Here is a 225,535-nt window from a genome sequence, read left to right as displayed (position 1 = left end):
TCGACCTCGGGTGGCACGAGTCCCGCCCGGCCGGCTCCACGCTGGCCACGCTCAACGACGACGTCAACCAGCTCGAGCGGTTCCTCGACATCGGAGCCCCGGCGATCCTGCAGACGGTGCTCAACGTGCTGCTGGTCGGCGGCGTGTTCGCCGTGGCGTCCGGCCAGCTGCTGGTGCTCGCCTTCCTGCCGATCCCGCTGATCGTCGTCGGCTCGCTGGTCTTCCAGAAGCGGCTCGAGCCGCTGTACGTCAAGGTCCGCGCGGCCGTCGCGGACCTGTCAGGCACCCTGAGCGCCAACCTCGCCGGCATCGCCACCATCAAGTCGTTCACCGCGGAGGACCGTGAGCGCGACCGGGTGGCCGCCGTCTCGCAGGCCTATCGCGACGCCAACACCAACGCCATCCGCTCGTCGGCCGCGTTCGTGCCGCTGGTGCGGATGGCGATCCTCGCGGGCTTCACCTGCACCCTCCTGCTCGGCGGCTGGGCGACGCTGCGCGGCGACCTCGAGGTCGGGCTCTACTCCGTGCTCGTCTTCATGACCCAGCGCCTGCTGTGGCCGCTGACCGACGTCGCCGAGGTGCTCGACCTCTACCAGCGCGGCCGCGCCTCCGCCGCGCGCATCCTCGGACTGCTCGAGGAGCCCGTCTCGGTCAAGGCGGGTGACACCGCGCTCGCGCGTCCGGTGTCGGGCCGGATCGAGCTCCGGGGAGTCAGGGCGGGGTACGCCGACGGGCCGGACGTCCTCCACGGTGTCGACCTCGTCGTCCCGGCCGGCGAGACGCACGCGGTCGTCGGCGCCACCGGCTCCGGGAAGTCGTCCCTGCTGCGGCTGGTGCTGCGCTTCGACGACCCGCGCTCGGGCGAGGTGCTCTTCGACGGGCAGGACGTGCGCGAGCTCGACTGGGACTCGCTGCGCGGGTCGATGGGCTACGTCGCCCAGGACGTCTTCATGTTCGCCGGCTCGATCGCGGACAACATCGCCTACGGCCGTCCCGACGCGACCCGCGAGCAGGTCCGCGCGGCGGCCGAGGCCGCCGCGGCCCTCGACTTCATCGAGGCACTGCCCGACGGCCTCGACGCGTGGGTCGGCGAGCGTGGCGTCACCCTCTCCGGCGGCCAGCGCCAGCGGCTCGCCCTCGCCCGTGCGCTGCTCCGTGACCCGGCCGTCCTCGTCCTGGACGAGGCCACCAGTGCGGTCGACAACGAGACCGAGGCCGCCATCCAGACCTCGCTGCGCCAGGCGACCGCCAGCTGCACGGCCCTGGTGGTCGCGCACCGGCTCTCGACCGTCCGTCATTCCCACCGCATCTGGGTGCTCGACGCCGGCCGGGTGACCGAGGACGGGACCCACGACGAGCTGCTCGCGCTGGACGGCGCCTACGCCGCGCTGTGGCGCGTCCAGACCGGCGAGGTCGCGATCGGCGCATGAACGCCGTTCGTCAGGGTATCCTTGACGTACGTCGGCGTTCGTGCCGGCTCGGGACGTGGGTTGGGTCGGACGGGGGTTGACCCAACCCGCACCTCCCGACCACCCGGTCCGGTCAGGCCGAGGCGCCCGCGTTCGGTGGCTTCGACCTCGAGAAGCGCTCCCAGGCCGCTTGGCGCGACACCCCGAGGGCGTGCCCGATCTCGGTCCACGACAGTCCGCGTCCGCGGGCGATCTGCACCCAGTCGACGAGGAACGCCGACACCTGGGCCGAGGTGGCCGCGATCATGGGCAGCTTCGCCAGCACCTCGGTGTCCGACATCTCGTCCCACGGCATCTGCGACCGCGAGCGCAGCGAGATGGACCGCAGGCCCTCCTCCGAGCTGAGCTTGTCGTGGAAGAAGTCCACGCAGTCGGCGCACATCATCGCGCCGAGCCCACCCGCGAAGGTGGTGTCGGCGGTGCCCTGCACTCCACAGAAGGAGCACGTCTTGTGGGCGGGGTTGGTGTCCATCCGGGTCCCTCTCCGCCCACCAGCATGGCACAGGACCGAGCCGCGGGGGAGGCAGGATGGGGACATGCTTATCCGTGCGGTGGTCCTCGACATCGGGGGAGTGCTCGAGCAGGTCGACGACTCGGTGTTCCCCGGTCCCTGGCCCGTCCGGCTGGGACTCTCGGGCGCGGAGCTCGACTCGCTGCTGCTGCCGCTCGCCCGCCGGGGAGCGGTCGGCGCGATCACCGAGCAGGAGATGTACGCCGAGTGGAAGCGGCTCCTCGCGGTGGACGACGAGACGGTCGAGGCGATGTCGCGCGACATGTGGCGGTGGTACGTCGGCACGCTGGACCGGACCCTGTTCGACTGGTTCGCCGCGCAGCGCCCGCGTCGTCGGACCGGCATCCTGTCCAACTCCGGGCCGGGCGCCCGCGAGCGCGAGCGGCACCACGGCTTCGAGGCGGTCACCGACGACATCGTCTACTCGCACGAGGTCGGCCTCGCCAAGCCCGACCCACGCATCTTCGCGCTCGCCGCCGACGGCTCGGTGTCGACCCCGAGGAGGTCGTGTTCCTCGACGACGTCGACGAGAACGTCTCAGCCGCCCGTGCGGCCGGTTGGCACGCGGTGGTGCACACCACCACGCCCGAGTCGATCGAACGGATTGAGTCGCTGCTCGCGATGCCGTGAGCCGTCGTCAGGCGCTGACGACGTGCAGCACCCGCGCGTCCTCGGGCCACAGCACCGGCAACGCCACCCCGGCGCGCTCCAGCGAGCGGCCGGTGACGAGCTGCCCCTCGCCGGCCCGCCACCGGTCGGTGAGGTCGGCGCCTCCGGCGGCCGGTGCGAGCTCCTCGACGAGCCGGTAGGTCCGGTCGGGGTCGAGTCCGCTCAGCCGCAGGTGCGCAGGGTGCTGGGTCGACGTCGCGGCGACCGTGGCCACGACGAACCACGCCTCCGACCGGTCGTGCGCGACGACGCCGGTGACGAGGACGGCCGGATCGGCGTGGTCGGGGTGCACCAGGGTGCCGGTCGACAGCAGCGGACGCACCCGCTTGTGCAGGTCGATCCAGGACGTCAGCTCGGCGACCTCGGTCTCGTCGAGGCGCGTCAGGTCGCACTCCAGACCTAAGGAGTAGAGCAGGGCCGTGGCAGCGCGGTAGCGCAGCGCGTGGGTGCGACCGGTCGTGTGCGACGTGGCGCCGCCGACGTGCGACCCGATCAGCTCCGGGGGGACGAGCAGCGAGGTCCACCGCTGGAGGTGCTGTCGCTCGAGCGGGTCGATGGTGTCGCTGGGCCAGATGCGGTCGGTGTGCCGGAGGACCTCCGCGTCGACCCGCGCGCCGCCCGACGAGCACGACTCGATCTCGAGCGCGGGGTGTGCGTCCCGGAGCTCGTCCAGCAGCCGGTAGGCGGCGAGGGTCTGCCCGTGGACCGCGGGGCGTCCGTCGTGGGTCACGTCGGTGAGGTCGCGGTTGTGGTCCCACTTGAGGTAGGCGATGTCGTACTCGTCCAGCAGCGCGAGGAGGGCCTCGCGGAGCTCGGTGCGGGCGTCGTCGTCCTGCAGGTCGAGGACCTGTTGCCCGCGCCAGTGCGGCGGGAGCTCGGACCGACCGCGGAGCACCCGCTCGGGGTGGGTGCGGGCGAGCTCGGAGTCCTCGTTGACCATCTCGGGCTCGACCCACAGGCCGAACTGCATGCCCAGCTCGCCCACGCGGTCGACCAGCGGGTGCAGCCCGTCCGGCCAGACCTCGCGGTCCACCACCCAGTCGCCGAGCCCTGCACGGTCGTGTCGTCGTGCGGGGAACCAGCCGTCGTCGAGGACGAACCGTTCCACCCCGACGCGGGCGGCGACCTCGGCCAGCTCGCTCAGGCGCCCCAGGTCGTGGTCGAAGTAGACCGCCTCCCAGGTGTTGGCCACGACCGGTCGCTCGCCACGCGCCCGCGGCGACCCCGCGCGGAGGTGGGCGTGCAGCCGGTGGCTCACCGGGTCGAGCCCCGCGTCGGACCACGAGCCGAGCAGCCACGGGCTGCGGTAGGTCTCGTCGCGCGCCAGCTCCACCTCGCCCGGGGCGAGCAGCTCGCCGCCTCCGAGCAGGCACTCGCCCTCCGCGGTGCGTTCGGCGTACGTCGTGTGGTCGCCGCTCCACGCGGTGTGGACCGACCACACCTCACCGGCGGAAAACCCGAACCCGGGCGTGCCCGCCACCATCAGCAGGGTGGCGTCGTGGCCGGTGCGGCCGTGCCGCCCGTCGCGACGGTGGGTGCCCTGGACCCACGGGTGGCGCTGCGGGGAGCGCTCCTTGCACCAGCGGCCGGTGAGGTCGAGCAGCTCGCAGGCGTGCGCCCCCACGGGGAGCGCGTTGCGCACGCCGCCGAGGTGGAGGTGCCCGTCGAGCGTGTTGGTCACCGAGGTGCGCATGCGGACGAGGCCGGCGACGCTGAGCACCAGGTCGACCGACACGGCCCACCCGGCCTCCTCGTCGACCGCGTCGAGCCGCACGGCCGCGTCCGCTCCCGGCACGTCCTCGACGTCGACGGACCAGTCCGCGAGCCTCGGAGTCGTGGCCGTCGCGGCACCGCCGGTGCGGTGCCCCTCGAGGGCTGGTGTGCCGGCGAAGCCGAGGGCCGACTCCGGCAGCAGACCGGTGGTGCGCGGCGCGTCGTAGGACGAACGGGACACGCCGGGTCGACGCGCCTCGAGCAGTCCGTCGACGGCATCCCTGGCGAGGTCGCCGAGGTCGGCTCCCCAGTGGAGGAGCACGGGGCGACCGGCGTCGTCCGGGGCGAGGAGCAGGCTCACGCCGGCGCGGCGCAGGTGGACGGGGGTGTACGGCGAGGGGCTGGCCACGGCTCAGACGTCCTCGGCTTCCGCGAGCTCGGTGCCCGCCGCGTCGACCAGCACCAGCTCGCCGACGTGGTCGGCCAGCACGCCGCTGGCCTGGGCGGAGATGCCCGAGTCGGTCACCAGCACGGAGGCCTCCGAGAGACCCGCCATGCTGCTCAGCCCGACGACGCCCCACTTGCTGGAGTCGGCGCACACGATCAGGCGACGCGAGCGCTCGATCATCGCGCGGTTGGTCTCCGACTCGAGCAGGTTGGGCGTGCTGAACCCGGCCCGGAGGTCCATGCCGTGCACGCCCATGAAGAAGGCGTCGACGTGCAGGCTGCGCAGCGAGGACACGGCGACCGGTCCGACGAGCGCGTCCGAGGGGGTGCGGAGGCCGCCGGTGAGCAGCACGGAGGTGGTGCTGTCCCCGGCACTGTGCAGGAGGTCGGCCACCCACACCGAGTTGGTGACGACCGTCAGGTTGGGGATCTTGGTGAGGTGCTCGGCGAGCGCGTGCGTGGTCGTCCCCGCCGAGACCGCGATGGCCATCCCGGCGTGCACCAGCTCGGCGGCCCGCGCCGCGATCGCCTGCTTCTCGCGGAGCCGTTGCACCGACTTGGCGGCGAAGCCCGGCTCGGAGCTGGAGGGCTCGGCGACGGCGAGCGCCCCGCCGTGCACCTTCTCGAGCAGCCCCTCGCGGTGGAGAGTGACGAGGTCGCGCCGCACCGTCATGTCCGAGACGCCCAGCAGCTCCACCAGGTCCGTGACCCGCACGGTGCCGCCCCGTTCGAGCTCGGCCAGGATCATGCTCCGGCGCTGCGCGGCCAGCATCAGCCCTCACCCTCCCGGACGATGGCGACGCCGCCGCCCGCGACCACGAGCTCCTGCTCGACGCGGGACCCGGTGCCGAGGTCGGTGCCCCGGACCGGCACGCGCGCCTCGTCGTCACCGTGGTTGATGACGAAGAGCCACGACGCGTCGTCACCGGCGCGGCGGACGACCTCGACGTCCGGCCCGGCCCCGGCCAGCCGCTCGACGCCGGACTCCTCGACCAGGCGGGCGACGAGGCGGTCCGTGCCGTCGGGGGACAGGCGCGTGGCGACGTACCACGCGGCGCCGTCCCCGACCTCCTGGCGCGTCACCGCGGGCAGGCCCGCCGCGGGGCCGTCCGCGTACGTCGCCACGGCGCTCGCGCCGGCGAGCTCGAGGTCCTCCGACCAGGTGTCGGCGGCCACGCCGTCGTCGCCGAGGCCCTCCACGCGGACCTCCTCGCCCTGCGCGAGCGGCAGGAACTCGGTCGCGCGCACGCCCAGCAGGTCGCGGAACGCGCCGGGGTAGCCACTCAACCGGACGTGGTCGTTCTCGTCCACGATGCCGCTGAAGTAGCTGACGACGACCGTCGCCCCGGCGCTCGCCGCCGCGGACACGGCCGCGGCCGTCTCGTCGGTGACGAGGTAGAGCGTCGGCACCACCACGAGGTCGTAGCCGCTCAGGTCGGTGGTCGGGTGGACGACGTCGACGCCGACACCGAGCGCGGTCAGCGCCCGGTGGAAGTCCTCGGCGCGGTCGCGGTAGCGCACGTCGACGCTGGGGTGCGAGTCGAGCTCGGCGCCCCACCACGCGTCCCAGTCGAAGAGGATCGCGGCGCGGTTGCGCGCGACGCTGCCGTTGACCTCCTGCGCCGCCTCGAGCAGCCGCCCGAGCTCGCAGACCTCGCGCCACAGGCGGCTGTCCGTGCCGGCGTGCGGCACCAGGCCCGAGTGGAACTTCTCGGCGCCGGCTCGGGAGGCCCGCCACTGGAAGAAGAGCACGGCGTCGGCGCCACGGGCCACGTGGGCCACGCTCGAGCGGGCCATCTCCCCGGGCCGCTTGGCCAGGTTGCGCGGCTGCCAGTTGACGGCGCTGGTGGAGTGCTCCATCAGCAGCCACGGCCTTCCGCCGGCGGTGCCCCGGGTGAGGTCGGCGCTGAACGCGAGCTCGTGGTGGGGGTGGGCCAGGTCACCCAGCAGGTAGTGGTCGTTGGAGACGACGTCGACCTCACGGCCCCAGCGCAGGTAGTCCATCTCGAACTGGTGCTTCATCACCATGAAGTTGGTCGTCACGGGCACGCCCGGCGACACCTCGTGCAGCACGTCGCGCTCGGCGATGAAGTTGTCGAGCAGCTGGTCGGAGGAGAAGCGCAGGAAGTCGAGCTGCTGGGTCGGGTTGGCCCAGGCCGGTGCGGCCCGCGGCGGCAGCACCTGCTCGAAGTCGCCGTACCGCTGCGACCAGAAGGCCGTGCCCCACGCGTGGTTGAGGCGGTCGACGTCGTCGTCGTAGCGGCGCCGGAGCCAGTCGCGGTACGCCGCTGCGCTGACGTCGCAGTAGCAGCGCGCGTTGTGGCAGCCGAGCTCGTTGGACACGTGCCACAGGGCGAGGGCGGGGTGGTCGGCGTAGCGCTCGGCCATGGCGCGGCACAGGGTCAGGGCGTGCTCGCGGAAGACCGGCGAGCTGGGGCAGAACCCCTGCCGGGCGCCGGGGGACAGCGTGCGCCCGTCCATGGTGACCGGCAGCACCTCGGGGTGCCGGTGCGTCAGCCACGGCGGGGGAGAGGCGGTCGCGGTGGCCAGGTCGACGCGCACGCCGGCGGCGTGCAGCTCGTCAAGCTGCTCGTCCAGCCAGCCGAAGTCCCAGCGGTCCGGTGCGGGCTGGAGGAAGGCCCACGAGAAGACGCCGACGGTGGCCAGGTTGACGCGGGCCTCGCCCATCAGCCTGCGGTCCTCGGCCTGGACCTCGGCGGGCCACTGCTCGGGGTTGTAGTCGCCGCCGAAGGCGAGGGGCGGAAGTGGTGTCGGCATGCCCAGAACTGTGACGAGCATCGCATCACAAGTCAACGGACCGGAGTCGACTTTCGTTGGAAATTGTTGAAATTCGGTCACAAGTGCCCCCCAGATCCTTGACGAGGGTGTGGCTGACGTCACATGCTGTCGGTCCCTGTTTGATTCTGTGTCTTGGAGGCTCTTGTGTCCCGACCCCGCTCGACCGGTGCCCTCGGCGGCACCTCCGTGCCTCGCTCCACCATCGCGACCATGTCCGCGACCCGACGTTCCGTGCTCCGTGGCATGGCCCTCAGCGGCCTCGCCGTGGGCGGCTCCGGCCTCCTCGCCGCCTGTGGCGACGACGGTGGCGGCGCCTCCTCCGGCTCCGGGGCCACCGTGAAGTTCGGCATCAACGAGGCGCAGGGCTCGGGCCCGGCGTACGACCGGCTGAAGGCGATCGCGGACGCCTACACCGCGAAGACCGACACCAAGGTCTCGCTCAACGCCGTCGACCACAACACGTTCCAGGAGAGCATCAACACCTACCTCCAGGGCACCCCGGACGACGTGTTCACGTGGTTCGCCGGCTTCCGCATGTCGCAGTTCGCCGAGTCGGGGCTGATCACCGACGTCAGCGACCAGTGGCCGATCGACGGGCTGGGTGACTCCTTCAAGCAGGCCGCCACGGCCTCCGACGGCAAGCAGTACTTCGTGCCGATCAGCTACTACCCGTGGGCGGTCTTCTACCGGAAGTCCGTCTTCGAGAAGAACGGCTGGGCGGCCCCGGAGAGCAAGGACGACTTCATGTCGCTCATGGACGACATGCAGGGCAAGGGCATCACCCCGTTCGCCTTCGGCGACAAGGACGGGTGGCCGGCCATGGGCACCTTCGACATCCTCAACATGCGTCTGAACGGCTTCGACTTCCACATGGGCCTGATGGCGGGCGAGGAGAAGTGGGACGGCGACGAGGTCAAGCTGGTCTTCGAGACCTGGAAGTCGCTGCTGCCCTACCACCAGGAGGACCCCCTGGGCCGCACCTGGCAGGAGGCCGCGACCTCGATGGGCAACGGTGACTGCGGGATGTACCTCCTCGGCACCTTCGTGGTCGACGCGCTCGACGAGAGCGGCGACGACCTCGACTTCTTCACCTTCCCGCAGCTCGACGACAGCATCCCCGCCGACTCCCTCGACGCCCCCATCGACGGCTTCTGCGTCGCGGCCGCCGGGAAGAACCAGGACGCCGCGAAGGAGATGATCAAGTGGCTCGGCAGCGCTGCCGCTGCCGATGCGGGCAACGAGGCGGCCGAGGCGCCGTTCATCGCCGCCAACTCCGGCGCCAGCACCTCGACCTACAGCGACCTGCAGAAGAAGTCGGCCGAGGTCGTGGGGGCCGCGGCCAACATCGCGCAGTTCATGGACCGCGACACGAACGCCGACTTCGCCAGCACCGTGATGATCCCGTCGATCCAGGAGTTCCTGAAGAGCCCCGACGACATCGACAAGATCACGGCCAGCATCCAGGAGCAGGCCAACTCGATCCTCGGCTGAGCCATGTCCACCACCGACACCCGCAGCACCGACGACGCGACGCGGCCCGCGAAGGCCGCGTCGCAGGCGCCCCGGCAGGGCCGGGCGAAGAAGCTCCCCACCCGCGACCGGCTCGTGGTCATCGCCATGGTGGCGATCCCGACGTTCCTGGTCGTCGCCCTCGTGTGGCTGCCGGCCGTCGGCTCGGTGCTGCTCTCGTTCACGAAGTGGAACGGGTTCGGCGGGCTGGACACGATCGAGTGGGTCGGCTTCCAGAACTACCAGGACGTCGTCACGATCTACCCGCCGTTCTGGCCGGCGATCCGGCACAACCTGATCTGGTTGCTCTTCTTGTTCATCTTCCCGACCCTGCTGGGGATGCTGCTGGCGGTGATCCTCGACCGTGACATGAAGGGCGGTCGGCTCTACCAGACCGCGTTCTACATGCCCGTCGTGCTCTCGCTGGCCCTGATCGGCTTCATCTGGCAGCTCTTCTACTCGCGCGACCAGGGCCTGATCAACCAGGTCTTCCACAGCGAGGTCGACTGGTACGGCGACCCCAACATCAACCTCTGGGCGGTGCTCATCGCGACGTCGTGGCGCCACACCGGCTACATCATGCTGCTCTACCTCGCGGGCCTGAAGGGCGTCGACGGGACGCTGCGCGAGGCGGCCGCGGTCGACGGCGCCAGTGAGGTCCGCACGTTCTTCCACGTGATCTTCCCGGTGATGCGACCGATCAACCTGATCGTGCTCGTCATCGTGGTGATCGAGTCCCTGCGTGCCTTCGACCTGGTGTGGGTGATCAACAAGGGCCGCAACGGGCTCGAGATCATCGCCGCCCTGGTCAGCCAGAACGTCATCGGCGAGGCCACCCGCTACGGGTTCGGCTCGGCACTGGCCGTGATCATGATGCTGATCTCGTCGGTGTTCATCACCATCTACCTGCGCATCGTCTTCCGAGAGGAGCGTCAGCGATGAGCAGCCACGACGCGGTCCTGGTCCCGACCGTCCCACCGGAGACCGTGGACCGCCTGAAGCCGCCCAAGCGCATCGAGGGTGGCGTCATGAGCCGCCCGCGGGGCGTGGTGATCACGGTGATCGTCGCGCTGCTCGCGCTCGCCTGGGTGTTCCCCCTGGCGTGGGCGCTGGTCAACTCGTTCCGCGACTACGGCTACACCCAGACCAACGGCTATCTCTCCTCCGGCGGGTGGACGCTCGACAACTACCGACAGGCGTGGGCGCAGGGCGACTTCGGCCTGCACTTCAAGAACTCGATGCTCATCACCATCCCGGCGGTGCTGCTCACACTGTGGCTCGCCTCGATGGTGGCGTTCGTGCTGGCCCGCTTCAGCTACCGGTTCAACCTGACCCTGCTCGGGGTCTTCCTGGCCGCCAACCTGCTGCCCCCGCAGGCGCTGCTGATCCCGGTGTTCCGGATGTTCCGCGAGATCCCGCTGCCGATGTTCATGAGCGACTCGGGGTCCATGCTCAACAGCTTCTGGTCGCTGATCCTGGTCAACACCGCGTTCCAGCTGGGGTTCTGCACCTTCGTGCTCAGCAACTACATGAAGACGTTGCCCCACGAGATCTACGAGTCGGCCGAGCTCGACGGGGCCAGCGTGTGGCGTCAGTACTGGCAGCTCACCATGCCGCTCGTGCGCCCGGCCCTGGCCGCGCTGGCCACGTTGCAGTTCACCTGGGTCTACAACGAGTTCTTCTGGGCGACGGTGCTGCTCCAGCAGGGCGACAAGTTCCCGATGACCTCCGCGCTCAACAACCTGCGTGGTCAGTTCTTCACCGACAACAACCTGGTCGCCGCCGGGTCGGTGATCGTGGCGCTGCCGGTGCTGGTGGTGTTCTTCGCGCTGCAGAAGCAGTTCGTGTCCGGCCTGACTCTGGGCTCGACCAAGGGTTGAGGCGCGCTGGCGGGGCGATGGCTAGCCTGTCGACATGGAGGACCTGAGTCCCCGCCCCGGCGACCTCGAGCCGATCGAGACGGCCTCGATCGACGAGCTGCGCGCCCTCCAGACCGAGCGGCTGCGCTGGTCGGTGGCTCACGCCTACGCCAACGTGCCGCACTACCGCGCGGCGTGGGACGCGGTGGGTGTGCACCCCGGCGACGTCCGCGAGCTGGCCGACCTCGCGAAGCTGCCGTTCACCGCCAAGGCCGACCTGCGCGACAACTACCCGTTCGGGATGTTCGCCGTCCCGCGCGAGCAGGTGGTGCGCGTCCATGCCTCCAGCGGCACGACCGGCAAGCCGACGGTGGTCGGCTACACGCGCGACGACATCGAGACCTGGGCCACCGTCGTGGCGCGCAGCATCCGGGCGTCGGGCGGCCGGGCGGGGCACGTGCTGCACAACGCGTACGGCTACGGGCTGTTCACCGGCGGCCTCGGTGCGCACTACGGCGCGGAGAAGCTGGGGTGCACGGTGGTGCCGGTCTCCGGCGGGATGACCGAGCGCCAGGTCCAGCTGATCGCCGACTTCCGGCCCGACCTGATCATGGTCACGCCGTCGTACATGCTCTCGATCGTCAACGAGATGGAGCGCCAGGGCATCGACCCGCGCGCCACCTCGCTCAAGGTCGGGATCTTCGGCGCCGAGCCGTGGACCAACGACATGCGTCGCGAGATGGAGGAGCGCCTCGACATGCACGCGGTCGACATCTACGGGCTCTCCGAGGTGATGGGTCCCGGCGTCGCCAACGAGTGCGTCGAGACCAAGGACGGGCTGCACGTGTGGGAGGACCACTTCTACCCCGAGGTCGTCGACCCGGTCACCGGCGAGGTGCTGCCCGACGGCGAGGAGGGCGAGCTGGTGTTCACCTCGCTGACCAAGCAGGCGATGCCGGTGATCCGCTACCGCACCCGCGACCTCACCCGGCTCCTGCCCGGCAGCGCCCGGACCATGCGGCGGATGGAGAAGATCACCGGCCGCACCGACGACATGATCATCCTGCGTGGGGTCAACCTGTTCCCGACCCAGATCGAGGAGCTGATCCTCGGCTCGCCCCAGCTGACCTCCCTGTCGCCGCACTTCCAGTGCGTGCTGTCGCGCAGCGGCCACCTCGACGAGATGACCGTCCGGGTCGAGCGCCGCGAGGCCGCCGAGGCCGTGACGGCGCAGGAGGCCGGCGTCGAGCTGCGCCGGCTGGTCAAGGCCTCCATCGGCGTGACGGTGGCCGTCGACGTCGTCGACCCCGCGCAGGTGGAGCGCTCGGTCGGCAAGATGCGGCGGATCGTCGACGAGCGCGCGGCCCGCTGATCGCCGTACGGCGCGGGCAGCACGCGCAAACCGGGGTGAGGGCGCCCCGGTCCGGCCGATAGCATCGCCGGTGTCCGGCCCGGGCACTCCGGGCCGACTTCACGCAAGGAGTCCGCAGTGTCCGAGATCAAGGTCGTCCGCATCCACGCTGGCCAGCGCGAGGAGCAGACCCTGACGACGGGCACCAAGGCGTGGGAGCTGTTCCGCGACGACAGCGACGTCATCGCCGCCCGGATCGGCGGCTCCCTCAAGGACCTCGCCCACGAGCTCGCCGACGGCGACGAGGTCGAGGGCGTCGACATCGCGAGCAAGGACGGGCGCGACATCCTGCGCCACTCGACCGCGCACGTGATGGCGCAGGCCGTGCAGCAGCTCTTCCCCGACGCCAGGCTCGGCATCGGCCCGCCGGTGGAGAACGGCTTCTACTACGACTTCGACGTCGAGACCCCGTTCGTGCCCGAGGACCTGGTGAAGATCGAGTCCGCGATGCGCAAGATCGTCAAGGAGAACCAGCGCTTCGAGCGCCGGGTCACCACCGACGCCGCGGCCATCGACGAGCTCCAGGACGAGCCCTACAAGATCGAGCTGATCGGCCTCAAGGGCGGCGCGGGCGCCGACGACACCGAGGGAGCCAGCGTCGAGGTCGGGGGAGCCGAGCTCACCATCTACGACAACATCGGCCGCAACGGCGAGGCGAAGTGGTCCGACCTGTGCCGCGGTCCGCACCTGCCGACCACCAAGCGGATCCCCGCGTTCAAGCTGATGCGGTCCGCGGCGGCGTACTGGCGCGGCGACGAGAAGAACAAGCAGCTCCAGCGCATCTACGGCACCGCCTGGGAGACCAAGGAGGCGCTCGAGGAGCACCTGCACCGGATCGAGGAGGCCGAGCGGCGTGACCACCGCAAGCTCGGGCGCGAGCTCGACCTGTTCAGCTTCCCCGACGAGATCGGCTCCGGGCTCGCGGTGTTCCACCCCAAGGGCGGGGTGATCAAGCGGGTGATGGAGGACTACGTCCGCCAGCGCCACATCGAGGAGGGCTTCGAGTACGTCGGCACCCCCCACATCAGCAAGGAGGGGCTCTTCCACACCTCCGGACACCTGCCCTACTACAAGGACACGATGTTCCCGCCGATGGAGTTCGAGGGCTCGGACTACTACCTCAAGGCGATGAACTGCCCGATGCACAACCTGATCTTCCGCTCGCGCGGGCGGTCCTACCGCGAGCTGCCGCTGCGGCTGTTCGAGTTCGGGAGCGTCTACCGCTACGAGAAGTCCGGCGTGGTGCACGGCCTGACCCGGGTGCGCGGGCTGACCCAGGACGACAGCCACTCCTACGTCACCCCGGAGCAGGCGCCGGCGGAGGTGGAGCACCTGCTCGAGTTCGTGCTCGGGCTGCTGCGCGACTTCGGGATCGACGACTTCTACCTCGAGCTGTCGACCCGCGACGACTCCAAGCCCGACAAGTTCGTGGGCACGGACGAGGAGTGGGCGGTCGCGACGAAGGTGCTCGAGGACGTCGCCCGCGACTCCGGACTCGAGCTGGTGCCCGACCCGGGCGGGGCGGCGTTCTACGGACCGAAGATCTCGGTGCAGGCGCGCGACGCGATCGGTCGGACCTGGCAGATGTCGACCATCCAGTACGACTTCAACCAGCCGAAGGGCTTCGAGCTCGCCTTCCAGGCTGCCGACGGCACGCGCCAGCAGCCGGTGATGATCCACTCGGCGAAGTTCGGCTCCCTGGAGCGGTTCTTCGGCGTGCTGGTCGAGCACTACGCCGGCGCCTTCCCGCCCTGGCTCGCCCCCGTCCAGGTGCAGGCGATCCCGGTCGCCGAGGCGTTCGCGGACTACCTCCACGACGTCGCGCGCCAGATGCGGGCGGTCGGGCTGCGGGTCGAGGTCGACGACTCCGACGACCGGATGCAGAAGAAGATCCGCAACGCGCAGCTGCAGAAGGTGCCGTTCATGATGATCGCCGGCAACGACGACGTCGAGAAGGGTGCGGTCTCCTTCCGCTACCGCGACGGCCGCCAGGACAACGGTGTGCCGCTGGCCGAGGCGATCGAGCGGGTGCAGGCCGCCGTCGGGTCGCGCGAGCAGGTCTAGGCAGCCGCGGCTGAGTGGTCCGGGTCCCGTCGTGACCGGGCCGCTCAGCCGCGCAGTTTGTCCCCGAAGGAGGCACCCGTCCGGGCGACGAGCCCGGTGAGGGCGTCGTCCAGGTCGTCGGCGACGACGACGTCGTCGAGCACCTCGGGACGGATGAAGCCTGCGTCGACCAGGCCCCTCAGCGACCGCAGGAACGGCGTCCAGGTGCCGCCCAGGTCGAGGAAGCCGACCGGGTCGTCGTTGAAGCCGATGTAGCGCCAGCTCCAGACCTCGAGGATCTCCTCGAGCGTGCCCAGGCCGCCCGGGAGGCAGAGGAACGCGTCGGCGAGCTCGGCCATCAGGGCCTTGCGCTCGTGCATGGTGTCCACGACGTGCAGTGCGGTGAGGTCGTCACGGCCCCACTCGCGCTCGACCATCGAGCGCGGGATCACGCCGATCACCTCACCGCCGGCATCGAGCGCGCCCTGCGACACCTCGCGCATCAGCCCGTGGCCACCGCCGCCGTAGACCAGCCCGATGCCGCGCTCGGCCAGACCTCGCCCGACGTCGTACACCTGGCGCGACAGCTCGGGATCGACGCCCGGGCTGGAGGCACAGAACACCGCGACGCGGCGGATGGGCCGTGCGACGGTCGCGGCGCCGGCGATCCTGGTGGTGTAGCGCCGGCACGGGGAGGTCCAGGTGCGCCCCGCCGCGGTCACCTCGTAGGCGAGGTCGCCCTCGTCGACCCAGCCCTGCTTCTCGTAGAACCGCCGCGCCCGCGCGTTGCCGGCCACGACCGCCAGCCAGGCGACGGGGTGGCCGGCGGCTGCGACCCGACGCACCGCCTCGTCGAGCAGGACACCGGCCACGCCGCTGCCGCGGGCCGCCGGCGAGACGAAGAGCTGCTCCACCTCGTCGTCCACCACCATCACGAACCCGAGCAGCTCGCCGTCGTCCCCGACGGCCACCGTCGTGTCGTCGACCCGCGCCGGCGTCCGCTCGTGGAACGCCTCCAGCGTGCGGACGGCGGTGAGCCCGTCGGGCACGTGGCCGGCATGACCGGAGTGCCAGCCCTCGTGCCACAGGTCGGCCACCGCTGCCATGTCCCCGGCAGCGGCCGGTCGGATCGACGTCATGCGCCCACCCTAGGATCGCCCGCATGGGTGACGACGACGGGCTCGAGCGACTCTGGACGCCGTACCGGATGGCCTACGTCCGCTCGGACACGACGGCCGACGGCTGTCCGTTCTGCCGGATCCCCACCGGCGACGACGAGGAGAACCTCGTCGTCGCGCGGGGCGAGGCGACGTACGCCGTGCTCAACCTGCACCCCTACAACCCCGGCCACCTGATGGTGCTGCCCTACCGACACGTCGCCGGGCTCGACGAGCTCACCCCCGACGAGTCCGGGGAGCTCATGTCGATGACCCAGCAGGCCATCCGGGTCATCCGCGGGGTCAGCACGCCGCACGCCTTCAACGTCGGCCTCAACCTCGGGGCGCCGGCGGGCGGCTCGTTGGCGGACCACCTCCACCAGCACGTCGTCCCGCGATGGTCCGGGGACGCCAACTTCATCACCGTGATCGCCGACACCAAGGTGCTGCCGCAGCTCCTCGCCGACACCCGGCGCCTGCTGGCCGACGCCTGGGACGCCCCGCCGCCCGACGGGGCCTGAACGCCTAGCCGACGAGGTGCGGGTGGGCCGCCGAGCGACCCTGGAAGGCCAGGATCGCGGGGTTGCGGACGTGCCCGGCCTGGATCTCGATCGCTCGGCTGATGGTCTCGCTGCCCTCCCAGGCATCAGGCCCGGACATGACCGTCTCCATGAACGGCATCAGCGCCTCGCTGTTCTCCCACGTCGCGGAGTTCCAGAGGTAGGACGGACTGTGGTCGACGGCGTAGTAGTGGACCTTGTCGCCCACGGTGAACATCGGCTCGTCGAACGTCGTCGGGGTGGCCCACTCGAAGCCCATGGCCTCGTCGCAGGAGACATCGACGACCAGGCTTCCCTGCCGGAACGCGGCGAGGTCGGCAGTGCGCAGGTAGGTCAGCGGCGCGGCCGTGTCCTGCAGCGTGCAGTTGACGACGATGTCGTTCTCCGCGAGATAGGCCGCCAGGGGCTCACGGCCGCGGTCGGTGATCACCTGGCTGTTGCCGGGGTCGTCGGGGTCGTGGTCGAACTGCCGGATGAGCACCGAGTGGATCGGCGACCCGACGGCTGCGACCCCGCGGGTCGTCAGCACGGCCACGTCGCTGACACCGTGGGCCTTCAGGGCCGTGACCGCTCCTCGGGCCGTGGCGCCGAACCCGATCACGACGGCGCTCAGCCGGCGACCGTAGTCACCGGTGATGCCGGTGAGCTCCATCGCCTGCAGCACCGAGCAGTAGCCGGCGAGCTCGTTGTTCTTGTGGAACACGTGCAGGCCGACGTGCCCGTCGCGCGTCCAGTGGTTCATCGCCTCGAACGCGATCAGGGTGAGCTCGCGGTCGATGGCCAGCTGGGTCAGCCCCGTGTCCTGCACGCAGTGCGGCCACCCCCACAGGACCTGGCCGGCGTGCATTGCCGCCACGTCCTCGTGCTGCGGCTTGGGCAGGACCACGATGTCGGAGCCGGCGATGATCTCCTCGCGGGCCGCGAAGCCGGCCACGTGGGCGGCGAGCTCCTCGTCGCGACGACCGAACCTCTCGCCGTAGCCGTGCTCGAGGGTGATCCGGCCGGCGATCTCGGGATCGAGGCGCGCCAGGTGGTCGGGATGGAGCGGGAGACGGTGCTCGTTCTCCTTGGCCGAGGTGCCGATGACGCCGAGGCTCAGGAGGCTCACTTCTTCTTGACGCCCGTGCCCTCGACCGGGGCGGCGGTCCCGGCGGCCTTCGCGTGCTTCTCGGCACGCTTCTCCTTGATGGACTTCCCGGACTTCTTGCTCATGCCTTGCCGCGGCGACTTGTCGCTCATCGGGGCTCCCTCGTAGGAAGCCTGGTTGGCTCCGTGAGCCCACAGTACGCCGACCGTCCATGCGCACCTCGCCGAACGGCCACCCGCTCCCGGTAGCGTGCGGGACGTGGACGACACCGACCGGCAGCGCTCCGACGTCGAGCTGGCCCGGAGGCTGGTCGAGGAGGCCGGCGCGCTGGCTGCGTCGATGCGACGCGGCGGCCTCGAGGCCGAGACCAAGACCAGCGTCTCCGACATCGTCACGGCGGCCGACAAGGCCGCGGAGGCGCTCGTCGTGGAGACCCTGCGGCGCGAGCGGCCCGACGACTCGATCGTGGGGGAGGAGGGTGCCGACCACGCGGGCACGAGCGGCCGCACCTGGGTGATCGACCCCGTCGACGGCACCTACAACTTCCACCGCGGCCTGGACTGGTGGTGCAGCGCCCTCGCGCTGGTCGACGGCGACGACGTGGTGCTGGGCGCGGTCCACCACCCGGCGACGGGCGAGACGTTCATCGGCGGACCGCAGCTGGCCAGCACCCGCGGGGGCGCGGGGATGGCCCGGCTCGCCGACCGGCCGCTCGCCGAGTCGTGCGCCTCGACGTACCTCCACCCGCCGTTCTACGACGGCGAGATCGGTGACGCGTTCGCGCGCGCCGTTTCGGGCGTCGCGACGCTACGGATGATGGGCTCAGGGACGATGGACTCGGTCGCGGTGGCGCTCGGCCGCGTCGACGTGCTGTTCCAGCACTCGGTGCCCGACTGGGACCGGCTGCCGGGCGCGGCGATCATCCGGGGTGTCGGTGGCGAGTCACGCGTCGTGCACGCCGCGGGGGTCGACTGGCACGTGGCCGGGGTGCCCACGGCCGTGTCCGAGGTCTGCGACCGGCTCGGGCGCGGGTAGCCTGCGGTCCGTGCTCGACAGGTTCAAGCAGTTCTGGCAGGGCGTCATGCTCGCGCCCTTCATCAACCTCTTCCTCCGCCTCGGCATCAGCCCCGACGTGGTGACGCTGGTGGGCACCCTCGGGGTGAGCGCGGGCGCGCTGATCTTCTTCCCGCAGGGGATGCTGTGGCAGGGCGTGCTGTTCATCACCGCCTTCGTCTTCAGCGACCTGATCGACGGGGCGATGGCCCGCAAGGCGGGCCGCACCGACGACTTCGGCGCGTTCCTCGACTCGACCCTCGACCGGATCGCCGACGGCGCCCTGTTCGCCGGCGCCGCGCTCTACTTCGCGTGGGTGGCCGACGACCGGCTCTACCTCGTGCTCAGCCTGGTGATCCTGGTGATGGGCGCCGTGACCTCCTACGCCCGTGCGAAGGCCGACGTCCTGGGCTACGACGCGAAGGTCGGCATCGCCGAGCGTCCCGACCGCCTGGTGGGCTTCCTGGTGCCCACCTTCTTCGCCGACGTGCTCGACCTGCCGATCCTGATGGAGGTCTCGTTGTGGGCGCTGGCGGTGGCCGCCACGGTCACCGTCGGGCAGCGGATCTGGACCGTACGCCGCCAGGCGCTCGCCCGCGCGACCGCAGCCTGATCCCGGGCCTGATACCGGGGGAGTCCGGGCCCGCGGGCCGCACTACGATTGGGCCATGGCTCAGCAGACCCCCGAAACCCCCTCCTCCACCGGCACCTCCCGCGTCAAACGCGGCATGGCCGAGATGCTCAAGGGCGGCGTCATCATGGACGTCGTCACCGCCGACCAGGCCAAGATCGCCGAGGACGCCGGCGCCGTCGCCGTGATGGCCCTCGAGCGCGTGCCCGCCGACATCCGCGCCCAGGGCGGCGTCAGCCGCATGAGCGACCCCGACATGATCGACTCCATCATCGAGGCCGTCTCGATCCCGGTGATGGCCAAGGCCCGCATCGGCCACTTCGCCGAGGCGCAGGTCCTGCAGTCGCTCGGTGTCGACTACATCGACGAGTCCGAGGTCCTGACCCCGGCCGACTACGCCAACCACATCGACAAGTGGGGCTTCACGGTCCCCTTCGTGTGCGGGGCGACCAACCTCGGCGAGGCGCTGCGTCGCATCACCGAGGGTGCGGCGATGATCCGCTCCAAGGGCGAGGCCGGCACCGGCGACGTGTCCAACGCGGTCACCCACATGCGCACCATCCGGGCCGAGCTGCGCCGCCTCCACGGGCTGCCCGAGGACGAGCTCTACGTCGCGGCCAAGGAGCTGCAGGCGCCGTACGAGCTGGTCAAGGAGGTCGCCGAGGCCGGCAAGCTCCCCGTCGTGCTCTTCACCGCAGGTGGCATCGCCACCCCGGCAGACGCGGCGATGATGATGCAGCTCGGCGCCGAGGGCGTGTTCGTCGGCTCGGGCATCTTCAAGTCGGGCAACCCGGAGCAGCGGGCCGAGGCCATCGTCAAGGCGACCACGTTCTTCGACGACCCCGACGTCGTCGCCAAGGTCAGCCGCGGTCTCGGCGAGGCGATGGTCGGCATCAACGTCGACGAGATCCCGCAGCCCCACCGGCTCTCCGAGCGCGGCTGGTAGCGGTCATCCCACCGCGTCGGTGACCACGGCGGCCGCCTCGGCGAACGCCTGGTTCTGCCCGGCGAGGCTGTCGGTCCCGAGCCGCACCACGATCGTGCCGCTCCCGGGATCGACCAGCAGCACCTGGCCCCCGAGACCGAGAGCGGCGAACATCCGCGGCGACGCGGCCGGTGCGAGCTGGCCGGTGCGCGGCGTCACCGGCTGGCCGGCGTCGTCAACGGCGTCGGTCGGCCCGCGCAGGGTGCCGGGCCGGTTGAGCCACCACAGGTAGCCGTACGCCGCGTTGTGCGCCGTCGAGGACCGGCCGACCGCGGCCCGGACGAAGGCGCGGGGGACGACCCGCTCCCCGTCGACCCTGCCCTGCTGGAGGAACAGGCGGCCGAGGCGGGCCAGGTCGAGGCAGGTCGTCTGCATCCCGAAGAACGCGTTCGTCGAACGGCCGCTCGAGTCGCGCGTCATCCGGGTGTGGGTCATCCCGAGCGGGTCGAACAGCCGCCGCTGCGCGAAGACGTCGGTGCGCAACCCCGTGGCCCTGCGCAGCACCGCGTCGAGCACCTGGATCGCGGCGTTGTTGTAGGCCCAGGCCGATCCGGCGGGATGCTGCTGCGTCAGGCCGACGGCGTATCCGGTGCGGTCGGACGACTTCACCAGCAGGGAGTAGTCCGACTCCAGCGACCAGAAGCGCCCGCTGTCGTTGGACAACAGGTTGCGGATCGTCACGTCCGCCGAGGCGGTGCCGCGCCATTGCGGCACGTAGCGCGAGACCGGGTCGTCGAGCTCCAGCAGCCCGTCGCCGGCCGCGATCCCGACCAGGGTGCTGGTGACCGACTTGGTGACGGAGAAGACCTCGCGAGGCGTGGTGCGCGGCGTGCCCCAGTTCCAGTCGCCGGCGAGCTTCCCGCGTCGTACGACGGCCAGGCAGGTCGAGCCGCGCTGCTTCGCCAGCCGTGCGTGCCGCGCCAGCGCTGCCCGGCTCAGCCCGACCTCACCGGGGGAGGCGGTCGTCCAGCCGTCGATGCGGTCGGGCCTGGCGTCCGCTGCGGCGACCGACGCGGGGGCGGCGAGGACGAGGACGAGCGCACCGGCGAGCAGGCGGAGGCGACGGGCAGGCATGCGCCCGAGGATAGGCGGCGCGTGCCTCCTAGGATCTGCCGACGTGGACCACAGCATCGGCGTGCTCGCCCTCCAGGGCGACGTGCGCGAACACCTGGACGCGCTGCGCCGCCTCGGCGAGGACGCCGTGGCCGTGCGCCGTCCCTCCGAGCTCGCCGCGGTGGACGGGCTGGTCATCCCGGGCGGCGAGTCCACGACCATGATCAAGCTGGCGAGGATCTTCGAGCTGTACGAGCCGCTGCGCGAGCGCATCGCCGACGGGCTGCCGGCCTTCGGCACCTGTGCCGGGATGATCATGCTCGCCGAGCGGATCGAGGACGGGATCGAGGGCCAGGAGACCATCGGCGGCCTCGACATCACGGTGCGGCGCAACGCCTTCGGGCGGCAGGTCGACAGCTTCGAGGGCGACATCGAGATGGCCGGCATCGACGGTCCGCTGCACGCGGTCTTCATCCGTGCGCCCTGGGTGGAGTCGGTCGGCGACGGGGTGGAGGTGCTGGCCCGGGTGCCGGTCGATCCCGAGCGCGGCGCCGCCGCCGGTAGGATCGTGGCCGTTCGCCAGGGCTCGCTGATGGCGACCTCCTTCCACCCGGAGGTCGGGGGCGATGCCCGGGTCCACGAGCTGTTCGTCGACCTGGTCCGCCGGTCGCGAGCCGAACGCCGTACAACCGAGACGAAGAGGGACTGATGTCTGGCCACTCCAAGTGGGCGACCACGAAGCACAAGAAGGCCGCGATCGACGCGAAGCGCGGCAAGCTGTTCGCCAAGCTGATCAAGAACATCGAGATCGCGGCCAAGATGGGCGGGCCCGACGTCAGCGGCAACCCGACGCTGTTCGACGCGGTCCAGAAGGCCAAGAAGCAGTCGGTCCCCAACAAGAACATCGACTCCGCCGTCAAGCGCGGCGGCGGGCTCGAGGGCACGGGCGTCAACTACGAGACGATCATGTACGAGGTCTACGGCCCCGCCGGTGTCGCCTTCCTCGTCGAGTGCCTCACCGACAACAAGAACCGTGCCGCGATGGAGGTGCGCACCGCCGTCACCCGCAACGGCGGCACGCTCGCCGACCCCGGCTCGGTCTCGCGGCTCTTCACCCGCAAGGGCGTCCTGGTCGTGCCGAAGTCGCAGGAGGGCCGCGAGGTCACCGAGGACGACGTGCTCGAGGCGACCCTCGACGCCGGCGCCGAGGACGTCAACGACCACGACGACGCCTTCCAGGTCATCTCCGAGGCCACCGACGTCGTCGCCGTCCGCACCTCCCTCCAGACCGCCGCGATCGACTACGACTCCGCCGACGTCGAGTTCGTGCCGAGCATGGAGATCCCGGTCGACAAGGACGCCGCGACCAAGGTGCTCAAGCTCGCCGACGCCCTCGAGGACCTCGACGACGTGCAGAACGTCTTCACCAACGTGGACATCCCCGCCGACGTGATGGCCCAGCTCGAGGACGACGACGAGGACTGACCCCGCGCGTGTCGTACGCCGCTGCGCCGGCGCCGCAGGTTAGCGTTGCCCGAACAGATGTTCGGACGAGAGGTGGCTCCATGCGGGTGCTCGGGATCGACCCCGGCCTGACGCGCTGCGGCGTCGGGGTCGTCGACGGCACGGTCGGCCGGCCGCTGACGCTCGTCGACGTCAACGTCATCCGCACCAGCCCGGCCGAGCCGATCCAGCAGCGCCTGGTCACGATCGAGCGGGGCCTCGATGCCTGGCTCGACGAGTTCGAGCCCGACGCCGTCGCGGTCGAGCGGGTCTTCGCCCGGTCCGACTCCAGCACGATCATGGGCACCGCCCAGGCCAGCGGCATCGCGCTGGTCGTCGCCGCCCGGCGCGGGCTGCCGGTCGCCCTGCACACCCCCAGCGAGGTGAAGGCGGCCGTGTCCGGCAGCGGTCGGGCCAACAAGGCCCAGGTCGGCGCGATGGTCACCCGCATCCTGCGCCTGGACGCCCCGCCCAAGCCGGCCGACGCCGCCGACGCGCTCGCGCTGGCCATCACCCACGTCTGGCGCGGCGGCGCCGTGGCCCGCATCGAGGAGGCCCGCATCATCGCGCAGGCCCGGATCGAGGCGGCGCAGAAGGCACAGAGGAAGGCCGCCGCGGCGGCCGCAGCAAGGAGCAGGCAGTGATCGCATTCGTCCGCGGCGAGGTCGCCGCCCTCACCCTCACCAGCGCCGTCCTCGAGGTCGGCGGGGTCGGGCTCGAGCTGATGTGCACCCCCGGCACGCTGGCCACGCTGCGGGTCGGCTCGACCGCGACGCTCCCCACCAGCATGGTCGTGCGGGAGGACTCGCTGACCGTCTTCGGCTTCCTCGACGACGACGAGAAGCAGGTCTTCGAGCTCGTGCAGACCGCGTCCGGGGTCGGCCCCAAGGTCGCCCAGGCGATGGTCGCCGTGCTCTCGCCCGACGACCTGCGCGCCGCCGTCGCCGGCGAGGACGTCAAGACCCTGACCCGGGTGCCGGGCATCGGGCAGAAGGGCGCGCAGCGGATCATCCTGGAGCTCAAGGACCGCATCGGCGCCCCGACCGGCGCCCGGCTCGCCGGCGCGCCCGCGACTCCCGCCGCGCCGTGGCGAGACCAGGTCCACCAGGGGCTCGTCGGTCTGGGCTGGTCGGCCAAGGAGGCCGAGAAGGCGGTGGAGACGGTGGCGCCCGACGCCGGTCCGACCCCCGACGTCCCCTCCCTCCTCCGCGCCGCCCTCCGCGCCCTGAGCAAGGCCTGAGCCGATGGACTGGACGGACGAGACCGACGAGCTGACCGCCGCCGAGGCGGCGCACCTCGAGCGCCACCTCGACCGGCTGACGTCCGCCGACGCCGACGGCGACGAGCGCGCCGTCGAGGCCGCCCTGCGACCCCGCACCCTCGACGAGGTGGTGGGGCAGGTGCGCGTGCGCGACCAGCTCGGGCTGGTGCTGGAGGCCGCACGCCGCCGGGGGAGGGCGCCCGACCACGTGCTGCTCTCCGGTCCTCCCGGGCTCGGCAAGACGACGCTGGCCATGATCATCGCCGGCGAGATGACCTCGCCGCTGCGACTGACCAGCGGTCCGGCCATCACCCACGCCGGTGATCTCGCGGCCATCCTGTCGGGTCTCAACGAGGGCGACGTCCTCTTCGTCGACGAGATCCACCGGATGTCGCGGCCGGCCGAGGAGATGCTCTACATGGCGATGGAGGACTTCCGGGTCGACGTCGTCATCGGCAAGGGCCCCGGCGCCACCGCGATCCCGCTGGAGATCCCGCCCTTCACCCTGGTCGGCGCGACCACGCGGGCCGGACTCCTGCCCGGCCCGCTGCGCGACCGGTTCGGCTTCACCGCGCACCTCGAGTTCTACGAGCCCCACGAGGTCGACCTGATCGTGCACCGCTCGGCCGGGCTGCTCGGGGTCGAGCTCACCGACGAGGGATCGGGCGAGATCGCCGGTCGCTCGCGCGGCACGCCCCGCATCGCCAACCGCCTGCTCCGGCGCGTGCGCGACTTCGCGCAGGTCCGGGCCGACGGCGTCGTCACCCGCGAGGTGGCCCGCGCCGCGCTCGAGCTCTACGAGGTCGACGAGTCCGGCCTCGACCGGCTCGACCGGGGCGTGCTCGACGCCCTGTGCCGTCGCTTCGGCGGCGGTCCGGTCGGCATCTCCACGCTCGCGGTCGCCGTCGGTGAGGAGCGCGAGACGGTCGAGGAGGTCGCCGAGCCGTTCCTCGTCCGCAACGGCCTGCTCGCCCGCACGCCGCGCGGCCGCATCGCCACCGCTGCGGGCTGGCACCACCTCGGCCTCACGCCACCGGCCGCCCCTCCCGGCGGCGACTCGACGCTGTTCGACACGATCTGACGTCATCGCCGGCCACGGGGCGTCCGACCGGCGGAACCACGACGTACACTCCTGCGTTGGTCACTCGGGTGCATGTGCGCGCCTGCTGGATCCGCCGTCATGTCACTCGAAACGCTTGAGGTAACTCCGTGGGCGAGCTCGCCACCTTCCTGCCCCTGATCGCCGTCGCCGTGCTGTTCTGGCTGATGGTGGTGCGTCCCGCATCGCGTCGCCAGAAGGCGGTGGCCCAGCTCCAGTCGGAGCTGCGCCCCGGCCAGCGGGTGATGCTGTCGTCCGGGATCTACGGCACGGTCACCTCGCTCGACGAGGACCGCGTCCACCTCGAGATCGCCCCCGGCACCACGATCGAGGTCGCCCGGGGCGCGGTCAGCGTGGTGGACCAGGGGCCCGACGTCGCGGTCGAGGCGGTCGACACCGATGAGACCGACCGGCCGGGCGAGGAGCGCTGACATGGCCAAGCGCACCCCCAACCCCGGCCGCACGCTCGTCGTCTTCTTCCTGGTCACGCTGCTGTCCTACGGCCTCGTGGCCCTGGCCGGCGTCTGGAAGCCCAAGCTCGGGCTCGACCTGCAGGGCGGCACCCGCATCACCCTGATCACCAAGGGCGACGTGTCCAGCGACAGCCTGTCCGAGGCGCGCGGGATCATCGAGGACCGCGTCAACGGCTCCGGTGTCGCCGAGGCCGAGGTCGCCACCCAGGGCAACAAGTACATCGTCGTCGAGATCCCCGGCGAGAGCCGCCGCGACCTCGTCGAGACGGTCAAGCGCCAGGCGCAGCTCCGCTTCCGGGTCGTCGCCGCCGTCGCCGACGGCACGGCCGGGGCGACCGACACCGGCAACGGCGCCGGGACGACCGTGCCCGACACCGGCAGCACCATCCCGGGCACCGGCAACGGCACGGCCACCCCGTCCCCGAGCGGCACGCCGTCGAGCAAGGCCCCGAAGGGCAAGAACCGGGCGCCGTACGCCTGGGCCGACGGCAAGAACGACGGCAAGAACAAGAACGCGACGAAGTCCCCGTCCCCGAGCCAGTCGCCGAGCCCGTCCCCGAGCCAGTCGCCCAGCGAGACCCCGACCGAGGACACCACACCGGCCGACGCCCTCGAGGACCCGCTGACGTGGATGGACAACCCCGACGCCAAGTCGCTGGCCGCGTTCAACCAGTTCAGCTGCCCGGCCGCCGGCGAGGTGCCCAACATCGACGACGACCCGGACAAGCCGCTCGTCACCTGCGACGAGTTCGGCCGCAAGATGCTCCTCTCCGCGGCGCTGATCGAGGGCACCGACCTGAGCGCGGCCGACGCCCTGCCCCCGAGCCAGCAGAGCGTCGAGTGGGGCGTCGACCTCAGCTTCAACCGTGCCGGCACCAAGGAGTTCGCCGAGATCTCGCAGGCGCTGGTCAACACCGACAAGCAGTTCGCCATCGTGCTCGACGGGCAGGTCATCTCGGCGCCGACCATGAACGGCCTGATCACCGACGGCAACGCCCAGATCACCGGCCAGTTCAGCCAGGCCGAGGCGCAGAGCCTGGCGACCAGCCTCAAGTACGGCGCGCTGCCGATCTCCTTCGAGAAGGACCCGCCGGTCGAGCTGGTCGGGCCCTCGCTCGCGGGCAACCAGCTCTCGGCGGGCATCACCGCCGGGCTCGCCGGGCTCGTGCTGGTGATGCTCTACTGCCTCTTCTACTACCGCGGCCTCGGCATGGTGGTGATCGCCTCGTTGCTCGTGGCAGCCGCCCTGACCTACTCCTTGGTCGTGCTCCTCAGCAAGGGCGCCGGGTTCACCCTGTCGCTGCCCGGCATCGCCGGTCTGATCGTGGCGGTCGGCATCACCGCCGACTCCTTCATCGTCTACTTCGAACGAATACGAGACGAGATGCGCGACGGGAAGTCGATGCGGGTGGCCGTGGAGGCCGGGTGGACCCGTGCACGGAACACCTGCCTGGCGGCCGACGCGGTCTCGCTGCTCGCGGCTGTCGTGCTCTACATCTTCGCCGCCGGCGTCGTGAAGGGCTTCGCCTTCACCCTCGGGCTCTCCACGCTGATCGACCTCGTGGTGTTCTTCTGGTTCACCCACCCGATGGTCTCGTGGCTGGCCCGCTTCCCGTTCTTCAACCGCGGCCACGCCCTGTCGGGGCTCAGCGCCGACACCCTGGGCCTCGGCCCCGACTCCGTCTCGACCGCTGGAGGCAAGGCCTGATGGGCGCGTTCTCACGGCTCGGCAACGAGCTCTACTCCGGGCGTCGCTCGATCGACTTCGTCGGGCGCAAGTGGGTCTGGTACGCCGTCTCGGCGGTCATCCTCGCCATGGCCGCGTTCGGACTGGTGTCCAAGGGCCTCAACATGGGCATCGAGTTCACCGGCGGCGCCGAGTATCGCGTCACGCTGCCGGCCGACAAGGTCACCCAGGACATGGCCGACGACCTGCGCACCGGCGTCGCCGGCACCGGGATCGACAGCGCCGCGTCGCCGGTCGTCACCACCTCGGGCTCCGAGGCGATCATCGTCCAGACCGAGCCGGTCGACGACGAGGAGAGCGCCGAGTTGGTCAGCACGATCCTCGACGTCACCGGCGCGCAGGAGGCCGACATCTCCCAGACGGAGATCGGGCCGAGCTGGGGCAAGGAGGTCGCCGAGCGCTCGCTGATCGGCCTCGCCGTCTTCCTCGTGCTCGTGGTGCTCTTCATCTGGGCCTACTTCCGCGAGTGGAAGATGTCCGTCGCCGCCATCGTCGCGCTCGCCCACGACGTCCTCATCACCGTCGGGGTCTACGCCCTGTCGGGCTTCGAGGTGTCCCCGGCGACCGTGACCGGCATCCTGACCATCCTCGGCTTCTCGCTGTACGACACCGTGGTCGTCTTCGACAAGGTGCGCGAGAACACCCACCAGCTGAGGTCGTCGCGCCTGACCTACGCCGAGGCCGCCAACCTCGCCGTCAACCAGACCCTGGTCCGCTCGATCAACACCTCGATCGTGGCGCTGATCCCGGTGGCCGCGATCCTCTACGTCGGCGTCGTCCAGCTCGGCTCGGGCTCGCTCAAGGACCTCGCGCTCGCCCTGTTCGTGGGCATGGCGGCCGGTGCCTACTCCTCGATCTTCATCGCCACCCCGCTGCTCGTGCAGCTGAAGGCGGGGGAGAAGGACGTCAACTACGACGAGCGGCGGGCCGCCGCCCGCCGTCGTGAGGCCGCGGCCGACCCCTACTCCCGCGTCGCGGCGGCCGCCTCCGACGCCACGCCGCCGCCGGACCCGCGCCAGGTGCGCGAGGACGGCACGGTCGCGCGTCCGCTGGTCAAGGCGCCTCCGCGCCGCGACGAGGCGGTCAACAAGGGTCGGGTCGTCCCGAAGGCGCACGGACCGGTGAAGCAGAGCCCCGCCGCGGGCCGGGTGCAGCCGACGCGCAAGCCGCGCTCGCAGCGGGGCAAGAAATGACAGGTCCCGCCGACGCGGCCCGCGACGCGATGTCGCGGCTCGTCGTCGACGTACCCGACTATCCCCAGCCGGGCGTGGTGTTCAAGGACATCACCCCGCTGCTGTCAGACCACGCCGGGTTCGCCGCCGTGATCGGTGCGCTCGGCGACGCCGGGCGCGACGGGTCCGGTGCCGTGGTCGTCGACAAGGTGGTGGGCATGGAGGCCCGCGGGTTCATCCTCGCCGCGCCCGTCGCGCTGGCCCTCGGCATCGGGTTCGTGCCGGTCCGCAAGGCCGGCAAGCTGCCGCGGCCCACCCACGCCGTCTCCTACTCGCTGGAGTACGGCGACGCCACCCTCGAGGTCCACCAGGACGCGATCGCTCCGGGCGAGCGGGTGCTCCTGATCGACGACGTGCTGGCCACCGGTGGCACCGTGGCGGCCACCCGCGAGCTCGTCGAGGCCTGCGGCGGCACGTGCGTCGGCGTCGCCGTCCTGATGGAGCTGAGCTTCCTGCCGGGGAGGACCGCCGTCGGCGACCTGCCCGTCAGCGCGATCACCACGGTGTGACGGTTCGGGGCGACGACGTGCCGGTCACTAGACTGGCCCGATGACCGAGGACCTCAGCACGCCTGCCACGCAGGAGCGCGCCACCGAGGTGCCCGTGTCCGCCCGCAGCATGCGCGCCCGGCTGGCCCGGATCGGGGCCAAGGCGCCGGTCGGCAACCCCGTCCTGGAGCCGCTGTTCCGCTCCGTGCGGGCCAACCACCCGAAGGCCGACCTGGCGCTGCTCGAGCGCGCCTACGCGGTGGCCGAGAAGATGCACAGCACGCAGATGCGCAAGAGCGGTGACCCCTACATCACCCACCCGCTCGCCGTCACCACGATCCTCGCCGACATCGGCATGACCGAGCCCACCCTGGTGGCGGCCCTGCTCCACGACACGGTCGAGGACACGCCGTACACCCTCGACGAGCTCCGCAAGGACTTCGGCGACGAGGTGGCCGTGCTCGTCGACGGCGTGACCAAGCTCGACAAGGTGCAGTACGGCGACTCCGCGCAGGCCGAGACGATCCGCAAGATGATCGTGGCGATGTCGCGCGACATCCGGGTCCTCGTCATCAAGCTGGCCGACCGGCTGCACAACATGCGCACGCTGCGCTACCTCAAGGCCGAGACGCAGGAGCGCAAGGCCCGCGAGACGCTCGACATCTACGCCCCGCTCGCGCACCGCCTCGGCATGAACACCCTCAAGTGGGAGCTGGAGGACCTCGCCTTCGCGACGCTCCACCCGAAGATGTACGACGAGATCGTGCGCCTGGTCGCCGACCGTGCGCCCTCGCGCGACCAGTTCCTCGCCGAGGTGATCGCCGGCGTCGAGGGCGACCTGCGTGACGCCAAGATCAAGGCCAAGGTCACCGGCCGGCCGAAGCACTACTACTCGATCTACCAGAAGATGATCGTCGGCGGACGTGAGTTCTCCGACATCTACGACCTGGTCGGCATCCGCATCCTCGTCGAGGAGGACCGCGACTGCTACTCCGTCCTCGGCGTGCTGCACTCGCGCTGGAACCCCGTGCTCGGGCGGTTCAAGGACTACGTCGCGATGCCGAAGTTCAACATGTACCAGTCGCTGCACACCACCGTGATCGGGCCGCAGGGCAAGCCGGTGGAGCTGCAGATCCGGACCTTCGCCATGCACCGCCGGGCGGAGTACGGCGTGGCAGCGCACTGGAAGTACAAGGAGGACACCAAGGCCGGGGTCGACACCGACGCCCGCGGCGACCTCGACGACATGTCCTGGCTGCAGCAGCTGCTCGACTGGCAGCAGGAGGTCGAGGACCCGGGGGAGTTCCTGGAGTCGCTGCGCTTCGAGATGAACCAGGCGCAGGTCTATGTCTTCACGCCGCGCGGCGACGTGATCCCGCTGCCGGTCGGCGCCACCGCGGTCGACTTCGCCTACGCCGTGCACACGGAGGTCGGCCACCACACCATCGGCGCCCGGGTGAACGGACGACTGGTGCCGCTGGAGTCGTCGCTGGACAACGGTGACGTCGTCGAGGTGTTCACCTCGAAGGCGGCCAACGCCGGTCCGTCGCGCGACTGGCTCAACTTCGTCAAGTCACCCCGCGCCCGCTCCAAGATCCGCCAGTGGTTCACCAAGGAGCGGCGCGAGGAGGCGATCGACCGCGGCAAGGACCAGATCGCGCGGCTGATGCGCAAGGAGGGCCTGCCCCTCAAGCGGCTGATGACGCACGAGTCACTCATGCAGGCGGCCGTGCACTTCAACCACGCCGACGTGTCGGCGCTCTACGCCGCCGTCGGCGAGAACAACCTGAGCGCGCAGGCGGTCGTACGCCGCGTCATCGACCTGCACGGCGGCAACGACGGAGCCGCCGAGGACCTCGCCGAGGGCGTCACCATCACCCGGCGCTCGCGTGCCGCGTCGGCGGGCAGCACCGACTCCGGCGTCATCGTCAAGGGCGTCGACGACGTGTGGGTCAAGCTCGCGAAGTGCTGCACCCCGGTGCCGCCCGACCCGATCCTCGGCTTCGTGACCAAGGGCGGGGGAGTCTCGGTCCACCGGCGCAGCTGCACCAACGCCGCCAGCCTGGAGGGCCAGCCCGAGCGGCTGATCGACGTGGACTGGGCGCCGACCTCGCAGTCGACCTACCTCGTCAACATCCAGGTCGAGGCCCTCGACCGCGCCCGCCTGCTCTCCGACATCACGATCTCGCTGTCGGACGCCCACGTGAACATCCTCAGTGCCACCCTGTCGACCACCCGGGACCGCGTCGCCAAGAGCCGCTTCACCTTCGAGATGGCCGACGCCTCCCACCTCGACAGCGTGCTCCGCGCCGTACGCTCCGTGCCCGGCGTCTTCGACGCCTACCGCGTCACCAACTGACACCCGCCCCGACCCGCCAGCGGTGCGTGGGCCACCTTTCGCGATCGCGGAATGTGGCTGACTCACCGCCGGCGGGCGTGTCGCACCTCGACCCACCTCGCGGCGGTGACTGAGCCACACTTCGCGACCACGGAATGTGGCTGGCTCACCGCCGGGAGGCGGGTCGCACCTCGACCCACCTCGCAGCGGCGCCCGACCCACCGTCCGCGATCGCGGGACGTGGCTGGCGCACCACCACCGTCGGCGGGGCAACGAAGTGCCTAGCTGAACTCCTCCGACGCCTTGCGCGCCATGTCGAGGAAGGCCTGCTTGCTGGCGAGCGACTCCTCGAGCTGCTTGGCGCGCCGGTCGTCGCCCGCGGCCTTCGCCTTGTCGAGCTTGGCCTGCTCGTCGGCGATGCCGGCCTCGAGCTTGGAGACGATGTCGTCGGCGCGGGCCGACTTCTCGGGGTCGCTGCGCTTCCACTGGTCGTCCTCGACCGCGCGGATGGCCTGCTCGACCTTGCGCATGCGGCCCTCGAGGTCCTTCATCCGGTCGCGGGGCACCTTGCCGGCGGCGTCCCAGCGGTCGGCGAGGTCGCGGAACGCCTTCTTGGCCGCCTCCAGGTCGGTGACGGGCACGAGCTGCTCGGCCTCGACGAGGATCTGGTCCTTGACGTCGGCGTTGGCGGCGAACTCCTTGTCGAGCTCGGCGTTCGCTGCGTCGCGGGCGCCGAAGAAGGTGTCCTGCGCACCGCGGAACCGCTTCCAGAGCTCGTCGTCGACGTCGCGCGGCGCCGGGCCGGCAGCCTTCCAGTCACGCATCAGGTCGCGGTAGCGCCCGGCGGTCGGGCCCCACTCGGTCGAGGTCGACAGCGCCTCGGCCTCGGTCGCCAGCCGCTCCTTGATCACGCGGGCGCCGTCGCGGCGCTCGTGCTCCTCGGAGAAGTGCGCCTTGCGGCGCCGGGTGTACGTCGTCCGGGCACTGCTGAAGCGTCGCCACAGCTGGTCGTCGGTGGACTTGTCGAGGCGGGGGAGCGCCTTCCACTGGTCGAGGAGGTCGCGCAGCCGGTTGGCGCCGTTGCGCCAGTCGTTGCTCTCGGCGAGCCGCTCGGCCTCGCCGACGATCTTCTCCTTCTCGACCTTCGACTCGGCACTGCGCTGCGCCTTCTCGGCGCGCTTCGCCTCGCGCTGGATCGCGATCAGCGGTCCGGTCGCGTCCAGACGAGCCGCCAGGCTGGTGAGGTCGCCGACGGCGTTGGCCCCGACGACCTGCTCGCGCAGGGTCTTCACGGTGGAGGACGCCTCCTCCGGGCTGAGCTTGCCGGCCGTGATCCGCTGCTCCAGCAGGTGCACCTCGAAGGCGAGCGCGTCGAAGCGGTCGGTGTAGAACTTCAGCGCCTCCTCGGGGCTCCCTTCGGGGTACTGCCCCACGGTGCGTTCCCCGTCAGGGGTCTTGACGTAGACGGTGCCGTCCTCGGCCACCCGGCCCCAGTCGGACTGCTTGTCGGCGCTCATGGTCGCCCATCGTAGTCACGAGCGCTCTCGGTAGGCTGACGCCCCGGACGCTCGGACGTCCCGCACCGACCTCGACCGCACCCACCCACAAGGACTTCACACTCGTGTTCATCGCCGGCTTCCCTGCTGGGCCCTGGGGCACCAACTGCTACGTCGTCGCCACCGGCCCCGGCAGCGAGTGCGTGGTCGTCGACCCCGGCAAGGACGCCGCCGCAGGCGTGGCCGACGTCGTGCGCGAGCACAGGCTCAAGCCGGTCTCGGTCCTCGTCACCCATGGCCATGTCGACCACATGTGGTGCGTGGCGCCCGTGGCCGGGACGTACGACGCCACGGCCTGGATCCACCCGAGCGATCGCCACCTGCTCGAGGACCCGATGGCCGGCATGAGCCCGGGGACGACGCAGATGCTGCTCGGCGGCAGCTACGAGTGGGCCGAGCCCGACGACGTGCGCGAGCTCACCGACCTCCAGGAGCTCGAGCTCGCCGGCCTGCGGTTCGTCGTCGACCACACGCCCGGCCACACCGAGGGCTCGGTCACCTTCCGCACGCCGTACGAGGACCAGGACATCTCCGAGGTCATGTTCTCCGGCGACCTGCTGTTCGCGGGCTCGATCGGGCGCACCGACCTCCCCGGCGGCGACCACGCCACCATGCTGCGCAGCCTCGCGAGCAAGGTGCTGCCGCTCGCCGACGACGTCGTCGTGCTGCCCGGCCACGGCGAGCAGACCTCCATCGGTCGCGAGCGCGCGACCAACCCCTTCCTCCAGGACCTCTGACAGGACCTCCTCGAATGCCCAAGATCGCCCCGCTCAGCGGGTTCCCCGAGCTCCTCCCCGAGCAGCGCGTCGTCGAGCGCGAGGTCATCGCCTCGCTCTCGCGCACCTTCGAGCTGCACGGCTTCGCCAACATCGAGACCCGCGTCGTCGAGCCCATCGACCGGCTGGCCAAGGGCGGCGAGATCGACAAGGAGATCTACGTCCTCCAGCGCCTCGCCGCCGACGCGGACGCGAAGGCCGAGCTCGGGATGCACTTCGACCTGACGGTGCCCTTCGCACGCTACGTGCTGGAGAACGCCGGTCACCTCGAGTTCCCGTTCCGACGCTTCCAGGTCCAGCCCGCGTGGCGCGGCGAGCGACCTCAGGAGGGCCGCTACCGGCAGTTCACCCAGGCCGACATCGACATCGTCGGTCGCGACACCCTCGGCTTCCACCACGACGTCGAGGTCGTGCGGGTGATGGTCGAGGCCCTGGGAGCGCTGCCCCTGCCACCACTGTCGTTCCAGGTCAACAACCGCAAGCTGATCCAGGGCTTCTACCGCGGCCTCGGCATCCCCGACGTGACCACCGCGATCAAGGTCATCGACAAGCTCGACAAGCTGCCCGAGGACACCGTCGCCCAGCAGCTCGTCGAGCAGGCCGGGGCGAGCGCCGAGCAGGCCGCACTGTGCCTGCGGCTGGCCACGATCCGCGTCGCCGACACCTCCTTCGTCGAGCAGGTCCGTGCCCTCGGCGTCGAGGACGAGCTCCTCGAGACCGGGCTGACCGAGCTCGCCGCCGTCATCGACGGGTGCGCGAGCGCCACCTCCGAGCGCGTCACCGTCGAGGCCAACCTGCGCATCGCCCGCGGCCTCGACTACTACACCGGCACCGTCCTCGAGGTCTTCATGGCCGGCTACGAGCGCCTCAAGTCCGTCGGAGGCGGGGGCCGCTACGACGCCCTGGCCAGCGACGGGAAGACCACCTATCCCGGCGTCGGCGTGTCCTTCGGCGTCTCGCGCACCCTCATCCCGCTCATCGCCGACGGGGTCCTGTCCGGCAGCCGCAAGGTGCCGAGCGCGGTCCTGGTGGCGGTCACCGACGACGACGCCCGCGACGCCAGCACGGCGGTCGCCACCGCGCTCCGAGCCCGCGGCGTGGCCTGCGAGGTGTCCGCCGACGCGGCGAAGTTCGGCAAGCAGATCCGCGCCGCCGAGCGACGCGGCATCCCGTTCGTCTGGTTCAGCCAGGCGGACGGCACCCACCAGGTCAAGGACATCCGTTCCGGTGAGCAGGTCGACGCGGACCCGGCCACCTGGACCCCGCCGGAGGACGACCTCCGGCCCACCGTCATCAGCACCGCACGTGAAATAGAGGAGAACCAGTGATCCGCACCCATGACGCCGGCGCATTGCGCGCCGAGCACGTCGGACAGACCGTCGTCCTCGCCGGATGGGTCGCCCGCCGGCGCGACCACGGCGGCGTGGCGTTCCTCGACCTGCGCGAGGCCAGCGGCGTGGTGCAGGTCGTGGTGCGCGACGAGGAGGTGGCCCACAGCCTGCGCAGCGAGTTCTGCCTCAAGGTCACCGGCGAGGTCGTCGCCCGCAAGGCCGGCAACGAGAACCCCAACCTGCCGACCGGCGAGATCGAGGTCGTCGCCACCGACGTCGAGGTCCTCAGCGCCAGCGCGCCGCTGCCGTTCCCGATCGACGACCATGTCGACGTGGGGGAGGAGGCGCGTCTCAAGCACCGCTACCTCGACCTGCGCCGCTCCGGCCCCAACGCCGCCCTGCGCCTGCGCAGCAAGATCAACAAGGCGGCCCGCGACGTCCTCGACGCCCGCGACTTCGTCGAGATCGAGACGCCGACCCTGACGCGCTCGACGCCCGAGGGCGCACGCGACTTCCTGGTGCCGGCCCGCCTCGCGCCCGGCAGCTGGTACGCCCTCCCGCAGAGCCCTCAGCTGTTCAAGCAGCTGCTGATGGTCGGCGGCATGGAGCGCTACTACCAGATCGCCCGCTGCTACCGCGACGAGGACTTCCGCGCCGACCGCCAGCCCGAGTTCACCCAGCTCGACATCGAGATGAGCTTCGTCGACCAGGAGGACGTCCTCACGCTGATGGAGGACGTGCTCGAGGCGATGTGGGCCCAGGCCGGCCACACCATCCCGCGGCCGATCCCGCGCATGACGTACGCCGAGGCGATGGCGCGCTTCGGCTCCGACAAGCCCGACCTGCGCATGGGCCTCGAGCTCGTCGAGTGCACCGACTACTTCAAGGAGACGACCTTCCGGGTCTTCCAGGCGCCGTACGTCGGTGCCGTCGTGATGCCCGGCGGCGGCAGCCAGCCCCGCCGCCAGTTCGACGCCTGGCAGGACTGGGCCAAGCAGCGCGGGGCGAAGGGCCTGGCCTACGTCACGGTCGGCGAGGACGGCGAGCTCGGTGGCCCGGTCGCCAAGAACCTCACCGACGCCGAGCGCGACGGCCTCGCCGCGCACGTCGGTGCCGCTCCCGGCGACTGCATCTTCTTCGCGGCCGGGCCGGTCAAGAGCAGCCGCGCGCTGCTGGGCGCCGCGCGCCTCGAGATCGGCCGGCGCGGCGACCTGCTCGACGACTCGGTCTTCGCCTTCACCTGGGTCGTCGACGCGCCCCTGTTCGAGCCGAGCTCCGACGCGGTCGCCAGCGGCGACGTCGCGGTCGGCGCCGGCGCCTGGACGGCCGTGCACCACGCCTTCACCAGCCCCAAGCCGGAGTTCCTCGACACCTTCGACACCGACCCCGGCAGCGCACTGGCCTACGCCTACGACATCGTCTGCAACGGCAACGAGCTCGGTGGCGGGTCGATCCGAATCCACCGCGGCGACATCCAGACCCGGGTCTTCTCGGTGATGGGCCTGGGCGAGGAGGAGGCGCAGGAGAAGTTCGGCTTCCTGCTCGACGCCTTCAAGTTCGGCGCCCCACCGCACGGCGGCATCGCCGTCGGCATGGACCGGATCGTCGCGCTGCTGGCCGGCACCGACTCGATCCGCGACGTGATCGCCTTCCCCAAGTCCGGGGGTGGGTACGACCCCCTCACGGCGGCTCCGGCGCCCATCACGCCCGAGCAGCGGAAGGAAGCTGGCGTCGACGCGCCCGCGGCGAAGGATGTCCCGCCGCCGGCGTGAAGCACCCGCAGATCTGCGGTCGCTGACCGACCCGTCGTGTCCGGATCGTTACGCGTAGGTGATCGCCTGTGAGGTCCGCGTCACATAGAGTCCCGTTCGGCGCTGGCCGGTTCGTCTCGTGAACACGCCCGATCCGACCAGTCCACCGGGACACCCCCGGCGCCACCAGCACCGCACCCGCACCATGGACCAGCAACCCCGGACCAGTTAAGGGAGAGCATGTCGCAGCCGACTGCACCGGAGACCTTGGGCTCGTTGAGTGACGAGACCCCGGTCGATCCCAACAGCAAGCAGGCCAAGGCGATCGCCGGCCGTTCGCCCATGCAGATCGCGCTCGGCCGACTGGTCCGGGACAAGATCGCCATGGTGTGCGCGGCCGTCATCGTGTTCTTCCTCGTCGTCGCGATCTTCGCGCCGCTGATCTGCAAGCTGTTCGGCGTCAGCACCGACACGGTCTTCGCCAGCCAGTACCTCGACATGCTCGGCGGGGGCATGCCGCTCAAGGGCCCGCCCAACAACGGCTTCGACCCCGAGCACCCGTTCGGCATCGCGCCGCAGTCGGCGGACGACAACCTGGCCTACTGGGTCTACGGCTGCCGCACCTCGCTGACCATCGCCGCCTCCGCGACGCTGTTCGCCTCCGTCGTGGGCATCGCCGTCGGCCTGCTGGCCGGCTTCCTCGGCGGGATCGTCGACAAGGTGCTCTCCTTCTTCATCGACCTGTTCCTGACCATCCCGTTCCTGCTCGCTGCGCTGACCATCGCGCCGATCCTCAACGACCGCTTCTCGCTCAACGACAACTACGCGTTGATCCAGAAGTTCTCGCTGGTCGCGGTGCTGGCGATCTTCGGCTGGATGGGCATGGCCCGCCTGATCCGCGGCGAGGTCCTCTCGCTGCGTGAGCGCGAGTTCGTCCAGGCCGCACGCGTCCTGGGCATGCCGACCAGCCGGGTGCTGATCAAGGAGCTCATGCCCAACCTCGCCGCCCCGATCATCATCAGCGTCTCGCTGATGCTGCCGGCCTTCGTCGCGGCCGAGGCCGGCCTGGCGTTCCTCGGCATCGGAGTCACCAGCGGCGCCTCGTGGGGACAGACGATCTCCAAGGCCGTCAAGTACTTCGAGGAGTACCCCCTCTACCTCTGGGAGCCCCTGATCGGCGTCGTGCTGCTGGTCCTCTCCCTGAACCTCCTCGGCGACGCGATCCGCGACGCCCTGGACCCCAAGACTCGTCGCTGATCCCTCCATCGAGAAGCGATGCAGACGTTGCCGACAGCACCTGCCGACGGCACGAACCCAGAAAAGAAAGGCTGGACACCAATGAAGCGGAACAAGCCGCTCGCGCTCGTCGCCGGTGCCGCTCTGATCACCCTCGCTGCCTGTGGTGGCGGCGGCGGTGACGACGAGGGCTCCACCGGGGGCACCGACAGGGAATTCGGCGACCAGGGCGCCGGCACCAAGGACGAGAAGCTCCAGGGTCCCGCGGAGGCCATCGAGGGCGCCACCGAGGGCGGCACCGTCACGGTGTACGTCGCTGGCGACCCCGGTCCCAACTCGCTCGACCCGACCGAGGGCTGGTCCGTCCTGGGCAACTCCATCCAGCAGGCGCTCACGAGCCGTTCGCTCACGCAGTACAAGCGTGGCCCCGACGGCGAGCCGGTCCTGGTGCCCGACCTGGCGACCGACCTCGGCACGCCCAACGAGGACTACACCGAGTGGACGTTCACGATCCGTGACGACGCCACCTGGGAGGACGGCAAGCCGATCACCGGTGAAGAGGTGGCCTGGGGCATCCAGCGCTCGCTCGACGCCGAGCAGTTCCCGTCCGGTCCCGGCACGGAGTACTCCAAGGCCTACTTCGAGGGTGGCCAGGACTACAACGGCCCCTACACCGACAAGGGCAAGGCCTACGACGCGATCAGCTTCGACGGCCAGGACGTGACCATCAAGATGTCCAAGCCCTTCCCGGACATGGACTACTGGGGCGCCTTCATGGCGATGGGCCCGGCCCCGCTCGGCAAGGCCTCGCAGCCGCCGAACTACGGCCAGGACCCGCTGTCCAACGGTCCCTACAAGATCGAGAAGTTCACGGTCGGCGAGGAGCTCGTCCTCACCAAGAACGACCAGTGGATCGCCGACAGCGACCCGGCTCGTCACCAGTACGTCGACGAGTGGATCTTCAAGTTCGACCAGGACCAGGCCAAGGTCGACCAGATCATGCTGTCGGACAACTCCGACTCGCAGACGGCCATCGCCACCTCGATCGGCTCGGACAAGTACAAGCAGGCCAACGAGGAGCTCGGCGACCGCCTCGTGCAGCAGACCGCCCAGTGTGTCTCCACGCTGACGCCTGACTACACGAAGATCACCGACATCAACATCCGCAAGGCCCTGGCCTACGCGTACCCGTACAACGACATGTGGCTGGCCACGGGCGAGGTGCCCGGTGTCACCCGCGTGCCGGCCAACTCGGTCATGCCTCCCGGCATGGCGGGCAAGGTCGACGGTTTCCAGCCGGACGGTGAGCAGATCACCTTCAACCCGGAGAAGGCCAAGGAGCTGCTGACCGAGGCCGACGCCGTCGGTTACCAGATCAACATGGTCTACTACGAGACCGACCCGCTCGCGGTCGCCGGTCAGAAGCAGCTCACCAAGGGCCTCGAGACCGCCGGCTTCAAGGTCAAGGCGACCCCGATCCAGGTCTCGCCGTACGACATCTGGCTCGACCCGGAGAACAAGATCAACAAGACGCTCAACCTGCGTGGCGTCAACTGGTGCTCCGACTGGCCGGCCGGCTCGACGATGCTCCCGCCGCTGCTCAAGACGGGTGCCGTCTACAACACCGCTCAGTTCTCCGAGGCCTCGGTGGACGACGAGATGGACAACATCGCCACCCTTCCGCTGGAGGAGCAGGCCGACGCCTGGGGCGCGCTGGACGAGAAGATCATGACGGACTACTTCCCGATCATCCCGACCGCGTTCCGCAACGACCTGTTCGTCTTCGGCACGAAGATCGGCAACCCGAGCGGCGACGCTGCGCTCGGTGCTCCGAACTACAAGGACTTCTACGTGATGCAGTGATCGCCTACCGTGAGAGATTCACGGTGTGATCACCCCTTGTAGCAATAGATTCACCTGACGGGTGGGGGTTCCCAGATCGGGAGCCCCCACTCGCCAGCCCGGACCTCATCCATCACCCCCCTCCACCAATACCGGGAGAGACTGCGATGTTCGCCTATATCGTCAAGCGGCTCATTTCGGGGTTCCTCGTCGTGGTGCTCGTGTCCATGGCCGTGTTCGCCCTGTTCTGGTACGGCCCGTCGAAGCCCGCACAGGCCATCTGCGACCGCGAGACCAGCAACCGCTGCGGCGACCGCATCGAGATCTACCAAGAGAACCTCGGCTACAACAACCCGATCTACTCCGAGTACGGGAAGTTCGTGAAGGGCATCTTCGCCGGACGCGAGATCACCTTCGGAGCCACGACCTACCAGTGCGACGCGCCCTGCCTGGGCCTGTCCTACAACACGAAGCAGCCCGTGACCGAGGAGCTCGTCAGCCGGCTCCCCGCGACGGCCTCCGTCGCCGTGGGTGGAGCCTTCCTCTACCTCCTCTTCGGCATCCCGATCGGTGTCGCCGCAGCCAGACGGCGCGGCACGGTCACCGACAAGGCGCTCGTGTCCAGCTTCTTGTTCCTCAGCTCCATCCCGTACTACCTCTTCGCCCTCCTGACGTGGCTCTACCTCACGGTGCTCTGGGAGGCGCCCTTCGTCTCCGACGTCGGCTACTTCTCACCGATATCCGACGGGCCGCTGAAGTGGTTCGGCGGGCTCTTCCTGGCCTGGGTGGCGCTCGGCATCTTCGGCTGCACGCAGTACACGCGTTACACCCGCGGTGCGATGGTCGAGGCCCTGAGCGAGGACTACATCCGTACGGCGAAGGCCAAGGGCCTGCCGGCGCGCACCATCGTCTACAAGCACGGGCTGAGGGCCGCCCTGGTCCCGGTCGTGACCATCTTCGGCATCGACTTCGGCATCCTGCTGGCGGGCACGATCTTCACCGAGCGGATCTTCGAGATCCAGGGCATCGGCTGGTGGAGCCTGCAGGCGGTCGGCAACAAGGACCTGCCCGTGGTGGCGGCGACCGCGATGTTCTCCGCGGTGATGCTCATCGTCAGCAACCTGATCGTCGACATCGTCTACAGCATTCTCGACCCGAGGGTGAGGCTTTCGTGACCAGCACTGTTTCCAGCTCCGACCCGGGCCAGGCGGCCCGCTCCGAGCGCTCCGGCGGACCGATCCTCGAGGTCGAGGACCTCACGGTCAGCTTCCCGACCCAGGACGGTCCGGTCTCGGCGGTCCAGGGACTCAGCTACTCCGTCGAGATGGGCAAGACCCTCGGCATCGTGGGGGAGTCGGGCTCCGGCAAGTCGGTGTCGAGCATGGCCGTCCTCGGCCTGCACGACGCCAAGTCCAGCACCATCACGGGCTCGATCCGGGTCGACGGCACCGAGGTCGTGGGGCTCTCGGAGGCCCGCATGCGCAAGCTGCGCGGCAACACGGTCTCGATGATCTTCCAGGACGCGCTCGCCGCGCTGCACCCGTTCTACAAGATCGGCGCGCAGCTGGCGGAGGCCTACCAGGTGCACCACCCCAGCGCGAGCGACCGTGACGCCCGGCGCAAGGCCATCGAGATGCTCGACCGCGTCGGCATCCCGCAGCCCGACCGTCGCGTCGACGACTTCCCGCACCAGTTCTCCGGCGGCATGCGCCAGCGCGCGATGATCGCCATGGGCCTGATCAACGACCCGTCCCTGCTCATCGCCGACGAGCCCACCACGGCGCTCGACGTGACCGTGCAGGCGCAGATCCTCGACCTGCTGCAGGACCTCCAGCGCGAGTTCAACTCCGCCGTCATCATCATCACCCACGACCTCGGCGTCATCGCCGAGATGGCCGACGACGTGCTGGTGATGTACGCCGGGCGCTGCGTGGAGTACGGCACCACCAAGGAGATCCTGACCCACCCGGAGATGCCCTACACGTGGGGCCTGCTCTCCAGCATCCCCGACGTGCAGGCGAGCACCGACGCCCGGCTCATCCCCATCCCCGGCAACCCGCCGAGCCTCCTGAGCCCGCCGTCCGGCTGCTCCTTCCACCCTCGCTGCTCGTTCACCGACAAGGTGCCCGGCAACCTGTGCTCGGAGAAGCTGCCCGCACTGACCCCGGCCGCGTCGCGCGTCGAGCACCTCAAGCGCTGCCACCTGGCCAACCCCGACGCGATCTACCAGGCCGAAGTGCTGCCGGAGATCGCTCCCGAGCTGGTCGAGGAGAACCGATGACCAACGACCCCAACGTCGAGGCCCAGATCGAGCCCACCGAGGTGGGCGCCAACTCCGCCGAGACGGGCGAGCGCGACCTCAGCGCTGACGGCGTGGAGGAGCCGCACGACTTCTACGCCGACCACGAGGTCCAGATCGCCAGCGACTACGAGGGCCACGTCGCCTCCCGCCTCGACCCGAACGCCGAGCCGGTGCTCGAGGTCGAGGACCTCAAGATGTACTTCCCGGTCAAGTCCTCCGGCCTGATCCGCCGCACCATCGGCCACGTCCAGGCCGTCGACGGCGTGTCGTTCCAGGTGCCGCGCGGCGGCTCGCTCGGCCTGGTGGGGGAGTCCGGCTGCGGCAAGTCGACGACCGGTCGGCTGATCACCCGCCTCTACGAGCCCACCGGCGGTTCGATGATGTTCGAGGGCAGGGACCTCGCGAAGGTCTCGCAGCGGGAGATGAAGCCCTACCGCCGCGAGCTCCAGATGATCTTCCAGGACCCCTACACCTCGCTCAACCCCCGCCACACGGTCGGTTCGATCGTGGGCGCGCCGCTGGCCGTGCACAACATCGTGCCGAAGAACAAGATCCTCGGCCGGGTCCAGGAGCTGCTCGAGGTCGTGGGTCTCAACCCCGAGCACTACAACCGCTACCCCAACGAGTTCTCGGGCGGCCAGCGCCAGCGCATCGGCATCGCCCGGGCGCTCACGCTCAACCCCAAGCTGCTGGTGGCCGACGAGCCGGTCTCGGCCCTCGACGTCTCCATCCAGGCCCAGGTCGTGAACCTCCTGCAGGACCTGCAGAAGGAGTTCGACATCGCCTTCCTCTTCATCGCCCACGACCTCGCGATCGTGCGGCACTTCTGCCCTGAGGTGGCGGTGATGTATCTCGGCAAGATCGTCGAGATCGCCGACCGCGAGACGCTGTACGGCCGACCGCACCACCCCTACACGCAGGCCCTGATCTCGGCCGTGCCGGACGTCAAGCAGGCCGCGATCGGCGGCCGGCGCGAGCGCATCCGCCTCGAGGGCGACGTGCCCAGCCCGATCAACCCGCCCTCGGGCTGCCGGTTCCGGACGCGGTGCTCCTACGCCCAGGAGATCTGCGCGAAGGTCGAGCCGCCGCTGCTCCAGATCGGCAAGCGCCACAAGGTGGCCTGCCACTTCGCCGGCGAGCTCGGCGCCCACCCGGCGACCCCCGTCACCACCGAGCTGCTCGGCGTCGACGACCAGGGCAACGCCACGGGCACGACCTCGCCCACGCCGGTGACCACGGGACCGGGCTACGAGAACGAGTGGTTCGACCTCAAGACCAAGCAGCTCACGTCCGCCTGACTTGAACGACTCCCTCTTCGAGATCCCCGAGCACGCCGTCACCGGCGTGCCCGGGGGTGGCTCGCTCGGCGCCAACACGCACGCGTCGGCGCCCCTCGCCGTACGCATGCGTCCACGCACGCTCGACGAGCTGGTCGGGCAGTCGCAGCTGCGCTCCGCGGGATCGCCGCTGCGCCAGCTGATCGAGGGCGACCAGTCGATGTCGCTGCTGCTGTGGGGTCCGCCCGGCACGGGCAAGACCACCATCGCCTCGATCGTCAGCCAGCAGACGCAGCGCCGCTTCGTCGAGGTCTCGGCCGTCGCCGCCGGGGTCAAGGAGGTGCGCGCTGCCATCGACGCCGCCCGCTCCGAGCTGGCCCGCGGCGGCAGCGAGACGGTGCTCTTCGTCGACGAGGTGCACCGTTTCACCAAGGCGCAGCAGGACGCCCTGCTGCCCGGGGTCGAGAACCGTTGGGTCACGCTCGTTGCCGCGACCACGGAGAACCCCTTCTTCTCGGTCATCTCGCCCCTGCTGTCGCGCAGCCTGCTGCTGCGCCTGGAGTCCCTGACCGATGACGACATCGTCGCCGTGGTCGAGCAGGCGCTGGTCGACGAGCGCGGCCTGGACGGAGCGTTCGAGATCGACGAGGACGCGCAGGCCCACCTGGTCCGGCTGGCCGGGGGCGACGCGCGTCGGGTGCTGACCTACCTCGAGGCCGCGGCCGGCGCGGCGAGGTCGCAGGGCAGCGCGACGATCGACCTCGGCACCGCCGAGACGGCCGTCGACCAGGCCGCGGTCCGCTACGACCGCCAGGGCGACCAGCACTACGACGTGATCAGCGCCTTCATCAAGTCGGTGCGCGGCTCCGACGTCGACGCGTCCCTGCACTACCTCGCCCGGATGATGGAGGCCGGCGAGGACCCGCGGTTCATCGCCCGGCGGCTGGTGATCCTGGCCAGCGAGGACGTCGGGCTCGCCGACCCGACCGCCCTGACCACCGCCGTGGCCGCGGCCCAGGCCGTGCAGCTGATCGGGATGCCCGAGGCCCGGCTCAACCTCGCGCAGGCCACGATCGCGCTCGCGGTCGCGCCCAAGTCCAACGCCGTGACCACGGCCATCGACGCCGCCACCGCGGACGTGCGCGCCGGCAAGATCGGCAACGTCCCCCCGCACCTGCGCGACGCCCACTACGCCGGCTCGAAGAAGATCGGTCACGGTGCGACGTACACGTACAGCCACGACGAGCCCTTCGGCATCGCCGAGCAGCAGTACGCCCCCGACGTCATCGAGGACGCTGCCTACTACCGACCGACGGCCCTCGGTGCCGAGGCCGCCATCAAGGACCGCTGGGAACGGGTCCGCAAGATCATCCGCGGGAAGTGACGCCATGAGCCAGGAGCTGTGGGACCAGGAAGCAGCCACCTTCGACGACGAGCCCGACCACGGGCTGGCCGACGAGCACACCCGCGCCGCGTGGCGCGACCTCCTCCTGGGCGTGCTGCCCCCGAGCGGGCGGGTCGCCGACCTCGGGTGCGGGACCGGCACCCTCTCCCGGCTGCTGGTCGACGAGGGGTTCACCGTCGACGGCGTCGACTTCTCGCCGGAGATGGTCCGCCGGGCCCGGCTCAAGGTCCCCGAGTCGCAGTTCGTGGTCGCCGACGCCGCGCGTCCGCCCCTCGAGGTCGGGGCCTACGACGTGGTGCTGAGCCGGCACGTGCTGTGGGCCATGACCGACCCCGAGGCGGCCGTCGCGCGCTGGGTCGACCTGCTCGCGCCGGGCGGGACGCTCGTGCTGGTGGAGGGCCACTGGATGACCGGGGCCGGGCTGCGTGCGGCGGAGGCGGAGGCGATCGTCCGCACCGCCCGCTCGGAGGCCGTGGTGCGCCAGCTCCCCGAGCCGGTCTTCTGGGGCAAGGACATCACCGATGAGCGCTACCTGCTCGTCAGCCGTGCCTGACCCCGCTCGGCTCACGGCGCCGACCCACCGGGCTATAGGGTTTCGCAGGTGAACGACGAGCAGACGTGGCTGGCGGTGGCCGCAGCAGGCGCCGTGGCGCTGGTCCTGTTGCTCGCCTGCGCGTTGCTGTGGCGCAGCACCCGACGCCTGGCCGCGCGCGTGGCCGAGCTCGAGACCGCCGCCCACGCGGTCGAGCCGACCGAGGCGCGCACGACCGCGGCGGTCGAGCAGGCGACGTACGTCATCACGGCCGTCGACCAGGACGAACCCGACGACCGGACCCCTGGAGCGCCGCTCGTGCCGGCCCGCATCGACGGCGCGCTGTTCGCCGACATCGTGGCCCGCGAGAGCGTGGTGAAGGCGGCCGGCCTCGCCCACGGCCTGCGGCGAGCACTCGCCCCCGAGACCCGCAACCGGATCCGCTTCGAGATGAGGCGCGAGGTCAAGCGCGCCCGCAAGCAGCGCCGGGCCGACCTGAAGGCCGCCCTGCGCGACCTCCAGGCACGTGAACGCTCGGGGATGACCGGGGAGGACGCCGCCTGATGGCGAGGTCGCTGTGGTTCGTGGCCGGAGCAGGGGCGGGCGTCTACGCGATGACCCGTGCCCGGAGGGCGGCCGAGTCGCTCACAGCGGACGGGCTCCGCGATCGCCTGAGCGGGCTCGGCGTCGGGGTGAGGCTGTTCCGCGACGAGGTCGCCGCCGGGCAGGCCGAGAAGGAAACCGAGTTGCGCGAACGCCTGGGGCTGGTGCCCCATGGCATTCCCGAGCTGACGACGAACAGAGAGACACCTGATGGACACCAGTGAGATCCGCCGCCGCTTCGTTGCTCACTTCGAAGCGGCCGGGCACACGGCCGTCCCGTCCGCGAGCGTGCTGGCCAGCGACCCCAACCTGCTGTTCGTCCCCGCCGGGATGGTCCCGTTCAAGCCCTACTTCCTCGGCCAGGAGACCCCGCCCTACGAGCGCGCGGTGAGCATCCAGAAGTGCGTGCGCACGCCCGACATCGAGGACGTCGGCAAGACCACCCGCCACGGCACGTTCTTCGAGATGTGCGGCAACTTCTCCTTCGGCGACTACTTCAAGGAGCGCGCCATCGAGCTGGCGTGGGACCTGGTCACCAAGCCGCAGTCCGACGGCGGCTGGGGCTTCCCCGAGGACAAGCTCTACCCCAGCGTCTACGTCGACGACGCCGAGGCCGTGGCGCTGTGGAAGAAGATCACCGGGCTGCCCGACGAGCGCATCGCGCGCCTCGGCAAGACGGAGAACTACTGGTCGATGGGCGTGCCCGGACCCGGCGGCCCGTGCTCGGAGATCCTGATCGACCGGGGTCCGGCGTACGGCGCCGACGGCGACTTCTCCGCCGAGGACCGCTACCTCGAGTTCTGGAACCTCGTCTTCATGCAGGACGAGCTCTCCGCGGTGCGCTCCAAGGAGGACTTCGACATCGCGGGCTCGCTGCCCAAGAAGAACATCGACACGGGCATGGGCCTGGAGCGCGTCGCGTTCATGACCCAGGGCGTCGAGAACATGTACGAGATCGACGTGATGTTCCCGGTGATCGAGCGTGCGATGGAGCTCTCCGGCAAGAAGTACGGCGCCGACCACGAGGACGACGTCCGGTTCCGGGTCGTCGCCGACCACGTCCGCAGCTCGATGATGCTCATCGGCGACGGTGTGACTCCCGGCAACGAGGGTCGCGGCTACGTGCTGCGGCGGCTCCTGCGCCGCGCCGTACGCTCCATGCGCCTCCTCGGCTACGAGGACCCGGCGCTGCCCGAGCTGATGCCCGTCTCGCGCGACAAGATGGCCGAGACCTACTCCGACCTCACCCGCGACTGGGACCGCATCGCCCGCGTGGCGTACGGCGAGGAGGACACGTTCCGCAAGACGCTGCAGGCCGGCACGCAGATCTTCGACCTCGCGGCCTCGGACGTGAAGGCGGCCGGCGCGACGACGCTCGCGGGTGAGCAGGCGTTCGCGCTGCACGACACCTACGGCTTCCCGATCGACCTGACGCTCGAGATGGCCGCGGAGCAGGGCCTCGTCGTCGACGAGCCCGGCTTCCGCGCGCTCATGGCCGAGCAGCGCGAGCGGGCCAAGGCGGACGCCAAGGCGAAGAAGGGCCAGCACGCCGACACCACCGTCTACCGGGGGATCCTGGACGCCAACGGTCCGACCGAGTGGCTGGCCTACGAGACCCTCGAGACCGAGTCGCGCCCGCTGGCGCTGCTCTCGGGCGGCGGCGCGACGCAGGCCCTGGGCGAGGGCGAGATCGGCGAGCTCGTGCTCGACCGTACGCCGTTCTACGCCGAGTCGGGCGGCCAGGCCGCCGACGCCGGGGTCATCGACTTCGAGGGCGGGCGCCTCGAGGTGCTCGACGTCCAGCGACCGATCAAGGGGCTGGTCGTCCACCAGGTGCGGGTCACCGAGGGCGAGCTCAGCGCCGATGCGAAGGGCCTCCTCGCCAAGGTCGACCCCGGCTGGCGCATCGGGGCGAGGCAGGCCCACTCCGGCACGCACGTCGTGCACGCCGCGCTGCGGCAGGTGCTCGGCCCCAGTGCGCTGCAGTCGGGCTCGTTCAACCGCCCCGGCTACCTCCGCCTCGACTTCGGGTGGACCCAGGCCCTGAGCCCCGAGCAGGTGCGCGAGATCGAGCAGGTCTCGCAGCAGGCGCTGCGCTCCGACCTGCCCGTCGCCTGGGACTACATGACCCTCGAGCAGGCCCGCGACTGGGGCGCGATCGCGCTGTTCGGCGAGACCTACGACAACACGAAGGTCCGCGTCGTCGAGATCGGCGGCCCGTGGTCGCGCGAGCTCTGCGGCGGCACCCACGTCGAGCACTCGTCCCAGATCGGCACGATCGTCGTCACCGGCGAGGCGAGCGTCGGCTCCGGCAGCCGTCGCATCGAGGCGTTCACCGGCGTCGAGGGCTTCGACTACCTCGCCCGCGAGCGGGACGTCGTCGGCCAGCTGACGACGATGCTCAAGACCCAGCCCGACGACCTCGTCGGCCGCGTCGCCGACCTCGTCGACCGGCTCAAGTCGGTCGAGAAGGAGGTCGAGCGCGCGCGCCTGACGCAGCTGCTGGCCGGCGGCGCGGCGATGGTGTCGACGGCCACCGACGTCAACGGGATCTCCGTCGTCGCCCAGCGCGTCGACGGCGCGGCGGGCGGCGACGTACGCACCCTGGCCCTCGACGTCCGCAGCAAGCTCGACCGCCCCGGCGCCGTGCTGATCGCCGGTGTCAAGGACGGGAGGGTGTCGCTGGTCGGAGCGGTCAACGATGCCGCCCGTGACCGTGGCGTGAGTGCCAACGACCTGGTCCGTCTGGTCGGCTCCTTCGTCGACGGCAAGGGGGGCGGCAAGGCCGACGTCGCGCAGGGCGGCGGCACCGACACCGGTCGCCTGGACGAGGCGCTCGCCGCCGTCCTGGCCGAGGTCGCGCGGGTGGCCGGCGCCTGATGCCCGACGTACGGCGAGGGGTCCGCCTCGGTCTCGACCCGGGCGATGCGCGCATCGGCGTCGCCCGCAGCGACCCGTCGGGCTTCCTGGCGACCCCCCTCGAGACCGTCCGCCGGGGCCGCGGCGACGTGTCCCGGCTGCGTCGTCTCGTGGCCGAGCACGAGGCCGTCGAGGTCGTCGTGGGACTGCCACGGTCGTTGTCGGGAGGCGAGGGACCGGCCGCGGCCAAGGTCCGCGAGTTCGCCGCGCTGCTGGCGCGTCAGGTTGATCCGGTGCCCGTCAGGCTGTGTGATGAGCGCCTGACGACTGTGTCCGCGGAGTCGATGCTGCGCGAGCGGGGTCGCACCGGAGCGGATCGGAGGTCTGTGGTCGACATGGCGGCAGCCGTCCTCATCCTGCAGAACGCTTTGGACACCGAACGCGCGAGTGGCAGTGCGCCTGGAGAGATCGTCGAGGTCAGTGATGAGTGACGAGACGTCACCCGAGGACCCCTACTACGAGGGCGGCGCGCGCCGGGCCAAGCGCAAGCGCGGCATCCCCGGCTGCCTGGCCGTGCTCGTGGCGCTCGCCGTGCTCGTCGGCGGCTTCTACGTCGGCGTCACCAAGGGCGTCGACTGGGTCTCCGACCAGTTCTCCTCCGCCGACGACTTCGCCGGTCCCGGCAGCGGCTCGGTGACCTTCGAGGTCGGCGAGGGCGACGCGACCGCCGAGATCGGCCGCAACCTCAAGGCCGAGGGCGTCGTCGCCTCCGTGCAGGCGTTCCTCGACGCCGCGGCCGCCGACCCCGACTCCGCCGGCATCCAGGTCGGCTACTACGCCATGAAGAAGGAGATGTCGGCCGAGGGCGCCCTCGACGTCCTCCTCGACCCCGCCAACCAGGTCAAGAGCACCGTCACGATCCCCGAGGGACTGCGCGTCGAGGACGTGATGAGCCTGCTCGCCGAGAACACCGACTGGGGCCTGGCGAAGTGGAACGCCGCGCTCAAGGACGACGCCGCGCTGGGGCTGCCCGACTACGCCGAGGGCAACCCCGAGGGCTACCTGTTCCCCGCGACCTACGAGATCGGGCCGAAGGACAAGCCGAAGGACGTCCTCGCGGCGATGGTCGCCCGCTGGCGCCAGGCCGCCGACGACGCCGGGCTGGAGGAGAAGGCGTCCGCGCTCGGGAAGACCCCGGCCGAGCTGATGATCATCGCCTCGCTGGTCGAGGCCGAGGGCCGCGGCGACGACATGCCGAAGATCTCGCGCGTCATCTACAACCGGCTCGACGGGCCGGGCGACCAGGCCGGCACCAACGGCCGGCTGCAGATCGACGCGTCGGTCAACTACGGGCTCGACCAGGAGCTCGGCGTCGCGCTGACGACCGAGCAGCTGGAGCAGGACACGCCGTACAACACCTACACGCGCACCGGCCTCCCGCCCACCCCGATCGAGGCGCCCGGCGACGACGCGATCGCCGCGGCGGCCAACCCCGCCGACGGCGACTGGTACTACTACGTCACCGTGGACCTCGCGACCGGTGAGACCAAGTTCGCCGAGACCTACGACGAGTTCCTCGGCTACAAGGCCGAGCTCACGGAGTACTGCACGACGTCCGACGCCTGCTGATGGGACGCACGTGTGGGGTGCTCGGCGACCCGATCGAGCACTCCCTCTCACCGGTGCTGCACGCGGCCGGCTACGCGGCGCTCGGCCTCGACTGGTCGTACGCCGCCCACCGGGTCGCCTCCGGCGGGCTGCCCGACTTCCTGGCCGGCCTCGGACCGGAGTGGCGGGGGCTCTCGCTGACCATGCCGCTCAAGCGCGAGGCCGTGCCGCTGGTCGACGACCTCACCGAGCGGGCGCGCCTGGCCGGTGGGGCGAACACGATCGTCCTCGACGGTGGCACGCTGCGCGGCGACAACACCGACATCCCCGGTGCGATCGCGGCGATCCGCGAGCGCACGACCGCACCGTTGGCCACCGCGGTGGTGCTGGGCGGGGGAGCGACGGCCACCTCGATCGGCCTCGCCCTGGCCGACCTGGGCGTGCGGACACTGGAGGTGGTGGTTCGCTCGCCGGAGCGGGCCGTCGAGACGCTCGAAGCCGTGCGCGCGCACCCCGGCCACCCCGAGGTGGGCGTGAGCAGGCTCGACGAGGCGGGCCGGTTCGAGGTCGACCTGGTCGCCTCCACCATCCCGGCCGAAGCGCAGGACGACCGACTGGTGCGGGCGTGCGGCGACGTACCCACCCTCTTCGAGATCGTCTACCACCCCTGGCCCACGCCGCTGGCGGCCTCGGCCGGCGACCGGGTGCTGGTCAGCGGCTTCGACCTGCTGCTGCACCAGGCGGCCGTGCAGTTCGAGCTCTTCACCGGCGAGCCGGCTCCGGTCGACGCGATGCGCGCCGCGGGCGAGGACGCCCTGGCCGGTCGGCGCGCGTCGTGAGCCCCACCGGCGCGCTCGTCGCGGCCCTCGTGTGCGGCGCGCTCGGCGCGCTGGTGCCGCGGCTCATCGCCTGGGTGCCCGAGCCGCCCGAGCCGGCCGACGACAAGATCCCCTACGCGCGGATCGCCGCGGCCCCGCGGCTCGCGCTCGTCTCCGTCGTCGTCTGCGCCGTCGTCGGCGCGCTCGTCGGCGGGGCGATCGGGCTCGACTGGCCCCTGCTGTTCCTGGTCCCGCTGGTGCCGGTGGGGGTCGCGCTGGCCCTGATCGACTGGCGCACCCGCCTGCTGCCGACGCGGATCATCGCCCCGACCTACCTCGCGCTCGTCCCGCTCGTGGTCGTCGCGGCGCTCGCGAGCGGCGAGCCGCGGCTGCTGCTGCGCGCGGCGATCGGCTGGGCGGTCATGGGCGGCATCTACGTGCTGCTGTGGCTCGTCTACCCGGCCGGCATGGGGTACGGCGACGTGCGGCTCAGCGGGATCCTGGGCATCGTCCTGGGCTACCTCGGCTGGGGCGAGCTCGCCCTCGGTGGCTGGTCGGCGTTCCTGCTGGGCGGGGTCGGCGGCGTCGTGCTCGTGCTGCTCAAGGTCATCGACCGGCGCCACAACCCGTTCGGGCCGTGGATGCTGATCGGTGCCCTCATCGGGATCGTGGCGGGACCCGCGTTCTCGACGTGGATGTGGGGCGACCTCGGCGCCTGACGGCGCGTGATCTCGCCGCGGGGCGGCCGGAGCCGGCCGCTCGACCTCGCGTGAAAGACTGCGCCCATGCTGCGTTGGCTCACTGCGGGCGAGTCCCACGGCCCCTCCCTGGTCGCCATCCTCGAGGGACTTCCCGCCCACGTCCGGATCACCACCGCCGACATCTCCGACGCGCTGGCGCGTCGCCGGCTGGGCTACGGCCGCGGCGCCCGGATGAAGTTCGAGGCCGACGAGGTCACGATCGTCGGCGGCGTCCGTCACGGCGAGACCATGGGCGGCCCCGTGGCCATCCAGGTCGGTAACACCGAGTGGCCCAAGTGGGAGAAGGTGATGTCGGCCGACCCGGTCGACCCCGCCGAGCTCGACGTGCTGGCCCGCAACGCCGCCCTCACGCGTCCCCGCCCCGGCCACGCCGACCTGGCGGGGATGCAGAAGTACGACTTCGACGAGGCCCGCCCCATCCTCGAGCGTGCCTCCGCGCGTGAGACCGCCGCCCGCGTCGCGCTGGGTCGCGTCGCCGCGCACTTCCTCTTCCAGTCGGTCGGGGCCGAGATCGTCAGCCACGTCGTCGAGCTCGGCGGCGTGCCCGCCCCGGGCGGCTCGCTCCCCGACCCGGCCGACGTCGACCGCCTCGATGCCGACCCGGTCCGGTGCCTCGACCCCGAGGCGAGCGCCGCGATGGTCGAGCGGATCGACCAGGCCCACAAGGACGGCGACACCCTCGGCGGCGTCGTCGAGGTCGTCGTCCACGGCCTGCCGCCGGGCCTGGGCTCCCACGTGCACTGGGACCGCCGCCTCGACTCGCGCCTCGCCGGCGCGCTGATGGGCATCCAGGCGATCAAGGGCGTCGAGGTCGGCGACGGCTTCGCCACCGCCGCCACGCCCGGCTCGCTGGCGCACGACGAGATCGTCCCGACGGCCGAGGGCCTGCGCCGCACCTCCGGCCGCTCGGGTGGCACCGAGGGCGGCATGACGACCGGCGAGATCCTCCGCGTCCGCGCCGCGATGAAGCCGATCGCCACCGTGCCGCGCGCGCTCCGCACCGTCGACGTCGCCACCGGTGAGGAGGCTCTCGCGCACCACCAGCGCTCCGACGTGTGCGCCGTTCCTGCCGCCGGCATCGTCGCCGAGGCGATGGTCGCGCTCGTGCTGGCCGAGGCGGTCGTGGAGAAGTTCGGCGGCGACTCGGTGCGCGAGACCCGGCGCAACGCCGAGAGCTACCTCGACACGCTGAGGTTCAGGTGACACCGAAGGTCGTCCTGATCGGTCCGATGGGCGCCGGCAAGACCACCGTCGCCGGTCTGCTCGCCGACGCGTGGGGCGTGCCCTCCCGCGACACTGACGCCGACATCGAGGCGAGCGAGGGGCGCGAGGTGTCCGAGATCTTCGTCGACTCCGGCGAGGCCCACTTCCGCGCACTCGAAGCGGCCGCCGTCGCCGACGCGCTCGCGACCCACGACGGCGTTCTGTCGCTCGGCGGGGGAGCGGTGCTCGACCCGGCCACCCGCGAGCTCCTCGCCGGGCACACCGTCGTCTTCCTGCGCGTCGGGCTGTCCGACGCCGTCAAGCGGGTCGGGCTCGGCGTCGGCCGTCCGCTCCTGCTCGGCAACGTCCGGTCCCGCATCAAGGCGCTGCTCGACGAGCGCACGCCGGTCTACGAGGCCGCCGCCACCCTCGTCGTCGACACCGACGACCGCACCCCCGACGAGGTCGCAGCGCACATCGTGGAGGCCCTCCGATGAGCGAGACCACGACCCTCCACGTCGGGGGCGCAGCGCCGTACGACGTCCTGGTGGGCCACGACCTCGCCGACCGGCTGCCCGTCGTGCTCGGCGAGTCGGTGCAGCGGGTGGCGGTGCTCTATTCCGGCGAGCTGGCCGAGCAGGTGCAGCCGCTCGTCGACCTGCTCGTCGAGCACTACGACGTCCTCGCGCTCGGTCTCCCCGACGGCGAGCGCGCCAAGACCGCCCCGGTCGCCTCCGACTGCTGGGAGGCGCTGGGGGAGAGCGGTTTCACCCGTTCCGACGCGGTCGTCACCTTCGGTGGCGGCGCGACCACCGACCTCGGCGGGTTCGTCGCGGCGACCTGGCTGCGGGGAGTGCGCGTGGTCCACGTGCCCACCACCGTCCTGGCCATGGTCGACGCCGCCGTCGGCGGCAAGACGGGCATCAACACCGGAGCCGGCAAGAACCTCGTCGGCTCCTTCCACGAGCCCGCGGGCGTCCTGTGCGACCTGTCCCTGCTGTCGACGCTGCCGCGCGACGAGTTCGTCGCCGGGCTGGGCGAGGTCGTCAAGTGCGGTTTCATCGCCGACCCGGCCATCCTGGACCTCGTCGAGGGCACCGAGCCCGAAGCGCTGACCGCCGACTCCGACGTCACCCGCGAGCTGATCGAGCGGGCGATCCGGGTCAAGATCGACGTCGTCGTCGACGACCTCAAGGAGACCGGAGGCGTCGACGGCCACCCGGGCCGCGAGGTCCTCAACTACGGCCACACCCTCGCGCACGCCATCGAGCGTGCCAGCGGCTACGCCGTGCGGCACGGTGAGGCGGTGGCCATCGGTGCGGTGTACGTCGCCGAGCTGGCCGCCCGCGCGGGCTCCCTGGATCCGGCGCTGGTCGAGCGGCACCGTGCGGCCTTCGGTCGCGTCGGGCTGCCGACCACCTATGCCGACGCGTCGTTCGAGGACCTCCTCGACGCGATGAGGGTCGACAAGAAGACGCGCGGCAACCAGCTGCGCTTCGTGGTGCTCGACGACCTGGCGACGCCGCGGATCCTCGCGGGGCCGAGCGAGCACGACCTGCGGGCGGCGTACGACGCGCTAGCCTCGCGGGCGTGACTCAGGCCTCGGGCGACGACACGGCAGTCAGCGAGTCCGGCGGGAGCATGGTCCGCCTCACGGGGACAGCGTCACCGCGACCGGTCGACCTGTCGCTCCTCGAGAGCGAGCGCAATGTCGGCGCCGACTGGCCGGCAGCCGGTTCGCCACCGTTCCTCGACCCCGGGGGCGTGCTGCTGTGGCGTTACGGGCGGGGACTCGAGTCGCTCCGTGTCGTGCGAGACGACGAGCGCGGGCTGGTGGCGTGGTTGGCACCGGGCAGCGAGGGCATCGTCTGGCTCCCCGCGGACGGCGTCCCGCTGCGTGACCGTCCGCCGGTGGAGCGCGTCAGGTGCGAGCGGGTGCCCACGGTCCGCCCCTGGCACGGCGGCGGCATCCTGCGGATCGCGCCGACCGGCCGCCCCTGGTCGGTGTGGCTCTTCTGGGAGGACGACGGTGCCTTCGCCGGGCACTACGTCAACCTCGAGCTGCCGCACCGGCGGCGGGACGGGGAGCTCGCCACCCGCGACCTGACCCTGGACCTGTGGCTCGAGCCGTCGGGTGAGCTGTGGCTCAAGGACGCCGACGAGGTCGAGGGCGCGGTGACGGGCGGGCACTACTCCGTCGAGACGGCCGGCGAGATCCACGCCGCCGCCGAGTGGGCACGGTCCGAGCTGGTGGAGGGCCGCGACTGGCCGCTGGACGAGGAGTGGACCCGCTGGAGCCCGCCCTCCGACTGGACGGCCCTCGCGCTACCGGACATCGACGAGGTCCGGACCGCCCGCGCCACTACGCTGCCGACATGACGCAGGTGCTCGTCCTCAACGGCCCCAACCTCGGGCGGCTCGGTCGCCGGCAGCCGGAGATCTACGGCTCGACCACCCACGCCGAGCTCGCCGACCTGTGCGTGGCGTGGGGAGCAGAGCTCGGGCTGGACGTCGAGGTGCGGCAGACCAACCACGAGGGCGACCTGCTCGACTGGCTCAACGCGGCGGCCGACGACGGCGTCGCGGTCGTGCTCAACGCCGGCGCGTGGACGCACTACTCACTGGCTCTCTGGGACGCCTGCGCCCAGCTCACCGCGCCACTCGTGGAGGTCCACATCTCCGACCCCAAGCAGCGTGCGGAGGAGTTCCGCCACACCTCGGTCGTCGAGCCGCACGCGATCGAGACGATCGCGGGCCGGGGGATCGACGGCTACCGCGACGCGCTGTCCGCCCTCGCCGCCGCCATCAGCTGATCGCGCGTCCCCGCATCGGCGGGATAGAGCGCCTCGATCGCCAGCTCCGCGACCGTGACGTCGCGCGGGGTGCCGAACACCGTGGTGGTGGTGAGGAACGACAGCACGTCGTCACCCATCCGGAAGCGCACCGTCAGCACGATGTCGGGAGGCGCGGTGTGCCGCGGGGGCGGGTGGTCGGCGAGGAGTGCCCCCAGGCGCGGGTCGCCGGAGGCGTCGTGCTCGTGCTGGATGCGCCCCAGGATCCCCGCGCGCCACTCGTCGAGGTTGACGATCCGGGGCGCGAGGCCGCGCGGGTCGAGCGAGAGGCGCACCACGTTGACGGGTGGCTCGAGGAGGTCGGCGGGCAGGTCGGTGAGCAGCCTGTACGCCGCCTCGTTGGCCGCGACCAGGTCCCAGCCACCGTCGATGACGAGCGCGGGATAGGGCTCGTGCCCGGCGAGGATCAGCTCGAGGGCCTCGTTGACCTGCGCGAGGGCGGGGGAGTCCAGCGGCATCTCGGAGGCGCTCGGCACGAACCCGGCGGCGGTGAACATGCGCCGTTGCACCCGCAGCGGCACGTCGAGCGCGTGCCCGAGCTGGCCGATCATCGTCGGGCTCGGCACCGACTTGCCGGTCTCGATGAAGGACAGGTGCCGCGTCGACACGCCGCACCGCTCGGACAGGGCCTGCTGCGACAGCCGCCGGCGCTCCCGCCAGCGTCGCACCAGCGCGCCCACGTGGTCCTGCTGCAGATCGGGCTCCACCGTCATGGACGCCATCGTGTCAGCCGCGTCGCGCCAGCCAGGCCTGTCCGGTGGCGAACGCACCGACCAGGACCGCCTGCAACACGTCCCAGACCCGGCCGACCGTGGTCAGGTCCCCGAGGACGGCGTAGCCGAGGCTGGCCAGCACCCAGACGGCGTTGAGGGCAGCCAGCTCGAGGACCGGGCCGCGCGGCACCGGTCGGCGGGTGGCCAGCCACCCCACGCCGGCGCCCACCACGAGCAGGAACGCTCCGAGGCCGACGAGCAGGGAGGTGTCGGTGCCGAGGAGGCCGGACAACCATGGCGCAGCCACGAGGTAGGCCAGTCCGTTGCCGGCCGTCAGGCCCGCGTCCGTCAGCAGGAACGGCCGGGCTGCGGCGTGGGTGATCGCGCGGGGCGCGCGGGCGGTGGTGGTGGTCGTTGTCGTCGTCATGACCTCACCCTCGGCGCGAGGTGCGCGCCGGGTCCATGACGTCACAGGTCATGGCGAACTGACATCTGGGGGCCCGTACTCACGCGCCGGACCTCGCCGGCACGAGACGATCGCCCCATGTTCACCTATGCCGACCAGCGTGCCTGCCCCGGTTGCCGTGCGGACCTCGACGACCCGGCGCTCTCCTGCTCCGCCTGTGGCCTGTCCCTGACCGGACCGGCGCCCCTGCAGGTCTTCCGCGCCCTCCAGCAGGTCGACCGGCTCGTGTCCGACCTGTACGCCGCAGGCCGGGCGCCCCAGACGATCTCGGTCCTCGACCGGCCGGCCCGGTCGACGTACGTCCCTCCCCAGCACCAGCCTGTCGGCCCCGCCCGCCCCGGCCTCAGCGCCGCGTCGGTGCCGCGGATCCTCCTCGGCCTCGGTGCGCTGTGCCTGCTCGTCGCGGCCCTGGTGTTCCTGGCCGTCGCCTGGGCGGCCCTCGGCGTCGACGGCCGGACCGTCGTCCTCGTGCTCTTCACCGCCGTCGCCGGTGCGCTCACGGTCGTGGTCGCCCGTCGCGACCTCCGCGCCGGCGCCGAGGCGCTCGGCTCCGTGACCCTCGGGCTGTTCGCGCTCGACCTCGGCGGCGCCTGGAACGCGGGGTGGCTCGGCGATCTCGGCGACCCTGCCTTCCTGGTGCTGGCCGGCCTGCTCGTCGCCGCCGCGGGCATGGCCGTCGCCCGGTGGGCCACGACCACGCCCGTCGCCACCCTGACCAGCGCCGAGGTGATCGCCGCGATCGCCCTCGGCACGTCGGCGGTGTTCGTCAACGACCTGATCGACCGGGGCGAGGCCGTCGGCGCGGTGGCCGCGCTCGTGGTCCTCGGACTGGGTGCCGCCGCCGGTCACGCGCTCGCCCAGCAGGTGCTGGCCGTGGTCGCCTCCGGCGGCGCCGCCATCGCGTGGTTGATGCTGGTGGCCATCGGTGTCGTGCGGGTCGACGAGCTCAGCATCGCCCACCTGTGGGGCGACCTGGCCGTGTGGCCGCTCCTCGTGGCCACCCTCCTGGTCGCCGCGGCGGCGGGCATCGGGGCCGTCCCGCACGAGCTGCGCGTCGTCGCCGCCGCCACGGCCGTCTTCCTCGGCACCCTCGTCGTCACCGCACCCGTCTTCGACGAGTCCCCGACGCAGCTCGCGCTGGTCGAGCTCGGCGTGGTGCTCGGGTTCGGCGTCCTCGCGACCCGTCTGCCCGGCGACTGGCGCTGGGTGTGCGCTGCTCCGTCGGTCGTCGCGGCCCTCGGCCTGTCCGTCAGCGTGGTGCGGCTGCTCGTGGTCGCCGTCGGCGAGCTCGTGCTCCACGAACCCTGGTCGGTGGGGGTGCTGGACCGGCTCGACGCCCCCGACGTGCCCTGGACCTGGCCGCTGCTGCTCCCGGCCGGAGTGATCGGCGTCGTGGGGACCGTGGCCACCCTGGCGCTCTGCGCCGGTCGTGAGCCGCGCCGGCTCGTCGTGCCGGGTGCGTCCGCGCTCCTCGTCGCGGTGGCGCTCGTGCCCTCGGTGTACGCCGTGCCCCTGGTCGTCGCGGTCAGCGCCCTCGTCGTCGCGGCGGCCGTGCTGGCCGCCGCGGGGGCCTGGCTCGGCCGCCGCGACCTGCTCGCCGTGGCGGCTGGGGTCTTCGCGCTCGCCCAGGTCGCGGGGCTGGCCAGCGACTGGATCACGCTCGTCCTGCTCGCGCTGCTGACGGCCGCGACCGTGGCGCTGGAGCTCCGCGGTCGGGCCGTCGCCGAGGAGCTCGCCGGTCTCGGCGCCCTGCTGGCTCCGGTGTCCGCCGCGGGTCTCGTCTGGACCGCCGGGCACCTGGCCGGGCTGGACATCGCCGTACGAGCCCTGCCGGTGCTGCTCGTCCTCGGGGTGGCCATCGTGGCGATGCCCCGCCTCGAGCGCGAGGCCGGCGCCGCCGTGGGCGCCGCGCTGGCGGTCGGCGGCTCGGTGTTCTCGACCGGGACGCTCGACCAGACCTGGCTCGCGATCGACCTCACGACGGCAGGCGTCGCGGCCACCGCCTCGGCGCTGCTGCACCCGGCCCGCCGCCACCTCGGGTGGGTGGGCCTGGCGCTGCTGACGCTCGCGCAGTGGATCCGGCTCCAACAGGTCGGTGTGGAGACCGTCGAGGCCTACACGCTGCCCCTGGCGGTGGTCCTCCTCGTCGTCGGCACGGTCGCGCTGCTGCGCGGCCACGAGTCGAGCATCACGACCCTGGCCCCCGGGCTCGGCCTCGCGTTGGTGCCGTCGCTGCTGCTGGTGCTCGTCGACCCGGTCAGCCTCCGCGCCGTCCTGCTCGGCCTGGCCTGCGTGGTGCTCGTCGCCGTCGGCCTGACCCGCGGCTGGGCCGCCCCGCTCGTCGCCGGGGCGGGCGTCGGCGCCCTCGTGGTGCTGCGTGAGGCGACGTACGCCCAGGTGCTGCCGCAGTGGATGATGATCGGCCTCGTCGGGCTGGCGCTGACCGTGGTCGGCGTGACCTGGGAGCAGCGCCTGCAGGAGATCAGGCGGGTGTCGTCGTACGTCCGAGGCCTGCGGTGACGCGGGCTCGACATGGTGGACTGGGACCATGGACGACGAGGTCGAGGTCAGCGCGATGGCGATCAACGTGACGGTTCCCGAGCACCTGCGCTGGACCGACACCCGCCGCGGTGAGGAGTTCGAGCTGCAGACCCTGAACGTGCGGATGCTGCCCGACGGCTCCCTCGCGGCCAAGGCCTACGGCCGTCCGGTCGCCGGCGGTCGCGGCGGCTACACGTCGTTCCCGGTGCCCGACCGCCCCGAGATCACCCGCCTGATCTCGCTGGCCGCCGACGCGGCGGCCGAGCGGTGGCGCACCCACCGGTGACGCCGGGCGATTCCGGGACCGGGGCCCTCGCCCCCTAGACTTGATCCTCGGTCCCGCGTCCACCGCGGCGGCCGTTCGGACATCCGCGAAGAGAAGGCTGGGCAGAGCGCGCCATGGCAACCACCAACGACCTCAAGAACGGCATGGTCCTCAACATCGAGGGCCAGCTCTGGACCGTCATCGAGTTCCAGCACGTCAAGCCCGGCAAGGGCCCGGCCTTCGTGCGCACCAAGCTCAAGAACGTCGAGTCCAACAAGACGGTCGACAAGACCTTCAACGCCGGCACCAAGGTCGAGACGGCCAACGTCGACAAGCGCACGATGCAGTACCTCTACAACGACGGCACGTCCTACGTCTTCATGGACACCTCGACCTACGACCAGCTCGAGGTCGCGCCCGAGATCGTCGGCGACGCCAGGAACTTCATGCTGGAGAACCAGGACGCCATCGTGGCGACCAACGAGGGCCGGGTGCTGTTCGTCGAGCTGCCCGCCTCGGTCGAGCTGCTGATCAGCCACACCGACCCCGGCCTGCAGGGCGACCGTTCCACCGGTGGCACCAAGCCCGCCACCCTCGAGACCGGCCACGAGATCCAGGTGCCGCTCTTCATCACGACCGGCGAGAAGGTCAAGGTCGACACCCGCGACTCGTCCTACCTCGGCCGCGTCAAGGCCTGATGTCTGCTCGCAGCAAGGCGCGCAAGCGCGCTCTGGACCTCCTCTACGCCTCGGAGATGCGCTCCGAGAGCCCGGTCGTCGCGCTCGACCGGGCCATCGCGGACGGCGAGGGCCCGACGAACGACTACACCGCCGTGCTGGTGCGTGGTGTCGTCGAGCACCAGACGGAGATCGACGAGCTGCTCACGACGTACAGCCAGGGCTGGACGCTCGGACGGATGCCGGCCGTGGACCGCAACGTGCTGCGCCTCGGCGTGTTCGAGCTGGTGTTCGTCGACGACGTGCCCGACACCGTTGCGGTGACCGAGGCCATCAGCCTGGTGCGGGACCTGTCGACCGACGAGTCGCCGACGTTCGTCAACGGCATCCTGGGGGCGATCCTCAAGAGCAGGTCCTCGGCCGTCTGACTCGTTCGCGGTGGCCCGTAGGGTGTCGGCATGAGTGAGCCCGTCGCCTGCGAGGTCATCGTCCTGGGTCTCGGCCCGGGCGGTCAGATGCTCGCCACCAAGCTGGCCGAGGCCGGCGTCGACACCGTCGGTGTGGAGATGCACCTGGTGGGCGGTGAGTGCCCGTTCTACGGCTGCACGCCCACCAAGCTGCTCATCCGCGCCTCGCACCTGATCGGCGCGGTCGGCCTGGCCGACCGCCTCGCCGGTCCCGCGACCGTCACCCCCGAGTGGTCCCGTCCCGCGTCGCGGGTCACCGAGGAGGCGACGAAGGGCTGGACCGACGACGCCAACGCCGAGGCGGTGCAGAAGGCGGGCGTCCGGCTCGTGCGCGGGCACGGACGCCTCACCGCCCCGGGCGTCGTCGAGGTCGACGGCGTCAGCTACGTCGCCTCCCAGGGTGTCGTGCTCAACACCGGCACCGAGCCGCTGGTGCTGCCCATCGACGGGCTCTCCGACACGCCGTACTGGACCAACCGCGACATCGTGCAGGTCACCGAGCTGCCCAGGAGCCTGGCCATCATCGGCGGCGGACCGATCGGCTGCGAGCTCGCGCAGGCGATCTCCCGGTTCGGGGTCGAGGTCACGATCATCGAGGCCGCCGACCGGCTGCTGGCCGTCGAGGAGCCCGAGACCAGCACGCTGCTCACGAAGATCTTCGAGGAGCAGGGCATCGCCGTCCACACCGGCGTCGAGATCTCCCGGGTGTCGTACGACGACGGGTTCACGATCACCGCGGGCGACCTGACCATCGAGGCCGAGCGGCTGCTCGTCGCGGCCGGGCGGAGCAACAACATCACCGACATCGGACTCGATGCCGTCGGGCTGGACCCCGAAGCACCCGTCGTGGAGACCGACGAGCGGATGCGCGCCGGCGACAAGCTGTGGGCCATCGGCGACATCACCGGCAAGGGCCGCTTCACCCACGTCTCCGACTACCAGGCCGAGGTCGCGCTCGGCGACCTGCTCGGCGAGGCCGGCCCGCTGGCCGACTACCGCGCGGTCAGCCGCGTCACCTTCACCGAGCCGGAGGTCGGCTCGGTGGGGCTGACCGAGGAGCAGGCCACCAAGCAGGGGCTGGACGTGCGGACCGGCTTCGCCGACATCACCGAGTCGGCTCGCGGCTGGCTCGACGGCGCCGGCAACGAGGGCCACATCAAGCTCGTGGCCGACGCCTCGACCGGCTTGCTGGTCGGGGCGACCGTGGCCGGCCCGACCGGCGGTGACCTGATCGCGTTGCTGACCCTGGCCGTGCACGCGAAGGTGCCGCCCGCGACCGTGCGCCGGATGCACTTCGCGTTCCCGACCTACCACGGAGCGGTGATGACCGCCCTGGACGACCTGGGGCTGTAGGTCAGACGCCTTGCCGCGCGACGGCGAGGGCGGACGTCACGAGGTAGCTCTTGACCTGCTCGCCGGAGACGCGGTGGATCGCCGGGATGCCGGGCGCCGCTTCGCTGACCAGCATCCCGACCCGGGCGAGCTGGAGGGCGCCCAGGCCGCTGGCGTAGAGCTGGTTGGCGAGGAGCGTGGTGTCGGAGACCTTGAAGTCACCGGCCTCGACCCCGTCGTGCAGGACGTCGCCGACGACCGCGAGGCAGCCGGAGATGGATCGGCCGAGGCGGAACATCGCGCTCTCGCTGATCTCCTCGAGGAGCTCGGGACCGGTGCGCCGCATCAGGGCCTGGGCGCAGTCGACGAAGGCGGGGAGGTCGAGGCCGAAGTCGACGAAGGCCTCGACGACCGCTGCGAGCCGCTCGTCGGCGACGGTGAGGTCGGCGACGCTGTCGGTGAGGACGACCCGGAGCTCGTCGAGGTAGCCGACGAGGGTCAGCGCGAACAGCTCCTCCTTGCCGGTGAAGTGGCGGTAGACGATGGCCCGGTTGATCCCGACGGCCTGCGCGATGTCCTCGATCTGCGCGTCGCGGACGCCGCGCTCGTCGAAGAGGGCGCGGGTGGCCTCGAGGATCTCGCGCTCGCGCTGGCGGCGGCGGGCGGCCGCGGCCGAGCGCCGGCCGTCGACGCGGGGGGTGTCGCCGTCCAGGCTGGTGATGCTGCTCATGGGCCTGAGTCTAGGGCCGCTGCAACGTCCAGTTACACACGTGTGACGAGTGTTTCAGCGATTGTTCCCACCGACCCTCACCAGGTCTTGAGCGCGAGCACGTCGGCCAGCGTGTCGGCCTCGTGCGGCGCCTTGTCGTCGCGGTAGCGCACGACCCGGGCGAACCGCAGCGCCACGCCGCCGGGGTAGCGCGTCGAGCGCTGCACGCCGTCGAGGGCGATCTCCACGACCTGCTCCGGTCGCACGTGCACCACCCAGCCGTCGTCCTCGGTCTGCAGCTCGGTGAACCGCTCGGTCTGCCACGCCAGCATCTCGTCGGTCATGCCCTTGAACGTCTTGCCGAGCATCACGAAGCCACCCGTCTCCGGGTCGCGGGCGCCGAGGTGGATGTTGGACAGCAGGCCGGTGCGGCGACCGCTGCCGCGCTCGACGGCCAGCACGACCAGGTCGAGCGTGTGGACCGGTTTCACCTTGACCCACGCCGAGCCGCGCCGACCGGCGTCGTACGCCGCTGCCGGGTCCTTCACGATCACGCCCTCGTGTCCCTGGGCCAGCGTCTCGGCGACGAACCCGGCGGCGGCCTCCGCGTCGGCGGTGACGAGGCGACCGACCCGGTTGGCCTCCGGGACGAGCTCGTCGAGCACCGCCATCCGTTCCTCGCCGGGAGCGTCGAGCAGGTCGCGACCGTCGAGGTGGAGGACGTCGAAGAAGTAGGGGACCACCGCCGCGCCGGTGGACTGGGCGGTGCGCGACGCGGTCTCCTGGAACGGGCGCGGCCGCCCGTCGGGGCCGAGCATCAGGGCCTCCCCGTCGAGCACGAGGTCGCCGCCGGGCAGCGCACGCACGACGTCGACGACCTCGGGCAGCCGGGCCGTGATGTCGTCGAGGCTACGGGTCACGAGGAGCACCTCGTCGCCGCGGCGGTGGGCCTGGATGCGGATGCCGTCGAGCTTGGCGTCGATGGCGACCGGCCCTTCGTCGACGGCCTTGGCCATCGCCGCCGCGATGTCGGTCGCGCTGGAGGCCAGCATCGGCAGCACCGGCCGGCCGACCTCGAGACCGATGGCGGCCAGCGCCTCCTCACCGCCGTCGAACGCGGCGAGCGAGGCGGCGAGGGTGCTGCCGGAGAGCATCGCCGCGCGGCGTACGGACGCGAGCGGCACCTCGGCGACCTGGGCGACGGCCTCCTGGACGAGCGCATCGAGGGCACCCTGGCGGACCTCGCCGGTGACGAGCCCCCGCAGCCACGCCTGCTCGGGCGCGGTCGCACGGGCGAAGAGCTCGGCGACGGCGGCCTTGCGCGCCGCCTGGGACCCGGCGCCCCCGATCAGGGCGAGGGCGTCGAACGCCTCGTGCACCTCGGTGACCTGCAGTGACGGCTCGTCCGCCGGCTCCGGCAGCTCGGCCAGGCCCCGCCAACCGAGCCCGGTGCGCCGCTGGCGCAGGGCGCCGCCGAGGTAGCTCACCACCGTTTCCAGCTCGTCGGCCTCGGTGTGGCGCAGCGCCTCGGCCAGCGCGGCCACCTTGGCCTTGCGGGATCTCGTCGCCGCCACCGTGGCGGACGTGGTCACGATCTCGGCGAGCAGCATGGGGCCAGTGTGCCCGCCCCCACCGACAGCGTTCGGTGGATGGGGGCAGGATGGCGGAGTGCCGACCCGCGAACGCTTCTCCGGGCAGATCGCCGGCGTGGGCTCGACGAGCGGGGTCCGGGTCGTGGTCGGCCGCTGGGCGGCCTCGCCGTGGGGCGCGTTCGCGGACGTGATGGTCGAGGACGCGACGGGCCACCGGGTGCTGCTCGCCCCCGACGAGCGGACCCGTGACTTCGTGGTCGCCACCTACACCTTCGACGAGGTCGTGATCGAGCCCGTGTCGGTGACCGGCACCGACGAGTGGACCGTGTCCACGCCCTCGTTGGCGCTGACCCTGCGCGTGGGTCGTCGTACGGCGCTGGGGCACCTGCTCCGCGCCGTACCTCCCCGCCTCGCCACCGCCCCCGCCTGGTGCGCCGCCGTCGACCCCGTGGCGCGGGTCGTGATGCGCGGCGTCCGCACCCGCGGCACCGCCGGGCAGGACCGCCGGGAGTGGTACGGCGCCACGTCGGTCCACGAGGTCACGGCCCTGAGCGGCAGCTGGCGGGGCGAGCCGCTGGGCTCTCTCGCGGCGGTCGACCCGCCCTGCCGCTTCGGGTTCTCGTCCACTCCCCGCCGCCCGTCCGTGACGTCGGTGGTGACGACGGTCGAGCGCGCCTGAGACCGCTCAGCCGCCGATGCGCGTGCGCACCTCGAACAGCTCGGGGAAGAAAGTGAGGTCGAGGGCGCGGCGCAGGAAGTCCACGCCCGAGGACCCACCGGTGCCGATCTTGTGGCCGATCGTGCGCTGGACCACCTGGAGGTGGCGGAAGCGCCACTGCTGGAAGTTGTCCTCCACATCGACCAGCTCCTCGCAGGTCTCGTAGACACCCCAGTGCTCCGACGGCGCGGCGTAGACCTGCGCGAAGACCTCGACCAGCTCCGGGGAGGCCGCGTGCTGGCGCGTCACGTCGCGGGTCAGCACGTCCTCCGGCACGGCGTAGCCGCGGCGGGAGAGGTAGGCCAGGAACTCGTCGTACAGCGACGGCTCGTTCAGCAGCGTGGAGAGCTCGTCGCGCACCGCCGCGTCGTGCTTGAAGACGCGGACCATGTCGGCGTCCTTGTTGCCGAGGAGGAACTCGACCTCGCGGTACTGCGCCGACTGGAAGCCCGAGGAGGTCGCGAGGAAGGGCCGGATCTCGGCGTACTCGCTCGGCGTGAGGGTGGCGAGCACCGACCACTGGTCGGTGAGCACGCGCTGGATGTGCTTGACCCGCGCCAGCCGCTTGAGGGCGGGGGAGAGGTCGTCGGTGGCGAGCAGCGACCGGGCCGAGCGGAGCTCGTGGACCATCAGCTTCAGCCACAGCTCGGACGTCTGGTGCTGCACGATGAACAGCAGCTCGTCGTGCTGGGGCGGGTCGCTCTGGGGCTGCTGGGCGCTCAGCAGGAGGTCGAGGCGGAGGTAGTCGCCGTACGACATCTGGTTGCTGAAGTCCTGCTCGATGCCGGGCTCGATCTCCCGCTTGTCTGCCATGGGGGAAACCTATCGCCGGGGTCAGCGGTAGAGCGCGGCCACCACCTTGTCGCCGCCCAGCGAGCCGCTGAGCCGGAACACGTCGCCGTCGTCGATGGTCACGACCGAGCCGCTGAGGTCGGAGGAGTCGCGGTCGGGGAACGACCAGCTGCGCACCACCTCGCCGGTCCCGGCGTCCAGCTCCCACAGCCGGTCCTGGAAGTCGACAGCCGTGGCGACGTAGACCAGGGACCCGTCCGGGCTGCTCGTGACGAGGTCGGCGCCGACGCTGACGACGTCCCGCTTCGCGGCCCCGGGGATCGACCAGGACCACAGCTCCTCACCGGACGCGAGGTCCAGGCGGCGTACGGCGACGGGCCGGTTGCTGCCCCGGGGGACCACCGGCGTGAAGACGCCCCCGTCCGCGGCGGGCAGCGACGTGTCGACGTCGTACTGCATGGCGAAGCCCGGCAGATAGTCGGGATTGCGGCCGAACGTGAGGCCGGGGGAGCCCAGCTCGCCGGTCTCGGGGTCGAGCGCACGGTACCTCGTGCGGACCGCGCCGCCGTCCCGGAACTGGTCGACGACCATCCCGTCCACGAAGGTCGAGACCTGGAACTTGCCCCGGACGTGCCCGGGCGAGGAGGCCTTCGACATCAGCGTGGCGACGTCCTGCTCCCACACCAGCTCGAGGAGCTCGCTGTCGTTGATCCGGAAGCCGATCAGCTTGCCGTCCTCGTCCTCGTCGAACTCGAGCTCGTCGTCACCCTCGGCGGCCGGGACGACGCGCGAGAACATGACGTCCGTCCCCGGCAGGACGGCGAGGTTGACGACGTTCCAGTCGCTGTCGGCGCCCAGGAGGACGCCAGGGCTGCCGATGCTGCTGGTCGTCCCGTCGGCCTCGAGGCGCAGGAGGTTCTCGTCGGCGTCGACGAAGTAGGTGCGGCCATCGATCTCGGCCAGGTCGGAGTTCGCCGTGAGCTCGAACCCGATCCGACGTCCCATCCGGGGGACCGAGTCGTACTTCTCGGTGATCGAGCCGTCGGCCAGGGAGTAGACGGTGAACACGCCGCACAGCTCGCCGGCACCGTGGTTGAGCACCACGACCTCGGAGTCGCTGGTCGGGTGGACGAGCTCGCACGGCGAGTCACCGTTGTTCCCGGTCGTGCGCCGTTTCACCTGCCAGCGCTGCTCGCCGGTCGTGCGGTCGATCGCGGTCAGGAGGTCGCGCTCGTCGGTGAAGACGATCAGGTCGTCGGTCATGACGGGCCCGAGCGGCGGGGCGTATCCGCCCGGGCCCTTGGACGCCGGCACGCCGAACGCGCGTGAGATCTCGTCGGCCGGGGCGCTCGACTCGTCCACGGGCTCCGCGGTCGCGTCCTCCGACGGATCGTCGGACTGGCTGTCGGACGAGCTCGGCGTGGGAGCGTCCGGCGGCTCCTCGGTGTCCGAGCACCCCGCCAGGGCCGCGGCCAGTGCGCCCGCGGCCACCAGGTGCGCCCAGCGCCGTACCGTCCGTGTCGTCATCGTTGCTTCCCCCGTCGCCACCCGAACACCGATGGCGTGAGGGTAGCGTCCACCCGTGCCCTCATCGTCCGAGGCCCGCCCGGACGCCAGCACGGTGTGGCAGCCGGGCTGGCCGTGCCCGGCCGGCTCGATCCTGCGCCAGCAGCGCCGCGGGAGCTCGGACCCCAGCTACCGCATCGACCCCGCCGGCGCGCACTGGCGCGGGGTGCGGACACCGGCCGGACCGGCCACGTTGCGCGTGCGCCAGGACCCCGGCGGCGTCGTGCACGCGGACGCGTGGGGCGAGGGCGCGGAGTGGGTGGTCGCGTCGGTCCCCGGACTGCTCGGTGCCGACGACGACGTCAGCGACTTCGACCCGATCCATCCGATGGTCGCCGAGGCGTGGCGCCGCCGCCCGCACGGCCGCTTCGGGCGCAGCGGCCTGGTCGTGCAGAGCCTGATCGGCAGCATCATCGAGCAGAAGGTGACGGGCCAGGAGGCGTTCGCGGGCTACCGCGCCCTGGTCCACCGCTACGGCGATCGCGCGCCCGGCCCCGGCGAGGCGATGCGCCTCTGGGTGCCGCCCGACGCGGACACGGTGCGGATGATCCCGAGCTGGGCGTGGCTGGAGCTGCACGTCGACCCGGCCCGCTCGCGGGCGATCGTGACCGCGGCCCGGGTGGCCGATGCGCTGGAGCGCCACGACGGTCCCGTCGACCTCGACCGACGGCTGCGGAGCCTCCCGGGCGTGGGCGTGTGGACCAGCGCCGAGGTGCGGCAGACGGCGCTCGGCGATCCCGACGCGGTGAGCTTCTTCGACTACCACGTCGCCAAGGACATCGGCTGGGCGATGACGGGCACCCCGTTCACCGACGCCGAGCTCGAGGAGTTCCTGGAGCCGTGGCGACCGCAGCGCAACCGGGCCGTCGGGCTGATCTACTCGATCGCGGGCGGACGTCCTCGCCGCGGGCCGCGGATGTCGCCACGCACGCACCTGCCGGGACGGACGCCGGGCAGCCGCTAGAGCAGGGGACGCAGGGGAGCGAGCACGAACTCGGTGAACTTGCGGTGCAGGTCGCGGGCCTCCCACTCCTGGCTGGTCAGCTCGAGGGAGTTGGACTCGTCGCGGACGAAGATCTCCTCGAGCACGGTCGCGAGCGACTCGTCGATCACCTCGACGTTGATCTCGTAGTTGCCCTGGAGGCTGAGGCGGTCGACGTTCGCCGTACCGACCGTCGACCAGTTGCCGTCGATGGTCGAGGTCTTGGCGTGCACCATCGCGTCCCTGAACCGGAAGATCCGCACGCCGGCGTTGAGGAGCTGGGAGAAGTAGCCGCGCGAGATCCAGTCGGCCACGATGTGGTTGGACTTCAGCGGCAGCAGCAGCCGCACGTCCACCCCGCGCCCGGCCGCCTCCTTGAGTGAGTCGACGAAGTCCTGGTCGGGGATGAAGTAGGCGTGCGTCATCCAGATGTTGCGGGTGGCGCGGTTGATCGCCTCGAGGTACATCGAGCGGATCGGGAACATCCACAGCCGCGGCACGTTGCGCGCGAACCGGATCCGCGGCTCCCAGACCGACGCCGTCTCCAGCAGCAGCGGGCGCTCGCTGCGACCGATCCGCTTGCGCCGGTTGAGGTTCCAGAAGTCGGCGAAGGCACGCTTGAGGTCCCACACGCCGGGCCCGGTGATCCGCACGTGCGTGTCGCGCCACTCGGTGGCGTACGCCGACCCGATGTTGTAGCCGCCGACGAACCCGACCTCCTCGTCCACGACCAGGATCTTGCGGTGGTCGCGGCCGTAGCGGCGCAGGTCCCAGAAGCGCCAGCCCGCCGACCAGACGGGGTAGCGCAGCACCTTGAGCGTGTGCGGGAAGTGCTTGAACCGGGGCGACACGACCAGGTTGGCGAAGCCGTCATAGATGCAGTAGACCTCGACGCCGCGCTCGGCCGCGCGGATCAGCGCCGTCTTGAACTGCTCGCCGACCTCGTCGCCCTTCCAGATGTAGGTCTCGAAGAGGACCTGCTTCTTCGCGCCGTCGATGGCCGCGAGCATGTCGTCGTAGAGGTCCGTCCCGAAGGTGTACGTCGTGAGCGTCCCCTCGCCCACCTCGACCGTCCGCGGCGGGGTGACGGGGAAGGGCTTGGGCTTCTTCCCGCGGCGGCGATAGGAGTCGACCAGCGAGAGTGCGACAGCCAGCGCGAGCTGGAACCCGACCACCGACAGCAACGTCCGGCGTGCGGCGGTCAACGCGCGAGCGGGGGTCACGGGGACAATCTAGCGACGCCGGCACAGCGTGCCCCGCCGGGACGGCTCGAGCCGGGCTCACAGCCGAGCGGGTGGCCGGTGCCCCGTCAGACGAGCCCGAGCGCTGGGTAGCGACCGACGTCGCACGGGATGTCGGAGAGCACCCGGAAGATCGCGGCCCGCAGCATTGCCTGCCGCTGCTGGCCGATCCGCCACGCGCCGAGGGCGTGCTCGTCCGCGTCGTGCCAGAGCACGGCGTCGAGCACGCAGACCGCCTCCGCCCACAGCGGCGAGCGCCAGGTGGGGGAGAAGTCGATGACGAACGGCACGCCCGCCGCGTCGAGCAGCACGTTGCCCGCGAGATCGGAGTGGACGAGCTGCTCGCGCCCGAGGTCGGTGTCGTCGAGGGCTGCGACGAGGTCGCGGACCAGGTCGGCAAGCCCGGCCTCGGGACGTTCGGCCGCGGCCAGCCGCGCCAGGTGGGGGTCGTACGCCGCCTGCTCGGCCCGGCTCCACTGGTCGTCCCGGGCCTCCAGGCCCTCGGGCCGCTCCGGGACGGCCACCGCCAGCCGGGCGTGGAGGAGGCGGGCGGTGGCCCGCAGGGTCGCGAGGTCGTGGCACGGCGTGGCGCCCGGTTCGAAGCGGGTCGCGGTCCAGCCGTCGACGCTCACGCTGCCGTCGCGAGCGGGCACCGGCAGGGCGAGCCGGAGCGAGCGGGGCGACTCCTCGTCGAGCCGCACGGCGAGACGGGCCTGGATCGGAGCGATCCAGTCGCCCGAGCCGTCGTGGCCGGACTTCAGCACGAGGTCGCCGGCCCGCCAGCTCGTGCCCTGTCCGCCCGGGAGAGGCTCGAGCACGCCCTCGGCGGCGAAGAGGTCGAGCACGCGGTCGGGAGGCGCATCCGAGGGCATGGCGAGAGGGTAGGCGAGAGGGTGGGCGAGAGGTCGGGCACCCGTGCGAGGGCCCGTTGTCGGTGGTCGCACGTAGGCTCGACGCATGCGTCCAGTGACAGATCTCGAGCGGCGGGTGGCCCCCTTCAAGGTGGTCTCCGACTACAGCCCGTCCGGCGACCAGCCGACGGCGATCAAGGACATCGCCGAGCGCATCGGCGGCGGCGAGCAGGACGTCGTTCTCCTCGGCGCGACCGGCACGGGCAAGACCGCGACCGTGGCCTGGGTGGCCGAGCAGCTCCAGCGACCGATGCTGGTGCTCCAGCCCAACAAGACGCTGGCGGCGCAGTTCGCCAACGAGCTGCGGATGCTCTTCCCGGACAACGCGGTGGAGTACTTCGTGAGCTACTACGACTACTACCAGCCCGAGGCCTACGTCCCCCAGACCGACACCTACATCGAGAAGGACTCCTCGATCAACGAGGAGGTCGAGCGGCTGCGGCACAGCGCCACCAACTCGCTGCTGACCCGTCGCGACGTGATCGTGGTCAGCACGGTGTCGTGCATCTACGGCCTCGGCACCCCGCAGGAGTACGTCGACCGCATGCTCCGGCTCCGGGTCGGTGAGGAGCACGACCGCGACGCGATCCTGCGGCGGCTCGTGGAGATCCAGTACACCCGCAACGACATGGCCTTCACCCGCGGCACCTTCCGGGTGCGCGGCGACACCCTCGAGATCTTCCCGGTCTACGAGGAGCTCGCGGTGCGCATCGAGTTCTTCGGCGACGAGGTCGAGCGGCTGATGACCCTGCACCCGGTCACCGGCGAGGTGATCACCGAGGACCAGGAGCTCCACGTCTTCCCGGCCACCCACTACGTCGCCGGTCCTGAGCGGATGGAGCGGGCGATCAAGGGCATCGAGCTCGAGCTGGAGGACCAGCTCGCGACGTTCGAGCGCCAGGGCAAGCTGCTGGAGGCGCAGCGGCTGCGGATGCGCACGACGTACGACGTCGAGATGATGCGGCAGGTCGGATCGTGCTCGGGCATCGAGAACTACTCGATGCACATGGACGGGCGCACCCGCGGCTCCGCGCCCAACACGCTGCTCGACTACTTCCCCGAGGACTTCATGCTCGTCGTCGACGAGTCGCACGTCGCCGTGCCGCAGATCGGCGGGATGTACGAGGGCGACATGTCGCGCAAGCGCAACCTCGTCGACCACGGCTTCCGACTGCCGAGCGCGATGGACAACCGGCCGCTGAAGTTCGAGGAGTTCCTCGACCGGATCGGCCAGACGATCTATCTCTCCGCGACGCCGGGCAACTACGAGCTCGACAAGGTCGGCGGCCCGGAGAACGCCGTGCAGCAGATCATCCGCCCCACGGGCCTGATCGACCCCGAGGTGGTGATCAAGCCGACCAAGGGCCAGATCGACGACCTGATCCACGAGATCCGGACCCGCTCCGACAAGGGCGAGCGGGTGCTGGTGACCACGCTGACCAAGAAGATGTCCGAGGACCTCACCGACTACCTCCTCGACGCGGGCATCCGCACCCGCTACCTCCACTCCGAGGTCGACACCCTCAAGCGGATCGAGCTGCTGCGTGACCTGCGGCTGGGGGAGTACGACGTCCTCGTCGGCATCAACCTGCTGCGTGAAGGCCTCGACCTGCCGGAGGTGTCGCTGGTCTCGATCCTCGACGCCGACAAGGAGGGGTTCCTGCGCTCCGACAAGTCGCTGATCCAGACGATCGGCCGTGCCGCGCGCAACGTGTCGGGCCAGGTCCACATGTACGCCGACAAGATCACCCCGTCGATGGAGGCGGCGATCGACGAGACCAACCGTCGACGTGCGATCCAGATCGCCTACAACACCGAGAAGGGCATCGACCCGCAGCCGCTGCGCAAGAAGATCGCGGACATCACCGAGATGCTCGCGCGCGAGGACGAGAACACCCAGGAGCTGCTCCAGACCTGGGCCGACGTCGGCCAGAAGGGCCGCGCGGGCGGCGTGAAGCCGAAGAAGTCGCCGACGCCGTCGCTGTCCAAGCTGCACGACGACCTGCCCGACACCGCCGGCATCCCGTCCTCGGACCTCGCGGAGCTGATCCAGCAGCTCACCGACCAGATGCGCTCGGCCGCGGCCGAGCTGCAGTTCGAGGTGGCGGCCCGGATCCGCGACGAGGTCAACGAGCTCAAGAAGGAGCTCCGCCAGATGATGGAAGCTACGAAGTGACGAGCGGTGCGCGCGGGCCGAGGAACGAGGTCCGTGGCGCACCCGAGGAGCGAGGAGCTGCGTGCGAGCGGAGCGAGCACGCCGGCGACGAAGTGACGAGCGCAGCGAGCGCCGGCGACGAAGTGAGGCGAGGACCCGAGCGGAGCGAGCACGCCGGCGACGAAGTGACGAGCGAAGCGAGCGCCGGCGACGAAGTGAACCTCAGTCCTCGTGCAGCCGGCGCCGCTCGATCTCCCGGCGCTCCCGCTTCTCCAGCCGCCGGGTCTGCTCCTCGATGATCTCGTCCTTCTGCCACATCACCCGACCGGCGTTCAGCCCGGTGCCGAGCATGACGAAGAGCGGCCACGGGAACTGCGCGTGGAACCCGTCGCCGCCGAAGCTGGTCGCCACCCAGATCGCCCAGCAGATCAGCGAGGCCGACAGGAAGCCCCAGACGGCCTGACGCCGGGCCTGCACGAACGCGCGGGCGGCCTCGTCCGGGATGCTCGACCGCGGCGCGCGGGCGACGGGGAGGTCGGAGACCAGGGGCATCAGGTCTCCGAGCGTCCTGCTGGAGAGCGCTGCGTCCGACCGCTCGTCGTACTCGGCCCGGTCGAGACGCCCTTCGGCGAACGCATCGCTCAGGACAGCCTCGATCACCGCGCGATCCCGATCGGACGCGCGCATCGTCGCGTTGGCGGGGATGCGCGGGTCGTGGTCGAACTGGGTCCACACCTCGATGCCGGGCACCCGCCCATCGTAGGCACGCCCCACCCGACGGGAGGGGCAGCGGATGCCGATGTCGCCGGTGGTCGCTAGCGTCGTCGTCATGACCTCCACCATCGATCTGGGCCACTTCGTCTCCGGCGACGTCATCGACCTCATCCTCACCGACCACGTCCGCTTCGAGTCCCTGCTGCGCCAGCTCCGCGACTCCAGCTCCGACCGCGACGCCGTGCGCCGGGCGTTCGCCGAGCTTCACGTGGCGCACGCGACCGCCGAGGAGGAGCTGGTCTACCCCAAGCTCCGCACCAAGCGCGCGATCACCGCCCACGAGGCGGAGCACGGCACCGAGGAGCACGCGGAGGGCAACGAGGCACTGCTCGCGGTCCTCGAGCTCAAGGGCACCGACACCGAGGCCTTCGACGACGCCGTCGAGGAGCTCTGCAAGGCCGTCAACCACCACCTCGCCGAGGAGGAGCTGACCATCCTCAACCCGGCACGCGACGATGTCGGCCTCCAGGTCCGGGTCGAGCTCGGTGAGGCGTTCGCCAAGCGCCGCAACGAGCTCATCGCCCAGGGGTGCGCGTCGCTCACCCAGGTCCGGGCCATCGTCAGGGATGCCGAGCGCGAGGGCCTGCTCGACGACGAGGACGACGACGAGGACTGAGCCCGTGGACGTCGCCGACGCGCTGGCCCACTGCCTGGCCAAGCCGGGCGCCTGGCCCGACAACCCGTGGGACCACGAGTTCCCCGTGGCGAAGGTCGGGCCGGGGGAGCACGGCAAGATCTTCGCCTTCCTCTCCGCGGGCGGCGTCGGGGTGAAGGCCGGGGCGTCGCGCGACGAGGCCGACGAGTGGCTCGCCCGCTACCCCGACGACGCGAGCGTGATGGCCTACATCGGTCGGTCCGGCTGGAACGACCTCGCCTTCGGTGGCGCGATCCCCGACGACGAGCTGCTGGAGGCGATCGACGAGTCCTACCGGCTCGTGGTCGACAAGCTGCCGAAGAAGCACCGCCCCACCGGCTGGGAGCAATGACCGACGTCCCGGCTCGTCGGAGCGCCCGCGGCGCCGAGAGGTGCCACTATCGGGCCATGACGAGCGCATCACCCCGGGCGCCCGGGCGATGAACCTGCGGCGCTACAACCTGGTGCTGCTCCTGCTCGGCGTCGCGCTGGGCGCGGCGCTGGCCGTGCTTCTCGCACGGGAGCCCTCCGGCGACGAGGAGACGGAGCAGGGCTCGGCGCCGTACGCCGAGGTGGAGCGAGCCGCCACCGCCGAGGTGCAGGCGTTCCTCGGCATCGACCACGAGCTGGTCGACGAGCAGGCGCAGACGGTGCTGGACGGCGCCACGGGCGACTTCGAGGAGCAGTACGCCGCTCAGCTCGACAGCCTCAAGCAGTCGGCTCGCGCCCAGGAGTCCACGGCGGTCGCGACCGTGCTCGAGGTCGGGATCAGCGAGATCGACCGGGCCAGCGCCACCGTCCTCGTCGCCGCCGACACCGAGGTCACCAGCAAGTCGACCGCCGGCGAGCCGAGGACGGTGCCGTGGCGCATCCAGCTCCAGCTGGTCGAGCAGGACGGGCGCTGGCTCACCTCCGGGCTGCGGTTCGTGGGATGACGACCATGACCACCCCGACCCCGGACGTGCGGCAGCAGACCCGGCCAGGCGTCCTCGGCAGCGCCTGGCTCGCGGTGCTGCTGACCGCCGTGGTCGCCGGCCTGGCGGTCCTCACCGGCGTCACGGCGTACGACGCCCTCGACACCCCACCGGCCGCCGCCCCCGTGAGCGAGGAGCTCGCCGACCCGGACGCGCGCGCGGCGGTGCTCACCGCGGCCACCGAGGCGAGCCAGCGGGTGCTGACCTACCACCACGACTCCTTCGAGCAGGACCTCGACGCGGCCCGAGGACGGTTGACGCCGGACTTCCGCACGGAGTACGACTCGGCCATGGAGCAGGTGCGGGCCAACACCGCGAAGAACCGCATCTCGCAGGAGGCGACGGCCGTCGCCTCCTCCATCATCTCGGCCACCGACGAGCAGGCGCAGGTGCTGGTGTTCGTCAACCAGCGGACCGCGTCGGCCCGGACCAAGGGCGACCAGCTCGTGCGCAGCCGGCTGGTCGTCGACCTCGCGCGCGACGACGGCGAGTGGTTGGTGGCCGGGGTCAACGCGCTCGACTAGTCAGCACGGTTCTCGAACGGGAAGGGGGTGTGGTCGTGCCGCAGGTCGACCTGCTCATCATCGGCGCCGGCCCCACGGGGCTCTACTCCGCCTACTACGCCGGGTTCCGCGGCCTCGGCGTCGCCGTGGTCGACTCGCTGCCCGAGCTCGGCGGTCAGATCACGGCGATGTATCCCGAGAAGGCCATCCTCGACGTGGCCGGCTTCCCGACCGTCAAGGGCCGCGACCTGGTGGCCGGGCTGGTCGCCCAGGCCGACACCGCCTCGCCGGAGTACTTCCTCGACCGGACCGCCCAGACGCTCGCCCACGAGGGCGAGCGGGTGGTCGTCGGGCTCGACGACGGCACCGTCATCGACGCCGGGGCCGTGCTCATCACGGCCGGCATCGGCAAGTTCAGCCCGCGGGCCCTGCCCGCCGGCGACGGCTGGGTGGGGCGCGGTCTCGAGTTCTTCGTGCCCAGCTTCGCGCCGTACCACGGGAAGGACGTGGTGATCGTCGGTGGCGGCGACAGCGCCTTCGACTGGGCGCAGCACCTCGAGCCGATGGCCCGGTCGGTCACGCTGGTGCACCGCCGCGACGCCTTCCGCGCCCACGAGCGCACGGTGGCCGCCGTACGCGACTCCTCGGTCGAGATCATCACCAAGGCCCAGGTGACCGCGCTGCGCGGGGAGGTCGGGGTCGAGGAGGTCGAGATCCTGGTCGACGGCCAGGAGCCGCTCGTGCGGCCGGCGCAGGCGGTCGTGGCGGCGCTGGGCTTCATCGCCGACCTCGGCGCGCTGCAGACCTGGGGGATCGAGACCGACAAGCGGCACGTCGTGGTCGACTCGTCGATGCGCACGAACCTCGATCGCGTCTTCGCCGCCGGCGACATCACCGAGTATCCCGGCAAGGTCCGCCTGATCGCCGTCGGCTTCGGCGAGGCCGCCACCGCGGTCAACAACGCGGCGGTCGCGATCGACCCGAGCGCGCACGTGTTCCCCGGCCACTCGAGCGAGGGCTGAGGTCAGCGCAGGATCAGCCGGACCGCGCGCTCCATGTGGGCCGCGGTCTCCTCGGCGGTGCTGCGTCCGGTCACCCACGCGACCAGCGCGGACAGCCAGACGTCGCCGATGACGCGGGCGATGGCGACGTCCTCGTCGCCCGCCTCGCGGGCGTCGGGGCGCATCGCGTGCGTGAGCATCCGGTTGAGGAGCCGGCCCACGACGCGGATCTCCTGCGCCACCGACTTGTCGGCGAACATGAAGGCCCGTGTCAGGGCCTCGGTGAGGTGCGGGTCGCCCTGGAGCCCCCGGGTCGTACGCCGCAGCACGGAGATCACCCGGTCCGCCGGCGTGTCCCCGGGGATCGTGCGCTCGGCGAGCAGCGCCTCCTCGCGCTCGAACTCCCGCGCCAGCGTGGTGACGAGCAGGTGGATCTTGGAGGGGAAGTAGCGGTAGAGCGTGCCGAGCGCGACGTCGGCATGCTCGGCGACGGCCCTCATCTGCACGGCGTCGAAGCCACCGGCTGAGGCCAGCGCGATCGTCGCGTCGAGGATCCGCTCGCGTCGCCGGCGCTGCGCGGACGACCCGAGCGCCTCGCCCGACAGCGCATGGGTGCCGCTCACGATCGCCTCCGGTCCGTCCGCGTGGATGGATGGAGCATAATAGGAACACGTTTCACTTCGAGAAAGGTCGCGACGCGTGCGCATTGCATTGCTGTCCTACCGGAGCAAGCCACACTGCGGCGGCCAGGGAATCTACATCCGTCACCTCAGCCGGGAGCTGGTCAACCTCGGCCACGAGGTCGAGGTCTTCTCGGGCCAGCCCTACCCCGAGCTCGACGAGGGCGTGCGCCTGACCAAGGTGCCCAGCCTCGACCTCTACCGCGAGCCCGACCCGTTCCGCACCCCGCGCCCCAGCGAGTTCCGCGACCTGATCGACGTCGAGGAGGTCCTGACCATGTGGACCGCCGGCTTCCCCGAGCCCAAGACGTTCAGCTCGCGGGTCGTCCGGCTGCTCAGGACCCGCGTCGACGACTTCGACATCGCCCACGACAACCAGGTGCTCGGCTACGGGATGCTCGAGATCGAGAGGATGGGGCTGCCGCTCCTGACCACCATCCACCACCCGATCACCTTCGACCGCCGCATCGACATCGCCGCTGCGCCGACCCTGCGCAAGAAGCTGTCGCTGCGACGGTGGTACGGGTTCCTGCGGATGCAGACCAAGGTCGCCCGGCAGGCGCGCGCGATCCTCACCCCGTCCGACACCTCCGCTCGTGACATCGCCGCCGACTTCGGCGTCGACCCGGCCCGCATGCAGACCGTGCTGCTCGGCGTGGACGACGCCTTCGTGCCGCCGACGCAGCCGCGCGTCCCCGGCCGGATCCTGGCCATGGCCAGCGCCGACGCCCCCATGAAGGGCATCGCCACCCTGCTGGAGGCCTTCGCCAAGCTGCGCACCGAGCGCGACGTCGAGCTGCTGCTCGTCACCCGGCCGGAGCCCGGCGGTCGCACCGAGAAGCTGATCGACGCCCTCGGCATCGCCGAGCACGTCACCTTCGTCAACGGCGTCTCCCAGGAGGAGCTGGTCTCGGTGATGGGCTCGGCCGAGATCGCCTGCGTCCCCTCGCTCTACGAGGGCTTCTCGCTGCCGACCGCGGAGCTGATGGCCTGCGAGACCCCGCTGGTGGTGTCCCGTGCCGGTGCGATCCCCGAGGTCGTCGGCCCCGACGGCGAGTGCGCGGTGCTGGTGACCCCCGGCGACGTCGGCGAGCTGGAGCTGGCGCTCCTCGAGCTGCTCGACGACCCCGAGCGGCGCGCTCGCATGGGCCGCGCCGGCCGTGAGCGCGTGCTGCGGCTCTTCAGCTGGCGGGCGGTGGCCGCGGCCACCGCTGCGGCGTACGAACGAACCATCGCGGACTTCCGCGCCGAGAAGGAGAACACCAGTGCTGACCGTTGACTTCGACCGCCTCGGCCTGCGCCCCGGGGACCGGGTGCTCGACATGGGCTGCGGTGCCGGCCGCCATGCGTTCGAGATGTACAAGCGCGGCGCCGACGTCGTCGCCTTCGACCAGGACGCCGACGAGCTCGCCACCGTGCGCGAGTGGTTCGGCGCGATGAAGGAGGCCGGTGAGGTCCCGGACGGGGCCGAGGCAGACGTCACGGAGGGCGACGCGCTCGCGCTGCCCTTCGCCGACGGCGAGTTCGACCGCATCGTCGCCGCCGAGGTGCTCGAGCACATCCACGCCGACGTGGAGGCGATCAAGGAGCTCGTCCGGGTGCTGCGACCGGGCGGGACGCTCGCGATCTCGGTGCCGCGCTGGCTGCCGGAGGTCATCAACTGGAAGCTCTCCGACGACTACCACAACGCCGAGGGTGGTCACATCCGGATCTACACCGACCACGAGCTGATCGACAAGGTCACCAAGGCCGGCCGCTTCAACGACGGCACGCCGGGCGACGCGATGGTGTTCGAGGGCAAGGGCTACGCGCACGGCCTGCACGCGCCGTACTGGTGGATCAAGTGCGCGGTCGGTGTCACCAACGACCAGCACCCGCTCGCCAGGGCGTACCACAAGCTCCTGGTGTGGGAGATCATGAAGAACCCCCGCACGCTCCGGGCCGCGGGCAAGGTGCTCGACCCGATGATCGGCAAGAGCATGGTGCTCTACTTCCGCAAGCCGGACGCCGTCGCCGTCCCCGCCTCGAGTGATGCGGCCTGACGTCCTGACGGGCGTGCCCACCTGGGCGCAGGTGGAGGAGACCGCGGCCTCCATCGCGGCCATGCAGGAGCCCGACGGAGCGATCCCGTGGACGGTCGGCGAGCACACCGACGTCTGGAACCACGTCGAGTCGGCGATGGCGCTGCTCGTCGGGGGACAGGTCGAGGCCGCCGAGCGCGCCTACGACTGGGTCGTCGCGACCCAGCGGGCGGACGGTTCCTGGCCGATGAAGATCGTCGGCGGGAGGGTCGAGGACCACTCGGGGGAGACCAACATGTCGGCGTACCTCGCCGTCGGCGTCTGGCACCACTGGCTGGTGCGGCGGGACGAGGCCTTCGTACGCCGCCTGTGGCCGGCCGTACGTCGCGGGCTGGACTGGGTGGTCGGCATGCAGCTCCCGTTCGGGGGCATCGCGTGGGCGCAGGAGTGGACCGACGGAGCTCCCGCGACGGTCAACGCCGAGGCGCTGCTCGCCGGCTCGTCGAGCATCTACCAGAGCCTCCGCGCGGGGGTGGCGCTCGCCGGCCTGCTCGACGACCCGCAGCCCGAGTGGGAGCTGACCGGCGGCCGGCTGGGGCACGCGCTGCGTGAGCACCGTGACCTGTTCTTGGACAAATCCGAGTTCTCGATGGACTGGTACTACCCCGTCCTCGGTGGCGCCGTGCGCGGCGAGGCCGCGCGCGGGCTGATCGACGCGCGCTGGGACACCTTCGTCGAGCCGGGCCTCGGCATCCGCTGCGTGTCGCGCAACCCGTGGGTGACCGGGGCCGAGACCTGCGAGCTGGTGCTGGCGCTCGACGCGATCGGCGACCGGCCGCGCGCGATGCAGCTGCTCGCCGACATGCAGCACCTGCGCTCCGACGGGGGCCGCTACTTCACCGGCTACGTCTTCCCCGACGACGTGAACTGGCCGGCCGAGCACACGACCTACACCGCCGCGGCGGTGATCCTGGCCGTCGACGCGCTCACGCACATCAGCCCCGGGGCCGACATCATGCGCGGCACCACCCTGGCCGCCGACTTCGCCGAGATCGCGCTCGAGTGCGGCTGCGCGTCAGCCGACCGCGTCGCCGGCGTCTCCTGACGTCCGCTCCAGCACCCGCATCGAGCCCACGGCCTCGACCTCGGTGAACGACCCGCTGGCGAGCGCCGGGAGGTAGATCTCCTCGTACGGCGGACGCCCCCCGTCCGCCGGCTCCGGGAACACGTCGTGGATCACCAGCACCCCGCCGGCCCGCACCCAACGGACCCAGCCGTTGAAGTCGGCACGCGCCGGCTCCGCGCCGTGGCCGCCGTCGATGAACAGCAACGCCAGCGGCGTGCGCCAGTGCCGGGCGACCGTCGTCGAGGCGCCGAGGACGGCGACGACCTGGTCCTCCAGTCCCGCGTCCTCGATGGTGCGGCGGAAGAACGGCAGCGTGTCCATCCGGCCCGTGCGCGGGTCGACGACCTCGGTGTCGTGGTGCTCCCAGCCGGCCTGGTTCTCCTCCGAGCCGTGGTGGTGGTCGACGGTGAAGACCGTGCCGCCCACCTCGCGTGCCGCGGCACCGAGGTAGACCGCCGACTTGCCGCAGTAGGTCCCGACCTCGAGGAGCGCGCCCCGCGGCGCCTGCTCCCGTGCGTGGCGGTGGAGGAGGAGGCCCTCGTCCTCGGGCATGAAGCCCTTGGCGGCTCGGGCATGGTCCAGCCAGTCGGTCACGCGGTGACCCTAGTGGGTGGGGACTCATCACGGCTCGTCACAGTTTCCCCGGCTAGCCGGGGAAACCCGAACTTCGCGGGGCATGCACGCCACGGGAAGTTCACAATTGCCCCGACAAGTCGGGGAACTCAGGGGTGCAGGGTGGGGCGATAGATCAGCTCCTGGGTGTTGCCGTCGAGCGTGCGAGCCTCGAGGAGCTCGAGGTCGTTCGTCGGTGGGCCGCCGGTGCGACCCGCTCACACCCACTCCACGAACGGGCCGGCGCCGGTACGACACCATCAGACCTTCTCGAGCACCAGCCCCGCCATCACGTCCGGGTCGGAGAGCATGTCGATCGCGACGATCCTGTCGTCGACGATGGTGAAGTCGAAGACCACCTTCGCCTCCCCGCGATACATCCACACCGCACCGGCCAGCCCGTCGACGACGGTCGCGAACAGCGCCGCGGCGCCGCCGTTGAAGCGGTTGGCGACGTCCTGCGCCCCGGAGATCAGGGGCACCGGTCCGCCCATCGCCACCGAGGTGGCGTCGGCGCGGCAGACCACGTCCGGGTCGAGCAGCTGCAGCAGGGAGTCGAACTCACCCGCGCGGGCCGCCTTGAGGAAGGCGTCGACGACCTCGCGGCCGGGCGCCGTCGCGGGGGTCGTGCCCCGGATGCGGCGTCGCGCCCGCGAGGCGAGCTGCCGGGTCGCGGCGGGGGTGCGGTCGAGCATCTCGGCGATCTCGTCGAACGACACCGCGAAGAGGTCGTGCAGCACGAACGCCACGCGCTCGGGTGGGTTCAGCTCGTCGAGCACCGTCTGCATCGCACCGCCCACGGCCTCGGCCACGACCGCGTCGTCCTCCGGCGTCGGATCGTCGCCCGGACGCTCGAGGTGGGTGTCGACGAGGTCCTCGCGCCGCGCCGTACGCGACCTGAGCTGGTCGAGGCAGATCCGGGTCACCACCGTGGTCAGCCAGCCGCGGAGGTTCTCCACGTCGGAGGTGTCGGTGCGCTCGTAGCGCAGCCAGGCTTCCTGCACGGCGTCCTCGGCGTCGCCGCCCGGCCCCAGCACCCGCGTCGCCACGGCCGTCAGGTGGCTGCGGTGCTCCTCGAACGATTCCATGTCACATTCCTCCGTGTCGGTCCGTCACCAGTCTGACGAAGCAACCGCACCGGTTGTGACACCTCGACCCGACCACCACGGCGATCCTCACCGACGCCGAGGCAACCAGGTCGGCTCCATCAGCCAGTCGTCGTGACCTGCTCCGGCTCGGCCTCGTCGACGGCGAGGCCGGCCCGCCACGTGTTCCAGTGCCACCCGAGGTAGCGCTCGATCCCGCGCACGACGTGCGCCGAGCGGATCGACGGGAAGACGTCGAAGGCGTGCTGGGCGCCCGGCAGCTCGGCGTACACCACGGACCTCCTCGACACCCGTCGCAGCTTCTCCACGAACGCACGGGCCTGGCCGACATCGACCAGCGAGTCGGTGTCGCCGTGGATGACGAAGAAGTCGGGCTCGTCGCCGTCGATCCGCAGGATCGGGGACGCGGCCTCGAACGCCTCGGGCTCCTCGTCCCAGCGCTTGTTCAGGACCTTGGGTGCGAGGAACCCGTCGCGCATGGACTCCGCGCTGCGCAGGCCCGTGGAGGCGGCGAAGTCGTAGACGCCGTAGTGGGGGACCGCCGCCCGGACGCTCGTGTCGGCGTCCTCGAAGCCCGGCTGCCACTCCTTCGCGTTCGGCGTGACTGCGGCGAGGGCGGCCAGGTGGCCGCCGGCCGAGCCGCCGGTGATGACGACGTAGTCGGGGTTGCCGCCGTAGTCCGCGATGTGCTCCTTGATCCACGCGATCGACCGCTTCACGTCGACGACGTGCGCGGGGAAGGCGTCGCGCGGCGAGAGCCGGTAGTTGATCGCGACGCACACCCACCCGCGCTGCGCCATGTGCTGCATCAGCGGGATGCCCTGGTGGTCCTTCTTGCCGACGGTCCACGCGCCGCCGTGGACCTGAAGCAGGACCGGCGCGTCCGCGAGCTGCTCGTCGTCCGCCGGGCGGTAGATGTCGAGGGTCGAGCGGGGCCCGTACTCGCCGTACGCGATGTCCCGCTCGACCCGGACGGCGCGGTCGGTGAAGTTGAAGGGGTTGAGCAGCTTGCGCCATGGCGTCGCGAGCTCGGCCGGGGTCGGGGCGGCGTCGAGCTGCTCGACGTAGTCGACCCCGAGGCCCTCGACGAGCGCGTCCTCGACCCGCGCGCGGACCTGCTGCGACTGCCGGATGATGTGCGCGAGACCGACGCTGCTGGCCGCCGCGAGCCCGAACCCGATCTTGGTGCGCAGCCGTGACCGCCTCCCGGGGCGCAGCTGGGCGGCGGAGTCGAGGGCGGTGAGCGCCAACACCTGCGGGGCCAGCTCGCCGAGGATCCATCCGGGTGCGAAGGCGTAGAGACCCGAGCGTGGGCCGGTCGGCGGACGGAGGGCGTTGGCGGTCAGGGCGGCCACGATGGCCTGGCGTCGCAGGTAGCTCACGCCGACGATCGTAGCCGCCAACTAGAACGTGTTCCCGTTGCTACGGCTCGATGAGACCGACCCGCACGGCATACCTCGTCAGCTCGGTGCGGTCGCGCATCCCCAGCTTGGACAGCACGTTCTCCCGGTGCCGGTCGACCGTCTTCACGCTGATCGTCAGCAGCCGCGCGATGTCGCGCGACGAGTTGCCCTCCGCGATCAGCTTGACGACCTCGTCCTCGCGCGGGGTGAGTACGGCGCGGGGCAGCCGCTCGCCGCGACGCAGCCGCTCCAGGTAGTCGCGCACCAACGCGCTCTCGGCCCCGGGGTAGAGGAACGACTCGCCCCGCATCGCCGCGCGACAGGCGTCGAGCAGGTCGCGGTCGGCGACCGACTTGAGGACGTAGCCCGAGGCGCCGACCTTGAGCGACTCGAAGAAGTACTGCTCGTTGTCGTGCATCGAGAGCATCAGCAGCCGTGGGTGGGCCGGACGCCGGCTGATCTCGCGGGCTGCCTGGAGGCCGGTCATCCGGGGCATGGCGACGTCGAGGATGGCCAGGTCGATCGGCTGGTCGCCCTCGTGGTCGCGCACCAGCTGCACGGCCTCGTGGCCGTCGTCGGCCTCCGCGACCACCTCGAAGTCGGGCTGCTGGTCGAGGATCATCCGCACCCCGCGGCGCACGAGGACGTGGTCGTCCGCGAGCAGCACCCGCGTGGTCATGGTGCGGCCACCGGGACGCGCAGGGCGGCGACGGTGCCGCCGCCGTCGCGACGCGCCACGTCGATCCGCCCGCCGACCAGGGCGGCCCGCTCGCGCATGCCGCGCAGCCCGGTGCCCTCGGCGCCGCGCGGCAGGCCGTGACCGTCGTCGGTGACACGCAGCTCGATCTCGCGCCCGACCATCCCGAGGCTCAGCTCGACCGTGGTCGCCTCGGCGTGCCGGGCGACGTTGGTCAACGCCTCCTGGGCGACCCGGAAGACCACCAGCTCCACGTCGGCCGGGAGGTCGGGAAGACCCGGCATGATGCCGCGGCGCACGTGGGTGCGGGTGGAGCCGAACAGGTCCTGGGTCAGGGCGGCGAGGGCGCTGCGCAGGCCGAGGTCCTCCAGCACGTGCGGGCGCAGGGTCCGCGCGACCGACCGCACCTCGTCCAGGCTGGCCCGGACGCCGTCGCGCACCCGATCGAGCGAAGGCGACGGGGCGGACTCGGAGAGGAGCTTGAGCTCGAGGAGGACGGCGGTCAGTGACTGCCCGACCCCGTCGTGCAGCTCCTGGGCGATCCGGGACCGCTCCGACTCCTGGGCGGCGAGGGCGGCCGCCGCGCTGGCGCGCTGGGCGTCGTCGATGCGCTCGAGCAGGTCGTTGACGGCGACGGACACCGGGCGCGTCACTCCCGAGGCCGGCACCGCGACCCGCTCCTCCGGGGCCGCGGACGCCGCACTGGTCAGCTGATGCCGAAGCCGCTCGAGGGGCCGCAGGGCGCGGCGGACGAGCACCGAGTTGGCCACGATCATCACGGCGAGGCCGACGAGCAGCACGACGGACTCCGAGAGCACCGGCTGGCTGGAGACGGTCGCGGGGGAGAGCGCGAGGACGGCGGTGCCGGCGGCGAAGAGCAACCCGTTGATCACGATCACGCGGGTGGACAGGGAGAGGTCGCTCGCCATGCGGCCACCCTAGGTGCGGCGCGGCCGACGCGGATGTGGGTGGCGGACCCCATGGGCTCGCGCCGTACGACCCCGGAGACTGGTGATGCGGGTCCCTCCCGATGCGCTCGGGGGGACCCGACCAGCCTGAGGAGGACCCATGGAGATCGTGCTCGTCGTCGGACTGATCGTCGCCGCCCTCGCGGCCGGCACCGTCCTGCGCCTGCTCTCGTCCCGCGAGCGGCCGTCCCTCGAGCCCCGGCACAGGGTCGTCGTGGCGACCGCGACGACGGCGGACGGTGTGACGGCGCACCTCCAGGCGACCTACGTGCTGACCGTGCTCGACGCCCAGGACGCCGGACCCGGTCCCGACGAGTTCGTCGACACGCAGCTCGGCTCGCGGCTGCGGCACCTGATCGCCGAGCGTCTCGTGGGCGAGCTCCCCATCACCGGCGAGTCGGTCGACGACCTGATCGGCGACGGCCTGCCCGGGGTCCGGATCGAGCACGTGACGGTCGCCTCGACCGACGTGGTCGTCTCACCCGAGCTGCGGCGACTCGTTCGCGTGTCCTGAGGTCTCCACGAGCTCGGTCTCGACCGGCCACGGCGTCCACGCGTCCTTCAGCGCGACGACCCGCTCCCACGGCACCTCGCGCAGCTCGTGGTCACGGGTCTCCAGGCGCTGGCGGTGCAGTGTCTCGTCGCTGCACCGGACGTGGACGACCCGCAGGTCCACCCCGTGCCGCTCCGCGAGGTCGAGCCACGCCTGCCGCGCCTCGGGATGGTCGTTGACCGCGTCCGCGACGACGGTGTGGCCGAGGCTGAGCTGCACGTCGACGAGACGGTTCGCGACGGCGTACGCCGCGAGGCCGACCGGTTGCGCTGAATCGACCCCGGCATCGTGGAGGCCGCGTTCGATCGTGTCGACGGAGATGACAGCACAGCCGAGCTCGCCGGCGATGCGGTGCGCGACGGTGCTCTTTCCGCTGCCCGGGAGGCCCGTCATGACGACGAGGGTCATGTGCGCAGGTGGTCGGCGAAGAAGCCCAGGACCGCGTCGACGCCTGCCTGCTGGCGGTGCGCGGTGACGGTGGAGTGCCCCTTGCCCTCGAACTCGACCCGGATGAAGGCGTCGCCGAGCTCGCGGGTGAGGGTGTCGAAGCGGGTGCCCACGGCCGGGTCCTTGCGGTAGCGCAGGCCGAGGACCTGCTGCCCGCCCTGGCAGCGGCCCTTGACGATGTCGAGGTCGCCGGGGGAGAGGTTGACGTCGGCGGCGCGCTTGCTGCCGACGGCGAACGGCGTGCTCGGCTGGCAGAGCACCGGCGCGGTGACGGACTCGTCGACCATCATCGCGAGCGCGAAGCCGCCGGTGAAGCACATCCCCAGCGCGCCCACGCCCGGTCCGCCGAGCTCCGCGTGCAGGTCGCGCGCCAGCGAGCGCAGCCAGACCGCGACCGGCGTCGTCTCGCCGGTGCGCAGCTTGGTGAACTCGCGGCTCACGCACACCTGCCTCAGGGCGTTGGCGGTCGAGAGCGCGGTCATGTCCGCGCCGTCCGTGCCGAAGAGGCTCGGCATGACCACGGTGTAGCCGGCGTCGACGACCTCCTGCGCGAAGGTCGCGACCTCGGGCGTGATGCCGGGGATCTCGTGGATGACGATCACGCCGGGACCGCTGCCCTTCCTGTACGTCGCATGGCTGACGCCGTCGTGCGTGTGCGAGCCGCGGGTCCAGCCGTCAGGAAAGGTCATGTGCGCAGTGTGGCGCACACCGGGGCTCGCGGGGGTCACCCGTTCGGTCGCGGCGGACCATCGGCGACACTGTCGGGGTGAGCGAGCTGCCGAAGGAGCCTGTCGAGTCGTTCCCGGGCAGCGCCCGGCACGACTTCGAGTGGCGACCCGGCGAGACGATCGAGGTCGACGGCGAGCTGGCCGAGGTGCGCGCCCGGATGTTCCGCGACGTGCTAGGGCGCTACGCATCGGGCGTCACCGTCGTCACGACGGTGCTGGACGGACGGGCCACCGGTCTGACCTGCCAGTCGTTCACCAGCGTGTCCCTCGACCCGCCGCTGGTCGCCTTCCTGCCGACGCGTCAGTCGCGCGCCTTCGCCTCCATCCAGCGCTCCGGCACCTTCTGCGTCAACTTCCTCGGCGCCGGCCAGCGTGAGCTGTCCGACGTCTTCGCCTCCGCCAGCGACGACAAGTTCGCCGGCGTCGACTGGACGCCCACCCCGGCGACCGGTTCGCCCCTCCTGGCCGGCACCGTCGGGCACGTCGACTGCACCGTCCACTCGATCCACGAGGCCGGCGACCACTACCTCGTGATCGGCGCGGTCGTCGGGCTCGCCGCCGGGGACGTCGACGAGCCGCTGCTCTACTACCGCGGCGCCTACCGCAGCTGACAGCGTTCTCACGCGGGCTCGTCCGGACACCTGGATCCGCCGACGTGAGCGCTCTCTGATGTCATGCTCAGGTGAGCGAACACTTCTACCGCCCCGCGGAGGGTCACCGGCTTCCGCACGACCCGTTCAACTCCATCGTTGCGCCGCGCCCGATCGGCTGGATCGCGACGCTGGACGCGCAGGGACGACGCAACCTCGCGCCATACAGCTTCTTCAACGCGCTCAACTACACCCCGCCGCTGGTGGGCTTCTCCAGCAACGGCTGGAAGGGGACAGTGGCCAACGCGGAGGCCACGCGCGAGTTCACCTGGAACCTCGCCAACCGTCCGCTGGCCGAGCAGATGAACGCGACCTCCACCACCGAGGACGTCGACGAGTTCGAGGCGGCGGGACTCGAGGCCGCAGCATCGCTCGAGGTCAAGGCGCCTCGAGTCGCCGCGGCACCGGTCACCTTCGAGTGCCGAGTCACCCAGATCATCGAATTGCGCACCGCGACGGGCGAGGCCAGCGGCTCATGGTTCACCGTCGGCGAGGTGGTCGGCGTACACATCGACGAGGACCTGCTGGTCGACGGCGTCTACGACACAGTCCGGGCGCAGCCGATCCTGCGGGCGGGCGGGCCGACGGCCTACTTCGGCATCGACAGCAACAACCGGTTCGACATGCGCCGCCCACAGTGACCCAGCCGTTCCGCCGCGCGACGTTGCCTGATCCGGCCGAACGTCCTCTGATGTCGAGACGAGCGTGCGTTCGCTCCCGGCAGCGTTACTACTCAGGAGCCCGCGCAATGCCCAGCGCGTCGCTGATCCGGTCGTCGAGCCAGCGGTAACTGCACAGCGCCCAGTCACCACTGGGCTGCGTCTCACGTGCCAGTGGCTGCTGCCGCTCATCGACGAAGCGCGCTCGCGCCGCATCCCAGAAGCAGTGCTGCACAAGCAACGCGGCTGGGTCCAGTGCTTGGTGATGGAGGGTCTCGAAGTAGCCCTTGGTCCACGGCATCCGGTTGATGAACAAGGGCGGGAGCAGCAGCCGGTCAGGTCCCAGGTCGTCTGGCACGGTCGTCTTCGTCCGCGCGCGGTCCCGATAGACGTAGATGAGGAACGCAGAGGGCGTGGGCGCCAATGGCGGTTCCAGGTCTGCGCCCACGACCCGCCCGAAGAGGAAGGTGCCGTCTGACAGTCCCATGGCGAAGATGTCGCCCTGCTCGGGCCGTCTGTTCGAGCGTCTCAGGACCTTGAGGTTCGTCTGCGGGCTAGGCATGCGTCAGAGTAGAACGCACCCATCTGCCGCGATGTGCATGGCTTCAGCACACCCCCCACGAAGAAACGCGCCTGGCGCTCGGCACCGCTCACATGTCGCGGTAGCGAACTGCACCCTCCAGCGCCTTCTCGAGGTCGGCAGCGGGTGCTGGACGGCTCGCGGTGGCGAAGTCCTCGGCGTCGGGATCGACGTAGGGGTGGACGTAGGCGGCCGTGTCCCGCTGGTAGCGCCATCCTTCGGCGAGGGGTCCGACGTCGTAGGCGTCGTAGCCGACGGAGTCGAGGAACTGGGTGACGGTGTCCTTGGCGAGGGCGTCGTCTCCGGCGATCGGGAGGGCGGAGCGTTCGGCGCCACCTCGGGACCGGTGGAGGGCGCCGAGGTGAGCGAAGAAGATGTTGTTGAAGGCCTTCACGACGTGCGACTCCGGGAGGTGGGCCTGTAGGAGCTCGGAGGTAGTGGTGGTCTCGTCGTCGAGCTCAGCGATGTGGCCATCGCGGTCGGGGTAGTAGTTGTTGGTGTCGATGACGACCTTGCCGCGGAGCGGTTCGACGGGTACGTCGCGGTAGGCCTTCAGCGGCACGGTGACGACGACGATGTCGCCGGCCTCGGCGGCTTCAGCAGCGGTGGCCGCTCGGGCGCCGGGACCGAGGTCAGCGACCAGCTCGGCCAAGGTCTCGGGGCCTCTGCTGTTGCTGAGAACCACGTCGTGTCCGCCAGCGAGGGCGAGGCGAGCAACGGTGCTGCCGATGTTTCCACTGCCGATGAGTCCGATAGTTGTCATGCTCAGCCGAACGGACTCCGGGGTGTCTTCATTCCGGGGCATCGCCCGCCGCGACGCCGACGATCGGTCAGCTCGTGAACTGCGCGAGCTGCAGGAGATTTCCGCAGGTGTCATCGAGGACGGCGACGATGACCGGACCCATCTCGGTCGGGGGCTGCGTGAAGGTGACCCCCAGCCCGGTGAGGCGCTCATGCTCGGCATGGACGTCGTCGACGCTGAGCGCGCAGTAGGGGATGCCGTCTGCGGCGAGCGCCTCGGTGAAGGGCGCCACGGCGGGGTGGCTCTTGGGCTCGAGCGAGACCTCGGTCGCCTCGACGGCGCTGCCCAGCCTGACCGTGAGCCAGCGGTGCTCCCCGAGGGGAACGTCCGCGGTGACCTCGAAACCGAGCGGACCGGTGTAGAAGTCGAGGGCCTGCTGCTGGTCGTCGACAAAGATGCTGACGGTGTGTAGCTTCATGCGTCTGCCTTCCGGGTGGGCCACCGCTCGGCGATCTCCGCGAGCGGACGGGTGTCGATGGTGTGGAACTTGTAGCGCCCTCGGCGCTCGGCCTCGACCAGGCCGGCCGCCTCGAGGATGTCGAGGTGCTGCGACACGGCCTGGCGCGTGAGAGTGAGGTCGTGCTTGAGCGCCAGGCGCGAGCACAGCTCGAAGAGCGTCTGCTCGTCGCGCTCGACGAGCTCGTCGAGCAGGGCCCGGCGGGTCCCGTCTGCCAGCGCCTTGTAGATGTCGGCCACGGCGTCGACAATAGGCAAGCATCGACTTGCCTGTCAACGCGGTGGCTCAGAGGTAGGGGGTGGCTCAGAGAGCGCAAAGGTCCGGGTCGAGCAACCTCGCTGGCCGCCTCGCGTCCGTCCATGCGCCGATCAGGTCGAGGATCCTCGTCCACAGGCGTCGCCGTACGGCGACCAGCTGCACCGGTCCGGCGCGACCGTCGCCCACACACGCCACACGGTGGACGACCCTCCCGCGGCACCTCCGACCGCTGCGGAGCTCGCTCCGTTGCTGGACGGGATCCAGCGCGCCTACGTCTGCGGGTCCTCGTGCCTCGCGGAGCTCGCGGAGGACCTCCCGGACGTCGTCGAGCGCGGCCACCTTGGTCCTCGACGAGCTGATGACACTCCGCTGAGGCCGCCGCAGCGGTTCACGACGAGCGCCAGCCGACGCTGTTGGCCAGGCCGACCGCCTCCAGCTGGGACGTGACCTCGAGCTTCTCGCGGATCGCCTTCACCTGCCCCCGCACGGTCGCCTCGGAGACGACGTCGTTGCGCGCGATCTCGTGGACGTGGCGTCCCTCGATCAGTGCGCCGAGGACCTGCCTCTCCCGCGGGCTCAGCAGGTCGAGGCGGCGCCGCGCGTCGTCGGTGGACAGCCGCGCGTGGCGCCCTGCGCCGAGCAGGCGTTCGAGCTCCCCGCTGTTCATCACCGACAGACCCTGTTCGAGCCTCCGCACGATGCTCAGGATCTGTCGCAGCGGCTGCTTCTTCGACACGACCTTCCTCGCCCCCAAGCGCGCGCACGCTCCCCAGCGACCTTGGTCGCCGGAGGCGGTCACCACCACGACGTTTGCTCCGGACTGGGCCAGGGGAGCGACGAGGTCGATGCCGTCGCCGAACGGACCGAGGTCGAGGTCGAGCAGCACGGTGTGGGCCCGGCTGCCCAGGACGGTGGCCCGGAGCGTGGCCATCGAGCCGTCCTCGGGCAGCGACTGGACGAGCGCGTCGTAGCCATGGCGAAGCAGTGCGAGCTGCATGGTCTCTGCGAACAGTGCGTGATCGTCCACGATCACGACCCTCGCCCCTTGCCGGTCGCCGTCGCTGGGCGGCGATGAGGCATGGTCCGTCCCGTCCACAGCGACCTCCGTCCCGGACCGCGCAGGGGTGGCACGCGCTGACATGCGCACTGGTCCATCCCCCTGTCGACTGCGACGGACCGGGCTGCCACCCAGCGTGTCGCCTGGCGGTTGCCCGGCTGTTGCCCATCAACAGTTCGGGGTCGGCGGTCCGTCCGGATTGGTGACGACGTCGCGCCGCGTCGGCTCGTCAGCCCTCGATCGGGTGATGACGTCGCGGTCGATGGCGCCGTACCCTCACGTCATGAGGACGGTGGCGACGCGGGCCGTGGTCGGGGTGATCGCGCTGATCTCGCTGCTCGTCGTGCTGATGCTCCTCGAGGCCACCGGCGGTCACGACGGGTGGCTGTGCGAGTGGGGCATCGACACCGACGGCGCGGGGACAGGCACGACCGGATGCGGCTGACGGGTCCGGCGCTCAGCCCGGGCCGGGCGAGCTGACCTGGTCGGAGCCCCTCCGCCGCCTGACGAACGGCTTCCCCATCACCTGGGCGACCACGGACCCCGGCAACCAGTACATCGCACCGACCAGGGCGCCGACAGCGGCGAGGCCGCGCCACGTGTCGCCGTCCTCGAACGCCCAGAAGCCGAGACCGACCCAGACGATGGCGAGCACCGCCTGGACGGGGCGACCCCCGACTGCTGGTGGCGCCCGGTCCGGTCACGGCACGAGGCTACGCCCCTCGCGCCGTGCCGGACCGCTCAGCGCACGCCCGGCTCCGGCAGCTTCGGCACCAGCGTCCGGCACTTCGGGCCGGCACAGTCCTCGAGCACGTCGAGGTAGTCGGCCAGCGCCCTGCGCACCTGGCGGTAGTCGGGGTCGAGGGCGACGTTGGTCAGCTGGTAGGGGTCGGTGGTGCGGTCGTAGAGCTCCACGAACCGCGGGCGCTGCCACCGCACGAGGGTGTAGCGCTTGGTCCGCACGCCACGCCACTTCCAGGCGGTGGCCTTGTCCTTGCCCTTCGACCCGGCCTGGATGAGCAGCCCGCGGTCGCGCTGGCGACGGTCCTCGACGGCGTACCCCAGCAGGCTGCGGCCGTCGATCTCGACCATCGGCTCGGCCTTCGCGAGCTCGGCGATGGTCGGCGCGAGGTCGGTCATCGAGACGATCTGCTTGCGGCGCTCGCCGGCCGGGATCTCGGGTCCGCGCATCACGAGCGGGACGCGCAGCGACTCTTCGTAGGGGACGTTCTTCCCGACGAGGCGGTGCTCGCCGAAGAGGTAGCCGTTGTCGCTGGTGAACAGGATGACCGTGTCGTCGAGGGTGCCGGCGGCGTCGAGCGCCGACACGATGCCGGCCACGGCCTCGTCGAGGGCCGCGAGCGTGCGCAGCCGGGCGGTGTAGATCGTCTGCTGCTCGGCCGGGACGACCTCGGGCAGCTCCTGCACGTCGCGGGGCTTGTCGCCGCGGTCGGCCTCGTTGAACGACGGCGCGGACAGCGACGGCAGCACCACGTCGCCGAGCAGCCCGGCGTGGCGGTCGGCCGCGGGCGGCGGACCCGAGCAGTCCGTCTCGCTGTTGCCCTGGCAGGTGCCGTGCGGCGCGATGAAGCTCGACCACAGGAAGAACGGCTGGCCGGTGCTGCTGAACTGCGTCACCAGGTCGGTGGACTGCTGCGCAACGACGTCGGTGTAGTAGTCGCTCTCGGTGAACTGCACCAGCTGGCCGTTGTCGTACTGCAGGAACGAGCGGTAGTCGGAGAGCGTGCCGACGATCGGCTTCCACTCGTCCCAGCCGGGCTCGATGCCGTCGTCCTGGTCGTAGCCGTGCATGTACTTGCCGATGAAGCCGGTGCGGTAGCCCGCCTCCTGCAGCCACAGCGGCAGCGCCGTGTCGGGGTCGAAGCCCTCGTGCCCGCCCCAGGGCGGCGAGTTCGTGCGGACGCCGTTGTTCTGGGCGTACTCCCCACTGAGGATCTGCGCCCGCGCCGGACAGCAGTTGGGGTGCGGCGCGATCATGTTGTTGAACGTCACGCCGGTCCTGCCGAGCAGCTGTCGCGTCTGCGGCATCCACTTCAGCTCGGGCTTGGTCTGGTCGTCGGACGTGATCAGCACGATGTTGGGCTGGTCGCCGACGCGCACGCCCGACGTCGCAGGCGGCGGGCTCGCGGCCGGGGCCGCGGCTTCCTTCCCCGAGCACCCGGCCAGGACCACCCCCGCCAGCAGCAGCAGGGTGACGGCGAGGGCGGGTGGTCGTGACACGTCTCGAACCCTAACTCTGACATGATCGGTCGCCATGATGGCCTTCCCGCAGCACGGCTTCGTGCTGCTGGCGATGCCGAAGTGTGCGTCCACCTCGATCGAGTCCGCGCTGGCGCCGTACGCCTCCCTCGTCATCGACCGGCCGCCCAGCCGCAAGCACCTCGGCTGCGCCGGGTTCACCAAGCGCGTCGCCCCCGACCTCGCCGCGCAGGGCCACCCGCGCGAGAGCTACGAGCTCGTGACGATGTTCCGCGACCCGGTCCGGTGGCTCGAGTCCTGGTGGCGCTACCGCGCACGCCTCGACGACGGCAGCGACAACTCCACGCAGGAGCTGACCTTCGAGGACTTCGCCCGGGCGTACGTCGATGCCGACCCGTCGGCGCCGACGCCCCGTGGCCGTCCGGGTGCCTTCATCACCCTCGACGGGGTCGTCGAGGTCGACCGGGTCCTCTCGGTCGAGCGTCCGGACGTGTGGCAGGCGTGGTTCGGCGACCGCGTCGGCGCCGACGTGAGCGTCGAGCGGCGCAACGTCTCGACCGAGCGGATCGCTCCCGAGCTGTCGGCGCAGACGCGCGCCGAGCTCGTCGACTACTTCGCGCCGGAGTACGCCGTGCAGTCACGGCTCGCCGAGACCGGCGAGTGGTCCGGGGCGAGGGGCACGCCCCTCGCCGTACCCCCTCGACCGACGAAGACGAAGCACCTCAAGGGCGCTCAGAAGTCGTAGCCGAACGCCTCGACGTCCTTGGCGTAGACCTCGCCGATGCGGTCGCGGGCGGCGGGGGAGTAGTAGTCGCGGTAGGACCCGTGCGAGGTCGTGTTGCGGCGCGGGATCTCCGTCACCTCGATGCCGAGCTCGCGCTGGACCGTCGCCATGTCGGCGGCGAGGTTCTCCGTGCGGCCGATGAAGTCGGCGCGCTGCTCGCCGTCGACGAGGTAGTCGACCTGCGGCATCGCGAGCCGATCGACCTCGGCGGTCCCGCGGAGGATGAACTCCTCGAAGTCGGCGTAGGCCGCGACCGTGCGCCACAACGGGTTGCCGTCGCGGGTCGAGCCCCACTGGCCTTCCTGCGGTCGGCCGGAGGACGGCCCCCAGCGCCGGTCCCAGGTCTCGATCATGGAGTACCACGACACCATCCGCGCCCACGGGTTGCGGACGAACCCGAAGGACCAGTAGCCCGCGAGCTCGGGGTGCTGGGCGAGGATGCGCCGCAGCCGCGCGTGCCGCTGCTTGCCGACCGAGCGGGCGTCGGGGCACATCTCGCGGAGCAGCTGCTCGACCGAGGCGCCGCCCGTCTTGGGGATGTGGACGAAGAGCATCCGGCGTTCGTCGGAGATGAGCACGTGGCGAGGGTATCGAGCGACCGCCGTGGGGGTGGACCCTAGGCTCGGGCAGGTGAACCGATTCCGCGCCCGCAACACCTCCGAGGCGACGCTGCGCTCCGAGCCCCACCTGGTGTGGAAGGTCCTGACCGACCCGGACCTGCTGCCCGAGCTGACGCCGTACCTCAAGCGGATCGAGGTCGACGGTGACCGCTGGACCTGGCACCTGACACGGATCCCGGTGATGAGCGCGACGATCACGCCCACCTTCACCGAGGTGATGACCTTCGAGGAGCCGACCCGGATCGTGTTCGCGCACGACGCGGAGCGCACCGACGAGCGGACCGGCGTCGAGGGCCACTACGAGCTGACCCCGGACGGCACCGGCACCCACGTCGCCATCGACCTCGAGATCTGGTGCGACCTACCGCTGCCGCGGGTGTCGCGCATCGCCGTCGAGACCGTGATGTCGGGCGTGGTCGCGGCGATGGGCAAGCGGTTCGCGTCCAACATGCTGCGACACCTGGGGGAATGACATGCGCATCCTGGTCCTCGGCGCCACCGGCTACGTCGGCTCCCGGCTGGTCCCCGCCCTGCTGGCGGACGGCCACACGGTCGTCGCCGCCTCCTCGTCACCGCCCGACCCCGCGCGCTTCGAGTGGGGCGGCATCGTCGAGTGGGCACAGTGCGACGTCACCTCGACCGACGACGTCGCCGCGGCCATCGAGGGCGTCGACGGCGTCTGCTACCTCGTCCACTCGCTGAGCTCGCGCGGGTTCTCGGGCATCGACCTGCTCGGTGCCCAGGTCGTACGCCGCGCCGTCGACGCGGCCTCGGTCTCGCGGCTCGTCTACCTCAGCGGCCTGGTGCCCGACGTGCCGCACGGCGAGCTGTCGGCCCACATCGCGTCGCGCCTCGACGTCGAGGAGGAGCTGCTCGACTCGAACGCGTCGACCCTCGCCCTGCGCGCCGGCATCGTCATCGGCGCCGGCTCGACATCCTTCGAGGTCATCCGGCAGCTCGGCTCGCTGCTCGTCGTCCAGCCGATCCCGACCTGGCTGAACACCCGCGTGCAGCCGATCGCGGTCACCGACGCCGTGCGTGCCCTCGTCGAGGCGTTCACGCCCGAGTCCACGCTCGAGGGCGCCGTCGACATCGGGGGCCCCGACGTCATGGCCTACCCGCGGTTGCTGGCGGCGTACGCCCGGGCTGCCGGCCTGCTGCGCGTGCGCGTGCCACTGCTGTTCGCTCCCACCGCCGTGGTCGCCGCCGGCACCGCCGGGCTGGTGCAGGCGCCCTTCTGGACCGTCACCGCGCTCGTCGAGTCGCTGCGCCACGACATGGTCTGCCGTGACGGCGCGACCTGGGAGCCGGCGGACGGCGCGCCCCTGCTGACCGTGCGCGAGGCCATGGCCCGCGCCCTGGCCGGGACCGGGCTGGAGGGGCCGCTGCTCAGCGACCCGTCGTGGACGCGCCAGGACGCGCCGTGGGTGGACCGGCTGCCCGCGCCGCGGACCGTGCGGGCCGGCGCCAGCCTCGCCTGGCACCGGCTCCGCCCGCTCATCGAGGGCTGAGCGCCACTCGGCGCTGCTCGCCGCTACTCCGCCCCGATGCGCCGGAGCAGGTGCGCGAGGTCGGGGTCGCCGCCGCGGAACGTGCGGTAGGAGTCCATGGCGTCGAGCGAGCCGCCCGGGCCGAGCAGGGTGCGCCGGAAGTGCTCACCCGCCTCCCGGGTCATCCCGCCCTGGTCGTCGAACCACGCGACCGTGTCGGCGTCCATGATCTCGGACCAGAGGTAGGAGTAGTACGCCGCCGAGTAGCCACCGCCGAAGATGTGGTGGAAGTAGGCCGAGCGGTAGCGCGGCGGCACCGGTGCGTAGCGGACGCCGGCCCGCTCGAGGGCGGCCAGCTCGAAGTCCTCGACACCCTCGGCGTCGGCCGGCAGGTCGTCGGCGGCCGACTGGTACCACGCCTGGTCGAGGATCATCGCGCCCAGCAGCTCGGCGTAGCGAAAGGTCTCCTTGCCCTCCCCGCCGAGGAGCTGGTCGCGGAGCTCGGCCGGCAGGGGCTCCCCGGTCTCGTGGTGACGGGCGTAGGCGGCGAGCAGGCTGGGCTCACGCGCCCAGATCTCGTTGACCTGGCTCGGGAACTCGACGAAGTCGCGGGGCACCGCGGTGCCGCTGCGGCTCGGGAAGCGCACATCGGAGAGCAGGCCGTGCAGGTCGTGGCCGAACTCGTGGAACAGCGTGATCACGTTGTCCCACGACAGCAGGCTCGGGCTGCCGGGCGCGGGCGGCGGGAAGTTGCAGGTGTTGGTGACGACGGGGGAGTCGTCGAGCAGGTGGCTCTGGTCGACGATGCTGGTCATCCAGGCGCCGCCCTGCTTCGTCGAGCGCGTGTAGGGGTCGATGACCACCGCGCCGAGGTGGCTGCCGTCCTCCTCCAGCACTTCGTAGACGCGTGAGTCGGCGGTGTAGCCGACGAGGTCCTCGCGCCGCGCGAACGTGATGCCGTAGAGCGCGGTCGCGGCGGCGAACACGCCCTCGGTCAGCACCCGGTCGAACTCGAGGTAGGGCCGCAGGGCGCCTTGGTCGAGGGCCGCCTCCTGCTGCCGCAGCCGCGCGTCGACGTACGCCCAGTCCCACGCCTCGAGGGTGGCGCCGGGCTCGATCGTCTCGAGGTGGGCCTGGAGCTGCTCGCCGCGCGCGCGGACCAGGTCGTACGCCGCGGGGCCGAGCCGGCCGAGGATGTCGTTGACGGCGTCGGTGCTGCCCGCGCAGCCGTCCTCGGCGGCGTAGGCGGCGTGGTGGGGGTAGCCCAGCAACCGGGCCCGCTCGTCGCGCAGGCGGGTCATCGTGAGCAGCACGCCACGGGTGTCGTGCTCGCCGGCGACCAGTCCGCGCTCGGCGCTCGCGCGGTGCACGCGCTCGCGCAGCGACCGGTCGTTCAGCTCGCCGAGGACGGGCTGCCCGGTCGTGTTGGTGATGGTCAGGAGCCAGCCGTCCTGCCCCTTCTCCTGCGCGGCCTCCTTCGCCGCCGCCAGCTGATCGTCGTCGAGGCCGTCGAGCTCGGCCTCGTCCGTGACGAGCACGCCGGCGGCGTTGCGTCCAGCCACGAGCAGCTGGTCGAACTTGGTGGCCAGGGTTGCGAGCTCGGTGTTGAGCTCCCGCAGCCGGGCCTGCTCGGCCTCGGGCAGCACGATCCCGCCACGCTCGAACTCCCTGAGCCGCTCGGCGAGCAGGTGGGTCTCCTGCGGGTCGAGGGTGACCTCGCCCGCGTCGCGGCGGTCGCGCAGCTGGGTGAGCCGGGCGTAGAGGTCGGCGTTGAGGAGGATCGCGTCCTCGTGCTGGGCCAGCCGGGGTGCGATCTCCTCCTCGATCGCGTCGCGCTCGTCGTTGGTGTCGGCGGCCTTGGCGACCCAGAAGGCGTTCATCGCCCGGGTCAGCAGCGCCCCCGACCGCTCCCACGCCTCGAGGACGTTGTCGACGGTGGCGGGCTCGGTGCTCCCTGCGATCGCGTCGAGCTCGACGAGGTGCTCGGACATGCCCTGCTCGATGGCCTCGCGGAAGTCCGCGTCGGTCAGGTGGGCGTAGTCGGGGAGGGCGAACGGGAGCGTCGACGGGCTCAGCAGGGAGTTGGTCATGGCGCCATCCAAGCAAACCTGCGCACGGAGCGGGTGCCGCCCGGCGCTCGCTCAGGCCAGCCAGGCGGCGTAGAAGATCCCGAGCCCGGCGGCGACACTGATGCCGGCGACGATCCAGAAGCGGATCACGACCGTCACCTCGTCCCAGCCGGCGTGCTCGAAGTGGTGGTGGATCGGAGCGATCCGGAAGATCCGGCGCCCGGTGCCGGTGACGCGGCGGGTGATCTTGAACCAGCTCATCTGCAGCAGCACGCACACGGTCTCGATCACGAACAGCCCGGCGATGACGACCATCAGCAGCTCGGTGCGCGACATGATGGCCAGGCCCGCGAGGGCGCCACCGATGGCCAGCGAGCCCACGTCGCCCATGATGATCCGGGCGGGCTTGGCGTTCCACCACAGGAAGCCGACGCACGCAGCGGCGATGGCGGCCGAGAAGACCGCCAGGTCGAGCGGGTCGCGCACCTCGTAGCACTTCGACTCCACCACGTTGGCGCGCACCGAGCCGCACAGCTGGTTGTTCTGCCAGATGTTCACCACGACGTACGCCCCGAAGACCATCGCAGAGGTGCCGGCGAGCAGTCCGTCGGCGCCGTCGGTGAGGTTGGCGGCGTTGGACGTGGCGGTCACGATGAACCAGATCAGGACGAGCACCACCACCAGCGGCAGCTTGATGCCCCAGTCCTGCGTGGTCGAGAGGTGCAGCGACGCGGGGCGCACGCCGCGCTCGTCGGCGAAGAGCTGGGTGGCGAGCACGCCGAACCCCACGGCGACGACCGTCTGACCGGCCATCTTGGCCCGGCTGGTGAGGCCCTGGTTGTGCTGCGTGTAGACCTTGATGAAGTCGTCGAGGAAGCCCACGATCCCGCACCCGAGGAAGAGCAGCATCAGCAGCCAGGCGCTCGCACTGGGTGCGGTGCCGGTCACCAGCCTCGCCACGAGGTAGGCCGCGATCGCGCTCAGCAGGACCACCAGACCGCCCATCGTCGGTGTGCCCTGCTTGACGTGGTGGGTGGTCGGACCGTCGTCGCGGATCGGCTGGCCGTAGCCGTGCCGGGTGAACCAGCCGATGGCGAGCCGGGTGCCGAACAGGGAGAAGACCGCAGCGAGCCCACCGGCGAACAGGATCGCCCGCATGTCGTCCCCTTCCCGTGTGTCGTCCGTCGTGTCGTCCGTCGTGTCGTCCGTCGTGTCGTCGAGCCGCCGACCAGTGTGCGCGACGGAAGCGGCCAAGCCGGGGTCCGCCGCGCGTGGCACCTCGAAGTCATCCGCACCTCTGGCGCGTCCGCCGCCTGCGTCGCTAGGCTCGCCCGCCCATGACCACGACGCAGAACCACCAGCTCGACGTCGTGCAGGTCGGTGCGCCGCTGGTCATCACATTCGGGTTCTACGCCGCGAGCGGACCCGGGGAGTTCGAGCTCCTCGGGCGCCTGCGCAACCTCGAGCAGGCCAGCGGCCGCCCGCTCAACAAGCTCCTGGTGCGCGACCCCTCGATGCGGTGGTACCTCGGTGGCATCGACGGCCTCGGCCACGACGTGTCATCGACCGTCGAGGCGCTGCGCGAGCAGGTCGAGGCGGTGGCGCCGAGCGCCGTGGTCACCGTCGGGCAGTCGATGGGCGGCTACGCCGCGATCCTGTACGGCGCACTGCTCCGTGTCGACAAGGTCGTGTCCTTCGGGACGCTCTCGTGCTTCGACCGTCGCCTCTGGTCGATCATCGGCGACCACCGGTGGGGACCGGTGCTCGACGCCGTCGAGCGAAGCGGGCTCGACATCGCCGACCACGCCGACCTGCCCGCCCTGCTCGCCCGCCAGCACGACCCCCAGCCCGACATCGACCTCGTCTTCGGGCTCTCGGCCGGGGAGGGCATCGACATCGGGACGGCGATCGGCCACGACGGCGCCCATGCCGTCCGGTTCGCGGGCCGGCGCAACGTCAGCATCCTGCCGATCGCCCACTCCGGGCACGCGGTCGTCGAGCACTTCCGCGCGGGCGGCGTGCTCACCGCCGTACTGGCACAGCGCCTCTTCGGCACGTCCCTCGTGCCGACGATCCGGGGCCTCCGCGACGACGGCTGGGTGGCGTGGCTCGAGGACAACCTCCGCCTCGGCTCGACGGTCGCCGACCTCGTCCCGGTGATGCGAGGCAACGGGCTCACCGACGAACAGGCGCAGCACCTCGTCGACCGGGCCCACCTGCTGGCGGACCTCACCGGGCTGGAGGAGCACCCGCCCCGCACGACCGTGTGAGCGAGCGCGCCCTACGGGTGGTCCGTCACGGTCGTCGGTGGACCACACTGGGGCGATGCCCGAGCTGCCCGAGGTCGAGACCGCCCGCGCCGTCATCGCCGAGGCGGCCCTCGACCGCGAGATCGCGGCCGTCGACGACAGCGACACGTGGGTGTGCCGGCCGCTTCCGCCCGGGCAGATCGCCGCAGCCCTCGTCGGCCGACGGCTCGTCGCCGCAAACCGGCGTGGGAAGACGATGTGGTGCGACACCTCGGACGACGGCCCCGTCCTGTCGCTCCACCTCGGCATGAGCGGGCGCATCGTCGTCACCGACCCGGACGGGCACCCGGTCGAGGGTGGCGACCCGGTGCGCGGCCTCTCGGCGGTCTCGCCCGATCGCGACCCGGTGTGGGACAGGTTCACCATCGAGTTCGCCGACGGCGGCGTGCTGCGGCTCTTCGACAAGCGACGGCTCGGCCGCGTGGGCCTCGACCCCGACCTCACCCGCCTCGGCCCCGACGCGGGCCAGGTCCGCGCCAGCGACTTCCGCGTTCGGATGTCTCGGGGCCGGGCGCCCGTGAAGGCTCGGCTGCTCGACCAGTCAGTCATCGCGGGGGTCGGCAACCTGCTCGCCGACGAGACCCTGTGGCAGGCGCGGCTCGACCCGCACCGGCGGGTGGACACCCTCGACCGCCGGGACCTCGACGTGCTGCTCCGCGCCCTGCGCGCCGCGACCAAGCGGGCCATCCGCCGTGGCGGCGTCCACACCGGCGAGGTGATCGCCCACCGGAAGCCCGACGGACACTGCCCACGCTGCGGCTCGCCCATGGCGCGCGCGACGGTGGGCGGCAGGACCACGTGGTTCTGCCCGGTGGAGCAGGTCTGAACGAGCTCCGGTCGGCCTACGTCCGCCGGTGGAAGCTGACGCTTCCATCCGGATGGTGGGTGGTGTCGTAGCGCTGGTCGTGGATGACGCGATGGTGTCGGTGGCACAGGAGTCGTCCAGTCGCCGTGTCGGTCGATCCGCCTCGTGACCAGTGCTGGTCGTGGTGGACGTGACAGGCAGCCGGAGGAAGGTCGCAGCCCTGGGCTGTGCAGCCGCCGTCGCGGTGGGCGATGACGAGGCGTTGCGCCTTGGAGTGGAAACGGCGGGTCCGGCCGAGGTCGAGGACCTCGGAGGTGCCACCGAGAACAGCCGGCACGATCCCTGCCTCGCACGCGAGACGGCGTGCCTCGGCCGCACTGATGCGGGCGCCGGTGTCGAGCGATGCCGCCGCGAGTCCGCCGGTGAGGCTGTCGAGGGACATGGTGACCACCACGGTGGCCGAAGTGCCGCCCGAGGAGGGCAGCCGATCGGCCGGGTAACGCTCGATCCAGTCGACGAATGCCGAGCCGAGGCGAACTGGCAGTGGGCGCTCGTCTCGATCCGGCACGTCGGCGGATGCATCGCCCAGACGCTGGTGTCGTGGAGCCGCGATCGCCATCAGCTGCTTGCGCAGGGCTTGAGCGGTGGCGACGGGCAGCGTGAAGCGGCCGGTCGCGGTGCCGTCGCCGCAGTCGTGCAACGTCAGGGACAGCTTCCGTGCGGCAACGGCTTCCTCGTCGGCCAGCGCCCTCGCCTCGGCGGCCTCGCCGACCTCGGGGGCGACGAGGTCCAGGATCCGGCGACCGAGGATCGCGAGCTGGCGGGCGTCGTGGTCCTTCGCCAGGACCAACAGGTGCTCCACGGCGCGTCCCTTCACCGCGGCCGGCTCCTCGACGTGTGACGGCAGGTCGTGCGGCGAGCACGGGATCGCATCGACCGCCGTCACGATCGAGCGCGCCTGCTCGACATGGAGCACCCCGCCCTCGAGCGCAGCCCGCACGGGCGCATGCAGCGGGTCCGACAGCCGACGCCCGAGATGGGTCAACCGGTTGGCCTCCGGCCGGGTCAGCAGTGAACGCTGCGACCACCACTGGCCGGTGTGGCGCGCACCGATCGCGTCACCGAGACGGCGGCGGTCGGCCTCTCCGATCGCGGCGGTGAGGGCACCCGCGCTCCGATCGGCCACACGGGTCATGGCGTCGACGAGCCGGACGAGGTCCTCGTCGGACAGAACGGACGGCGCGATCGCGAGCACGGCGTCGTACGCCTCGTCCAGCCGTGCCAGCGCAGCAGCCAGCACCGTCGACGGCGGGACCGGCAAACCGGGAGCGCGCCACTCGTCCAGGTCATTCATCGCGCTCACCGCCCTCCGCTTCATCAACCTCGACCGGATGGGTCGGGGGATGCACGCAGCGAGAGGCTGGATCGAACCAGAGCGTGAGGACTACCGCGCAGAAGACAATCGTACACCTGTTCGAATGACGTGAGAAGGTGCTGCGACGGAATGTGCCGCCTCGTCGCCGCCTGATCGCCCCACCTAGGCTCGCCCCGTGACAGGCACCCTGGTCGCGAAGGACCTGGCCGGAGGCCACGGCCACCGCACGCTCTTCGAGTCCCTCGACCTGACGGTCGCGCCGGGCGACGTCGTCGGCGTGGTCGGCGCGAACGGCGCCGGGAAGTCCACGCTCCTGCGGATCCTCGGCGGCCAGTCGCCGCCGATGGCCGGGACGGTGTCGACGGCCCCGGCCGATGCGTTCGTCGGCTGGCTGCCGCAGGAGCACGAGCGGATCGCGGGTGAGACCGTGGCGGGCTACCTCGGGCGCCGTACGGGCTCGACCGCCGCCACCGAGGCGATGGAGACCGCGGCCGCGGCCCTCGAGACCGACGACCCGGCGGCCGGCGACACCTACTCCGCGGCCCTCGACCACTGGCTCGCGACCGGCGCGCCCGACCTCGAGGACCGCGCACCGGTCACACTCGCCGAGCTCGGCCTCGACGTCGGCACCGACGCGCTGATGACGTCGCTCTCCGGCGGGCAGGCGGCCCGCGTCGCCCTCGCCGCCCTGCTGCTCAGCCGCTTCGACGTCGTGCTCCTGGACGAGCCCACCAACGACCTCGACCTCGACGGGCTCGAGCGCCTCGAGGCGTTCGTCCGCGGCCTGCGCGCAGGTGTCGTCCTCGTCTCGCACGACCGCGAGTTCCTGGCCCGCTGCGTCACGCGCATCGTCGAGCTCGACCTCGCGCAGGGCAGGGTCGCCGTGTACGACGGCGGCTACGACTCGTTCCTCGAGGAGCGTGCGGTCGCACGCCGGCACGCGCGGGAGGCCTATGAGGAGTTCGCCGAGAAGAAGGCCGACCTCGTCGGCCGCGCCCGCGTCCAGCGCGAGTGGAGCTCGCAGGGCGTGCGCAACGCGATGAAGAAGTCGCCCGACAACGACAAGATCCGGCGTCGGGCGCAGACCGAGTCGTCGGAGAAGCAGGCGCAGAAGGTGCGGCAGATGGAGTCTCGGATCGCGCGCCTCGAGGAGGTCGAGGAGCCGCGCAAGGAGTGGGTGCTCCAGTTCGACATCGCCGCGGCACCCCGCTCGTCCAGCGTCGTCGCCACGCTCGATGCGGCCACCAAGCGCCTCGGCGACTTCGAGCTCGGGCCCGTCTCGCTCCAGGTCAGCGCCGGAGACCGGGTCGCCATCACCGGTCCCAACGGCGCGGGCAAGACCACCCTGCTGCGACTGCTGCTCGGCCACACCGAGCCCGACGGCGGGCGTGCCTCCCTCGGTGCCAGCGTGGCGATCGGGGAGATCGACCAGGCCCGCACGTCCCTCGCCGAGGACCTGCCGCTCGGGGACGCGTTCGAGCTCGCCGTACCCGCCATGACCTCGGCGGAGGTCCGCACCCTGCTGGCGAAGTTCGGCCTCAAGGCCGACCAGGTCGCCAGCCTCGTCGGGCGCCTCTCGCCCGGTGAGCGCACCCGCGCCGCGATGGCCCTGCTGCAGGCCCGCGGCGTCAACCTGCTCGTCCTCGACGAGCCGACCAACCACCTCGACCTGCCCGCGATCGAGCAGCTGGAGCAGGCGCTCGAGGCGTACGGCGGGACGCTGCTGCTCGTCTCGCACGACCGCCGGCTCCTCGCCAACGTGCGGCTCGACCAGCGCTGGGAGGTCGACGCCGGACGGGTGAGCGTCCGCTGACCCCGCGATCGGCTAGCGTCGGGCCGTGCCGTCCTCGACGCTCCGGACCGTCGTCGTGCTGACGTCGATGCTTGCGCTCGCGGCGGCCGGCTTCGCCGTGGTCGTCGGGTTCTTCGCGATCGGGACCTTCGTCTCGAAGCTCGCGATCAGCAACGGTGCGCCCTCCTGCCCGGGGACCACCCTGACGGGCGACCCACGCGCGATGACGCTCGACCCGGCCATGCGCTGCACGATGCCGGTGGCCGTCCGCAACGACGGTCGCCTGGCCGTCACGCTCGACGAGCTGGTGCTGCCCTCCATGGGCGCCGAGGGCGGAGCCGCCGTCCAGGTGACCTCGTGGGACGGGCACCCGACCCCGGGCGGCGACCTCGACGCGGTCTTCGACCTTGACCGCCGGCTCGAGCCGGGGGACTCGTGGGAGACGGAGATCGAGTTCCGGTTCCGACCGGAGGGGTGCACCGGGCGCGGGACCTTCGTCGTGTTCCTCCCGGCCGTCCGCGCCGGGGCCTGGGGCCGCTCGGTGGAGGTGCCCGGGCCGGGCGTCCTCTTCGCCGGGACGCGCGACAGCTCCTGCTAGGCGTGCACGTCGCGGGGCCGACGTCCCACCCCAAAGGAGGTCAAAACGGACGCCGAGGTGCTCGCGTCGAGCCGGTGCGCGCCCTAGCGTGACGCCCATGACAGCCCCCGGCTCCACCTTCGCCTCACCCGTCGACGGCACGACCCTCGCCACCTACACGTGGCAGGACCTGTTCGTGCCGTCCGCGTCGGTCCAGGTCGCCCATGGCCTCGCCGAGCACTCGTCGCGCTACGCCCGCCTCGCTCGCGCGCTCAACGGCGCCGGCTACCTCGTCCACGCGCACGACCACCGCGGCCACGGCCAGTCGATCGACGGCACGCCCGGGGACCTCGGGAAGGCCGGGTTCGACGCCCTGGTGGCCGACACCGCGGCGTACGGCGCCATCCTCCGCGACGAGCGTCCCGACCTGCCGCTCTTCCTGCTCGCGCACTCCATGGGCTCGTTCGCCGCCCAGTCGCTGCTCCTCGAGCACTCCGACCTCTACGCCGGCGTGATCCTGTCCGGCACCACCGCGCTCGACCTGCTCGCCGCCGAGCTCGCCACGGCGGAGGGGCCGGTCGGGCTCGAGGCGTTCAACGCCGGTTTCGAGCACCGGACCGGCTACGAGTGGCTCTCGCGCGACGAGGCGGAGGTCGACGCGTACGTCGCCGACCCGCTGTGCGGGTTCGACCTGCCCGAGGAGACGGTGCCGGCCCTGTTCGGCGCGGCGGAGACGCTGGCGAAGGTCGAGACGCTGTCGGCCATCAGGTCCGACCTGCCGATCCTGATCGCCTCGGGCTCGGCCGACCCGCTGGCCGGGGGCGGCGAGCTGGTGCAGGTGCTCGCCGGTCGCTACCGCGCGGCCGGTGTGGCCGACGTCACGGTCAGGCTCTACGAGGGGGCCCGGCACGAGATCTTCAACGAGACCAACCGCGACGAGGTGACCGCCGACGTCATCGCGTGGCTGTCGGCCCACCGCTGACCGGTATCGCCGACGATCAGTCGGCCGAGACGGCCGCGAGGAACCGGGCCACCTCCGCCGGGTCGGCCGCGTCGTCGTAGGTCAGGTCGAACCACGCGCCCGGCTCGCCCTCGGACGTGTAGACGGACAGCCGGCCCTCGATGCCGGGAAGGAAGTACGTCGACCGGCGGGCCGTCTCGACCGCCTGTGAGTGCTTGCCGAGCGCGGCGAGCGCGGCGCCGGCCTCCTCGCGGGTCGTCCCGTCCGCCAGCCGGCCGTGCCGCTCCAGGCGGTGCTCGTTGACCTCGAGGGTCCACCCCTCCACCCACGGGTTGAGCCGCCCGTCGAGCAGCCACTGCACCGCGTCGAGGAAGTCGGGGCCCACCCGGTGGACGACGTCCTCGTTGCGCGGGAGCACGTAGAACGCGCGCGGGTCGGCCGGGTCGAAGCAGAGCTCGTCGCCGTCGAAGGTCGAGGCCAGCACGACCCCGCGCGCCTGCAGGTCGGCGCGGTCGACGCCGGCCTCGGTGGTGTCCCAGAACCAGTACTGCCCGACGCGCTCGCGCCACTGGCTCGTCGCCACGGGGACCTGGTCGGGCGTGAGCACCCCGACGAAGTGGCCCAGCGACCCGCCGCCCACCCGCCGGACGAATCGGGCGTATCCCCGCGGCAGCGCTGCCCCCAGCTCGGTCTCCGCGCGGGCGAGGTCCGCCTCGGTCGCCTCGACGACGCGGGAGGGGTTGACCACCAGCAGGTCGGCGAAGCCGGACCCGGGGGTGCCCGGCCGCAGCGGCGCCGGCGGGGGAGCAGCGGCCACCTCCGCCGAGGACGATCCCTCGTCGGGAGTCGTGGCTCCGCAGGCCGCCAGGAGGAACGCCCCCAGGAACGCCCCCAGGAACGCCCCCGGCCACACCCGACCGATGCCGACCCCCGTCACGGGTGGATGGTGACGGACGGGTCCGTGTCCCGTCAACGACCCGGCGGGCGTCGGCTAGCGTCGACCTCGTGCTGCGCAACGGACCGTCCGGCTACGGCTCGGTCACCAAGGCGCTGCACTGGGCCACGGTGCTGGCGCTGCTCGCACAGTTCGCCGTCGGTTACGCCATGGACCCCGACGACGGAGGGCGCGGCCGGGGCCGGGGGCGGGGGCGGGGCCGTGCAGGTGAGTCCGGGCGGGGGCGGGGCCGGGGAGGCGACGACGGCGACGGCTACGACGTGCTCGACGACCGACTCCTCACCATCCACGTCGCGCTCGGGATCCTGGTCATCGCGCTGGTGTGCCTGCGGCTCGCCTGGCGCCGCATCGACGGCCTGCCGCCGTGGGCGGACGCCCTCGGTCCCGGCCAGCGGACCGTGGCGACCTGGACGGAGCGCACGCTGCTCGCCACGTTGCTCGTCATCCCTGCCACCGGTGTCGTGCTGGTCCTCAGCGGTGAGGACGACCTGCTCGGGCTGCACGTCGCGGCCCACGTGACGTTCTTCGCCGCCCTGGCCGCGCATCTCGGGCTCGTGCTGGGCAAGCGGCTGCTGCCACGGATGTTGTGAACCTCAGCGCTCGAGGGGCCAGCCGCGCTGGGCCCAGCCGCCGGTCCCCTCGGTGACGTTGAAGGCGGACAGGCCCTGGCCGCGGAGGTAGTCGACGACCTGACGGCTCCGGCTGCCGGAGGCACAGATGACGAAGAACGGCTCGTCGGCGGGGAGGTCGGCGAGGCGGCCGGGGACGTCGTTCATGGGGACGTGCACCGCGCCGGGGACGTGACCGGCGGTGAACTCGTGGTCCTCGCGGACATCGAGCACGTAGGCGCCGGTCGCGTGGGCAGCGGCGAAGTCGTCGAGCCCGATCTCGCCGCCCTCGGCTGCCTGCTGGGCCGCACCGGCCTGGCGGCGTACCTCGTCCATGTCGAGCTCGCGAGCCTGCCGGATCACATCACCGAGCGCCTGCGGGGGCAGGGCGCCGGCCTGGTTGAAGAGCAGGATCCCGTCGCGGAAGAGCATGAGCGTCGGGATCGAGGAGATGCCGGCCTGACCGGCCAGCTGCTGCTCGGCCTCGGTGTCCACCTTGCCGAAGACGATGTCGGGGTTGGCCTCGGCGGCCGCCTCGAAGACGGGGCCGAACTGCTTGCACGGTCCGCACCACTCGGCCCAGAAGTCGACGAGGACGATGCCCTCGCCGGTGACGGTCTCCTCGAAGGTTGCTGCGGTCAGCTCACGGGTGCTCATCCCGCAAGCCTGCCACGAGGGCGTTCATCTGCGCCCGTCGCGTGACCCCGGCGGGGCCGGGGCGTTGACGAGGCATGGGTGCGAGCGTGCGGACGAGAGCGGACCGGCGGCGGGGCATGGCCCGGCTCGGGCTGACGGTGGCGGTCGCGGTGACGGTGCTGGCCGGGACGCTCGCGCTCTCCGGCCAGGCGCAGGGCGGGCGCGAGGCCCAGCCGGTGCCGCGCGCCGACTGCGGCGACGGAGCGCGACCCGAGACCGACATCCAGGGACGCGTGCCGGCCGCCGACTACGCCTCCGGCCGCGTGGACCGCGGCTATCGCTGCAACGCGCGGGCCGTCTCCCACCACGGCAGCTCCGGTGGCTTCAAGGTGCACCGCTACACCGACGCCCGCGGCCAGACATGCGCGTTCTACGACAGCACGCTCGTCTTCCCGCGCGACCTCGTCTACAACCTGACCTCGGGCCTCGGCGTCGTCGTGCTCGCGATGGACAACCCGAAGCGGCCGCGCCAGACCGCCACCCTCACGTCGCCGGCGATGCTCAGCCCCCACGAGTCCCTGCTGCTCAACGAGGAGCGCGGCCTGCTGGCGGCCACCCTCGGCACGGCGGCGACCTACCCGGGCATCCTCGACGTGTACGACGTCCGCACCGACTGCCGCCACCCGCGACTGCTCTCGTCGACCCCGAGCGGCCTGCTCGGCCACGAGAGCGGGTTCGCGCCAGACGGCAGGACCTTCTGGACCGCGAGCACCTCCGGCACGCTGGTCGCGATCGACGTGAGCGACCCGTCGTCGCCGCTGCCGGTCATGGTCCAGCCGGGCGTGAACTACCACGGCCTGCGCTTCTCGGCCGACGGCGACACCATGTACGCCGCGAACATCGGCCAGCCCGACCTCGGCAGCCTCGACCTGATGGGTCGCACCGGACTGGACGTCCTGGACGTCGGCAGGGTCAACGACCGGGTGCCCGGCGCCGTACCCACCGTGCTGTCGAAGCTGACCTGGCCCGGTGCCTCCATCCCGCAGTCCGCGGAGCCGTTCACGCAGGACGGTCACGACTACGTGCTGGAGATGGACGAGTTCGCCGACCTCTTCTCGCTCAAGGGGGTCGCCGACCTCGCCAACGCACCGGTCGGCGCGGGCCGGATCATCAACGTCGACGACCCGCGCCACCCCTTCGTCGTGTCCGACCTGCGCCTCGAGGTGCACCAGGCCGACGTGCACGGCGGCGAGCAGTTCCACGACCCGGGCGCGGACTTCCCGGCCCAGGGCTACGCCGGCCACTACTGCTCGGTGCCGACCCGCGACGAGCCGAGGATCGCCGGTTGCTCGATGATCGCCTCCGGGCTGCGGCTCTTCGACATCAGCGACGTGGAGCACCCGCGCGAGGTCGCCTACTTCAACAAGCCGCAGCGCCCGGGCAGCCGGCCGACCTTCCCCGACGTCGCCGGTGCCTACGCCATGTCGGCCCCCGCGTGGGACGCCGAGCGCGGCAGCGTCTGGTTCACCGACGCCAACTCCGGCTTCTACGACGTGAAGCTCACCAACGGGGTCGCGCGGCTGCTGCGCTGACCGTCAGGCGTCGGCGAGCCGGAAGGTGTTGCCGTCGGGGTCGGTGAGGACGGTCCACCCGTCGGTGTCACCGACCAGCGTGGCGCCGAGCCCGACGAGCCGCGCCACCTCGTCCGGACGGCCCGACGGAGCCGTCAGGTCGACGTGCAGCCCCCCGCGCTCCGTCGGCGCGAGCTCGGGACCTCCGCCCCAGGCGATCTTGGTCCCGCCGTACGGCGCCTGGACGGCCGTCTCGTCGTCCTGGTCCCACACGAGCGGCCAGTCGAGGACCGCGCTCCAGAAGTGTCCGAGGGCGCGGGAGCCGTCGCAGGCGAGCTCGCCGAGGAACCCGCAACCGGCGAGGAACGAGCTCCCCGGCTCGATCACGCAGAACGCGTTGCCCTCCGGGTCGGCGAGGACGACGTGGCCCTCCTCGGGGAGCAGGCCGACGTCGAGGTGACGCGCTCCGAGCGCGAGTGCCCGGTCGATGACCTCCTGCTGGTCGGCGGGTGAGGTCGTCGTCAGGTGCAGGTGCAGCTTCTGCTGCCCGACGGGCCGGGGCTCGTCGGTCGGACGGAAGCGCAGTCGACAGGACAGTCCGTCATCGGCGGGGAGCAGGTCGACGACACCCTCGCTGTCGACCGCCTCGCGGCGCAGCAGCGTCGACCAGAACCCCGCGAGCTGCGCTGGGTCCTCGGCGTGCAGGCAGACGGCCTCGAGTCGGGAGGTCACCCGCCCTGGCGCTCCCCGGACTCGGCCACCAGCTGCTCGGCCACGTCGCGCAGCTTGGTGTTGCTGTCCTGGGAGAGCCGGTTGAGGAACGCGAAGGCGCGTGCGTCGTCGAGGCCGAAGCGCTCCATCGTGATGCCGACGGCCTGGCCGATGACCTGGCGGGTTGCCACGGCCTCCTTGAGCTGGGTGACCTGGCGCGCGTAGCCGATCGCCATGCCGGCCTGGTGGGTGAAGAGCGCCGCGAGCGTGTCGAGGTCCTCGAAGCTGCCGCGCCGCTCGGAGTAGAGGTTGAGCGCGCCGGTGGCGTTGCGGGACTCGAACAGGCGCAGGCCGGCCATGGCCTCGATCCCGACGCCGACCGCGGCCTTCGCGAAGCGCGGGAAGCGGGTGTCCTCGGCGAGGTAGGGAGCGATCACGTGCACGGAGTCGGTCGCCGCGTCGTAGCACGGGCCCTCGCGCAGGGCGTACTGCTCGGCGTCCAGACGCACGGGCGTCTCGTGGGTGGGGGCGACGGTCTCGACGCGTCCGTCGTCGTGCTTGACGGTGATGCTGGCGAAGCGCACGTCCGGTAGGACGTCCACCGCAGCCTGTGTGATCCGACCCAGCGTCTGGTCCAGGTCGCCCGGGGTCAGTGCGTCCGTCAGGAGGCGGCTGGCCTCCAACGTCCGCTCATCGTGCTCGTGCATGGGCCAACGCTACTTCCTGACCCGGGATACCGGGAGTCCTTGCCCGCACCCGGACACATGGGCGGCCCCCGGGCCCACTGGCTCGAGACCCGGGGGCCTGAGCAACGGGTTGTCCCCGGGGTCAGCTCGTCGCTCTGGGAACTCACTACCCATCGGCGCGCCGTACATGCGTTGCTTGCCCTCGTGGGCGCCGGGGGTCTACGTTCGAGGGGTGCTCCGGGCACCCCTCGAGGGGAGTCCACAGGTTCAAGACTCGGGCCACCGCGCACACGTCACCAGCAGGTGATTCGCATGACCGTTCACACGTTGACCAGCACCGACGAGTCCGCCGTCATCTCGCGGCACGAGCGATCCCGTCGAACGTCGGACCTCTTCGCGGACGCGGCACGCGCGCGCGACGACGAGCATCGTCACGAGATGCACGAGCAGATCATGGTCCTCAACATCGGCGTCGCCCACGCCGTCGCACACCGGTTCACCAACCGAGGGGTCGACGTGCAGGACCTCGAGCAGGTCGCCTGCGAGGCGCTGATGAAGGCCGTCCAGCGCTTCGACCACACCCGCGACCACGACTTCCTGTCCTTCGCCGTCCCCACCATCAGGGGCGAGCTGCAGCGGCACTTCCGCGACCTGGGGTGGATGGTGCGACCGACACGCAGGGTGCAGGAGACCCAGTGGCAGGCGGCTCGGACGGAGGAGCACCTGACGTCCGACCTCGGCCGCACCCCGACGGGAGAGGAGGTCATCGCTGCGCTGGGCATCAGCCGGGAGGAGTATGCCGAGGCGCAGTCGGCCCACGGGTGCTTCGTGCCCGCCTCGTTGGACCAGCCCCTGGCGCCGGGGGAGGACGGTGCCGACCTGGGCTCGACCCTGACGGCGGCGGAGAGCGACCTGGACGCAGCCGAGGCGAGGGTCATCCTCGCACCCCGTGCCCGCGAGCTCTCCGAGCGCGAGCGCCTGGTGCTCTACCTGCGCTACTTCGAGGACCTCACGCAGGTCGAGATCGGGCACGAGATCGGGGTCGGCCAGGCCCAGGTCTCGCGCATCCTCAACTCCGCCCTGGCGACCATGCGCGACGGGCTGACCGGGACCGACGCAGCCTAGGCGTCCGGGTCCGGTGCCGCCGCGCGCAGCTTCTCGAGGAGCGGTCCGGCGGCCTCGGACAGGAACCGGTCCTGTCCCTCGTCCCCGACCTGGACGAGGGCGACGTCGGTGAACCCGGCCTCCCAGAACGCCGACACGGCCTCGACGATCGCGTCGAGGTCGGGGCCGCACGGGATGGAGTCGGCCACGTCGTCGGGGCGCACGAACTGGGTGGCTCCGGCGAACCCGGCCGGCGTGGGCAGGTCGGCGTTGACCTGCCAGCCACCGGCGAACCAGCGGAACTGCTCGTGGGCCCGGGCGACCGCCGCGTCGCGGTCGGGGTCCCAGCAGATCGGGATCTGACCGATCGCCCTCGCCGTGTCGCCGATGCGCGGCGCGCCGTCGACCGCGTTCCAGCCCTCGACGAGTGCGGAGTCCGGCTCGACCCCGACCAGGTGATCGGCGAGCGGGGCGAACGCCTCGATCGCCCGCTCGCCGGCGACCGCGAGCGCGAGCTCGACCCGCTGGTCGGGCACGTCCCACACCCGCGCCGAGTCGACCTGGAAGAACTCGCCGCGGTAGTCGACGAGCTCGCCGGTGTGCAACGAGCGGATGATGTCGATGGCCTCGCGCAGCATCTCGTGCCGGTCCTGGATCGCCGGCCAGCCCTCTCCGACGACGTGCTCGTTGAGGTTCTCGCCGCTGCCCAGCCCGAGCGTGAAGCGCCCCTCGGCCAGGATCTGGAGCGTGGCGGCCTTCTGCGCGACGACGGCCGGGTGGTAGCGCATCGTCGGGCAGGTCACGTAGGTCATCAGGTCGACGCGCGACGTCGCCTGCGCCACGGCGCCGAGCACGGTCCAGGCGTACGGCGCGTGGCCCTGCTCGGTGATCCACGGCGAGTAGTGGTCGCTGGAGACCTCGAAGTCGAAGCCGACCTCCTCGGCGGCGACGGCGTAGCGCACCAGCTCCCGGGGGCCGGACTGCTCGGTCATCAGGGTGTAGCCGAATCTCGTCATGCGGCGCCGTACCCGACGTCACCCGGCGCCATTCACCGCCGCGGGCTCACACCATGTCGGCGCCACCCTCCGGCGCGCCGTCGGTCCTGCTGTCGGAGGTGAAGAACGAGAACGAGCCGTCGTTCTCCAGCACGCACAGCTCGATGTCCCGGAGTCGCCGGATGCCCTGCTGGCGTGCGGCCTCGTGCACGTCCTGGATGGTCATGCGCTCGCCGGCGAGGGTGTCGAGCATCGGCTCCCCGTCGCGCACCACGATGCGGGCGCGCCCGGCGAGCCATGGCCGGAAGCGCGGGTAGCGGAAGGTGATGGCGTTGAGCACGATCCCGGCCAGGGTGAACGTGGCCACCGCGATGACCGCGGCGGTGATCGAGAAGTCCTCCTGCACGATGCCCTGGCTCACGAGGTCGCCGACCGTGATGAGCAGGATCATGTCGAACGCGGACAGCTGCGCGACCTCGCGCTTGCCACCGACGCGCACCACGAACCACAGGAACGCGAAGATCACCAACGACCTGACCAGGATGTCCATCAGGGGATCCTCCACATCGTGAAGCCGGCCGTCACGGCCGGCTCGTCGTGGTCGAGCACGCTGATCTCGCACCCGTCGCGACCGCCCAGCTGGCCGGGCGCGACGCGGGCGTCGAGGCTGACGTCGAGGGTGTCGCCGTTGGTCGGTGCGTCGAACTCGTAGACGATCCACCCCGGCTGGGCCGTCTCGGCCGAGGGGCTGGGATACCAGGCCTGGAAGTCGAGGTGGTCGAACCACTCGTTGCACAGCCGCAGGGTGACCGTGTCGCCGAACGCGGCGTCCGTCGTCACTCGCAGGTCGAGCGGTGCCGGCTCCCCGTCGCGGGTGATCTGCGGGTACCGGACGTCGAGCGTCCAGCCGCCGCCGTGAGCCGTGGTCGTCCCGGTGCGCGGGCCCAGCAGGTCGAGGCCGGCCGCGCCCACGATGAGGACCAGCAGTCCGACGCCGGCCCGTCGCGTCCAGATGTGGCGAGGCGTGGGCGGGGCGGCGCTGAGGTCCGACGTCGTCTCGTCCGTGCTGCGGTCCGCTTCCTCCGACACGGTCCTCAGCCTAAGTACGATCGGGCCGGATGAGCGCGCGCCGAGTGGGTACGGCGAGGCATGACCAACCACGAGCAGGACCAGTCAGGCGGCCAGTCCGAGGGGCAGGTGTCCGACGCCGAGAGCCTCGACCCGGCCGGGGCGGACACCCCGATCGCCGACGGGGACGCCACCTCGGCCTACCCGGGCGACGAGAGCGGGGAGGCGCAGGAGCCGAACGAGTCGGGGCCCAACGCCAACCCGCACCGCGACCAGGACACGCACTAGTCGTCGAAGCCGCGTGCGGCCAGCGCCTCGCCGATCTCGTCCGAGCGGCGCAGCGCACCGACGATGAGGGGTACGGCGAACGCGCGGGCGCTCGCCGCCTGCCCCCGGGCGTGCTGCGCCTCCCGAACCTCCGTCGCCAGCTCCAGCACGAGGGGCACCCCACGGATGCCGAGGTTGAGCACCAGCCCGACCCGTTCGGGGTCGACGCCCAGGAACCGCAGCGGTGCAGCGAGCCGGACAACCACGTCGACCAGCTCGGTGGTGCGGGTCGTGAGGGTGACGAGGTTGGCGAGCAGCACGAGGGTCACGATCACGCCGACGATGACGCTCGCCCGGGCCCAGCCCGCCGTCAGGACCTGGAACACCATGAGGGGGACGAGCACCCAGCACAGCGGGCGCACCGAGTGCCACAGCAGGCCCGGCGGCGTGCGCGCCACGGTGTAGGCGACGAGCACCACCGCCAGCAGCACGCCCGCCACGGCCGGGGTCCGGACGAAGACCGAACCGATGCCGGCGGCCACCACGACGGCGAGCTTGACCCCGGCCGGCGTCCGGTGGACCGGCGAGGTGCCGGGACGGTAAAGACCGAGCGAGGTGCTCACGCCATGAGCTCGCGGTAGAAGGCGACCGCCTCGTCGGGCGGGCCGTCGTGGACCAGGCGGGCGCGGTCGAAGACCAGCACCCGGTCGAAGCCGGCCACCAGGTCGAGGTCGTGGGTGACGAGCACGACCTGCTGCGGCAGCTCGGTGACGAGGTCGGCGACCCGGCGGGTGTTGCGCAGGTCGAGCAGGGTGGTCGGCTCGTCCATCACCAGCAGCTCGGGCCCGGTGACCAGGATCGACGCCAGCGCCAGCAGCTGCTTCTGGCCGCCCGAGAGCAGGTGCGCGGGATGGTCGGCGAGGCCGCCGAGCCCGTGCCGGGCCAGCGCCTCGTCCACGCGGGCCGCAACCTCCTCCTTCGTCAGCCCGCGTCGTCGCAGGCCGAACGCCACGTCCTCGCGCACGGTCGGCATCACGATCTGGGTGTCGGGGTTGGTGAAGCAGAAGCCCACGCGCTTGCGCACCTCCCGGCCGTGGCCACGCGTGTCGAGGCCATCGACCGTCACGGTGCCGGCCGAGGGGACCACCAGGCCGTTGAGCATCCGCGCGAAGGTCGACTTGCCCGAGCCGTTCGCGCCGACGATGCCGATGCGGTGCTCGTCGAGGCGGACCACCACGTCGCGCACCACCGGCTCGACGCCGCCCGGGTAGACGTGGCTGACGCCGTCGACCTCGATCAGCACGCCTCCACCACCATCGCCACGCCCAGGCCGCCCCCGGCGGCGATCGCGGCCAGTCCGTAGCGTCCCTGGCGGCGTACGGCGAGGCGCGAGAACAGCCGCACCAGCAGCACTGCTCCCGAGGCGCCCCACGGGTGGCCGAGCGCGAGCGCGCCGCCCTCCGGGCACACCCGGTCGGGGTCGAGGCCGAGCTCGTCGCAGCACGCGAGCACCTGGCCGGCGAAGGCCTCGTTGACCTCGACGGCGTCGACGGCGTCGAGCGTGATCCCGGAGCGCTCGAGGACGGTGCGTACGGCGGGGACGAGCCCGCGCCCTGGACGGGCCGGGTCGACGCCGGCGGTGGCCGAGGCGACGATCCGCAGCCCGGGAAGGTCGAGCTGCCGGTGGAGCTCGGCGTCGACGAGGGCCACCGCGGCCGCGCCGTCGCTGATGCCGCACGCGTTGCCGGCCGTGACGGTGCCACCCTCCCGGAAGGCGGGTCGCAGCCGGGCCAGCCGCTCGACGCTCAGGCCCGCGCGCGGGCGGTCGTCGCGCGTGACGCCGGCGACGGGGACGATCTCGGGGTCGAACACCCCGGTCGCCTGCGCCGCGCTGGCGAGGGCGTGCGAGCGGGCGGCGTAGGCGTCCTGCCGTTCGCGGCCGACCCCGGCGTCCGCCGCGAGCAGGTCGTTGGCCAGGCCCATCTCCAGGTCGGAGTCCGGGGGAGCGAAGGGCGCGCGGGTGAAAGGCACCGGCTCGGTGTCGCCGACGGCCGGCCAGGACCGCACCGGCGCCGTGCTCGCCGACTCGACTCCGCCAGCGAGGACGAACCGGGCGCCGCCGCGCACCAGCTGCGAGGCCACGTCGACGGCGGCCAGCCCGCTGGCGCACTGACGGTCGACGGTCAGCCCGGGGATGGTGGTCGGGAGTCCAGCGGTCAGGGCGGTGAGCCGGGCGAGGTTGCCGCCCGGGCCGGTGCAGTTGCCGAGGACGACGTCGTCGGGGTCGAGGTCGGTGGGGAGGCGGTCGAGGAGCGCGCGGAGGACGGGTGCGCCCAGGTGCTCCGCCCGGAGCGCGGCCAGCGAGTGTCCTGCGGTGCCGATCGGCGTACGCAGGGCGGCGACGACGACCGGTGCCTCGGTGGTGCTCATGCCACGCCGTCCGTCGTGAGGGCGGCGAGCAGCGCGTCCCGGTCGACCTTGCCGGCCTCGGTCACCGGCAGGGCGTCGAGGTGGAACCACCGACGGGGCCGCTGCGCCGGCTCGAGGTCGTGGCGGGCGAGGTCGCGCAGCGCAGGCAGGTCCTCGTCGCGGGTGACGACCGCGGCGACCACGGCCCCGAGGTCGGGGTGGGGGAGTCCGACGACCGCCACCTCGCCGGTCGCTCCTCGTCGCAGCAGTGCCTCGATGTCGGCGACCACGACGGTCGCGCCGCCGGTGGTGATGCCGCCGCCGCGGCCGAGCACGACCACGCGCCCGTCGTCGACCACCCCACGGTCGCCGACCGTGGTCCAGCCGTCGTCGTCGCGTCGCAGCGACCGGTCGGGCTCCAGGTAGCCGTCGCACACGTAGGGCGACCGCACCCAGAGCTCACCGTGGCGAGCCTCGACCTCCACGCCGGGGAAGGGCCGCAGTTCGTCCGCGTGGTCGCCCCAGGCGACGAAGGAGAGCTCGGCGGCGCCGTAGTAGTGGCTCACGTCGACGCCGGCGGCCAGCGCAGCGGCGTACGTCGTGGGGTCGAGCCGGTCTCCGGCGACGAGCACGTGGACGCCGGCCAGGTCGGCGGGGTCGGACGCAAGGCGTTGTCGCAGCGCGGACGGCGTCAGGTGCGCGTGGGTCGCCCCCGCCGGTCCGTCGACCCGCGTGGCTCCGGCCCAGTCGGCGTGCACGGCCGCGAACAGGTTCATGGTGGACGCGAGGGGTCCCGGGATCCACACCCGGCTCCTCGCGTCCAGGCCCAGCAGGCGCGCGACGTGCTCGAAGGAGTCGACCCACGAGTCGGTGGTGCGGACGACGGTGCGCGGGCGCTGCGACGTCCCCGACGTGGGGAGCGCGAGCGACCGCTGGTGGCGGTGCGCGTCCACGAAGGCCGCCACCGGGTCGTCGCAGCGTGCGACGTGGAGGGCGTCAGGCTGCGGCATCAGCGCGCTGGGCGAGCGGTCGCGTGCGTCGCTCGGGCAGCAGCCCCGGTGACGCGGCGTGCACGCCACGGGCGACCAGGACACACACCACGGCCTTGACGACGTCGCCCGGCACGAAGACCAGGGCCGCCGAGAAGGCAGCCGGGAGGCTGAGGTCGGCGCGGGCCATCAGCCCGACGATGCCGATCACGTTGAGGAGCGCGACGCCGCCGAGCACGGTGGCCAGCAGTCCCGGCACCAGGCGGTAGGGGGCTCCGAACGCGTGCGTGATCGCACCCACCACGAAGGCCGCGACCGGGAAGCCGATGAGGTAGCCGACCGACGGTCCGGCGAAGACGCCCAGCCCGCCGCGTCCGCCCGCGAGGAGGGGCAGCCCGAGGGCCACCAGCGCGAGGAACAGGACGAGAGCCAGCGCGCCGCGACGCGGGCCGAGGATGGCGCCGGCGAGCATCACCCCCAGCGACTGGGCGGTGATCGGCACCGCTCCGCCGAACGCGGCGACGGCGGGGACCAGGCCGAGGGCGGCGACGATGCCGGCGAACACGGCGATCATGGCCAGGTCGCGGCTGGACGAGTGCGAGGGGGTGCTGGGGGTGGTCATGCGACTTCCTTCTGCAGGGTGCTCGGACCCTATCGGTCGCGGGGCCGGGGCCCGGACGGGCGCCGGGACACGGACCGACGGGGGCTACCAGCCGCGCTCGCGCCACTCCGGGAGGTGCGGCCGCTCGGCGCCGAGCGTCGAGTCGCCGCCGTGGCCGGGGTAGAACCAGACGTCGTCCCCGAGCACGTCGAAGACCTTGGTGGACACCTCGTCGATCAGGGTCGCGAACGCCGACGCGTCGCCGAACGTGTTGCCGACGCCGCCGGGGAAGAGCGAGTCGCCGGTGAACAGGTGGCCGGGCCCGTCGTCGTGGAGGAGCGCGATCGAGCCGGGGGTGTGGCCGGCGAGCGCGATGACGGACAGCTCGCACGTGCCCACGGCGATCCGGTCGCCCTGCCCGACGGTGCGGTCGACCGCCACGCCGGTCTGCTCGGTGACGGCGGCGGCGTCCGGCTCGCCCACGACCACCTCCGCCCCCGTGGCTGCCACGACGTCGGCGAGCGCGCGGTGGTGGTCCCAGTGCTGGTGGGTCGTCACCACGGCGCGCAGCGGCCGGTCGCCGACGAGCGCGAGCAGGGTCGGGGCGTCGTACGCCGCGTCGACCAGCACGACGTCGCCGGTCTCCTCGCAGTGCAGGAGGTAGGCGTTGTTGGACATCTGCGGGTCGACGGCCACCTTGGTGATGGTCAGCCCACCGGCCTGCCTGGTCTGTGCCGGTCCGCCCGGGGTGACGTCGCCGGTGTAGGTCACCATGCCGACACCTCCGGCAGCGTGCCGGTGTCGGACGTCAGGGTCTCGCCGGTGCCACGTCCGGTCAGCCACCACGCCAGGGCGTGGGCGTCGCCGGCGACCGTGGCGGTGGGCTCGCCCTCGCCGTACTCCCACGTCTGCGCGAGGTCACGCGCCAGCACCCGGAACGGGACCGGCGACGAGAACGCGCGCAGCGAGTCGAGGAGCAGCGTGCAGAAGGCGGGCGACCAGTCGGCCGAGGTGTAGCCGACGCCGAGGTCGGCGTGGTGGATCTCGACCTCGCGGATCCGCATCAGGACCGTCGAGCGCGCCTTGAACGCCCGGTTGCCCGGCGTGCGCTCGATGGTGGTCTCCCACTTGTCGTCGGGGAGGTCGGCCACCTCGCGGTCGAACAGCTCGGTCGACGCCATCAATCGCGACCGCAGCTCGCTCGGGGCGGCCACGCCCAGGGTGGCGATGTCGTCGTCGCGGGCCTCCTGGCAGGCGTACATCGGGGTGGGGACCCCGGTCGCCACGCCGTGGAGCGCTCCGGCCAGGCCCTCGCCGTTGAGGGCGAGGTGGGCGATCACGTGGCCCACGGTCCAGTCGGGGAGCAGCGAGGCCTGACGGTAGGTCGCGTCGTCGAGCGCGTCGACGGTGCGCACCAGCCGGTTGTCGGCCTCGGCGAGGAGGCCGAGCTGTGTCACGTGGGCCGTGATGTCGGTCATGGCCCCATCCAACACCCCCGAAAGGCTGTGGTGCGGACCCGTAGGATCGAGAACTGACCGCGTGGCGGGTTGCAACCCAGGCCCGCGTGACGAACACTTGTTCGAATCCACTCGTCTGCACAGACCGCTGAGGACCACTGTGATCGACCAGCTCATCATCCGGGGCGCCCGGGAGCACAACCTCAAGGACGTCTCGCTCGACCTGCCGCGCGACGCCATGATCGTGTTCACCGGCCTCTCGGGCTCCGGCAAGTCGAGCCTCGCGTTCGACACGATCTTCGCCGAGGGCCAGCGCCGCTACGTCGAGTCGCTGTCCGCCTACGCGCGGCAGTTCCTCGGCCAGATGGACAAGCCCGACGTGGACTTCATCGAGGGCCTGTCGCCGGCGGTGAGCATCGACCAGAAGTCGACCAGCAAGAACCCGCGCTCGACCGTCGGCACCATCACCGAGGTCTACGACTACCTCCGCCTGCTCTATGCCCGCGCCGGTCGCGCCCACTGCCCCGTCTGCGGGTCGCCGATCGAGCGGCAGACGCCGCAGCAGATCGTGGACCGCATCCTCTCGCTCGAGGACGGCGCGCGCTTCCAGGTCCTCGCGCCCGTCATCCGCGGCCGCAAGGGCGAGTACGTCGACCTGTTCCGCCAGCTCCAGACGCAGGGGTTCTCCCGGGCGCGCGTCAACGGCGAGACCCACACGCTCGACGAGCCGCCCAAGCTGGACAAGCAGAAGAAGCACACCATCGAGGTGGTGGTCGACCGGCTCGCCGTGAAGGAGAGCTCGAAGCGCCGGCTGACCGACTCGGTCGAGACCGCCCTCAACCTGGCCGGCGGGTTGGTGCTCTTCGACTTCATCGACCTCGACGAGAAGGATCCCGGCCGCGAGCTCCGGTTCTCCGAGCGGATGGCGTGCCCCAACGAGCACCCCATCGACACCGACGAGCTCGAGCCGCGCTCGTTCTCCTTCAACTCACCGTTCGGTGCCTGCCCGCAGTGCAGCGGTCTCGGCACCCGCATGGAGGTCGACCCCGAGCTCGTCGTGCCCGACCCGGGCGCGACGCTGGGGGAGGGAGCCATCCAGCCGTGGAGCCACGCCCACGTCGCCGACTACTTCCTGCGCCTGATGAACGCGCTCGGCGAGGAGCTCGGCTTCGACCTCAACACCCCGTGGGAGCAGCTGTCCTCGCACGCCCGCACCTCGATCCTCGACGGGCACAAGACCAAGGTGCACGTCGTCACGACCAACCGCTACGGCCGCCAGCGCGCCTACTACGCCGCCTTCGAGGGCGTCCGGCCCTACATCGAGCGCCGCCACAAGGAGGCGGAGTCCGACACGAGCCGCGAGCGGTTCGAGGGCTTCATGCGCGAGGTGCCGTGCCCGGCCTGCCACGGCAGCCGGCTCAAGCCCGTCTCGATGGCCGTCACCCTCGGTGACAAGGAGAAGGGCGGCAAGAACATCGCCGAGGTCTGCGCCCTCCCGATCAACGAGACCGCCGACTACCTCCGCAACCTCGACCTGTCCGTGCGCGAGAAGCAGATCGGCGAGCGGGTCCTCAAGGAGATCCAGGAGCGCCTCAACTTCCTGCTCGACGTCGGTCTCGACTACCTCTCGCTCAACCGGCCCTCCGGGTCGCTGTCGGGCGGCGAGGCCCAGCGCATCCGGCTCGCCACCCAGATCGGCGCCGGCCTGGTGGGCGTCCTCTACGTCCTCGACGAGCCGTCCATCGGGCTGCACCAGCGCGACAACCATCGCCTGATCGAGACCCTGGTCCGGCTCAAGGACCTCGGCAACACCCTGATCGTCGTCGAGCACGACGAGGACACCATCCGGGTCGCCGACTGGGTCGTCGACATCGGCCCGGGCGCCGGCGAGCACGGCGGCCAGGTCGTCCACTCGGGCTCGGTGAAGGGCCTGCTGGAGCATCCCGACTCGATGACCGGGCAGTACCTCAGCGGTCGCCGCGAGATCCCGGTCCCCCTCGTGCGCCGCCCGCGCACCATCGGTCGCGAGCTCACCGTCCACGGCGCGAAGGAGCACAACCTGCGCGACGTCGACGTGAGCTTCCCGCTCGGCGTCTTCTGCGCCGTGACCGGCGTGTCCGGCTCGGGCAAGTCGACCCTGGTCAACGACATCCTCTACACCTCGCTGGCCAAGCAGATCTACAACGCCCGCACCGTGCCCGGCCGGCACACCAAGATCACCGGCCTCGAGCACGTCGACAAGGTCATCCACGTCGACCAGTCGCCGATCGGGCGCACCCCGCGCTCCAACCCAGCGACGTACACCGGCGTCTTCGACCACATCCGCAAGCTCTTCGCCTCGACCCCCGAGGCCAAGATGCGCGGCTACCTCCAGGGTCGCTTCTCCTTCAACGTCAAGGGCGGCCGCTGCGAGGCCTGCTCGGGCGACGGCACGATCAAGATCGAGATGAACTTCCTGCCCGACGTCTACGTCCCGTGCGAGGTGTGCCACGGCGCGCGCTACAACCGCGAGACGCTCGAGGTGCACTACAAGGGCAAGACCATCGCCGAGGTCCTCGACATGCCCATCGAGGAGGCGGCCGACTTCTTCGCCGCCGTGCCCGCCATCGCGCGACACATGGTGACGCTGTGCGAGGTCGGTCTGGGCTATGTCCGTCTCGGCCAGCCCGCGACGACCCTCTCCGGCGGCGAGGCGCAGCGCGTCAAGCTCTCCAGCGAGCTGCAGAAGCGGTCCACCGGCCGCACGGTCTACGTCCTCGACGAGCCGACCACCGGCCTGCACTTCGAGGACATCCGCAAGCTGCTGCTCGTTCTGGGACGGCTGGTCGACCAGGGCAACACGGTCCTCGTGATCGAGCACAACCTCGACGTCATCAAGACCGCCGACTGGATCATCGACATGGGTCCGGAGGGTGGCTCGCGCGGCGGCATCGTCGTCGCCGAGGGCACGCCCGAGGACGTCGCGGCCACCCCCGAGAGCCACACCGGCACCTTCCTCGCCCCGCTCCTCGAGGGCCGGGAGGCCAAGCAGCCGAAGGGCAGGGTCAAGCCCACGGAGGCGCCGACGCGTCCGCCCACCAAGGCCGCGCTCAAGCGGGCCGCGACGGCGGCCAGGGCCGAGGCGGCCGCGGCGAAGAAGGCAGCCCCGGCGAAGAAGACGGCCGCGAAGGCGCCGGCGAGGAAGACGACCGCGAAGAAGGCCACAGCGAAGAGGGCGGCGAAGAGGTCCTAGGACCATCGTCCAAGTGGTGGGGTCGGCAGCGGTCGCTAGGCTCGGAAGCGTCCGTTTTCAACCACAGGAGGCGCCCATGTCCGCACACCACCTGAGTCGACGCACCGCGTTCACGGGAGTCGCCGGCCTCGGCGTCGGGGCGGTCGCCCTGAGCGCGTGCGGTGGTGACAGCGACACGGCCTCCGACCCGGCCTCCGAGGGCACGTCCAGCCCCAGCGACACCGAGAGCTCGTCGGGCAGCGAGTCGCCGTCGTCCGGCGGCGGCGAGGCAGTGGCCGCCACCAGCGACATCCCGGTCGGCGGCTGCGCGGTCTTCGCCGACCAGAAGTGCGTCATCACCCAGCCGAGCGAGGGCGACTTCAAGGCCTTCACCTCGGTTTGCACCCATCAGGGCTGCACGGTCAGCGCCGGCACCGACGGCGTCATCCCGTGCGCGTGCCACGGCAGCCAGTTCTCGCTGGAGGACGGCTCGGTCATCCAGGGCCCCGCGACGGCTCCGCTGTCCGAGGTGTCGATCTCGGTCGAGGGCGACTCGATCAGCCTGGCGTAGCTTCCCCCGGGGACCGGGGGTGTCGGCCGGGCGTCGCATGGTGGACGATGACGCCAGTCGGTCCGGCTCGAGCGGACCCGAGCCCGGGGAGCTCCTCATGTCATCGTCCATCGCCCGACGGGTCGCCGTGGGCGTCGCACTCGCCACCGGCGCCGTCACCTTCGTCGCCTGTCCCGCCTCCGCGCAGGACCCGACGCCCGTCGCCCCTGCGGCGCGCGAGGGCAGCGTGGGGCTGACGGGCCGCCTGCTCGTCGTGGCGGGGGAGGCGGGTGAGCCCGACACCTACGCCGTGCGCCGCGGCGACGGCCGGGTCGTGGCGATCGACGCCGGCTCGGTGGGCGCCTTCGACCACGACGTCGCGACGGGTGACCGGTTCACCGGGAGCGTGCGCCTGCCCGTCGTCGACGGTCGCGCCACGACGATGCGCGCGGCAGCGGACGCCCGCACCCCGCTGACCGTCACCTCCGCGACGATCCGTCCGCGGCCCACGTCGTCGGGCCCGGTCAGCCACCGCGTCGCCGTGGCGATCACCACCAACCTCGGCAGCTACGGCCGCAACACGGCGCAGATCATGGCCCAGCTCAAGTCGGCGGGGGACTACTGGGTCGACCAGGCCGACGGGAAGATCACCGGCTTCCAGCTGCCCGCCTCCTTCGTCTCCTACACGACGACGAAGACCACCGTGGCCAACGGCTGCGGCATCGGCGGCACCCAGACCACGGCACCCGACTTCGCGGCCGTCACTGCCGAGGCGGCGACCCTGTTCCCCGGCTACGACTTCGTCACCGGCACCGACCAGCTCGTCGTGCTCATGCCGGACGTCTGCGCCCAGATGTACGACGGCCGCGCCAGCACCGGCGAGTCCTTGGTCAGCGGCGGGGTCAGCATCGTGTCCTCCAGCGCGGGCATGGCCGACACGATGGCCCACGAGTGGGGCCACAACTACGGCCTGGCCCACGCCAACACCGCCACGGAGTACGGCGACATCTACGAGGTGATGGGGTCGGCCCCCAACTCCGTGCCGCCCGAGCTCGGCACCGGCTACCGGCAGGAGCAGGGGCTCATCCAGGCCGGCGAGGTCGCCACCCTCACCGGGGTGAGCGGCTCGGCGTCGATCCGCGACCGGGCCAACGCGCCCGAGACCGGCGTCCGGGGCGTCGAGGTCGTCGATCCCGACAACGGGCTGACGACGTGGTTCGACCTGCGCAACGGCACGGCCGGCGACGCGGGCGCGGGCTACCGCAACGGCATCACCGCCTACGGCCAGGCCTACCGCGCCTCGGGGATCGTGGTCGAGCAGGACGCCGACCGCGGCCTCCGGCTGCTCCTGACGGGCGGCAACACCGCCCTGGTCGCCGGCGAGGCCTGGAGCAACGGCTCGGGCTCGATGAAGGTCACCGTCTCGGCCCTCAACGCCGCGGCCGGCACCGCCACCCTCACCAGCACCTACGCCCCCGGGCCCGCCCTGACGGGCGGCGTGGTCGGCATCAGCGGCACCTACCGGCCGTTCGAGCGGCTCACGGCGACGCCGACGTCGTTCTCGCCCACCCCCGCCGGTCTGCGCTACCAGTGGCTCGCCAACGGGACGCCGATCGCCGGCGCGGAGTCGTCCACCTTCGACGTGCCGTTGTCGCTGGCCGGCGCCGCCCTCGCCGTCCGCGTCACGGCGTACGCCCCCGGGCGAGCGCCCACACCCGTGCAGTCGGCCCCGGTGACGGTCGCGCCCGCGACCTTCTACGTCGCGACCGGGACCGCGACCCGGCCCGTGGTGTCCGGCACCCTCAAGACGGGCAGCACGTTGTCGGCCACGTCGCTGAGCTGGGTCGGCGCCGACGGCCTCGCGCCGGCCGGCCTGACCTCCACCTTCGAGTGGTACCGCGGCACCACGATCATCCCGGGCGCCACCGGATCGACGTACACGCTCAAGGGCGCCGACCTCGACCAGTACATCGGGGTGCGCAACGTCGCGGCGGCCCCCGGCTTCGAGGTCGCCCGGGCGAGCGTGTCCGCCACCAGCCGGGTGACGAAGGGCAAGCTCCCGTCCTCCAAGCCCAAGATCAAGTTCAAGGGCAAGAAGGCCAAGGCCGGCACGAAGCTCAAGGCCAAGCCGGGCGCGTGGGTCAAGGGCGCGAAGTTCCGCTACACCTGGTACGCCGGCAAGCGCGTGATCAAGGGTGCGACGAGGAAGAGCTTCGTCGTGCCGAGGTCGCTGCGGGGCGCGAAGGTGAGCGTCAAGGTCCGCGGCACGGCCAAGGGCTACAAGGCGACCTCGCGCAGGTCCGGCAAGGTCAGGATCCGCTGACCCCGGGTGTCGGCGCGCCCTCGTAGGGTTGGGACGTGCCGTCACCCGCCAGCTTTCGACCCGAACCGGGATCGATCCCCACCCAGCCTGGCGTCTACCGCTTCCGCGACCCCAAGGGCCGCGTGATCTACGTCGGCAAGGCCAAGAGCCTGCGCCCGCGGCTGTCGTCGTACTTCCAGGACATCGGCAACCTGCACCCGCGCACGGCCTCGATGGTCACCAGCGCGGCCAGCGTCGAGTGGACCGTCGTCAAGACCGAGGTCGAGGCGCTCCAGCTGGAGTACAGCTGGATCAAGGAGTTCGACCCGCGCTTCAACGTGAAGTACCGCGACGACAAGTCCTACCCGTGGCTCGCCGTCACCGTCGGCGAGGAGTTCCCGCGGGTGATGGTCGGGCGCGGCGCCAAGCGCAAGGGCACCCGCTACTTCGGTCCCTACGGCCACGCCTGGGCGATCCGCGAGACGGTCGACCTGCTGCTCCGGGTCTTCCCGATGCGCTCGTGCAGCAACGGCGTCTTCAAGCGCTCCAGCCAGATCGGGCGCCCGTGCCTGCTGGGCTACATCGACAAGTGCGCCGCGCCCTGCGTCGGCAACGTCACCGCCGAGGCCCACCGCGAGATCGTCGACGACTTCTGCGACTTCATGGCCGGCAACACCGCCGCCTTCGTCAAGCGCATCGAGAAGCAGATGTACGCCGCGTCGGAGGCGCTCGACTTCGAGAAGGCCGCCCGCCTGCGTGACGACCTCGGCGCGCTCACCAAGGCGCTGGAGAAGCAGGCCGTGGTGCTCGGCGACGGCACCGACGCCGACGTCATCGCGCTGGCCGAGGACCCGCTCGAGGTCGCCGTGCAGATCTTCCACGTCCGCGGCGGGCGCATCCGGGGACAGCGCGGATGGGTCGCCGACCGCACCGACGACGGCGGCACCCCCGAGCTGGTGCAGGACTTCCTCCTCCAGCTCTACTCCGCGGAGTCCGACTCGATCCCGCGGGAGGTCCTCGTGCCGGCGCTGCCGCCCGACCCGGACGTCATGGAGGAGCTGCTCAGCGACCTGCGGGGGAGCCGGGTCGCGATCCGGGTGCCGCAGCGCGGCACCAAGCTCGCCCTGCAGGAGACGGTGGCGAAGAACGCCGGACAGGCGCTGGTGCTCCACAAGACCAAGCGCGCCAGCGACCTGACCACCCGCAACCGCGCCCTCGAGGAGATCCAGCAGGCGCTGGCCCTCGACGAGGTCCCGCTGCGCATCGAGTGCTACGACGTGTCCAACCTCCAGGGCACCGAGGTCGTGGCCTCGATGGTGGTGTTCGAGGACGGCCTCCCGCGCAAGGGGGAATACCGCCGCTTCGTGATCAAGCCCGAGCCGGGCCAGACCGAGGTGACCCAGAACGACGTCGCGCACATGCACCAGGTCATCACCCGACGCTTCAAGCGGCTCCAGGACGAGCAGACCCGCGCCGAGACCGTCAGCACCGACTCCGGACCGATGCTCGTCGACCCCGAGACCGGGCGCCCCCGCAAGTTCGCCTACGCCCCCGGGCTGGTCGTGGTCGACGGCGGTCCGCCGCAGGTCGCCGCGGCGCAGGCCGCGCTCACCGAGCTCGGCATCACCGACATCCCCGTCTGCGGCCTGGCCAAGCGCCTCGAGGAGGTCTGGCTGCCGGCCGAGGAGGACCCGGTCATCCTGCCGCGCACCAGCGAGGGGCTCTACCTGCTCCAGCGGGTGCGCGACGAGGCCCACCGGTTCGCGATCACCCACCACCGCTCCCGGCGCTCCAAGTCGATGGTCGAGAGCCTGCTCGACGACGTCCCGGGCCTGGGCGAGGTGCGTCGCAAGACGCTGCTCAAGCACTTCGGCTCGCTCAAGAAGCTACGCGTCGCCGACGTCGAGGAGCTGGCGCTGGTGCCGGGCATCGGTCCGCGGACGGCCGAGGCGATCAAGGCGGCCGTGGCGAGCACCGACGCGACCCGCAAGAATGCCCCGACACCGGATGCTCCGGCACCGGGCGGCGAGCGGCCCGTCCGGGTCAACACCGCCACCGGCGAGATCATCGAGGAGGACTGAGCCATGGACTCGACCCCCGCCGAGCTCGTCATCGTCACCGGCATGACCGGCGCCGGTCGCAGCACGGCCGCCAAGGAGCTCGAGGACCTCGGCTTCTTCGTCGTCGACAACCTGCCGCCGACCCTGGTGCGCGACGTGGTCCGGCTGGTCGACGACTCCCGCGGGGTCACGCAGCCGATTGCGGTCGTCGTCGACGTACGCTCCGGATCCTTCTTCGACTCCCTCCAGGCCAACCGCCACCAGGGCGTGACGGGTCGCCCGACGACGCTGCTGTTCCTCGAGGCCAACGACGACGTCCTCGTACGCCGCCAGGAGGCCGCCCGCCGGCCCCACCCGCTCCAGGGGAGCGGCCGGCTGCTGCACGGCCTCCACCGCGAGCGCGAGGTGCTGGCCGAGGTGCGCGGCGATGCCGACCTCGTCATCGACACCACCAACTTCAACGTGCACCAGCTCACCGACCGCATAGCCGAGCAGTTCGGCACCCCGGCCACGACGGCCCTCAAGGTCACGGTGGTCTCGTTCGGCTTCAAGTACGGCATCCCGGTCGACGCCGATTTCGTCGCCGACATGCGGTTCCTGCCCAACCCCTACTGGGTGCCCGAGCTGCGTCCGCGGTCGGGTCGCGACGAGGACGTCGCCGACTACGTCAAGGGCCGGCCCAGCGCCCAGACGTTCCTCGACCAGTACGTCCCGATGCTCGAGAACGTCGTCGGGGGCTACCTCACCGAGGGCAAGCGGTTCATGACGGTGGCCATCGGCTGCACCGGCGGCAAGCACCGCAGCGTGGCGATGACCGAGGAGATCGTCACCCGCCTCCGCTCCCACGGCATCGACAGCCGCGCCAGCCACCGCGACCTCGGGCGGGAGTGAGGCACCGATGGCCCGCGCCACCGCCCAGTCCGCCGTCGCCCTCGGTGGCGGGCACGGACTCTTCGCCACGCTCAGCGCGCTGCGCCACCTCGTCGCCGAGCTGACCCTCGACGAGCTCACCGCCGTCGTCACCGTCGCCGACAACGGTGGCTCGTCGGGCCGGCTGCGGGGCGAGTTCGGGGTGCTGCCGCCCGGCGACCTGCGGATGGCGCTGGCGGCACTGTGTGGTGACGACGAGTGGGGACGCACCTGGTCCGAGGTCGTGCAGCACCGCTTCGAGGGTGACGGCGAGATGCGCGGCCACGTCATCGGCAACCTGCTGATCGTCGGGCTCTGGGAGCTGATGGGCGACCCCGTGCGGGCGCTCGACTGGGTCGGCCGGCTGCTCGGCGCCCGGGGCCGCGTGCTCCCGATGGCCGTGACCTCCATCGACATGACCGCCCGTGTGCGTGGGCTCGACCCGTCCGACCCGGCCCGGACCTCCGAGGTGCGCGGCCAGGTCGAGGTCGCGACCACCCCCGGCGAGATCGTCTCCGTCGCCCTCGACCCGCCCGACCCGGAGGCCTGCGCCGAGGCGATCGAGGCCGTGATGGCCGCCGACTGGGTCGTGCTCGGGCCCGGGTCGTGGTTCACCTCGGTGATCCCGCACCTGATGGTGCCCGCGCTGCGCCAGGCGCTGATCGACACGTCCGGTCGGCTCGTCGTGGTGCTCAACCTCGAGCCGCAGGAGGGGGAGACACCCGGCTACGGCCCGGAGGACCACCTCGATGCCCTGTTCGAGCACGCGCCCGACCTCAAGATCCACACCGTGCTCGCCGACGTGAGGTGCGTCTCGCACCCCGAAGAGCTCGACCGCGCCGTGTCGGCCTGCGGGGCCGACCTGGTGCTCGCCGACATCGCCGCGGACGGGGCCACCGACCGCCACGACGACGACAAGCTGGCGGCCGCGTTCGAGGCCATCATGGCCGGTGGTCCGCTCCGAGGGTGATTGACGCTCGTGGCAGGATTCGTCCCATGGCGATGACGGCACAGGTGAAGGCAGAGCTGGCCAACACCCAGATCACGAAGACCTGCTGTCGGAAGGCCGAAGTGGCCTCCATGCTGCGGTTCGCGGGCGGCCTCCACATCGTCAGCGGCCGCATCGTCGTCGAGGCCGAGCTCGACACCGGCGCCGGCGCGCGCCGGCTGCGCAAGGACATCGCGGAGGTCTACGGCCACCAGTCCGACGTCGTGGTCGTGCAGGGCAACGGACTGCGCAAGGGTAGCCGCTACATCGTGCGCGTGATCAAGGACGGCGAGGCCCTCGCCCGCCAGACCGGGCTGCTCGACGGCCGCGGCCGGCCCGTGCGGGGCCTGCCGCCGGCGGTCGTCTCCGGTGGCGGCTGCGACGCTGTCGCCGCTTGGCGGGGCGCGTTCCTCGCCCACGGCTCCCTCACCGAGCCCGGTCGGTCGTCGTCGCTGGAGATCACGTGTCCCGGTCCCGAGGCAGCGCTCGCGATCGTGGGTGTCGCGCGCCGGCTCGGCATCTCCGCCAAGGCCCGCGAGGTCCGCGGCGTCGACCGCGTCGTGATCCGCGACGGCGACGCCATCGGCGCCCTGCTCACCCGCCTCGGGGCACACGAGTCCCTGATGGCCTGGGAGGAGCGGCGGATGCGCCGCGAGGTGCGCGCGACCGCCAACCGGCTCGCCAACTTCGACGACGCCAACCTGCGGCGCTCGGCCCGCGCGGCCGTCGCTGCGGGCGCCCGCGTGGAGCGCGCCCTGGAGATCCTCGCCGACGAGGTCCCCGACCACCTCAAGCTCGCCGGCGACCTCCGGCTGGAGCACAAGAACGCCTCGCTCGAGGAGCTCGGCCAGCTGCACGACCCGGTGCTGACCAAGGACGCGATCGCCGGCCGGATCCGGCGCCTGCTCGCCATGGCCGACAAGCGGGCCGAGGAGCTCGGGATCCCCGACACCGAGTCGTCGCTGACCCCCGAGATGCTGGCCGAAGAAGCCTGAGGGACCCCGCTTGGATCGTTCCACGGTTACCGGTCCGTACCGCGAACGACCACGCGCCGAGGCGCGCCCCGGACCCGATAGGGTCGGGTCCGGTCACTGAAGGCCACCGTTGTCGACGGGGTCACCGAAGGCCCCACCCAAGGAGACATGCACATGACCGTCCGCGTAGGCATCAATGGATTCGGCCGCATCGGCCGCAACTTCTTCCGGGCGGTCCGCGCCTCGGGGGCCGACATCGAGATCGTCGGCGTCAACGACCTGACCGACAACGCGGTCCTCGCCCACCTCCTGAAGTACGACTCGATCCTCGGCCGCCTCGACGCCGACGTGTCCTCCGACGACACCTCGATCAAGGTCGGCGACCAGACCATCCGCGCCTTCGCCGAGCGCGACCCGGCCAACCTCGGATGGGGCGACCTCGACGTCGACATCGTGGTCGAGTCCACCGGCTTCTTCACCGACGCCACCAAGGCCAAGGCCCACATCGACGCCGGCGCCAAGAAGGTCATCATCTCCGCGCCCGCCTCCAACGAGGACATCACCATCGTGATGGGCGTCAACCACACCGACTACGACGCGGCCGCCCACCACGTCATCTCCAACGCGTCGTGCACCACCAACTGCCTGGGCCCGATGGCCAAGGCGCTCAACGACGACCTCGGCATCGTCAAGGGCCTGATGACCACCATCCACGCCTACACCGCCGACCAGAACCTGCAGGACAACATCCACAAGGACCTGCGCCGCGCCCGTGCCGCCGCGATCAACCTGGTCCCGACCTCGACCGGTGCCGCCAAGGCCATCGGCCTGGTCCTGCCCGAGCTCAAGGGCAAGCTCGACGGCTACGCGATCCGCGTCCCCGTCCCCACCGGCTCCGCCACCGACCTGACGTTCGAGGCCAGCCGCGAGACCACCGTCGAGGAGGTCAACGCGATCATCGAGAAGGCCGCCGACGGCCGCTTCCTCAAGTACTCCACCGACCCGATCGTGTCCTCCGACATCGTCACCGACCCGGCGTCCTGCATCTTCGACGCCCCGCTGACCAAGGTCATCGGAAACCAGGTCAAGGTCGTCGGCTGGTACGACAACGAGTGGGGCTACTCCAACCGCCTCGTCGACCTGATCGGCTTCATCGGCGAGACCCTCTGACCTCGATGGCCGACGACACCGCCGACATCGCGTCCCTCGGTGACCTGACGGGCAAGCGCGTGCTGGTCCGTTCGGACCTGAACGTGCCCCTCGACGGCACGACCATCACCGACGACGGCCGGATCCGCGCCAGCGTCCCGACCATCGAGCAGCTCTCCGACGCGGGTGCCCGCGTCGTCGTGGTCGCCCACCTCGGGCGTCCCGACGGCGCACCCGACCCGGCCTACTCGCTGGCCCCCGTGGCCGCACGCCTGGGCGAGCTGCTGGGTCGCGAGGTCGCCTTCGCCACCGACACGGTGGGGGAGAGCGCCACGGAGACCGTCGCTGCTCTCGGTGACGGCGACGTCGCCGTGCTCGAGAACGTCCGGTTCAACGAGGGCGAGACCAGCAAGGACGACGACGTGCGCGGCTCGTTCGCCGGTCAGCTGTCCCAGCTGGCCGACGCGTTCGTCTCCGACGGGTTCGGAGTCGTGCACCGCAAGCAGGCCAGCGTGTACGACGTCGCGCTGCGGCTGCCGTCCGCCATGGGCGGCCTCGTGGCGACCGAGATCGACGTGCTGCGTCGCCTCACGGTCGACCCCGAGCGGCCCTACGTCGTCGTCCTCGGCGGGTCGAAGGTCTCCGACAAGCTCGGGGTGATCGACAACCTGCTCGAGAAGGCCGACAAGCTGCTCATCGGCGGCGGGATGGTCTTCACCTTCCTCAAGGCGCAGGGCCACGAGGTCGGTCAGAGCCTCCTCGAGGAGGACCAGCTCGAGACCTGCCAGCGCTACCTCACCGAGGCGGCCGAGCGCGGCGTCGAGATCCTGCTGCCGACCGACGTCGTGGTCGCCGACAGCTTCGGCGACGAGGGCTCCGCCCGCGTCGTCGCGGCCGACGCGATCCCGTCCTCGACGCTCGGCCTCGACATCGGTCCCGAGTCCGCCGCGGCGTTCGCGGCCGCCCTCGCCGACGCCAGGACCGTCTTCTGGAACGGCCCGATGGGCGTCTTCGAGGTCGCAGCGTTCGCCGAGGGCACCCGGGCCGTCGCCGACGCCCTGACGAAGATCGACGGCCTCTCGGTGGTCGGTGGTGGCGACTCCGCGGCCGCCGTACGCCAGCTCGGCTTCGACGAGGCCGCCTTCGGCCACATCTCCACCGGTGGTGGCGCCTCGCTGGAATACCTCGAGGGCAAGGAACTGCCCGGCATCGCCGTCCTGGAAAGGCACTGACCATGACCCGCACCCCCTTGATGGCCGGCAACTGGAAGATGAACCTCAACCACCAGGAAGCGGTGGTGCTGGTCCAGAAGCTGGCGTGGACGCTGTCCGACAAGCGGCACGACTACGGCAAGGTCGAGGTGGTCGTCGTACCCCCCTTCACCGACCTGCGCTCCGTGCAGACGCTCGTCGACGGCGACCGGCTCTCCATCAAGTACGCCGCCCAGGACGTCTCGACGCACGACAGCGGCGCCTACACCGGCGAGGTGTCGGCGGCGATGCTCGCCAAGCTGGGCTGCTCCTACGTCGTGGTCGGGCACTCGGAGCGGCGCGAGTACCACGCCGAGACCGACGAGGTCGTCAACGCCAAGGCCCACAAGGCGCTCGCCGCGGGCATGACCCCGATCGTCTGCGTCGGCGAGGGACTCGACATCCGTCAGGCGGGCGACCAGGTCGCCTACACCCTCGCCCAGGTCGACGGCTCGCTCGCCGGCTTCACCGCCGAGCAGGTCGCCGGCCTCGTGGTCGCCTACGAGCCCGTCTGGGCCATCGGCACCGGCGAGGTGGCCACGCCCGACGACGCCCAAGAGGTCTGCGAGGCGATCCGCGACCGCGTCCGCGAGGTCCACGGCGACGCCGCGGCCGACGGGGTTCGGGTCCTGTACGGCGGCTCGGTGAAGGCCGCCAACGTGGCCGGCATCATGGAGAAGGCCGACGTGGACGGCGCGCTCGTGGGTGGGGCGAGCCTGCAGGTCGACGAGTTCGGCGGGATCTGCCGGTTCTACTCGATGCCGGTTCTGTGACGGGCCTGTCGGGCGACCGGCCGGTCGTGACGTAGGCTTTCGCCCGTGGAACTGCTCTTCACCATTCTTCTCGTCGCGACGAGTGCCGTCATGATCCTCCTCGTCCTCCTGCACAAGGGGCGCGGAGGTGGCCTCTCCGACATGTTCGGCGGCGGCGTGTCCAGCTCGCTGGGAGGGTCGTCGGTCGCCGAGCGCAACCTCGACCGCTTCACCATCGGCATGGGCGTCATCTGGTTCGCGTGCGTGATCGCCCTCGGACTGCTGAAGGCCTACGCCGGCTCCTGACTCGTCCGAGTCGCTCGCTCGTCTGTCGCACGGTTCACTACGGGGCTTGAGAGAAAGAGACGCACGTGGCTGGTGGAGGTAACGCGATCCGGGGAAGCCGGGTCGGCGCTGGTCCGATGGGCGAGGCCGAACGAGGTGAGGCCGCGCCGCGCCAGGCCGTCACCTACTTCTGCTCCCACGACCACCGGTCGGTGGTGACGTTCGCCGTCGAGGCGACCGCCCCCGAGTCGTGGGACTGCCCCAAGTGCGGGCTGCCCGCCAGCCTGGACTCCGACAACCCGCCTCCCGCGCCGAAGATCGAGCCCTACAAGACGCACCTCGCCTACGTGAAGGAGCGTCGCTCCGAGACCGAGGCGGCCAGCATCCTCGACGAGGCGATCCAGCTGCTCCGCTCGCGGCGCAAGTCCGGCGACATCATCTTCTGAGGGTCGCCCTCCGCGTCCGCCTCGCCGCTGTCCGGCGGCGGTGACCCACCCACGTCCTCGATCGCGGGAACGTGGCTCACGCACCGCCACCGTACGGCGCGTCGTGCCGCGACTCGCCCGGGAGCGGTGAGCCAGCCACATTCCTGTGCGCACGACCGTGGCTCACGCACCGCCGTACGACGTGTCGTGCCGCGCCTCGCCCGGGAGCGGTGAGCCACCCACGTTCTCGCGCGCATGAGTGTGGCTCACGCACCGCCGTACGACGTGTCGTGCCGCGACTCGCCCGGGAGCGGTGAGCCACCCACGTTCTCGCGCGCAGGACTGTGGCTCACGCACCGCCGTACGACGTGTCGTGCCGCGACTCGCCCGGGAGCGGTGAGCCACCCACGTTCTCGCGCGTAGGAGTGTGGCTCACGCACCGCCACGGGGGTACGGCGCTGCGCACCTCTCAGGGCAGGCGGGACGCGGCGGCCTCGTCGAGCCACCACACGGTCTCGTCGCCGTGGACGCCGCGGGCCGGCGTCTCGGCGACCGATCCCTCCTCGGCCAGGGCCCGGGCGACCGCGTCGGCCTTGCCCTCGCCGCTGGCGATGAACCAGACCGCGCGGCAGCGCTCCATCGCCTCGAAGGTGAGCGTCACCCGGTCAGGCGGCGGCTTGGGGGAGTCGTGGACGGCGACGGCGATGGCGTCGCGAGCCTCGAGCCCCGGGTGGCCGGGGAACAGGGAGGCGCAGTGCCCGTCGGGGCCGATGCCGAGCATCAGCACCTCGAAGAAGCCGGCCCCCTCCGAGCGCAGGGTCGCGCTGTAGGCGGCGGCCGCGTCCTCCGCGGTCGCGACCTGGTCGCTCGCCGGCACCTCGTGGACGCGGGCGGGGTCGACCGGCACGTGGTCCAGCAGCGCCTCGCGGGCCTGACGGGCGTTGCGGTCGGACGAGTCGGCCGGCACGAACCGCTCGTCGCCCCACCAGAACACGACCCGGGACCAGTCGAGCGACGAGTCGCCTGCGCGCCGCGCGAGCTCGCGGTGCAGGTCGTCGGCGATCGTGCCGCCGGTGAGGCCGATCTGCGGCACCTCGCCCCGCTCCTGCGCGGCCGAGAGCCGCTCGATCAGCGCGGTGGCGACGTCGCCGACGAGCGTGTCGGAGTCGGCGTGCCGACGGACCTCGGGAGTGCTCACGTGGTGCTCCTCAGCTTGACCAGCCGCTTCGCCGTACGCGCGTAGACGTCGTCCTCGTCGAGGCGGCGCAGCTCCTCGGACAGCAGGGCGGGCACCTCGCGTCGCTTCAGCGCGACCGGCCGGTCGGGACGGTTGGGGGAGGTGAAGGTCGCCAGGCGGCCGTCGGCACGCGAGATGGTGATCGGTCCCTCGCGGGTGTCCATCGTGACCTCGGTGATGCCGGGACCCTCGGAGGTGTGCCGTTCGACGGCGACGTGCAGCCGGTCGGCGAGCCAGGCGACGAGCAGGTCGGCGCTCGGGCTGATCCGCTCGGCGGTGACGGAGGCGCCGATGACGGTGAGGGGGTGCTGGTCGAGCGCGGCTGCGAGGAGGGCGCGCCACGGAGTCAGGCGGGTCCAGCTCAGGTCGGTGTTGCCGGGCGCGTAGGAGCGGCACTGGTGCAGCATCGCGGTGGACTTGCCGCGGGTGACGCCGGCCGAGTCGGTAATGCGCCTCTTGGCCAGGGCGCCGAGCGGGTCGCTGGCCGGGTCGTCGGGCGGCGAGGTGGGCCACCAGATCGCCACGGGGGAGTCGGGCAGCAGCAGCGGGAGCACGACGGACTCGGCGTGCTTGACCACCTCGCCCTTGAGCCGGATCAGGGCGGTCTCGCCGCCCCAGCCGTCCCCGCTGCCGACCTGGGCGTTGACCTGGCCGGCCCCGCGGCCGTCGCCGAGGATCACGCCGAGCACGCGCGACGGGTGCTCGTGCGAGGCTCGCTGTGCGGCCTTCATCGCCTCGACGGCGTCGTCCTCGGGGGTGACGATGATCAGGGTCATCACCATGCCCATGGCCGGGCTGCCGGCGCGCGTGCGCGAGCGGACGAACTCCGCGGCGATCTTGGACGAGGTGGTGTCGATGAGCTCGATCATTACGGCCTCCTCCAGGTGCGTCCGGACCGCGCGAGCATCGCGTCGGCGGACGGCGGACCCCACGTCCCGGCGTCGTAGGTGTCGGGCTTCCCCTTCTTCGCCCAGTGCTCGATGACCGGGTCGAGCAGCTTCCAGGAGAGCTCGACCTCCTCGTGCTGCGGGAACAGCGGCGGGTCGCCGAGCAGGACGTCGAGGATCAGTCGTTCGTACGCCTCGGCGCTGGCCTCGGTGAAGGAGCCGCCGTAGGCGAAGTCCATGTTGACGTCGCGGATCTCCATCGCGGTGCCGGGCACCTTGGAGCCGAACCGCATGGTCAGGCCCTCGTCGGGCTGCACCCGGATCACCAGCGCGTTCTGCGTCAGCTCCTCGGTGGCCGTGGAGGTGAAGGGCAGGTGCGGCGCGCGCTTGAAGACGACCGCGACCTCGGTGACGCGCCGGCCGAGCCGCTTGCCGGTGCGCAGGTAGAACGGGACGCCGGCCCACCGGCGGGTCTCGACCTCGACGGTGATCGCGGCGAACGTCTCGGTTGCCGACGTCGTGGCGATCCCCTCCTCGTCCAGGAAGCCGATGACCTTCTCGCCGCCCTGCCAGCCGGCGGCGTACTGCCCCCGAGCCGTGGTCGTGTCGAGACGGCGGGGGAGCACGGCGGAGGCGAGCACCTTCTGCTTCTCGAGGCGCAGGCTCTCGGCGTCGAAGGCGATCGGCTCCTCCATGGCGACCAGCGCCATCAGCTGGAGCAGGTGGTTCTGGATGACGTCGCGGGCGGCGCCGATGCCGTCGTAGTAGCCCGCGCGGCCGCCGATGCCGATGTCCTCGGCCATCGTGATCTGCACGTGGTCGACGTAGTTGGAGTTCCAGATCGGCTCGAACATGTTGTTGGCGAAGCGCATCGCCAGGATGTTCTGGACCGTCTCCTTGCCGAGGTAGTGGTCGATGCGGAAGATCTCGTCGGGCTCGAACACACCGGCCAGCACGTCGTTGAGCTCGCGGGCCGAGGCGAGGTCGTGGCCGAACGGCTTCTCCACGACGACCCGGCGCCAGTGGTCGGCGGTGCCGTCGGCGAGGCCGTGCTCCTCGAGCTGGCCGACGACGGTGCCGAAGAAGGCCGGCGGGATGGCGAGGTAGAACGCCATGTTGCCGCCGGTGCCGCGCAGCTGGTCGAGCTCCTCGACCGTGCGCCGCAGGTTGTCGAAGGCGACGTCGTCGTCGAAGTTGCCCGGCACGAACCGGAACCCCTCGGAGAGCTGCTTCCACACCTCCTCGCGGAACGGCGTGCGCGCGTGCTCCTTGACCGCGTCGTGCACGATCTGGGCGAAGTCCTGGTCGGCCCAGTCACGACGGGCGAAGCCGACGAGGCTGAACCCCGGCGGCAGGAGCCCGCGGTTGGCGAGGTCGTAGATCGCCGGCATCACCTTCTTGCGCGACAGGTCGCCGGTCACGCCGAAGAGCACCAGGCCCGACGGGCCGGCGATCCGGGGCAGGCGGCGGTCCTGGGGATCGCGCAGCGGGTTGGTCGAGCCGGAGGGTGGGGTCACTGTCGCCGTTCCCGGTAGTAGGTGATCAGGGCCTGCGTCGAGGCGTCCTGCTCGGCGAGCACGCCGGCGTCGCCACCGACGGCCGGCGTGAGCGCCTGGGCGAGCTGCTTGCCGAGCTCGACGCCCCACTGGTCGAAGCTGTCGATGCCCCACACCACGCCTTCGACGAACGTCAGGTGCTCGTAGAGCGCGATCAGCTGGCCGAGCACACCGGGCGTCAGGGCCGGCGCCATGATCGAGGTGGTGGGCCGGTTGCCCTCGAAGACCCGCGCCGAGACGATCGCCTCGTCGGTGCCCTCGGCGCGCACCTCGTCGGCGGTCTTGCCGAAGGCCAGCGCCTTGGTCTGGGCGAAGAAGTTGGCCAGGAACAGCTCGTGCACGTCCACGTCGCCGTCGGTCAGCGGGTAGGCGGGGTTGGCGAACGCGATGAAGTCCGCCGGGACGAGCTGGGTGCCCTGGTGGATCAGCTGGTAGAACGCGTGCTGACCGTTGGTCCCGGGCTCGCCCCAGAAGACCTCGCCGGTCTCGGTGGTGACGGGGCTCCCGTCCCAGCGCACGCTCTTGCCGTTGGACTCCATCGTGAGCTGCTGGAGATAGGCCGGGAAGCGGTGCAGCAGCTGGGAGTAGGGCAGCACCGCGTGGGTGGCCGCGCCGAGGAAGTTGTGGTGCCAGACGTTGACCAGCCCCATCAGCACCGGGACGTTGCTCGCGGACGGCGCCGTGCGGAAGTGCTCGTCCATCGCGTGGAAGCCGGCCAGCAGCTCGGCGAACCGCTCCGGTCCGAGCGCGACGACCAGCGACGTGCCGATCGCCGAGTCCAGGGAGTAGCGGCCACCGACCCAGTCCCAGAAGCCGAACGCGTTGTCGGGGTCGATCCCGAAGTCGGCGACCTTGTCCAGCGCGGTCGACACCGCCACGAAGTGCTTCGCCACCGCCTCCGACGCGTCCTGGCCCGCGAGGCCGTCGAGCAGCCAGGCCTTGCACAGCCGGGCGTTGGTCAGCGTCTCGAGGGTGCCGAACGTCTTGCTCGACACGATGAACAGCGTCGAGGCCGGGTCGAGGCCCTGCAGCGTCCGGGCCGCGTCCGTCGGGTCGATGTTGCTGATGAATCGACACTCCAGCCCGTCCATGACGTACGGCGCCAGCGCCTCGTACGCCATCACGGGACCGAGGTCCGAGCCACCGATCCCGATGTTGACCACCGTCCGGATCCGCTCGCCCGTGACACCGGTCCACTCCCCGGAGCGCACCTTCGTCGCGAACGCGTAGACCCGGTCGAGGACCTCGTGCACGTCGGCGATCGCGTCCTGCCCGTCGACGGTCAGCGACGCCGAGGCGGGCGCGCGCAGGGCCGTGTGCAGCACGGCGCGGTCCTCGGTGACGTTGATGTGCTCGCCGGCGAACATCGCGTCGCGCCGGGCGGCGAGGCCGACCTCGTCGGCCAGCGCCAGCAGGGCGTCGAGGACGTCGTCGTTGACGAGGTTCTTCGACAGGTCGACGTACAGGTCGGCGGCCGTGAACGTCAGCCGCGACGCGCGGTCGGGGTCCTCCGCGAAGGACGCCCGGAGGTCGGGTGCGAAGTCGCGGCCCAGCTCGGAGAGCCGCGACCACGCAGCGGTGGACGTGGCGTCGACCGGGGCCGCGCTCACGACTCCTCGCCGGCGCCCTCGAGCTGGCCGCGGACGGTGTCGAGGAGCTCGTTCCACGAGGTGACGAACTTCTCGACGCCCTCGGCCTCAAGGGTCGCGATGACGTCGTCGTAGTCGATGCCGGCGGCGGCCAGCGACGCCATCGTCGCGCTGGCGTCGTCGTACATCGTCGTCACCTGGTCGCCCTTGACCTCACCGTGGTCGGCGAAGGCCTCCATGGTCTTCTCGGGCATCGTGTTGACGGTGTCGGGCACGACGAGGTCGGTGACGTACATCGTGTCGCGGTAGTCGGGGTTCTTGACGCCGGTCGAGGCCCACAGGGGCCGCTGCTTGTGGGCGCCGGCATCGGCGAGGGCCTGCCAGCGCGGACCCGAGAAGAACTCCTCGAACGCCTGGTAGGCCAGCCGGGCGTTGGCCACGCCCGCCCGGCCGAAGAGCTCCTGGTCGGCGCCGAGCTCCTCGAGGCGCTTGTCGATCTCGGTGTCGACCCGGGAGACGAAGAACGACGCCACCGAGTGGATCTTCGACAGGTCGAGACCGTTCTCGCGGGCCTTCTCCAGCCCGGCGACGTACGCCTCCATCACGCCCTGGTAGCGCTCGAGGCCGAAGATCAGCGTGACGTTGACGCTGATGCCCTCCCCGAGCACGTCGCTGATCGCCGGCGCGCCCTCGGTCGTGGCGGGGATCTTGATCAGGAGGTTCTCCCGGTCGACCGCCTTCCAGAGGTCCTTCGCGGACGCGATGGTGGCGTCGGTGTCGTTGGCCAGCGTGGGGGAGACCTCGATCGAGACGCGGCCGTCGACGCCGTGGGTGAGGTCGAAGACCGGCTTCAGGACGTCGCAGGCGCTCCGCACGTCGCCGGTGGTGAGCTGGAAGACGGTGGTGTCGACGTCGGCGCCCGACTTCGCGAGGTCGCGGACCTCGGCGTCGTAGCGCTCGCCGTCCTTCAGCGCGGCCGCGAAGATCGAGGGGTTGGTGGTGACGCCCACGACCGACGAGGAGCTGACGAGGTCGGCGAGGTTGCCGGTCTCGATCCGCTCGCGGGACAGGTCGTCGAGCCAGATGGAGACTCCGGCTTCGGACAGTGCGGTGAGGCGGTCAGACATGTGCATTCCTCCTGGGGAGCGGTGGTTCGAACGTCTGGTGATGGGCCTGCTGCTGGATCACGCGCGTACGGCGGCGACGCTGTCGCGTGCGGCGTCGGCCACGGCCGCGGCGGTGATGCCGAACTCGGTGTAGATGCGCTGGTAGTCGGCCGACGCGCCGTAGTGCTCGATCGAGACGATGCGGCCGTGGTCGCCCACCAGCTCGCGCCAGCCCTGCTTGATGCCGGCCTCCACCGAGACGCGCGCCTTGACGGTGGGCGGCAGGACGGTGTCGCGGTAGGCGACGTCCTGGTCCTCGAACCACTCGAGGCAGGGCATCGACACGACGCGGGCGTCGATGCCGTCGGCGGCGAGCAGGGTGCGCGCCTCGACCGCGAGCTGGACCTCCGAGCCCGTGCCGATGAGCACGACGTCGGGGGTGCCCTTCTCGGAGTCGAGCAGGACGTAGGCGCCGCGCGCGACGCCCTCGGTCGACCCGAACCCGTCGGTGCCGCGCGGGAAGACGGGAACGTTCTGTCGGGTGAGGGCCAGGGCGGCCGGCCGGTCCGTGTGGCCGAGCACGGTCTGCCAGGCGGCAACGGTCTCGTTGGCGTCGGCCGGGCGGACGACGTCGAGGCCCGGGATGGCCCGCAGCGCCGCGAGGTGCTCGATCGGCTGGTGGGTGGGGCCGTCCTCGCCGAGGCCGATGGAGTCGTGGGTCCACACGTACGTCACCGGCAGCTTGCTCAGGGCCGCGACCCGCACGGCGCCGCGCATGTAGTCGGAGAAGGTGAGGAAGGTGCCACCGAAGACGCGGGTGAGCCGGTCGGCCGCGATGCCGTTCATGATCGCGCCCATGCCGTGCTCGCGGATGCCGAAGTGCAGCACGCGTCCGGCGTAGGGGTCGGTGCTCCACTCGCCGACCTCCGCGACGGCAGGCCCGACGGACGGGGCGCTGGTGATCGTGGTGTTGTTGGAGCCGGCCAGGTCGGCCGAGCCGCCCCACAGCTCCGGCAGCACCGGGGCGAGGGCGTTGATGACCTTGCCGGACGCCGAGCGGGTGGCGACGCCCTTCTCGTCGGCGTCGAAGCTCGGCAGCGCGTCGGCGAGGTCGGCCGGCAGCTCGCGCCGCTTCAGGCGGTGCAGCAGCTCGGCCGCGTCGGCGTGCTCCGCCGCCCACGCGGCGTACTTCTCGTCCCACTCGGCGCCCAGGGCGGCGCCACGCTCGCGCAGCTCACGGGTGTGCTCGAGCACGCCGGGCGGGACCTCGAAGGTCTGCTCGGGGTCGAAGCCCAGGACCTCCTTGGTGGCGGCGACCTCGTCGGCGCCCAGGGCGCTGCCGTGGGCGGCCTCGGTGCCCTGCGCGTTGGGGGCGGGCCAGGCGATGACGGTGTCGAGGACGATCAACGAGGGCCGGTCGTCGACGTCGTGCGCCGCGCGGACGGCGTCGTGGAGGGCGGGGACGTCCTCGACGTACTTCTTGCCGCCGTTGGTCCAGTCGACGGTCTGGACGTGCCAGCCGTAGGCCTCGTAGCGGGCGGCGACGTCCTCGGTGAACGCGATGTCGGTGTCGCCCTCGATCGAGATGCGGTTGCGGTCGTAGATGACCGTGAGGTTGCCCAGCTTCTGGGTGCCGGCGATCGAGCTGGCCTCCGAGCTGATGCCCTCCTGCAGGTCGCCGTCGGAGGCGAGGGCGTAGACCTGGTGGTCGAAGAGGCTCTGGCCGGGGGCGGCGCCCGGGTCGAGCAGGCCGTGCACACGACGACCCGAGAGCGCCATGCCGACGGCGTTCCCGACGCCCTGGCCGAGGGGGCCGGTGGTCACCTCGACGCCGACGGTGTGGCCGAGCTCGGGGTGGCCGGGGGTCTTGGAGCCCCAGGTCCGCAGCGCCTTGAGGTCGTCGAGCTCGAGGCCGAAGCCACCGAGGAAGAGCTGGGTGTAGAGGGTGATCGAGGAGTGGCCGCACGAGAGGACGAAGCGGTCACGCGCGACCCACTCGGGGTCGGCCGGGTCGTGACGCATCACCTTCTGGAACAGCATGTAGGCCACCGGGGCCAGGCTCATCGCCGTGCCGGGGTGGCCGTTGCCGACCTTCTGGACCGCGTCCATCGCGAGGACGCGGGCCGTGTCCACGGCCTTGTCGTCGAGTTCGTTCCAGTCCAGCTCGGGCAGCGAGGAGCTCACAGTGGTCCTTGTCTTTCGGGGAGGCCGTTCGGGGAGGCACGGGCACGTCCGAGCCTACTCACGTCGCGGGCTAGACTCGACCCCGCTCCAGTTCCCCTTCCCTGAGGTTTCATACCGTGTCGCAAGCTGGCCGTCCGGCCTCCGCCGCCGAGCCGTCGGCACCCCTCGGGAGCACGGAGGAGCCGGTCGGTCGCGCGTCCTTCAGAGACGTCGTCGCGGCGTACGTCGGTCTCACCAAGCCGCGCGTCATCGAGCTGCTGCTCCTGACGACCGTGCCGGTGATGTTCTTCGCCGAGCGCGGGATCCCGGCCCTCGGCCTCGTGGCCGCCACGGTCCTCGGCGGGGCGCTGTCGGCCGGGTCCGCGTCGGCGTACAACTGCGTCTACGACCGCGACATCGACGAGCAGATGCGACGCACCCGACGGCGTGCGCTGCCGCGGCACATCGTGACGGCGCGGTCGGCGTTGGTGTTCGCGACCGTGCTGGCCGTCCTCTCGACGGTCGTGCTGTGGCTGTGGGTCAACCCGCTCAGCGCCGTGCTGTCGGTGCTCGCCAACGCCTTCTACGTCTTCGTCTACACGATGGTGCTCAAGCGGCGCACCACCCAGAACATCGTGTGGGGCGGGCTCGCGGGCTGCTTCCCGGCGCTGATCGGCTGGACCGCCGTCACCGGCGAGCTGGCCTGGACCCCGGTGATCCTGTTCCTCGTGGTCTTCTTCTGGACGCCGCCCCACACCTGGGCGCTGGCGATCCGCTACCGCGAGGACTACGCCAACGTCGACGTGCCGATGCTGCCCGTCGTGGCGCCGGCCGACGAGGTCGGGCGCCAGATCGTGCTCTACAGCTACGTCATGGTCGCGACCTCGATCGCCCTCTGGCCGATCGCCGGCACGAGCCTGTTCTATCCGGTCGCCGCCGCGGTCCTCGGCGTCGTGTTCCTGGTCGAGGCGCACCGCATGTGGCGTCGGGCGAAGGCCTCCGACGTGTTGAGCGAGATCAACCCGATGCGGTTGTTCCACATGTCCAACCTGTACCTCTCGCTGCTCTTCGTCGCGGTCGCGCTGGACCCCCTGCTCTTCGGCTGAGCCACCCCGGGGGGTGGGCCACCAGGCGTCCACAGGTCCAGACAGGACACTGGTGGTCCACACCTCGGTAACGTCTTGTGCACATCCCTTTGATCCGGTGACCGCGGTCGGGTTCTCTCGTTAGCAGCACGACGGCAGATTGTCCGTCTTTTGCGAAAACAAGACCGGGGGGTCCTGAATAATGAAGTTTTCCGACGCGCCCACGAGCAGGCTGTCATCTGCAGCTGCCGTGGGCCGAGCAGTCTCTGGGGCATTGATCGTCCTGATCGCCAGCCTGCTGGTGGTCGTGGGGCTGGCGAGTCCGTCCAGCGCCCACCACAACACCATCACCGGCTCCGTCGCGTGCCGGACCGAGGGCGGCTGGGCCGTCACGTGGAAGGTCGTCAACAGCGAGTCGGACAAGGCCGAGACGTTCATCGAGTCCAACCGCACGTCCGCGGTGCCCGTCGGCACCGTGCTCGCCCAAGGAGCCACCGGCACCTACTCGGAGGTCCTCACCACGAGGCCCACGGGGGACGTGACCCTGACGCTCAAGGGCAGGTGGAGCAACGGCACGACCGTCGCCAGCTCGGGGACGATCCCGCTCGCCTCCTTCGCGACCGCGTGCACGCCGACGACGCCGACGCCGACGCCGACGCCCACCCCGACGCCGACGCCGACGCCGACGCCGACGCCCACTCCGACGCCCACGCCGACTCCCACCCCGACGCCGACGCCGACTCCGCCGGCCGAGGTCCCCACCACGACCACGACGACGCCGCCGGTCCTGTCGACCGTCGCGGTGCGCGCCAAGGTGAAGGTGCTCGACAAGTGCGGACGGGCGGGCGATGTCTACAAGCCCGTCAAGCGACCCGGGGTCCGCTACTGGGTCAACGGCAAGCAGGTGCCGGCCGGCACGTGGCTGAGGGCCAAGAGCTCGGTCGTCCGGATCAAGGCGACCGCGGCCAAGGCCGACGTCAGCCTCCTGGGCAAGCAGTCCTGGACGGTCACCTTCCGAGCCGCCAAGTGCGCGAAGGCACCGCAGACCTCTCCCAGCACGGGGAAGTGATGCGAGGCGGAGCGCTCGCGGTCGTCGTGACGTGCTTCGCGGTCCTGCTCGGTCAGGGAGCGGCCTCGGCCGCCCCTGACCGAGACCGTCTGCGCATCCCGGAGACCTCGACGAACGCCAAGGTCGTGCGGGTGCCGGCGCGAGCCGGCACGCTGGCCATCGGTTCGGGGCTGACGAACACGGTCTACACCTGGGACCGCGGGGATCCGCCGTGCGACGCGACCGGGTCGACGGTCTACGCCGGGCACGCCTGGCGCTCCGGCCCGGGCACGGCCGACCGGTGGGGGACGCTGCGCCGTGGCGACACCATCCGGCTCGACCGGTGCAGCTTCACGGTGACGCACCGCGAGTTCTGGTCGGCGACGCGGCCCATCGGGCGGCTCTTCAGCGTCTCCGGTCCCGGCCGGATCGTGCTGATCGGCTGCAAGGTGGGGGACTACTCGAAGCGCACGATGGTCTTCGCCCGGCTCACGAACCGCTGACGAGGCCCCTGCTGCGGCCCCTGCTGCGGCCTCTGCTGCGGCCGAGGGTCGTGAGTAGGGTCCACGTGACGGCGGCCGAGACGAGCGCCGCGCCGAGCATGTGCAGGCCGACGAGGACCTCGGGCAGGTCGGTGAAGTACTGCACGAAGCCGAGCAGGCCCTGGGCGAGCTCGAGCGCAAGCAGCCCGCCCGCCGCTCGGGCGACCAGCGCCGCGCCCTGCCGACGAGCCACCAGCGCCAGCCCCAGGGTGAGGGCGACCAGAAGGTAGACCGCGGCAGCGTGCACGTGCGACATCACCTGCGGGTCCAGCCCGGTGCGTCGGGAGTCGAGGTCGCCGGAGTGCGGGCCGCTGCCGGTGACGACGGTCCCGAGGTAGAGCACCACCCAGGCCGCGCCGAAGACCAGCCAGGCCAGCCTCCGCAACCCACCGCCGTCCTCCCGGTCCGGCCCCCGGAGCACGTCGAGGAGGAGCACGCACACCCCGATGATCGCCATCGACACGAGCAGGTGCAGCGACACGATCCACGGGTTGAGGTCGGTGTGGACCGTGATCCCGCCGATGACCGCCTGGGCCGGGATGCCCAGCAGGACGACGGTGGCGATCAGGAACGGCCGCCACGCTCGCGTGCCCCGCCACGACCGGACCAGGTCGATCAGCACGACCACCCAGAGCGCGATCGCCAGCACGACCAGCACGAAGGTCAGCATCCGGTTGCCGAACTCGATGGCGCCGTGGATGCCGAGCTCGCCATGGGCGACGTACGACGCGTCCGTGCAGCGCGGCCACGTCGGGCAGCCGAGTCCGGAACCCGTCAGGCGGACGGCGCCGCCGGTGATGACGATGCCGATGTTGGCGACGAGGTTGGCGACCGCGAGGGGCCACGCCAGACGGTGGACGGCAGACATGTTCGTGTTCATTCCCAACGGAAGGTGCGAGCGGTGAGGACGGTCCCGAGGACCCCCCACACGACGAGTACGGCGAGGGCGGAGGCGTCGAGACGGGCGTCGACGAGCGCGGCGCGCATCGCGTCGCCGAGCGCCGCCGACGGGAGCCACTGGATGACGGCCGACGCAGCGCCGTACGACGAGGTCGGGAGCACGACGCCACCGCCGGCCATGAGCAGGAGGTAGACGAGGTTGGCCAGCGCGAGGGTCGCCTCGGCACGCAGCAGGCCGGCGACGAACAGGCCCAGCGACGCGAAGGCCCACGTGCCGGCTGCCACGGCGAGGACGGCCGCGGCGATCGACGTCGGCGGGTGGTCGAGGGTCGGCCGCCAGCCGAGCAGGAGCCCGGCCACGACCAGCACGACGAGCTGGAGCGCCACCACGTTGAGCAGCGCGAGGACCTTGCCGAGCAGGAGTCCCGACCGCGGCAGGGGAGAGGCACCGAGGCGCTTGATCACGCCGTAGCGCCGCTCGAATCCTGTCGCGATGGCGATGGAGGTGAACGCGGTCGACATGACCGCGAGGGCGAGCACGCCGGGAGCGAGCACGTCGACCGCCCGGTGCCCGTCGAGGTCGAGACCGACCCGGTCCGCCGCGAGGACCCCGCCGACCAGCACGATCACCGGGATCACGATGGCGAGCAGCAGCTGCTCGCCGTTGCGCAGCATCAGCCGTGCCTCCATGCGCGCCTGCGCGGCGACCTGGCGGGACAGGGTCGCCCCGCCAGGCGCCGGGGCGAAGGTGCCGGTCGGGGTGCTCATCCGGCCAGCTCCCGACCGGTCATGGCGAGGAACACGTCCTCGAGGCTCTGCCGGCCCAGGGCCAGCGACTCGGGCACGACGTCGTGGCCCTCGCACCAGGCCGACACGACGCGCAGCGTGGTGCCGTCGGCCGGGCCGGCGATCAGCATGCTGCGCTCGTCGAGCTGGGTGACCTGTGTGCCGGGGCCGAGGTCGGCCGCGAGCGACTCGGGCGCGCCTTCGGGGAACGGGCGGGTGACGACCAGCCGGATCGTCGCGGTGTGGCCGCCGCTGGTGAGCTCGGTCGGCGTCCCCGAGGCGATCAGCCGTCCCCGGTCGATGATGTGGACCTGGTCGGCGAGGTGCTCCGCCTCGTCCATGTGGTGGGTGGTGAGGACGACGGTCACGCCGTCGCCCCGGACCTCCTCGAGCAGCTCCCAGGTCGTGCGCCGGGCCTGCGGGTCCATGCCGGCGGTGGGCTCGTCGACGAAGACCAGCTCGGGTCGCCCGACCAACGCCATGGCCAGGCCCAGGCGCTGCTGCTGGCCGCCGGAGAGGCGGCGGTAGGGGGTGCGGCCGCAGTCGGCGAGACCGAGCCGGTCGCGCAGCATCGCGGTGTCGAGCGGGTGGGCGTGCAGCGCCGCCACGTGGTCGAGCATCTCCATCGCCCGCACCCCGCTCCACGCCCCGCCAGCCTGCAGCATCACGCCCACGCGGGGCAGCAGCTCGCGGCGTTGGCGGTGCGGGTCGAGGCCCAGCACCCGGACGGAGCCCGCTTGGGGTCGCCGGTAGCCCTCGCACGTCTCGAGGGTGGTGGTCTTGCCGGCCCCGTTGGGGCCGAGGACCGCCGTGATCGATCCGCGCCCGACCTGGAGGGACAGTCCGTCGACGGCCGTCTTGTCGCCGTACGCCATCACCAGCCCCTGGATGTCGACAGCAGGGGACTCAGCGGGCACGGCGCGAGTCTAGGAGTGACGCGCCAACAAACCGGACGCACCCTGTCCGTGGTGACGGCTAGCGTGACCCACATGACTTCTCCCCATGCCATCGAGGCCGTGGATCTCGTGAAGCGCTTCGGCGAGACCGTGGCCGTCGACGGTGTCTCCTTCGTCGTCCCCGAGGGATCCGTCCTGGGCCTGCTCGGGCCCAACGGCGCGGGCAAGACCACCACCGTCCGGATGATGACCACCCTGACCAGGCCGACCTCGGGCACCGCGCGGGTGGCCGGCCACGACGTCCTGGCCGACCCTGCCGCCGTGCGCCGCTCCATGGGCCTGACCGGCCAGGCGGCGACGGTCGACGAGCTGCTGACGGGCCGGGAGAACCTCCGCCTGATCGGCCAGCTCTACGGCCTCGACGCCGGCTACATCAAGCGAGCCAGCGACGACCTGCTCGAGCGGTTCTCGCTGAGCGAGGCCGGCGACCGCATCGCCAAGACCTACTCCGGCGGCATGCGCCGTCGCCTCGACCTGGCCGTCAGCCTGATCGCGACGCCTCCGGTGCTGTTCCTCGACGAGCCGACGACCGGCCTCGACCCGCGCTCCCGCGTGGAGCTGTGGGAGGTGCTGCGCGAGCTGGTCGAGGACGGGACGACGCTGCTCCTCACCACGCAGTACCTCGAGGAGGCCGACCAGCTGGCCGACAACATCGTGGTGATCGACCACGGCACGGTGATCGCCGAGGGGACGCCGCTGCAGCTCAAGGACCAGTCCGGGGCGGCCGCACTGGTGGTGACGGTCTCCCACGCCGACGACCTGGGCCGGGCCGAGGCGCTGCTGGCGCCGCACGTGAGCGACGTGCACCGCGACCCCGGTGCCCGTCAGCTCACCGCACCGGCGGAGGGGCTGGGCCACATGACGAAGGTGGCGGCCCTCTTCGACGAGAGCGGCATCGTCCTCGACGACATCGGCCTCAAGCGGCCGAGCCTCGACGACGTCTTCCTGCACCTGACCGGCCACCGCGCCGAGGACAACACCGACGCAGACGAGGAGCTCATCTCATGAGCACGATCGAACGCCCGCAGATCCGCGAGACCGGACTGCTCGGACAGTCCGTGTCCATCGCCCGGCGCAACTTCATCCACATCAAGCGCATGCCCGAGATGCTGATGGACGTCACCATCCAGCCGGTGATGTTCGTGCTGCTCTTCGCCTACGTCTTCGGCAGCTCGATCGCCGTCCCCATCGAGGGCGGCTACAAGGCGTTCCTGCTGCCCGGGATCATGGCCCAGACCGTGGCCTTCTCCTCCTTCATCGTCGCGGTCGGCCTCACCGCCGACCTGGAGAAGGGGATCGTCGACCGGATGCGGTCGCTGCCGATCAACCCGGCCGCGGTGCTCGTGGGCCGCTCGTTCTCCAGCGTGGCGCACTCCTCGATCGGGCTGGTGGTGATGTCCCTGACCGGGCTCGCGATCGGCTGGCGGATCCACACCAACATCCTCGAGGCGCTGCTCGGCTACGCCCTCCTCGTCGGCTGGGCCTTCGCGATGATCTGGGTCGGCATCCTGGTCGGCTCGGCGATGCGCTCGGTGGAGGCGGTCAACGGCGTGATGTTCGCGACCATCTTTCCGATCACCTTCCTGGCCAACACGTTCGCCCCGACGGACGGGATGCCCACCTGGCTGCGGTTCGTCGCGGAGTGGAACCCGATCTCGTCGCTGACCCAGGCCGTGCGGGTGCTCTGGGGCAACGACTACCAGCTGGCCGAGGGAGCCGCCTTCCCGATGCACCACCCGGTCCCGTTCACCATCGGCTGGATCGTGCTCCTCACCGCCACCCTCGCGCCGCTGGCGATCCGCACCTTCCGCAACCGCACCGCCGACTGACAGGCCGCGACATCGGGGCGTGGCGGCGCGTGACGCGCGGCACGCCCGGGCCGGGTTAGGGGAACCTTGCTTGAACACGCGGAAGCATTAACGTCACACTTGCGTTGTGCAATTCATGAGGCCGACCACCGTGCGTGCCGGGGGACCCCCCGACACCGACGCACCCACCCGTGACCGGGTGGCGCGGTCGATCCTCGAGAACGGCCCCTCGACGGCCGCAGCCCTGGCCGACCGGCTGGACCTGACGCCGGCCGCAGTACGTCGCCACCTCGACCACCTGGCCGACAGCGGCACCGTCGAGGCGCGCGACCAGAAGGTCTACGGCAGCCGCGGTCGCGGACGCCCGGCCAAGGTCTTCGCGCTCACCGACGCGGGTCGCGACGCCTTCGACCAGCAGTACGACGACCTCGCCGTCCAGGCGCTGCGCTTCCTGGCCGAGACAGGCGGCGACGACGCCGTCATGGAGTTCGCCCGCCGCCGCGTGGCCTTCGTCGAGCGCGACTACGCCAGCATCACCGAGCAGGACCCGTCGCTCAGCCCGGCCGAGGCACTGGCTCGGGTGTTCACCGCCGAGGGGTACGCCGCCAGCGTGCGCGACCTCCCCATCGGCGACCAGCTCTGCCAGCAGCACTGCCCCGTCTCGCACGTGGCCCACGAGTTCCCCCAGCTGTGCGAGGCCGAGACCGAGGCCATCGGTCGCGTGCTCGGCACCCACGTCCAGCGCCTCGCGACCATCGCCCACGGCGATGGCGTCTGCACCACCTGCATCCCGACCTCCACGTCATCCACCCAGAAGGAGAAGGCATGACCTCCATCGAAGAACTCAACCCCGAGCTCAAGGGCATCGGCCGCTACGAGTTCGGCTGGGCCGACAAGGACGACGCGGGTGCCACCGCCACGCGTGGGCTCAACGAGGACGTCGTGCGCGACATCTCGTCCAAGAAGTCCGAGCCGCAGTGGATGCTCGACCTGCGACTGAAGGGCCTCAAGCTCTTCCACCGCAAGCCCATGCCGACCTGGGGCTCCGACCTCGGCGGCATCGACTTCGACAACATCAAGTACTTCGTCCGCTCCAGCGAGAAGCAGGCCGCCTCGTGGGAGGACCTGCCCGAGGACATCAAGAACACCTACGACAAGCTCGGCATCCCCGAGGCGGAGAAGCAGCGCCTCGTCGCCGGTGTCGCCGCGCAGTACGAGTCCGAGGTCGTCTACCACTCGATCCGTGAGGACCTCGAGGAGCAGGGCGTCCTCTTCCTCGACACCGACACCGCGCTGAAGGAGCACCCGGAGCTCTTCCAGGAGTACTTCGGCACCGTCATCCCGGTGGGTGACAACAAGTTCGCGGCGCTCAACACCAGCGTGTGGTCGGGCGGCTCGTTCATCTACGTGCCGAAGGGCGTGCACGTCGACATCCCGCTGCAGGCCTACTTCCGGATCAACACCGAGAACATGGGCCAGTTCGAGCGGACGCTGATCATCGTCGACGAGGACGCCTACGTGCACTACGTCGAGGGCTGCACCGCGCCGATCTACAGCTCCGACTCGCTGCACTCGGCCGTGGTCGAGATCATCGTCAAGAAGGGTGGACGCTGCCGCTACACGACCATCCAGAACTGGTCGAACAACGTCTACAACCTCGTCACCAAGCGCGCCACCTGCGAGGCCGGTGCCACGATGGAGTGGGTCGACGGCAACATCGGATCCAAGGTGACGATGAAGTATCCCGCGATCTACCTGATGGGTGAGCACGCCAAGGGCGAGACGCTCTCCATCGCCTTCGCGGGCGAGGGCCAGCACCAGGACGCCGGCGCCAAGATGGTGCACGCCGCCCCGCACACCTCGAGCTCGATCCTCAGCAAGTCGGTGGCGCGCGGCGGCGGCCGCACCTCCTACCGCGGGCTCATCCAGGTCAACGAGGGCGCCCACGGCTCGAAGTCCAACGTGCTGTGCGACGCACTGCTCGTCGACCAGATCAGCCGCAGTGACACCTACCCGTACGTCGACATCCGCGAGGACGACGTGTCCATGGGCCACGAGGCGAGCGTCTCCAAGGTCTCCGACGACCAGCTCTTCTACCTGATGTCGCGCGGCATGGAGCAGGACGAGGCGATGGCGATGATCGTGCGCGGCTTCGTCGAGCCGATCGCCAAGGAGCTCCCGATGGAGTACGCCCTCGAGCTCAACCGACTGATCGAGCTGCAGATGGAGGGCGCGGTCGGCTGACGCCGCCGGACCGCCCCGCACCTGAGCAACCAAGAGAGAAGATCTGTGACAGTCACCACCGATTCCGTCCGCTCCGCCCTCGAGGTGGACAAGGTCGAGAGCCACCTGCACCCGGCCGGGTCCTTCGAGGTCGCCGACCACGAGGCCCCCACCGGTCGCGAGGAGATCTGGCGCTTCACCCCGCTCAAGCGGCTCAAGGGCCTGCACGCCGACGCGGAGTTCATGCGCTCGGCGACCTCCTGCACCTGGAACACGCCCGCCGGCGTGCGGATCGAGGGCGTCTCGGGCGACGAGGCCCGCAGCCTGCGCGGCATCTCCGGTCTCGTGCCCAACACCCGCTGGGCCGCCCGCGTCCTGGCCGAGGTGCCCTCGAGCCTCCTGATCGACGTCCCGGCCGACACCGAGGTCGCCGAGCCGATCGTCGTCGACCTCGACGGCGAGGACGTCTCGGTCACCGAGGCCGGCCACGTCGCGATGCGCTTCGGGGCGCACAGCAAGGCGATCGTGGTGCTCAACCACACCGGTTCGTCCACCATCGCCGCGGTCGTCGAGATCGCGGTCGGGGACGGCGCCGACGTCTCGGTCGTCTCGATCCAGGACTGGGCCGACGACGCCGTCCACCTCTCGCACCACCAGGCGCGGGTCGGTCGCGACGCGACGTACAAGCACGCGGCGATCTCCTTCGGCGGCGACGTCGTGCGGATGGACGCCAACGTCACCTACGACGGCCCCGGCGGCTCCGCCGAGCTGCTCGGCCTCTACTTCGCCGACGCCGGCCAGCACATCGAGCACCGCATCTTCGCCGACCACAACGCGCCCCGCACCAAGTCGCACGCCGTCTACAAGGGCGCGCTGCAGGGGGAGAAGGCGCACACCGTGTGGGTCGGCAACGTGCTGATCCGCAAGGTCGCCGAGGGCATCGAGACCTACGAGGAGAACCGCAACCTCGTCCTCACCGACGGCTGCCAGGCCGACTCGATCCCCAACCTCGAGATCGAGACCGGCGAGATCGAGGGCGCCGGCCACGCGTCGGCCACCGCCCGCTTCGACGACGAGCAGCTGTTCTACCTCCAGTCGCGCGGCATCTCCGAGCAGGAGGCCCAGCGCCTGGTCGTCCACGGCTTCTTCAACGACCTGATCCGCCAGGTCGGCGTGCCCTCCATCGAGGACCGGCTGATGAAGACCGTCGAGGCCGAGCTGGCCAAGAACGTGCTGCGGGAGGACGCGTCGTGACCTTCGTCCGCGTCTGCTCCCTCGACGAGGTGCCCGCTGACGAGGCGCTCGGCGTGCTCGTCGACGGCCTCGAGGTCGCGGTCGCCCGCGACGGCGACGAGGTCTTCGCGCTGCAGGACCTCTGCTCGCACGCCGCCGTCTCACTCTCGGAGGGCGACGTCGCCAACTGCACCATCGAGTGCTGGCTGCACGGGTCGACCTTCGACCTGCGCACCGGCAAGCCCACCACGTTCCCCGCGACCGAGCCGGTCGCCACCTTCCCCGTCGAGATCCGCGACACCGACGTCTACGTCGACGTCGAGACCACCCTGAATGGAGTCACCCCCTCATGAGCAAGCTCGAGATCAACGACCTGCGCGTCTCCGTCGACACCGAGGACGGCCCCAAGGAGATCCTCAAGGGCGTCACGCTGACCATCAACGACGGCGAGACCCACGCGATCATGGGCCCCAACGGCTCGGGCAAGTCGACGCTGGCCTACTCCATCGCCGGTCACCCGAAGTACACGATCACCGGCGGCACCGTCACCCTCGACGGTGACGACGTGCTGGCGATGACCGTCGACGAGCGCGCCCGCGCCGGCCTGTTCCTGGCCATGCAGTACCCCGTCGAGGTGCCCGGCGTCTCGGTCTCCAACTTCCTGCGTACGGCGAAGACCGCTATCGACGGCGAGGCCCCCAAGCTCCGCACCTGGGTCAAGGACGTCAACGGCGTGCTCGAGCAGCTCAACCTCGACCCGACCTTCGCGTCGCGCTCGGTCAACGAGGGCTTCTCGGGCGGTGAGAAGAAGCGGCACGAGATCGCCCAGCTCGAACTCCTCGACCCGAAGGTCGCGGTGCTCGACGAGACCGACTCGGGCCTCGACATCGACGCGCTCAAGATCGTCTCGGAGGGCGTCAACCGCTTCAAGGCCGACGGTGACAAGGGCGTCCTGCTCATCACCCACTACACGCGCATCCTGCGCTACATCAAGCCCGACTTCGTCCATGTGTTCGTCGACGGCCGCGTCGCCGAGGAGGGCGGCCCCGAGCTCGCCGACCAGCTCGAGTCCGAGGGCTACGACAAGTACGTCAAGGCCGCCGCCGCCAGCTGACGGCCCCAGCCATCGATCGACGACGACACCAGGAAGGTGGGCACGTGATGGAAGGACTGCTTCCGGAGCTCGAGATCATCCGCAAGGACTTCCCGATCCTCGAGCGCCAGCTCGCAGGCGGCCTGCCGCTGGTCTACCTCGACAGCGCCAACACCTCGCAGAAGCCGCAGGTCGTCATCGACACGATGGTCGACCACCTCGAGCACCACAACGCCAACATCTCCCGTGCCATGCACCAGCTCGGCGCGGAGTCGACGGAGGCGTTCGAGGCGGCGCGTGACCGGGTGGCCGCGTTCATCAAGGCACCGAGCCGCGACGAGGTCATCTTCACCAAGAACGCGACCGAGGCGCTCAACCTGGTCGCCAACACGTTCGCGTGGGCGAGCGGCGAGCTGTCGGTCGGCGAGGGCGACGAGGTCGTCATCACCGAGATGGAGCACCACTCCAACATCGTGCCGTGGCAGCTGCTCACCGAGCGCACGGGCGCGACCCTGCGCTGGTTCGGGCTCACCGACGACGGTCGCCTCGACCTGTCGAACATCGACGAGCTCATCAACGAGCGCACCAAGGTCGTCTCGCTGACCTGGGTCTCCAACATGCTCGGCACCATCAACCCGGTCGCCGAGATCGCGGCCCGCGCGCACGAGGTGGGCGCGGTCGTGGTCGTCGACGCCTCGCAGGCCGCGCCCCAGCTGCCGATCGACGTCGTGGCCTCGGGTGCCGACCTGCTCGTCTTCACCGGCCACAAGGTCGTCGGCCCCACGGGGATCGGCGTGCTGTGGGGTCGTCGTGAGGTGCTCGAGGCGCTGCCCCCGTTCCACGGCGGCGGCGAGATGATCGAGACCGTGACGATGGCGCGCTCGACGTACGCCGGGATCCCGCACAAGTTCGAGGCCGGCACCCCGCCGATCATCGAGGCCATCGGCCTCGGCGCCGCGGTCGACTACCTCGACCACGTCGGGCTCGACGCCGTCCACGCGCACGAGCAGGCCGTCACCGGCTACGCGCTCGAGGGCCTCGCGTCGGTGCCCGGCGTCCGGGTGCTCGGACCGCTCGACGCCGCATCGCGCGGAGGCGCGATCTCCTTCGAGCTCGACGGCGTCCACCCGCACGACATCGCCCAGGTCCTCGACTCGCGCGGCGTCGCCGTTCGCGCCGGTCACCACTGCGCCAAGCCCGCCCACGCCCGCTTCGGCGTGCAGGCCTCGACCCGGATGTCGTCCTACCTCTACACGACGCCGGCCGAGATCGATGCGCTCGTGGAGGGCCTGAACTACACGCGTTCCTACTTCAAGGTGGGCTGATCCATGGATGCCGCACTCGACTCGCTCTACCAGGAGATCATCCTGGACCACTACAAGCACCCCCACCACGCGGGCCTGCGCGACCCGTTCGAGGCGGAGGTGCACCACGTCAACCCCACCTGCGGCGACGAGGTGACCCTGCGGGTGCACCTGTCCGAGGGTGTCGTGGACGACGTGTCGTACGACGCCGTGGGCTGCTCCATCTCGCAGGCCTCGACCTCGGTGATGACCGACCTCCTGATCGGCAAGCCGGTCGACGAGGCGATGCAGATCCACCAGACGTTCCTCGAGCTCATGCAGGGCAAGGGCCAGGTCGAGCCCGACGAGGACGTCCTGGAGGACGGCATCGCGTTCGCCGGTGTGGCCAAGTTCCCCGCGCGTGTGAAGTGCGCCCTGCTCTCGTGGATGGCGTTCAAGGACGCCACCTCCCAGACCCTCTCGAAGGAGACCTCATGACCATCGACAACAGCGACCTGCCCGACGTCCCCGAGGCGACCTCGACCGGCGCCGGCTCGACCGTCACCGTCGACGACGTGACCGAGGCGATGAAGGACGTCGTCGACCCCGAGCTCGGCATCAACGTCGTCGACCTCGGACTGGTCTACGACGTGCACCTCGACGAGGGCAGCAACGTCGTGCTCGACATGACGCTCACCTCCGCTGCCTGCCCGCTGACCGACGTCATCCAGGACCAGACCAACTCGGCCCTCGAGGGCATCGTCAACGACGTCGCGATCAACTGGGTCTGGATGCCGCCGTGGGGCCCGGACAAGATCACCGACGACGGCCGCGAGCAGCTGCGCGCCCTCGGCTTCAACGTCTGAGCGTGCGCTTCACCGAGCACGAGCTCACTGTCGCGGTGACCGCCGCAGCCAAGACGGTGGCCGGCGCGCGACGTCGAGGCGTACGCCGCCGCGCGGACCGCGAGGAGACGTGGGCTGCGCTGACGCGTCACGAGCAGTACCAGGTGCTCGACGCCGTCGGCGGCCAGGTGCTGCCGGTCCTGCTCGCCCTGCCCGACCACGAGGTCGCGGAGGGCACCCGGCCGTCGTTCTCCGACGCGCAGGTGCTCGCGGCGGTCCAGGAGTCGCTGGGCGACGCGGCCAAGGGGATCCGCGGCAAGGTCGCCGTGGCCGCCCGGCTGGCGCTGGTGCGCGACGCCCTCGCGCAGCTCCCACCGCGCCAGGCCTGAGGCTCTCCCGGATCCGCGCTCGCGAGGAGCGGCTAGGGTCGCGGCATGACGGAGCAGACCGGTAGCGACGAGATCGGCAGCTTCTGGGAGCTGGCCCGGTTCCACGCCAAGCTGAACGTGGCCCCGGCCTACTTCGGTCCCACCACCCTCGAGGTGGTCCGGCCCCCGGCCTGGTCCTACGGCGAGACGCCGGAGGAGGCCGACGCGTTCGTCGCCGGCCTCGACGCCGGCGAGCCGATCGCGACGCACGCCCCAGCCGCGGCCTACGAGGAGGACGGCGCGGAGATGCCCGTCGCGGGTGCCCTGTCGATCCTCTGCGACGGCGCCGGCCATCCCGTCGCCCTGCTCGAGGTCGAGGAGGTCGAGGTCGGCGACGAGGTCGTCGAGCACTTCCGCGTGGTCTACCGGAACGAGCAGTGATGGAGCGCCAGACCTATCTCCTCATCGACGGGGAGAACATCGACGCCACCCTCGGCAGCTCGATCCTCGGCCGTCGTCCCCGGCCCGAGGAACGGCCGCGCTGGGACCGGCTGCTCGAGTGGAGCGAGCGCGCCTTCGACCAGCCCGTCACCGGGCTGTTCTTCCTGGCGGCCGGCACCGAGCTGCCCACCACCTTCGTGCAGGCCCTGATCGCCATCGGCTTCAAGCCGGTGCCGCTGAGCGGGCCGGGCAAGATCGTCGACATCGCCATCCAGCGCACCGCGGAGGCGCTGGTCTCTCGTGACGCGGACGTCATCCTGGCCAGCCACGACGGCGACTTCGTCGACCAGGTCTCGGCGCTGTGCGACGGCCGACGGCAGGTCGGCGTCGTGGGCTTCGGCGAGTTCGTCAACGCCGCCTTCCGGGGACTGCCGGGCGTGCGGATCATCGACCTGGAGTACGACGTCGGCGCGTTCAACTCGGCCCTGCCTCGCGTCCGGGTCATCCCGATCGACGAGTTCGATCCGCTCGACTTCCTCTGAGCATGGCGATCGTCCTGGTCCCGGCCCATCGACTCGACCGCTGGGTCGGCAACTTCGGCGGCCGGCACGGAGCGACGTCGCTCACGGTCCGCGACGGCGCGCTCCTCGGCGACGCCGACGACGGATCACACTTCCGAGCGGTGCTGCCGTTCGCGGCGGCGTACGACGGCATCGGTGAGGTCGGCGCGTTCGTCGCCGCCGTGCGGACGCCGGGGGAGTGGGGCGTGCTGCTGGTCCGCAAGGGCGGCTTCGCCGTCGCACGTCTGGCCGGGCCCGACCTGGTCGAGCACAAGATCGGCCAGCGCCACGTCCAGGGCCGCACGAAGGCCGGCGGGCAGAGCCAGCAGCGCTTCGCGCGACGCCGCGACAACCAGGCCCGGCAGGCCTACGAGGCGGCGGCCGACCACGCCGCGCGGATCCTGCGCCCCGGACCGCTCGTGACCGGCGGCGACCACGCGGCGGTGACCGAGGTGCTGGCGGACGCCCGCCTGGCCGGACAGTCCGTGGTCGCGCCCTGGTTGCCGGTGCCCGACCCGCGGCGCGCGGTGCTGGACCAGGCGATCGCCGACGCCCAGGCCGTCGCGGTCGACGTCACGAACGCGTGACCTGACGGGCCTAGAGTCGGAGGCGTGAGCGACACCGTCGACGTCTCCCGCCTCGTCAAGTCCTTCGGCGCCACCCGGGCGCTCGACGAGCTGGACCTGCGGGTGGCGCAGGGCGAGGTGCACGGGTTCCTCGGCCCCAACGGCGCCGGCAAGTCCACCACCATCCGCGTGCTGCTCGGGCTGCTGCGGATCGACTCCGGCTCGGTCACCGTGTTCGGCCTCGACCCGTGGCGCGACGCCACGCGGATCCACCGACGGCTCGCCTACGTCCCGGGTGACGTCAGCCTCTGGCCCAACCTGTCGGGCGGGGAGACCATCGACCTCCTCCTGCGGATGCGCGGCATCGACCCCGCCGGGACACGACGTGAGGAGCTGTTGGAGCGCTTCGGGCTCGACCCGACGAAGAAGGGCCGCGCCTACTCCAAGGGCAACCGGCAGAAGGTCGCGCTGGTCGCGGCGTTCGCCGCGCCGGTCGAGCTCCTTGTCCTCGACGAGCCGACCTCGGGGCTCGACCCGCTGATGGAGCAGGTCTTCAACGACTGCCTGGCCGAGCACCGGGCCGCCGGGGCGACCGTGCTCCTGTCCAGCCACATCCTCAGCGAGGTCGAGCGGCTCGCCGACCGGGTGACGATCATCCGCGCCGGCCGTGCGGTGGAGACCGGGACCCTCGCCGAGCTGCGCCACCTGCGCCGCGACCGGGTGCGGGTGGAGGTCTCCGGAGCCGTGCCCGACGTCGCCGCGCTGCCCGGCGTGCACGACGTCACGGTGGACGGGCAGGTGATCGGCTGCTCGGTCGACCCGGCCGGGTTGCCCGGCCTGCTGTCCGTGGTCACCGCGGCCGGCGTGGTGTCCTTGAGCAGCACGCCGCCGACCCTCGAGGAGCTCTTCCTCGACGCCTACCGGAGCCCGGCATGACCGAGCGCCTGCACGGCACCTGGCTGCTCGTCCGCTTCGAGCTGCGCCGCGACCGCGTGCTCATCGGCGCGTGGCTCGGCGTCCTGACGCTCACCGTCGTCGCCAGCGCGGCGGGCACGGCGAGCCTCTACTCCGACACCCGCGAGCAGGTCGCCGCGGCCGAGGCGATCAACGCCAGCCCCGCGATCGTCGCGCTCTACGGTCCCGTCCTCGACGTCACCAGCCTCGGCGAGCTCGCGATGACGAAGATGACCGTGCTGTACGCCGCGTTCGTGGCCTTCCTCGGTGTCGTGCTGGTGCGTCGCCACACCCGGGTCGAGGAGGAGACCGGTCGCGCGGAGCTCGTCGGCGCGACCGCCGTCGGGCCTGACGCCCCCGTGGCCGCGGCGGTGCTCGAGGCGGGCCTGGCGTGCGTGGCGATCGGGGTGCTGGCTGCTGCCGCCGACGTCGCGAGCGGCCTGCCGGTCGCGGGCTCGGTCCTGTTCGGTGCGTCGTGGACGGGCATCGGACTGGTCGGGTCGGCGGTTGCGCTGCTCGCCGCCCAGGTCTCGAGCAGTGCGCGCGCCGTCGGGTTCCTGGCGTCCGCGATCATCGGTGCGGCGTACCTCCTCCGGGCGGTGGGGGACACGTCGGTGACCTGGCTGAGCTGGCTGAGCCCGTTCGGGTGGGGCACCCAGCTCAGCGCCTGGTCCTCGCCACGGGCCTGGGTGCTCCTGCTCCACCCGCTGCTCGCCGGGGTGCTCGTTGCGGTCGCGCTCGGCCTGCGGCGCCGCCGCGACCTCGGTGCGGGACTGCTGCCCGACCGGCCGGGTCCGGCGACCGGCTCGCCCCGGCTGCGCGACGCGGTGACGCTCGCGTGGCGCACCCAGCGCACGGCGGTCGTCGGCTGGACGGTCGGCATCGGCGTGATGGGCGTGCTGATGGGATCGATCATCCCCAGCATCGGCTCGATGCTGGACTCCGACGGCGCCCGGGCGGTGATCGAGGCGATGGGCGGCATCGGTGGCGTGCAGGACGCCCTGCTCGCCGCGATCACCTCTGTCGTGGCGGTCGTGATCACCTGCTTCGGGATCGCGATCATCACCCGCGCCGCCGGCGACGAGCACGACGGGCGCAGCGAGACGGTGCTGGCCACCGCCACCTCGCGCGACCGGCTCCTGCTCGCGGTGGGCGCGCTCGCGATCCTCGGCACCACCTGGCTGCTGCTCGTCGCCGGGCTCGCCACCGCGCTCGGTCGCGGCGACGGTCTCGCCGCGGTGGGCGCATCTCTGGTGCAGGCGCCGGCGACGTGGCTCGTCCTCGCCCTCGGCCTGGTCCTGCTCACGCTCCGCAGCCGGTGGGCGATCGCCGGCTGGGGGCTGCTGGCGGTGTTCGTCACGCTCGGCCAGGTGGGGGAGAGCCTGCGGCTCCCCGACTGGGTGGTCGGCCTGTCGCCGTACTCCCACGTGCCGAAGTATCCCGTCGAGGCCGTCACGTGGCGCCCCGAGCTGGCGATGACCGCCCTGGCGGGCCTGGCGCTGGTGGCCGCCTGGTTGCGCTTCCGGAGCCGCGACATCGGCTAGCGTCAGCCCCATGTGGCAGCCCGAACCCGGTTGGCAGCGGCTGCCCGCAGGCGCCAGCCCGTCCGTCGTCGGCGTGTGGCTGGCCACCGAGACCGGTCGTGAGGTCGTCGTCAAACGGCTGCGCGGGCCGGTCGACGGCGACGAGCCGGAGCTGTCCGACTGGCGCTCGTTCGCCTGGTGGGAGCGCGAGCCGCAGGTCGCGCTGCACGGCCTGGTCGCGCAGACGCCCGGTCTCCGTGGTCCGGTGACGGTGCGGGTCGACCAGGACGAGGAGGGCACCACCCTCGTGCAGGAGGTGGTCGCGGAGGTGGACAACCCGGGGCTGTTCGCGGCCCGGGCGCTCGGCCGGTTCGCCCGGACGCCGGTGCCCGAGGAGCCCTGGCTGGCGCGTGGGCAGCTGCGCGAGCGCCTCGCGCGCACCGAGCGGCGCGGCGGCTGGACCACCCTCGCGCGCACCACGCTCGCCGACGTCGCCGACCACCTCTGGCGCCAGCGCGGGCGGCACCTCGACGCCCTGGACACTGCGCCCCAGGTGCTCCAGCACGGCGACCCGACGCCGGCCAACCTGCGCGGTCGCGCCGGCGACGAGGTCGTGGCGATCGACTGGAGCTCCCTGGGCACCGGTGCCGTGGGCCACGACCTCGGGTTGTGGGCGCTCGCGACCCGCGAGGACTTCGAGCCCCTCCTCGCGGCGTACGTCGAGGGGCTGGCCGATCCCGACCTCGCACCCGTCGCTGCGGCCGGCGCGAGGACGACGGCCGTCTACACCTCGCTGAGCCGGCTCGACTGGGCGCTGCGCCGGGTCGCCGACGGCGAGGGTGCGCTGGCCGGGAAGTACTCCCACCCCAGCGTGGCGCCGTACGTCCACGCCATGCAGCGCCAGGCGGCGCAGATCGAGGCGCTGCTCGGCTGAGCGCGTGTCGGCCCGGCGTCAGAGCTCGCTGGCCGAGAAGGTGTCGCAGGCCTCGAGGGTGCCCTGGTCGAACCCGATGCCGAACCAGCGCTGGCGCTGCTCGGACGAGCCGTGCGTCCAGCCCTCGGGGTTGACCCGCTGCCCCGACTGCTGCTGGATGCGGTCGTCGCCGACGGTCTTGGCGGCGTCGAGGGCCTCGTCGATGTCGCCCTGGTCGAGGTCGAGGAAGATACCGTCGCCGTCGCTGGCGTCCTTGGTCCACATCCCGGCGTAGCAGTCGGCCTGGAGCTCGAGGCGGACCGCGTCCGAGTCGGGGCCCTTCTGGGTGCGGACCTGGTTCATGGTGCCGAGGAGGTTCTGGATGTGGTGGCCGAACTCGTGGCCGAGGACGTAGGGCTCGACGTAGTCACCACCCTGCCCGCCGAGCTGGCCCTCCAGGACGTCGGCGAAGAACGTGGTGTCGAGGTAGATCTGCTGGTCGGCGGGGCAGTAGAACGGGCCGACCTGTGAGGTGGCCTGGCCGCAGCCGGTGTCGACGCCGCCGCTGAAGGTGATGATCTGCGCCGGGGTGAACTGCACGTCCGCCTGCTCGGGCAGGGTGGTGGTCCAGTAGTCCTCGAGCGACACGGCGACGGCCTTGCGGGCGCAGTCGGGGTCGTTGTTGGCGTCCTCGCCGGTCTTGCAGTTGGCGTAGCGCTCGCTGTCCTTCTGCAGTCCCTGCGCGTTGCCGGTCTGGGAGCCGGCGTCGATCCCGCTGTCGGGTGACGGCAGGCCCGTGCCGCCACCCCCGCCCAGGCAGCTGTTGATGACGAAGATCAGCACGATGATGATGAGGCCGCCGATGCCGCCGCCGGCGCGGGTGCCGCCGGGGATGGGGATGCGCATCCCGCCGCCGCCCATGCCGCCACCGCCCCCGGAGCCGCTGTCGCCGACGCGGCCACCGCTGATGTCTGCCTTCGGGTTGAAGCGCATGGTGTGTACCCCTTCCGGGCGGCGGATCGTGGTGGTGGAGCGGCGGGTCGGAGGCAGGTTAGCGCGCGGCCGCGCTCGCGGCGCGACGCGACGAGAGGTACTTGACGACGAATCCGAGGATGAGGAGGACCAGCCCCAGCTTGCCGCCGCCGGCGGTCGTCGGGATCGGGAGACGCCGTCCGCCGGTCCCGGACCCCGCGTCGTCGACGCGGCCGGTGCCGATGTCGGCCTTCGGGTCGAACCGCATGGTGGTGTCCCTTCCCTCGGGCCCGGGTCGGGCCGGCTCGCCTCAACATAACCCTGTCGTCCGGGGGCCGCCCACGATGAGAGCGAAGTGTCGAACCACCGATAGCCTGAGGGCCTCATGATCAACGCCCAACAGCTCGAGGTCCGCGCGGGCGCCCGACTCCTCATGGAGGACGTCAGCTTCCGCATCGCCGCCGGTGACAAGGTCGGGCTCGTCGGTCGCAACGGCGCCGGCAAGACCACGCTCACCAAGATCCTGGCCGGCGAGGCGCTCCCGGCGGCGGGCAAGGTCGTCACGGCGGGCGAGGTCGGCTACCTCCCGCAGGACCCGCGCATCGGCGACCCGGAGGTGCTCGCCCGCGACCGGATCCTGTCGGCGCGCGGTCTCGACGACGTCGTGCGCCGCCTGCGCGAGGCCGAGGAGGAGATGGCCTCGGAGGACGTCGCCACCCACGAGCGCGGCATGAAGCGCTGGACGCGGGCCGACGCGGAGCTGCACGCCGGTGGCGGGTACGCCGCCGAGTCGGAGGCGGCCCAGATCGCGAGCAGCCTCGGCATCGAGGCGCGGCTGCTGTCCCAGCCGCTGAAGACCCTGTCGGGTGGCCAGCGCCGTCGCGTGGAGCTCGCTCGCATCCTGTTCTCCGGTGCCGAGACGCTGCTCCTCGACGAGCCCACCAACCACCTCGACGCCGACTCGATCGTGTGGCTGCGCGACTTCCTGAAGTCCCACCGCGGCGGACTGATCGTGATCAGCCACGACAACGCGCTGCTCGAGGCGACGGTCAACAAGGTCATGCACCTCGACGCCAACCGCGGCGCCATCGACGTCTACAACATGGGCTGGAAGAACTACCTCAGCCAGCGCGAGACCGACGAGCGGCGCCGCAAGCGCGAGCGCGCCAACGCCGAGAGCAAGGCCAAGACGCTCACCGACCAGGCCAACAAGATGCGCGCCAAGGCCTCGAAGGCCACCGCGGCACAGTCCATGCTCAAGCGGGCCGAGAAGATGGTTGCCGGCCTCGAGGGCGAGCGCGCCGCCGACAAGGTCGCCCGGATCAAGTTCCCGGCCCCCGCGCCCTGCGGCAAGACGCCCATCACCGCCGAGGAGCTGTCGAAGTCCTACGGGTCGCTCGAGGTGTTCACCGACGTCGACCTGGCCATCGACAAGGGCTCGCGGGTGGTGATCCTGGGCCTCAACGGCGCCGGCAAGACCACGATGCTGCGGATCCTGGCCGGTGTGGACAACCCAGACACGGGACGCGTGGTGCCGGGCTACGGGCTGAAGCTGGGCTACTACGCCCAGGAGCACGAGACGCTCGACACCAACCGCACCGTGCTGGAGAACATGCAGTCCTCCGCGCCCCAGCTCACCGACAGCGAGGCGCGCAGCGTGCTCGGGTCGTTCCTCTTCTCCGGCGACGACGCCCACAAGTCCGCCGGCGTGCTCTCGGGCGGGGAGAAGACCCGCCTCGCGCTCGCCGCGCTCGTGGTCTCCAGCGCCAACGTGCTGCTGCTCGACGAGCCCACCAACAACCTCGACCCCGCCTCCCGCGAGGAGGTGCTCGCCGCGATCCGCACCTACGAGGGCGCGATCATCCTCGTCACCCACGACGAGGGCGCCGTCCGCGCCCTCGAGCCCGACCGGGTGCTGCTGCTCCCCGACGGCGACGAGGACCTGTGGAACGAGGACTACGCGGACCTGGTGTCGCTGGCCTGACTTCTCTTGGTGCTGCCCGTTCGGTTTCCCCGGCTACCCGGGGAAACCCCGACTTCACGGGGCATGCATGCTGCACGAAGTTCGCAATTGCCGCGGGGAGTTCGTACGGCGCATGGCCGGCCCAGCGGCGTACGCCCCGCGTCGCTCCTCAAGTTACCAACGAGTAGTACCGTGGTCCCATGACGTTCCCCGATCTCGCCGCCGTCGGCCTGGCCTACTCCGTGACCGGTGCGGTCGCCACGATCACGCTGGACCGGCCCGAGGTGCGCAACGCCCAGACCCCCGCCATGTGGAAGGCCCTCGCCGCGATCGGCCGCGAGATCCCCGACGAGGTGCGGGTGGTGGTCGTGACGGGCGCCGGGCCGACCTTCTCGGCGGGGCTCGACCGGGCGATGCTCGACCCGGCGACCGAGGGGGAGGAGAGCGTGATCGGGCTGCTCCAGCTCAGCGACGAGGACGCCTCCGCCGCCATCGACGAGTTCCAGCAGGGGTTCACGTTCCTGCGCGACCCGCGCTTCGTCTCGATCGCCGCGGTGCGGGGCTACGCCGTCGGCGCCGGCTTCCAGCTCGCGCTGTCCTGCGACCTGCGCGTGGTCAGCGAGGACGCGCAGTTCTCGATGAAGGAGTCCGCGCTCGGCCTCGTGCCCGACCTGACGGGAACAAAGCCGCTCGTCGAGTGCGTTGGCTACGCCAGGGCCCTCGAGATCTGCGCCACCGCCCGCATGGTCGGGGCGCGCGAGGCCGCCGAGATCGGTCTGGTGAACCGGGTCGTCGCGAGCGACGACCTGGACGTCACCGTGGCCGAGCTCGCCGCCGCCCTGGCCGCACCGATGCTGGATGTGGTCTCCGAGACCAAGACCTTGTTGCAGGGGGCAGCCGACCGTGACCTCGACGAGCAGCGTCGCCTCGAGCGCGAGGCGCAGGTGCGCCGCTTCCGCGCCCTCGCCGCGGCCCTGGCCGGCTGAGGGAGGCCCCGCATGTCGATGATGGGCGGCAGCGGGGGACCACCGTGGCGGTTCCTGCGCTCGGACCGCACGGTCGTCGAGCAGCGGATCGAGCGCAAGACGCTTCGCCGGGTGCTGTCGTTCGCGCGGCCACACCGGCGGACGATCCTGATGTTCCTCGCGGTCACCATCGCCGACGCCGGGCTGGTCGTCCTCCCGCCGCTGCTGCTCCAGCGGATCGTCGACGACGGCATCACGCCGGGCAACACGAGCCTCGTGGTCTGGCTGGCGGCGGCCGTCGCGGTCGTGGCGGTCGTCGACGCGGTCCTCGGGCTTCTGGGGGGCTATCTCTCGAGCCGCATCGGCGAGGGCCTGATCTACGACCTCCGCACCCAGGTCTTCGGGCACGTGCAGCGCCAGTCGCTCGCGTTCTTCACCCGCACCCAGACCGGCGCGCTGGTCAGCCGGCTCAACAACGACGTGATCGGCGCCCAGCGGGCGTTCACCTCCACGCTGTCCGGCACGGTCGCCAACATGATCTCGGCGATCGTCGTCGGCGTTACGATGCTCGCCCTCAGCTGGCAGGTCACGCTGCTGTGCCTGTTGCTGTTCCCCTTCCTGCTGCTCACGTCACGCTGGGTGGGCAACCGGCTCGCCGGGCTGACGCGCGACCAGATGAACGGCAACGCCGACCTCGGCAACGCCATGACCGAGCGGTTCAACGTCGGCGGCGCGATGCTGCTCAAGCTGTTCGGCCGCCGCGAGACCGAGGACCGGATGTACGCCGCCAAGGCGGCCGTGGTCCGCGACCTGGGCGTGCGCATCTCGTTGCTCACCCGCGTCTTCTTCGCCGCGATGACCCTGCTGCCGCAGCTGGCGACCGCGATGGTCTACGGCATCGGCGGCTACCTCGCCATCAAGGGCGACCTGTCCGTCGGCACGCTGGTCGCCCTCGGCATCCTGCTGCTCCGGCTGCTCGGCCCGCTGCAGGGCCTGTCCAACGTGCGGATCGACGTGATGACCGCCCTGGTCAGCTTCGACCGCGTCTTCGAGGTGCTCGACCTGCCGTCGCTGATCCAGGAGAAGCCCGACGCGGCCGCCCTGCCGCGGAGTGCGGCGTCCCTGGAGTTCGACCGCGTCGACTTCACCTACCCGAGCGCCGAGGACGTGTCGCTGGAGTCGCTGGAGAACGTCGCGCGGGCCGAGTCCCGACCGAGCGTCCCTGTGCTGCACGGCGTGACGTTCAGTGCCGAGCCCGGGCAGATGGTGGCCCTCGTCGGGCCGTCGGGCGCCGGCAAGACCACGGTCACCCACCTGGTCGCGCGGCTCTACGACACCTCGGCGGGCGCCGTACGCGTCGGTGGCCTGGACGTCCGCGACGTCACCCTCGAGTCGCTCGAGGACGTGGTCGGTTACGTCACGCAGGACGCGCACATGTTCCACGACACCATCCGCACCAACCTGCTCTACGCCCGTCCGGATGCCGACGACGAGGCGATCTGGCAGGCGATGGAGTCGGCCCAGATCGCCGCGCTGGTGCGGTCCCTGCCCGACGGCCTCGACACCGTGGTCGGTGACCGCGGCTACCGCCTGTCGGGCGGCGAGCGGCAGCGCCTGGCGATCGCGCGGCTGCTGCTGAAGGCGCCGGCGATCGTGGTGCTCGACGAGGCGACCGCGCACCTCGACTCCGAGTCGGAGGCGGCGGTGCAGCGAGCCCTGGACGCGGCCCTGGCGTCGCGGACGTCGCTGGTCATCGCGCACCGGCTCTCGACCGTGCGCAACGCCGACCTGATCCTGGTGCTCGACGGCGGCCGTGTGGTGCAGAGCGGGACGCACGCCGAGCTGATCGCGCAGGGCGGGCTCTACCGCACGCTGCACGACACGCAGTTCAGGGACTGACCTCGTCCGAGTCCTCGGCCTTGCTCCCGGCTGTGCTCCCGGTCTGGTCCGCGGGCTTCTCGCGTCGGGAGCCGCGGACCATCCCGCGGCCGCCGCGCGCCTCGTCGTACGCCAGGTAGCCGAACCCGAACAGCGCCAGCAGGCCGAAGAACCACCACTGCAGGCCGTAGAAGAAGTGCGGGCCGTTGTCGAGCTCCGGGAGCTCAACGGGCAACAGTGCTTGGTCGGGCTCGGGGGACTCCGAGCGCAGGTCGACGAACCCGGTGACGACGTCGCGGTCGAGTGCCTCGCCGATGCGGTCGCTGTTGATGGCACGGGTGGACTGGTCGCTGACCCGCGTGCTGTCGCCGGTCGCGTCGAGGCGCACCCAGCCGTCGATCGTCACCTCGCCGGCGGGCGGTGCGGGCACGTCGTCCGGGGTGGCGCCGCGATTGTCGGTGGCGAACCAGCCGCGGTCGACCAGCACGCTGGTCCCGTCGGCGAGCACGAACGGCACGACGACGTCGACGCCGGACGCGCCCTCGCGGGTGCGGTAGCGCACGACCACGGTGTCGTCGACGTCGTAGGTGCCGGTGGCGGTGACGATCTTCCACTCGTCCTGCTCGCTGAGCGGCGCGCCGGTCGACATCACGTCGGTGACGTCCACCGGGTCGTGGGTCTCGTTGCGCTCGATGATCGCGTTGCGCTCCTTGCGGTCCTCGAGCCGGTGGAACTGCCACTCGCCGAGCCGCCACGCCACCCAGGCCAGGAAGACGACCGTGAGGAAGAAGAGCACCCACCGACGAGTCAGCAGGAACCGGAACCGTCGCACCGTCAAGAGGCTAGCCGGAGCCTCCTCGTGACCAGCACGCACCTAGACTGGGGCAATGCTCCCACTCGCAGATCGCTTCGGCCGTGTCGCCAAGGACCTGCGGGTGTCCCTGACGGATCGGTGCAACCTCCGCTGCTCCTACTGCATGCCGGCCGAGGGCCTCGACTGGCTGCCCGACGAGCAGACCCTGACCGACGACGAGATCGTCCGGCTGATCACGATCGGCGTACGCCGCCTGGGCATCGCCGAGGTCCGCTTCACCGGCGGCGAGCCCCTGGTCCGGCGCGGTCTGGTCGACATCGTGCGACGCACCCACGAGCTCGGCGTCGAGACCTCGTTGACCACCAACGCCCTGGGCCTGGCCCGCACGGCCACCGCGCTGCGTGCGGCGGGTCTCGACCGCATCAACGTCTCGCTCGACTCGGTGCGGCCCGAGACCTTCCACGAGATCACCCGCCGCGACCGGCTCAAGGACGTCGTGGCCGGCCTCGCCGCGGCCCGTGAGGCCGGGCTCGCGCCGCTGAAGATCAACGCCGTGCTGCTGCGCGGCGTCAACGACGACCAGGCCCCCGAGCTGCTGCGCTGGACGCTGGACCACGGCTACGACCTGCGCTTCATCGAGCAGATGCCGCTCGACGCCCAGCACGGCTGGAGCAGGGCGGAGATGATCACGGCCGACGAGATCTTCGAGCGCCTCGGGGCGGAGTTCACCCTCACCCCGCACGGCGAGGCGCGGGGGAGCGACCCGGCCGAGCTGTTCGACGTCGACGGCGGACCCGCCACCGTCGGCATCATCGCCTCGGTGACCCGTCCGTTCTGCGGCGACTGCGACCGGGTGCGGCTCACCGCCGACGGCCAGGTCCGCAACTGCCTGTTCGCCCGTGAGGAGTCGGACCTGCGTACGGCGATGCGGGCCGGCGCCAGCGATGACGAGCTGGCCGATCGCTGGGTCACCGCGATGGCGGGCAAGCGCGCCGGTCACGGGATCGACGACGAGTCGTTCCTCCAGCCCGACCGGCCGATGTCCGCGATCGGCGGCTAGCAGGTCACGCGTCGGCGTGCGCGACGACGTCCTTCAAGAACCCGCGCGCGCCGAGGAAGTCGCTCAGCGAGGCCTTGTGCTCGTTACACGCGAGCCAGGTCTTGCGGCGCTCGGGGGTGTGGATCTTCGGGTTGTTCCACAGCAGCTCCCACGCCGCGGCGTCGGTGCAGCCCTTCGCCGAGCAGATGGCCGCCTCGGGCTCGGACACGCGGCTCACCTCGACGTACACCTCGGAAATAGGTCGGTGCCGGACAGCCACGGGGGAAGCTGTCCGGCACCGCTGTGCGACCACAGACGGGGGATGCTGGGGTCGCAAGTTGATTCTTGCATGATCGATGGGTCAGGACAAACACGTCGACACTGTGAGTCGCGCGTCATTCCAGCTCTCGGTAGGAGCCCGAGGAGCGCAGGTCGAAGCCGTCGTCCTTGCGCTGGCCGGCGTTGGCGAGGACCACCGCCACGTAGGGCAGCAGCACCGCTCCGGCGACCAGGATCCAGCGCAGCAGACCGGCACCGACGGCGACGGCGCCGATGACGCACGCCGTGCGGACCGCCATCGAGAAGAGGTAGCGCCGTTGCCGGCCCGCGATGTCGTCGGCGACGCTCGTCGGAGCGGTCGTAATGCGCACCGAGTTGTCGTCCCGCGAGGCCATGCCTCCACTGTACGTCGCTAGGCTCAGCCCTCGACGGGTCGCCGGACCGCCGTGCCCGACCGGCCCGCCACCCACCCCGTTGCCGACCTCGAGGAGCCCCCATGACCAACCGCACCTACCGCGTCACCGAGATCGTCGGCACCTCTCCGGACGGCATCGACCAGGCCGTCCGCAACGGCATCGAGCGCGCCAGCAAGACGCTGCGCCACATCGACTGGTTCGAGGTCACCCAGGTGCGCGGCCAGGCCAAGGACGGCCAGGTCGAGCACTTCCAGGTCGGGCTGAAGATCGGGTTCCGGCTCGAGGACGAGTGACACGGGTCGCACGGGAGGGTTTTCGCGTACCCCGGGGTAATCACTAGCGTCGTGACGCGTGAGCGACCTGACGAAGAACGCGCCCCGATCCGTCCTCGTCACCGGCGGCAACCGCGGCATCGGCCGCGCGATCGCCGAGGCGTTCCTCGCCAACGGTGACCACGTCGCCGTCACCACGCGGCAGGGCGGGGCGCCCGAGGGCGCGCTCGACGTCCGGTGCGACATCACCGACGCGGCCGCCGTCGACGCCGCGTTCGCCGAGGTCGAGGCCGCCCACGGGCCGGTCGAGATCCTCGTCGCCAACGCCGGCATCACCCACGACACCCTGATCCTGCGGATGTCGGAGGAGGACTGGTCCTCGGTGATCGACACCAACCTCACCGGCTCCTTCCGGCTCGCCAAGCGCGCGGCCAAGGGGATGCTGCGCCTCAAGCGCGGCCGGATCATCTTCATCTCCTCGGTCGTGGGGCTGCTCGGCTCGGCGGGGCAGGTCAACTACGCCGCGTCGAAGGCCGGCCTGGTCGGTATGGCGCGCTCGCTGGCCCGAGAGCTGGGCTCGCGCTCGATCACGACCAACGTCGTGGCTCCCGGCTTCGTCGAGACCGACATGACGGGCGTGCTCACCGACGAGCAGAAGCAGACGATCAAGGCGCAGGTGCCCCTCGGGCGCTACGCAGCGACGGACGAGATCGCCTCGGCCGTGACCTGGTTGGCCTCCGACGGGGCGGCCTACGTGACTGGAGCCGTCATCCCGGTTGACGGCGGACTCGGAATGGGGCACTGACATGGGACTTCTCGACGGCAAGCGCATCCTCGTGGCCGGCGTGACGATGGACTCCTCCATCGGCTTCGCGACGGCCAAGGTCGCCCAGGAGCAGGGCGCCACCGTGCTGATCTCCAACTTCGGCCGTGCCCTCGGCATCACCCGCCGGATCGCCAAGCGCCTTCCCGCCGAGGCGCCCGTGCTCGAGCTCGACGTCACCGACGAGGACCACCTCGCCGGGCTGGCCGACCAGGTGCGCGAGCACGTCGACGGACTCGACGGCGTGGTGCACTCCATCGCCTACGGCAACCCCGAGACCCTGCTCGGCGGCAAGTTCATGGAGGGGCCGTGGGCCGACGTGGCGCAGGCGGTGCAGGTCTCGGCGTACAGCCTGAAGTCACTCGCCGTGGCGACCCGTCCGCTGCTGTCCGAGGGCAGCTCGATCGTCGGCCTGACCTTCGACGCGACCACGGCGTGGCCGGCGTACGACTGGATGGGCGTGGCCAAGGCCGGGCTCGAGTCGACCTCGCGCTACCTCGCGCGTGACCTCGGCCCCAGCGGCATCCGCTGCAACCTCGTCTCGGCAGGTCCGCTCAAGACCCTCGCGGCCAAGGCGATCCCCGGCTTCGAGGACCTCGAGTCGGCGTGGAAGGACCGCGCCCCGCTCGGTTGGGACGAGAGCGACCACACGCCGACGGCCAAGGCCGTCTGTGCCCTGCTGAGCGACTTCTTCCCCGCCACCACGGGCGAGATCGTGCACGTCGACGGCGGCTTCCACGCGATGGGCCTCTGAGACAGCCACCCACCGGGCCAGACGATAGGTTGCCGAGGTGACCTCGCTCGTCGAACTGCGCGTCCTCGAAGGCCCCAACCTCTACTTCCCCCGGGCCGCCATCAAGCTCACCCTCGACATCACCACGATCGCCGAGGCGTCGGACGAGACCGTGCTGCGCTTCGCCCGCCGCATCGGCCTGCGCACCACCCGGCCCGGCGCCCCCGGCAGCGGTTTCCGCCAGCGGTTCGCGATGCGGGCGGTGGAGCGCCTCGTGCGGGCGATCGCCGTCGAGTCGGGGACCCGGCGGCTGGCCGTGCGGGTCCGGCCCACCTCCGATGCCAACCAGCTGGTCGTGGCCTTCCCGTGGCGCAACCGCGGCCGCGCCCAGGCCCTCGGCAACGCCGTGGCCCACGCGCTCGACGCGCTGCCCACCCCCGACGTCGAGGGTGCGGTCAGCGAGGCCGCCGAGCAGGTCGCAGCGGCCGAGCCCGGCACCCGGCCGACGACGATCACGCCCAGGATCCCGGTCGTCGCCGTCACCGGCACCAACGGCAAGACCACGACCAGCCGGATGATCGCCCACATCGCCCGGGGCGACGGCAGGCTCGTCGGCTGGTCCAACACCGACGGCATCTACATCGACGGCGAGCTCGTCGAGGGCGGCGACTACTCCGGCCCGAGCGGCGCCGGTCGCGTGCTGGCCCACCCGCAGGTGCAGCTCGCCGTGACCGAGACCGCCCGCGGCGGCATCCTCCTCAAGGGGATCGGCCTCACGCGCAACGACGTCTCCGTCGTCACCAACGTCACCGCCGACCACCTCGGGCTCCAGGGGATCGACACCGTCGACCAGCTCGCCGAGGTGAAGTCGGTCGTCCCGCGGATCACCCGCAAGGAGGGCTGGGCCGTCCTCAACGGCGACGACCCGCGGGTGCTGGCCATGACCGCGATCATCAGGGCGCAGCCGTGGGTCTTCTCGCGCGATCCCGACTCGCCCGCCATCCGCGACGTGATGAACGCCGGCGGCCGCGCCACGACGGTGATCGACGGCTGGCTGACCGTGCTCAAGCCGGGGGCCGACCCGCTGCCGCTGGTGGAGCTCGTCGACGTCCCGATGACGCTGGCCGGCCTCAGCCGCTTCAACATCGAGAACGCCCTCGCCGCCGCGTCGGCCTCGCTGGCCATCGGGATCGACGTCGAGACCGTCGTCGCTGGCCTGCGGTCGTTCCTGCCCGACGCGGAGCACAACCCGGGCCGGATGAACTTCTTCTCGCTCCCCGGCGACGTCACCGCGGTGATGGACCTCGCCCACAACGAGGCCGGGCTGGAGGCCCTGCTCGAGATCATGGAGGGCGTACGCCGCCCCGGGGCCCGCCTGCTGCTCGGGCTCGGCGCCGTGGGCGACCGCACCGACGAGCTGATCGACGCCTTGGGCGAGATCGGCGCGAAGGGCAGCGACGTGCTCGCCATCGGCCACAAGGAGCGCTACCTCCGCAACCGGACCATGGACGAGATCGACCAGCTGCTGCGCGCCGGTGCCGCCCGGGTCGGGGTCACGGACATCGAGACATACACGACCGAGGTCGAGTGCCTTGCGGCGCTCGTCGGCCAGGCCCGGGCCGGCGACGTGGTCGGGCTCATGTGCCACGCCGAGCGGCAGGCGGCGTACGACTGGATCAGCGAGCACGGCGGGACGCCCGACGGCGCCGACGAGCTCGCGGCGAAGGTGCGCGCCGCCTCGAGCTGACCGGTCACCGCGTCGCGAGCGGCACCAGAAGGCGGTGCGGCACCCGCAGGGCACGGGACACGAGGTCGTCACGCAGCGTGGGGTCGGCCCCCGGGCCCGGCCGCGTCTCGACATCGCCGGCGCGGGGCGAGGCGTCGCAGCCGTCGCAGCGGCCGTCCCGTCCGAGGGTCCCGCACCCGACGTGGTGGAAGGTACGGCGGGGGAGACCCGGGGTGGTGCGGTGGTCGCCCCACTGGGCGAGCACGAGCAGGACCGGCCACAGGTCGAGGGCGTCGGCGGTCAGCTCGTACTCCGGGTGGCCGTCACCGACCCGCCGCAGCAGCCGCTGCTCGACGAGGGCGTCGAGGCGGGCGGACAGCACGGCCCGCGACACGTCGAGGTGGGCCTGGAAGTCGGAGAAGCGGCGCACCCCGAGGAAGCAGTCGCGCAGGATCAGCAGCGTCCAGCGCTCGCCCACGAGCTCGAGCGATCGCGCGATGCCGCAGTCCTGGCGTGGATAGTCGGTTCCGAGGGGCACGACGCCATGATAGCGTGATTTGGTCTGTTCACCGAACCAAAGGACCTGCCGTGTCGCCGCGTCGCACCCTCGCCATCGCCTCGCTGGGCACTGTCACGGTGCTCGTGGCCTTCACGTCGCCGCTGGCCAACATCAACCAGACGGTGGCCGGTCTCGGTGCGGGACACCGCGGCGCGACCTGGATCCTGAGCTCGATGAGCATCGGGCTCGGCGCGTTCCTGCTCACGGCCGGGCGGCTGGCCGACGACTACGGCCGGCGGCGCTGGTTCGTGATCGGCTCACTCGTCCTCGGCCTCGCGACGCTCCTCGGCGCGCTGTCGCACGACGCGACGACGTTCGTCGCGTCCCGCATCGTCGCCGGTGCGGGTGGCGCAGCCGTGATCGCAGCCGGCTTGGGCATGATCGCCGCAGCCCACCCCGACCCGGGCGAGCGCGGCCGCGCGACCGGAGTCTGGGGCGCCAGCATCGGCGCCGGCATCGCGATCGGCCCCCTGCTGGGCAACTACCTGGGCTCCCTCCACTCGTGGCGCGACGTCTACGTGCTGATCGGCGTCGCCGGCCTCGCCCTCGCGGCGGCGGCACGCGGCTGCCCGGAGTCGCGCAGCGCCGAGCGGGCACGCCTCGACGTCCCGGGAGTGGTCCTGATCGCGACGGGGACCGCGTCGGTCCTGGCGGGCCTGACCGAGGGCCGCGGCGGGTGGGGTCGCCCGGTGACCGTGCTGCTCCTGGTGGTCGGGGTGCTCCTGCTCGTCGCCTTCGTCGTGGTCGAGCGTCGGTCGACCCACCCGATGCTCGCCCTCGGCCTCTTCGCCCGTCCGGCGTTCCGGGCGGTCAACGTCGCCGGTCTGGCGACGGGCGCCGGCATCATCGCGCTGATGTCCTACGTCTCGGGCTTCGTCGGCTCCGCGCTCGGGATCTCGGCCACGACGGCCGCCTGGCTGATGCTGGCGTGGTCGGCACCCAGCGTGGTGACCGCGGTCGCCGCGCGCCGCCTCCCGGCGCACTGGAGCGGTCGCGGCCAGATGGCCGTCGCCCTGGCGGTCGTGGGTCTCGGCCAGCTGCTCGTCCTCGGTGTCGACACGGGCAGCGGCGCCGCTCGCTTCGTGCCCGGACTGCTCCTGGCCGGCGTCGCCACGGGCGTCCTCAACGCGGCGATGGGCCGCGAGAGCGTCGCCAGCGTGCCGCCCGGCCAGGCGGGCCTGGGCAGCGGCGCCAACAACACGGCCCGCTACCTCGGCTCCGCGCTGGGCGTCACCGTCGTCTCGGTCGTCGCCGCGCCCAGTGGCGCGATCACGGCGGCGGGCCTGGTCGACGGCTGGCACCGGGCCGTCGTGGTGACGGCCCTCGTCTCGCTCGTCGGGGCCGCCGGGGTCGCGCTCCTCGGGGAGCGGGTCGTCCGGCCGGGCTCCGAGCGCGCCGAGACGGTGCGCGCGGACTCGGGCTGAGGGTTCGGACGTCGCGGCCGGTTCCGCTCCGACCGTGGGAAGGCCGGGCGGCTCAGGTGTCGCCGCGGTCGACCTGCTCGCCGGGGGCACCGATGTCGAGGTCGCCCTCGACGATCATCGCGAGCATCCCGGTGGCCGAGCGGGTCTCGTGTGCCTCGCCGGGTTCCCACACCGCCGCCTCCCCGACTCCGATGGTGCGTACGACGTCCTCGTGACCGCAGACCTGTGCCTCACCGGAGAGTACGACCAGCAGCTGGCGCCCCACCGCGGGGTGCCGCCCGATCACCCCGCCCGGGGCGAGGGTGACGGCGACGAGGTGGGCGTCGGCGCTCAGGCCGAAGGCGCCCACGGTGAAGCCCGTGCTGTGGTGCGCGTCGACGGTACGCCGCGGCAGGTCGGCGAGGGTGAGGATCCGCACTCAGGAGTCTGCGGGTGCGGAGAAGTCGGGGTCGGCGAGCGGCAGGTCCTCGTTGACGCCGGAGCCGGCCTGGGCCTGCGAGGACCAGTTCTCCAGCTCGCTCATGACCTCGCCGTGCTTGTCGACACAGACCACGAGCAGGTCGCCGCGGTTGGCGCGGTTCATGGCGTGGCGTACGGCGTCGATCTCGACGAGCACCGTCTCGACCTGCTTGCAGCGAGCGCCCTCGGCGATCGCCGCGCGTACGCCCTCGACGACCAGTCCGGCGACCTCGCCGCGCTCACGACCGCGCAGCGCGACGTCCTCGCGCACGATGCAGACGTCGAAGTGCTGGGCAGCGATGTGGCCGAGCTCGCGCATGTCCTCGTCACGACGGTCGCCGGCGGTGGCGATGATGCCGATCCGCGAGGGACGGGCCAGGTCGTGCGACGACTCGAGGGACTCGCCGACGCGGTCGACGAAGTCGCCGAGCATCCTCATGCCGGGCGCGTTGTGGCAGTAGTCGACGATGACGTTGACGCCGTTGACCTCGACCTCGTTGAGGCGTCCGGGGGAGAGGTAGTAGTTGGTCGAGAACGTGCGCAGGCCCTGCCGGATGTCGTGGAGCGGGGCCCCGGCGGCGAAGGCGGCAGCGGCCGCGGCCAGCGTGTTCTGGACGTTCATCCGGGCGCGGCCGCCGAAGGTGGCGGGCAGCAGGTGGGTGAACGCCAGCTGCATCTCGCGCCGGCCGTGCTTGACCACGATCATCTCGCCGCGCTCGGAGGGATTGAGCACGAGCGCCTTGCCGCCGCGGCGGCAGTGGGCGTCGATCATCTCGCGGGCCTCGCTGCCGGGCTCCTCCATCGAGAACCACACGACCTGGCCCGAGCACTTGCGGCGCATCTCGCGCACCAGCGGGTCGTCGGCGTTGAGCACGGCGTGGCCGTCGCGAGGCACGGCCTCGACGATGACGGCCTTGACGTCCGCGAGCTGCTCGACGGTGTCGATGCCGCGCAGGCCGAGGTGGTCGGGCTGCACGTTGAGCACCACGGCGACGTCGTTGCGCTCGTAGCCGAGGCCCTCGCGCAGGATGCCGCCGCGGGCGACCTCGAAGACCGCCATGTCGACGCGGGGGTTCTGCAGGACCATCCGCGCGGACCGCGGACCGGAGGCGTCGGCCCGGATGATCAGCCGCTCGTCGATCACGACGCCGTCGGTCGAGGTCATGCCGACCTTGCGGCCGAGGCCCTTGAAGATGTGCGCGATCATCCGGCTGGTCGTCGTCTTGCCGTTGGTGCCGGTGACGGCCACGATCGGGATCCGCGAGGTGGCGCCCGGCGGGAAGAGCATGTCGACGACCGGCTTGGCGATGAACTGCGGCTCGCCGATGGTCGGGTGGGTGTGCATCCGGAAGCCGGGCGCGGCGTTGACCTCGCAGATCGCGCCGCCCGCCTCGCGGACGGGCTCGGTGATGTCGGGGCAGATGAAGTCGATGCCGGCGATGTCGAGGCCGACCATGCGGGCGGCCTCCTCGGCGATCTCGATGTTCTCCGGGTGGGCCTCGAAGGTGCGGTCGATGGAGATGCCACCGGTCGACATGTTGCCGGTCAGCGCGAGCTTGACCATCTCGCCCTCCGCGGGGACCGACTCCAGGCTGTGGCCCTGGCCGGCGAGCACCTCGAGCGCCGCGGCGTCGACCTTGATCCGGGTCAGCACCTTCTCGTGCCCCACACCACGACGCGGGTCGGCATTGGTGAGGTCGACGAGCTGCTCGACGGTCGAGGTGCCGTCGCCGGTGACGCTGGCCGGCACCCGCTCGGCGATCGCGACCATCCGGCCGTCGATGATCAGGCAGCGGTAGTCCTTGCCGGTCACGAACGACTCGACGATCACCACGCCGCGGCGCGACTGCTCGGCCGCGATCGGGAACGCGTTGCGCACGTCCTCCTCGGAGCGCAGGTCCAGGCACACGCCGCGCCCGTGGTTGCCGTCGAGCGGCTTGACGACGACGGGGTAGCCGATCCGGTCGGCGACCTGGACGGCGCCGTCCGCCGTACGCACCGAACCCTGCTTGGGGACGGGCAGCCCGGCCGCGCCGAGGAGCTTGGTGGTGAGGTCCTTGTCGGAGGCGATGTCGACGGCGATGGACGAGGTCTCGGACGTCATCGTCGCGCGGATGCGCTTGGCGTGGACACCCTGGCCGAGCTGGACGAGGGAGTACTGGTTGAGGCGGATCCACGGGATGTCGCGCGAGACCGCCTCGTCGACGATCGCCTGGGTCGACGGGCCGAAGGCGGTGCGCTCGGCGCGACGGATGAAGGCGTCGCGCTCGGCCTCCCACTCGAAGTCGGGGTCGCCCTCGACGAGGTGGTTGACGAGTCGGATCGCGAGCTTGCCGGCCTCGATGCCGACCTGCTCGTCGACGTAGCCGTAGACGATGTTGTAGCGGCCCTTGTGGCCCTTGACCATCCGGGTCTTGCCGCGACGGATGTCGTGCCCGACGACCTGCTGGAGCGCGAGCGCGACGTGCTCGGCGACGTGACCGAGCCAGGTGCCCTCGTTGAGCCGCTCGACGAACCCGCCCCGGCGACCGCGGGAGCAGGAGTGCTCACGCAGGCCGGGGAGCATGGCGATCAGCTCCTCGGTGAAGCCCGGCAGCGTGTTGGTGGGGAACTCCTCGAGCGAGCCGAGGTCGACGACGAGGTGGATCGACTTGTCGTACGACCACACGTTCGCGCCGCGGTAGACCCGCGTCTCGACGATCGTCAGGTCGGGAGTCGGACGCTCACTCATGCCATGCCTCCATCGCTTGCCGGGGTCTCATCGGGGGTCACGCGGCGCCGGTTGCGGGCGAGCCGCCGGCGCAGGTTGGTGGGGGACACGTCGCTGGCGGCGATGTCCCGGGCGAGCTGGCGCAGGTCGCGCCCGGCCTCCGCGATCTCGGCGGCCTCGGTGTCGTCGACCTCGTGGGCCTGGGGCACCAGGGTGCGGGTGGTGAGGTCGTACGCCGAGCCCGCCGGCAGCACGTGCAGCATCACGCCGCTCGCGAGCAGGGGGGCCGAGCGGCGCGCCTCGTGGGCGTTGGAGACCATGCGGGCCGGGTCGAAGATCGTGACCGACCCGCGCCCGGTCACACGCAGCACCTCGTGCCCGTCGACGTCCTCGACCACCGCGGCGGTGTCCTCGTCGACGCCGATGCCCAGCAGCTGCGGGCTCTGCGCCACGATCATCAGCAGCCGGCCGTAGCGGTTGCGCTGGTCGAAGTGCTGGTCGATCACGGTCGAGGAGACCAGCCCGAGCCCGGCCGCGACCTGCGTCATGCGCTGCTTGGGGGTGGCCCCGCCGACGCCGAACGCGACCATGTGCGAGGACTGGATGCTCGCGCCCGCGGAGGTGCCGGCCACGACCGCGCCGCGCTCGTGCGCGTCGATGATGGCCTCCCCGAACGGGGTGCCGCAGATCGCGCCCGACAGCTTGAGCTGGTTGCCGCCGGTCATGAAGATGCCGGTGGCCTTCTCCAGCAGCTCGACCAGACCGGGGTCGTGGGCGTCCTCGCGGCTCTCGGGACGGGCCGTCGTGACCTCCGCGGCACCGAGCTTGGTGAACAGCGCCTCGTAGACCTCGACGATCTCCGGGCCGAGCGACGAGGCGGTCGGGATCACCACGATCCGGGCGTCGTGGCCGCCGCTCGCGACGACGAAGTCCTTGAGGATGGTGCGCTTGCGGAGCTTGTCCTCGGCACCGCCGATGATCATCAGTGGTCCGCGGGTGGGGGCTGAGGGCATGGGAGGCAGGCTAGCGTGACGCCACACCCGGCCGTGGGGTGACAGGGGTTGGCGGGTGCTGCCACAGTGGCCGCGTGCCGTCCCTCAACCCCGCCTCGCGCGAGCGCGTCCTCGTGCTGCTGCGCCATGCCCGCGCGGAGTCGTGGGGCGAGACCGACCACGACCGCCACCTCGCCGACGAGGGCCGCGCCGACGCCGGCGCAGCGGGCCGCTGGCTCGCCGAGCAGGGACTCGTCCCCGACCACGCCCTCGTCTCGAGCGCGACGCGCACGCAGGAGACCTGGCAGTCACTGGCCGAGGCCGCCGGCTGGAGCCTGGAGCCACAGCTCGACGACGGCCTCTACTCGGCCGGCCCCGACACGGTGCTCGACCTGGTCCGCGGCACGTCGTCCGAGGCCCGCACGCTGGTGGTGATCGGGCACAACCCGACCGTCGCCTACCTCGCCCAGATGCTCGACGACGGCGACGGTGACCCGACGGCCGCCGCCGACATGGTGATGGGCTACCCGACCTGCGCCCTCACGGTGCTCACCTTCGACGGCGACTGGTCCGCGCTCGACCTGGCGTCGGCGACCGTGACGGCCTTCCACGTGGGGCGCGCCTGACCTCCGCGGGCTCCGAGGCGCTCGCGACCCGGCTCCGGGCGGCGGGGTGCGTCTTCGCCGAGGACGAGGCGGGGCTGCTCGTCGACAGCGGCGCGACGGGCGACGCCCTCGAGGCGCTGGTACGGCGACGGGTGGCCGGCGAGCCGCTGGAGACGGTCCTCGGCTGGGTGGAGTTCGCCGGGATGCGCCTCACGGTGCGACCCGGTGTCTTCGTCCCGCGTCGGCGGACCGAGCTGCTGGCGCGCGTCGCCGCGTCACGATGCGCGCCGGGCTCGGTGTTCCTCGAGCTGTGCTGCGGGGTCGCGCCGGTCGGGGCACTCGTCCACGCCGGCGAGGTGCACCTCGCCGACCTCGACCCGGCTGCCCTGGCGTGCGCACGGGTCAACGCGCCCGACGCGCACGTCCACCTCTCCGACCTGTACGCCGCACTGCCGGCCGACCTGCGCGGGCGCGTCGACGTCGTGGCGGCCAACGCGCCGTACGTCCCGAGTGACGCGATCGCCCTGATGCCGCCCGAGGCCCGCGACCACGAGCGGCGGATGGCGCTCGACGGCGGTCCGGACGGGGTGGACCTGCACCGGCGGATCGCCGCCGGAGCGCGTGATTGGCTGGCTCCGGCCGGCGTGCTCGTCATCGAGACGTCACCGCACCAGGCGCCGCTCACCGTCGCGGCGATGTCCGATGCGGGGTTGGCGACCGAGGTCGTCGTCGACGACTCCGTCGCCGGCTGCGTGGTGGTCGGGCTCGGCTGATCCGGGGCCGGTCCTCAGACCGGGGGAGCGGGGGTGAGGAAGCCGGCGTCCGCGTCGGCCGCCTCGATCTCCTCGCGCGTGATGCCGAGGAGGTACATGATCGTGTCGAGGTAGGGCACGTTGACCGCGGCGTCGGCGGCGTCGCGCACGACGGCCTTGGCGTTGTAGGCGATGCCGAGCCCGGCGGCGTTGAGCATGTCGAGGTCGTTGGCGCCGTCGCCGATCGCGATGGTCGCCTCCTCCGAGACGCCGATGTCGGCCGCGAACTCACGCAGCGCGCGGGCCTTGGCGGCGCGGTCCACGACGTCGCCGACGACCCGGCCGGTGAGCCGGCCGTCCACGATCTCGAGCTCGTTGGCGCGCGAGTAGTGGATGCCCAGGTCGGCGGCCAGCCGGTCGGTGATCTGGCTGAAGCCGCCCGAGACGATGGCGAACCGGTAGCCGAGTCGGCGCAGGATCCGCACCAGCGTGCGGGCCCCCGGGGCGAGGTCGATCCCCTCGTAGACCTCGTCGAGGGCGGTCGCGGGCACGCCCGCGAGCAGCGCCACCCTTGAGCGCAGCGACTCCTCGAAGTCGAGCTCGCCCGCCATCGCGCGGGCGGTCACCTCCGCGACCTCCGCCTCGCAGCCGGCGTGGGCGGCGAGCATCTCGATGACCTCGCCCTGGATCAGGGTGGAGTCGACGTCCATCACGATCAGGCGCAGCGACCGGCGCAGCAGGTTGGCCGGCTGCACCGCGATGTCGACACCCTGCACGGCCGCCTCGGCGGCGAGCAACGGACGCAGCACCTCCGGCTCGACCCCGGAGATGGCGAGGTCGATGGCCGTCACGGGATAGCGGGCCATGCGCTCGATCCGGTCGATGTTGGCGCCCGAGTCGGCGATGCGCCCGGCGATCGCCGCCATCGCGGACGCCTTGAGCGGAGCACCGATGACGGTCACGTGCGAGCGCCCGAATCGCCGGGGCTTGTTGTCGCCCTGCCCGCGCTCGACCTCGACCTGCATGTCCAGCGCCGCGGCGGTCTGCTCGACCGCGGTGCGCAGCCTCTTCCAGTCGCGGGGAGCGGTGACGAGGACGCCGAGCACGAGGCGGCGGCGCAGCACGATCTGCTCGATGTCGAGCACCTCGACCCCGGCCGCGGCGAACGTCGAGAACAGCGCCGACGTCACCCCGGGGCGGTCCTTGCCCGTGACGGTGATCAGGAGGGTCTTCGGGATCTCGTCGATGTCGCTCATCTCGGGCACGAGCCTAGGCGCCCGCGGGCGGGCGCGACGCCGACGTCCACGTCCGGTGGGTGGGCGCTGTCGGTGGTCGGGCCTAGCGTCGGTCCATGGACCAGACACACCACGTCATCGACTACATCGAGATCAACGTCACGGACCTCGCGGCCTCGCGGGAGTTCTACGCCGACGCCTTCGGGTGGGAGTTCAACGACTACGGCGGGGAGTACGCCGGCATCAAGGCGCCATCGGGCGACGGGGAGCTCGGCGGCCTCAACCCGGGCCGGCCGGCAGGTCCGGGCGGACCCCTCGTGCTGCTCTTCTCCGACGACCTCGACGCCTCCGTCGCGGCGGTGGAGGCGGCGGGCGGCTCGATCACGGAGGTGCCCTACGAGTTCCCGGGCGGGCGGCGGTTCCACTTCGCCGACCCGAGCGGCAACGAGCTGGGGGTGTGGTCGACCAGGTGAGCCGTCGCTCGTGATCAGGGCTCCGGCCACACCTCGGGGGAGCAGGCCGCCACCAGCGCGCGCCGGCTCGCACGCTCCAGCGGCTGGAGCGCCGCGCGCCGGGCCTCGATCTCGTACGACGACACGGCACCACCGTCGTCCTCGAGGGCGAGCTCCGTGATGGCCCAGCCCTGGAGCCCGCGGGCCGCGAGGTCGGCGCACCGGGCGGGCGTGCCGAGGGGCGGCTCGAGCGCCGGGCGGTGGCCGAGGTTCATCAGCCGGTCCGCGACATCGGGCCGCCACCGGGCGACGTCGAGGTCGGCCAGCTGCCGGGCCGAGGTCAGGAGCGCCTCGCGCAGCATCCGGTCGGCCTCGCCGACGTCGGGCAGCTGCCGCCGGGCGGCCTGGTGGACCCGCCAGTGGCACACCTCGCCGACGACCTCCGGCACGAGCGCCCAGGTGCCGACGACCACGGCCTCGCCCGACTCGATGGCGGCGTCGTTGAGGTCGCGCGGGCCGCCGAGCCCGAGCAGGTCGCCCTCGACGGGGAGCGCCAGCCCGGCTCCGGTGGCGCCTGAGCGTCGCGCCTCGAGGAGCACCTCGAGCATCGCCGTACCCCCCGGGAGCCCGTCGACGAGGTGGGCGAGGTCGCCGTCGGTGACGGCGTCGAGGACGTGGTCGGTGACCTCGGCACCGCGCAGCCAGGCGGTCATCCACCAGGCCAGTCGGGCCGACAGCGGGAGTTCGGGGGACACGGCCGATGAGAATACGACGACCTCCGACCACCCCTGCGAGCGCTGGATAGGGTGGCGCGCATGAGCGCCGTGATCGAGTTCGCCGACCTCACGGTGCGCAGGGGCGGCGCCACCCTGCTCGACGAGGTGAACTGGTCCGTCGAGGAGGACGAGCGCTGGGTGATCCTCGGCCCCAACGGCGCCGGCAAGACGACCCTGCTCCAGGTCGCATCCGCACAGATCCACCCGACCTCGGGTGTCGCCGGGATCCTGGGCGAGGTGCTCGGCACCGTCGACGTCTTCGACCTGCGCCCCCGGATCGGGTTGACCAGCGCCGCGCTGGCCGACCTGATCCCGCGCGGTGAGCTGGTCCGCGACGTCGTCGTCTCGGCGTCCTACGGCATCCTCGGGCGCTGGCGCGAGCACTACGACGAGCTCGACCACGACCGGGCCGCCGGTTTGCTGACCGAGGTCGGGGCCGTGCACCTGACCGAGCGCACCTTCGGCACCCTCAGCGAGGGCGAGCGCAAGCGCGTGCAGATCGCCCGTGCGCTGATGACCGACCCCGAGATGCTTCTCCTCGACGAGCCGGCCGCCGGTCTGGACCTCGGCGGGCGCGAGGACCTCGTCTCCACGCTGTCGGTGATCGCGCTCGACCCGGACTCCCCGGCGACGGTGCTGGTCTCGCACCACGTCGAGGAGATCCCGCCCGGTTTCACCCACGCGCTGCTGCTGCGCTCGGGTCGCGTGGTGGCCGCCGGTCCGCTCGAGCGCGTCGTCACCGCCGACACGCTCTCGGAGACCTTCGGGATGCCGATGCAGCTGAGCGAGGAGGACGGTCGGTATGCGGCCCGCCGCCGCACCCGCCACGTCGCCGACTAGCACCGCGGGTTGCACCGCGGATTTGCACCGAGGACCCAGTCCCCACGCGGGGGTTGGTGGCACCGGTGCCGACGAGGACCCACCGGATAGGGTCGGGGCATGGAGTGGTTCCGCGAGCACGCCTGGGAGACCTGGCTGGGGCTGAGCATCGTGCTGGGGGTGGCTGAGCTGTTCAGCCTCGACCTGGTGCTGATCATGCTCGCCGCCGGTGCCCTCGTCGGCATGATCGCGGCCGTCCTGGACCTCCACGTCGCCATCCAGATCCTCGCCGCGTCGGCCGCCTCCGTGGCCGCGCTCGCCATGGTGCGCCCGTCGGTGGTCAAGCGCTTCCACTCCGGCCCGGAGCTGTCGCTCGGCCACGGGAAGCTGATCGGCCGGCAGGGCGTCGTCACCGAGGAGATCTCCGGCCTGGCAGCCGGCCGGATCAAGCTCGCCGGCGAGTTCTGGACCGCGGAGCCGTACGACGACACCACCAGCATCGCGCCCGGCGAGACCGTCGAGGTGCTGGAGATCCGCGGTGCGACGGCCGTCGTGCACCCCGTCGCCCGGCTCGAGTCCTGATCCACGAATCCACGTCCCACCGGCCCGACCCACGAAGGAGTCGTCCATGGAGATCGCCCTGATCCTGCTGGCGCTGCTGGTCCTGTTCGTCATCGTCCTGCTCGCCAAGACGGTGCGGATCGTGCCGCAGGCGCGCGCCGGCATCGTCGAGCGGTTCGGCAAGTACAAGGGCACCCTGCCCGCCGGCCTCAACATCGTCGTGCCGTTCATCGACCGCCTGCGCTACCTCATCGACCTGCGTGAGCAGGTCGTCTCGTTCCCGCCGCAGCCGGTGATCACCGAGGACAACCTCGTGGTGTCGATCGACACGGTCATCTACTTCCAGGTCACCGACCCGATCGCCGCGACCTACGAGATCGCCAACTACATCCAGGCCATCGAGCAGCTCACGATGACCACGCTGCGCAACATCGTCGGCGGCATGGACCTCGAGGAGACGCTGACGAGCCGCGACTCCATCAACTCCGGCCTGCGCGGCGTCCTCGACGAGGCCACCGGCAAGTGGGGCATCCGCGTCAACCGCGTCGAGCTCAAGGGCATCGACCCGCCGCCCTCCATCAAGGACTCGATGGAGAAGCAGATGCGCGCCGACCGTGAGAAGCGCGCCGTCATCCTCACCGCCGAGGGCCAGCGGCAGGCCGCGATCCTCACGGCCGAGGGCTCGAAGCAGTCGCAGATCCTCAACGCCGAGGGTGACCGGGAGTCGCAGATCCTGCGCGCCCAGGCCGACCGCGAGGCCTCGATCCTGCGTGCCCAGGGTGAGGGCCAGGCCATCCAGACCGTCTTCCAGGCCATCCACGACGGCCAGCCCGACCAGTCGCTGCTGGCCTACCAGTACCTCCAGATGATGCCCAAGATCGCCGAGGGCAGCGCCAACAAGGTGTGGGTGATCCCCTCCGAGATCACCAAGGCGATGGAGGGCCTCGGGTCCTCGATCCACGAGATCGCCGGCATCCCGAAGGACGCGACGCCGCGCACCCGCGTCGACATGGGCCCCTCGGAGGCGCAGCTGCCGAAGCCCTCGGGCTCGGGCACGAGCAAGGTCGTCGAGGAGGCCATCGCCGCCGCCGAGTCGGCCAGCCAGACGCCGACGTCCGCCGCCAAGGCCGAGCCGGCCGCCGTCGACGCTCCGGTCGAGCCTGCCCCGCCGGTCGACCCGACCGCCGGTGGCGCCATCACCCCGGAGCCTCCCGCGGAGTGAGCCTGCTCGAGGCCGTGCTGGTCGCCCTCGCGGGGGTGGCCGCCGGCACCATCAACACCGTGGTGGGGTCGGGAACGCTGATCACGTTCCCGACCCTGCTGGCGTTCGGCGTCCCACCGGTCACCGCCAACGTGTCCAACACGATCGGCCTGGTGCCGGGGTCGGTGACCGGCGCCGTCGGCTACCGCCGCGAGCTCTCCGGGCAGCGCGGCCGCGTGCTGCGCCTCGCCAGCGCGTCCGCTCTCGGCGGCCTGGTGGGCGGCCTGATGCTGCTGTGGCAGCCGGGCGCCTTCGAGGTGGTCGTGCCCGCCCTGATCCTCCTCGGGCTGGTGCTCGTGGTCGCCGGGCCACGTATCTCCGCGTGGGTCGCGCGCCGGCACGAGTCGACGGGCGGCCTGCCCGCCAACGGCGCCTGGTGGGTCTGGCCGCTGATGTTCGCGTGCGGGGTGTACGGCGGTTACTTCGGCGCCGCGCAGGGCGTGCTGATGATGGCGGTGCTCGGCATCGGCCTGGACGAGACGCTCCAGCGCCTCAACGGGCTCAAGAACGTCCTGGCCGCCCTGGTCAACGGGGTCTCGGGCCTGCTGTTCGCCATCGTCGCCGACGTGGACTGGCTCATCGTCGCGCTGATCGGTTCCGGCGCGATCGTCGGCGGGCTGCTCGGTGCCTCGATCGGGCGACGGCTGCCGGCGCCGGTGCTGCGCGGCTTCATCGTGGCGGTCGGCCTGGTCGCCCTGGTCGCGCTGCTGCGCTGACGACACCGGCAGGCACCGCGACCAAGGCAGGCAACTGTGTGGCTGGGGTGTCACCTGATGACACCGAAACCACACAGTCCGGGTCGCTCGATCGGCCTTGCGGCCTGCTGGGTGACGGGGGCGATGCTCGCAGCGGAACCCATCGCGGACCTCTACGGTGGAACTGTGCTCGTTCAGCTCTCTGGTGTCCCGGGGTCAGGCAAGTCAACGCTCGCATACGAGATTGCCAACACAGCCGACTACGTCGTGGTCAACACCGACGTCCTGAAGAGCTGTCTCCTCGGGAGCGGAGTGCCCATGTCGGACGCCGGCGGCGCCAGCTATGCGGTGGCACTGGGTCTTTCGAGCGATCTCGTCGCGCAGGGTAGGAGCGTGATCCTCGACTCGCCCTGCCGCTACCGTGAACTGCTCGACGGTGGCGAGTCGATTGCTGAGGCTGCCGGGATCCGATACGCCTTCATCGAGCTCTGGGCGCCGGACGTCTCGGTCCTCCTCACGCGACTGGACGAGCGTGAGCCCAGGATCTCGCAGGTGGCGTCAGCGACGGCCCCGGTGCCGGGGACGGCGTGGGAGTTCGGCACCGCGGAAGCGACTCTCAGTGAGTGGCAGGAGCAACTGCTCCGCCCCGACGGCGACTGGATCCGCTTGAACGCGACACACCCGAGAGAGGCCAACCTCGAGCGTGCCCTGGAGTACCTCGAGCATCGTCGTCCATGAACCTGCGGGCCTCCGGATGCGTGCCACCTACTCGACGTACGCCGTGAGCCAGCGGTCGACCTCGGCGTACACCCGCGGGCGCACCTCCGGGACCGACAGCACCATGTCGTGCCGGGCGCCGTCGACGGCGATGCTGGTGACGTGGCGGCCCAGCGAGCTCGCCCAGCGCCGGATCTGCGTGACGTCGAGCACCAGGTCGGCGCTGTCGACCGCACCGGGCGTCGCGGCGGTCCCGGAGACCTTCGAGGAGAGCACCAGGACCGGGGCGGGGACGTCGATGCCGCGGTGGACCCGGTCGTGCCCGCGACGGATGGCCCGCAGCCAGCCGGCGTGGACCGGCCACGACTCGAGCGGCTTCCAGTCGAGGTTGTAGTCGAACTCGCCACCCCCGGAGACGTGCAGCGCCCGGCCGTAGGTGGTGTCGACCCGCCGCGGGATCGTCCGCCGTGGCTGGCGGGCGCCGAGCTGGTCGAGCGCGGCCCGGGTGGCCGGGTTGCGCAGCCAGCCCGCACCCTGCAGGTCGAGCCACGGCGAGTTGAGGACCATGGCCGTCAGCTCGGTGGGCTGCTGGTCGTGGGCCCACAGCGGCATCGTCAGGCCGCCGGTCGAGTGGGCCGAGATCACCACCGCGTCGTGGCCGTCGCGCTCGGTGATGCGCTGCCATGCGGCATCGATCTCGGGGTAGTACTCCGCGAGGTCCTCGACGAAGTTGGGAGTCTGGTGCGGCAGGATCGAGCGGCCGTACTTGCGCAGGTCGAGGGCGTAGAAGGTGTAGCCGCGCTCGGTCCACCACTCGGCGTACTCGCGCTGGAAGAAGTAGTCGGCGAAGCCGTGGACGTGCAGCACCGCGCGCCCACGGCGCTTGCGCGTCGGCTTGCGCACCAGCGTGGCCACGACCGGGCCCTCGGCGTCGTCGGGCAGCTCGATGGTCTCGCGGGTGTAGGGGCGACCGAGGACGTCGGTCGTGGCGGCACCGGGCATGGGCGGAACGCTAACGCGTGGTGCCGGTGCGTGGACGTCACGGTCAGGTGACGAACTCCTCGATTGTCACTCGGGGCCCCGTCCTCGCGCTCTACCCTTCCGAGGTGTTGCACGTCCTCGGGCCTTCCCTGCGTCGCCTCTCGGCGCACTTCCACGAGCGCGTGGAGAACTGGCGGACGGGCTCGCGCAGCAGCCAGGTCTACGTCCTGTGCGTGCTGCTCGTCGCGGCCACTGCCTGCTTCGTGGCCGCGTGGGTCGCCTTCGACGTGACCCCGTCGGCGGTGTGGTTCGTGCTGCTCCTGCTGGGGGTGCTCGTGCTCCGGTCCGTGCCGCTGGCCCTGCTGTCGTGCGCGCTGCTGGTGGGGGCCACCGCGGTCGCGGTCCACGACGGGGCGTACGGCGGCCGGGTGGTCACGTCCCTCGTCCTGCTCGCCCTCTGCGTGCTGCTCGTGGTGCAGCAGTCCACCCAGCAGCGCTCAGGCCTGCCGGCAGCGCTCAGCGAGCCGATGCTCGCGCAGCTGCGCGACCGGCTCCAGGCGCAGGGCCGCGTGCCGACGCTGCCGTCGCCGTGGCGCTCGCAGTCGGCCATGCTCACCTCGCACGGCTCCCGCTACGCCGGTGACTTCCTGGTCGCGGACCTGCGCCAGGACCGTGAGCTCGAGATGGTGCTCGTCGACGTCTGCGGCAAGGGTGTCACCGTCGGACCGCAGGCGCTGCAGTTCGCCGGCGCCCTCGGGGGACTGGTGGGCGCGCTCCCGCCCGACGCGCTGATGCGAGCCGCCAACACCTTCCTGCTCCGGCAGGACTCCGACGAGTCCTTCGCGACCGCCGTGCACCTGCTGGTCGACCTCACCAGCGGCGACTACACGATCACCAGTGCGGGGCACCCGCCCGTGCTCCACTGGGCGGCCGAGCTCGCGCAGTGGGACGTCGACAACGCGCGCGGCACGGCGCTCGGCGTGGTCCCCGACCCCGAGCTGCACGCGAGCACGGGCACCCTCGCGCCCGGCGAGGCGTTGATGTTCTACACCGACGGCGTGATCGAGACCCGGGGACGCGACCTCGACGACGGCATCACCTGGCTGCGTGACGTGGCCACCCACCGCGTGCTCACCCGTGGCTTCGACGGCGTGGCCCGCAGCATCCTGCGCGACGTGCCCCGCGGCGACGACGACCGCGCGGTGCTCGTCCTCGAGCGCATCAGCCGCTGACCCGGGCCGGCGGCTGCCTCAGGCCCGGTCTCCCGACTGGTAGAGCTGCCGGATGACGTCCTCGATGTCGGGTTCCTGGATCGAGAGGTCAGCCAGGTCGTACGCCGCGGCGATGGCGCCGACGATCGGTGCCGCGCTCGCGTCGGCCGGGAACGACAGCCACTGCCGAGGTCCCTCGACCCGCCGCACGGTCGCGCCCGGCACGCTGATCGGGTCGGCCTCGTCGACCAGGTCGACCACGAGCGTGCGCGTGGAGCCGCCCTGGGCGTGCAGTCCGGCGAGCGGGCCGTCGAAGACCGCGGTGCCGTGGTCGATGACGATCACCCGGTCGCAGAGCGCCTCGATGTCCTGGAGGTCGTGGGTGGTGAGCACCAGCGTCGTGCCGCGCTCGGCGTTGAGGGCGCGCAGGAACTCCCGCAGACGGCCCTTCGACACGACGTCGAGGCCGATCGTCGGCTCGTCGAGGTAGAGGATCTCGGGGTCGTGCAGCAGCGCCGCCGTGATGTCACCGCGCATCCGCTGGCCCAGGGAGAGCTGGCGGACGGGGGTGTCGAGCTGGTCGCCGAGGTCGAGCAGCTCGACGAACCGGTCGAGGTTGGCGCGGTAGCGGTCGGTCGGGATGCGGTACATCTTCTGGAGCAGGTCGAAGGAGTCCTGCAGCGGGAGGTCCCACCACAGGGTCGTCCGTTGGCCGAAGACGACGCCGATGCGGCGCGCGAGCTCGACCCGGTTGCGTTGCGGCTCGAGGCCCGCGACGCGCAGGTGCCCGCCGGTCGGCTCGAGGATCCCGGTCAGCATCTTGATGGTCGTCGACTTCCCGGCGCCGTTCGGGCCGATGTAGCCGATCATCTCGCCGGCCCCGACGCTGAAGGTGAGGTCGTGGACCGCACGCACGCTCTCGCGCACGCGCCGCCGGCTCCCGTCGACCCGGCGGCGTACGTCGAAGGTGCGCTCGAGGTCGACGACGTCGATCAGGGGTGGTGCGGTCATGGGGTCAGCTCCCGGTGGAGGTGTAGCGGCGCACCCCGGTGCGCCAGACGAGCAGGGCGGCGGCGACCACGACGGCGGCGGCCAGGGGCGAGCAGAACTGCAACCACTCGGGAAGTCCGAACGGGTCGGACCGGCCGAGCAGGTAGAGGCAGGGATACCAGTTGACGAAGGCGATGGGCAGCACGATCGTCAGGGCGATCGCCAGCTCGCGGGGGAAGACGGTGAGGGGATACTGCGTGAGCGTGTTGCCGCCGTACGTGAACGCGTTGGCGAACTCGCTGGCGTCGGTCGTCCAGAACTGGACGCAGCTGAAGAGCACGAACAGCCCGAAGAACAGCGCGCTCGCGCTCAGGACCATCACCGCGGCGACCAGCACGCGCGAGAGCGTCCAGTCGACGACGGGGAGCGCCCACACCAGCACCGCCGTCGCCTGCGTGATGCGGCCGAGGCGCCGCAGCGTGAAGCGGTCGGCGCACACCTGCACGAGCAGCGGGACCGGCTTGGTGAGCATCTGGTCGAGGCGGCCGGTGCGGACGAACTCGCCGATGCGCTCGACGCTGCCGATCAGGGTGTCGGCGACGCCGATGCCGATCCCCGTGGCGCCGTACAGCAGGGCGATCTCGCGCAGCCCGAAGCCACCGAGGGAGTCGATGCTGGAGAACATGATCGCGATCCCGACGAAGTCGAGCGCGTTGATGAGCATGCTGCCGACCACGAGCATCGCGAACGACGTTGGGTAGGACACCTCGGCGCGGATCCACAGCCACGCGAGGTCGCGGTAGCGGGCCACCGGGTGCAGGACCTCAGCCACCCTGGACCACCACCTTCCGGGTCGCCAGCGCCAGCACCAGGCGGCAGCAGCCGAGCAGCACCGCGGCCCACATCACCTGGAACGCGAGCGCGCCGAGCAGGTCGGCGCCGGTGTGGCGCCCCAGCCAGATGTCGTTGGGGACCTGGATCATCGCGGCCCACGGCAGCGACTCGGCCAGCGTGCCCAGCCAGCCCGGGAAGAGCACCAGCGGGAGCGCCATGCCGCTGAAGAAGATCGCCAGCGCTCCGCTCAGGGTGCGGGCCCCGGTCGCGTCGAGCAGCCAGAACGCCGTGCACGCCACCAGGAACCGCAGGCCGAAGCTGACCACCACCGCGAGCGGGATGCTGAGCAGGAACCCAGCGGCGGCAGCGGGGGAGTCCGGCAGCGAGATGTGGAAGAGCAGCACGCCGATCACGGTCGGCGCCAGGCCACGGGTGACGAAGTGGTACGCCGCACGGCCGAGGTCGGCCGCGAGGTACCACCCCACCAGCCCGACGGGTCGGTAGAGGTCGATGGCGACGTCGCCGGTGCGGACCCGCTCGGCGAGGTCGTCGGTGGTGCCGCCTCCCCACAGCGCGACGGTCATCAGCAGGGCCTGCCCGAGCCACACGTAGGTCACGGCGTCGGACGAGTCGTAGCCGCCGGCCGAGGGGTTGGCGCGCCAGAGCGCGATGTAGGCGAAGGAGTAGATGATCCCGAACACCGAGTTGGTGAAGATCCCCGCCAGCGTCGCCGCCCGGTAGGTCGAGTAGCGACGGAAGGCCCGCGTCGCGACGGCGACGTACAGCATGGAACCCCCCGGGACTGGCGCGACCCAGGATCCTCTCACACCTCGCGGCGCCCGCCCGGTATGCCGAGTCGGCGTGAACGCAGTGCCGAGTCGGCGTGAACGCAGTGCCGAGTCGGCGTGAACGCAGTGCCGAGTCGGCGTGAACGCAGTGCCGAGTCGGCGTGAACGCAGTGCCGAGTCGGCGTGAACCAGTCAACTGGCGCCGACTCGGCGGGTGGTTGGCGCCGACTCGGCGGGTGGTTGGCGCCGACTCGGCGGGTGGAGACTCAGTGCTGGTAGGTGCCGTGCAGGATCGCGCGCCCCAGCGTCTTGAAGGCGAGGTTGAAGGCGACCACGGCGTTGGAGGCGTCGGCGTCGACGCCGAGCGACTCCTCCTTCACCGCGTGCACGACGAAGAAGTAGCGGTGGGGGTGGTCGCCCTCCGGGGGAGCGGCACCCATGAAGCCGGCCTCGCCGCCGTCGTTGCGCACGTGGAACGCGGAGCCGGGCAACGTGCCGGAGGCGGCTCCGGTCGCGAGCGAGGTGACGTCGGCGGGGATGTCGACCAGGTCCCAGTGCCAGAAGCCCGACGGGGTCGGGGCGTCCGGGTCGAAGCAGGTGACGACGAAGGACTTCGTGCCCTCCGGCGCACCGCTCCACGACAGCTGCGGCGAGGTGTTGCCGGCCGCGGCCACCTGGTCGTCCTTGAGCGGCTGGCCGTCGGTGACGTCCGAGCTGGTCACCGTGAAGGACTCCGTGGCGGGGAGGTAGTCGTAGGGGTTGGGGGCGATGGGTCGTTCGATGCTCATGCCTACGAACCTAGGCGGGCGGTCAACAGAACTGGGCAAAGTTTCGGGCAAACCCCGGTGCCGTGCGGTGGGCGCGCCCTACCTTCTGCGGAGTCGACCGAGGAGCACCCATGCACCGCACCACGACCCGGCGCGCCGGCGTCTGGATCACCCTGTCCCTGCTGGTGTCCGGGCTGTCGGTGGCGAGCGCGTCCTCGTCGACCGCCGCCGACCCGCGGATCGACCTCCCGCGTCCCGCTCACGGTGCCGCCGCACTGCGGCTCGTCGAGGGGCGGATCGACGACGCGGCAGCGGTCAACGGCATCAGTGCGGAACGGCTGTCCGGCCTGCTCCGCGAGGACTCCACGACCTGGCTCGACCGTGACGGGGCGCTGTTCTTCAAGGAGCCGGTCCTCGATGCTCCTCAGCCTCCCGAGGACGACCCGGTGGCGCAGGCGCCGCTCGCCGAGACGTTCCAGCTGCACAGCCTGCCGGGAGCGCGGCAGACGATCTTCCTCGACTTCGACGGCGCGCAGGCGAGCGCCACCGGGTGGCACGCGTCGTACCCCGGCGTGCCCGTGACGCAGCCGGCGTGGGACCCGGCCGGCAACGGCCCCTCCTTCACCGACGCCGAGCTCGCCCAGGTCCAGACCGTGTGGAAGATCGTGGCCGAGGACTACGCGCCCTTCGACGTCGACGTCACCACCGCCGACCCGGGACCCGAGGCGATCAACCGGTCGTCGGCCGCCGACCTGCAGTACGGCTCGCACGTCGTCGTCACCCCGAGCGTCGCGACCCAGGACGCGATCTGCCCGGGGGGCTGCGGCGGCGTCGCCTACATCAACGTCTTCGGCCGCATCCAGACGTCCACCGGTGCGGGCGGCGACGGCTACGGCTACCGCCAGCCCGCCTGGGTCTTCTCGCACATGCTGAGCGAGTCGGCCAAGAGCGTCGGCGAGGCGGCCAGCCACGAGGCCGGCCACAACCTGAACCTCGGCCACGACGCCAACACCAGCTCGAGCTACGAGCCCGGCCACAACGCCTGGGCCCCCATCATGGGCGTCGGCTACTACCGTCCGATCAGCCAGTGGAGCCAGGGCAGCTACCCCGACGCCGACAACCAGGAGGACGACGTCGCGATCATCGGCGGCATCATCGGGCTGCGGACCGACGAGACGCCCGGCACGATCGCCGGCGCCGGGATCGTTCCGTCCGGCACCGCCTACATCACCGGCCGCGGCGACGTCGACACCTTCCTCCTCGGCTCCTGCAGCGGGACGGTCGGTGTCACCGCGACCGCTGCGGAGCTCGCCAACCTCGACATCCGGCTCTCGCTCCTCAACTCGGCCGGCGTCGAGGTCGTCGCGGCCAATCCCGCGTCGGGGATGTCGAGCGCCAGTGTCGCCACCGGCATGAGCGCCTCCGTGTCGTACGGCGCAGCGCCAGGCGTCTACTACGCGTCGGTCGACGGCGTGGGCAACGGTCCGTGGAGCACCGGCTACGACGACTACGGCTCGCTCGGCGCCTACACCCTGGCCGCGACCGGGTGCGTGGCACCGAGGCCGACGACCACCACCCTGACCTCCACGCTGGTCGACCGCGTGGCGCAGCTGAGCGCCACGGTCACCGCGACGGCCGGTGCACCGATCGGCACGGTCGAGTTCCGCGACTCCGGCGTCCTCGTCGGCACCGGCAGCGTCTCGCCCGGGTCGCCGACCGCGACGATGACGACCGCGTCCCTGCCCAACGGCGTGCACGACTTCCGCGCCCGCTTCGTGCCCGCCAGCCTCGTCGAGTTCGCCGGCTCGGAGTCCGCGGTCTCGAGCCTCACGGTCGCGCCGGCCACCACCACGACGGGCCTGGACGCCTCGGCCGTCGGGCAGACCGTCACGCTCGTCGCACCGGTGGTCGCCACCTCCGGCGACCCTGCCGGCGTGGTGCAGTTCCGCGATGGTGCGACCGTGGTGGGGACCTCCGGGGTCGGGGGCGGGTCCTCGGCGCTGGTCCTGACCGGGGTCGCAGCCGGGACGCACTCCTACACCGCGACCTTCACCCCGGCGGACCCGCAACTCTTCACCGCCTCCGCGTCGCCGGCCCGGGTGGTGACCGTCGCGGCGCCCGCCGTGACCACCCCGCCGCCGGCCGTCCGGGCGGCCTCGACGACCCGCATCAGCGCCCCGAAGAAGGCCCCGGCGGGCAGCCGCCCGAAGGTCACCATCACAGTCACCCGCGGCACGGCACCGGTCACCGGCCAGGTCATCGTCACCGTCGGCGCCAAGAAGAAGCTGATGACGCTGGGCACGACGGGCGTGATCTCGCTCAAGGTGCCCAGGCTGCGCGGCAGCAAGCTGAAGATCTCGGCCGTCTTCACCGGCACCGCCCTCGTGGCCCCGTCCACCGCCAGCCGCACGATCACGGTGAAGAAGCGTCGCTGACGTCCGCGACGGGGGACGTGGACGGAGGGACCCGGCGGATCGGGGAGGATGGTCGCCATGAGCGACGCCACGCCCTACCTCTCCGGCCTGATCCTCGCCGACCGCAAGGTCGTCGTGGTCGGTGGCGGTCACGTCGCCCAGCGCCGCGTGCCGGCCCTGATCGCCGCCGGGGCACGGGTCAGCGTCGTGTCGCCCGAGGTCACGCCCGCCCTCGAGGGCATGGCCGCCGAGGTCACCCTGGTCCTGCGCGAGTTCACCGAGTCCGATCTCGACGGCGCGTGGTACGTCGTGGCGGCCACCGACGACACCGAGGCCAACGAGCGGGTCAGCCGGGCCGCCGAGGCGCGCCACGTCTTCTGCGTCCGCAGCGACGACGCCCCGCGCGGATCCGCGTGGACCCCGGCCACCGGCCGGCACGGCACGGTCACGGTCGGCGTGCTGGGCAACCGTGAGCCGATGAAGTCGGCCGCGTTGCGCGACGACATCCTGACGGCCCTGCGTGACGGCCAGCTCAGTGCGCTCGACGCGCACGACCGCACGCCCGGCGTCGTCCTGGTCGGCGGCGGACCCGGCGACCCCGACCTCGTCACGGTCGCCGCACGGCACGCGATCGCCTCGGCCGACGTCGTGGTGGCCGACCGTCTTGCTCCCCGCGAGCTGCTCGACGCGCTGCCGCACGGCGTCGAGCTGATCGACGTCACGAAGCTCCCGCGCGGTCGCTTCGCCTCGCAGGAGTTCATCAACGAGGTGATCGTGACCCGCGCGCTCGAGGGCAAGCGCGTCGTGCGCTTCAAGGGCGGCGACAACTTCGTCTTCGGACGCGGCTACGAGGAGGTCCTCGCCTGCTCCGCTGCCGGCGTCCCGGTGACCGTCATCCCGGGACTGTCGTCGGCCATCGCCGTACCTGCCCGAGCCGGGATCCCCGTCACCCATCGCGGTGTGGCGCACGAGTTCACCGTCATCTCCGGCCACCTGCCGCCCGGCCACCCCGACTCGCTGGTCGAGTGGGGAGCGCTGGCCCGCCTGCGCGGCACCCTGGTGATGCTGATGGCCGTCGAGAACGCGCCCGCCATCGCGGCGACGCTCGTCGCCGAGGGCCGCAGCGCCGACACCCCCGTTGCCGTGGTCGTCGAGGGGACGATGCCCGAGGAGCGCACGGTCCTCGCCACCCTGGGCACCCTCGCCGACGAGATCACCGCCCAGCAGGTGCGCCCGCCGGCGATCATCGTGGTCGGCGACGTCGTCGCCGTCGCCCATCCCGAGCACTACGCCGCACCCGTCGGGCAGGCGCGTGGCTGAGCTCCACCGGATCGACGACCCGGCCGACCCGCGGCTGGCCGACTTCCGCGACCTGCGTGACGTCGAGCTGCGCAAGCACCTCGAGTCCGAGCACGGGTTGTTCCTCGCCGAGGGCGAGAAGGTCGTACGCCGCGCGGCCGAGGCCGGCTTCGTCCCGCGCTCGCTGCTGATGGCCCCGCGCTGGGTCGACGGGCTGGGCGACGTGCTCGACGCGACGGACGCCCCGTGCTACGTGCTGGCCGAGGACCTCGCCGAGCAGGTGACCGGCTTCCACGTGCACCGCGGGGCGCTCGCGTCGTTCGAGCGCAAGCCGCTGCCCTCGGTCGCCGACGTGCTCGCCGGCGCCCGGTCCGTGCTGGTGCTGGAGGACATCGTCGACCACACCAACGTCGGCGCGATCTTCCGCTCCGGGGCGGCGCTGGGCTTCGACGCGGTGCTCCTCGCGCCGCGCTGCGGGGACCCGCTCTACCGCCGCGCGATCAAGGTCGGCATGGGGGCGGTCTTCACGATGCCCTGGACCCGCCTGCCCGACTGGTACGCCGCACTGCCGGCCCTGTCAGAGGCAGGCTTCACCACCGTCGCGCTGACGCTGGCCGACGACTCCACGCCGATCGAGTCGGCCGTCGCCGGGGTGGACCGGCTCGCCCTGGTCCTCGGGTCCGAGGGACACGGGCTCTCACCGCGGTGGGAGCAGTCGGCCGACCGTCGCGCGATCATCCCGATGCGCGAGGGGATCGACTCCCTGAACGTGGCCGCCGCGAGCGCGGTGGCGTGCTACATCGCGATGCACCGCTGAGGTTGGTCACCAGCAACCAACCAGCCCGTCCTTCCGACGACCGAGCGCCAGGGTTGCTAACCAGCAACCAACCGGCGCTGGCGGAACGCCTCCTCGAGCACGATCGAGCCGGCCGTGGCGGCGTTGAGCGAGCTCGCCGACCCGGCCATGGGGATCGAGACCAGCACGTCGCAGGCCTCCCGCCAACCGGCGGTCATCCCGGTCGTCTCGTTGCCGACGACCACGACGAGGGGTCCGGTCAGGTCGGCGTCGCGCACGTCGACGGAGCCGGTCTCGTCCGTGCCGACGACCCGGCAGCCGTGCTGCCGGGCCCACTCGACCACCGGCGCGTGGCCGGGCGCCCGGACGACGTCGAGGGCGAACAACGACCCGGTGCTGGAGCGCACGGCGCGCGGGTCGTAGGGATCGGCCGCGTGCCCGGTCACCACCAGGCTCGAAGCGCCGAAGGCGTCCGCCGAGCGGGCCAGGGTGCCGAGGTTGCCAGGCTGCGTGGGGCGGTCGAAGACGACGGTGACCCCGGCCGGGTCGAGGCGGGACAGGTCGTCGGCGGGCATCTCGACGATCGCGAGCAGCTCGCTGGGCTCGTCCTTCTCGCCGAGCTCGGCGACCAGCTCCGGGGCCATCACGACCTGCTCGGCCGGCGTCGACTTCCACAGGTCCCGGGCCCAGGACGAGAGCTTGGGCCGGCCGTCACTGATCAGGGTGCGGATGCGCCAGCCGTGCTCGACGGCCAGCGTGATCGGGCGGACGCCCTGGACCACGAGCTCGCCCTGCCGGTGCCGCTTGGTGCGGTTGTGCAGAAGCGCCTCCCACTGCTGGAAGCGCGCGTTGCGGGTGGTGACCTTGATCGTCACGACTCGCTCGTGACGCCGACCGGCCACTCGGGCGGGTAGTCGTCGACCAGCTTGTCGTGGGCCTTCTGGAGCTTCTTCAGCGCCTTGGTCGCGAGCCGGTCGCCGAACACGGTGCCGAACGTGTGGTCGGTCTCGTGCTGGAGACAGCGGGCCAGGAGCCCGGTGCCCTCGAAGTGCACCGGCTCGCCGTCGAGCCCGAAGCCGTCCACCGCCGCCCAGTCCGGGCGCGCGCACTCCACGAACGCCCCGGGGAACGACAGGCACCCCTCGTCGTCGGCGTCGAGGCGGCGGTCCTTGCCTTCCGGCAGCGTCAGCGTCGGGTTGCACACGACGCCGACCGTGTGGCGGCCGGTCTCGTCGGGGCAGTCGAAGACGAACATCGCCACGTCCTCGCCGATCTGGCAGGCGGCCAGGCCCACGCCGTCGGCGGCCCGCATGGTGGCGACCATGTCGGCGGCCAGGCGCGCGAGCGCTGCGTCGTACGACGTGACGAGGGCCTGCGGGCGGTGCATCACCGGCGTGCCCCACCGCGTCATCGGGCGGACGGTGCCGGGGTCGGGAAGCGGTCCGTGCGGGGCCAGTGGCGTGTCGGGCGTGTTGCTGTCAGGCATGGGGCGGATCCTAGTGACAGGCGCCACGAGCAATGTTGTGGCGTTGTGTGTAACTCAGAGTTACAGTTTTGGCATGTCCCTCATCACCGACACCTTCAAGCGAGGCAGCATGGGCGGCTCCGGCGACCGGCACGGCCTGGCGTCCGGGGAGAGCCGCGACCCGATCGGGCTGGCCATCGCCGGGCTCAACAAGCTGGCCCAGAGCGACCTCATCGACCGCGTCGGGTTGCGGCGCCAGACCGAGCGGCTGGTGTTCACCGCGACGCGCAGCGGGTTCCGCACCGCCACGGTGGCCGGTCGGCAGTTCGGGAAGGTCCAGCGCCGGTCCGCAGCAGGGCAGCGCCCGGTGGCGACGAGCGGCCCCCGGGGCGTCTTCGACCTGACGCCGACCGAGGACGAGCAGATGCTCGTCGACGTCGTCACCGACTACGCCACCGAGGTGGTGCGGCCCGCCGCGGCCGACGCGGACGAGGCCTGCGCCGCGCCCGACGCGGTGCTCGCCGCGGGGCAGGAGATCGGGCTGCCGATCCTCGGCCTGCCCGAGTCCTTGGGCGGGATCTCCGAGGAGCGCTCGGCCATGGCCGGCGCCCTCGTCGCCGAAGCGCTCGCGCGCGGCGACATGGGCCTCGCGGTGGCCGCCCTCGCTCCCGGCAGCGTCGCCACGGCGATCGGCCTGTGGGGCACCGCGTCGCAGCAGGAGACCTACCTCCCCGCCTTCACCGGCGAGGACGCACCGGTCGCGGCGCTCGCGCTGACCGAGCCGACCGTGCTCTTCGACGTGCTCAGCCCCGCCACCACGGCGACCCGCGACGGCGACGGCTTCGTCCTCGAGGGCGTGAAGACCGCCGTCGTCCGTGGCGCCGAGGCCGAGCTCTTCGTCGTCGGCGCGCAGCTCGACGGGTCGCCCACGCTGTTCCTCGTCGAGTCGGGGACCGAGGGCCTGACCGTCGAGGGAGACCCGTCGATGGGCGTGCGGGCCGCGTCCCTCGCACGGCTCGAACTCACGGGGGTCCGGGTGCCGGCCGAGGCCGTGCTGGGCACGACCGACGGAGCGACGTACGCCGAGTGCGTGCGCCTCTCCCGTCTCGCCTGGTGCGCCCTCGCGGTCGGCACCGGCCAGGCCGTGCTCGACTACGTCACCGGCTACGTCAACGAGCGCGAGGCCTTCGGTGAGCCGATCAGCCACCGGCAGGCCGTCGCGTTCATGGTCGCCGACATCGCGATCGAGCTGCAGTCGATGCGGCTGCTGACCTACAAGGCGGCCTCGCGCGCCGCAGCGGGCAAGGACTTCGCCAGGGAGGTGGCCCTCGCCCGCCAGCTGTGCGCCAGCAAGGGCATGAAGATCGGCCTCGACGGCGTCCAGCTCCTCGGCGGACACGGCTTCGTCAAGGAACACCCCGTCGAACGGTGGTACCGCGACCTGCGGGCCGTCGGGATCATGGAAGGTTCGGTGCTCGTCTGATGAACCACCCCATTCGAATCCTCGCTTCGCTGCGGTCCGAACGGGGGCCCCGGCGATGATCAACCTCGAGACCCCCAAGAAGCACCGTGTGCTCGTCGACCAGGCCCACCAGGTCGCGATGAACATGCTGCGCCCGATCTCCCGCAAGTACGACCGTGCCGAGCACGAGTACCCCAAGGAGCTCGACATGCTGGCCGCGATGATCGACGGGCTGTCCGAGTCCGGGTCGTCCGAGGGTGCCGGCGCCGCGGGTGTACGCCGCGAGGAGGGCACCGACGAGGGGACCGTGAAGAACGGCGCCAACCTCGCCTCCGTCCTCTCCATCGCCGAGATGTGCTGGGGCGACACCGGCCTGCTCCTGTCGATGCCGCGCCAGGGGCTGGGCAACTCCGCCATCGCGTCGGTCGCCAACGAGGAGCAGCTCGAGCGGTTCGCCGGCACCTGGGCGGCGATGGCGATCACCGAGCCGGGCACGGGCTCCGACTCCGCGTCGATCTCCACGACCGCCCGGCTCGACGGCGACGAGTACGTCCTCAACGGCGAGAAGATCTACGTCACCTCGGGCGACCGGGCCGACTCCGTGGTCGTGTGGGCCACGCTCGACAAGTCGCTCGGCCGGGCCGCGATCAAGTCGTTCCTGGTCCGCAAGGGCAACCCCGGGATGAAGGTCGAGCGTCTCGAGCACAAGCTCGGCATCCGTGCGTCCGACACCGCCGCGATCACCTTCACCGACTGCCGGGTGCCGGCCGAGGACCTGCTCGGGTCACCCGAGATCGACGTCAAGCAGGGCTTCGCCGGAGCCATGGCGACCTTCGACAACACCCGACCGCTGGTTGCGGCCATGGCGGTGGGATGCGCCCGCGCCTCGCTCGACCTGACCCGCGACCTGCTCGCGCAGGCCGGCATCGAGGTCGACTACGACCGTCCGGCCCAGGTGCAGTCGGCGGCCGCAGCGAAGTTCCTGCAGATGGAGGCCGACTGGGAGGCCGCGCAGCTGCTGACCATGCAGGCCGCGTGGATGGCCGACAACCGCAAGCCCAACTCGCTCGAGGCCTCGATGGCCAAGGCGAAGGCGGGGCGGGTCGGCTCCGACATCACGCTCAGCTGCGTCGAGCTCGCCGGCTCGATCGGCTACAGCGAGACCGAGCTGCTGGAGAAGTGGTCGCGCGACTCCAAGATCCTCGACATCTTCGAGGGCACCCAGCAGATCCAGCTGCTGATCGTGGCCCGCCGACTCCTCGGCCTGACCAGCGCCGAGCTGCGCTGACGGGGGGCGCCCCTGCGTCTTCGGTTTCCCCGGCTAAGCGGGGAAGTTCGAACTTCCGGGTGTTTGCATGCCACGTGAAGTTCACATTTCCCCGCTTAGCCGGGGAAACCAGAGGCGCCGTACGCACGACGAAGCCCCTCCCGGACCTCCGGGAGGGGCTTCGTCTGTCGAGCAACGTGGACGGCGTCAGGCGGACTTGAAGGGGTCGTGCTGGGCAAGGACCTTGTCGAGGCGGGCGGCGTCGAGGCGGTGGACGACGGTGTTGTCGTCCTGCATGTCCCGCACGACCTTGGCGAGGGTGAAGGTCGAGGTGGTGAGGTAGAGGGTGCCGAGGGCCAGGAAGCCCTTGATCCACGGGTCGGCCTCCATGAAGTAGATCGCGACCAGCATCGCGAAGAGGGAGGCGCCGAAGGAGATGGCGGCCTGGGCGGCGAAGGCGGTGGTGTTCTTGGTGGCGGTGCTCGAGTTCGTCATGGCAGAAGCCTCGCCGGATCCGCGACGTGGGGGACCTGTCGCGCTACCCGAGCGTCCCTGAGTACACCGACTCAACCGTGACCAGTACGTTCGGGCCATGCCACCCAACAGCGACACCCCGGCACACATGAGTCCCGAGGAGTTCCGGCGCCAGGGCCACGCCGCCATCGACTGGATCGCCGACTACTGGGCCGGCCTGGACGACGTGCCGGTGCTGGCGCAGGTCGCGCCCGGCGACGTACGGCGCTCGCTGCCGACCGCGCCCCCGGAGGCGGGGGAGCCGTTCGACGCCCTGCTGGCCGACCTCGACGAGCTCGTCGTGCCGGGCCTGACGCACTGGCAGCACCCGCGGTTCTTCGCCTACTTCCCGGCCAACTCGTCCCCGGCGGCGATCCTCGGCGACCTGATCTCCAGCGGGATCGGCGCGCAGGGGATGATCTGGGCCACCAGCCCGGCCGTCACCGAGGTCGAGCAGGTCGTGGTCGACTGGCTCGCGCAGGCGCTCGGCCTGCCGGAGCAGTTCCGCCTCACCGACCACGGTCTCGGCGGTGGGGTCATCCAGGACACCGCCTCCACGGCGACCTTCACCGCGCTGCTGGCCGCCCTGCACCGCGCCAGCGGTGGTAGTGCCCGTGACACGGGCGTCGGGGCGACGAAGTGGGCGGTCTACGGCTCCTCGCAGGCCCACTCGTCGCTGGTGAAGGCCGCCATGATGGCGGGCCTCGGGTCGGAGTGCGTGCGGGCGATCGAGGTCGACCCGGCCACGCAGGCCATGGACGTGCGCGCCCTCGAGCTGCGGCTCGCGGACGACATCGACGACGGCTGGACCCCCGTCTTCGTCCAGGCAGCCGTGGGCACCACCTCGACGGGCGCGATCGACGACGTCCAGGCCATCGCGGAGGCGATCGACGGCACGAGCGCCTGGCTGCACGTCGACGCGGCCTGGGCGGGGGTGGCGGCCGTGTGCCCGGAGCACCGGGACCGGATCCTGGCCGGGGTGCACCTCGCCCACTCGATCGTCACCAACCCGCACAAGTGGATGCTGACCACCTTCGACTGCAGCGTGCTGTGGGTGCAGCAACGTGCCCACCTGACCGAGGCGCTGTCGATCACCCCCGAATACCTCCGCAACGCCGCCTCCGAGTCGGGCGCCGTCGTCGACTACCGCGACTGGCACCCGCAGCTGGGCCGCCGGTTCCGCGCGATGAAGCTGTGGGCGGTGCTGCGCACCTACGGCCTCGAGGGGCTGCGAGCGCACATCCGGTCCGGCGTCGACCTCGCGGCGTACGTCGAGGAGCTCGTCGCCGACGACGAGCGGTTCGAGCTCGTGACACCGCGCTCGCTGAGCCTGGTCGTCTTCCGCCACGTCGGTGGCGACGAGCCGACGCTCGCGGCCATGCACGCGCTCAACGCGAGCGGCGTCGCCTACCTCAGCCACACCGTCGTCGAGGGTCGGGCGGCGATGCGCGTCGCCGTCGGCAGCTGGCGCACCACGCGCGCCGACATCGACCGGACGTGGGCGGAGCTCCAGCGCGTTCTGTGACCATGGGGGCATGAAGCTGTACGCCGACACCGCTGGCCGCCGTACGTTCCAGGTCGTCGTCGACCTGCTCTTCGTCGTCTGGCTGGTGGCGTGGGTGTGGATCGGGCTCGCCGTCCACGACGGCACCACCGCCCTGGCCGCGCCCGGCCGCCAGACCGACGAGTCGGCGACCGCCATGGCCGGGCAGCTCCGCGACGCCGGGGGACGGCTCGACGACGTGCCCCTCATCGGCGACGAGGTCGCGACGCCGTTCGACAAGGCGGCCGACGCCTCCGACGGCCTGGCCGAGGCCGGCCGGTCGTCGGTGCGCGCCGTCGAGCGGCTCGCGCTCGTGCTCGGGCTGTCGATCGCGCTGATCCCGATCCTGGTGGTGACCGCGTTCTACCTGCCCGGTCGGGTGCGGTTCGTCCGGGAGGCCACGGCCGGGCTGAGGTTCATCGACTCCGCCGACGACCTCGACCTCTTCGCCCTGCGCGCCCTGACGAACCAGCCGATGCGGGTCCTGGCGCGCGTCAGCGAGGACCCGGCGGGAGACTGGCGGCGCCGCGACCCGGTGGTGGTCGCCCGGCTGGCCGAGCTGGAGCTGAAGGACGTGGGGCTGCGACCCCGCCGCATGCCGAGCGCGTAGGCGCGGCCGCGTAGGTTCTGGGGCGTGCGTTTCCTCCACGACGCGGCCCCGCCGCACGACCTGACCTACGACGACGTCTTCATGGTGCCCCGCCGCTCCGACATCGCGAGCCGCTACGACGTCGACCTCGCCACCGACGACGGCACCGGAGCCACGCTGCCGCTGGTCGTGGCCAACATGACCGCCATCGCCGGCAAGCGGATGGCCGAGACCACCGCCCGCCGCGGGGCGCTCACCGTGATCCCGCAGGACATCCCGATCCCCGTCGTGGCCGACGTGGTGCGCTGGGTCAAGCAGCGCCACCACGTCTTCGACACCGCGATCGAGCTGCACCCCACCCAGACCGTCGCAGAGGCGCTCGCGCTGATGCCGAAGCGCTCGCACCGCGCCGCCGTGGTCGTCGACGCCGGGAAGCCCGTGGGCGTGGTCTCGGAGACCGACTGTGCCGAGGTGGACCGCTTCGCGCAGGTCGGCTCGGTGATGAACCGCGACCTCGTGCTCGTCGCCCGCGACGCCGACCCGCGGGCGGTCTTCGAGGCCATCGACACCGCGAAGGCGACGCTCGCCGTGGCGGTCTCGGCCACCGGTGAGCTGGTCGGCGTGCTCACGCGCCTCGGCGCCCTGCGTGCCACGCTCTACACCCCGGCGGTCGACGCCACCGGGGGCCTGCGGATCGCCGCAGCGGTCGGTGTCAACGGCGACGTCGCCGACAAGGCGGCCCGCCTGCTCGAGGCGGGCGTGGACACGCTCGTCGTCGACACCGCGCACGGGCACCAGGAGCGGATGATCAAGGCGCTGCGCGCCGTACGCGCCCTCGACCCGTCGGTCCCGATCGCCGCCGGCAACGTCGTCGACGCCGACGGCACCGACGCGCTCATCGACGCCGGCGCCGACATCGTCAAGGTCGGCGTCGGACCGGGCGCCATGTGCACCACGCGGATGATGACCGGTGTCGGCCGGCCGCAGTTCTCGGCCGTCCTGGAGTGCGCGGCCGCCGCCCGGGCGCGCGGCAAGCACGTGTGGGCCGACGGGGGAGTGCGGCACCCCCGCGACGTCGCCCTGGCCCTGGCCGCCGGCGCGAGCTCGGTCATGGTGGGCTCGTGGTTCGCCGGCACCCACGAGTCGCCGGGCGACCTGATGCACGACGCCGACGGGCGGGCCTTCAAGGTCAGCTTCGGCATGGCGTCGGCGCGCGCGGTCGCCAACCGCACCTCGACCGAGTCGGCCTTCGACCGGGCCCGCAAGGGGCTCTACGAGGAGGGGATCTCCTCGTCGCGGATGTACCTCGACCCGGCCCGCCCGGGCGTCGAGGACCTTATCGACCAGATCTGCTCGGGCCTGCGATCGTCGTGCACCTACGCCGGTGCCGCGTCGCTCGCCGAGTTCCACGACCGGGCCGTGGTGGGCGTGCAGTCCGCCGCCGGGTTCCACGAGGGGCGGCCGCTGAGCACGTCCTGGTGAGGACGTGCCCAGCGGGTCGCGTCAGGCCCTCGGGGCAGGGTCGGCCTCGGCGGCCGGCTCCTCCTCGACGGTGAACCGGAAGTCGTCACCGTGCTCGGTGACTCCGGCGATCACGGCGTCGTGGACGGCCTCGCGGGCCACCCGGGTGCGCACGATCATCGGGTCGGTGCCCAGGTCCTTCACCAGGGCGACGCACAGCCCGATCATGACCAGCACGAACGGCACGGCGGCCACGATGGTGATCGTCTTGAGCCCGTCCAGGGCCGTGTCGCCTCCGACGAGCAGCATCACCGCGGCGACGCCGCCGGTGGTGACGCCCCAGAAGATGACCGGGAAGCGCTTCGGCTCGATGGCGCCGTTGGAGGAGAGTGAACCCATCACGATCGAGGCCGCGTCGGCCCCCGACACGAAGAAGATCGCGACCAGCACCATCACCAGCACGCTGGCGGCCGTGGCGAGCGGGAACTGGTCGAGCATCGCGAACAGCTGCCCCTCGACGCCGCCGGAGCCGTAGATGTCGACCCCGTCCATCTGCAGCTTGATCGCGGAGCCGCCGAAGATCGCGAACCACGCGAGGCTCACGAGGCTCGGCACCAGCAGCACGCCGGTCACGAACTGGCGGATGGTGCGCCCCCGCGAGATGCGCGCGATGAACATGCCCACGAAGGGGGTCCAGCTGATCCACCAGGCCCAGTAGAAGACGGTGTAGCTGCTCAGCCAGGCCGCGGCCTCCTCGCCCTCGACGTTGGTGCGCCCGGCCATGGTCGGCAGCTCGCGGACGTACGACGCGATGGAGCTCGGCACCATGTCGAGGATGAACATCGTCGGGCCCAGCACGAACACGAAGACCGCCAGCAGCAGGGCCAGGACCATGTTGACGTTCGAGAGCCACTGGATGCCCTTGGCGACGCCGGAGACGGCCGACACCACGAAGCAGACGGTCAGGACCGCGATGATCGCGACCAGCACGCCGTTGCCGACCTCACCGATCCCGGCGACGATCTGCAGCCCCGAGGAGATCTGGATCGCGCCGAGGCCCAAGGAGGCAGCGGAGCCGAAGAGGGTGGCGAAGATGGCCAGGATGTCGATCACCTTGCCGGCCGGGCCACGGGCGTGGCGACCGAGCAGCGGCTCGAACGCCGCGCTGATCAGCTGGAGACGACCCTTGCGGTAGACGCCGTACGCGATGGCGAGGCCGACGACGGCGTAGATCGCCCACGGGTGCAGCGTCCAGTGGAAGAGCGTGTGGGCCATCGCCGACTCCGCGCGCTGCGGGTCGGAGAGACCCTCGCTGCCGGGCGGCGCGAAGCCCTCGGTGTCGGCGAAGAACGTCAGCGGCTCGTTGACGCCGTAGAACATCAGGCCGATGCCCATGCCGGCGGAGAACATCATCGCCACCCACGAGGTGGTCGAGAACTCCGGCTCGTCGCCGTCGCGACCGAGCGGGATGTTGCCGTACTTGCCCAGGGCGAGCCACAGGGCGAACACGACGAACCCCGACGCCGCGAGGACGAAGAGCCAGCCGAGGTACTTCATGGTGCCGGTCAGGGCGCTGCCGGATGCGCTCGACAGCGAGGCGGTGTCGAGGAAGCCCCACACCAGGAACGCCACGGCGATCGCGGCGGTGACACCGAAGACGACCTTGTCGATCGTCTTCGGTCCCTCGGCCTCGGCGGGCGGCTCGACGTCGAGCGCGGGGTGCGGGATGACGGAGTCCGTGGGGCCCGAGACGGCGTCCTTGACGCGCTGCCTCGAGGGCTGTGCTGCGGGCTTCTCGTCGTGCTGGTCGGTGGAGCTGTGATCGTGCGGCGGAGCCTGGGTCACGTGGTCGTGACACCTCCCGAAGGACAGTGATCGGACGGATGGACAACCCTTCGAAACTAGGGGGTGCCGGTCCGGGGTACGAACCGGGGGGCCGTCGGCGTGACCCGTTTCACCCGTGAGGGCAGGGTCAGCGCGAGCTGCGGGCCGAGCGTCCGCGGACGACGCCGACGAACGCCTGGGTGTCCTCGCCGTCCCGGTCGACCAGCCACACCAGGCCGACCTGGGTGGGGTCGAGGTCGCTGACGGGGCGCTGGACGACGTCCTTGCGCTGGTGCAGGCGGGCGACGGACATGGGCACGATCACCACGCCGGTCCCCGCGGCGACGGTCTCGATCGCCTCCTGCTCCGACATGGGCGGCCAGTCGAGCTGCTCGGCGGCGGGCCGCCAGCCGCTGGCGTGCGGCCGCACCAGCTGCTCGTCGGCGAGGTCGGCCAGGGCGACCTCGTCCGCGGCGGCCACGAAGTGCTCGGCGCCGGCGACGACCACCGGCACCTCGTCGTACAACGTGATGCAGTGCAGGTTGCTGCGGTCGACCGGGAGGCGGACCAGCGCCATGTCGAGGCTGCCGTCGCGTACGCCGCGCTCCTGGTCCTCCTCGAGCACCGGCACCAGCTCCAGCGGCTCCGGCCGACGCTCGCGCCAGGCTCGTGCCCACTTGTCGGGGGTCGCGCCCGTCACGAAGCCGACGCGGAAGGGTGGGGCCATGGCGAGAGCATCCCACGGGGCCCGTGCAGGCGTAGTGTGCGAGTCATGGTGACTCTCGTGGTGGTCGTCGTCGTGCTGGTGGTCGCGGGCCTGGCCGTGGTGGCCGAGCGGCTGCAGCGCCGACGCAGCCGGACCGACGACCCGAACGCGGGAGCCCCGCGTGCCGGGGTGTTCGGCCTGGGCGAGGCCCCGGCGAAGGTGCACCACCGGATGGGTTCGGCCGGTCAGCCGCCCTCGCGCCGCGGGTGAGGGTGCAGCCTCAGACCTCGCCCGCGGCGGCCTTGCGCACGACGATGCGAGTCCACGCGCCGAGGTAGATCCGGTCGCCGGTGCGGACCTCCTGCTTCTGACCGGCGGCGACCGGGGTCTTCGGCAGGGTGTCGAGGGCGCCACCGACGTACGTGCCGTTGGACGAGCCGAGGTCCTCGACCCACCACCGGCTGCCGTCGGTGGTCAGCTGCGCGTGCCGACGACTGATGCCGGTGTCGGAGGCGAGGTCGATGTCGGGGGTGATGTTGCGGCTCCTCGACGCGCGCCCGATCAGGATCGAGGTGTTGCGCAGTGGCACGACCTGCGGCAGGCCGGGCGAGGGGAGCGGGTCGGTGCTCTCCTGGTCGGCGTACCAGTCGGGGTCGATCCACACCTCCGCCACCCACTCGGTCGTCAGCGCCGGGGAGATGTTGCCGGTGTCCGCCGCGGGCGCCGCGGGAGAGCCGACGGGCTCGGCGCGGCGCGGCATCGACCCGGTCGTGAAGTCGTAGCCGCAGGCCTCGCAGAACAGTGCGTCGGGCGAGTTGGCCGCCGAGCAGTTGGGGCACTCGGCGGCCGCCGGGGCGGCGGGCGTGGTCGGGGCCGCCGCAGGTGCTGCCGCGGACCCGGCGGGCATCGCGACGCCGCAGACGTCGCAGTAGTCGGTCGCCGTGGACTCGTGGCCGGCAGGACACAACATGTGCGCCTCCTACTTCTTGATCCGGGTGGTCTTGGTCGAGGCGGTGTCGAGCGCCATCTCGTCGGCCTTGTCGACCGCCTTCTTGAGGCGCACGGTGCCTTCCTTCTCGTCGTCCACGTCGACGACCTTCTTCAGCCGGGTGGTCGCCTCCTCGTTGCCGGTCTCGGCGGCGAGCTGCACGGCCCGTCCGAGCTTCGTCGTCGCCGTGGCGTCGTCCCCGGCGGCCTTCGCGGCGAGACCCTCCTGGATCATCGACGCCAGCTCGGTCTGCCCGGTGTAGTGCGCCACCTGCTTGTCGATCTTGGCGGTGAGCTCGGAGTCGTTGGACCAGGTGGCCTTGACCAGCCCCTGGGCGGCGACGTCGTCGCCGAGGGCGACCTGGACGCGCGCGGCGAGCTGCTCCTGGCCCACGGCCTTGGCGGGGAGGCGTACGGCGACGTGGTAGTCGCGCGACTCGTCGCCCCACGCACCGGTGGGGTAGCCGCCGGTCAGCGCGTTGACCTCGACCCGGCGATCGGTGAGGTCCTCGACGGTCGGGGCGACCTGGCGCACGAACAGCACCTGCGCCCCCTGCGGCGACCACACCCGGAGCTGGGCGTCGGCGACGCCGCGCGCCATCGCGGTCTGCATCATCGCGCGGAACTGCTCGCGCATCTCGTCCGGCGAGCCGATGATGTCGACGCTGCCGAGCAGGGCCGTCGCGACCCGGCGGAGCTCCTCGACCTTCCAGTCGGTGCCGGCACCGCGGCAGTCGCACTGGAAGTAGCCCGTCGCCCGCGTGATCGCCGCGTCGAGGACGGCCGGCTGCTCGCCGTTCTCGCCGTCGGTGAGCAGGATCGCGTGCCGCTGCGTGACCTCGGGGACCGAGGCGAAGACGGTCCCGGCGAGGTCGAGCCAGGAGCCGATCGCGGTGCCGCCGGCGGCCCGGAACCCGGCGATCGCGCCCGCCGCCTGCTCGCGCGTGGAGGCGTCCATCACGGCCAGCGCGGGACCGGCCTGGACGGGAGGGAAGGCGAGGGTGGCGGTCTCGGTGCCGGCGATGATCGCGAAGCGGGTGCCGTCGAGGATCTCGGCGAGGGCGGCCTGTGCCCCCTCCTTCGCCGACTCCATCGTCTCGTGGCCCATCGAGCCGGAGGTGTCGACGATGATGATCTCGCCGACGGCGCCCGACCCGACCGCCCCGGCGGCGCCGGCCGTGCCCGCGCCGGAGCAGGTCACGGTGACGATCGCGTTGACGTCGGTCCCGCCGTCGGGCAGGAACTCGTTCTGGTAGACGGTGGCGGCGAACTCAGCCATGGGGCTGCTCCTTGCTGGTAGGCGACATGGTCGGTCTCGGGCGGGTGGGGACGGTCATGGTGCCGGCGCGGGAGAGACCCGGGCGAGCGCGACGGTGATGTTGTCCTGGCCACCGCTCGCGTTGGCGAAGTCGGTCAGGGCCAGCGCCAGCGCGGCCGGGTCGGTGGTGGCTGCGGCGGCGACCTGCTGGGCGAGGGCGGCGGGTTCGGAGGCGTAGTTCCACAGCCCGTCGGAGCACACCAGCACCCAGCCGGGCTCCGTGATGGACATCTGGCCGACGCGCGGCTCGTGGCCCTGGCTGTCGCGCCCCAGCCACTTGGTGATGGCGTGCGCCTGGGCCGACGTCTCGGCCTCCAGGCGCGGGACCCCGGCCTCGATCTGGTCCTGCGCGGCGGAGTCGTCGACGCTGAGCTGGACGCCCTCGCCGCCGTCGGGCAGCCAGTAGATCCGCGAGTCGCCGACATTGGCGTAGGTCAGCGTGTCGCCCTCCAGCACCGCAGCGCAGAAGGTGGCCGAGGCCGGGTTGGCCGCGTCGGCGGGTGCCGCGGACTCGACCTGCGCGTTGGCCGCGTCGACGGCGGCCGACATCGCCCGCGTCGCCGCGGCGAGCCGTCCCTCGGGGGTGCCCATCCCGACGGGCAGCGGCACGACGAGCGCGCCGAGCGCCGCCCGGGCACCGGCGAGCGAACCCACCTGCGAGTCGTCGGTGTTGGAGACGCCGTCGAGCACCACGAGCACGGCCCGCCGGGCGGCACCGGAGCCGTCGGGACTGGCCGAGAGGGCCATCGCGTCCTCGTTGCGGCTGTGGCGGATGCCCTTGTCGCAGACGCCGGCCACCCACGGTGCCGGCTGCTCGCGGAAGTGGTCGCGCGGGCTCAGCGCCTTCACGCCGCACTGCTCGCAGTAGCCGTCGGGACCGACCTCGCCCCCGCAGCTCGCACAGGCGGGGATGCCGGCGGCGGGCGGCGCGGGCGCGTAGGTCTGGCTGGTCGCCCGCGAGATGGGACCGCTGCCGAGGTCGTCGATCGGGCTCGGCTCGTCGGCCGCCGCTTCGGTGACGAGCACCCGCGGAGCGCCGTCCGGGGGCGGGCTCGCGCCCAGTGCGGCTCCGCACTCCTCGCAGAAGTTGGAGTCGCCCTCGGCCGGGGTGCCGCAGGAGGGACAGGTCAGGGAGGTCACATTCACACCAGGGTCTTGTTGCGTACGGCGTTGGCCTGGTTGACCAGGGCGACGCGGGAGTCGAGGGTGTCGGCCTCGCGCGCCAGGGCGCGGTAGGCGTTCTCCAGGGCATCACGCAGCGGGGCCTCCTGCGCGGAGACCCCGCCCACGGTGGGTCGTGCGGCCGCGGGCGTCGAACCGCCCCTGGTCACGGCGTCGAGGGCGTGGCTGAGGATCCGCACGGTGTAGCGCTGGCGCTCGGCGGGGTCCATCCGCACCGAGGAGATGCTGGACAGCGCCTGGTCCAGGACGGCGAGGTCGTCGGGCGCTCCCGCCAGCAGCACGTCGGCGCGCAGCTGGCGGCTCTCCGGGTAGCCGCGACTCGTCGGAGGCACCAGGTCGAGGGCGCGTACGGCGCCCGCGGTGTCGCCCGCGGCAGCCCGCACGCGCGCCATGCCGAACGCGGCGGGGGCGGCGTACGCGGCGTCGGTGGCCGCGCAGGTGGCGTACAGGCCCTCGGCCACCTCGGGCAGCTCGCCGTTCTCGCAGGCGATCGCGAGCGCGAGCTTGGGCCCGAGCTCACCGGGGACCTGCTGGTAGACCGCGCTGAAGGAGGCCTTCGCCGCTTCCCAGTCGTGGTCCTTCATGGCGGCGAGACCGTCGAGCCACAGCGCCCGCCACTCCCACGGGTCTTGGGTCAGCAGCTGCGCCGTGGAGGCGCGGGCGGCGGTGGTGTCACCGAGCTCGATGGACGCGTGGGCCCGGCGCAGCAGCACCTCGGCCGACTCCTCGGGCGCCTGCTCGAGCGCCTTGATGAGCTCGGCGGGCTCGGCGTCGCCGACGCTGGCCAGCCACGAGAACTGGGGGTCGGAGGGGTCGGTGCGCAGGGCGGGGAGCTGCGACCAGTCGAGGGCGGACGCCGACGTCGCGGGGGCCTCGAAGAGCAGCGAGGCGGCGGAGGTCAGCGCCGTACCCGTCGTCCTGGCAGCCACGACCTCGCGCAGCACGCCCAGCAGCTGGGTGCGCAGCTCCTCCGCGGAGGTGAAGCGGTCGGCCGGGTCGGTGGCGCAGCACTTGGCGATCAGCTGGTAGAGCGAGTCGTGCTGCTGGAACAGCGGGGTCGTGTCGGGCGGGGGGAGCGTGTGGAGGTAGGTGCCCTGGTAGCCGCGGAACTCCATGCACAGCACGACCAGCGTGCGGCCGATCGTGTAGATGTCGGAGGCGACGCTGGTGCCGACCTGCGGCACCTCGGGCGCCTGGTAGCCGACGGTGCCGAAGATCGCGGAGTCCTCGTCGTCGATGCGGCGCACGCCGCCGAGGTCGATCAGCTTCACCGCGTCGCCGACCTGGATCAGGTTGTCGGGCTTGAAGTCGCAGTAGACGAGACCGAGGTCGTGGAGGTAGCTGAAGGCGGGCAGGATCTCGAGGATGTAGGCGAGGGCCTGGTCGACCGGTAGGGCGTCGTACGCGCCGTTGTTGTCCTTCATCCGCTGCTTGAGGATCTGCTTGAGCGAGCGACCGCCCACCCACTCCATGACGATGTAGCCGGCGCCCTCGTGGGTGACGAAGTTGTAGATCTCGACGATCAGCGGGTGCTCGACCTGTGCGAGGAACTGCTGCTCGGCGATCGCGGCGGCGAGGGCGTCGGGGTCGCCGGAGTTGAGCAGGCCCTTGAGCACGACCCAGCGGTTGGAGACGTTGCGGTCCTTGGCAAGGTAGATCCAGCCGAGGCCGCCGTGGGCGATGGCGCCGACGACCTCGTACTGGCCGCCGACGAGGTCGCCGGGCTTGAGCTTCGGCGTGAAGGAGAACTCCTGGCCGCACTTCGGGCAGAATCCCTCGGAGCGTCCGGGCTTGCCGTTGCTGGAGCGGCCGATCGCGTTGCCGCACTTGGAGCAGGTGCGCTTCTCCTCGGGCACCGACGGGTTGGCGACGACGGCCTTGAGCGCGTCGACGGTGGGAGCGGCGGGCACCACGGTGAGGCCGGCGCCCAGGCGGGCGGCGCGCATCCGCTGGGAGCCGTGACCGGCCCGCCGGGTGGCGGTGGTGCCGGCACGGCGTGAACCCAGCGCGGCCGACTGGATGCGGCTCGCCGAGGTCTTGGCCGAGGCCGTGCCCGTCGAGACGGGGTCGACCTGCTCCGCGACCGCGGCCGCCCCGGCGGGGGAGCCGCAGACGTTGCAGTAGCCGTCCTCGATGGTGCCCGTGCAACCCGGCTGTGCGCAGGACCCGCCGTCGGCGACCGGGGCCGCGCTCGCAGCGGGGCCCGCTGCGGCGGTCGTTGCCGGAGCCATGCCGCAGACGTCGCAGTAGCCGTCCTGGATGCTGCCCGTGCAGCCGGGTTGCTGGCACTTCATGCGGGGTCCTCACGGCGTTGTTCGGGGGAGCGGAGCGGAGGAGAAGAACGTCGTGGGGTGCTGTTCATGCGGACTCCTGGGTGAGCAGCTGGGTGAGCCACGACTGGTAGGTCGTGACGAGGGAGCGGGCGACCGTCATGGGCGTGGGCTGGCGCGACAGCACAGCGCGGGCCTGCTGCTCACTGGCGGCGAGGTCGGGGGCGTCGGCCAGGCCGTGGGCGGCGGCCTTGGCGTGCAGGCCGTCGAGGAGGTCGACGAGCTGGCGATGCTCGGCCAGCGCGGCGGCGTACGCGTGCTCGGCCACGGCGAGCGCCTTGGCGACACGCTCCAGGCGGCTGCGGTGGTCGTCGATCGCGTCCGGGGTGTTGGGCACCGGGCCGAGGGCCTCGATGTCGGGTACGGCGTAGTGCGGCGAGGGATCGACGGTGCTGACGCAGGTGGTGACGAGGGCGGTCAGTGCGGTCGCACGCGCGACCAGCTCGGCCCGGAGCCGGCGCGTCTCGTCGAGGTCGTCGCGGGCCTCGCGGCGGCGCGCGTTGCCGACGATCAGGTCGCGCTCGAAGACGGAGGCGTCGGCCTCCAGCGGCGGCAGCAGCCCGCCGACGTCGGCCCCTCGCTGGGCGCGGGACGTGACGTCCTCGAGCCGGCGCGAGAGCGCGGCGAGGGTGGAGCGGGCGGCGTCGCGGGTCGCGGCAGGCTCGAGCTCGGCCTGGTCGCGCACGCGCTCGAGGTTGGCCCGCAGCTGCTTGATCCGGGCGGCGCTGGCGTCGGCGCCGGGGATCAGCGCGAGCCGCTGCTGGATCTGCCCGGCGAGCGCGTCGGAGAGACGGCACGCCTCGGGCAGCGAGACGGCCAGGCCGTTGCCGAGGTCGCCGTCGAGCCGGCCCCACACCAGCGTCGAGAGCCGCTCGGCCTCGATCGGACCGACCCGACCGCCGTCGAAGGTGGCATTGAGCAGCTGGTAGCGCTGCTGCACGGCCTGCCAGACCGCCAACGACAGCATCATGTCGGCGGACACCTCGTCGCCGCGGCCGGCCGCGAGGGCGGCCTCGTCGAGCTGGTCGAGCTCGAGGCGGCGCGCGCGGATCCAGTCGTCGAGGTCGAGCAGGAAGGTCTGCGCCTCGGCCGGCGAGAGCGGCTGCCCGAGCCGGCCGGGTGCGGTGGGGGCAGCGGTCATGGGCGACGTCCATAGATCGGCGTCGGCTGCGTGCCGGCGGTCTGGAGCGAGGGCCGCAACCACTTGTCGTACGACGCCTGCCACGACCCGTCGGCCCGCATCTGCTCGAAGACCCCGTTGATGAAGCGCACGAGGTCCTCACGTTCGCCGTTGACACCGATGCCGTAGGGCTCCTCGGTCAGTCGCTCCGTCGTCAGCACCTGCGCGTAGGGGTCCTGGGCGGCCAGACCGGCGAGCACGGTGTCGTCCGTGGTGACGGCGTCGGTCTCGCCGTTCTGGAACTTGATCAGGCAGCCGGTGTCGTTGACCGCGGTGACCGGGATGGCCTCGGGCGCGAGGCGCTGGATGTTCTCGATGCTGGTGGTGCCGACCGGGGCGCAGGCGCGCTTGCCCGACATGTCCTTGATGGAGGTGATGCCGGAGCCCTTGCGGACGAGCAGCTTCTGCCCGGATCGGAAGTACTCCGCCGAGAAGGCGATCTGCTGCCAGCGGGTGCAGTTGATGGTCATGTTGCGCGCGACGACGTCGACCTCGTCGTCCATGAGCAACGGGATGCGGTCGGCCGCGNTAGTTGTCGGCGGCGACGCCGGCCACGAGGTAGCCGCGCTGGCGGATGCGCTGCAGCGACGCGCCCTGCGCCGAGGACGAGTCGGGCGCGTAGGACTGAGTGGCGTTGGTGGCGTCGCACGTCGGTGGGGTGCCGGGCGCAGCCTCCTCGACGACTGGCTGCTCGGCCTTCGGCAGTGGCGTGGCGTCGTACCCGCAGGACGCGGCGACCAGCACGGCGAGCGAGGCGACGGCGACACCGAGGGTGCGGCGGACGGTGTTCGTGCGGGGTCCCCGCGGTCGTTGTCCGGGGGAGCGGAGCGGAGGAGAAGAACGTCGTGGGGTGCTCATGCGGGGTCCCCGCGGTCGTTGTCCGGGGGAGTAAAGCGGAGGAGAAGAACGTCGTGTGGTGCTCATGCGTACTCCTTGCGTCGCTGGGCGATGCCCCAGGTCGAGAGGCCGGCGGCGCCGAGGCCGAGCAGCAGGCTCAGCACGGCCAGGACCAGCAGCAGGCCGTTGCCGGACCGCAGCGAGTCGGTGGTCTGGGCCGCCATCGTCGCGACGAGGGACTGCGACGCCTCGTCGAAGGTGTCGAGCGCGGCGGTCGGACCGGACTCGTCGACCGTGGTGGCGAGCTCGACCGCGTCGTCGTACTTCCCGCTCTCCTCCAGGTCGACGACCCGGAAGTGGAGGTCGGAGTAGGCCTGCCACAGCGGCAGGGTCTCGCGGGACGCGTTGTCCTCGACCCGGTTGGCGGCGGCGACCCAGCCCTCCTCGAAGACGGCCCCCGAGCCCTGCGCGCCGAGCCGGCGGCTCTCGTTGGACTTGGCGTCGTTGGCCGCGGTGCGGGCGGTGGCCTCGTTGACGGCGACGCGGTAGCTCCCGTCGCGCAGGTCGTCGTTGGCGTTGTTCTGGTTGGAGCTGACCCCGGTGCCGATCAGGGTGAGCGCCGCCACCACCGCGAAGGCGGCGGCGATGCCGATGTTGAACCGGCGCCGGAAGACCGCTGCCAGCTGGGTGTTGACCCACCACAGCAGGGTCAGCGCGACCAGGCCGGGCAGGATCATCAGCAGCGGGTGCTGGCCGCCGAGCTCGTCCTCGGCGCGCTGGGAGTTGGCGGTGGTCAGGGCGGCGATCAGCGGTTGGGCCTCGTCACGCAGCTGCGAGCTGGCCCCGCGGAGGTATTCCGCGCCGACCGGGAAGCCCTGCCGGTTGTTGTCGCGAGCCTGGGTGTTGGTCGTGGTGAAGCGGTTGACGGCCGAGTTGAGGGCGGCCAGCACCTCGCTGTCGGCCGGCTGGGCCCGCGCCGCCTCGGCGATCTGCCGGGTGACCTGGTCGATGGCGTCCTCGTAGTCCTGCCGCTGCTCGGGCCGCTCCAGCCCGCCGACCAGGAAGCTGGTCGTGGCAAGGGCGTCCGCGCGGAACAGCGTGGACTGGATGTTCTGCACCCGCACGAGCTGCTCGGTGTTGTCGGCCGCCGCGCGGTTGGCCTGCCAGCCCAGCAGCTGCAGCGCCGCGGTGAGCACGGCGAAGAGCACGCAGGCCGCGACCGCGATCGCCTGCCACCGGTTGAGCAGGCTCGGGACGTCCTGCGTGGCCCGTGCCCTGGTGGCGACGGCCGGGCTCGTCACGCTGGCGGGCCCGACCGGTGCCGTGGCCGGGGCCGCGGGGGCCGGTGCAGACGCGGCGGCCTGCGCCTGCTGGGGCGCTTGGGTCATGACTGCTCCTCGGCGGGTTCGGCGGGGTCGGCTGGGTCGGTCGGGGCGGTCGGGTCGGTCTGGTCGACGGGATCGACCGGATCCCCGAAGGGCTCGACGACCTCGGCCGGCGCGGCGAGGTCCTCGGACAGCAGCAGCCGCAGCTGCTCGAGGGTGGGCGCCTCGACCTCGCGCAGCCGCCAGGCGTGGCGCCCGATCGCGGCCTCGAGGACGTTGCGGACGTAGCGCGCGTTGCCGAAGGACGGCCCGCGCTCCACCTGCGCCAAGAGCTCGCGCAGCCGTGCCTGCACGTCCTCGCCGGCGTCGTACTGCGCTCCGCTCGCCATCACCTCGAAGATCGAGACGAGCTCGTCGTCGGTGTAGTCGGGGAAGTCGATCTCGGTGCGGAAGCGGCTCTCGAGGCCGGGGTTCTGGCCGATGAAGACGGCCATCGGCAGGGGGTAGCCGGCCACGATGACGACGAGGTCGCCGCGGTGGTCCTCCATCTCCTTGACCAGGGTGTCGATCGCCTCCTGGCCGTACTGGTCGCCGGCCAGCGAGTAGGCCTCGTCGATGAACAGCACCCCGCCGATCGCGGACTTCACGACCTCGGCGGTCTTCATCGCGGTCTGCCCGAGGTAGCCCGCCACCAGCTCGGACCGGTCGACCTCGACGAGCTGGCCCTTCGACAGCAGCCCGAGGGCGCGGTAGATCCCGGCGACCAAGCGGGCGACGGTGGTCTTGCCGGTGCCGGGGTTGCCGTTGAAGATCAGGTGGCGGGTGATGGTCAGACCTTCGAGGCCGGCCTCGGCGCGCAGTCCCTCGACGCGCAGCACGGCGGCCTGCCGGTGGATCTCGGCCTTGACGTCGGTGAGCCCGACGAGGTCGTCGAGCTCGGCGAGGAGCTCCTCGACGGACTTCGCGGGCTGCTCGCGCTCGGCGGGCTCGGCCGGGGCCTCGACGGGCTCAGGGGGAGGCGCGGCCTGCACGGGCGCGGGCGGCTCGTGCGACCTCTCGTCCAGCCCGACGGACGGGTCGCGCACGATCGGGGTGCCCTCCAGCGCCGCGAGCTTCTCGCGCACGACCCGGCTCTGCTCCATCACCTGGGCCAGGAAGTGGTCGGCGACGCCCGGCACCCGATCACGTGTCGTCGGCAGCGGGACCGGCGCGACCTGCCCGGGACCGCCGAGCTGGGCCGCTGCGGCGGTGGCCGCGTTGCCGATGCTGCGGGCGTTCTCCTCCCCGAGCAGGCTGCCGGCCAGCGCCACGTCCGACAGCGCCTGGGCGTACGCCGCTGCGTGGGCCGACCCCGACGACGCCAGCGCCGCCATGCTCGGCGTCTGCGCGACGCGGTAGCGACGACCGCGCGACGCGGCCGTGGTGAAGTCCTCGGCGGTGCCGTGGCCGGTCTCGGCGCACCAGTCGACGTACGCCCCACGGGCCGGCTCGGCGACGGTCGCGGCCAGGGACTCGCCCTCGGTGCGGGCGACGGCGGGGTCGACGCCGGCGGTGGTGGCGAGCGCGACGAGCGCGTCGAGCGCTTCCTTCAGCGTCATGGGGTTCCCAGGGTGAGGTCGGGGCCGTCGGTGGGGGAGCCGAACTTGGCCTGGAGGAACCGTCCGTGCGCGATCAGGGCCTGCGCGTCGGAGCGGGTGGCGGCGTCGAGGATCTTGTCCATGGTGGCGGCGAGCAGCTCGAGCTGGTCGATGAGCACCATGAGGGCGGTCTTGTAGCCGTCGATGGGGCGGGTGTCGGCCCACTCGCGGGGGAGTCGCAGGTAGCCGCCGAGGGCCTCGGGGAGGTAGTCGGTGGCGGTCGCGACGACGGAGTAGGAGTCGAGGCTGCCCTGCCCGAGGTTGCGCAGCCGGGGGAGCGTGTCGGTGATGAGCGCGCCGATGCGGTGCACCCGCGACACCACGACCGGCGGCGCGTTGCCGTCAGCGAGCATCTGCTCGACCCGCGCGAGGGCGGCGACGATGTCCGCCTCGGTCGGGGCGGGAGGTGACGCCTCGACGACGTCCTGCGCCGAGGGCCCCCGCACCCTGTCCAGCCACGACCTCAGCCCCACTGCGGCCAACTCACGCCCGTCGCGGGAGCTCGGTCAGGTCGAGGGTGCCTGCCGCGTTGCGCGCGTCGTGGTCGCGGACGCGGTCGAGGTAGGACCGCGACTTCTCGACCTCGGTCTCGAGCACACCGATGGTCTGCGCCATCGAGTCGAGGGCCTTGACCTTGAACTCGTCGATCGAGTCCATGGTGGCGTAGATGTTGGCGAACGCCGCCTGCAGGTCCTCCATGTCGATGGTCGAGGACGCCGCCTGCTCCTGGATGGCCGCGGAGTTGTCCTTGAGCATCTCGGAGGTCCGGCGGATCATCCCGGACGTGGTGGTGTTGAGGGCGGTGACCTGGTCGAGCACCAGCTTCTGGTTGCCCAGCGCCTGGGCCACGATGACCGCCGTACGCAACGCCGAGACCGTCGTGGTCGACGCGCGGTCGACGCCCTTGATCAGCTCGATGTTGTTCTTGATGATGACGTCGATCGCGAGGTAGGACTGGATCGAGACCGCGAGCTGGGTCAGCAGGTCCTGGTGCTTCTGCCGGACGTAGAACAGGACGTCCTTGTTCAGCGTGGCGGCGGCGTCCGGGTCGCTGAGCTCGAGCTCGGCGATGCGGGCACTGAGCTTGGCGTCGAGCTTCTCCGCGACGTAGACGTACTGGTTGAGCCGCCCCATCACCGCCCACAGGTTGGTCTTCTCGAGGTTGAGCGCGACGTTGTCCTTGGTCAGCTCGTCCTGGCCGTTGCGGAGGCTGTGGAGGATCGCGTTGAGCTGCGACTGCGACGACTGGTACTTGCGGAAGTAGTCCTCGACCTTGTCGCCGAACGGCAGCCAGTCCATCCACCGCGAGACGCCCTTGGCGGTGCTGGGGTCGAGGTCCTCGACCGTGCGCCGCAGCTCGATCAGCGTCTTGCCGACGGCCGATCCCTGCGCGATGCCGCCCTCCTTGAGCGCCCGGACGGGCTGGTCGAGCATCCGGTTGGACGTCTCGGCGGCCTTGCGGATGTCGGCGTCGCCCATGGTCCGGACGTTCTCGGCCTGGGCGGAGAACTCGGGGCTGCCGACCGCGGAGGTCTGCAGGGCCGTCAGGAAGCCGTCGACCTTGGCGTCGAGCTCGGGCACGACCTCGGCGGGGACCTGGGGCGCCATCCGGGGGGCCTGGGTCTCGGCGACGGCGGCCGGGGCCTCCGGCGCGGTCAGGGTCAAGGTCGCCTCGGGCGGCGCCAGCGGCGCGGGAGCGGCGGACTCTGATGGCGTGCTCATGTGGATCGATCCCCTCGTCAGCCCCACCGAACGTGCGGCCCCTGCGCAGACACTATCCACGTCCTGACCCCCGTGGGGGTGGCTCAAACGTGTCCGTGCGAGTTGACCCGTTTCTCGCCCTGCTTGCGCCATCCGCGATCATGGTCGGGTGAGCTACCTGGACAGCCGGCTCGGCGGTGTCGTCGGCAGCATGGTCGACGGTCCCGGTGACTCGATCGCACCGGTCCACCGGCCGCACGCGTCCGCGCCCGGTCGCATCGCGACCATCCGGTGCCGCTCGGAGGTGACCGGCTTCCACGTGGCCAACCTGGTCGCCGACCTGACCGATGCCGCCGCCGGCTCGGACGTCGTGCTCGTCGACCTGTCGCGCACGATCCGCATCGACGCCGCCGGCCTCGGCGCCCTGGTGTCGGGGGCGCGGGCCTGCCGCGAGGCCCACAGCGAGCTGTGCATCGTCGGCGCCGCCGGGATGGTCGCCCGGGCGCTCCGGTTCACCGGCCTGTCGCGTGCGTTGTCGTCGTACTCGACGCTGGACGAGGCCGTCGAGCAGGCGCTCCTCCCCGAGTCTGTGGATGAACCGTTGGTCATCCGAAGCCATTCTGAGTAGAAGCGCCGGTTACTGTTCTACCCAGAACCGCCTCCGGACCCGAGACCGGAGGCGGTTCTTCTATTTCCCGGGGCCGTGGTCGAGGGTGAGGCGCAGGTCCCGACCGAGGATGGCGCCGAGGCGTGCAGCCTCCTCGCGGATCGCCCGGTCGGGTGCCTTCCGGGCGTCGAGCCACCGCACGGCGAGGTCGTCGCCCTTGCGCGACCACGTCCCGCAGACCACGCCTCCCCGGAGCACGGGGTTGGCCTTGCGGGTCATCAGGTCACGCAGCAGCGGTGGCGTGACCTGGCTGTCCTTGGTGCCCGGTCCCATCACCCACTGGTCGTGACCGGGCAGCAGACGTACGGCGCTGGACGCGCGCGCCTCGCGGAGTGACCCGACGTCGTCGCGCAGGACCAGCGCGGGCGTCCCGTCGACGTCCACCTCGACGACGTCGTCGGCCATCTCGGCCAACCAGCCGGTGAGCCGCTTGCGCCCGGCGCTGAGTCCGGCGCCGAGCCAGTAGTGGACGTGGTCCACGGGTGCCGGGCCGTAGGTCGCGAGATAGGCGCGGAACGCGCGCGGGCCGGCGGTCTCGAGTTCGGGCACGCCCTGCCAGCGCGGGTTGAGGTCGAGGCGCTGGAACGTGGCCTGCCCGTCGACGGGGGCCGCGAACCCCATGTCGCCGTGCCAGGTGAGCGGCTTGATGAGGGTCCCGGCGCCGTCGTCGAAGACGGGCTTCAGGTGCCGGTAGGAGCGGTGGCGGGCCAGCGCCTCGCCGAGCTGGGCGACGGTGAGCGGTCCCTCGCTCAGCGCGTCGCGCACCGCGGCCCGGAAGTCGGGCCAGTCCGCCGGCTCGAGGCGGTAGAACTCGACCCAGCTCGGCAGCTCCCACTGCCGACCCGACAGGCGCAGCGCGAGGTAGTCCCCGGCGTCGGCAGGAGACATATAGTGCACGGCCCCGCGGAACGCGAAGACCTTGACGACCGTGCCGTCGGCGAGGGCCTGGGTCAGCTCGCCGGGGTCCGACGTCCGTCGTCGGGCGCGGACCGCGAGCTCGGCGAGGGACTCGTCCATGGCGAGGACGGCTCCGAGGCGGCGTACGACGTCGGCGACCGACTCGGACCCGACGGGGTCGAGGAGGTGCCGCTCCAGCCGCCAGGCCAGCGCCTGCTCGCGGGTCACCTGGACGGTGCTCATCGCGCCTCGTAGGCGCCGAGGTCGACCCGACCATTCGTAGTGCGGGGGGCTTGGCGGGCCGGGTGGACGTACTCCCACTCCGCTCGCCACCGCCGCGGGACGCTCGCGCCCCGGTCGACGGCGGGGGAGTCGGACCGGACCCGGAAGTCGTCGCGCTCGGGGTCGACGAAGCCGGTCAGGTCGACGCGCCGGTTGGCCTTCGCGTCTGTGCTCGGACGGTCGGTGAGGTCACCCGTGCCGACGAGCAGGTTGTTGCGCAGGTGGGCGCGGGTGCCGTCGGCGGCGGTGACGAACGTGCCGCTCGTCCGGCGGTTGACGAAGGTGTTGTTGACGACCCAGAGCTCGCTGGATCCGTTGGTGAGTCCCTCGGCGCCGTACGACACGAGGGCGGGGTTCTCCGAGCCCGCCCCCTGGATGATGAGGTTGCCGGCGATCAGCGAGCGGCCGCCGTTGGGAAGGTCGATGGAGTAGCTCGCGGTGGCGTCGGCGTCGCTGATGCGGTTGCCGACGATGGTGTTGCGGGCGGCGCGTGACTTGAGCTCGTGGCCGACGTCGGCGCCCCACAGCCAGCTGCCGGTGACGGTGAGGGAGCGGACCGCGCCGACGTAGAGGTTGTGGGAGTAGCCGTCGCCGGCGCCGTTGCGGAAGAACCGCGAGCGCCGGATCACGATGTCGCTGGCCGCGTTCTCGCCGGTGAGGATGCCGTCCTGGTTGTGGTGGAACCAGCTGCGCGTGACCGTGAGCCCGGCGCCCTCCTGCCGGATGCCCGCGCCGTTCTGGTCCGGAACCGTCGCGCCGCTGAACTCGATGCGGTCGACCGTGGTGTCGTCCCCGGCGATCACCCAGATCGCCTTGCCCTGCGCGCTCTGCCCGTCCGCCTCGAGGTGCGCCCGCCCGCCCACGCCTCTCAGCGTCAGGCCTTTCTGCGTCCAGGTCGCGACGTCGCCCCGGTACGTCGCTGCGTCGATCAGCACCGTGTCGCCGTCGTTGGCCGCGGCGGCCGCTTCGCTGGGTGCTGTGAGCGCGCGGGTCGGGCCGACGTGCCAGGTGCGCGGCGCCGCTTGAGCGGGCGGAGCGGTGGTCAGGGTGGCTGCTGCGATGGTGCTCGCCGCGACGGCGAGGAGCGTGGTGCGCATGCCGTCATTGTGGAGGAGTGCACGTGCCAAGGATCGGATCTGCGCACCTCGAGTGGGTCAGCGAGACTGCGTCCAACCGCCCA

General features: G+C 71.6%; 228 protein-coding genes (1 of these 228 cut by a window edge). 135 read left to right on the top strand and 93 right to left on the bottom strand.

The window, feature by feature from the left end:
* On the top strand, positions 1-1,430 hold the 3' portion of the coding sequence (locus C7S10_RS16380) for an ABC transporter ATP-binding protein (protein ID WP_243395426.1). 367 nt of this gene lie to the left of the window's left edge; 1,430 of the gene's 1,797 nt are visible here — the last part of the coding sequence; the start codon falls outside the window, past its left edge; its stop codon occupies positions 1,428-1,430.
* A 112-nt stretch (positions 1,431-1,542) separates the two neighbouring features.
* Here C7S10_RS16380 and C7S10_RS16375 read toward each other — a convergent pair whose 3' ends face one another.
* Complete coding sequence (locus C7S10_RS16375; RefSeq protein WP_108345506.1) at positions 1,543-1,941, bottom strand: hypothetical protein; 399 nt, start codon at positions 1,939-1,941, stop codon at positions 1,543-1,545.
* Between the two features lie 546 nt (positions 1,942-2,487).
* On the opposite strand from C7S10_RS16375, the gene C7S10_RS23020 reads away from it, so the two are divergent.
* Positions 2,488-2,610, top strand: a complete 123-nt coding sequence (locus tag C7S10_RS23020) for a hypothetical protein (RefSeq protein ID WP_279303175.1) — start codon at positions 2,488-2,490, stop codon at positions 2,608-2,610.
* A gap of 7 nt (positions 2,611-2,617) precedes the next feature.
* Here C7S10_RS23020 and C7S10_RS16370 read toward each other — a convergent pair whose 3' ends face one another.
* From C7S10_RS16370 to C7S10_RS16360, 3 genes are read right to left on the bottom strand one after another with little or no spacing between them, the layout of a single operon-like run.
* The gene (locus C7S10_RS16370) at positions 2,618-4,771 is read right to left on the bottom strand and encodes an alpha-galactosidase (protein WP_108345505.1); all 2,154 of its coding nucleotides are present in this window, start codon (positions 4,769-4,771) and stop codon (positions 2,618-2,620) included.
* A gap of 3 nt (positions 4,772-4,774) precedes the next feature.
* Positions 4,775-5,581 carry a DeoR/GlpR family DNA-binding transcription regulator gene (locus tag C7S10_RS16365; RefSeq protein WP_108345504.1) on the bottom strand — a complete coding sequence of 269 codons (807 nt, stop codon included), beginning with the start codon at positions 5,579-5,581 and terminating at the stop codon, positions 4,775-4,777.
* On the bottom strand, positions 5,581-7,587 hold the full coding sequence (locus tag C7S10_RS16360) for a beta-galactosidase (protein ID WP_108345503.1): 2,007 nt from the start codon (positions 7,585-7,587) through the stop codon (positions 5,581-5,583). Before C7S10_RS16360 ends, C7S10_RS16365 begins: the two co-directional genes overlap by 1 nt.
* A 231-nt stretch (positions 7,588-7,818) precedes the next feature.
* Between C7S10_RS16360 and C7S10_RS16355 the strand changes: the two genes are divergently transcribed.
* From C7S10_RS16355 to thrS, 5 genes are all read left to right on the top strand, one after another.
* On the top strand, positions 7,819-9,099 hold the full coding sequence (locus C7S10_RS16355; RefSeq protein ID WP_108345589.1) for an ABC transporter substrate-binding protein: 1,281 nt from the start codon (positions 7,819-7,821) through the stop codon (positions 9,097-9,099).
* 3 nt (positions 9,100-9,102) lie between these two features.
* A complete protein-coding gene (locus C7S10_RS16350; protein ID WP_108345502.1) occupies positions 9,103-10,059 on the top strand; it encodes a carbohydrate ABC transporter permease in 957 nt (318 codons plus the stop codon).
* A complete protein-coding gene (locus C7S10_RS16345) occupies positions 10,056-10,997 on the top strand; it encodes a carbohydrate ABC transporter permease (protein WP_207769412.1) in 942 nt (313 codons plus the stop codon). Before C7S10_RS16350 ends, C7S10_RS16345 begins: the two co-directional genes overlap by 4 nt.
* 34 nt (positions 10,998-11,031) lie before the next feature.
* Entirely contained in the window at positions 11,032-12,348 is a 1,317-nt protein-coding gene (gene paaK / locus C7S10_RS16340) for a phenylacetate--CoA ligase PaaK (protein WP_108345501.1), read from the top strand.
* A 117-nt stretch (positions 12,349-12,465) separates the two neighbouring features.
* Positions 12,466-14,451 (top strand): threonine--tRNA ligase, encoded by a 1,986-nt coding sequence (gene thrS, locus C7S10_RS16335; protein WP_108345500.1) that lies wholly within the window; start codon positions 12,466-12,468, stop codon positions 14,449-14,451.
* A gap of 44 nt (positions 14,452-14,495) precedes the next feature.
* On the opposite strand, the gene C7S10_RS22875 is transcribed toward thrS, so the two are convergent.
* Positions 14,496-15,569: a TIGR00730 family Rossman fold protein gene (locus tag C7S10_RS22875; RefSeq protein WP_243395425.1), complete on the bottom strand. Its 1,074-nt coding sequence runs from the start codon at positions 15,567-15,569 to the stop codon at positions 14,496-14,498.
* A 23-nt stretch (positions 15,570-15,592) separates the two neighbouring features.
* Here C7S10_RS22875 and C7S10_RS16320 point away from each other — a divergent pair, with 23 nt between their 5' ends.
* Entirely contained in the window at positions 15,593-16,108 is a 516-nt protein-coding gene (locus C7S10_RS16320; RefSeq protein WP_108345499.1) for an HIT family protein, read from the top strand.
* Between the two features lie 4 nt (positions 16,109-16,112).
* Here C7S10_RS16320 and C7S10_RS16315 read toward each other — a convergent pair whose 3' ends face one another.
* The gene (locus tag C7S10_RS16315; protein WP_207769411.1) at positions 16,113-17,255 is read right to left on the bottom strand and encodes a N(5)-(carboxyethyl)ornithine synthase; all 1,143 of its coding nucleotides are present in this window, start codon (positions 17,253-17,255) and stop codon (positions 16,113-16,115) included.
* Entirely contained in the window at positions 17,252-17,386 is a 135-nt protein-coding gene (locus C7S10_RS23015) for a hypothetical protein (protein ID WP_279303174.1), read from the bottom strand. Before C7S10_RS23015 ends, C7S10_RS16315 begins: the two co-directional genes overlap by 4 nt.
* A gap of 106 nt (positions 17,387-17,492) precedes the next feature.
* Here C7S10_RS23015 and C7S10_RS16310 point away from each other — a divergent pair, with 106 nt between their 5' ends.
* From C7S10_RS16310 to pdxS, 3 genes are read left to right on the top strand one after another with little or no spacing between them, the layout of a single operon-like run.
* A complete protein-coding gene (locus C7S10_RS16310) occupies positions 17,493-18,269 on the top strand; it encodes an inositol monophosphatase family protein (protein WP_108345497.1) in 777 nt (258 codons plus the stop codon).
* A gap of 10 nt (positions 18,270-18,279) precedes the next feature.
* Complete coding sequence (gene pgsA, locus C7S10_RS16305; protein ID WP_108345496.1) at positions 18,280-18,900, top strand: phosphatidylinositol phosphate synthase; 621 nt, start codon at positions 18,280-18,282, stop codon at positions 18,898-18,900.
* Between the two features lie 55 nt (positions 18,901-18,955).
* A complete protein-coding gene (gene pdxS, locus C7S10_RS16300) occupies positions 18,956-19,864 on the top strand; it encodes a pyridoxal 5'-phosphate synthase lyase subunit PdxS (protein ID WP_108345495.1) in 909 nt (302 codons plus the stop codon).
* 3 nt (positions 19,865-19,867) lie between these two features.
* Here pdxS and C7S10_RS16295 read toward each other — a convergent pair whose 3' ends face one another.
* Positions 19,868-20,977: a serine hydrolase domain-containing protein gene (locus tag C7S10_RS16295; RefSeq protein WP_165807185.1), complete on the bottom strand. Its 1,110-nt coding sequence runs from the start codon at positions 20,975-20,977 to the stop codon at positions 19,868-19,870.
* Between C7S10_RS16295 and pdxT the strand changes: the two genes are divergently transcribed.
* The 10 genes from pdxT to C7S10_RS16245 all read left to right on the top strand — a co-directional run bounded on the left by pdxT (position 20,976) and on the right by C7S10_RS16245 (position 31,118).
* A complete protein-coding gene (gene pdxT, locus C7S10_RS16290; protein ID WP_108345586.1) occupies positions 20,976-21,665 on the top strand; it encodes a pyridoxal 5'-phosphate synthase glutaminase subunit PdxT in 690 nt (229 codons plus the stop codon). The genes C7S10_RS16295 and pdxT overlap by 2 nt on opposite strands.
* A complete protein-coding gene (locus tag C7S10_RS16285; RefSeq protein WP_108345493.1) occupies positions 21,665-22,441 on the top strand; it encodes a YebC/PmpR family DNA-binding transcriptional regulator in 777 nt (258 codons plus the stop codon). Before pdxT ends, C7S10_RS16285 begins: the two co-directional genes overlap by 1 nt.
* An 80-nt stretch (positions 22,442-22,521) precedes the next feature.
* A complete protein-coding gene (gene ruvC, locus C7S10_RS16280) occupies positions 22,522-23,103 on the top strand; it encodes a crossover junction endodeoxyribonuclease RuvC (protein WP_108345492.1) in 582 nt (193 codons plus the stop codon).
* Positions 23,100-23,699 carry a Holliday junction branch migration protein RuvA gene (gene ruvA, locus C7S10_RS16275; RefSeq protein ID WP_108345491.1) on the top strand — a complete coding sequence of 200 codons (600 nt, stop codon included), beginning with the start codon at positions 23,100-23,102 and terminating at the stop codon, positions 23,697-23,699. The genes ruvC and ruvA overlap by 4 nt, the downstream gene beginning before the upstream one ends.
* Positions 23,700-23,703: 4 nt before the next feature.
* Positions 23,704-24,801 (top strand): Holliday junction branch migration DNA helicase RuvB, encoded by a 1,098-nt coding sequence (ruvB, locus tag C7S10_RS16270; RefSeq protein WP_108345490.1) that lies wholly within the window; start codon positions 23,704-23,706, stop codon positions 24,799-24,801.
* 128 nt (positions 24,802-24,929) lie between these two features.
* The gene (yajC, locus tag C7S10_RS16265; RefSeq protein ID WP_108345489.1) at positions 24,930-25,250 is read left to right on the top strand and encodes a preprotein translocase subunit YajC; all 321 of its coding nucleotides are present in this window, start codon (positions 24,930-24,932) and stop codon (positions 25,248-25,250) included.
* A gap of 1 nt (position 25,251) precedes the next feature.
* Positions 25,252-27,000 carry a protein translocase subunit SecD gene (secD, locus tag C7S10_RS16260; protein ID WP_108345488.1) on the top strand — a complete coding sequence of 583 codons (1,749 nt, stop codon included), beginning with the start codon at positions 25,252-25,254 and terminating at the stop codon, positions 26,998-27,000.
* Complete coding sequence (gene secF / locus C7S10_RS16255) at positions 27,000-28,232, top strand: protein translocase subunit SecF (RefSeq protein ID WP_108345487.1); 1,233 nt, start codon at positions 27,000-27,002, stop codon at positions 28,230-28,232. The genes secD and secF overlap by 1 nt, the downstream gene beginning before the upstream one ends.
* Entirely contained in the window at positions 28,229-28,780 is a 552-nt protein-coding gene (locus C7S10_RS16250) for an adenine phosphoribosyltransferase (RefSeq protein ID WP_108345486.1), read from the top strand. The genes secF and C7S10_RS16250 overlap by 4 nt, the downstream gene beginning before the upstream one ends.
* A 40-nt stretch (positions 28,781-28,820) precedes the next feature.
* Positions 28,821-31,118: a RelA/SpoT family protein gene (locus C7S10_RS16245; RefSeq protein WP_423802720.1), complete on the top strand. Its 2,298-nt coding sequence runs from the start codon at positions 28,821-28,823 to the stop codon at positions 31,116-31,118.
* Positions 31,119-31,378: 260 nt separating this feature from the next.
* Here C7S10_RS16245 and C7S10_RS16240 read toward each other — a convergent pair whose 3' ends face one another.
* Positions 31,379-32,614 carry a DUF349 domain-containing protein gene (locus C7S10_RS16240; protein ID WP_108345485.1) on the bottom strand — a complete coding sequence of 412 codons (1,236 nt, stop codon included), beginning with the start codon at positions 32,612-32,614 and terminating at the stop codon, positions 31,379-31,381.
* Between the two features lie 104 nt (positions 32,615-32,718).
* Here C7S10_RS16240 and C7S10_RS16235 point away from each other — a divergent pair, with 104 nt between their 5' ends.
* The 22 genes from C7S10_RS16235 to C7S10_RS16130 all read left to right on the top strand — a co-directional run bounded on the left by C7S10_RS16235 (position 32,719) and on the right by C7S10_RS16130 (position 55,770).
* Positions 32,719-33,390 carry an MBL fold metallo-hydrolase gene (locus C7S10_RS16235; protein WP_108345484.1) on the top strand — a complete coding sequence of 224 codons (672 nt, stop codon included), beginning with the start codon at positions 32,719-32,721 and terminating at the stop codon, positions 33,388-33,390.
* 14 nt (positions 33,391-33,404) lie between these two features.
* Positions 33,405-34,757, top strand: coding sequence for a histidine--tRNA ligase (gene hisS / locus C7S10_RS16230; protein ID WP_108345483.1), 1,353 nt, complete (start codon positions 33,405-33,407; stop codon positions 34,755-34,757).
* Positions 34,754-36,532: an aspartate--tRNA ligase gene (aspS, locus tag C7S10_RS16225; protein WP_108345482.1), complete on the top strand. Its 1,779-nt coding sequence runs from the start codon at positions 34,754-34,756 to the stop codon at positions 36,530-36,532. The genes hisS and aspS overlap by 4 nt, the downstream gene beginning before the upstream one ends.
* Positions 36,533-36,787: 255 nt before the next feature.
* The gene (locus C7S10_RS16220; protein WP_165807184.1) at positions 36,788-37,768 is read left to right on the top strand and encodes an ABC transporter permease; all 981 of its coding nucleotides are present in this window, start codon (positions 36,788-36,790) and stop codon (positions 37,766-37,768) included.
* A gap of 81 nt (positions 37,769-37,849) precedes the next feature.
* Positions 37,850-39,610, top strand: a complete 1,761-nt coding sequence (locus C7S10_RS16215; RefSeq protein ID WP_114327806.1) for an ABC transporter substrate-binding protein — start codon at positions 37,850-37,852, stop codon at positions 39,608-39,610.
* A gap of 146 nt (positions 39,611-39,756) precedes the next feature.
* Entirely contained in the window at positions 39,757-40,764 is a 1,008-nt protein-coding gene (locus C7S10_RS16210; protein ID WP_108345479.1) for an ABC transporter permease, read from the top strand.
* The gene (locus tag C7S10_RS16205; RefSeq protein WP_108345478.1) at positions 40,761-41,870 is read left to right on the top strand and encodes an ABC transporter ATP-binding protein; all 1,110 of its coding nucleotides are present in this window, start codon (positions 40,761-40,763) and stop codon (positions 41,868-41,870) included. The genes C7S10_RS16210 and C7S10_RS16205 overlap by 4 nt, the downstream gene beginning before the upstream one ends.
* Complete coding sequence (locus C7S10_RS16200; RefSeq protein WP_108345477.1) at positions 41,867-43,189, top strand: ABC transporter ATP-binding protein; 1,323 nt, start codon at positions 41,867-41,869, stop codon at positions 43,187-43,189. Before C7S10_RS16205 ends, C7S10_RS16200 begins: the two co-directional genes overlap by 4 nt.
* A gap of 1 nt (position 43,190) precedes the next feature.
* Positions 43,191-44,552, top strand: coding sequence for a replication-associated recombination protein A (locus C7S10_RS16195; protein ID WP_423802719.1), 1,362 nt, complete (start codon positions 43,191-43,193; stop codon positions 44,550-44,552).
* Between the two features lie 4 nt (positions 44,553-44,556).
* Complete coding sequence (locus C7S10_RS16190; RefSeq protein ID WP_108345476.1) at positions 44,557-45,126, top strand: class I SAM-dependent methyltransferase; 570 nt, start codon at positions 44,557-44,559, stop codon at positions 45,124-45,126.
* 48 nt (positions 45,127-45,174) lie between these two features.
* Positions 45,175-45,669, top strand: a complete 495-nt coding sequence (locus C7S10_RS16185; protein ID WP_108345475.1) for a hypothetical protein — start codon at positions 45,175-45,177, stop codon at positions 45,667-45,669.
* Positions 45,669-45,932 (top strand): DUF6167 family protein, encoded by a 264-nt coding sequence (locus C7S10_RS16180; RefSeq protein ID WP_108345474.1) that lies wholly within the window; start codon positions 45,669-45,671, stop codon positions 45,930-45,932. Before C7S10_RS16185 ends, C7S10_RS16180 begins: the two co-directional genes overlap by 1 nt.
* Positions 45,919-48,588 (top strand): alanine--tRNA ligase, encoded by a 2,670-nt coding sequence (gene alaS, locus C7S10_RS16175; protein ID WP_108345473.1) that lies wholly within the window; start codon positions 45,919-45,921, stop codon positions 48,586-48,588. Before C7S10_RS16180 ends, alaS begins: the two co-directional genes overlap by 14 nt.
* Complete coding sequence (gene ruvX, locus C7S10_RS16170; protein WP_108345472.1) at positions 48,588-49,058, top strand: Holliday junction resolvase RuvX; 471 nt, start codon at positions 48,588-48,590, stop codon at positions 49,056-49,058. The genes alaS and ruvX overlap by 1 nt, the downstream gene beginning before the upstream one ends.
* Entirely contained in the window at positions 49,051-50,196 is a 1,146-nt protein-coding gene (gene mltG, locus C7S10_RS16165) for an endolytic transglycosylase MltG (protein ID WP_108345471.1), read from the top strand. The genes ruvX and mltG overlap by 8 nt, the downstream gene beginning before the upstream one ends.
* Positions 50,196-51,014: a shikimate dehydrogenase gene (locus C7S10_RS16160; protein ID WP_108345470.1), complete on the top strand. Its 819-nt coding sequence runs from the start codon at positions 50,196-50,198 to the stop codon at positions 51,012-51,014. The genes mltG and C7S10_RS16160 overlap by 1 nt, the downstream gene beginning before the upstream one ends.
* Positions 51,011-51,712: a prepilin peptidase gene (locus C7S10_RS16155; RefSeq protein ID WP_108345469.1), complete on the top strand. Its 702-nt coding sequence runs from the start codon at positions 51,011-51,013 to the stop codon at positions 51,710-51,712. Before C7S10_RS16160 ends, C7S10_RS16155 begins: the two co-directional genes overlap by 4 nt.
* A gap of 66 nt (positions 51,713-51,778) precedes the next feature.
* Positions 51,779-52,957 carry a chorismate synthase gene (gene aroC / locus C7S10_RS16150; RefSeq protein ID WP_108345468.1) on the top strand — a complete coding sequence of 393 codons (1,179 nt, stop codon included), beginning with the start codon at positions 51,779-51,781 and terminating at the stop codon, positions 52,955-52,957.
* Positions 52,954-53,454 carry a shikimate kinase gene (locus C7S10_RS16145; protein WP_423802718.1) on the top strand — a complete coding sequence of 167 codons (501 nt, stop codon included), beginning with the start codon at positions 52,954-52,956 and terminating at the stop codon, positions 53,452-53,454. Before aroC ends, C7S10_RS16145 begins: the two co-directional genes overlap by 4 nt.
* Positions 53,451-54,551, top strand: a complete 1,101-nt coding sequence (gene aroB, locus C7S10_RS16140) for a 3-dehydroquinate synthase (protein WP_108345467.1) — start codon at positions 53,451-53,453, stop codon at positions 54,549-54,551. Before C7S10_RS16145 ends, aroB begins: the two co-directional genes overlap by 4 nt.
* On the top strand, positions 54,548-55,336 hold the full coding sequence (locus tag C7S10_RS16135; protein ID WP_108345466.1) for a ribonuclease FAU-1 family protein: 789 nt from the start codon (positions 54,548-54,550) through the stop codon (positions 55,334-55,336). The genes aroB and C7S10_RS16135 overlap by 4 nt, the downstream gene beginning before the upstream one ends.
* A complete protein-coding gene (locus C7S10_RS16130) occupies positions 55,333-55,770 on the top strand; it encodes a type II 3-dehydroquinate dehydratase (protein WP_108345465.1) in 438 nt (145 codons plus the stop codon). Before C7S10_RS16135 ends, C7S10_RS16130 begins: the two co-directional genes overlap by 4 nt.
* Here the strand turns inward: C7S10_RS16130 and C7S10_RS16125 are convergent.
* Both C7S10_RS16125 and C7S10_RS16120 read right to left on the bottom strand, forming a co-directional pair.
* Positions 55,728-56,522 carry a helix-turn-helix domain-containing protein gene (locus tag C7S10_RS16125; RefSeq protein WP_207769410.1) on the bottom strand — a complete coding sequence of 265 codons (795 nt, stop codon included), beginning with the start codon at positions 56,520-56,522 and terminating at the stop codon, positions 55,728-55,730. The genes C7S10_RS16130 and C7S10_RS16125 overlap by 43 nt on opposite strands.
* 13 nt (positions 56,523-56,535) lie before the next feature.
* Complete coding sequence (locus C7S10_RS16120; protein ID WP_207769409.1) at positions 56,536-56,949, bottom strand: hypothetical protein; 414 nt, start codon at positions 56,947-56,949, stop codon at positions 56,536-56,538.
* 117 nt (positions 56,950-57,066) lie between these two features.
* On the opposite strand from C7S10_RS16120, the gene C7S10_RS16115 reads away from it, so the two are divergent.
* From C7S10_RS16115 to C7S10_RS16095, 5 genes are all read left to right on the top strand, one after another.
* Positions 57,067-59,508: an SCO7613 C-terminal domain-containing membrane protein gene (locus tag C7S10_RS16115; protein ID WP_108345463.1), complete on the top strand. Its 2,442-nt coding sequence runs from the start codon at positions 57,067-57,069 to the stop codon at positions 59,506-59,508.
* 28 nt (positions 59,509-59,536) lie between these two features.
* Positions 59,537-59,815 (top strand): hypothetical protein, encoded by a 279-nt coding sequence (locus tag C7S10_RS16110; RefSeq protein WP_108345462.1) that lies wholly within the window; start codon positions 59,537-59,539, stop codon positions 59,813-59,815.
* Positions 59,816-59,928: 113 nt separating this feature from the next.
* On the top strand, positions 59,929-60,492 hold the full coding sequence (efp, locus tag C7S10_RS16105) for an elongation factor P (protein WP_108345461.1): 564 nt from the start codon (positions 59,929-59,931) through the stop codon (positions 60,490-60,492).
* Positions 60,492-60,899, top strand: a complete 408-nt coding sequence (gene nusB, locus C7S10_RS16100; protein WP_108345460.1) for a transcription antitermination factor NusB — start codon at positions 60,492-60,494, stop codon at positions 60,897-60,899. The genes efp and nusB overlap by 1 nt, the downstream gene beginning before the upstream one ends.
* 30 nt (positions 60,900-60,929) lie before the next feature.
* Positions 60,930-62,291, top strand: coding sequence for a dihydrolipoyl dehydrogenase family protein (locus C7S10_RS16095; protein ID WP_108345459.1), 1,362 nt, complete (start codon positions 60,930-60,932; stop codon positions 62,289-62,291).
* 1 nt (position 62,292) lies between these two features.
* On the opposite strand, the gene C7S10_RS16090 is transcribed toward C7S10_RS16095, so the two are convergent.
* Both C7S10_RS16090 and C7S10_RS16085 read right to left on the bottom strand, forming a co-directional pair.
* Entirely contained in the window at positions 62,293-63,000 is a 708-nt protein-coding gene (locus C7S10_RS16090) for a TetR/AcrR family transcriptional regulator (protein ID WP_108345458.1), read from the bottom strand.
* 77 nt (positions 63,001-63,077) lie between these two features.
* Positions 63,078-64,589 carry an ATP-dependent DNA ligase gene (locus tag C7S10_RS16085; protein ID WP_108345457.1) on the bottom strand — a complete coding sequence of 504 codons (1,512 nt, stop codon included), beginning with the start codon at positions 64,587-64,589 and terminating at the stop codon, positions 63,078-63,080.
* A 58-nt stretch (positions 64,590-64,647) separates the two neighbouring features.
* On the opposite strand from C7S10_RS16085, the gene C7S10_RS16080 reads away from it, so the two are divergent.
* On the top strand, positions 64,648-65,250 hold the full coding sequence (locus tag C7S10_RS16080) for a hypothetical protein (protein WP_108345456.1): 603 nt from the start codon (positions 64,648-64,650) through the stop codon (positions 65,248-65,250).
* A 6-nt stretch (positions 65,251-65,256) separates the two neighbouring features.
* Here C7S10_RS16080 and kynA read toward each other — a convergent pair whose 3' ends face one another.
* The gene (gene kynA / locus C7S10_RS16075) at positions 65,257-66,102 is read right to left on the bottom strand and encodes a tryptophan 2,3-dioxygenase (protein ID WP_108345455.1); all 846 of its coding nucleotides are present in this window, start codon (positions 66,100-66,102) and stop codon (positions 65,257-65,259) included.
* Positions 66,103-66,123: 21 nt separating this feature from the next.
* Entirely contained in the window at positions 66,124-67,608 is a 1,485-nt protein-coding gene (locus C7S10_RS16070) for an outer membrane protein assembly factor BamB family protein (RefSeq protein ID WP_108345454.1), read from the bottom strand.
* Positions 67,609-67,663: 55 nt separating this feature from the next.
* Between C7S10_RS16070 and C7S10_RS16065 the strand changes: the two genes are divergently transcribed.
* The gene (locus C7S10_RS16065; protein WP_243395421.1) at positions 67,664-68,611 is read left to right on the top strand and encodes a DNA-3-methyladenine glycosylase family protein; all 948 of its coding nucleotides are present in this window, start codon (positions 67,664-67,666) and stop codon (positions 68,609-68,611) included.
* On the opposite strand, the gene C7S10_RS16060 is transcribed toward C7S10_RS16065, so the two are convergent.
* On the bottom strand, positions 68,608-69,852 hold the full coding sequence (locus C7S10_RS16060; protein WP_243395420.1) for a phospholipase D-like domain-containing protein: 1,245 nt from the start codon (positions 69,850-69,852) through the stop codon (positions 68,608-68,610). The genes C7S10_RS16065 and C7S10_RS16060 overlap by 4 nt on opposite strands.
* A gap of 86 nt (positions 69,853-69,938) precedes the next feature.
* Positions 69,939-70,742, bottom strand: a complete 804-nt coding sequence (locus C7S10_RS16055) for an aminoglycoside phosphotransferase/kinase family protein (protein WP_114327805.1) — start codon at positions 70,740-70,742, stop codon at positions 69,939-69,941.
* Positions 70,743-70,827: 85 nt separating this feature from the next.
* Here C7S10_RS16055 and uvrB point away from each other — a divergent pair, with 85 nt between their 5' ends.
* Positions 70,828-72,957: an excinuclease ABC subunit UvrB gene (gene uvrB, locus C7S10_RS16050; protein WP_108345451.1), complete on the top strand. Its 2,130-nt coding sequence runs from the start codon at positions 70,828-70,830 to the stop codon at positions 72,955-72,957.
* 201 nt (positions 72,958-73,158) lie between these two features.
* On the opposite strand, the gene C7S10_RS16045 is transcribed toward uvrB, so the two are convergent.
* Complete coding sequence (locus C7S10_RS16045) at positions 73,159-73,767, bottom strand: DUF1707 SHOCT-like domain-containing protein (RefSeq protein ID WP_207769408.1); 609 nt, start codon at positions 73,765-73,767, stop codon at positions 73,159-73,161.
* On the opposite strand from C7S10_RS16045, the gene C7S10_RS16040 reads away from it, so the two are divergent.
* The 5 genes from C7S10_RS16040 to C7S10_RS16020 are packed head-to-tail and all read left to right on the top strand — an operon-like array spanning position 73,766 to position 76,843.
* Entirely contained in the window at positions 73,766-74,326 is a 561-nt protein-coding gene (locus tag C7S10_RS16040; protein WP_108345579.1) for a hemerythrin domain-containing protein, read from the top strand. The genes C7S10_RS16045 and C7S10_RS16040 overlap by 2 nt on opposite strands.
* Positions 74,327-74,330: 4 nt before the next feature.
* The gene (locus C7S10_RS16035) at positions 74,331-74,696 is read left to right on the top strand and encodes an MmcQ/YjbR family DNA-binding protein (protein ID WP_108345450.1); all 366 of its coding nucleotides are present in this window, start codon (positions 74,331-74,333) and stop codon (positions 74,694-74,696) included.
* A 40-nt stretch (positions 74,697-74,736) separates the two neighbouring features.
* Entirely contained in the window at positions 74,737-75,279 is a 543-nt protein-coding gene (locus tag C7S10_RS16030) for a hypothetical protein (RefSeq protein WP_133176543.1), read from the top strand.
* A 5-nt stretch (positions 75,280-75,284) separates the two neighbouring features.
* Positions 75,285-75,842: a hypothetical protein gene (locus C7S10_RS16025; RefSeq protein ID WP_133176542.1), complete on the top strand. Its 558-nt coding sequence runs from the start codon at positions 75,285-75,287 to the stop codon at positions 75,840-75,842.
* Between the two features lie 35 nt (positions 75,843-75,877).
* Complete coding sequence (locus tag C7S10_RS16020) at positions 75,878-76,843, top strand: NAD(P)/FAD-dependent oxidoreductase (RefSeq protein WP_108345577.1); 966 nt, start codon at positions 75,878-75,880, stop codon at positions 76,841-76,843.
* A gap of 2 nt (positions 76,844-76,845) precedes the next feature.
* Here C7S10_RS16020 and C7S10_RS16015 read toward each other — a convergent pair whose 3' ends face one another.
* Positions 76,846-77,445, bottom strand: a complete 600-nt coding sequence (locus C7S10_RS16015) for a TetR family transcriptional regulator (protein ID WP_243395419.1) — start codon at positions 77,443-77,445, stop codon at positions 76,846-76,848.
* A gap of 76 nt (positions 77,446-77,521) precedes the next feature.
* Between C7S10_RS16015 and C7S10_RS16010 the strand changes: the two genes are divergently transcribed.
* Genes C7S10_RS16010 through C7S10_RS16000 form a run of 3 tightly spaced genes read left to right on the top strand, consistent with a single transcriptional unit; the run spans position 77,522 to position 80,628 of the window.
* Complete coding sequence (locus tag C7S10_RS16010) at positions 77,522-78,781, top strand: glycosyltransferase family 4 protein (protein WP_108345447.1); 1,260 nt, start codon at positions 77,522-77,524, stop codon at positions 78,779-78,781.
* A complete protein-coding gene (locus C7S10_RS16005; RefSeq protein WP_108345446.1) occupies positions 78,768-79,544 on the top strand; it encodes a class I SAM-dependent methyltransferase in 777 nt (258 codons plus the stop codon). The genes C7S10_RS16010 and C7S10_RS16005 overlap by 14 nt, the downstream gene beginning before the upstream one ends.
* A complete protein-coding gene (locus tag C7S10_RS16000) occupies positions 79,534-80,628 on the top strand; it encodes a prenyltransferase/squalene oxidase repeat-containing protein (RefSeq protein ID WP_108345445.1) in 1,095 nt (364 codons plus the stop codon). The genes C7S10_RS16005 and C7S10_RS16000 overlap by 11 nt, the downstream gene beginning before the upstream one ends.
* On the opposite strand, the gene C7S10_RS15995 is transcribed toward C7S10_RS16000, so the two are convergent.
* From C7S10_RS15995 to C7S10_RS15970, 5 genes are all read right to left on the bottom strand, one after another.
* Complete coding sequence (locus C7S10_RS15995; RefSeq protein ID WP_243395417.1) at positions 80,599-81,243, bottom strand: class I SAM-dependent methyltransferase; 645 nt, start codon at positions 81,241-81,243, stop codon at positions 80,599-80,601. The two genes, C7S10_RS16000 and C7S10_RS15995, sit on opposite strands and share 30 nt — an antisense overlap.
* A gap of 278 nt (positions 81,244-81,521) precedes the next feature.
* The gene (locus C7S10_RS15985; protein ID WP_108345444.1) at positions 81,522-82,349 is read right to left on the bottom strand and encodes a sigma-70 family RNA polymerase sigma factor; all 828 of its coding nucleotides are present in this window, start codon (positions 82,347-82,349) and stop codon (positions 81,522-81,524) included.
* Between the two features lie 119 nt (positions 82,350-82,468).
* Positions 82,469-83,749, bottom strand: coding sequence for an alpha/beta hydrolase (locus C7S10_RS15980; RefSeq protein WP_108345443.1), 1,281 nt, complete (start codon positions 83,747-83,749; stop codon positions 82,469-82,471).
* Between the two features lie 40 nt (positions 83,750-83,789).
* Complete coding sequence (locus C7S10_RS15975; protein ID WP_108345442.1) at positions 83,790-84,449, bottom strand: response regulator; 660 nt, start codon at positions 84,447-84,449, stop codon at positions 83,790-83,792.
* On the bottom strand, positions 84,446-85,396 hold the full coding sequence (locus C7S10_RS15970; RefSeq protein ID WP_108345441.1) for a sensor histidine kinase: 951 nt from the start codon (positions 85,394-85,396) through the stop codon (positions 84,446-84,448). The genes C7S10_RS15975 and C7S10_RS15970 overlap by 4 nt, the downstream gene beginning before the upstream one ends.
* A gap of 139 nt (positions 85,397-85,535) precedes the next feature.
* Here C7S10_RS15970 and C7S10_RS15965 point away from each other — a divergent pair, with 139 nt between their 5' ends.
* On the top strand, positions 85,536-85,949 hold the full coding sequence (locus C7S10_RS15965) for a hypothetical protein (protein WP_108345440.1): 414 nt from the start codon (positions 85,536-85,538) through the stop codon (positions 85,947-85,949).
* Here the strand turns inward: C7S10_RS15965 and C7S10_RS15960 are convergent.
* Both C7S10_RS15960 and C7S10_RS15955 read right to left on the bottom strand, forming a co-directional pair.
* Positions 85,914-86,381 carry a P-loop nucleotide/nucleoside kinase family protein gene (locus C7S10_RS15960; protein ID WP_165807183.1) on the bottom strand — a complete coding sequence of 156 codons (468 nt, stop codon included), beginning with the start codon at positions 86,379-86,381 and terminating at the stop codon, positions 85,914-85,916. The two genes, C7S10_RS15965 and C7S10_RS15960, sit on opposite strands and share 36 nt — an antisense overlap.
* Positions 86,382-86,392: 11 nt before the next feature.
* Positions 86,393-87,124: a dienelactone hydrolase family protein gene (locus C7S10_RS15955; RefSeq protein WP_108345438.1), complete on the bottom strand. Its 732-nt coding sequence runs from the start codon at positions 87,122-87,124 to the stop codon at positions 86,393-86,395.
* 77 nt (positions 87,125-87,201) lie between these two features.
* Here C7S10_RS15955 and C7S10_RS15950 point away from each other — a divergent pair, with 77 nt between their 5' ends.
* Both C7S10_RS15950 and C7S10_RS15945 read left to right on the top strand, forming a co-directional pair.
* Complete coding sequence (locus tag C7S10_RS15950) at positions 87,202-87,774, top strand: flavin reductase family protein (RefSeq protein ID WP_243395416.1); 573 nt, start codon at positions 87,202-87,204, stop codon at positions 87,772-87,774.
* A 71-nt stretch (positions 87,775-87,845) separates the two neighbouring features.
* Entirely contained in the window at positions 87,846-88,454 is a 609-nt protein-coding gene (locus C7S10_RS15945; RefSeq protein WP_108345436.1) for a flavin reductase family protein, read from the top strand.
* Positions 88,455-88,542: 88 nt separating this feature from the next.
* Here C7S10_RS15945 and C7S10_RS15940 read toward each other — a convergent pair whose 3' ends face one another.
* The 5 genes from C7S10_RS15940 to C7S10_RS15915 all read right to left on the bottom strand — a co-directional run bounded on the left by C7S10_RS15940 (position 88,543) and on the right by C7S10_RS15915 (position 91,596).
* A complete protein-coding gene (locus C7S10_RS15940) occupies positions 88,543-89,034 on the bottom strand; it encodes an Imm26 family immunity protein (protein WP_108345435.1) in 492 nt (163 codons plus the stop codon).
* An 88-nt stretch (positions 89,035-89,122) separates the two neighbouring features.
* Positions 89,123-89,857: an NADPH-dependent F420 reductase gene (locus C7S10_RS15935; RefSeq protein WP_243395415.1), complete on the bottom strand. Its 735-nt coding sequence runs from the start codon at positions 89,855-89,857 to the stop codon at positions 89,123-89,125.
* Between the two features lie 25 nt (positions 89,858-89,882).
* On the bottom strand, positions 89,883-90,272 hold the full coding sequence (locus tag C7S10_RS15930; RefSeq protein WP_108345433.1) for a VOC family protein: 390 nt from the start codon (positions 90,270-90,272) through the stop codon (positions 89,883-89,885).
* Positions 90,269-90,550 carry an ArsR/SmtB family transcription factor gene (locus C7S10_RS15925; RefSeq protein WP_108345432.1) on the bottom strand — a complete coding sequence of 94 codons (282 nt, stop codon included), beginning with the start codon at positions 90,548-90,550 and terminating at the stop codon, positions 90,269-90,271. The genes C7S10_RS15930 and C7S10_RS15925 overlap by 4 nt, the downstream gene beginning before the upstream one ends.
* 407 nt (positions 90,551-90,957) lie before the next feature.
* Entirely contained in the window at positions 90,958-91,596 is a 639-nt protein-coding gene (locus tag C7S10_RS15915) for a LuxR C-terminal-related transcriptional regulator (RefSeq protein WP_243395414.1), read from the bottom strand.
* A 313-nt stretch (positions 91,597-91,909) separates the two neighbouring features.
* Between C7S10_RS15915 and C7S10_RS22295 the strand changes: the two genes are divergently transcribed.
* Entirely contained in the window at positions 91,910-92,071 is a 162-nt protein-coding gene (locus tag C7S10_RS22295; RefSeq protein ID WP_165807182.1) for a hypothetical protein, read from the top strand.
* Positions 92,072-92,083: 12 nt separating this feature from the next.
* Here the strand turns inward: C7S10_RS22295 and C7S10_RS15905 are convergent, their stop codons facing one another.
* Positions 92,084-92,281, bottom strand: a complete 198-nt coding sequence (locus tag C7S10_RS15905) for a hypothetical protein (protein ID WP_108345428.1) — start codon at positions 92,279-92,281, stop codon at positions 92,084-92,086.
* Between the two features lie 86 nt (positions 92,282-92,367).
* Positions 92,368-93,867, bottom strand: coding sequence for a sulfatase family protein (locus tag C7S10_RS15900; protein ID WP_165807181.1), 1,500 nt, complete (start codon positions 93,865-93,867; stop codon positions 92,368-92,370).
* Positions 93,868-93,901: 34 nt separating this feature from the next.
* Here C7S10_RS15900 and C7S10_RS15895 point away from each other — a divergent pair, with 34 nt between their 5' ends.
* Positions 93,902-94,591, top strand: a complete 690-nt coding sequence (locus C7S10_RS15895) for a sulfotransferase family protein (protein WP_165807180.1) — start codon at positions 93,902-93,904, stop codon at positions 94,589-94,591.
* Here C7S10_RS15895 and C7S10_RS15890 read toward each other — a convergent pair.
* Positions 94,579-95,208 carry a sulfotransferase family 2 domain-containing protein gene (locus C7S10_RS15890; protein ID WP_133176540.1) on the bottom strand — a complete coding sequence of 210 codons (630 nt, stop codon included), beginning with the start codon at positions 95,206-95,208 and terminating at the stop codon, positions 94,579-94,581. The genes C7S10_RS15895 and C7S10_RS15890 overlap by 13 nt on opposite strands.
* Before the next feature lie 52 nt (positions 95,209-95,260).
* On the opposite strand from C7S10_RS15890, the gene C7S10_RS15885 reads away from it, so the two are divergent.
* Together C7S10_RS15885 and C7S10_RS15880 are read left to right on the top strand one after the other, a co-directional pair.
* Complete coding sequence (locus C7S10_RS15885) at positions 95,261-95,722, top strand: SRPBCC family protein (RefSeq protein WP_165807179.1); 462 nt, start codon at positions 95,261-95,263, stop codon at positions 95,720-95,722.
* A gap of 1 nt (position 95,723) precedes the next feature.
* Positions 95,724-96,761 (top strand): NAD(P)H-binding protein, encoded by a 1,038-nt coding sequence (locus C7S10_RS15880; protein WP_108345423.1) that lies wholly within the window; start codon positions 95,724-95,726, stop codon positions 96,759-96,761.
* 23 nt (positions 96,762-96,784) lie between these two features.
* Here C7S10_RS15880 and C7S10_RS15875 read toward each other — a convergent pair whose 3' ends face one another.
* Positions 96,785-98,830 (bottom strand): M3 family metallopeptidase, encoded by a 2,046-nt coding sequence (locus C7S10_RS15875; protein ID WP_108345422.1) that lies wholly within the window; start codon positions 98,828-98,830, stop codon positions 96,785-96,787.
* Positions 98,831-98,881: 51 nt separating this feature from the next.
* On the bottom strand, positions 98,882-99,967 hold the full coding sequence (mraY, locus tag C7S10_RS15870; protein WP_108345575.1) for a phospho-N-acetylmuramoyl-pentapeptide-transferase: 1,086 nt from the start codon (positions 99,965-99,967) through the stop codon (positions 98,882-98,884).
* Positions 99,968-100,146: 179 nt separating this feature from the next.
* On the opposite strand from mraY, the gene C7S10_RS15865 reads away from it, so the two are divergent.
* Entirely contained in the window at positions 100,147-101,079 is a 933-nt protein-coding gene (locus C7S10_RS15865) for a hypothetical protein (protein ID WP_108345421.1), read from the top strand.
* Positions 101,080-101,134: 55 nt separating this feature from the next.
* Complete coding sequence (locus C7S10_RS15860) at positions 101,135-101,944, top strand: Fpg/Nei family DNA glycosylase (RefSeq protein ID WP_108345420.1); 810 nt, start codon at positions 101,135-101,137, stop codon at positions 101,942-101,944.
* Between the two features lie 16 nt (positions 101,945-101,960).
* On the opposite strand, the gene C7S10_RS15855 is transcribed toward C7S10_RS15860, so the two are convergent.
* On the bottom strand, positions 101,961-103,277 hold the full coding sequence (locus C7S10_RS15855; RefSeq protein ID WP_165807178.1) for an HNH endonuclease signature motif containing protein: 1,317 nt from the start codon (positions 103,275-103,277) through the stop codon (positions 101,961-101,963).
* Positions 103,278-103,473: 196 nt separating this feature from the next.
* On the opposite strand from C7S10_RS15855, the gene C7S10_RS15850 reads away from it, so the two are divergent.
* From C7S10_RS15850 to C7S10_RS15840, 3 genes are all read left to right on the top strand, one after another.
* The gene (locus C7S10_RS15850) at positions 103,474-105,111 is read left to right on the top strand and encodes an ABC-F family ATP-binding cassette domain-containing protein (RefSeq protein ID WP_108345418.1); all 1,638 of its coding nucleotides are present in this window, start codon (positions 103,474-103,476) and stop codon (positions 105,109-105,111) included.
* A 25-nt stretch (positions 105,112-105,136) separates the two neighbouring features.
* Positions 105,137-105,688, top strand: coding sequence for a hypothetical protein (locus C7S10_RS15845; protein ID WP_108345417.1), 552 nt, complete (start codon positions 105,137-105,139; stop codon positions 105,686-105,688).
* A gap of 97 nt (positions 105,689-105,785) precedes the next feature.
* Positions 105,786-106,649, top strand: coding sequence for an alpha/beta hydrolase (locus C7S10_RS15840; protein WP_108345416.1), 864 nt, complete (start codon positions 105,786-105,788; stop codon positions 106,647-106,649).
* A gap of 16 nt (positions 106,650-106,665) precedes the next feature.
* Here C7S10_RS15840 and C7S10_RS15835 read toward each other — a convergent pair whose 3' ends face one another.
* Positions 106,666-107,565, bottom strand: coding sequence for an SMI1/KNR4 family protein (locus tag C7S10_RS15835; RefSeq protein WP_108345415.1), 900 nt, complete (start codon positions 107,563-107,565; stop codon positions 106,666-106,668).
* A 68-nt stretch (positions 107,566-107,633) separates the two neighbouring features.
* On the opposite strand from C7S10_RS15835, the gene C7S10_RS15830 reads away from it, so the two are divergent.
* Positions 107,634-108,173: a cytochrome b gene (locus C7S10_RS15830; RefSeq protein WP_165807177.1), complete on the top strand. Its 540-nt coding sequence runs from the start codon at positions 107,634-107,636 to the stop codon at positions 108,171-108,173.
* A gap of 3 nt (positions 108,174-108,176) precedes the next feature.
* On the opposite strand, the gene trxA is transcribed toward C7S10_RS15830, so the two are convergent.
* The gene (gene trxA, locus C7S10_RS23085; protein ID WP_165807176.1) at positions 108,177-108,848 is read right to left on the bottom strand and encodes a thioredoxin; all 672 of its coding nucleotides are present in this window, start codon (positions 108,846-108,848) and stop codon (positions 108,177-108,179) included.
* 86 nt (positions 108,849-108,934) lie between these two features.
* On the opposite strand from trxA, the gene C7S10_RS15820 reads away from it, so the two are divergent.
* On the top strand, positions 108,935-110,419 hold the full coding sequence (locus C7S10_RS15820) for an LVIVD repeat-containing protein (RefSeq protein ID WP_133176539.1): 1,485 nt from the start codon (positions 108,935-108,937) through the stop codon (positions 110,417-110,419).
* A gap of 3 nt (positions 110,420-110,422) precedes the next feature.
* Here C7S10_RS15820 and C7S10_RS15815 read toward each other — a convergent pair whose 3' ends face one another.
* Together C7S10_RS15815 and C7S10_RS15810 are read right to left on the bottom strand one after the other, a co-directional pair.
* A complete protein-coding gene (locus C7S10_RS15815; RefSeq protein ID WP_108345412.1) occupies positions 110,423-111,130 on the bottom strand; it encodes a VOC family protein in 708 nt (235 codons plus the stop codon).
* Positions 111,127-111,816, bottom strand: coding sequence for a GAF and ANTAR domain-containing protein (locus C7S10_RS15810; protein ID WP_108345411.1), 690 nt, complete (start codon positions 111,814-111,816; stop codon positions 111,127-111,129). Before C7S10_RS15810 ends, C7S10_RS15815 begins: the two co-directional genes overlap by 4 nt.
* Before the next feature lie 291 nt (positions 111,817-112,107).
* Here C7S10_RS15810 and C7S10_RS15805 point away from each other — a divergent pair, with 291 nt between their 5' ends.
* Positions 112,108-112,920 carry a sigma-70 family RNA polymerase sigma factor gene (locus C7S10_RS15805; RefSeq protein ID WP_165807175.1) on the top strand — a complete coding sequence of 271 codons (813 nt, stop codon included), beginning with the start codon at positions 112,108-112,110 and terminating at the stop codon, positions 112,918-112,920.
* On the opposite strand, the gene C7S10_RS15800 is transcribed toward C7S10_RS15805, so the two are convergent.
* The 3 genes from C7S10_RS15800 to C7S10_RS15790 are packed head-to-tail and all read right to left on the bottom strand — an operon-like array spanning position 112,917 to position 114,983.
* The gene (locus C7S10_RS15800; RefSeq protein WP_108345409.1) at positions 112,917-113,915 is read right to left on the bottom strand and encodes an LLM class F420-dependent oxidoreductase; all 999 of its coding nucleotides are present in this window, start codon (positions 113,913-113,915) and stop codon (positions 112,917-112,919) included. The two genes, C7S10_RS15805 and C7S10_RS15800, sit on opposite strands and share 4 nt — an antisense overlap.
* A gap of 46 nt (positions 113,916-113,961) precedes the next feature.
* The gene (locus C7S10_RS15795; protein ID WP_108345408.1) at positions 113,962-114,444 is read right to left on the bottom strand and encodes a DUF421 domain-containing protein; all 483 of its coding nucleotides are present in this window, start codon (positions 114,442-114,444) and stop codon (positions 113,962-113,964) included.
* A complete protein-coding gene (locus C7S10_RS15790; RefSeq protein WP_108345407.1) occupies positions 114,444-114,983 on the bottom strand; it encodes a hypothetical protein in 540 nt (179 codons plus the stop codon). The genes C7S10_RS15795 and C7S10_RS15790 overlap by 1 nt, the downstream gene beginning before the upstream one ends.
* 60 nt (positions 114,984-115,043) lie before the next feature.
* Between C7S10_RS15790 and C7S10_RS15785 the strand changes: the two genes are divergently transcribed.
* Entirely contained in the window at positions 115,044-115,250 is a 207-nt protein-coding gene (locus C7S10_RS15785) for a hypothetical protein (RefSeq protein WP_108345406.1), read from the top strand.
* Here the strand turns inward: C7S10_RS15785 and C7S10_RS15780 are convergent.
* From C7S10_RS15780 to C7S10_RS15750, 7 genes are all read right to left on the bottom strand, one after another.
* Complete coding sequence (locus tag C7S10_RS15780) at positions 115,247-115,852, bottom strand: energy-coupling factor transporter transmembrane component T family protein (RefSeq protein ID WP_108345405.1); 606 nt, start codon at positions 115,850-115,852, stop codon at positions 115,247-115,249. The two genes, C7S10_RS15785 and C7S10_RS15780, sit on opposite strands and share 4 nt — an antisense overlap.
* On the bottom strand, positions 115,849-116,532 hold the full coding sequence (locus C7S10_RS15775; protein ID WP_108345404.1) for an energy-coupling factor ABC transporter ATP-binding protein: 684 nt from the start codon (positions 116,530-116,532) through the stop codon (positions 115,849-115,851). The genes C7S10_RS15780 and C7S10_RS15775 overlap by 4 nt, the downstream gene beginning before the upstream one ends.
* Positions 116,526-117,659, bottom strand: a complete 1,134-nt coding sequence (locus C7S10_RS15770) for a thiolase family protein (RefSeq protein WP_108345403.1) — start codon at positions 117,657-117,659, stop codon at positions 116,526-116,528. The genes C7S10_RS15775 and C7S10_RS15770 overlap by 7 nt, the downstream gene beginning before the upstream one ends.
* Complete coding sequence (locus tag C7S10_RS15765) at positions 117,656-118,648, bottom strand: AMP-binding enzyme (RefSeq protein WP_108345402.1); 993 nt, start codon at positions 118,646-118,648, stop codon at positions 117,656-117,658. The genes C7S10_RS15770 and C7S10_RS15765 overlap by 4 nt, the downstream gene beginning before the upstream one ends.
* A complete protein-coding gene (locus tag C7S10_RS15760) occupies positions 118,635-119,249 on the bottom strand; it encodes a biotin transporter BioY (protein WP_108345401.1) in 615 nt (204 codons plus the stop codon). Before C7S10_RS15760 ends, C7S10_RS15765 begins: the two co-directional genes overlap by 14 nt.
* 84 nt (positions 119,250-119,333) lie before the next feature.
* Positions 119,334-120,002, bottom strand: coding sequence for an MBL fold metallo-hydrolase (locus C7S10_RS15755; protein ID WP_108345400.1), 669 nt, complete (start codon positions 120,000-120,002; stop codon positions 119,334-119,336).
* The gene (locus C7S10_RS15750) at positions 119,996-120,706 is read right to left on the bottom strand and encodes a maleylpyruvate isomerase family mycothiol-dependent enzyme (RefSeq protein WP_165807174.1); all 711 of its coding nucleotides are present in this window, start codon (positions 120,704-120,706) and stop codon (positions 119,996-119,998) included. The genes C7S10_RS15755 and C7S10_RS15750 overlap by 7 nt, the downstream gene beginning before the upstream one ends.
* Positions 120,707-120,845: 139 nt before the next feature.
* Here C7S10_RS15750 and uvrA point away from each other — a divergent pair, with 139 nt between their 5' ends.
* From uvrA to C7S10_RS15690, 12 genes are all read left to right on the top strand, one after another.
* The gene (uvrA, locus tag C7S10_RS15745; protein WP_108345398.1) at positions 120,846-123,917 is read left to right on the top strand and encodes an excinuclease ABC subunit UvrA; all 3,072 of its coding nucleotides are present in this window, start codon (positions 120,846-120,848) and stop codon (positions 123,915-123,917) included.
* Positions 123,918-123,993: 76 nt separating this feature from the next.
* On the top strand, positions 123,994-124,467 hold the full coding sequence (locus tag C7S10_RS15740) for a Rieske (2Fe-2S) protein (RefSeq protein ID WP_108345397.1): 474 nt from the start codon (positions 123,994-123,996) through the stop codon (positions 124,465-124,467).
* 97 nt (positions 124,468-124,564) lie between these two features.
* On the top strand, positions 124,565-126,769 hold the full coding sequence (locus C7S10_RS15735) for a hypothetical protein (protein ID WP_165807173.1): 2,205 nt from the start codon (positions 124,565-124,567) through the stop codon (positions 126,767-126,769).
* 35 nt (positions 126,770-126,804) lie between these two features.
* Positions 126,805-128,829, top strand: a complete 2,025-nt coding sequence (uvrC, locus tag C7S10_RS15730; RefSeq protein WP_108345395.1) for an excinuclease ABC subunit UvrC — start codon at positions 126,805-126,807, stop codon at positions 128,827-128,829.
* Positions 128,830-128,832: 3 nt separating this feature from the next.
* Positions 128,833-129,699 carry an RNase adapter RapZ gene (rapZ, locus tag C7S10_RS15725; RefSeq protein WP_108345394.1) on the top strand — a complete coding sequence of 289 codons (867 nt, stop codon included), beginning with the start codon at positions 128,833-128,835 and terminating at the stop codon, positions 129,697-129,699.
* 7 nt (positions 129,700-129,706) lie between these two features.
* Complete coding sequence (locus tag C7S10_RS15720) at positions 129,707-130,687, top strand: gluconeogenesis factor YvcK family protein (protein ID WP_108345393.1); 981 nt, start codon at positions 129,707-129,709, stop codon at positions 130,685-130,687.
* 26 nt (positions 130,688-130,713) lie between these two features.
* Positions 130,714-131,700, top strand: a complete 987-nt coding sequence (whiA, locus tag C7S10_RS15715) for a DNA-binding protein WhiA (RefSeq protein WP_108345392.1) — start codon at positions 130,714-130,716, stop codon at positions 131,698-131,700.
* A 153-nt stretch (positions 131,701-131,853) separates the two neighbouring features.
* Positions 131,854-132,849: a type I glyceraldehyde-3-phosphate dehydrogenase gene (gap, locus tag C7S10_RS15710; protein ID WP_108345574.1), complete on the top strand. Its 996-nt coding sequence runs from the start codon at positions 131,854-131,856 to the stop codon at positions 132,847-132,849.
* Between the two features lie 5 nt (positions 132,850-132,854).
* Positions 132,855-134,060 carry a phosphoglycerate kinase gene (locus C7S10_RS15705; protein ID WP_108345391.1) on the top strand — a complete coding sequence of 402 codons (1,206 nt, stop codon included), beginning with the start codon at positions 132,855-132,857 and terminating at the stop codon, positions 134,058-134,060.
* A gap of 2 nt (positions 134,061-134,062) precedes the next feature.
* Complete coding sequence (gene tpiA, locus C7S10_RS15700) at positions 134,063-134,851, top strand: triose-phosphate isomerase (protein ID WP_108345390.1); 789 nt, start codon at positions 134,063-134,065, stop codon at positions 134,849-134,851.
* A gap of 45 nt (positions 134,852-134,896) precedes the next feature.
* Positions 134,897-135,136, top strand: a complete 240-nt coding sequence (gene secG, locus C7S10_RS15695) for a preprotein translocase subunit SecG (RefSeq protein WP_108345389.1) — start codon at positions 134,897-134,899, stop codon at positions 135,134-135,136.
* A 65-nt stretch (positions 135,137-135,201) separates the two neighbouring features.
* A complete protein-coding gene (locus tag C7S10_RS15690) occupies positions 135,202-135,561 on the top strand; it encodes an RNA polymerase-binding protein RbpA (protein WP_108345388.1) in 360 nt (119 codons plus the stop codon).
* A 448-nt stretch (positions 135,562-136,009) separates the two neighbouring features.
* On the opposite strand, the gene pgl is transcribed toward C7S10_RS15690, so the two are convergent.
* From pgl to tkt, 6 genes are read right to left on the bottom strand one after another with little or no spacing between them, the layout of a single operon-like run.
* A complete protein-coding gene (pgl, locus tag C7S10_RS15685) occupies positions 136,010-136,738 on the bottom strand; it encodes a 6-phosphogluconolactonase (RefSeq protein ID WP_108345387.1) in 729 nt (242 codons plus the stop codon).
* Positions 136,735-137,646 (bottom strand): glucose-6-phosphate dehydrogenase assembly protein OpcA, encoded by a 912-nt coding sequence (locus tag C7S10_RS15680; protein ID WP_108345386.1) that lies wholly within the window; start codon positions 137,644-137,646, stop codon positions 136,735-136,737. Before C7S10_RS15680 ends, pgl begins: the two co-directional genes overlap by 4 nt.
* Entirely contained in the window at positions 137,646-139,181 is a 1,536-nt protein-coding gene (gene zwf, locus C7S10_RS15675) for a glucose-6-phosphate dehydrogenase (protein WP_108345385.1), read from the bottom strand. Before zwf ends, C7S10_RS15680 begins: the two co-directional genes overlap by 1 nt.
* A complete protein-coding gene (gene pgi / locus C7S10_RS15670; protein ID WP_108345384.1) occupies positions 139,178-140,830 on the bottom strand; it encodes a glucose-6-phosphate isomerase in 1,653 nt (550 codons plus the stop codon). Before pgi ends, zwf begins: the two co-directional genes overlap by 4 nt.
* The gene (gene tal / locus C7S10_RS15665; protein ID WP_108345573.1) at positions 140,827-141,936 is read right to left on the bottom strand and encodes a transaldolase; all 1,110 of its coding nucleotides are present in this window, start codon (positions 141,934-141,936) and stop codon (positions 140,827-140,829) included. The genes pgi and tal overlap by 4 nt, the downstream gene beginning before the upstream one ends.
* 57 nt (positions 141,937-141,993) lie before the next feature.
* Positions 141,994-144,099 (bottom strand): transketolase, encoded by a 2,106-nt coding sequence (tkt, locus tag C7S10_RS15660; RefSeq protein ID WP_108345383.1) that lies wholly within the window; start codon positions 144,097-144,099, stop codon positions 141,994-141,996.
* Positions 144,100-144,215: 116 nt separating this feature from the next.
* Between tkt and C7S10_RS15655 the strand changes: the two genes are divergently transcribed.
* The 3 genes from C7S10_RS15655 to C7S10_RS15645 all read left to right on the top strand — a co-directional run bounded on the left by C7S10_RS15655 (position 144,216) and on the right by C7S10_RS15645 (position 146,714).
* Positions 144,216-145,184, top strand: coding sequence for a heme o synthase (locus C7S10_RS15655; protein ID WP_108345382.1), 969 nt, complete (start codon positions 144,216-144,218; stop codon positions 145,182-145,184).
* Positions 145,185-145,437: 253 nt separating this feature from the next.
* Complete coding sequence (locus tag C7S10_RS22580; protein ID WP_207769406.1) at positions 145,438-146,232, top strand: hypothetical protein; 795 nt, start codon at positions 145,438-145,440, stop codon at positions 146,230-146,232.
* A complete protein-coding gene (locus tag C7S10_RS15645; RefSeq protein WP_108345381.1) occupies positions 146,232-146,714 on the top strand; it encodes a class F sortase in 483 nt (160 codons plus the stop codon). Before C7S10_RS22580 ends, C7S10_RS15645 begins: the two co-directional genes overlap by 1 nt.
* On the opposite strand, the gene C7S10_RS15640 is transcribed toward C7S10_RS15645, so the two are convergent.
* The 3 genes from C7S10_RS15640 to C7S10_RS15630 are packed head-to-tail and all read right to left on the bottom strand — an operon-like array spanning position 146,701 to position 149,356.
* A complete protein-coding gene (locus C7S10_RS15640) occupies positions 146,701-147,621 on the bottom strand; it encodes a COX15/CtaA family protein (RefSeq protein WP_243395412.1) in 921 nt (306 codons plus the stop codon). The two genes, C7S10_RS15645 and C7S10_RS15640, sit on opposite strands and share 14 nt — an antisense overlap.
* Positions 147,622-147,629: 8 nt before the next feature.
* Positions 147,630-148,421, bottom strand: a complete 792-nt coding sequence (locus C7S10_RS15635) for an ABC transporter permease (RefSeq protein ID WP_108345379.1) — start codon at positions 148,419-148,421, stop codon at positions 147,630-147,632.
* Positions 148,418-149,356 (bottom strand): ABC transporter ATP-binding protein, encoded by a 939-nt coding sequence (locus C7S10_RS15630; RefSeq protein WP_165807172.1) that lies wholly within the window; start codon positions 149,354-149,356, stop codon positions 148,418-148,420. Before C7S10_RS15630 ends, C7S10_RS15635 begins: the two co-directional genes overlap by 4 nt.
* 72 nt (positions 149,357-149,428) lie before the next feature.
* On the opposite strand from C7S10_RS15630, the gene C7S10_RS15625 reads away from it, so the two are divergent.
* The 17 genes from C7S10_RS15625 (at position 149,429) to C7S10_RS15545 (ending at position 163,226) form a co-directional block, all read left to right on the top strand.
* On the top strand, positions 149,429-150,403 hold the full coding sequence (locus tag C7S10_RS15625; RefSeq protein WP_108345377.1) for an ATP-binding cassette domain-containing protein: 975 nt from the start codon (positions 149,429-149,431) through the stop codon (positions 150,401-150,403).
* A complete protein-coding gene (locus C7S10_RS15620; protein WP_108345376.1) occupies positions 150,400-151,224 on the top strand; it encodes an ABC transporter permease in 825 nt (274 codons plus the stop codon). The genes C7S10_RS15625 and C7S10_RS15620 overlap by 4 nt, the downstream gene beginning before the upstream one ends.
* A gap of 115 nt (positions 151,225-151,339) precedes the next feature.
* Positions 151,340-152,032, top strand: coding sequence for a helix-turn-helix transcriptional regulator (locus C7S10_RS15615; protein WP_108345375.1), 693 nt, complete (start codon positions 151,340-151,342; stop codon positions 152,030-152,032).
* The gene (gene sufB / locus C7S10_RS15610) at positions 152,029-153,447 is read left to right on the top strand and encodes a Fe-S cluster assembly protein SufB (RefSeq protein ID WP_108345374.1); all 1,419 of its coding nucleotides are present in this window, start codon (positions 152,029-152,031) and stop codon (positions 153,445-153,447) included. The genes C7S10_RS15615 and sufB overlap by 4 nt, the downstream gene beginning before the upstream one ends.
* A gap of 45 nt (positions 153,448-153,492) precedes the next feature.
* Entirely contained in the window at positions 153,493-154,680 is a 1,188-nt protein-coding gene (sufD, locus tag C7S10_RS15605; protein WP_108345373.1) for a Fe-S cluster assembly protein SufD, read from the top strand.
* Entirely contained in the window at positions 154,677-155,012 is a 336-nt protein-coding gene (locus C7S10_RS15600) for a non-heme iron oxygenase ferredoxin subunit (protein WP_108345372.1), read from the top strand. The genes sufD and C7S10_RS15600 overlap by 4 nt, the downstream gene beginning before the upstream one ends.
* Positions 155,009-155,773: a Fe-S cluster assembly ATPase SufC gene (gene sufC, locus C7S10_RS15595; protein ID WP_108345371.1), complete on the top strand. Its 765-nt coding sequence runs from the start codon at positions 155,009-155,011 to the stop codon at positions 155,771-155,773. Before C7S10_RS15600 ends, sufC begins: the two co-directional genes overlap by 4 nt.
* A 47-nt stretch (positions 155,774-155,820) precedes the next feature.
* A complete protein-coding gene (locus tag C7S10_RS15590; protein ID WP_108345370.1) occupies positions 155,821-157,077 on the top strand; it encodes a cysteine desulfurase in 1,257 nt (418 codons plus the stop codon).
* A 3-nt stretch (positions 157,078-157,080) separates the two neighbouring features.
* The gene (sufU, locus tag C7S10_RS15585; RefSeq protein WP_108345369.1) at positions 157,081-157,533 is read left to right on the top strand and encodes a Fe-S cluster assembly sulfur transfer protein SufU; all 453 of its coding nucleotides are present in this window, start codon (positions 157,081-157,083) and stop codon (positions 157,531-157,533) included.
* On the top strand, positions 157,530-157,901 hold the full coding sequence (locus tag C7S10_RS15580; RefSeq protein WP_108345368.1) for a metal-sulfur cluster assembly factor: 372 nt from the start codon (positions 157,530-157,532) through the stop codon (positions 157,899-157,901). Before sufU ends, C7S10_RS15580 begins: the two co-directional genes overlap by 4 nt.
* A gap of 2 nt (positions 157,902-157,903) precedes the next feature.
* Entirely contained in the window at positions 157,904-158,269 is a 366-nt protein-coding gene (locus C7S10_RS15575; RefSeq protein WP_108345367.1) for a hypothetical protein, read from the top strand.
* A 45-nt stretch (positions 158,270-158,314) separates the two neighbouring features.
* Positions 158,315-158,689: an ASCH domain-containing protein gene (locus C7S10_RS15570; protein WP_108345366.1), complete on the top strand. Its 375-nt coding sequence runs from the start codon at positions 158,315-158,317 to the stop codon at positions 158,687-158,689.
* Entirely contained in the window at positions 158,689-159,231 is a 543-nt protein-coding gene (locus C7S10_RS15565) for an NYN domain-containing protein (RefSeq protein ID WP_165807171.1), read from the top strand. The genes C7S10_RS15570 and C7S10_RS15565 overlap by 1 nt, the downstream gene beginning before the upstream one ends.
* 2 nt (positions 159,232-159,233) lie before the next feature.
* Positions 159,234-159,836, top strand: coding sequence for an acVLRF1 family peptidyl-tRNA hydrolase (locus C7S10_RS15560; RefSeq protein WP_108345364.1), 603 nt, complete (start codon positions 159,234-159,236; stop codon positions 159,834-159,836).
* A 24-nt stretch (positions 159,837-159,860) separates the two neighbouring features.
* Positions 159,861-160,751, top strand: coding sequence for an ABC transporter ATP-binding protein (locus C7S10_RS15555; protein ID WP_108345363.1), 891 nt, complete (start codon positions 159,861-159,863; stop codon positions 160,749-160,751).
* On the top strand, positions 160,748-162,313 hold the full coding sequence (locus C7S10_RS15550; protein WP_108345362.1) for an ABC transporter permease: 1,566 nt from the start codon (positions 160,748-160,750) through the stop codon (positions 162,311-162,313). Before C7S10_RS15555 ends, C7S10_RS15550 begins: the two co-directional genes overlap by 4 nt.
* A 10-nt stretch (positions 162,314-162,323) precedes the next feature.
* The gene (locus C7S10_RS15545) at positions 162,324-163,226 is read left to right on the top strand and encodes an aminoglycoside phosphotransferase family protein (RefSeq protein ID WP_108345361.1); all 903 of its coding nucleotides are present in this window, start codon (positions 162,324-162,326) and stop codon (positions 163,224-163,226) included.
* 18 nt (positions 163,227-163,244) lie between these two features.
* On the opposite strand, the gene ypfJ is transcribed toward C7S10_RS15545, so the two are convergent.
* The gene (ypfJ, locus tag C7S10_RS15540; protein WP_108345360.1) at positions 163,245-164,198 is read right to left on the bottom strand and encodes a KPN_02809 family neutral zinc metallopeptidase; all 954 of its coding nucleotides are present in this window, start codon (positions 164,196-164,198) and stop codon (positions 163,245-163,247) included.
* Between the two features lie 58 nt (positions 164,199-164,256).
* A complete protein-coding gene (locus C7S10_RS15535) occupies positions 164,257-164,445 on the bottom strand; it encodes a hypothetical protein (protein WP_108345359.1) in 189 nt (62 codons plus the stop codon).
* A 117-nt stretch (positions 164,446-164,562) separates the two neighbouring features.
* Here C7S10_RS15535 and C7S10_RS15530 point away from each other — a divergent pair, with 117 nt between their 5' ends.
* The 3 genes from C7S10_RS15530 (at position 164,563) to C7S10_RS15520 (ending at position 169,004) form a co-directional block, all read left to right on the top strand.
* Complete coding sequence (locus C7S10_RS15530) at positions 164,563-166,161, top strand: ABC-F family ATP-binding cassette domain-containing protein (protein ID WP_108345358.1); 1,599 nt, start codon at positions 164,563-164,565, stop codon at positions 166,159-166,161.
* A 179-nt stretch (positions 166,162-166,340) separates the two neighbouring features.
* On the top strand, positions 166,341-167,126 hold the full coding sequence (locus tag C7S10_RS15525) for an enoyl-CoA hydratase/isomerase family protein (RefSeq protein ID WP_108345357.1): 786 nt from the start codon (positions 166,341-166,343) through the stop codon (positions 167,124-167,126).
* 12 nt (positions 167,127-167,138) lie between these two features.
* A complete protein-coding gene (locus C7S10_RS15520; protein WP_108345356.1) occupies positions 167,139-169,004 on the top strand; it encodes an ABC transporter ATP-binding protein in 1,866 nt (621 codons plus the stop codon).
* Here the strand turns inward: C7S10_RS15520 and C7S10_RS15515 are convergent.
* Positions 168,994-169,815, bottom strand: coding sequence for an SURF1 family cytochrome oxidase biogenesis protein (locus C7S10_RS15515; RefSeq protein ID WP_108345572.1), 822 nt, complete (start codon positions 169,813-169,815; stop codon positions 168,994-168,996). The genes C7S10_RS15520 and C7S10_RS15515 overlap by 11 nt on opposite strands.
* Before the next feature lie 55 nt (positions 169,816-169,870).
* On the opposite strand from C7S10_RS15515, the gene moaA reads away from it, so the two are divergent.
* Entirely contained in the window at positions 169,871-170,857 is a 987-nt protein-coding gene (gene moaA, locus C7S10_RS15510; RefSeq protein ID WP_108345355.1) for a GTP 3',8-cyclase MoaA, read from the top strand.
* Between the two features lie 4 nt (positions 170,858-170,861).
* Here moaA and C7S10_RS15505 read toward each other — a convergent pair whose 3' ends face one another.
* A complete protein-coding gene (locus C7S10_RS15505) occupies positions 170,862-171,065 on the bottom strand; it encodes an acetone carboxylase (protein ID WP_207769405.1) in 204 nt (67 codons plus the stop codon).
* 166 nt (positions 171,066-171,231) lie between these two features.
* Positions 171,232-171,510, bottom strand: coding sequence for a DUF3099 domain-containing protein (locus tag C7S10_RS15500; RefSeq protein ID WP_108345353.1), 279 nt, complete (start codon positions 171,508-171,510; stop codon positions 171,232-171,234).
* A gap of 101 nt (positions 171,511-171,611) precedes the next feature.
* On the opposite strand from C7S10_RS15500, the gene C7S10_RS15495 reads away from it, so the two are divergent.
* From C7S10_RS15495 to C7S10_RS15480, 4 genes are all read left to right on the top strand, one after another.
* Positions 171,612-171,824: a dodecin gene (locus C7S10_RS15495; protein ID WP_108345352.1), complete on the top strand. Its 213-nt coding sequence runs from the start codon at positions 171,612-171,614 to the stop codon at positions 171,822-171,824.
* Between the two features lie 67 nt (positions 171,825-171,891).
* Positions 171,892-172,608, top strand: coding sequence for a 3-oxoacyl-ACP reductase FabG (gene fabG / locus C7S10_RS15490; protein ID WP_108345571.1), 717 nt, complete (start codon positions 171,892-171,894; stop codon positions 172,606-172,608).
* A gap of 1 nt (position 172,609) precedes the next feature.
* Positions 172,610-173,380, top strand: a complete 771-nt coding sequence (gene fabI / locus C7S10_RS15485) for an enoyl-ACP reductase FabI (RefSeq protein ID WP_108345351.1) — start codon at positions 172,610-172,612, stop codon at positions 173,378-173,380.
* Between the two features lie 37 nt (positions 173,381-173,417).
* Positions 173,418-175,106: a Mur ligase family protein gene (locus C7S10_RS15480; protein ID WP_108345350.1), complete on the top strand. Its 1,689-nt coding sequence runs from the start codon at positions 173,418-173,420 to the stop codon at positions 175,104-175,106.
* 4 nt (positions 175,107-175,110) lie between these two features.
* Here C7S10_RS15480 and C7S10_RS15475 read toward each other — a convergent pair whose 3' ends face one another.
* On the bottom strand, positions 175,111-175,623 hold the full coding sequence (locus tag C7S10_RS15475; protein WP_108345349.1) for a winged helix-turn-helix transcriptional regulator: 513 nt from the start codon (positions 175,621-175,623) through the stop codon (positions 175,111-175,113).
* Between the two features lie 50 nt (positions 175,624-175,673).
* On the opposite strand from C7S10_RS15475, the gene C7S10_RS15470 reads away from it, so the two are divergent.
* Positions 175,674-177,068, top strand: a complete 1,395-nt coding sequence (locus C7S10_RS15470; RefSeq protein WP_207769404.1) for an MFS transporter — start codon at positions 175,674-175,676, stop codon at positions 177,066-177,068.
* A gap of 52 nt (positions 177,069-177,120) precedes the next feature.
* Here the strand turns inward: C7S10_RS15470 and C7S10_RS15465 are convergent, their stop codons facing one another.
* From C7S10_RS15465 to C7S10_RS15455, 3 genes are read right to left on the bottom strand one after another with little or no spacing between them, the layout of a single operon-like run.
* On the bottom strand, positions 177,121-177,486 hold the full coding sequence (locus C7S10_RS15465) for a cupin domain-containing protein (protein ID WP_108345347.1): 366 nt from the start codon (positions 177,484-177,486) through the stop codon (positions 177,121-177,123).
* A complete protein-coding gene (gene cphA / locus C7S10_RS15460) occupies positions 177,487-180,258 on the bottom strand; it encodes a cyanophycin synthetase (RefSeq protein ID WP_108345346.1) in 2,772 nt (923 codons plus the stop codon).
* Positions 180,255-181,250, bottom strand: coding sequence for a cyanophycinase (locus C7S10_RS15455; protein ID WP_108345345.1), 996 nt, complete (start codon positions 181,248-181,250; stop codon positions 180,255-180,257). The genes cphA and C7S10_RS15455 overlap by 4 nt, the downstream gene beginning before the upstream one ends.
* 74 nt (positions 181,251-181,324) lie before the next feature.
* Here C7S10_RS15455 and C7S10_RS15450 point away from each other — a divergent pair, with 74 nt between their 5' ends.
* Both C7S10_RS15450 and C7S10_RS15445 read left to right on the top strand, forming a co-directional pair.
* Positions 181,325-181,855, top strand: coding sequence for a SixA phosphatase family protein (locus C7S10_RS15450; RefSeq protein WP_108345344.1), 531 nt, complete (start codon positions 181,325-181,327; stop codon positions 181,853-181,855).
* Positions 181,762-182,607: a putative protein N(5)-glutamine methyltransferase gene (locus C7S10_RS15445; protein ID WP_341476754.1), complete on the top strand. Its 846-nt coding sequence runs from the start codon at positions 181,762-181,764 to the stop codon at positions 182,605-182,607. The genes C7S10_RS15450 and C7S10_RS15445 overlap by 94 nt, the downstream gene beginning before the upstream one ends.
* A gap of 14 nt (positions 182,608-182,621) precedes the next feature.
* Here C7S10_RS15445 and serB read toward each other — a convergent pair whose 3' ends face one another.
* A complete protein-coding gene (serB, locus tag C7S10_RS15440) occupies positions 182,622-183,842 on the bottom strand; it encodes a phosphoserine phosphatase SerB (RefSeq protein WP_108345570.1) in 1,221 nt (406 codons plus the stop codon).
* Positions 183,843-183,937: 95 nt separating this feature from the next.
* Between serB and C7S10_RS15435 the strand changes: the two genes are divergently transcribed.
* Positions 183,938-184,294: a VOC family protein gene (locus C7S10_RS15435; protein WP_108345342.1), complete on the top strand. Its 357-nt coding sequence runs from the start codon at positions 183,938-183,940 to the stop codon at positions 184,292-184,294.
* Between the two features lie 14 nt (positions 184,295-184,308).
* Here C7S10_RS15435 and C7S10_RS15430 read toward each other — a convergent pair whose 3' ends face one another.
* The gene (locus tag C7S10_RS15430; protein ID WP_243395411.1) at positions 184,309-185,028 is read right to left on the bottom strand and encodes a hypothetical protein; all 720 of its coding nucleotides are present in this window, start codon (positions 185,026-185,028) and stop codon (positions 184,309-184,311) included.
* Positions 185,029-185,088: 60 nt separating this feature from the next.
* Between C7S10_RS15430 and C7S10_RS15425 the strand changes: the two genes are divergently transcribed.
* The 5 genes from C7S10_RS15425 (at position 185,089) to C7S10_RS15405 (ending at position 189,123) form a co-directional block, all read left to right on the top strand.
* Positions 185,089-185,889 carry an ABC transporter ATP-binding protein gene (locus C7S10_RS15425; RefSeq protein WP_108345568.1) on the top strand — a complete coding sequence of 267 codons (801 nt, stop codon included), beginning with the start codon at positions 185,089-185,091 and terminating at the stop codon, positions 185,887-185,889.
* A 99-nt stretch (positions 185,890-185,988) separates the two neighbouring features.
* Positions 185,989-186,450 (top strand): NfeD family protein, encoded by a 462-nt coding sequence (locus C7S10_RS15420; protein ID WP_108345341.1) that lies wholly within the window; start codon positions 185,989-185,991, stop codon positions 186,448-186,450.
* A 46-nt stretch (positions 186,451-186,496) separates the two neighbouring features.
* Complete coding sequence (locus C7S10_RS15415) at positions 186,497-187,651, top strand: SPFH domain-containing protein (protein WP_108345340.1); 1,155 nt, start codon at positions 186,497-186,499, stop codon at positions 187,649-187,651.
* Positions 187,648-188,406: a sulfite exporter TauE/SafE family protein gene (locus C7S10_RS15410; protein ID WP_108345339.1), complete on the top strand. Its 759-nt coding sequence runs from the start codon at positions 187,648-187,650 to the stop codon at positions 188,404-188,406. The genes C7S10_RS15415 and C7S10_RS15410 overlap by 4 nt, the downstream gene beginning before the upstream one ends.
* Positions 188,407-188,571: 165 nt before the next feature.
* Positions 188,572-189,123 carry a P-loop nucleotide/nucleoside kinase family protein gene (locus C7S10_RS15405; protein WP_165807170.1) on the top strand — a complete coding sequence of 184 codons (552 nt, stop codon included), beginning with the start codon at positions 188,572-188,574 and terminating at the stop codon, positions 189,121-189,123.
* A 27-nt stretch (positions 189,124-189,150) separates the two neighbouring features.
* Here the strand turns inward: C7S10_RS15405 and C7S10_RS15400 are convergent, their stop codons facing one another.
* The gene (locus C7S10_RS15400; RefSeq protein ID WP_108345337.1) at positions 189,151-190,104 is read right to left on the bottom strand and encodes an alpha/beta hydrolase; all 954 of its coding nucleotides are present in this window, start codon (positions 190,102-190,104) and stop codon (positions 189,151-189,153) included.
* 104 nt (positions 190,105-190,208) lie between these two features.
* Between C7S10_RS15400 and C7S10_RS15395 the strand changes: the two genes are divergently transcribed.
* Positions 190,209-191,315: a PP2C family protein-serine/threonine phosphatase gene (locus C7S10_RS15395; RefSeq protein ID WP_133176535.1), complete on the top strand. Its 1,107-nt coding sequence runs from the start codon at positions 190,209-190,211 to the stop codon at positions 191,313-191,315.
* Between the two features lie 18 nt (positions 191,316-191,333).
* On the opposite strand, the gene C7S10_RS15390 is transcribed toward C7S10_RS15395, so the two are convergent.
* The 4 genes from C7S10_RS15390 to C7S10_RS15375 all read right to left on the bottom strand — a co-directional run bounded on the left by C7S10_RS15390 (position 191,334) and on the right by C7S10_RS15375 (position 194,694).
* Positions 191,334-192,305 (bottom strand): ABC transporter ATP-binding protein, encoded by a 972-nt coding sequence (locus C7S10_RS15390; protein WP_108345335.1) that lies wholly within the window; start codon positions 192,303-192,305, stop codon positions 191,334-191,336.
* A gap of 4 nt (positions 192,306-192,309) precedes the next feature.
* Positions 192,310-193,116: an ABC transporter permease gene (locus C7S10_RS15385; RefSeq protein WP_207769403.1), complete on the bottom strand. Its 807-nt coding sequence runs from the start codon at positions 193,114-193,116 to the stop codon at positions 192,310-192,312.
* Positions 193,109-193,906: an ABC transporter permease gene (locus C7S10_RS15380; RefSeq protein WP_108345334.1), complete on the bottom strand. Its 798-nt coding sequence runs from the start codon at positions 193,904-193,906 to the stop codon at positions 193,109-193,111. The genes C7S10_RS15385 and C7S10_RS15380 overlap by 8 nt, the downstream gene beginning before the upstream one ends.
* Positions 193,907-194,172: 266 nt before the next feature.
* Complete coding sequence (locus tag C7S10_RS15375; protein WP_108345333.1) at positions 194,173-194,694, bottom strand: YbhB/YbcL family Raf kinase inhibitor-like protein; 522 nt, start codon at positions 194,692-194,694, stop codon at positions 194,173-194,175.
* A 110-nt stretch (positions 194,695-194,804) separates the two neighbouring features.
* On the opposite strand from C7S10_RS15375, the gene C7S10_RS15370 reads away from it, so the two are divergent.
* Genes C7S10_RS15370 through C7S10_RS15360 form a run of 3 tightly spaced genes read left to right on the top strand, consistent with a single transcriptional unit; the run spans position 194,805 to position 199,203 of the window.
* Positions 194,805-197,108: an Ig-like domain-containing protein gene (locus tag C7S10_RS15370; protein ID WP_108345332.1), complete on the top strand. Its 2,304-nt coding sequence runs from the start codon at positions 194,805-194,807 to the stop codon at positions 197,106-197,108.
* Between the two features lie 57 nt (positions 197,109-197,165).
* Complete coding sequence (cobA, locus tag C7S10_RS15365; RefSeq protein WP_108345566.1) at positions 197,166-198,407, top strand: uroporphyrinogen-III C-methyltransferase; 1,242 nt, start codon at positions 197,166-197,168, stop codon at positions 198,405-198,407.
* On the top strand, positions 198,400-199,203 hold the full coding sequence (locus C7S10_RS15360) for a TrmH family RNA methyltransferase (protein WP_108345331.1): 804 nt from the start codon (positions 198,400-198,402) through the stop codon (positions 199,201-199,203). Before cobA ends, C7S10_RS15360 begins: the two co-directional genes overlap by 8 nt.
* A gap of 56 nt (positions 199,204-199,259) precedes the next feature.
* Here C7S10_RS15360 and C7S10_RS15355 read toward each other — a convergent pair whose 3' ends face one another.
* Together C7S10_RS15355 and def are read right to left on the bottom strand one after the other, a co-directional pair.
* A complete protein-coding gene (locus tag C7S10_RS15355; RefSeq protein ID WP_108345330.1) occupies positions 199,260-200,057 on the bottom strand; it encodes a TrmH family RNA methyltransferase in 798 nt (265 codons plus the stop codon).
* Entirely contained in the window at positions 200,054-200,668 is a 615-nt protein-coding gene (gene def / locus C7S10_RS15350; protein ID WP_108345329.1) for a peptide deformylase, read from the bottom strand. The genes C7S10_RS15355 and def overlap by 4 nt, the downstream gene beginning before the upstream one ends.
* A 73-nt stretch (positions 200,669-200,741) precedes the next feature.
* Here def and C7S10_RS15345 point away from each other — a divergent pair, with 73 nt between their 5' ends.
* Positions 200,742-202,130, top strand: coding sequence for an acyl-CoA dehydrogenase family protein (locus tag C7S10_RS15345; RefSeq protein WP_108345328.1), 1,389 nt, complete (start codon positions 200,742-200,744; stop codon positions 202,128-202,130).
* Between the two features lie 55 nt (positions 202,131-202,185).
* Positions 202,186-203,397 carry an acyl-CoA dehydrogenase family protein gene (locus C7S10_RS15340; protein ID WP_108345327.1) on the top strand — a complete coding sequence of 404 codons (1,212 nt, stop codon included), beginning with the start codon at positions 202,186-202,188 and terminating at the stop codon, positions 203,395-203,397.
* A 186-nt stretch (positions 203,398-203,583) separates the two neighbouring features.
* Here C7S10_RS15340 and C7S10_RS15335 read toward each other — a convergent pair whose 3' ends face one another.
* Positions 203,584-203,871, bottom strand: coding sequence for a YiaA/YiaB family inner membrane protein (locus C7S10_RS15335; RefSeq protein ID WP_108345326.1), 288 nt, complete (start codon positions 203,869-203,871; stop codon positions 203,584-203,586).
* Positions 203,872-203,968: 97 nt separating this feature from the next.
* Between C7S10_RS15335 and C7S10_RS15330 the strand changes: the two genes are divergently transcribed.
* The 3 genes from C7S10_RS15330 (at position 203,969) to C7S10_RS15320 (ending at position 207,503) form a co-directional block, all read left to right on the top strand.
* Positions 203,969-205,414: a pyridoxal phosphate-dependent decarboxylase family protein gene (locus C7S10_RS15330; protein ID WP_207769402.1), complete on the top strand. Its 1,446-nt coding sequence runs from the start codon at positions 203,969-203,971 to the stop codon at positions 205,412-205,414.
* 10 nt (positions 205,415-205,424) lie between these two features.
* Complete coding sequence (locus tag C7S10_RS15325) at positions 205,425-206,042, top strand: hypothetical protein (RefSeq protein WP_108345324.1); 618 nt, start codon at positions 205,425-205,427, stop codon at positions 206,040-206,042.
* 81 nt (positions 206,043-206,123) lie between these two features.
* The gene (locus tag C7S10_RS15320) at positions 206,124-207,503 is read left to right on the top strand and encodes a GuaB1 family IMP dehydrogenase-related protein (RefSeq protein WP_480241881.1); all 1,380 of its coding nucleotides are present in this window, start codon (positions 206,124-206,126) and stop codon (positions 207,501-207,503) included.
* A gap of 21 nt (positions 207,504-207,524) precedes the next feature.
* Here the strand turns inward: C7S10_RS15320 and C7S10_RS15315 are convergent, their stop codons facing one another.
* Together C7S10_RS15315 and C7S10_RS15310 are read right to left on the bottom strand one after the other, a co-directional pair.
* Complete coding sequence (locus C7S10_RS15315) at positions 207,525-209,327, bottom strand: BCCT family transporter (RefSeq protein ID WP_108345322.1); 1,803 nt, start codon at positions 209,325-209,327, stop codon at positions 207,525-207,527.
* A 127-nt stretch (positions 209,328-209,454) separates the two neighbouring features.
* Positions 209,455-210,033: a LysR family substrate-binding domain-containing protein gene (locus tag C7S10_RS15310; protein ID WP_108345321.1), complete on the bottom strand. Its 579-nt coding sequence runs from the start codon at positions 210,031-210,033 to the stop codon at positions 209,455-209,457.
* Positions 210,034-210,078: 45 nt separating this feature from the next.
* On the opposite strand from C7S10_RS15310, the gene C7S10_RS15305 reads away from it, so the two are divergent.
* Complete coding sequence (locus tag C7S10_RS15305) at positions 210,079-210,282, top strand: hypothetical protein (protein WP_133176534.1); 204 nt, start codon at positions 210,079-210,081, stop codon at positions 210,280-210,282.
* Positions 210,283-210,292: 10 nt separating this feature from the next.
* Here C7S10_RS15305 and C7S10_RS15300 read toward each other — a convergent pair whose 3' ends face one another.
* From C7S10_RS15300 to C7S10_RS15255, 10 genes are all read right to left on the bottom strand, one after another.
* Positions 210,293-210,982, bottom strand: coding sequence for an FHA domain-containing protein (locus C7S10_RS15300; protein ID WP_108345319.1), 690 nt, complete (start codon positions 210,980-210,982; stop codon positions 210,293-210,295).
* Between the two features lie 9 nt (positions 210,983-210,991).
* Positions 210,992-212,278: a vWA domain-containing protein gene (locus C7S10_RS15295; protein ID WP_108345318.1), complete on the bottom strand. Its 1,287-nt coding sequence runs from the start codon at positions 212,276-212,278 to the stop codon at positions 210,992-210,994.
* A gap of 54 nt (positions 212,279-212,332) precedes the next feature.
* The gene (locus tag C7S10_RS15290; protein WP_243395410.1) at positions 212,333-213,457 is read right to left on the bottom strand and encodes a PP2C family protein-serine/threonine phosphatase; all 1,125 of its coding nucleotides are present in this window, start codon (positions 213,455-213,457) and stop codon (positions 212,333-212,335) included.
* 2 nt (positions 213,458-213,459) lie between these two features.
* Complete coding sequence (locus C7S10_RS15285; RefSeq protein ID WP_108345317.1) at positions 213,460-215,793, bottom strand: serine/threonine-protein kinase; 2,334 nt, start codon at positions 215,791-215,793, stop codon at positions 213,460-213,462.
* A 64-nt stretch (positions 215,794-215,857) separates the two neighbouring features.
* Positions 215,858-216,970: a hypothetical protein gene (locus tag C7S10_RS15280; RefSeq protein ID WP_108345316.1), complete on the bottom strand. Its 1,113-nt coding sequence runs from the start codon at positions 216,968-216,970 to the stop codon at positions 215,858-215,860.
* A complete protein-coding gene (locus tag C7S10_RS22860) occupies positions 216,967-217,512 on the bottom strand; it encodes a transporter substrate-binding domain-containing protein (protein WP_243395409.1) in 546 nt (181 codons plus the stop codon). The genes C7S10_RS15280 and C7S10_RS22860 overlap by 4 nt, the downstream gene beginning before the upstream one ends.
* 417 nt (positions 217,513-217,929) lie before the next feature.
* A complete protein-coding gene (locus tag C7S10_RS15270; RefSeq protein ID WP_108345315.1) occupies positions 217,930-219,234 on the bottom strand; it encodes a hypothetical protein in 1,305 nt (434 codons plus the stop codon).
* Positions 219,231-220,769, bottom strand: coding sequence for an AAA family ATPase (locus C7S10_RS15265; protein ID WP_108345314.1), 1,539 nt, complete (start codon positions 220,767-220,769; stop codon positions 219,231-219,233). The genes C7S10_RS15270 and C7S10_RS15265 overlap by 4 nt, the downstream gene beginning before the upstream one ends.
* Positions 220,766-221,254 carry a hypothetical protein gene (locus C7S10_RS15260; RefSeq protein ID WP_108345313.1) on the bottom strand — a complete coding sequence of 163 codons (489 nt, stop codon included), beginning with the start codon at positions 221,252-221,254 and terminating at the stop codon, positions 220,766-220,768. The genes C7S10_RS15265 and C7S10_RS15260 overlap by 4 nt, the downstream gene beginning before the upstream one ends.
* A 37-nt stretch (positions 221,255-221,291) precedes the next feature.
* Entirely contained in the window at positions 221,292-222,530 is a 1,239-nt protein-coding gene (locus C7S10_RS15255) for a toxic anion resistance protein (protein WP_108345312.1), read from the bottom strand.
* A gap of 148 nt (positions 222,531-222,678) precedes the next feature.
* Between C7S10_RS15255 and C7S10_RS15250 the strand changes: the two genes are divergently transcribed.
* On the top strand, positions 222,679-223,137 hold the full coding sequence (locus tag C7S10_RS15250) for an STAS domain-containing protein (RefSeq protein WP_108345311.1): 459 nt from the start codon (positions 222,679-222,681) through the stop codon (positions 223,135-223,137).
* 60 nt (positions 223,138-223,197) lie between these two features.
* Here C7S10_RS15250 and C7S10_RS15245 read toward each other — a convergent pair whose 3' ends face one another.
* Both C7S10_RS15245 and C7S10_RS15240 read right to left on the bottom strand, forming a co-directional pair.
* On the bottom strand, positions 223,198-224,316 hold the full coding sequence (locus C7S10_RS15245; RefSeq protein WP_108345310.1) for a DNA glycosylase AlkZ-like family protein: 1,119 nt from the start codon (positions 224,314-224,316) through the stop codon (positions 223,198-223,200).
* A complete protein-coding gene (locus tag C7S10_RS15240) occupies positions 224,313-225,452 on the bottom strand; it encodes a right-handed parallel beta-helix repeat-containing protein (RefSeq protein WP_108345309.1) in 1,140 nt (379 codons plus the stop codon). The genes C7S10_RS15245 and C7S10_RS15240 overlap by 4 nt, the downstream gene beginning before the upstream one ends.
* Between the last annotated feature and the right edge of the window lie 83 nt (positions 225,453-225,535).

Source organism: Nocardioides currus, from assembly GCF_003057875.1.
Lineage (GTDB): Bacteria > Actinomycetota > Actinomycetes > Propionibacteriales > Nocardioidaceae > Nocardioides > Nocardioides currus.
The sequence above is the reverse complement of the archived record's forward strand: the minus strand, read 5'-3'. Positions and strand labels throughout refer to the sequence as shown.

Coding starts and splice junctions, on each gene's coding strand:
- C7S10_RS16375 (WP_108345506.1), bottom strand. CDS start 1,941: ATGGACACCAACCCCGCCCACAAGACGTGCTCCTTCTGTGGAGTGCAG.
- C7S10_RS16365 (WP_108345504.1), bottom strand. CDS start 5,581: ATGCTGGCCGCGCAGCGCCGGAGCATGATCCTGGCCGAGCTCGAACGG.
- C7S10_RS16360 (WP_108345503.1), bottom strand. CDS start 7,587: ATGCCGACACCACTTCCGCCCCTCGCCTTCGGCGGCGACTACAACCCC.
- C7S10_RS16355 (WP_108345589.1), top strand. CDS start 7,819: ATGTCCGCGACCCGACGTTCCGTGCTCCGTGGCATGGCCCTCAGCGGC.
- C7S10_RS16350 (WP_108345502.1), top strand. CDS start 9,103: ATGTCCACCACCGACACCCGCAGCACCGACGACGCGACGCGGCCCGCG.
- C7S10_RS16345 (WP_207769412.1), top strand. CDS start 10,056: ATGAGCAGCCACGACGCGGTCCTGGTCCCGACCGTCCCACCGGAGACC.
- paaK (WP_108345501.1), top strand. CDS start 11,032: ATGGAGGACCTGAGTCCCCGCCCCGGCGACCTCGAGCCGATCGAGACG.
- C7S10_RS22875 (WP_243395425.1), bottom strand. CDS start 15,569: ATGACGTCGATCCGACCGGCCGCTGCCGGGGACATGGCAGCGGTGGCC.
- C7S10_RS16320 (WP_108345499.1), top strand. CDS start 15,593: ATGGGTGACGACGACGGGCTCGAGCGACTCTGGACGCCGTACCGGATG.
- C7S10_RS23015 (WP_279303174.1), bottom strand. CDS start 17,386: ATGAGCGACAAGTCGCCGCGGCAAGGCATGAGCAAGAAGTCCGGGAAG.
- pdxS (WP_108345495.1), top strand. CDS start 18,956: ATGGCTCAGCAGACCCCCGAAACCCCCTCCTCCACCGGCACCTCCCGC.
- pdxT (WP_108345586.1), top strand. CDS start 20,976: ATGCGCCCGAGGATAGGCGGCGCGTGCCTCCTAGGATCTGCCGACGTG.
- C7S10_RS16295 (WP_165807185.1), bottom strand. CDS start 20,977: ATGCCTGCCCGTCGCCTCCGCCTGCTCGCCGGTGCGCTCGTCCTCGTC.
- C7S10_RS16285 (WP_108345493.1), top strand. CDS start 21,665: ATGTCTGGCCACTCCAAGTGGGCGACCACGAAGCACAAGAAGGCCGCG.
- ruvC (WP_108345492.1), top strand. CDS start 22,522: ATGCGGGTGCTCGGGATCGACCCCGGCCTGACGCGCTGCGGCGTCGGG.
- ruvB (WP_108345490.1), top strand. CDS start 23,704: ATGGACTGGACGGACGAGACCGACGAGCTGACCGCCGCCGAGGCGGCG.
- secD (WP_108345488.1), top strand. CDS start 25,252: ATGGCCAAGCGCACCCCCAACCCCGGCCGCACGCTCGTCGTCTTCTTC.
- secF (WP_108345487.1), top strand. CDS start 27,000: ATGGGCGCGTTCTCACGGCTCGGCAACGAGCTCTACTCCGGGCGTCGC.
- C7S10_RS16250 (WP_108345486.1), top strand. CDS start 28,229: ATGACAGGTCCCGCCGACGCGGCCCGCGACGCGATGTCGCGGCTCGTC.
- C7S10_RS16245 (WP_423802720.1), top strand. CDS start 28,821: ATGACCGAGGACCTCAGCACGCCTGCCACGCAGGAGCGCGCCACCGAG.
- C7S10_RS16240 (WP_108345485.1), bottom strand. CDS start 32,614: ATGAGCGCCGACAAGCAGTCCGACTGGGGCCGGGTGGCCGAGGACGGC.
- hisS (WP_108345483.1), top strand. CDS start 33,405: ATGCCCAAGATCGCCCCGCTCAGCGGGTTCCCCGAGCTCCTCCCCGAG.
- C7S10_RS16215 (WP_114327806.1), top strand. CDS start 37,850: ATGAAGCGGAACAAGCCGCTCGCGCTCGTCGCCGGTGCCGCTCTGATC.
- C7S10_RS16210 (WP_108345479.1), top strand. CDS start 39,757: ATGTTCGCCTATATCGTCAAGCGGCTCATTTCGGGGTTCCTCGTCGTG.
- C7S10_RS16200 (WP_108345477.1), top strand. CDS start 41,867: ATGACCAACGACCCCAACGTCGAGGCCCAGATCGAGCCCACCGAGGTG.
- C7S10_RS16190 (WP_108345476.1), top strand. CDS start 44,557: ATGAGCCAGGAGCTGTGGGACCAGGAAGCAGCCACCTTCGACGACGAG.
- C7S10_RS16180 (WP_108345474.1), top strand. CDS start 45,669: ATGGCGAGGTCGCTGTGGTTCGTGGCCGGAGCAGGGGCGGGCGTCTAC.
- alaS (WP_108345473.1), top strand. CDS start 45,919: ATGGACACCAGTGAGATCCGCCGCCGCTTCGTTGCTCACTTCGAAGCG.
- ruvX (WP_108345472.1), top strand. CDS start 48,588: ATGCCCGACGTACGGCGAGGGGTCCGCCTCGGTCTCGACCCGGGCGAT.
- mltG (WP_108345471.1), top strand. CDS start 49,051: ATGAGTGACGAGACGTCACCCGAGGACCCCTACTACGAGGGCGGCGCG.
- C7S10_RS16160 (WP_108345470.1), top strand. CDS start 50,196: ATGGGACGCACGTGTGGGGTGCTCGGCGACCCGATCGAGCACTCCCTC.
- aroC (WP_108345468.1), top strand. CDS start 51,779: ATGCTGCGTTGGCTCACTGCGGGCGAGTCCCACGGCCCCTCCCTGGTC.
- aroB (WP_108345467.1), top strand. CDS start 53,451: ATGAGCGAGACCACGACCCTCCACGTCGGGGGCGCAGCGCCGTACGAC.
- C7S10_RS16130 (WP_108345465.1), top strand. CDS start 55,333: ATGACGCAGGTGCTCGTCCTCAACGGCCCCAACCTCGGGCGGCTCGGT.
- C7S10_RS16125 (WP_207769410.1), bottom strand. CDS start 56,522: ATGACGGTGGAGCCCGATCTGCAGCAGGACCACGTGGGCGCGCTGGTG.
- C7S10_RS16120 (WP_207769409.1), bottom strand. CDS start 56,949: ATGACGACGACAACGACCACCACCACCGCCCGCGCGCCCCGCGCGATC.
- C7S10_RS16115 (WP_108345463.1), top strand. CDS start 57,067: ATGTTCACCTATGCCGACCAGCGTGCCTGCCCCGGTTGCCGTGCGGAC.
- C7S10_RS16110 (WP_108345462.1), top strand. CDS start 59,537: ATGGACGACGAGGTCGAGGTCAGCGCGATGGCGATCAACGTGACGGTT.
- efp (WP_108345461.1), top strand. CDS start 59,929: ATGGCAACCACCAACGACCTCAAGAACGGCATGGTCCTCAACATCGAG.
- nusB (WP_108345460.1), top strand. CDS start 60,492: ATGTCTGCTCGCAGCAAGGCGCGCAAGCGCGCTCTGGACCTCCTCTAC.
- C7S10_RS16095 (WP_108345459.1), top strand. CDS start 60,930: ATGAGTGAGCCCGTCGCCTGCGAGGTCATCGTCCTGGGTCTCGGCCCG.
- C7S10_RS16090 (WP_108345458.1), bottom strand. CDS start 63,000: ATGAGCAGCATCACCAGCCTGGACGGCGACACCCCCCGCGTCGACGGC.
- C7S10_RS16085 (WP_108345457.1), bottom strand. CDS start 64,589: ATGCTGCTCGCCGAGATCGTGACCACGTCCGCCACGGTGGCGGCGACG.
- kynA (WP_108345455.1), bottom strand. CDS start 66,102: ATGGCAGACAAGCGGGAGATCGAGCCCGGCATCGAGCAGGACTTCAGC.
- C7S10_RS16070 (WP_108345454.1), bottom strand. CDS start 67,608: ATGACGACACGGACGGTACGGCGCTGGGCGCACCTGGTGGCCGCGGGC.
- C7S10_RS16055 (WP_114327805.1), bottom strand. CDS start 70,742: ATGCCCTCGGATGCGCCTCCCGACCGCGTGCTCGACCTCTTCGCCGCC.
- uvrB (WP_108345451.1), top strand. CDS start 70,828: ATGCGTCCAGTGACAGATCTCGAGCGGCGGGTGGCCCCCTTCAAGGTG.
- C7S10_RS16040 (WP_108345579.1), top strand. CDS start 73,766: ATGACCTCCACCATCGATCTGGGCCACTTCGTCTCCGGCGACGTCATC.
- C7S10_RS16045 (WP_207769408.1), bottom strand. CDS start 73,767: ATGACGACGACGCTAGCGACCACCGGCGACATCGGCATCCGCTGCCCC.
- C7S10_RS16025 (WP_133176542.1), top strand. CDS start 75,285: ATGACCACCCCGACCCCGGACGTGCGGCAGCAGACCCGGCCAGGCGTC.
- C7S10_RS16000 (WP_108345445.1), top strand. CDS start 79,534: ATGCGGCCTGACGTCCTGACGGGCGTGCCCACCTGGGCGCAGGTGGAG.
- C7S10_RS15985 (WP_108345444.1), bottom strand. CDS start 82,349: ATGGAATCGTTCGAGGAGCACCGCAGCCACCTGACGGCCGTGGCGACG.
- C7S10_RS15975 (WP_108345442.1), bottom strand. CDS start 84,449: ATGACCACGCGGGTGCTGCTCGCGGACGACCACGTCCTCGTGCGCCGC.
- C7S10_RS15970 (WP_108345441.1), bottom strand. CDS start 85,396: ATGGCGAGCGACCTCTCCCTGTCCACCCGCGTGATCGTGATCAACGGG.
- C7S10_RS15965 (WP_108345440.1), top strand. CDS start 85,536: ATGGAGATCGTGCTCGTCGTCGGACTGATCGTCGCCGCCCTCGCGGCC.
- C7S10_RS15960 (WP_165807183.1), bottom strand. CDS start 86,381: ATGACGGGCCTCCCGGGCAGCGGAAAGAGCACCGTCGCGCACCGCATC.
- C7S10_RS15955 (WP_108345438.1), bottom strand. CDS start 87,124: ATGACCTTTCCTGACGGCTGGACCCGCGGCTCGCACACGCACGACGGC.
- C7S10_RS15940 (WP_108345435.1), bottom strand. CDS start 89,034: ATGCCTAGCCCGCAGACGAACCTCAAGGTCCTGAGACGCTCGAACAGA.
- C7S10_RS15935 (WP_243395415.1), bottom strand. CDS start 89,857: ATGCCCCGGAATGAAGACACCCCGGAGTCCGTTCGGCTGAGCATGACA.
- C7S10_RS15930 (WP_108345433.1), bottom strand. CDS start 90,272: ATGAAGCTACACACCGTCAGCATCTTTGTCGACGACCAGCAGCAGGCC.
- C7S10_RS22295 (WP_165807182.1), top strand. CDS start 91,910: ATGAGGACGGTGGCGACGCGGGCCGTGGTCGGGGTGATCGCGCTGATC.
- C7S10_RS15895 (WP_165807180.1), top strand. CDS start 93,902: ATGATGGCCTTCCCGCAGCACGGCTTCGTGCTGCTGGCGATGCCGAAG.
- C7S10_RS15880 (WP_108345423.1), top strand. CDS start 95,724: ATGCGCATCCTGGTCCTCGGCGCCACCGGCTACGTCGGCTCCCGGCTG.
- C7S10_RS15875 (WP_108345422.1), bottom strand. CDS start 98,830: ATGACCAACTCCCTGCTGAGCCCGTCGACGCTCCCGTTCGCCCTCCCC.
- mraY (WP_108345575.1), bottom strand. CDS start 99,967: ATGCGGGCGATCCTGTTCGCCGGTGGGCTCGCTGCGGTCTTCTCCCTG.
- C7S10_RS15865 (WP_108345421.1), top strand. CDS start 100,147: ATGACCACGACGCAGAACCACCAGCTCGACGTCGTGCAGGTCGGTGCG.
- C7S10_RS15860 (WP_108345420.1), top strand. CDS start 101,135: ATGCCCGAGCTGCCCGAGGTCGAGACCGCCCGCGCCGTCATCGCCGAG.
- C7S10_RS15855 (WP_165807178.1), bottom strand. CDS start 103,277: ATGAATGACCTGGACGAGTGGCGCGCTCCCGGTTTGCCGGTCCCGCCG.
- C7S10_RS15840 (WP_108345416.1), top strand. CDS start 105,786: ATGACAGCCCCCGGCTCCACCTTCGCCTCACCCGTCGACGGCACGACC.
- trxA (WP_165807176.1), bottom strand. CDS start 108,848: ATGAGCACCCGTGAGCTGACCGCAGCAACCTTCGAGGAGACCGTCACC.
- C7S10_RS15810 (WP_108345411.1), bottom strand. CDS start 111,816: ATGCACGAGCACGATGAGCGGACGTTGGAGGCCAGCCGCCTCCTGACG.
- C7S10_RS15805 (WP_165807175.1), top strand. CDS start 112,108: ATGACCGTTCACACGTTGACCAGCACCGACGAGTCCGCCGTCATCTCG.
- C7S10_RS15800 (WP_108345409.1), bottom strand. CDS start 113,915: ATGACGAGATTCGGCTACACCCTGATGACCGAGCAGTCCGGCCCCCGG.
- C7S10_RS15795 (WP_108345408.1), bottom strand. CDS start 114,444: ATGGACATCCTGGTCAGGTCGTTGGTGATCTTCGCGTTCCTGTGGTTC.
- C7S10_RS15785 (WP_108345406.1), top strand. CDS start 115,044: ATGACCAACCACGAGCAGGACCAGTCAGGCGGCCAGTCCGAGGGGCAG.
- C7S10_RS15770 (WP_108345403.1), bottom strand. CDS start 117,659: ATGAGCACCACCGAGGCACCGGTCGTCGTCGCCGCCCTGCGTACGCCG.
- C7S10_RS15765 (WP_108345402.1), bottom strand. CDS start 118,648: ATGCCGCAGCCTGACGCCCTCCACGTCGCACGCTGCGACGACCCGGTG.
- C7S10_RS15760 (WP_108345401.1), bottom strand. CDS start 119,249: ATGACCACCCCCAGCACCCCCTCGCACTCGTCCAGCCGCGACCTGGCC.
- C7S10_RS15755 (WP_108345400.1), bottom strand. CDS start 120,002: ATGGTGACCTACACCGGCGACGTCACCCCGGGCGGACCGGCACAGACC.
- C7S10_RS15750 (WP_165807174.1), bottom strand. CDS start 120,706: ATGACCGACATCACGGCCCACGTGACACAGCTCGGCCTCCTCGCCGAG.
- C7S10_RS15740 (WP_108345397.1), top strand. CDS start 123,994: ATGTCCGCACACCACCTGAGTCGACGCACCGCGTTCACGGGAGTCGCC.
- C7S10_RS15735 (WP_165807173.1), top strand. CDS start 124,565: ATGTCATCGTCCATCGCCCGACGGGTCGCCGTGGGCGTCGCACTCGCC.
- rapZ (WP_108345394.1), top strand. CDS start 128,833: ATGGACTCGACCCCCGCCGAGCTCGTCATCGTCACCGGCATGACCGGC.
- C7S10_RS15720 (WP_108345393.1), top strand. CDS start 129,707: ATGGCCCGCGCCACCGCCCAGTCCGCCGTCGCCCTCGGTGGCGGGCAC.
- whiA (WP_108345392.1), top strand. CDS start 130,714: ATGGCGATGACGGCACAGGTGAAGGCAGAGCTGGCCAACACCCAGATC.
- gap (WP_108345574.1), top strand. CDS start 131,854: ATGACCGTCCGCGTAGGCATCAATGGATTCGGCCGCATCGGCCGCAAC.
- C7S10_RS15705 (WP_108345391.1), top strand. CDS start 132,855: ATGGCCGACGACACCGCCGACATCGCGTCCCTCGGTGACCTGACGGGC.
- tpiA (WP_108345390.1), top strand. CDS start 134,063: ATGACCCGCACCCCCTTGATGGCCGGCAACTGGAAGATGAACCTCAAC.
- C7S10_RS15680 (WP_108345386.1), bottom strand. CDS start 137,646: ATGATCGAGCTCATCGACACCACCTCGTCCAAGATCGCCGCGGAGTTC.
- tal (WP_108345573.1), bottom strand. CDS start 141,936: ATGTCTGACCGCCTCACCGCACTGTCCGAAGCCGGAGTCTCCATCTGG.
- C7S10_RS15645 (WP_108345381.1), top strand. CDS start 146,232: ATGCGAGGCGGAGCGCTCGCGGTCGTCGTGACGTGCTTCGCGGTCCTG.
- C7S10_RS15640 (WP_243395412.1), bottom strand. CDS start 147,621: ATGTCTGCCGTCCACCGTCTGGCGTGGCCCCTCGCGGTCGCCAACCTC.
- C7S10_RS15635 (WP_108345379.1), bottom strand. CDS start 148,421: ATGAGCACCCCGACCGGCACCTTCGCCCCGGCGCCTGGCGGGGCGACC.
- C7S10_RS15625 (WP_108345377.1), top strand. CDS start 149,429: ATGACTTCTCCCCATGCCATCGAGGCCGTGGATCTCGTGAAGCGCTTC.
- C7S10_RS15620 (WP_108345376.1), top strand. CDS start 150,400: ATGAGCACGATCGAACGCCCGCAGATCCGCGAGACCGGACTGCTCGGA.
- C7S10_RS15615 (WP_108345375.1), top strand. CDS start 151,340: ATGAGGCCGACCACCGTGCGTGCCGGGGGACCCCCCGACACCGACGCA.
- sufB (WP_108345374.1), top strand. CDS start 152,029: ATGACCTCCATCGAAGAACTCAACCCCGAGCTCAAGGGCATCGGCCGC.
- sufC (WP_108345371.1), top strand. CDS start 155,009: ATGAGCAAGCTCGAGATCAACGACCTGCGCGTCTCCGTCGACACCGAG.
- C7S10_RS15590 (WP_108345370.1), top strand. CDS start 155,821: ATGGAAGGACTGCTTCCGGAGCTCGAGATCATCCGCAAGGACTTCCCG.
- sufU (WP_108345369.1), top strand. CDS start 157,081: ATGGATGCCGCACTCGACTCGCTCTACCAGGAGATCATCCTGGACCAC.
- C7S10_RS15580 (WP_108345368.1), top strand. CDS start 157,530: ATGACCATCGACAACAGCGACCTGCCCGACGTCCCCGAGGCGACCTCG.
- C7S10_RS15570 (WP_108345366.1), top strand. CDS start 158,315: ATGACGGAGCAGACCGGTAGCGACGAGATCGGCAGCTTCTGGGAGCTG.
- C7S10_RS15565 (WP_165807171.1), top strand. CDS start 158,689: ATGGAGCGCCAGACCTATCTCCTCATCGACGGGGAGAACATCGACGCC.
- C7S10_RS15560 (WP_108345364.1), top strand. CDS start 159,234: ATGGCGATCGTCCTGGTCCCGGCCCATCGACTCGACCGCTGGGTCGGC.
- C7S10_RS15550 (WP_108345362.1), top strand. CDS start 160,748: ATGACCGAGCGCCTGCACGGCACCTGGCTGCTCGTCCGCTTCGAGCTG.
- C7S10_RS15545 (WP_108345361.1), top strand. CDS start 162,324: ATGTGGCAGCCCGAACCCGGTTGGCAGCGGCTGCCCGCAGGCGCCAGC.
- ypfJ (WP_108345360.1), bottom strand. CDS start 164,198: ATGCGCTTCAACCCGAAGGCAGACATCAGCGGTGGCCGCGTCGGCGAC.
- C7S10_RS15535 (WP_108345359.1), bottom strand. CDS start 164,445: ATGCGGTTCGACCCGAAGGCCGACATCGGCACCGGCCGCGTCGACGAC.
- C7S10_RS15530 (WP_108345358.1), top strand. CDS start 164,563: ATGATCAACGCCCAACAGCTCGAGGTCCGCGCGGGCGCCCGACTCCTC.
- C7S10_RS15525 (WP_108345357.1), top strand. CDS start 166,341: ATGACGTTCCCCGATCTCGCCGCCGTCGGCCTGGCCTACTCCGTGACC.
- C7S10_RS15520 (WP_108345356.1), top strand. CDS start 167,139: ATGTCGATGATGGGCGGCAGCGGGGGACCACCGTGGCGGTTCCTGCGC.
- moaA (WP_108345355.1), top strand. CDS start 169,871: ATGCTCCCACTCGCAGATCGCTTCGGCCGTGTCGCCAAGGACCTGCGG.
- C7S10_RS15500 (WP_108345353.1), bottom strand. CDS start 171,510: ATGGCCTCGCGGGACGACAACTCGGTGCGCATTACGACCGCTCCGACG.
- C7S10_RS15495 (WP_108345352.1), top strand. CDS start 171,612: ATGACCAACCGCACCTACCGCGTCACCGAGATCGTCGGCACCTCTCCG.
- fabI (WP_108345351.1), top strand. CDS start 172,610: ATGGGACTTCTCGACGGCAAGCGCATCCTCGTGGCCGGCGTGACGATG.
- cphA (WP_108345346.1), bottom strand. CDS start 180,258: ATGAGTGAGCGTCCGACTCCCGACCTGACGATCGTCGAGACGCGGGTC.
- C7S10_RS15455 (WP_108345345.1), bottom strand. CDS start 181,250: ATGCCCTCAGCCCCCACCCGCGGACCACTGATGATCATCGGCGGTGCC.
- serB (WP_108345570.1), bottom strand. CDS start 183,842: ATGAGCGACATCGACGAGATCCCGAAGACCCTCCTGATCACCGTCACG.
- C7S10_RS15435 (WP_108345342.1), top strand. CDS start 183,938: ATGGACCAGACACACCACGTCATCGACTACATCGAGATCAACGTCACG.
- C7S10_RS15425 (WP_108345568.1), top strand. CDS start 185,089: ATGAGCGCCGTGATCGAGTTCGCCGACCTCACGGTGCGCAGGGGCGGC.
- C7S10_RS15420 (WP_108345341.1), top strand. CDS start 185,989: ATGGAGTGGTTCCGCGAGCACGCCTGGGAGACCTGGCTGGGGCTGAGC.
- C7S10_RS15415 (WP_108345340.1), top strand. CDS start 186,497: ATGGAGATCGCCCTGATCCTGCTGGCGCTGCTGGTCCTGTTCGTCATC.
- C7S10_RS15400 (WP_108345337.1), bottom strand. CDS start 190,104: ATGCCCGGTGCCGCCACGACCGACGTCCTCGGTCGCCCCTACACCCGC.
- C7S10_RS15390 (WP_108345335.1), bottom strand. CDS start 192,305: ATGACCGCACCACCCCTGATCGACGTCGTCGACCTCGAGCGCACCTTC.
- C7S10_RS15380 (WP_108345334.1), bottom strand. CDS start 193,906: ATGCTGTACGTCGCCGTCGCGACGCGGGCCTTCCGTCGCTACTCGACC.
- C7S10_RS15375 (WP_108345333.1), bottom strand. CDS start 194,694: ATGAGCATCGAACGACCCATCGCCCCCAACCCCTACGACTACCTCCCC.
- C7S10_RS15370 (WP_108345332.1), top strand. CDS start 194,805: ATGCACCGCACCACGACCCGGCGCGCCGGCGTCTGGATCACCCTGTCC.
- cobA (WP_108345566.1), top strand. CDS start 197,166: ATGAGCGACGCCACGCCCTACCTCTCCGGCCTGATCCTCGCCGACCGC.
- def (WP_108345329.1), bottom strand. CDS start 200,668: ATGCCTGACAGCAACACGCCCGACACGCCACTGGCCCCGCACGGACCG.
- C7S10_RS15345 (WP_108345328.1), top strand. CDS start 200,742: ATGTCCCTCATCACCGACACCTTCAAGCGAGGCAGCATGGGCGGCTCC.
- C7S10_RS15340 (WP_108345327.1), top strand. CDS start 202,186: ATGATCAACCTCGAGACCCCCAAGAAGCACCGTGTGCTCGTCGACCAG.
- C7S10_RS15335 (WP_108345326.1), bottom strand. CDS start 203,871: ATGACGAACTCGAGCACCGCCACCAAGAACACCACCGCCTTCGCCGCC.
- C7S10_RS15330 (WP_207769402.1), top strand. CDS start 203,969: ATGCCACCCAACAGCGACACCCCGGCACACATGAGTCCCGAGGAGTTC.
- C7S10_RS15325 (WP_108345324.1), top strand. CDS start 205,425: ATGAAGCTGTACGCCGACACCGCTGGCCGCCGTACGTTCCAGGTCGTC.
- C7S10_RS15320 (WP_480241881.1), top strand. CDS start 206,124: ATGGTGCCCCGCCGCTCCGACATCGCGAGCCGCTACGACGTCGACCTC.
- C7S10_RS15310 (WP_108345321.1), bottom strand. CDS start 210,033: ATGGCCCCACCCTTCCGCGTCGGCTTCGTGACGGGCGCGACCCCCGAC.
- C7S10_RS15305 (WP_133176534.1), top strand. CDS start 210,079: ATGGTGACTCTCGTGGTGGTCGTCGTCGTGCTGGTGGTCGCGGGCCTG.
- C7S10_RS15300 (WP_108345319.1), bottom strand. CDS start 210,982: ATGTTGTGTCCTGCCGGCCACGAGTCCACGGCGACCGACTACTGCGAC.
- C7S10_RS15295 (WP_108345318.1), bottom strand. CDS start 212,278: ATGGCTGAGTTCGCCGCCACCGTCTACCAGAACGAGTTCCTGCCCGAC.
- C7S10_RS15285 (WP_108345317.1), bottom strand. CDS start 215,793: ATGAAGTGCCAGCAACCCGGCTGCACGGGCAGCATCCAGGACGGCTAC.
- C7S10_RS15280 (WP_108345316.1), bottom strand. CDS start 216,970: ATGACCGCTGCCCCCACCGCACCCGGCCGGCTCGGGCAGCCGCTCTCG.
- C7S10_RS22860 (WP_243395409.1), bottom strand. CDS start 217,512: ATGGACGACGAGGTCGACGTCGTCGCGCGCAACATGACCATCAACTGC.
- C7S10_RS15270 (WP_108345315.1), bottom strand. CDS start 219,234: ATGACCCAAGCGCCCCAGCAGGCGCAGGCCGCCGCGTCTGCACCGGCC.
- C7S10_RS15265 (WP_108345314.1), bottom strand. CDS start 220,769: ATGACGCTGAAGGAAGCGCTCGACGCGCTCGTCGCGCTCGCCACCACC.
- C7S10_RS15255 (WP_108345312.1), bottom strand. CDS start 222,530: ATGAGCACGCCATCAGAGTCCGCCGCTCCCGCGCCGCTGGCGCCGCCC.
- C7S10_RS15245 (WP_108345310.1), bottom strand. CDS start 224,316: ATGAGCACCGTCCAGGTGACCCGCGAGCAGGCGCTGGCCTGGCGGCTG.
- C7S10_RS15240 (WP_108345309.1), bottom strand. CDS start 225,452: ATGCGCACCACGCTCCTCGCCGTCGCGGCGAGCACCATCGCAGCAGCC.